The 230,686-nt window shown below is 43.1% G+C and carries 192 protein-coding genes, 5 tRNA genes and 1 pseudogene (1 of these 198 only partly in view); 96 read left to right on the top strand and 102 right to left on the bottom strand.

Annotated elements, in window-relative coordinates; all coding sequences use genetic code 11:
- The 9 genes from AC3E9V_RS07960 to AC3E9V_RS07920 all read right to left on the bottom strand — a co-directional run.
- Positions 1-990, bottom strand: the 5' portion of a protein-coding gene (locus tag AC3E9V_RS07960; RefSeq protein ID WP_488752660.1) for a hybrid sensor histidine kinase/response regulator. The gene continues 3,420 nt to the left of window position 1, outside the view; only the first 990 of its 4,410 coding nucleotides appear in the window; its start codon is at positions 988-990; its stop codon lies beyond the left edge, outside the window.
- A 174-nt stretch (positions 991-1,164) separates the two neighbouring features.
- Positions 1,165-2,382 carry a bifunctional glutamate N-acetyltransferase/amino-acid acetyltransferase ArgJ gene (gene argJ / locus AC3E9V_RS07955; RefSeq protein WP_488753656.1) on the bottom strand — a complete coding sequence of 406 codons (1,218 nt, stop codon included), beginning with the start codon at positions 2,380-2,382 and terminating at the stop codon, positions 1,165-1,167.
- A gap of 18 nt (positions 2,383-2,400) precedes the next feature.
- The gene (gene argC / locus AC3E9V_RS07950; protein ID WP_488752659.1) at positions 2,401-3,438 is read right to left on the bottom strand and encodes an N-acetyl-gamma-glutamyl-phosphate reductase; all 1,038 of its coding nucleotides are present in this window, start codon (positions 3,436-3,438) and stop codon (positions 2,401-2,403) included.
- Positions 3,439-4,632, bottom strand: a complete 1,194-nt coding sequence (locus AC3E9V_RS07945; protein WP_488752658.1) for an aspartate aminotransferase family protein — start codon at positions 4,630-4,632, stop codon at positions 3,439-3,441.
- A gap of 4 nt (positions 4,633-4,636) precedes the next feature.
- Complete coding sequence (gene argB, locus AC3E9V_RS07940; protein WP_488753655.1) at positions 4,637-5,425, bottom strand: acetylglutamate kinase; 789 nt, start codon at positions 5,423-5,425, stop codon at positions 4,637-4,639.
- Between the two features lie 79 nt (positions 5,426-5,504).
- Positions 5,505-6,335 (bottom strand): hypothetical protein, encoded by an 831-nt coding sequence (locus tag AC3E9V_RS07935; protein WP_488752657.1) that lies wholly within the window; start codon positions 6,333-6,335, stop codon positions 5,505-5,507.
- Complete coding sequence (gene alr, locus AC3E9V_RS07930) at positions 6,335-7,492, bottom strand: alanine racemase (RefSeq protein ID WP_488752656.1); 1,158 nt, start codon at positions 7,490-7,492, stop codon at positions 6,335-6,337. The genes AC3E9V_RS07935 and alr overlap by 1 nt, the downstream gene beginning before the upstream one ends.
- Positions 7,486-9,474 (bottom strand): hypothetical protein, encoded by a 1,989-nt coding sequence (locus tag AC3E9V_RS07925; protein ID WP_488752655.1) that lies wholly within the window; start codon positions 9,472-9,474, stop codon positions 7,486-7,488. Before AC3E9V_RS07925 ends, alr begins: the two co-directional genes overlap by 7 nt.
- A 24-nt stretch (positions 9,475-9,498) precedes the next feature.
- Positions 9,499-10,722 (bottom strand): ATP-grasp domain-containing protein, encoded by a 1,224-nt coding sequence (locus tag AC3E9V_RS07920; protein ID WP_488752654.1) that lies wholly within the window; start codon positions 10,720-10,722, stop codon positions 9,499-9,501.
- Between the two features lie 671 nt (positions 10,723-11,393).
- Here AC3E9V_RS07920 and AC3E9V_RS07915 point away from each other — a divergent pair.
- Positions 11,394-12,392 carry a c-type cytochrome gene (locus tag AC3E9V_RS07915; protein ID WP_488752653.1) on the top strand — a complete coding sequence of 333 codons (999 nt, stop codon included), beginning with the start codon at positions 11,394-11,396 and terminating at the stop codon, positions 12,390-12,392.
- 89 nt (positions 12,393-12,481) lie between these two features.
- On the opposite strand, the gene AC3E9V_RS07910 is transcribed toward AC3E9V_RS07915, so the two are convergent.
- The 8 genes from AC3E9V_RS07910 to AC3E9V_RS07875 form a co-directional block, all read right to left on the bottom strand.
- Positions 12,482-14,314 (bottom strand): hypothetical protein, encoded by a 1,833-nt coding sequence (locus AC3E9V_RS07910; protein WP_488752652.1) that lies wholly within the window; start codon positions 14,312-14,314, stop codon positions 12,482-12,484.
- Positions 14,315-14,764: 450 nt separating this feature from the next.
- The gene (locus AC3E9V_RS07905) at positions 14,765-15,301 is read right to left on the bottom strand and encodes a hypothetical protein (protein WP_488752651.1); all 537 of its coding nucleotides are present in this window, start codon (positions 15,299-15,301) and stop codon (positions 14,765-14,767) included.
- 201 nt (positions 15,302-15,502) lie between these two features.
- Entirely contained in the window at positions 15,503-15,934 is a 432-nt protein-coding gene (locus AC3E9V_RS07900; protein WP_488752650.1) for a nuclear transport factor 2 family protein, read from the bottom strand.
- 114 nt (positions 15,935-16,048) lie between these two features.
- Complete coding sequence (locus tag AC3E9V_RS07895; RefSeq protein WP_488752649.1) at positions 16,049-16,780, bottom strand: CPBP family intramembrane glutamic endopeptidase; 732 nt, start codon at positions 16,778-16,780, stop codon at positions 16,049-16,051.
- A 148-nt stretch (positions 16,781-16,928) separates the two neighbouring features.
- Positions 16,929-17,144: a hypothetical protein gene (locus AC3E9V_RS07890; protein ID WP_488752648.1), complete on the bottom strand. Its 216-nt coding sequence runs from the start codon at positions 17,142-17,144 to the stop codon at positions 16,929-16,931.
- A gap of 79 nt (positions 17,145-17,223) precedes the next feature.
- Positions 17,224-17,535 (bottom strand): hypothetical protein, encoded by a 312-nt coding sequence (locus tag AC3E9V_RS07885; RefSeq protein ID WP_488752647.1) that lies wholly within the window; start codon positions 17,533-17,535, stop codon positions 17,224-17,226.
- 51 nt (positions 17,536-17,586) lie between these two features.
- Positions 17,587-17,730, bottom strand: coding sequence for a tyrosine-type recombinase/integrase (locus AC3E9V_RS07880; RefSeq protein ID WP_488752646.1), 144 nt, complete (start codon positions 17,728-17,730; stop codon positions 17,587-17,589).
- A 246-nt stretch (positions 17,731-17,976) separates the two neighbouring features.
- Complete coding sequence (locus AC3E9V_RS07875) at positions 17,977-19,878, bottom strand: ABC-F family ATP-binding cassette domain-containing protein (RefSeq protein WP_488752645.1); 1,902 nt, start codon at positions 19,876-19,878, stop codon at positions 17,977-17,979.
- Between the two features lie 177 nt (positions 19,879-20,055).
- Between AC3E9V_RS07875 and AC3E9V_RS07870 the strand changes: the two genes are divergently transcribed.
- The 3 genes from AC3E9V_RS07870 to AC3E9V_RS07860 all read left to right on the top strand — a co-directional run bounded on the left by AC3E9V_RS07870 (position 20,056) and on the right by AC3E9V_RS07860 (position 26,576).
- Positions 20,056-24,300 carry a CHAT domain-containing protein gene (locus AC3E9V_RS07870; protein WP_488752644.1) on the top strand — a complete coding sequence of 1,415 codons (4,245 nt, stop codon included), beginning with the start codon at positions 20,056-20,058 and terminating at the stop codon, positions 24,298-24,300.
- A gap of 227 nt (positions 24,301-24,527) precedes the next feature.
- Entirely contained in the window at positions 24,528-25,346 is an 819-nt protein-coding gene (locus AC3E9V_RS07865) for an ion transporter (RefSeq protein WP_488752643.1), read from the top strand.
- A 54-nt stretch (positions 25,347-25,400) separates the two neighbouring features.
- The gene (locus AC3E9V_RS07860) at positions 25,401-26,576 is read left to right on the top strand and encodes a PQQ-dependent sugar dehydrogenase (protein ID WP_488752642.1); all 1,176 of its coding nucleotides are present in this window, start codon (positions 25,401-25,403) and stop codon (positions 26,574-26,576) included.
- Positions 26,577-26,657: 81 nt separating this feature from the next.
- On the opposite strand, the gene AC3E9V_RS07855 is transcribed toward AC3E9V_RS07860, so the two are convergent.
- From AC3E9V_RS07855 to AC3E9V_RS07825, 7 genes are read right to left on the bottom strand one after another with little or no spacing between them, the layout of a single operon-like run.
- Entirely contained in the window at positions 26,658-27,074 is a 417-nt protein-coding gene (locus AC3E9V_RS07855) for a rhodanese-like domain-containing protein (protein ID WP_488752641.1), read from the bottom strand.
- 14 nt (positions 27,075-27,088) lie between these two features.
- Positions 27,089-27,697, bottom strand: coding sequence for a rhodanese-like domain-containing protein (locus AC3E9V_RS07850; protein WP_488752640.1), 609 nt, complete (start codon positions 27,695-27,697; stop codon positions 27,089-27,091).
- Positions 27,698-27,710: 13 nt separating this feature from the next.
- Positions 27,711-28,313, bottom strand: coding sequence for a YeeE/YedE thiosulfate transporter family protein (locus AC3E9V_RS07845; RefSeq protein WP_488752639.1), 603 nt, complete (start codon positions 28,311-28,313; stop codon positions 27,711-27,713).
- A 1-nt stretch (position 28,314) separates the two neighbouring features.
- Positions 28,315-28,848 carry a YeeE/YedE thiosulfate transporter family protein gene (locus AC3E9V_RS07840; protein WP_488752638.1) on the bottom strand — a complete coding sequence of 178 codons (534 nt, stop codon included), beginning with the start codon at positions 28,846-28,848 and terminating at the stop codon, positions 28,315-28,317.
- 2 nt (positions 28,849-28,850) lie between these two features.
- Entirely contained in the window at positions 28,851-29,792 is a 942-nt protein-coding gene (gene nrfD / locus AC3E9V_RS07835) for an NrfD/PsrC family molybdoenzyme membrane anchor subunit (protein WP_488752637.1), read from the bottom strand.
- Between the two features lie 6 nt (positions 29,793-29,798).
- Positions 29,799-30,332: a 4Fe-4S dicluster domain-containing protein gene (locus AC3E9V_RS07830; protein WP_488752636.1), complete on the bottom strand. Its 534-nt coding sequence runs from the start codon at positions 30,330-30,332 to the stop codon at positions 29,799-29,801.
- Positions 30,329-32,566 (bottom strand): molybdopterin-containing oxidoreductase family protein, encoded by a 2,238-nt coding sequence (locus tag AC3E9V_RS07825; RefSeq protein ID WP_488752635.1) that lies wholly within the window; start codon positions 32,564-32,566, stop codon positions 30,329-30,331. The genes AC3E9V_RS07830 and AC3E9V_RS07825 overlap by 4 nt, the downstream gene beginning before the upstream one ends.
- A 156-nt stretch (positions 32,567-32,722) precedes the next feature.
- On the opposite strand from AC3E9V_RS07825, the gene AC3E9V_RS07820 reads away from it, so the two are divergent.
- From AC3E9V_RS07820 to AC3E9V_RS07790, 7 genes are all read left to right on the top strand, one after another.
- Positions 32,723-33,241, top strand: a complete 519-nt coding sequence (locus AC3E9V_RS07820; RefSeq protein ID WP_488752634.1) for a 3'-5' exonuclease — start codon at positions 32,723-32,725, stop codon at positions 33,239-33,241.
- A 264-nt stretch (positions 33,242-33,505) separates the two neighbouring features.
- The gene (locus tag AC3E9V_RS07815; RefSeq protein WP_488752633.1) at positions 33,506-35,182 is read left to right on the top strand and encodes a TldD/PmbA family protein; all 1,677 of its coding nucleotides are present in this window, start codon (positions 33,506-33,508) and stop codon (positions 35,180-35,182) included.
- On the top strand, positions 35,179-36,882 hold the full coding sequence (locus AC3E9V_RS07810) for a hypothetical protein (protein WP_488752632.1): 1,704 nt from the start codon (positions 35,179-35,181) through the stop codon (positions 36,880-36,882). Before AC3E9V_RS07815 ends, AC3E9V_RS07810 begins: the two co-directional genes overlap by 4 nt.
- A gap of 104 nt (positions 36,883-36,986) precedes the next feature.
- On the top strand, positions 36,987-37,979 hold the full coding sequence (locus tag AC3E9V_RS07805) for an ABC transporter ATP-binding protein (RefSeq protein ID WP_488752631.1): 993 nt from the start codon (positions 36,987-36,989) through the stop codon (positions 37,977-37,979).
- Positions 37,980-38,352: 373 nt separating this feature from the next.
- On the top strand, positions 38,353-39,708 hold the full coding sequence (locus AC3E9V_RS07800; protein ID WP_488752630.1) for a 3-keto-disaccharide hydrolase: 1,356 nt from the start codon (positions 38,353-38,355) through the stop codon (positions 39,706-39,708).
- A complete protein-coding gene (locus AC3E9V_RS07795) occupies positions 39,705-41,033 on the top strand; it encodes a Gfo/Idh/MocA family protein (protein WP_488752629.1) in 1,329 nt (442 codons plus the stop codon). Before AC3E9V_RS07800 ends, AC3E9V_RS07795 begins: the two co-directional genes overlap by 4 nt.
- Positions 41,034-41,042: 9 nt before the next feature.
- Complete coding sequence (locus AC3E9V_RS07790; RefSeq protein WP_488752628.1) at positions 41,043-42,236, top strand: Gfo/Idh/MocA family protein; 1,194 nt, start codon at positions 41,043-41,045, stop codon at positions 42,234-42,236.
- Positions 42,237-42,241: 5 nt separating this feature from the next.
- Here the strand turns inward: AC3E9V_RS07790 and AC3E9V_RS07785 are convergent, their stop codons facing one another.
- The 3 genes from AC3E9V_RS07785 to AC3E9V_RS07775 form a co-directional block, all read right to left on the bottom strand.
- On the bottom strand, positions 42,242-43,240 hold the full coding sequence (locus tag AC3E9V_RS07785; RefSeq protein WP_488752627.1) for a T9SS type A sorting domain-containing protein: 999 nt from the start codon (positions 43,238-43,240) through the stop codon (positions 42,242-42,244).
- Positions 43,241-43,610: 370 nt separating this feature from the next.
- Positions 43,611-45,824, bottom strand: coding sequence for a methyl-accepting chemotaxis protein (locus tag AC3E9V_RS07780; RefSeq protein ID WP_488752626.1), 2,214 nt, complete (start codon positions 45,822-45,824; stop codon positions 43,611-43,613).
- Between the two features lie 210 nt (positions 45,825-46,034).
- On the bottom strand, positions 46,035-46,808 hold the full coding sequence (locus AC3E9V_RS07775) for a hypothetical protein (protein WP_488752625.1): 774 nt from the start codon (positions 46,806-46,808) through the stop codon (positions 46,035-46,037).
- Positions 46,809-47,041: 233 nt separating this feature from the next.
- Here AC3E9V_RS07775 and AC3E9V_RS07770 point away from each other — a divergent pair, with 233 nt between their 5' ends.
- Together AC3E9V_RS07770 and AC3E9V_RS07765 are read left to right on the top strand one after the other, a co-directional pair.
- A complete protein-coding gene (locus AC3E9V_RS07770; protein ID WP_488752624.1) occupies positions 47,042-47,932 on the top strand; it encodes a TraB/GumN family protein in 891 nt (296 codons plus the stop codon).
- A gap of 143 nt (positions 47,933-48,075) precedes the next feature.
- Positions 48,076-48,558, top strand: coding sequence for a deoxycytidylate deaminase (locus AC3E9V_RS07765; RefSeq protein WP_488752623.1), 483 nt, complete (start codon positions 48,076-48,078; stop codon positions 48,556-48,558).
- Positions 48,559-48,560: 2 nt separating this feature from the next.
- On the opposite strand, the gene AC3E9V_RS07760 is transcribed toward AC3E9V_RS07765, so the two are convergent.
- The 3 genes from AC3E9V_RS07760 to uxuA form a co-directional block, all read right to left on the bottom strand.
- Positions 48,561-51,176, bottom strand: a complete 2,616-nt coding sequence (locus AC3E9V_RS07760; RefSeq protein ID WP_488752622.1) for an ABC transporter permease — start codon at positions 51,174-51,176, stop codon at positions 48,561-48,563.
- A 1-nt stretch (position 51,177) separates the two neighbouring features.
- Positions 51,178-51,513: a PadR family transcriptional regulator gene (locus AC3E9V_RS07755; protein WP_488752621.1), complete on the bottom strand. Its 336-nt coding sequence runs from the start codon at positions 51,511-51,513 to the stop codon at positions 51,178-51,180.
- A gap of 65 nt (positions 51,514-51,578) precedes the next feature.
- Positions 51,579-52,754: a mannonate dehydratase gene (gene uxuA / locus AC3E9V_RS07750; RefSeq protein ID WP_488752620.1), complete on the bottom strand. Its 1,176-nt coding sequence runs from the start codon at positions 52,752-52,754 to the stop codon at positions 51,579-51,581.
- A gap of 178 nt (positions 52,755-52,932) precedes the next feature.
- Here uxuA and AC3E9V_RS07745 point away from each other — a divergent pair, with 178 nt between their 5' ends.
- Positions 52,933-54,147, top strand: coding sequence for an endo-1,4-beta-xylanase (locus AC3E9V_RS07745; RefSeq protein ID WP_488752619.1), 1,215 nt, complete (start codon positions 52,933-52,935; stop codon positions 54,145-54,147).
- Between the two features lie 214 nt (positions 54,148-54,361).
- On the opposite strand, the gene AC3E9V_RS07740 is transcribed toward AC3E9V_RS07745, so the two are convergent.
- From AC3E9V_RS07740 to AC3E9V_RS07730, 3 genes are all read right to left on the bottom strand, one after another.
- Entirely contained in the window at positions 54,362-55,465 is a 1,104-nt protein-coding gene (locus tag AC3E9V_RS07740) for a glycoside hydrolase family 43 protein (protein WP_488752618.1), read from the bottom strand.
- Positions 55,466-55,647: 182 nt separating this feature from the next.
- Positions 55,648-57,345: a glycoside hydrolase family 43 protein gene (locus AC3E9V_RS07735; RefSeq protein ID WP_488752617.1), complete on the bottom strand. Its 1,698-nt coding sequence runs from the start codon at positions 57,343-57,345 to the stop codon at positions 55,648-55,650.
- Positions 57,346-57,394: 49 nt separating this feature from the next.
- Positions 57,395-58,420 (bottom strand): LacI family DNA-binding transcriptional regulator, encoded by a 1,026-nt coding sequence (locus AC3E9V_RS07730; protein ID WP_488752616.1) that lies wholly within the window; start codon positions 58,418-58,420, stop codon positions 57,395-57,397.
- Between the two features lie 206 nt (positions 58,421-58,626).
- On the opposite strand from AC3E9V_RS07730, the gene AC3E9V_RS07725 reads away from it, so the two are divergent.
- The 3 genes from AC3E9V_RS07725 to AC3E9V_RS07715 all read left to right on the top strand — a co-directional run bounded on the left by AC3E9V_RS07725 (position 58,627) and on the right by AC3E9V_RS07715 (position 63,295).
- Positions 58,627-59,445: an SDR family oxidoreductase gene (locus tag AC3E9V_RS07725; protein WP_488752615.1), complete on the top strand. Its 819-nt coding sequence runs from the start codon at positions 58,627-58,629 to the stop codon at positions 59,443-59,445.
- 92 nt (positions 59,446-59,537) lie between these two features.
- On the top strand, positions 59,538-60,659 hold the full coding sequence (locus AC3E9V_RS07720) for an endo-1,4-beta-xylanase (RefSeq protein WP_488752614.1): 1,122 nt from the start codon (positions 59,538-59,540) through the stop codon (positions 60,657-60,659).
- 29 nt (positions 60,660-60,688) lie between these two features.
- Entirely contained in the window at positions 60,689-63,295 is a 2,607-nt protein-coding gene (locus AC3E9V_RS07715; protein WP_488752613.1) for a glycosyl hydrolase 115 family protein, read from the top strand.
- Positions 63,296-63,373: 78 nt separating this feature from the next.
- Here AC3E9V_RS07715 and AC3E9V_RS07710 read toward each other — a convergent pair whose 3' ends face one another.
- The 3 genes from AC3E9V_RS07710 to AC3E9V_RS07700 all read right to left on the bottom strand — a co-directional run bounded on the left by AC3E9V_RS07710 (position 63,374) and on the right by AC3E9V_RS07700 (position 68,118).
- Positions 63,374-65,809: a TonB-dependent receptor gene (locus AC3E9V_RS07710; protein WP_488752612.1), complete on the bottom strand. Its 2,436-nt coding sequence runs from the start codon at positions 65,807-65,809 to the stop codon at positions 63,374-63,376.
- A gap of 247 nt (positions 65,810-66,056) precedes the next feature.
- Positions 66,057-67,328, bottom strand: a complete 1,272-nt coding sequence (locus AC3E9V_RS07705) for a sensor histidine kinase (protein WP_488752611.1) — start codon at positions 67,326-67,328, stop codon at positions 66,057-66,059.
- Positions 67,329-67,440: 112 nt separating this feature from the next.
- Positions 67,441-68,118, bottom strand: coding sequence for a response regulator transcription factor (locus AC3E9V_RS07700; RefSeq protein ID WP_488752610.1), 678 nt, complete (start codon positions 68,116-68,118; stop codon positions 67,441-67,443).
- Positions 68,119-68,381: 263 nt separating this feature from the next.
- Here AC3E9V_RS07700 and AC3E9V_RS07695 point away from each other — a divergent pair, with 263 nt between their 5' ends.
- The 3 genes from AC3E9V_RS07695 to AC3E9V_RS07685 all read left to right on the top strand — a co-directional run bounded on the left by AC3E9V_RS07695 (position 68,382) and on the right by AC3E9V_RS07685 (position 76,062).
- Positions 68,382-70,247 carry a tetratricopeptide repeat-containing sensor histidine kinase gene (locus AC3E9V_RS07695; RefSeq protein ID WP_488752609.1) on the top strand — a complete coding sequence of 622 codons (1,866 nt, stop codon included), beginning with the start codon at positions 68,382-68,384 and terminating at the stop codon, positions 70,245-70,247.
- Entirely contained in the window at positions 70,219-70,986 is a 768-nt protein-coding gene (locus tag AC3E9V_RS07690) for a LytR/AlgR family response regulator transcription factor (protein ID WP_488752608.1), read from the top strand. Before AC3E9V_RS07695 ends, AC3E9V_RS07690 begins: the two co-directional genes overlap by 29 nt.
- Positions 70,987-71,364: 378 nt before the next feature.
- On the top strand, positions 71,365-76,062 hold the full coding sequence (locus tag AC3E9V_RS07685) for a T9SS type A sorting domain-containing protein (RefSeq protein WP_488752607.1): 4,698 nt from the start codon (positions 71,365-71,367) through the stop codon (positions 76,060-76,062).
- Between the two features lie 117 nt (positions 76,063-76,179).
- Here the strand turns inward: AC3E9V_RS07685 and AC3E9V_RS07680 are convergent, their stop codons facing one another.
- The 3 genes from AC3E9V_RS07680 to AC3E9V_RS07670 all read right to left on the bottom strand — a co-directional run bounded on the left by AC3E9V_RS07680 (position 76,180) and on the right by AC3E9V_RS07670 (position 80,477).
- Entirely contained in the window at positions 76,180-77,442 is a 1,263-nt protein-coding gene (locus AC3E9V_RS07680; RefSeq protein ID WP_488752606.1) for a cation:proton antiporter, read from the bottom strand.
- 268 nt (positions 77,443-77,710) lie between these two features.
- A complete protein-coding gene (gene murB, locus AC3E9V_RS07675) occupies positions 77,711-78,727 on the bottom strand; it encodes a UDP-N-acetylmuramate dehydrogenase (RefSeq protein ID WP_488752605.1) in 1,017 nt (338 codons plus the stop codon).
- Positions 78,728-78,788: 61 nt separating this feature from the next.
- Positions 78,789-80,477 carry an amidohydrolase gene (locus AC3E9V_RS07670; RefSeq protein ID WP_488752604.1) on the bottom strand — a complete coding sequence of 563 codons (1,689 nt, stop codon included), beginning with the start codon at positions 80,475-80,477 and terminating at the stop codon, positions 78,789-78,791.
- A gap of 517 nt (positions 80,478-80,994) precedes the next feature.
- Here AC3E9V_RS07670 and rpsA point away from each other — a divergent pair.
- Both rpsA and AC3E9V_RS07660 read left to right on the top strand, forming a co-directional pair.
- The gene (gene rpsA, locus AC3E9V_RS07665; RefSeq protein ID WP_488752603.1) at positions 80,995-83,271 is read left to right on the top strand and encodes a 30S ribosomal protein S1; all 2,277 of its coding nucleotides are present in this window, start codon (positions 80,995-80,997) and stop codon (positions 83,269-83,271) included.
- Between the two features lie 101 nt (positions 83,272-83,372).
- Positions 83,373-83,443 (top strand) — tRNA-Cys (locus AC3E9V_RS07660).
- A gap of 151 nt (positions 83,444-83,594) precedes the next feature.
- On the opposite strand, the gene AC3E9V_RS07655 is transcribed toward AC3E9V_RS07660, so the two are convergent.
- From AC3E9V_RS07655 to AC3E9V_RS07645, 3 genes are all read right to left on the bottom strand, one after another.
- On the bottom strand, positions 83,595-84,032 hold the full coding sequence (locus AC3E9V_RS07655) for a nucleotidyl transferase AbiEii/AbiGii toxin family protein (RefSeq protein WP_488752602.1): 438 nt from the start codon (positions 84,030-84,032) through the stop codon (positions 83,595-83,597).
- A 25-nt stretch (positions 84,033-84,057) separates the two neighbouring features.
- A complete protein-coding gene (locus tag AC3E9V_RS07650; protein ID WP_488752601.1) occupies positions 84,058-84,216 on the bottom strand; it encodes a nucleotidyl transferase AbiEii/AbiGii toxin family protein in 159 nt (52 codons plus the stop codon).
- A gap of 111 nt (positions 84,217-84,327) precedes the next feature.
- Complete coding sequence (locus AC3E9V_RS07645) at positions 84,328-85,056, bottom strand: DUF6088 family protein (RefSeq protein WP_488752600.1); 729 nt, start codon at positions 85,054-85,056, stop codon at positions 84,328-84,330.
- A 275-nt stretch (positions 85,057-85,331) separates the two neighbouring features.
- On the opposite strand from AC3E9V_RS07645, the gene AC3E9V_RS07640 reads away from it, so the two are divergent.
- Positions 85,332-86,165 (top strand): hypothetical protein, encoded by an 834-nt coding sequence (locus AC3E9V_RS07640; protein WP_488752599.1) that lies wholly within the window; start codon positions 85,332-85,334, stop codon positions 86,163-86,165.
- A gap of 285 nt (positions 86,166-86,450) precedes the next feature.
- Here AC3E9V_RS07640 and AC3E9V_RS07635 read toward each other — a convergent pair whose 3' ends face one another.
- Positions 86,451-87,038 carry a sugar transferase gene (locus tag AC3E9V_RS07635; RefSeq protein ID WP_488752598.1) on the bottom strand — a complete coding sequence of 196 codons (588 nt, stop codon included), beginning with the start codon at positions 87,036-87,038 and terminating at the stop codon, positions 86,451-86,453.
- A gap of 128 nt (positions 87,039-87,166) precedes the next feature.
- Between AC3E9V_RS07635 and AC3E9V_RS07630 the strand changes: the two genes are divergently transcribed.
- Both AC3E9V_RS07630 and AC3E9V_RS07625 read left to right on the top strand, forming a co-directional pair.
- Positions 87,167-89,584, top strand: a complete 2,418-nt coding sequence (locus tag AC3E9V_RS07630) for a penicillin acylase family protein (RefSeq protein WP_488752597.1) — start codon at positions 87,167-87,169, stop codon at positions 89,582-89,584.
- Complete coding sequence (locus AC3E9V_RS07625; protein ID WP_488752596.1) at positions 89,581-89,952, top strand: hypothetical protein; 372 nt, start codon at positions 89,581-89,583, stop codon at positions 89,950-89,952. Before AC3E9V_RS07630 ends, AC3E9V_RS07625 begins: the two co-directional genes overlap by 4 nt.
- Positions 89,953-90,797: 845 nt before the next feature.
- Here the strand turns inward: AC3E9V_RS07625 and AC3E9V_RS07620 are convergent.
- A complete protein-coding gene (locus AC3E9V_RS07620; RefSeq protein ID WP_488752595.1) occupies positions 90,798-91,265 on the bottom strand; it encodes a DUF4920 domain-containing protein in 468 nt (155 codons plus the stop codon).
- 155 nt (positions 91,266-91,420) lie between these two features.
- On the opposite strand from AC3E9V_RS07620, the gene AC3E9V_RS07615 reads away from it, so the two are divergent.
- The 5 genes from AC3E9V_RS07615 to AC3E9V_RS07595 all read left to right on the top strand — a co-directional run bounded on the left by AC3E9V_RS07615 (position 91,421) and on the right by AC3E9V_RS07595 (position 93,655).
- Entirely contained in the window at positions 91,421-91,585 is a 165-nt protein-coding gene (locus AC3E9V_RS07615) for a hypothetical protein (RefSeq protein WP_488752594.1), read from the top strand.
- A gap of 72 nt (positions 91,586-91,657) precedes the next feature.
- On the top strand, positions 91,658-91,828 hold the full coding sequence (locus AC3E9V_RS07610) for a hypothetical protein (protein ID WP_488752593.1): 171 nt from the start codon (positions 91,658-91,660) through the stop codon (positions 91,826-91,828).
- A 52-nt stretch (positions 91,829-91,880) separates the two neighbouring features.
- A complete protein-coding gene (locus tag AC3E9V_RS07605) occupies positions 91,881-92,051 on the top strand; it encodes a hypothetical protein (protein WP_488752592.1) in 171 nt (56 codons plus the stop codon).
- A 52-nt stretch (positions 92,052-92,103) separates the two neighbouring features.
- Complete coding sequence (locus AC3E9V_RS07600) at positions 92,104-92,274, top strand: hypothetical protein (RefSeq protein ID WP_488752591.1); 171 nt, start codon at positions 92,104-92,106, stop codon at positions 92,272-92,274.
- A gap of 124 nt (positions 92,275-92,398) precedes the next feature.
- A complete protein-coding gene (locus tag AC3E9V_RS07595; protein WP_488752590.1) occupies positions 92,399-93,655 on the top strand; it encodes a tetratricopeptide repeat protein in 1,257 nt (418 codons plus the stop codon).
- Between the two features lie 26 nt (positions 93,656-93,681).
- Here the strand turns inward: AC3E9V_RS07595 and AC3E9V_RS07590 are convergent, their stop codons facing one another.
- The 4 genes from AC3E9V_RS07590 to AC3E9V_RS07575 all read right to left on the bottom strand — a co-directional run bounded on the left by AC3E9V_RS07590 (position 93,682) and on the right by AC3E9V_RS07575 (position 96,391).
- Positions 93,682-94,110 (bottom strand): hypothetical protein, encoded by a 429-nt coding sequence (locus tag AC3E9V_RS07590; RefSeq protein WP_488752589.1) that lies wholly within the window; start codon positions 94,108-94,110, stop codon positions 93,682-93,684.
- A gap of 407 nt (positions 94,111-94,517) precedes the next feature.
- The gene (locus tag AC3E9V_RS07585; RefSeq protein WP_488752588.1) at positions 94,518-94,796 is read right to left on the bottom strand and encodes a GNAT family N-acetyltransferase; all 279 of its coding nucleotides are present in this window, start codon (positions 94,794-94,796) and stop codon (positions 94,518-94,520) included.
- Between the two features lie 2 nt (positions 94,797-94,798).
- Complete coding sequence (locus AC3E9V_RS07580) at positions 94,799-95,434, bottom strand: pyridoxamine 5'-phosphate oxidase family protein (protein WP_488752587.1); 636 nt, start codon at positions 95,432-95,434, stop codon at positions 94,799-94,801.
- A 36-nt stretch (positions 95,435-95,470) separates the two neighbouring features.
- Positions 95,471-96,391 (bottom strand): phosphatase domain-containing protein, encoded by a 921-nt coding sequence (locus tag AC3E9V_RS07575; protein ID WP_488752586.1) that lies wholly within the window; start codon positions 96,389-96,391, stop codon positions 95,471-95,473.
- A 10-nt stretch (positions 96,392-96,401) separates the two neighbouring features.
- Between AC3E9V_RS07575 and AC3E9V_RS07570 the strand changes: the two genes are divergently transcribed.
- Positions 96,402-97,274, top strand: a complete 873-nt coding sequence (locus AC3E9V_RS07570; protein ID WP_488752585.1) for a diacylglycerol/lipid kinase family protein — start codon at positions 96,402-96,404, stop codon at positions 97,272-97,274.
- Here the strand turns inward: AC3E9V_RS07570 and AC3E9V_RS07565 are convergent.
- Positions 97,258-97,848: a hypothetical protein gene (locus tag AC3E9V_RS07565; protein ID WP_488752584.1), complete on the bottom strand. Its 591-nt coding sequence runs from the start codon at positions 97,846-97,848 to the stop codon at positions 97,258-97,260. The two genes, AC3E9V_RS07570 and AC3E9V_RS07565, sit on opposite strands and share 17 nt — an antisense overlap.
- 143 nt (positions 97,849-97,991) lie before the next feature.
- On the opposite strand from AC3E9V_RS07565, the gene AC3E9V_RS07560 reads away from it, so the two are divergent.
- From AC3E9V_RS07560 to AC3E9V_RS07540, 5 genes are all read left to right on the top strand, one after another.
- Positions 97,992-98,066 (top strand) — tRNA-Pro (locus AC3E9V_RS07560).
- A 751-nt stretch (positions 98,067-98,817) separates the two neighbouring features.
- Complete coding sequence (locus AC3E9V_RS07555) at positions 98,818-99,495, top strand: type IV toxin-antitoxin system AbiEi family antitoxin domain-containing protein (protein WP_488752583.1); 678 nt, start codon at positions 98,818-98,820, stop codon at positions 99,493-99,495.
- A gap of 25 nt (positions 99,496-99,520) precedes the next feature.
- Entirely contained in the window at positions 99,521-100,330 is an 810-nt protein-coding gene (locus tag AC3E9V_RS07550; protein ID WP_488752582.1) for a nucleotidyl transferase AbiEii/AbiGii toxin family protein, read from the top strand.
- Between the two features lie 125 nt (positions 100,331-100,455).
- On the top strand, positions 100,456-100,602 hold the full coding sequence (locus AC3E9V_RS07545) for a hypothetical protein (protein ID WP_488752581.1): 147 nt from the start codon (positions 100,456-100,458) through the stop codon (positions 100,600-100,602).
- Positions 100,603-100,645: 43 nt separating this feature from the next.
- Entirely contained in the window at positions 100,646-100,786 is a 141-nt protein-coding gene (locus AC3E9V_RS07540) for a TraR/DksA C4-type zinc finger protein (RefSeq protein WP_488752580.1), read from the top strand.
- 52 nt (positions 100,787-100,838) lie between these two features.
- On the opposite strand, the gene AC3E9V_RS07535 is transcribed toward AC3E9V_RS07540, so the two are convergent.
- Positions 100,839-102,368, bottom strand: a complete 1,530-nt coding sequence (locus AC3E9V_RS07535; RefSeq protein WP_488752579.1) for a SulP family inorganic anion transporter — start codon at positions 102,366-102,368, stop codon at positions 100,839-100,841.
- Positions 102,369-103,054: 686 nt separating this feature from the next.
- Here AC3E9V_RS07535 and AC3E9V_RS07530 point away from each other — a divergent pair.
- Positions 103,055-104,953 (top strand): glycoside hydrolase family 44 protein, encoded by a 1,899-nt coding sequence (locus tag AC3E9V_RS07530; protein WP_488752578.1) that lies wholly within the window; start codon positions 103,055-103,057, stop codon positions 104,951-104,953.
- 4 nt (positions 104,954-104,957) lie between these two features.
- Here AC3E9V_RS07530 and AC3E9V_RS07525 read toward each other — a convergent pair whose 3' ends face one another.
- The 3 genes from AC3E9V_RS07525 to AC3E9V_RS07515 all read right to left on the bottom strand — a co-directional run bounded on the left by AC3E9V_RS07525 (position 104,958) and on the right by AC3E9V_RS07515 (position 107,458).
- Positions 104,958-105,704, bottom strand: coding sequence for a YebC/PmpR family DNA-binding transcriptional regulator (locus tag AC3E9V_RS07525; protein WP_488752577.1), 747 nt, complete (start codon positions 105,702-105,704; stop codon positions 104,958-104,960).
- Positions 105,705-105,968: 264 nt separating this feature from the next.
- Entirely contained in the window at positions 105,969-106,775 is an 807-nt protein-coding gene (locus AC3E9V_RS07520; protein WP_488753654.1) for a DMT family transporter, read from the bottom strand.
- Positions 106,776-106,801: 26 nt separating this feature from the next.
- Complete coding sequence (locus tag AC3E9V_RS07515; protein ID WP_488752576.1) at positions 106,802-107,458, bottom strand: ABC transporter ATP-binding protein; 657 nt, start codon at positions 107,456-107,458, stop codon at positions 106,802-106,804.
- Between the two features lie 217 nt (positions 107,459-107,675).
- Between AC3E9V_RS07515 and sucC the strand changes: the two genes are divergently transcribed.
- The 3 genes from sucC (at position 107,676) to AC3E9V_RS07500 (ending at position 115,945) form a co-directional block, all read left to right on the top strand.
- Complete coding sequence (gene sucC, locus AC3E9V_RS07510) at positions 107,676-108,887, top strand: ADP-forming succinate--CoA ligase subunit beta (protein WP_488752575.1); 1,212 nt, start codon at positions 107,676-107,678, stop codon at positions 108,885-108,887.
- A gap of 219 nt (positions 108,888-109,106) precedes the next feature.
- A complete protein-coding gene (locus AC3E9V_RS07505; protein WP_488752574.1) occupies positions 109,107-110,150 on the top strand; it encodes a PorP/SprF family type IX secretion system membrane protein in 1,044 nt (347 codons plus the stop codon).
- Positions 110,147-115,945: a T9SS type B sorting domain-containing protein gene (locus AC3E9V_RS07500; RefSeq protein ID WP_488752573.1), complete on the top strand. Its 5,799-nt coding sequence runs from the start codon at positions 110,147-110,149 to the stop codon at positions 115,943-115,945. Before AC3E9V_RS07505 ends, AC3E9V_RS07500 begins: the two co-directional genes overlap by 4 nt.
- A 129-nt stretch (positions 115,946-116,074) precedes the next feature.
- Here AC3E9V_RS07500 and AC3E9V_RS07495 read toward each other — a convergent pair whose 3' ends face one another.
- Positions 116,075-116,635 (bottom strand): DUF3575 domain-containing protein, encoded by a 561-nt coding sequence (locus AC3E9V_RS07495; RefSeq protein ID WP_488752572.1) that lies wholly within the window; start codon positions 116,633-116,635, stop codon positions 116,075-116,077.
- A 445-nt stretch (positions 116,636-117,080) separates the two neighbouring features.
- Between AC3E9V_RS07495 and AC3E9V_RS07490 the strand changes: the two genes are divergently transcribed.
- The 9 genes from AC3E9V_RS07490 to thrC all read left to right on the top strand — a co-directional run bounded on the left by AC3E9V_RS07490 (position 117,081) and on the right by thrC (position 129,549).
- On the top strand, positions 117,081-117,971 hold the full coding sequence (locus AC3E9V_RS07490; RefSeq protein WP_488752571.1) for a branched-chain amino acid transaminase: 891 nt from the start codon (positions 117,081-117,083) through the stop codon (positions 117,969-117,971).
- The gene (ilvD, locus tag AC3E9V_RS07485; protein WP_488752570.1) at positions 117,971-119,644 is read left to right on the top strand and encodes a dihydroxy-acid dehydratase; all 1,674 of its coding nucleotides are present in this window, start codon (positions 117,971-117,973) and stop codon (positions 119,642-119,644) included. Before AC3E9V_RS07490 ends, ilvD begins: the two co-directional genes overlap by 1 nt.
- Before the next feature lies 1 nt (position 119,645).
- Positions 119,646-121,391, top strand: a complete 1,746-nt coding sequence (ilvB, locus tag AC3E9V_RS07480; protein ID WP_488752569.1) for a biosynthetic-type acetolactate synthase large subunit — start codon at positions 119,646-119,648, stop codon at positions 121,389-121,391.
- Positions 121,392-121,414: 23 nt separating this feature from the next.
- Positions 121,415-122,008 carry an acetolactate synthase small subunit gene (gene ilvN / locus AC3E9V_RS07475; RefSeq protein ID WP_488752568.1) on the top strand — a complete coding sequence of 198 codons (594 nt, stop codon included), beginning with the start codon at positions 121,415-121,417 and terminating at the stop codon, positions 122,006-122,008.
- 29 nt (positions 122,009-122,037) lie between these two features.
- The gene (gene ilvC / locus AC3E9V_RS07470; protein ID WP_488752567.1) at positions 122,038-123,084 is read left to right on the top strand and encodes a ketol-acid reductoisomerase; all 1,047 of its coding nucleotides are present in this window, start codon (positions 122,038-122,040) and stop codon (positions 123,082-123,084) included.
- A gap of 238 nt (positions 123,085-123,322) precedes the next feature.
- Positions 123,323-124,585 carry a threonine ammonia-lyase IlvA gene (gene ilvA / locus AC3E9V_RS07465; RefSeq protein WP_488752566.1) on the top strand — a complete coding sequence of 421 codons (1,263 nt, stop codon included), beginning with the start codon at positions 123,323-123,325 and terminating at the stop codon, positions 124,583-124,585.
- Positions 124,586-124,694: 109 nt separating this feature from the next.
- Positions 124,695-127,127, top strand: coding sequence for a bifunctional aspartate kinase/homoserine dehydrogenase I (thrA, locus tag AC3E9V_RS07460; protein WP_488752565.1), 2,433 nt, complete (start codon positions 124,695-124,697; stop codon positions 127,125-127,127).
- Positions 127,128-128,051, top strand: coding sequence for a homoserine kinase (locus AC3E9V_RS07455; RefSeq protein WP_488752564.1), 924 nt, complete (start codon positions 127,128-127,130; stop codon positions 128,049-128,051).
- A 154-nt stretch (positions 128,052-128,205) separates the two neighbouring features.
- Positions 128,206-129,549, top strand: coding sequence for a threonine synthase (gene thrC / locus AC3E9V_RS07450; protein WP_488752563.1), 1,344 nt, complete (start codon positions 128,206-128,208; stop codon positions 129,547-129,549).
- 127 nt (positions 129,550-129,676) lie between these two features.
- On the opposite strand, the gene AC3E9V_RS07445 is transcribed toward thrC, so the two are convergent.
- Positions 129,677-130,840 carry a leucine-rich repeat domain-containing protein gene (locus AC3E9V_RS07445; protein WP_488752562.1) on the bottom strand — a complete coding sequence of 388 codons (1,164 nt, stop codon included), beginning with the start codon at positions 130,838-130,840 and terminating at the stop codon, positions 129,677-129,679.
- Positions 130,841-131,055: 215 nt separating this feature from the next.
- On the opposite strand from AC3E9V_RS07445, the gene AC3E9V_RS07440 reads away from it, so the two are divergent.
- The 11 genes from AC3E9V_RS07440 (at position 131,056) to AC3E9V_RS07390 (ending at position 148,850) form a co-directional block, all read left to right on the top strand.
- The gene (locus AC3E9V_RS07440; RefSeq protein WP_488752561.1) at positions 131,056-131,547 is read left to right on the top strand and encodes a hypothetical protein; all 492 of its coding nucleotides are present in this window, start codon (positions 131,056-131,058) and stop codon (positions 131,545-131,547) included.
- Between the two features lie 94 nt (positions 131,548-131,641).
- Positions 131,642-134,671, top strand: a complete 3,030-nt coding sequence (locus AC3E9V_RS07435; protein WP_488752560.1) for a YHYH protein — start codon at positions 131,642-131,644, stop codon at positions 134,669-134,671.
- Positions 134,672-134,796: 125 nt separating this feature from the next.
- Complete coding sequence (locus AC3E9V_RS07430; protein WP_488752559.1) at positions 134,797-135,324, top strand: RNA polymerase sigma factor; 528 nt, start codon at positions 134,797-134,799, stop codon at positions 135,322-135,324.
- A gap of 175 nt (positions 135,325-135,499) precedes the next feature.
- Positions 135,500-136,402, top strand: coding sequence for a FecR family protein (locus AC3E9V_RS07425; RefSeq protein ID WP_488752558.1), 903 nt, complete (start codon positions 135,500-135,502; stop codon positions 136,400-136,402).
- Positions 136,403-136,425: 23 nt separating this feature from the next.
- Entirely contained in the window at positions 136,426-139,008 is a 2,583-nt protein-coding gene (locus AC3E9V_RS07420; protein WP_488752557.1) for a TonB-dependent receptor plug domain-containing protein, read from the top strand.
- 464 nt (positions 139,009-139,472) lie between these two features.
- Positions 139,473-141,515, top strand: coding sequence for a beta strand repeat-containing protein (locus AC3E9V_RS07415; RefSeq protein WP_488752556.1), 2,043 nt, complete (start codon positions 139,473-139,475; stop codon positions 141,513-141,515).
- Positions 141,505-143,541, top strand: coding sequence for a vWA domain-containing protein (locus AC3E9V_RS07410; RefSeq protein WP_488752555.1), 2,037 nt, complete (start codon positions 141,505-141,507; stop codon positions 143,539-143,541). Before AC3E9V_RS07415 ends, AC3E9V_RS07410 begins: the two co-directional genes overlap by 11 nt.
- Positions 143,538-145,724: a T9SS type A sorting domain-containing protein gene (locus AC3E9V_RS07405; RefSeq protein ID WP_488752554.1), complete on the top strand. Its 2,187-nt coding sequence runs from the start codon at positions 143,538-143,540 to the stop codon at positions 145,722-145,724. Before AC3E9V_RS07410 ends, AC3E9V_RS07405 begins: the two co-directional genes overlap by 4 nt.
- A gap of 5 nt (positions 145,725-145,729) precedes the next feature.
- On the top strand, positions 145,730-146,461 hold the full coding sequence (locus AC3E9V_RS07400) for a hypothetical protein (RefSeq protein WP_488752553.1): 732 nt from the start codon (positions 145,730-145,732) through the stop codon (positions 146,459-146,461).
- A gap of 19 nt (positions 146,462-146,480) precedes the next feature.
- Positions 146,481-147,641, top strand: a complete 1,161-nt coding sequence (locus AC3E9V_RS07395; RefSeq protein ID WP_488752552.1) for a caspase family protein — start codon at positions 146,481-146,483, stop codon at positions 147,639-147,641.
- An 87-nt stretch (positions 147,642-147,728) separates the two neighbouring features.
- Positions 147,729-148,850 carry a hypothetical protein gene (locus AC3E9V_RS07390; protein WP_488752551.1) on the top strand — a complete coding sequence of 374 codons (1,122 nt, stop codon included), beginning with the start codon at positions 147,729-147,731 and terminating at the stop codon, positions 148,848-148,850.
- Between the two features lie 50 nt (positions 148,851-148,900).
- Here AC3E9V_RS07390 and AC3E9V_RS07385 read toward each other — a convergent pair whose 3' ends face one another.
- From AC3E9V_RS07385 to AC3E9V_RS07370, 4 genes are all read right to left on the bottom strand, one after another.
- Positions 148,901-149,215: a hypothetical protein gene (locus AC3E9V_RS07385; RefSeq protein WP_488752550.1), complete on the bottom strand. Its 315-nt coding sequence runs from the start codon at positions 149,213-149,215 to the stop codon at positions 148,901-148,903.
- A 241-nt stretch (positions 149,216-149,456) separates the two neighbouring features.
- Positions 149,457-150,029, bottom strand: coding sequence for a nitroreductase family protein (locus tag AC3E9V_RS07380; RefSeq protein WP_488752549.1), 573 nt, complete (start codon positions 150,027-150,029; stop codon positions 149,457-149,459).
- A gap of 198 nt (positions 150,030-150,227) precedes the next feature.
- The gene (locus tag AC3E9V_RS07375; RefSeq protein ID WP_488752548.1) at positions 150,228-151,229 is read right to left on the bottom strand and encodes a LacI family DNA-binding transcriptional regulator; all 1,002 of its coding nucleotides are present in this window, start codon (positions 151,227-151,229) and stop codon (positions 150,228-150,230) included.
- A gap of 285 nt (positions 151,230-151,514) precedes the next feature.
- Positions 151,515-151,588: transfer RNA gene (locus AC3E9V_RS07370), tRNA-Arg, on the bottom strand.
- A 120-nt stretch (positions 151,589-151,708) separates the two neighbouring features.
- On the opposite strand from AC3E9V_RS07370, the gene AC3E9V_RS07365 reads away from it, so the two are divergent.
- Genes AC3E9V_RS07365 through AC3E9V_RS07345 form a run of 5 tightly spaced genes read left to right on the top strand, consistent with a single transcriptional unit; the run spans position 151,709 to position 154,665 of the window.
- Positions 151,709-152,227, top strand: coding sequence for a hypothetical protein (locus tag AC3E9V_RS07365; protein WP_488752547.1), 519 nt, complete (start codon positions 151,709-151,711; stop codon positions 152,225-152,227).
- A gap of 36 nt (positions 152,228-152,263) precedes the next feature.
- On the top strand, positions 152,264-152,491 hold the full coding sequence (locus tag AC3E9V_RS07360) for a hypothetical protein (RefSeq protein WP_488752546.1): 228 nt from the start codon (positions 152,264-152,266) through the stop codon (positions 152,489-152,491).
- Between the two features lie 11 nt (positions 152,492-152,502).
- Positions 152,503-153,255, top strand: a complete 753-nt coding sequence (locus AC3E9V_RS07355; protein ID WP_488752545.1) for a sulfite exporter TauE/SafE family protein — start codon at positions 152,503-152,505, stop codon at positions 153,253-153,255.
- Positions 153,256-153,297: 42 nt separating this feature from the next.
- The gene (locus AC3E9V_RS07350; protein WP_488752544.1) at positions 153,298-154,140 is read left to right on the top strand and encodes an ATPase; all 843 of its coding nucleotides are present in this window, start codon (positions 153,298-153,300) and stop codon (positions 154,138-154,140) included.
- On the top strand, positions 154,141-154,665 hold the full coding sequence (locus tag AC3E9V_RS07345; RefSeq protein WP_488752543.1) for a dihydrofolate reductase family protein: 525 nt from the start codon (positions 154,141-154,143) through the stop codon (positions 154,663-154,665). It begins immediately after the preceding gene.
- A 176-nt stretch (positions 154,666-154,841) separates the two neighbouring features.
- On the opposite strand, the gene AC3E9V_RS07340 is transcribed toward AC3E9V_RS07345, so the two are convergent.
- Positions 154,842-155,099 (bottom strand): hypothetical protein, encoded by a 258-nt coding sequence (locus AC3E9V_RS07340; RefSeq protein ID WP_488752542.1) that lies wholly within the window; start codon positions 155,097-155,099, stop codon positions 154,842-154,844.
- 105 nt (positions 155,100-155,204) lie between these two features.
- Between AC3E9V_RS07340 and AC3E9V_RS07335 the strand changes: the two genes are divergently transcribed.
- Positions 155,205-155,603, top strand: a complete 399-nt coding sequence (locus AC3E9V_RS07335; protein WP_488752541.1) for a helix-turn-helix domain-containing protein — start codon at positions 155,205-155,207, stop codon at positions 155,601-155,603.
- On the opposite strand, the gene AC3E9V_RS07330 is transcribed toward AC3E9V_RS07335, so the two are convergent.
- Positions 155,587-156,240 carry a TPM domain-containing protein gene (locus AC3E9V_RS07330; protein ID WP_488752540.1) on the bottom strand — a complete coding sequence of 218 codons (654 nt, stop codon included), beginning with the start codon at positions 156,238-156,240 and terminating at the stop codon, positions 155,587-155,589. The two genes, AC3E9V_RS07335 and AC3E9V_RS07330, sit on opposite strands and share 17 nt — an antisense overlap.
- A gap of 19 nt (positions 156,241-156,259) precedes the next feature.
- Positions 156,260-157,150: a TPM domain-containing protein gene (locus tag AC3E9V_RS07325; protein ID WP_488752539.1), complete on the bottom strand. Its 891-nt coding sequence runs from the start codon at positions 157,148-157,150 to the stop codon at positions 156,260-156,262.
- A 255-nt stretch (positions 157,151-157,405) separates the two neighbouring features.
- On the opposite strand from AC3E9V_RS07325, the gene AC3E9V_RS07320 reads away from it, so the two are divergent.
- Positions 157,406-157,996: a LemA family protein gene (locus AC3E9V_RS07320; protein ID WP_488752538.1), complete on the top strand. Its 591-nt coding sequence runs from the start codon at positions 157,406-157,408 to the stop codon at positions 157,994-157,996.
- A gap of 709 nt (positions 157,997-158,705) precedes the next feature.
- On the opposite strand, the gene AC3E9V_RS07315 is transcribed toward AC3E9V_RS07320, so the two are convergent.
- From AC3E9V_RS07315 to AC3E9V_RS07265, 11 genes are all read right to left on the bottom strand, one after another.
- The gene (locus tag AC3E9V_RS07315) at positions 158,706-159,620 is read right to left on the bottom strand and encodes an IS3 family transposase (protein ID WP_488748822.1); all 915 of its coding nucleotides are present in this window, start codon (positions 159,618-159,620) and stop codon (positions 158,706-158,708) included.
- Positions 159,620-160,012 (bottom strand): hypothetical protein, encoded by a 393-nt coding sequence (locus AC3E9V_RS07310; protein ID WP_488748821.1) that lies wholly within the window; start codon positions 160,010-160,012, stop codon positions 159,620-159,622. The genes AC3E9V_RS07315 and AC3E9V_RS07310 overlap by 1 nt, the downstream gene beginning before the upstream one ends.
- Before the next feature lie 63 nt (positions 160,013-160,075).
- Complete coding sequence (locus AC3E9V_RS07305) at positions 160,076-161,590, bottom strand: IS1634 family transposase (protein WP_488752537.1); 1,515 nt, start codon at positions 161,588-161,590, stop codon at positions 160,076-160,078.
- Between the two features lie 719 nt (positions 161,591-162,309).
- Positions 162,310-163,224 carry an IS3 family transposase gene (locus tag AC3E9V_RS07300; RefSeq protein ID WP_488748822.1) on the bottom strand — a complete coding sequence of 305 codons (915 nt, stop codon included), beginning with the start codon at positions 163,222-163,224 and terminating at the stop codon, positions 162,310-162,312.
- Positions 163,224-163,616 carry a hypothetical protein gene (locus AC3E9V_RS07295; protein WP_488748821.1) on the bottom strand — a complete coding sequence of 131 codons (393 nt, stop codon included), beginning with the start codon at positions 163,614-163,616 and terminating at the stop codon, positions 163,224-163,226. Before AC3E9V_RS07295 ends, AC3E9V_RS07300 begins: the two co-directional genes overlap by 1 nt.
- A gap of 50 nt (positions 163,617-163,666) precedes the next feature.
- Positions 163,667-164,986 (bottom strand): DUF58 domain-containing protein, encoded by a 1,320-nt coding sequence (locus AC3E9V_RS07290; RefSeq protein ID WP_488752536.1) that lies wholly within the window; start codon positions 164,984-164,986, stop codon positions 163,667-163,669.
- Positions 164,987-165,083: 97 nt separating this feature from the next.
- Positions 165,084-166,055, bottom strand: a complete 972-nt coding sequence (locus AC3E9V_RS07285) for an AAA family ATPase (RefSeq protein WP_488752535.1) — start codon at positions 166,053-166,055, stop codon at positions 165,084-165,086.
- A gap of 2 nt (positions 166,056-166,057) precedes the next feature.
- Positions 166,058-167,206 (bottom strand): DUF4350 domain-containing protein, encoded by a 1,149-nt coding sequence (locus tag AC3E9V_RS07280; RefSeq protein ID WP_488752534.1) that lies wholly within the window; start codon positions 167,204-167,206, stop codon positions 166,058-166,060.
- Positions 167,203-167,865, bottom strand: a complete 663-nt coding sequence (locus tag AC3E9V_RS07275; protein WP_488752533.1) for a hypothetical protein — start codon at positions 167,863-167,865, stop codon at positions 167,203-167,205. The genes AC3E9V_RS07280 and AC3E9V_RS07275 overlap by 4 nt, the downstream gene beginning before the upstream one ends.
- A complete protein-coding gene (locus AC3E9V_RS07270) occupies positions 167,849-168,736 on the bottom strand; it encodes a DUF7847 domain-containing protein (RefSeq protein WP_488752532.1) in 888 nt (295 codons plus the stop codon). Before AC3E9V_RS07270 ends, AC3E9V_RS07275 begins: the two co-directional genes overlap by 17 nt.
- Positions 168,699-169,679: a stage II sporulation protein M gene (locus tag AC3E9V_RS07265; protein WP_488752531.1), complete on the bottom strand. Its 981-nt coding sequence runs from the start codon at positions 169,677-169,679 to the stop codon at positions 168,699-168,701. Before AC3E9V_RS07265 ends, AC3E9V_RS07270 begins: the two co-directional genes overlap by 38 nt.
- Before the next feature lie 43 nt (positions 169,680-169,722).
- On the opposite strand from AC3E9V_RS07265, the gene AC3E9V_RS07260 reads away from it, so the two are divergent.
- Positions 169,723-170,412, top strand: coding sequence for an RDD family protein (locus tag AC3E9V_RS07260; RefSeq protein ID WP_488752530.1), 690 nt, complete (start codon positions 169,723-169,725; stop codon positions 170,410-170,412).
- 97 nt (positions 170,413-170,509) lie between these two features.
- Here the strand turns inward: AC3E9V_RS07260 and AC3E9V_RS07255 are convergent, their stop codons facing one another.
- Both AC3E9V_RS07255 and AC3E9V_RS07250 read right to left on the bottom strand, forming a co-directional pair.
- Complete coding sequence (locus tag AC3E9V_RS07255) at positions 170,510-170,992, bottom strand: PIN domain-containing protein (RefSeq protein WP_488752529.1); 483 nt, start codon at positions 170,990-170,992, stop codon at positions 170,510-170,512.
- Complete coding sequence (locus tag AC3E9V_RS07250; RefSeq protein ID WP_488752528.1) at positions 170,985-171,239, bottom strand: UPF0175 family protein; 255 nt, start codon at positions 171,237-171,239, stop codon at positions 170,985-170,987. The genes AC3E9V_RS07255 and AC3E9V_RS07250 overlap by 8 nt, the downstream gene beginning before the upstream one ends.
- Before the next feature lie 110 nt (positions 171,240-171,349).
- Here AC3E9V_RS07250 and AC3E9V_RS07245 point away from each other — a divergent pair, with 110 nt between their 5' ends.
- Positions 171,350-171,574: a nucleotidyltransferase domain-containing protein gene (locus tag AC3E9V_RS07245; RefSeq protein ID WP_488752527.1), complete on the top strand. Its 225-nt coding sequence runs from the start codon at positions 171,350-171,352 to the stop codon at positions 171,572-171,574.
- 280 nt (positions 171,575-171,854) lie between these two features.
- Here AC3E9V_RS07245 and hslV read toward each other — a convergent pair whose 3' ends face one another.
- Both hslV and AC3E9V_RS07235 read right to left on the bottom strand, forming a co-directional pair.
- Entirely contained in the window at positions 171,855-172,397 is a 543-nt protein-coding gene (gene hslV, locus AC3E9V_RS07240) for an ATP-dependent protease subunit HslV (protein ID WP_488752526.1), read from the bottom strand.
- A gap of 171 nt (positions 172,398-172,568) precedes the next feature.
- Complete coding sequence (locus AC3E9V_RS07235) at positions 172,569-174,218, bottom strand: pyruvate dehydrogenase complex dihydrolipoamide acetyltransferase (protein WP_488752525.1); 1,650 nt, start codon at positions 174,216-174,218, stop codon at positions 172,569-172,571.
- 133 nt (positions 174,219-174,351) lie between these two features.
- Here AC3E9V_RS07235 and AC3E9V_RS07230 point away from each other — a divergent pair, with 133 nt between their 5' ends.
- From AC3E9V_RS07230 to AC3E9V_RS07205, 6 genes are all read left to right on the top strand, one after another.
- Positions 174,352-175,308, top strand: coding sequence for a YheT family hydrolase (locus AC3E9V_RS07230; protein WP_488752524.1), 957 nt, complete (start codon positions 174,352-174,354; stop codon positions 175,306-175,308).
- A 47-nt stretch (positions 175,309-175,355) separates the two neighbouring features.
- The gene (locus tag AC3E9V_RS07225) at positions 175,356-176,054 is read left to right on the top strand and encodes an SOS response-associated peptidase (protein ID WP_488752523.1); all 699 of its coding nucleotides are present in this window, start codon (positions 175,356-175,358) and stop codon (positions 176,052-176,054) included.
- Between the two features lie 78 nt (positions 176,055-176,132).
- On the top strand, positions 176,133-177,656 hold the full coding sequence (locus AC3E9V_RS07220; protein ID WP_488752522.1) for a hypothetical protein: 1,524 nt from the start codon (positions 176,133-176,135) through the stop codon (positions 177,654-177,656).
- A 92-nt stretch (positions 177,657-177,748) separates the two neighbouring features.
- Positions 177,749-178,756, top strand: coding sequence for a 3-oxoacyl-ACP synthase III family protein (locus AC3E9V_RS07215; protein WP_488752521.1), 1,008 nt, complete (start codon positions 177,749-177,751; stop codon positions 178,754-178,756).
- Complete coding sequence (locus AC3E9V_RS07210) at positions 178,756-179,343, top strand: hypothetical protein (protein ID WP_488752520.1); 588 nt, start codon at positions 178,756-178,758, stop codon at positions 179,341-179,343. The genes AC3E9V_RS07215 and AC3E9V_RS07210 overlap by 1 nt, the downstream gene beginning before the upstream one ends.
- 1 nt (position 179,344) lies before the next feature.
- Entirely contained in the window at positions 179,345-180,661 is a 1,317-nt protein-coding gene (locus AC3E9V_RS07205; protein ID WP_488752519.1) for a toxin-antitoxin system YwqK family antitoxin, read from the top strand.
- A 142-nt stretch (positions 180,662-180,803) separates the two neighbouring features.
- Here AC3E9V_RS07205 and AC3E9V_RS07200 read toward each other — a convergent pair whose 3' ends face one another.
- Positions 180,804-181,892 carry a glycoside hydrolase family 130 protein gene (locus tag AC3E9V_RS07200; RefSeq protein ID WP_488752518.1) on the bottom strand — a complete coding sequence of 363 codons (1,089 nt, stop codon included), beginning with the start codon at positions 181,890-181,892 and terminating at the stop codon, positions 180,804-180,806.
- Positions 181,893-182,054: 162 nt separating this feature from the next.
- The gene (locus tag AC3E9V_RS07195; protein ID WP_488752517.1) at positions 182,055-184,217 is read right to left on the bottom strand and encodes a glutamine synthetase III family protein; all 2,163 of its coding nucleotides are present in this window, start codon (positions 184,215-184,217) and stop codon (positions 182,055-182,057) included.
- 77 nt (positions 184,218-184,294) lie between these two features.
- Between AC3E9V_RS07195 and AC3E9V_RS07190 the strand changes: the two genes are divergently transcribed.
- Positions 184,295-184,993 (top strand): RsmE family RNA methyltransferase, encoded by a 699-nt coding sequence (locus AC3E9V_RS07190; protein ID WP_488752516.1) that lies wholly within the window; start codon positions 184,295-184,297, stop codon positions 184,991-184,993.
- On the opposite strand, the gene AC3E9V_RS07185 is transcribed toward AC3E9V_RS07190, so the two are convergent.
- On the bottom strand, positions 184,987-185,448 hold the full coding sequence (locus AC3E9V_RS07185) for a hypothetical protein (protein WP_488752515.1): 462 nt from the start codon (positions 185,446-185,448) through the stop codon (positions 184,987-184,989). The genes AC3E9V_RS07190 and AC3E9V_RS07185 overlap by 7 nt on opposite strands.
- Positions 185,448-187,679: a Tex family protein gene (locus tag AC3E9V_RS07180; protein ID WP_488752514.1), complete on the bottom strand. Its 2,232-nt coding sequence runs from the start codon at positions 187,677-187,679 to the stop codon at positions 185,448-185,450. Before AC3E9V_RS07180 ends, AC3E9V_RS07185 begins: the two co-directional genes overlap by 1 nt.
- Before the next feature lie 216 nt (positions 187,680-187,895).
- Between AC3E9V_RS07180 and AC3E9V_RS07175 the strand changes: the two genes are divergently transcribed.
- The gene (locus tag AC3E9V_RS07175; RefSeq protein ID WP_488752513.1) at positions 187,896-188,474 is read left to right on the top strand and encodes a TlpA family protein disulfide reductase; all 579 of its coding nucleotides are present in this window, start codon (positions 187,896-187,898) and stop codon (positions 188,472-188,474) included.
- A gap of 267 nt (positions 188,475-188,741) precedes the next feature.
- Here AC3E9V_RS07175 and AC3E9V_RS07170 read toward each other — a convergent pair whose 3' ends face one another.
- The 3 genes from AC3E9V_RS07170 to AC3E9V_RS07160 all read right to left on the bottom strand — a co-directional run bounded on the left by AC3E9V_RS07170 (position 188,742) and on the right by AC3E9V_RS07160 (position 191,018).
- On the bottom strand, positions 188,742-189,296 hold the full coding sequence (locus tag AC3E9V_RS07170; RefSeq protein WP_488752512.1) for an REP-associated tyrosine transposase: 555 nt from the start codon (positions 189,294-189,296) through the stop codon (positions 188,742-188,744).
- 120 nt (positions 189,297-189,416) lie between these two features.
- Complete coding sequence (locus AC3E9V_RS07165) at positions 189,417-190,544, bottom strand: glycerate kinase (protein ID WP_488752511.1); 1,128 nt, start codon at positions 190,542-190,544, stop codon at positions 189,417-189,419.
- A 9-nt stretch (positions 190,545-190,553) separates the two neighbouring features.
- On the bottom strand, positions 190,554-191,018 hold the full coding sequence (locus tag AC3E9V_RS07160) for a SixA phosphatase family protein (protein ID WP_488752510.1): 465 nt from the start codon (positions 191,016-191,018) through the stop codon (positions 190,554-190,556).
- Positions 191,019-191,141: 123 nt separating this feature from the next.
- On the opposite strand from AC3E9V_RS07160, the gene topA reads away from it, so the two are divergent.
- The 4 genes from topA (at position 191,142) to AC3E9V_RS07140 (ending at position 194,761) form a co-directional block, all read left to right on the top strand.
- Entirely contained in the window at positions 191,142-193,478 is a 2,337-nt protein-coding gene (gene topA / locus AC3E9V_RS07155; protein WP_488752509.1) for a type I DNA topoisomerase, read from the top strand.
- A gap of 47 nt (positions 193,479-193,525) precedes the next feature.
- Positions 193,526-193,996, top strand: a complete 471-nt coding sequence (locus AC3E9V_RS07150) for an RNA polymerase sigma factor (RefSeq protein ID WP_488752508.1) — start codon at positions 193,526-193,528, stop codon at positions 193,994-193,996.
- Positions 193,989-194,582 (top strand): DUF8845 family protein, encoded by a 594-nt coding sequence (locus AC3E9V_RS07145; protein ID WP_488752507.1) that lies wholly within the window; start codon positions 193,989-193,991, stop codon positions 194,580-194,582. The genes AC3E9V_RS07150 and AC3E9V_RS07145 overlap by 8 nt, the downstream gene beginning before the upstream one ends.
- 97 nt (positions 194,583-194,679) lie before the next feature.
- Positions 194,680-194,761: transfer RNA gene (locus tag AC3E9V_RS07140), tRNA-Leu, on the top strand.
- A gap of 751 nt (positions 194,762-195,512) precedes the next feature.
- Here AC3E9V_RS07140 and AC3E9V_RS07135 read toward each other — a convergent pair.
- Entirely contained in the window at positions 195,513-196,094 is a 582-nt protein-coding gene (locus AC3E9V_RS07135) for a T9SS type A sorting domain-containing protein (protein ID WP_488752506.1), read from the bottom strand.
- Between the two features lie 302 nt (positions 196,095-196,396).
- On the bottom strand, positions 196,397-197,404 hold the full coding sequence (locus AC3E9V_RS07130) for an SRPBCC family protein (RefSeq protein WP_488752505.1): 1,008 nt from the start codon (positions 197,402-197,404) through the stop codon (positions 196,397-196,399).
- Between the two features lie 161 nt (positions 197,405-197,565).
- Here AC3E9V_RS07130 and AC3E9V_RS07125 point away from each other — a divergent pair, with 161 nt between their 5' ends.
- Both AC3E9V_RS07125 and AC3E9V_RS07120 read left to right on the top strand, forming a co-directional pair.
- A complete protein-coding gene (locus AC3E9V_RS07125) occupies positions 197,566-197,973 on the top strand; it encodes an RDD family protein (RefSeq protein ID WP_488752504.1) in 408 nt (135 codons plus the stop codon).
- A gap of 76 nt (positions 197,974-198,049) precedes the next feature.
- Positions 198,050-198,628 (top strand): TIGR00645 family protein, encoded by a 579-nt coding sequence (locus tag AC3E9V_RS07120; RefSeq protein ID WP_488752503.1) that lies wholly within the window; start codon positions 198,050-198,052, stop codon positions 198,626-198,628.
- 52 nt (positions 198,629-198,680) lie between these two features.
- On the opposite strand, the gene AC3E9V_RS07115 is transcribed toward AC3E9V_RS07120, so the two are convergent.
- From AC3E9V_RS07115 to AC3E9V_RS07085, 7 genes are all read right to left on the bottom strand, one after another.
- Positions 198,681-199,274 carry a peptidase associated/transthyretin-like domain-containing protein gene (locus tag AC3E9V_RS07115; protein WP_488752502.1) on the bottom strand — a complete coding sequence of 198 codons (594 nt, stop codon included), beginning with the start codon at positions 199,272-199,274 and terminating at the stop codon, positions 198,681-198,683.
- Positions 199,275-199,288: 14 nt separating this feature from the next.
- Positions 199,289-200,341, bottom strand: coding sequence for a M42 family metallopeptidase (locus AC3E9V_RS07110; RefSeq protein ID WP_488752501.1), 1,053 nt, complete (start codon positions 200,339-200,341; stop codon positions 199,289-199,291).
- Positions 200,342-200,395: 54 nt separating this feature from the next.
- A tRNA-Leu gene (locus tag AC3E9V_RS07105) sits at positions 200,396-200,481 on the bottom strand.
- 56 nt (positions 200,482-200,537) lie between these two features.
- The gene (egtD, locus tag AC3E9V_RS07100) at positions 200,538-201,479 is read right to left on the bottom strand and encodes an L-histidine N(alpha)-methyltransferase (RefSeq protein ID WP_488752500.1); all 942 of its coding nucleotides are present in this window, start codon (positions 201,477-201,479) and stop codon (positions 200,538-200,540) included.
- Positions 201,480-201,521: 42 nt separating this feature from the next.
- Positions 201,522-202,790 (bottom strand): ergothioneine biosynthesis protein EgtB, encoded by a 1,269-nt coding sequence (gene egtB / locus AC3E9V_RS07095; RefSeq protein ID WP_488752499.1) that lies wholly within the window; start codon positions 202,788-202,790, stop codon positions 201,522-201,524.
- A gap of 70 nt (positions 202,791-202,860) precedes the next feature.
- Positions 202,861-203,628 carry a LytR/AlgR family response regulator transcription factor gene (locus AC3E9V_RS07090; protein ID WP_488752498.1) on the bottom strand — a complete coding sequence of 256 codons (768 nt, stop codon included), beginning with the start codon at positions 203,626-203,628 and terminating at the stop codon, positions 202,861-202,863.
- Between the two features lie 14 nt (positions 203,629-203,642).
- The gene (locus AC3E9V_RS07085) at positions 203,643-204,632 is read right to left on the bottom strand and encodes a histidine kinase (protein ID WP_488752497.1); all 990 of its coding nucleotides are present in this window, start codon (positions 204,630-204,632) and stop codon (positions 203,643-203,645) included.
- 170 nt (positions 204,633-204,802) lie between these two features.
- Here AC3E9V_RS07085 and AC3E9V_RS07080 point away from each other — a divergent pair, with 170 nt between their 5' ends.
- The 3 genes from AC3E9V_RS07080 (at position 204,803) to AC3E9V_RS07070 (ending at position 207,633) form a co-directional block, all read left to right on the top strand.
- A complete protein-coding gene (locus AC3E9V_RS07080) occupies positions 204,803-205,477 on the top strand; it encodes a hypothetical protein (protein WP_488752496.1) in 675 nt (224 codons plus the stop codon).
- Positions 205,478-205,735: 258 nt separating this feature from the next.
- The gene (locus AC3E9V_RS07075; RefSeq protein WP_488752495.1) at positions 205,736-206,593 is read left to right on the top strand and encodes a DUF5777 family beta-barrel protein; all 858 of its coding nucleotides are present in this window, start codon (positions 205,736-205,738) and stop codon (positions 206,591-206,593) included.
- A gap of 2 nt (positions 206,594-206,595) precedes the next feature.
- Positions 206,596-207,633, top strand: coding sequence for a c-type cytochrome (locus AC3E9V_RS07070; protein WP_488752494.1), 1,038 nt, complete (start codon positions 206,596-206,598; stop codon positions 207,631-207,633).
- Here AC3E9V_RS07070 and AC3E9V_RS07065 read toward each other — a convergent pair.
- The 6 genes and pseudogenes from AC3E9V_RS07065 to gldA all read right to left on the bottom strand — a co-directional run bounded on the left by AC3E9V_RS07065 (position 207,614) and on the right by gldA (position 213,698).
- Positions 207,614-208,105: pseudogene (locus AC3E9V_RS07065) on the bottom strand (DUF2141 domain-containing protein). The gene AC3E9V_RS07070 and the pseudogene AC3E9V_RS07065 sit on opposite strands and share 20 nt — an antisense overlap.
- A gap of 42 nt (positions 208,106-208,147) precedes the next feature.
- Positions 208,148-209,272 (bottom strand): DNA polymerase III subunit beta, encoded by a 1,125-nt coding sequence (gene dnaN / locus AC3E9V_RS07060; protein WP_488752493.1) that lies wholly within the window; start codon positions 209,270-209,272, stop codon positions 208,148-208,150.
- 200 nt (positions 209,273-209,472) lie between these two features.
- A complete protein-coding gene (locus AC3E9V_RS07055) occupies positions 209,473-210,384 on the bottom strand; it encodes a hypothetical protein (protein ID WP_488752492.1) in 912 nt (303 codons plus the stop codon).
- Between the two features lies 1 nt (position 210,385).
- A complete protein-coding gene (gldG, locus tag AC3E9V_RS07050; protein ID WP_488752491.1) occupies positions 210,386-212,068 on the bottom strand; it encodes a gliding motility-associated ABC transporter substrate-binding protein GldG in 1,683 nt (560 codons plus the stop codon).
- The gene (gene gldF, locus AC3E9V_RS07045; RefSeq protein WP_488752490.1) at positions 212,065-212,790 is read right to left on the bottom strand and encodes a gliding motility-associated ABC transporter permease subunit GldF; all 726 of its coding nucleotides are present in this window, start codon (positions 212,788-212,790) and stop codon (positions 212,065-212,067) included. Before gldF ends, gldG begins: the two co-directional genes overlap by 4 nt.
- Positions 212,787-213,698 carry a gliding motility-associated ABC transporter ATP-binding subunit GldA gene (gene gldA, locus AC3E9V_RS07040; protein WP_488752489.1) on the bottom strand — a complete coding sequence of 304 codons (912 nt, stop codon included), beginning with the start codon at positions 213,696-213,698 and terminating at the stop codon, positions 212,787-212,789. Before gldA ends, gldF begins: the two co-directional genes overlap by 4 nt.
- 262 nt (positions 213,699-213,960) lie before the next feature.
- Here gldA and AC3E9V_RS07035 point away from each other — a divergent pair, with 262 nt between their 5' ends.
- From AC3E9V_RS07035 to AC3E9V_RS06990, 10 genes are all read left to right on the top strand, one after another.
- Positions 213,961-214,488: an NADPH-dependent FMN reductase gene (locus AC3E9V_RS07035; RefSeq protein WP_488752488.1), complete on the top strand. Its 528-nt coding sequence runs from the start codon at positions 213,961-213,963 to the stop codon at positions 214,486-214,488.
- Between the two features lie 398 nt (positions 214,489-214,886).
- Positions 214,887-215,606, top strand: a complete 720-nt coding sequence (locus tag AC3E9V_RS07030) for a porin family protein (RefSeq protein ID WP_488752487.1) — start codon at positions 214,887-214,889, stop codon at positions 215,604-215,606.
- Between the two features lie 34 nt (positions 215,607-215,640).
- A complete protein-coding gene (locus AC3E9V_RS07025; protein WP_488752486.1) occupies positions 215,641-217,431 on the top strand; it encodes a hypothetical protein in 1,791 nt (596 codons plus the stop codon).
- Positions 217,432-217,520: 89 nt separating this feature from the next.
- Positions 217,521-220,160, top strand: coding sequence for a CARDB domain-containing protein (locus AC3E9V_RS07020; protein ID WP_488752485.1), 2,640 nt, complete (start codon positions 217,521-217,523; stop codon positions 220,158-220,160).
- A gap of 133 nt (positions 220,161-220,293) precedes the next feature.
- Complete coding sequence (locus AC3E9V_RS07015; RefSeq protein ID WP_488752484.1) at positions 220,294-220,851, top strand: RNA polymerase sigma-70 factor; 558 nt, start codon at positions 220,294-220,296, stop codon at positions 220,849-220,851.
- Between the two features lie 29 nt (positions 220,852-220,880).
- Positions 220,881-221,849 carry a FecR family protein gene (locus AC3E9V_RS07010; RefSeq protein ID WP_488752483.1) on the top strand — a complete coding sequence of 323 codons (969 nt, stop codon included), beginning with the start codon at positions 220,881-220,883 and terminating at the stop codon, positions 221,847-221,849.
- Between the two features lie 9 nt (positions 221,850-221,858).
- Positions 221,859-224,444, top strand: coding sequence for a TonB-dependent receptor domain-containing protein (locus tag AC3E9V_RS07005; protein WP_488752482.1), 2,586 nt, complete (start codon positions 221,859-221,861; stop codon positions 224,442-224,444).
- Between the two features lie 91 nt (positions 224,445-224,535).
- Positions 224,536-225,327: a DUF4249 family protein gene (locus tag AC3E9V_RS07000; protein WP_488752481.1), complete on the top strand. Its 792-nt coding sequence runs from the start codon at positions 224,536-224,538 to the stop codon at positions 225,325-225,327.
- 112 nt (positions 225,328-225,439) lie between these two features.
- On the top strand, positions 225,440-226,558 hold the full coding sequence (locus tag AC3E9V_RS06995) for a hypothetical protein (RefSeq protein WP_488752480.1): 1,119 nt from the start codon (positions 225,440-225,442) through the stop codon (positions 226,556-226,558).
- 71 nt (positions 226,559-226,629) lie between these two features.
- Positions 226,630-227,730: a glycosyl hydrolase 53 family protein gene (locus tag AC3E9V_RS06990; RefSeq protein WP_488752479.1), complete on the top strand. Its 1,101-nt coding sequence runs from the start codon at positions 226,630-226,632 to the stop codon at positions 227,728-227,730.
- On the opposite strand, the gene AC3E9V_RS06985 is transcribed toward AC3E9V_RS06990, so the two are convergent.
- From AC3E9V_RS06985 to AC3E9V_RS06975, 3 genes are all read right to left on the bottom strand, one after another.
- On the bottom strand, positions 227,727-228,833 hold the full coding sequence (locus AC3E9V_RS06985) for a lactonase family protein (RefSeq protein WP_488752478.1): 1,107 nt from the start codon (positions 228,831-228,833) through the stop codon (positions 227,727-227,729). The two genes, AC3E9V_RS06990 and AC3E9V_RS06985, sit on opposite strands and share 4 nt — an antisense overlap.
- Before the next feature lie 324 nt (positions 228,834-229,157).
- Positions 229,158-230,180, bottom strand: a complete 1,023-nt coding sequence (locus tag AC3E9V_RS06980) for a phosphotransferase (RefSeq protein WP_488752477.1) — start codon at positions 230,178-230,180, stop codon at positions 229,158-229,160.
- A complete protein-coding gene (locus tag AC3E9V_RS06975) occupies positions 230,177-230,659 on the bottom strand; it encodes a P-loop nucleotide/nucleoside kinase family protein (RefSeq protein WP_488752476.1) in 483 nt (160 codons plus the stop codon). Before AC3E9V_RS06975 ends, AC3E9V_RS06980 begins: the two co-directional genes overlap by 4 nt.
- Between the last annotated feature and the right edge of the window lie 27 nt (positions 230,660-230,686).

The following is a 230,686-nucleotide window of genomic DNA, read 5'->3' as shown; positions in this document are numbered from 1 at the left end:
GTCCTGATGTTCTTCCGTATTGTAATGGTAAAAAGGGGTTCTCTTCAACATATCCAGTCCTCCCCCGTAAGTTCCCACCCAGAGGTGTCCTTCCTTATCGATCAGGGTTGACTCTATGTAATCACTGCTTAGAGAATTGTCGTTTGATGTGATGTGCTGAAATGTTGCAAACTTCCCATCTTTATAAAAATTAAGCCCTCCCCCAAAGGTGCCGATCCAAAGCCTTTCACCTCCATCCGTAAGCGTCAGGACCTTATCATCAGATAAGTGGCCTGCTTCCCTGGTAAACTGTGTGAAATGACCATTCTTGTAGCTGAAAAGGCCCATTCCCCAGCTCCCGATCCAAATGGTTCCATCCTGAGTTTTTGTTATAGTGCGGGCAATAGAAGCATTGAATCCACCTTTTTGTTGGGGGAATTGATAGATGCGATTATCTTCAATTTTACACAGACCACCATCCCATGTTCCCACCCAAAGTATCCCGGTTTCAGGATCATAATAGAGGTCTATTACGTTGTTACTACTTAACCCATCTTGCGTGGTAATCTGGCGCCAGGCATCATCCTGATAAACCAAAATGCCCTCACCCCATGTTGCTATGTAAAGTGAGCCATCCGGCATCTCAATGATATGTTCAATGGAAACTCCATCAGACAGTCCAAAATGTTTTTGCAGATTGAACCTTTTAAACTTTCCGTTTTTATAAGCGGCGAGCCCCCGGTTCTGAGTCCCCACCCAAATGGTGCCATCTGACTGTTCAAATATCACACGGACATAACCGTAAGGAAGGGAAGTAGAATCGCCCTGCATGTATTTGTAAGTCTCCAGGTCTCTCCCATCCCAGCGATGCAAGCCACCCCCCGTACCAATCCATAAGTATCCGTCGTTATCCTGATGCAGGGAGTAAACATTGGTATGTGATAACCCGTCCCTTACGGTAAAATGATAAAAATTATAATTATCATAACTTCCGGGCTCCGGAAATGCCATAAACGGCATTAAGACTAAAAATAAAGAAGCGAATAATCTTGTTCGTAGTAAGCCAGTCATATTGACTTATAAAGATCATGCTTCAGGCTGATATCCGGAACGGTATAAAACCGAATTTAGCAAATAGGTGAATCGCCTACACAATATGGAAAATACCTATAAAAGCGTCAGATCTTACGTAGTATACATGGAATTAAACATCACATAATCTGTGGTAAGATCCGTACCCCACCCCAGTGCGGAGGCCTTTCCTTCCCTCATTTTCATCTGGATAATAATTTCCGACTGTTTTAAAATCCGCTTCACCAGGCTCATATCAAACTCTACCGGGCGACCATAATCCAGCATCTGTACCTCTTCATTTTCATTTCCCAGAAACAGGTCTACCCTAGATGGATCGAATTTCACCCCTGACCGCCCCATAGCGGCAAGTATCCTCCCCCAGTTGGGGTCTCTGCCAAACATGGCTGTTTTCACCAAAGAAGAATCAGAGACTACCCGAACTATTCTGCGAGCATCCGCTTTTGTTTTTGCTCCGGTCAGCCGGTATTCAATAAACTTAGAAGCACCTTCACCATCAGATATAATCAGCTTGGCCAGGTGGATCATCAGTTCGTTAAGCTTCTCTTTAAACAGCTTGTAATACGGATCGCTCGCTGAGGTGATCATTTCATTGTCCGCAAGGCCATTAGCCATAATGGAAGCCATATCATTGGTAGAAGTATCCCCGTCTACGGTGATCATGTTAAAAGAATCATCCACAGCCTCCCTGAAAGCTCTATCCAAAAGCTTTTGATCGATGTTGATATCAGTAAAAGCGAAGGCCAGCATGGTGGCCATATTGGGATGGATCATTCCGGACCCTTTGGCTATCCCCGCAATATTGATAGTGTTGCCATCAATGTCAAACTCCACATAGCCCTCCTTGGCAAAGGTATCTGTTGTCAGGATTGCATTAGCAGCAAAGGAGCCTGCCCGGGAATTTTCTGAGATATTTTTTACGTTTTCTGTAATTCCCTCCACCACTTCTTCAGTAGGAAAAGGTTTTCCAATAATACCGGTTGACGCAATAAGCACCTGGTTCACATCTATGTTGAATTCTTTTGCGGCAGCCTCTGCCATGGCCAGCGCCCCGGCCTCTCCCTGCTTGCCTGTCATAGCGTTGGCATTGCCAGAATTGACAATAATAGCCTGAGCAATATTTCCGCTTTCTTTCAGGTGTTTCTGAGAAAGCTTTATGGGTTCTGCAACTACCAAATTCTGAGTGAAAGTAGCCGAAACTTTAGCCGGAACTTCCGAAAATAAAATAGCAAGGTCTCTGCGCATGGATTTCACTCCGGTATGCGCTCCCCAGCATTTTATACCTCTCACATTGGTAATATTTCTTATCATGTTCAAAGCAAAAGTATTTTAAGGTTGAATAGGTGAAATATTGAGTCCGGAAGCCTCATCAAAACCAAGCATAATGTTCATGTTTTGAACAGCCTGACCTGCGGCTCCTTTTACAAGATTATCAATAACTCCGATGGATATAATTGTATTGGTGCGGTCGTCAAAGGTAGCAAAGATATCGGCGAAATTAGTACCACGAACTTGTTTTAAATTAGGCAATGAGCTCCTCAGCCTCACAAAAGGTTCGTCTTTGTAATATTCCATAAATATGTTTTGCACCTCCTGCTCCGTAATATCTCTGTTCGGTTTGGTATAGCACGTAGACAAAATGCCGCGATCTACCGGCAGCAAATGCGGTGTAAACAATACGGATGAGCCCGAATTGGCATACAGGTTAATGATCTCCTGGATCTCAATCGTGTGTCTGTGCGTCTTGATCCCGTAAGCAGTAAAGTTATCATTCACCATGGGAAAGTGGGTATTGGGTCTGGATTTGATCCCTGCACCTGTAACACCCGTCTTGGAATCAACAATAATATGCTCTTTATCGATGATTCCCTCCTTCAGTAAAGGAGCCAAAGCCAAAATCGAGGAGGTTGGGAAACATCCTGGGTTGGCCACCAGATCAGCCGCCGCTATTCGCTTTCTGAAAAGTTCGGGAAGGCCAAAGACAGCTTTCTCAAAACCAGGCTCGAAGCTATGATCTTTTTTATACCAGGTCTCATAAATGTTCTTCGATGAAAGTCTGAAGTCTCCTGACAGATCTACGATCTTAAACGGCTTGTCATGATGTTTTTTGACAAAATCCATAGAGACCCCATGAGGCAGGGCCAGAAAGACCAGATCGGGAGCGTAATCCATGATATCATCAATTCCCACCAGCTGTGGTTCGAAAATATCCTGAAACTGTGGATGAACATCCGAAAATTTCTCCCCCTTCCGGCTTTCGGAAGTAATGGCCACAATTTCTACCTCCTGGTGGTTCAGAAGTATTCTGACAAGTTCAGAACCCGTGTATCCTGTTGCTCCAACTATCGCTATTTTCTTCTTTCCCATTTATCTGTGAGCTTTTATCGATTTCAACAATACGTCAATTACAATTTGCAAGTCTTCTCTGCTGATATTGAGTGGCGGAACCAGTCGTACCACGTTTCCGGCTGTAGGGCTTGCAAGCACTTTATGATCCATCATGGTTACAACCACGGGCTTAGACTCCATGGTGAGTTCCACTCCTATCATCAGGCCTTTACCTCTTACCTCGGTTATTTCAGGGTAATCAGCTTTGGCTTTGTTTAGCTGGTCCATGACCCATGCGCCATTCTCAGCGGCTTGCTCCATCATTTTCTCCTCTTCGATCGCCTCGATTGCGGCTAATGACGCTGCACAAACAAGCGGATTACCTCCGTATGTGGTACCATGATCTCCCCAGTCTATAGCCGAACCTACTTTCTCAGAAGCCAGAACAGCTCCGATAGGTACACCACCTCCGAGTGCTTTGGCCAACATCATAACATCCGGCTTCACTCCATAGTGCTCATGGGCAAACATTTTCCCGGTTCGGCCCAGACCGCATTGGATTTCATCAAAAATGAGTACCAGGTTTTGCTCATCGCAGTACTTCCTAAGTGCTTTTAAGAAATCAGGATCAGCCACATTGACCCCACCTTCTCCCTGGATCGGCTCCAGCATAATGCCGGCTACATCATCGTTTACCTTTTCTTTGATAAGGTCCAGGTCATTAAACTCCACATGACAAAATCCGGCAGGTATCGGGTCAAAACCATTCATCATGGCCTTTTTACCTGTAGCAGCCACGGTGGCCAGGGTTCTGCCATGAAAAGCTTTGTTCATCGCGATGATCGTCCCTCCTCTTCCGTTTTTGCTGGCGTATTTTCGGGCAATCTTGATCGCACCTTCAGCGGCTTCTGCCCCACTGTTGCCAAAAAACACCCTCTGCAGGCCGGAGAGTTCAGATAGTTTCTTTGCCAACACCATCTGAGGTTCACTGAGGTAAAGGTTAGAGATATGGATCAGCTCATGCGCCTGCTTAGCTATGGCGTCAGCTACCTTGGGATGAGCATGCCCTACGCTATTTACAGCAATTCCTGCCAGCGCATCAATATATTCATTGCCCTCCATGTCCCATAACCTGGAACCTTTACCTTTCCTAAAGGCCAATGGAAAGCGTTTAAAAGTCGGTAAGTAGTATTTCTTATCTAGTTGATGTAATTCTTCAGTAGAATAACTCATTGGTTTATTTAATAATAATTGTTCCTGTTGGTTGATTGTCTATTAAAGCATGAACTAAAGTATCTTCTCTGGTTCCATTGATGATCCTCGCAGATTTTGCTCCCTTGTCTAACGCTATCTGACAGGACTCTATTTTGGGGATCATCCCACCTACTATGGCTTTATTGATAAGGTTTTTCACCTCATCATATTTTAACTCAGGGATGAGTGAGGAAGCATCGTCTTTGTCCATTCTTAGTCCATCCACGTCAGTCAAAACACAATACTGGTCAGCCTGGACTGCGCCAGCTATGGCTCCAGCCATCATATCAGCATTGATGTTATAGGTTTTGCCCTCTTTATCAGGGGCCACACAGGCCACTATGGGAACGTATCCTTTATCCAGTAGATCGAAAAGCAACGTCGGGTCTACTTTTTCTACATTTCCTACCTGGCCAATGTCTACCTCTTTATCCCCGTCTAAATGATAACGACGCTTTGCAATAGCGAGCCCGCCATCCTTGCCGGATAGTCCAATGGCCTTTTTACCCAGCTTATTGATCAAAGTAACCAGACCTGTATTTACCTCTCCTACCAGTGTCATCTCGATGTACTTCATGGCTTCAGGTGTGGTTTTGCGATGACCTCCGATAAACTCTGAGGTAATTTCAACTTTTTCCAATATCCTGTTGATAAAGGGGCCGCCTCCATGCACCACAATGACCCTGTGACCTGCTTCATGAAGGGCACAAATATTTTTCATGACGGAAAGCTTGATAGTCTCATTGACCATAGCATTCCCTCCGTATTTGATGACGATTGTTTTCCTTGTCTCGATAATTTTAAGGGATATGTTAAAAAAAATTGGATTCCTTCGCCGCCCTAAATAAAAATCAATTTAGAGGGATTTTGTTTAATAAACTGTCCGTTTTCATCAGTATCTGATGGTTTTTAGTGCTGAGTTCGTATTGCCGCAAGTTACGATTTCTTAGTTGATTAATCCGAACGTTCTGGTGTTTAACTACATTTTCTATCTCCCTGATATTTTCCGTATTCCTTGAGATCTGTGTAGTCAGGATCAGTAACTGTCTGCTTTGCTGATGGAGGGAGTCAATGATTATTTGATTTAGCTCCTGGTTTTTCAGGACTTCTGCGTTTTCATTTTGAAGTTTGGTAAGGTTTACCTTAATGCCTCTTTCTATCATACTGTAATTGGAGTAAATATCTCCCAACCCAATGAGTGCTAAGATCAAAAAACCTACGATCAATGTTCTGATGAGTTGACTTTGCCATTTTGCAGTAGCTGACTTAAAATTTCTCTTCGCAAGAACTTCCAGACCATAACTCAGCGTAAATTTTTTGTTGCCCAGCCGGAGTAGATTAGACGCTACGGAAAGATCTGAAAGAAAGTATGGTTCATGACCATCTTCTTTTTCACCGCAAACCTCAGTGTTGTCTTCCATGGGAAAGGAATCCCAACTGCTTAAATACCCCCTGTATTCAAGGTGTTTGATGATGGCCAGCACATCCACCAGGTGACTCATTACGTCATCCAGGCGAGCTTTATCTTTTAGAAAAACCCTGACTGATTGCTGGAAAGTGCTGATTTCAAAAGCTCCTGCTGGCCATTGCTCCTTTATAAAATCTATCAGGGTAAATGTTTCCTTTTCTGCTTCAAGAAGAGATCTGATAATACTCCGTTCTTTCTTACTGTAAGGTCTCATCACTTAACGATTTTTCTGGGAATAGCAGCCGGTAGCCGGCTTAACATCTCATTGTTCAGCAATTGAGTGACCTGGGTAAATGAACTGATGTTGATGGTATTGTTCTGCTGCCGTCCAACCAGGACCACTTCATCACCCACTTCCACATCGGGAATATGGGAAATATCAACCATAAACAAATTCATATTTATCAATCCGAGTATCGGGGCCTTCTTTCCTTTGATCAATACATGCCCACGGTTTGATTGAGCCCTCGGGTAACCATTGGAATAACCAAGGGGCATAACGGCAACTTTCATATCTTGTGTCGCCTGGTACGCCGTACCATAACCAATAAACTCACCGGCATCTACGTCCCGAATGTCCATTACATCAGTCTTCCATGTAAATATCCGCTTCAGAGCTCCGTCAGATTGCTTGCCGATATCCTGGAGATGGAGATAGTAGATATCGGGACTGGGCCAAAAACCATACTGTGCCACCCCGATCCTTACCATGTCATAGACGGTATCTTTCATCGCCAGTGCTGCCGCCGAAGAGGCAATGTGCCTGTAGTGAGGCATGATGTCTTTTTTCCTGCATTCCTTCAGAAAGTCTTTGTATCGCTTGTGCTGGGAGTCGATTTTAAATCGATTTGAAAGGCTCTCTGCGCCGCCAAAGTGCGTGCATAGCCCCTCAAACTCGACGTGGTCTCTGTTTTTCTTCAGAAAGCTAAGGGTCTTAGGGAACTCCCTGGCATTCATTCCTGTACGGTTGGCGCCGGTCTCTACCTCTATATGTACCCGGGCCTTCTTTCCGACTTTCCGGGCTTTTTCCAGAACGATCGGCAGCCGGTCATAATTAAACACATAAAATTCTATGTCATTTTTGATAGCCCAGTCAATGTCCACATCATAAAGGATGCCCATGATCATGATACCGCTTCCGTTGCCTTTGGCCTCCAAAACCTCCTCCGCCTCGAATGCGGAAGCCGCAGCAAAATGATCTACTCCGGCTTTTTCTGCCATTTTCACAAACTGGTGTATTCCATGACCGTATGCATTTGCTTTAACTACAGAAGAAATACGAATTCCATCACCAACCTTTTTGCGAATGAAATTGATGTTTTTCGTTAAAGATGACTGACTTAGTTCTATTCTGGAGGAGTGCCTTACCATAGTTTCGTTTGTTGGTTCCAGATATAAGATTTTCCCCAGCTGTTTTTAGCCAGCTCTACCACCTTTTTCAGCTCACGATCAGGAACCTGGATCAGATGGCCTTTCACATCCAGAGAGCTGTAATGGAACGCATAGATCCTCGCAGCAAACTGGTAGAACGGAAGGGACGACTCCCCTTGCTTCTCTCCATGACCATATACAGAAGGCTTGATCTCCTGCCCCCAGTCCTGGCGACCTTCATTGTTGGGGTTGAGGAAATAAGCACGCATCTCACCTCCCGGGTCACGATCTACTCGCAAGAGGGAGATGGCATGAAAACCCACCATGTCTCCCCTGTTGCTGGTAATAAAAATACCAACGGGATTTGGATAAACCATTTCCCGGTTGCCATTATAGTCCGGATGAAAGGCCGCATAAAAGATGCGGATAAACCCTTCGTAATCGAGAATGGAATTGGTCAGGTAATCATAACATGAAGCAAAGCCCACTTGTATCCAATGGCCATACATGGCCGGATTGACCCATTTGTGCGGATCTTCTATTCTTCCGGAGGACCGCACCATCATTTCATTATAGATCTTATCCAGGTGCGGTACCAGTACCACTGAGACCACATCCAGGTTATAGTCAAACTTCTCTACCAATCCCTTTCCGAGCTGATTGGAAACCAGGTCCTGATTCTCAAATCGTACGATCAGGTTATTTTGTGTAGCTACCGTAATGATCATGTCGATCAGCTTGGCAGGTGCATGATGGCTCCACATGCTGATCCCGCGAGCAGACTGACAGGTGGGGTTATTTCCCTGCCCTACGCCAAGTGGCTGACCTAATACTTTAATGGTTCCCCCGATCAAATATTGCAGGGCAGTCACATCAGCATCCGGATTGATCAGTGATTTAATGATCCTTTTTTCTACCTGTGAATTGATCTTGATCTTACGCAGGTTTTCCAGCCCCACCCGCACGGGCCTCCTGGAAAACAGGTTCTTACCCAGCATCCTGGTCAATCCGTATATGCACTGACAGTTATCCGGGCTTACGGTCTCAATAATCAGGTTTGATACCAGTTCATGAAATTTTTCCCACTCGGCAATGCCGCGATCATTGAGATCAAGGCACAATGGAACAAGCTCTTCATGCTCAAGGACCAGTTTTTTAAGAAGGATAGGATGGTAGCTGCTTACCAAACCTGTAGCATTCATATACTCGCCCATTTGGGAGGCTTCCGCTGCTAATACCGTCTGGTTGGCATCATCTACAAACTGCTGATATTGCTCTCTGGAGGGATGGTTTTTAGTGCCGGAAGATGGCGCATAGAGTGCATTGATGTACAACCGTGCCGTCCGGTCTATCTCCGTATCACCAGATACATCAAAACGCTTGTCAACGAGGTTTATTAATTCCCTGACCTTGCGCGTCACAATGGGACGCTGCTCGCAGATCAGCCTGATCTCTTCAACCAGTTTTGTGTATACTCCTCGCAGATCGATCTCTGAAATTAAGAATCCAAAGAGGTTAAACGCTTTTTTCAGCTCCCGCTCAGACATGACTGAACGCGTCTCTTCAGTAGGCTCTTTAAGTGCAAACTCCAGGTTATACACCATAACCTCCTCCAAAAAACGCTGCGCATCCTCACGTGAGATACGTTCACTTTTCTGGTCACCATTGGCATATGCCAGCAAACGAAGTTCAGAAAGTATCTCAAAGCTGGAATTGGGATGGCCGGATTTTATGGTTCCTTTCACCAGAAACGGGACAAGCTTATCGGGCTCATTCCAGGCAGTACCTCCAAAAAAACCCGCCTGATCCAGTTCGCCACACTTCTGATAAAGGTAAGAAAGGCCATTTCTCGTAAGGCTTAGCAAATCCACCTGACTGGCCAGGCGCGTTGCTTTTTCCTGTTTAGTAATCTCAGCAGATTCCCTAAACTCCTTTAAGCTGGTCTCAAAATTGTCAAATATCCTATCTGAGGTTATTTCCATGAAAATTTCCCTAAAAAATCATTTCTATACATAAAAATCTACTTTTTGATAATGCTTAAGCAGCTCGGTCATCCTGTCCGGATCTTCTCCTTTAAAGTTTATCGTTCCAAAGTGGTTCCCGAATCCTCCCCGATCTTCATTCAGCTTCTGTCCTTCCATAGGGGGCACCAGGCTATGCTCCACAAAGTAGGGTTCATTATTTAGCTCTTCAGGGATCTCCAGCTTAGAAAACTGACGCTTGTGAGGATAGATCATCACATTGCCATTGTAATACTTTGGTTTGAAATCTTTCGGTGGGAATATGGTGTCAAGCTCCTCTTCCGTCGCGTTAGGATCATGACAGAGCACAAAAGCGGCAAGTGCATCAAACTCCCATGATTTGCTCGCAAGCTCAAGAATATGTCCTCCTGGTATCCTGCAGGCGGTTTCGCCAAAATTGAGTTCATCATTTTCAGTCAGGAACCACTCAGGGTGCACCATACCGTATTCTATACCAAAAATATCTACCAGTTTTTGAACATGCTTATGGATCAGCTCCCTTTTGCTTTCGAGATATTTTCCTTCCGGGATGAAGTTGGAATACCCCAGTTTAACATATTCCGTGATGTTTAAAAAGCGTATTTTCCCTTTGTGAATAAAGGCTTCACAGGAAAACTCTCTGCCAGGCAGGTGACTTTCTGCAAGACAGGGAAAGTCCCCATCTTCACATTGCTCGTCTATATCTTGCATAGACTTGAGCAATCTGTGCCCGACCGTACCCGCTGAAGCAAACGGTTTGATATGCACCCAGCTATCTTCTTCACCCTCTAGCTGCAGGTTAGCTTCATTCAGCCGCTTCATAAAAGCTTTTACACCTTCTTTATTGTAAACCTCCTCAAAAAGCCCAACGCGCAACCCCCCTATCAGTGCTTTGCGCTTCATCATCGCTTTGTTTCTGAAAAGAAAGGCCCGGTTAAGTACACGTGGATCATCTCGATAGATAGAATTTAGCGCTCCGGCCCACTCTACCGTTTCCTCATACAGTGGAACAGCCACATCTACGCTGTATGGTTTTAGCTTTTCCATCAGGTCAAGTGAATTGGAAGTATCACTCCATTCATCCAGTTGGTATGGCACGAACGGGATATTATTTTCCGCAGCATACTGCTGAAAATCCGGAAAGGAAACCACCACATAAGGCTTTCCCAATTTTTGCATACTTTCTATAACGGGCAGACTCCACCCCATCAATGCGAAACATTTAGCCATGATCATTATTTGGTTTAAGTGTTTGAAATGGATTAGAAAGGACAGACGTATCCTGTTGGGTCAAAAAGATTGGGCATATATGTCCTTTGTAAGATGAATACATCTAATTAAGTAAGCTCACAGGAAAGGGAATGTTCCTAAAAGTTTTACATTCTTGGGATAATACAGAGGTTTCTGAATAAAATGCAATGAGCATGCTGCCGGGACACGTAGTCCGGGACGCGTAGTCCGGGGCGCGCAGTCCGGGACGCGCAGTCTCAACCTACACGGTACCGTAGAAAATTTAGTATGCTAAAACCGCAGGCTGCAGCATGAAATCCGACCAGTCGGAAACCTTCCCGCAGACATCAGGACGAAATCTAGTGCACTAAAAACCTTCCCGACAGCTTCAGGGCCAGATTTAAACTTTTAAAAACGTTCCCGACTTCTGCAAGGTAAGGGAAAAAGGTATGCTGATAGTGGCGGGTGCCCCAATGCTATTAAGCTAAGCTCATCAACCTGTTGGAGAACTCCAACAGGGGGATATGCTATATAATTACCATTTTGAAATGTCAGATTTTTTTCGCTATTTCAATTCATAATTAATCAAACCTGATACTAAAAACTGCCTGACTCCCTCACTCAAGATACCTGCCTGGATATAAAATCTTGAACCCGTAAACCTATCACCTATGAAAATTTTTAAGATTCTGGGAGCAATTCTTGCTCTGGTTATTATTGTGGCTTTAGCCGGAATTTTATACATCAAAACTGCATTACCTGATGTCGGCCCGCCTCCACAAGTAGAAGTAAAGTCAACTCCTGAACTCATTAAACGGGGAGCTTACCTGGCCAATAGTGTATTGGTTTGTATGGATTGTCACTCTGCCAGAGATTGGACCCGATTTTCGGGACCAATTAAAGAAGGAACGTTTGGACAGGGCGGGGAGATCTTTAATCATGATTTTGGCTTTCCCGGTGTATTTACATCAAAGAACATCACCCCGATCGGCGTGGGCGGGTGGTCTGATGGGGAGCTCTACAGACTGATAACTACCGGGGTGAGAAAAGATGGAGCTCCGATTTTCCCGGTAATGCCTTACCCAAGCTATGGCAAGCTGGCTGATGAAGACGTCAGAGCTCTGATTGCCTACATCCGGTCATTGGATCCTATTGAGAATGAAGTAACTCCATCTGAGGCTGATTTTCCAATGAACATTATTCTTCATACCATCCCACAAAAAGCAACGCCCCAGGAGATCCCTGCTAAAACAGACGTTTTGCAATATGGTAAATACCTGACCACCGTTGCTGCATGTGGGGATTGTCATACTCCGAAAGACAAGGGAGCTCCTGTCATGGAACTGTTTATGGCCGGAGGTTTTGAGTTTAAAATGCCTGGATTTGGGGTGGTGCGCTCAGCAAACATTACTCCCGCCAAAAGCGGACTGGGAAACTGGACTGAAGAACAATTTGTGAATCGATTCAAACTCTATGCGGATTCCAGCTATGTTCCACATGAGGTCGGTCCCAATGAATTTCAAACGGTAATGCCCTGGACCATGTATGCTACCATGAAGGAAGCAGATCTAAAAGCTATTTTAACTTATTTGAAATCTTTAGAGCCGATCGAAAATACGGTTCAGAAGTTTACCTCTGAATCATCACTTGTGCAGGCTACGCAACCTTAGAGGGTAGAGTACACTTTTTAGTCTGACCTTGTAGCCAGAATAAAGCACCTTCAGGTAATTCAAATCTCCTTAACCGGGGATTTGAATTTTTATTTTTCAGTCGCTGCTGACAAGTTCAATGTCATCCGGGAAATCTGGTCCAAAACCTGTTTAACCTCTAGTTCTGCACCATTGAATGCCCGGTCTAATTCTTCTGATGAAACTCCCATTTCATTTGAGCTTACCAGCTCTCTGTAATAATTGATGCCTTCTAAGAGGTTGTTACAGAAGGTGGTATGATACTTTAATGACCTGGCGGTAGGGCTCCATTCCTCATTCATTTGTTCTTTAATGTAATCCACATACAATTGCAATTCTTTGACAAACATATGGGGCCGCTCACTGTCGGTTAAATCATGGGATCTCCCGTAAATAAAATCTGTGATTTCCTTCAGGGATATGATCTTTGAGAAATAAGCAATATTGGGGCCCGGACAAATATTGACGGACCTGAGACCTTTTACAAAAGGTTGTTTGTACTGTATGGCTGCTGAATTACTCAGGCCAATACAAAGACACTCCTTACTCAAAACCTCGTTAACCTGTTTGTTATACTCTCTTTCAGATAAGTCCGCAGCCTTTAACTGCTCCAGTTTTAGTTTCTGGTATTTCATAGAGGCTGTACAGATAGGGTCTTCGGTAAACTCTGTATTGGCCACCAGGTATTTTTCAGTGCAGGGGCTTCCGGGCACTCCTTTATTGATGCGGTCGGTTTTTTCCTTTTCCGCGCTGGTACCTTTCAGGTAGTTGAAACGAACCCCTAATGGGGAATTTTTACTCAAAAAAACATCTTTTGTTTTTGCTTTGCTCAATAAAACCAGGGTTTCATCATCCACTGTAGTAGCCTCCGGGCATAATAAAAATGGTGTTCCCCAACCGGTGCTGTCTACCGAATAGTAAGTATGGAGAAAATCATTTTCCTCCGGAGTACCTATACCTCCTTGCACCGTTATCCTCACCGGGTGAGGTTTGTCAAAGCAACTCTTGCCTTTAGCCTGAAGGGCCGCATTGTAGATAGCACTCAAGCTGGACACCAGCTCATCTCTTTTGGTTTTAAATTCTTCCAGAATAGGGCCCAGGAGAAGACCATCAGTAGCAAACGCATGACCGCCACAGTTCAACCCGGACTCAATCCTGAATTCGCTCACCCAGATACCCTTCTTAGCCAGATATTTACCCTGGATCAGCGCAGAACGAAAGTCACTTACTTTGATCACTACCTGCTTGTCAAATTCTCCCCAGCCTCTGGCATCAAATACATTGAGTGTTTCCAAATAGTTAAATAACCTTGGATTCATTCCTGCAGAAAAAATAATCGATGAGTTTTTCAGGTTGCTGTTTGCATAACCCCTCAGAGCTGCCACTGCATCTGAAGAGTCTTCGATAAGGGCGCCATTTTGGTCTGTATTATTCTTATCAAGCTTTGTCATAATATTCACCTCGATTGTCCCTGGTGTTATCTGCTTACGAAGCGTAGCCTGGGCCTCCTGCCGCTCTTCGGGGGAAGTCATGCGAACCATCCTTTGGTAAAGCTCCTGCAATGAATGATCCGTCGGCAACATCTCAAAATACTTAACCAACTCGGACCCAGACTCAAATAGACTATTCTTGAGTTTCTCTACTTTTTGGTGGACGATCTGATTAACCAGATTCAGATAATCGGTAATTCGTCTGGCCCTGTAATCCGGCTCAAACCTGGTAATGGGGATGTATGACTGATCTACCTGCTTATAATAGTACTTCCGCATCATCTCAATGAGGTTATCCTCAATAATCGATATTGCGGAATTAATGCCGTAGCAGGCCACTTTTATTGGTGAATCTACAGTATAAGCCAGTCCCATAACTGGTATATGGAATCTGTGAGGGGAATCGGTTTGCATGCTGTGTCTAGTTAAGCTGCAAAATTTACATGGAAAAATGTCTTAAAAAATGATATGAATCATGTGCTTATAAAACCAAGCGCCTAAGTACAACCATAAAAAAGTTTAACGGGTCCCCAAGGGTTAGCCGTCTGACCGGATCTCCTGCAAGGTCAGGCTTTAGCCGGACCGACAGTTCGGAGATCAACTGGTCAGACGCTGATCTGGCAGGGTAAGCTACCTCTTAGTATCCCAGTAGTATCAAAAAAATACCCAAAATGTGGTATTTCATAGTAACGCTATAAGGGATATATTTGAGCCGTTAAACCTTTATAAGCAACAATGTACCAGGCAACAACCTGTATGACCAAATTCACAGAGAATCCCGACAAAATCCTACTCCAGCTTCAGAAGGCACAAACGCTAAATGTATGAATCTGTAGCTTTGGTTTGTGCGTTTGTCTTGTGTGGCTATGATTTCATACATAATGTTGTAGCGTAATTTTTGTTTTTAAGTTCTGTTAATATTTGCTCGGCATCTTCCTGATCAATCTGTTTTCCAATCATTTTATTTTTACGACCATACTTAAATTGAACGTTAATGTTTGAAAATCCAAACATCGCAGTTCCAGCAGATCCAAATGAGTTAGAGGTATCTACAATTTTGAATTCCCCAATTTTAGTTTTTTTATACTTTTTTGAATGCTTTAAAAACCAAACACATTTCGTATGTCTTATAAAGTCATTATTTATTTCAACAATCTCATTTCCAAGAATTGCCCAGTAGAAATTGAAAAAGTTGTAATAAGCTCCCCAGAAAAAGAGTCCGAAAACTATAATAAAAAATAAATTGAAATTACCTTTTATTATTTGGTCAATTGACTGAATAAATCCAACAATGAAGCCGGCAAGAATCAAAGTGACGAATACTGCTATTCCTATAGGTTTATAGCTTGGAGTAATTGTCAAAATAGATGATTCCCCTTGCATTCTCTTTTCTATGTTCATTTTTATTTTTTGCTACCCAACCAGCTATCGGGCCCGGCTGATCAAGTTCAGATAAAAGTAGCAAATCCTCACTACAGTTTCCAGAAAGCAGTGGACGCGGACGGCTAGTCATATGCCCGATGAGCGTTGGCATTTCGTTTTTGTTTATTAATATATTCAGAGACCTGAATTTGCATTTAAAGTCTTTAAAGGAAAAGATTTTTACTTTTTACCAGCCGATATTTTCTTTTTTATGAAACGAATTATGCTTCCCAAAATTGGGATATTCTCATAGAACAACTCACCAGCATCAAAGAAGTCTCTTTGCTCGATTATTTTGTCTTCTCTGATTGTCAGAACAGAAATTCCTGATGCATTAACATTCTTTTTGGGTCTTTTTAACTTAAGATTCACTTTCCAGCATAGGTAGGCTTTATTATCAACTACAGATTCATCGGTGAACAGAAATGCCCCTTCAATTAAATTCTCATTCAATTTATCAAAGTATTGACGGAGATTTTCAATTCCCCGTATTTCGTGAATGGGGTCAGTGAAAACTATATTTTCTGAATAGATTTCACGCAATACTGAATCATTGTCAAAATCTATTTGAGAAAAATAATTCTTAAAGTTTTCAATGACTTGTTTATCCATAATCTATCCGAATGAATGCTAACGGTAAAACATAAGCGTAGTGCGGGTTTCGAAGTGATTCACTATCCACTCAATGTAAAGTTTATTAGGGCAAAAATGCTCAATTTCACCAGTTCAGCCTGTATTACGCTTATACATGTTGGCGGTAGTTTTTACTTCTTTACCTGTTAATTCAGTGTTCTCTTTTGGAACCCAATATTTAATTATTAATAACAGAATTACAGGGACACCCCAAAGCCCAATTAATGAAAACCAATCACTTATTATATTCCCACCTTCTGAAACTAGTAATCCGTTCCGTAATGGGCCTTTTGAAAAAATGGTGTTAAATGTAAAATTCCAACCGAGGTGAAGGCCCATGGGCAGAAAAATAGATTTTGTTTTTGAGAATGCTAATGCCCAGGCATAACCCATCAATCCAGTACCAATAAATACAAAAAACATTGGAATAATATTTCCAAATATTCCAAATGAAAACCAATGATAAATTCCAAACGCTACTGCAGAAATTATAATTCCTTTTCTTGCCCCAATTCTTTCTATCAGGATAAATAGCAGTGCACCTCTAAAAAGTAATTCTTCTGTCAACACAGATTTAAAGTCCCACCAGAACATATTTAAAATTAAGGACGCGCTAGAGTTTTCATTCAAATGCAAACTTGATGATCTCAAAAGCATTTCTAAAGATTCTACACCAATACAAAGTATCGCTGTAATTAAAAATCCGATTGCCAATTGCTTTAGTCTTTTTGTAATCGGTAAAAATCCCAGAGATAGGATATTTTTCCTCTCAATCAGATAAAGTAGTATCCACGAAATTATCAGTTCTACTAAAATTCCTATCATCAATTTTTTTGTTTTTCAAATTACCGCCAACGATCCAACTAAAATGAGTATGCGCCCTGTTGCTAGACTTGATAAAGTTGATTTTTGCAAATCCCGTTCAAAGTGCTCTATTCGCATATTCATTTTTAGCGTGTTTGTTGTAGAGCGTCTATTTTATCTTCTTGATTAAGTTGTCAAATTCACTGGAAAGCCTGAGGTATTCGTCCGACCAATCGTTAGCCATCGCGCACTCTTGAATAGGTGCAGTTGGTGCAAAAAGAGCTTTAAGATATTCCTTATCTATCCGTTCACCGTTCTGAAGTTGTTCAACGGCTATACCCAAGTCCATTCCAATTTCAGCAGGACTGAGTCCGTCAAAACTCATGTTATCATGTTCGAATAGTAACCCTTTTACTCTGTTAAGCAGTTCAATTAGGGATTCTTCTGAGTTAGATCGTTTAAAGCTAATCTTCACCTTCTATTGTTATAGGTAAATATTCAAGTCCTACGTTTAGAGCCATGTAAAAATCAATTGCTTCGTCATCACAGTCCACGATAATTAGCATATGAGGTTCTTTTTCAGAAGCCATCTCAACTTCCTCGATTCCCTTTATCCTCACTGTCATAGATAGGCTCGGATTGAATGGAATATTCACGAACCAGTTCTCTTCCACTCGTCCATTTTTTAGTCTCCCAATTAGATAAAATTGTTTCCTCTTTCTAATGGCGAAACTGTCTATTACCTCAAACATTCCTTCTGGATTTGGCTGTTCCATTATGCTCTACAACAACTGTACAAGCACTATGGTGCTTATACACTATCAAATCTACCCCGATGAATCCAATTTATCCAAAGGACCCACCACTTTATGTAAGTCACTTTGTGCCACATGGGTATAGATCTCGGTCGTTTTTGGGCTGCCATGCCCCATCAGCTCCTGTATGTATCTCAGGTTAGTACCGTTCTCCAATAGATGCGTACCGCTGCGCCTTCGCGAAGCTTCAGAGGAGCAAGGAAACTATGACGTAATGTATGTACAACCATATGTTTTTGAATTTTAGCTTTTTTTACTGCCCTTTCCAGCACTTTTGTAAATTGTACCCACTCAAAACCAGATGCCATGCAATTTCCCAGATATCCCGGGTCATGGCTAAGCAATACAAAGAGGAAGCCGGCCCCTGGAATGCTTATCTGAAGATTCTTAACCTGTAGAGAATTAGGAAATTTCCTCCACGAGCTCTTCCCAGCGTCCATTTAGCTTTTCCAGCTCTGCTTTCTTGCTGTTATACTTGTTGGTCAGTTTCTCAGCTTGTTGAGGGTCATCATAGACTTCCGGCTTTGCCAGCTCTGCTTCAAACTTTTGAACCTCCTGCTCCAGTACCTCAATTTTTTCCTCCAGCTGTTTTATCTCCTTTTCCAGATCCTTTGCCGCCTGGTCGTGGCGTGGCTTTTCACCGGTAGTTTTTGGTTTTTCCTTCTGAGCGTTGTTATTGGAGCCTGGCTCCTGTTGTTTTTTCTTCTCCTGCTCCTTATTCCACCACCATTCAAATTCCTGGTAATTACCCGGATATTCTTTGATCTCCTTATTTTCAATGTACCAGATCTTGTTAGCTACTTTGGAGATAAAATCCCGGTCGTGCGACACCAGTAGAAAGGTACCTTCAAACTGCCGCAGCGCTTGTACCAGGATGCTTACGGAGAGCATGTCCAGGTGGTTAGTAGGCTCATCCAGCATCAGAAAATTAGATTCGGAGATTAGGGTTTTTGCCAGGGCCACCCTGGACTTTTCTCCTCCGGAGAGCACTTTGATCTTTTTAAAGACCTCTTCATCAGTAAACAGGAAACATCCCAGCACATTTCTGAGCTCCTGCTCAGTCTTACCGGAACCGGCCTGTTTCAGCTCTTCCAGTATTTCATTCTGCACATTCAGAGCTTCCAGCTGATGCTGCGCATAAAAAGCGGTAGTTACATTATGTCCCGTTTCCACTTTGCCCTTGTGAGGCTCAGTACCTGCAACAATCCTCAGAGCTGTAGATTTACCTTTACCATTTGCACCGATAAAAGCGATCTTATCTCCCCGCTCAATGTGGGCGTCCGTATGCTTCAGGATTTCCAGTTCTCCGTAGGATTTTGAGATGTTATGAAGCCTGGCAACATGCCTTCCTGACTTGGTTTTGAAGTTAAACCTGAAATTGACCTGTGCCGTATCATCCACCACAGCATTTATCCGGTCCATTTTTTCAAGCATCTTTACCCGCGACTGTGCCTGCTTTGCTTTTGTGGCTTTTGCCTTAAACCGTTCGATAAATCGCTCCGCCTGCTTGATCTTCTGCTGCTGATTTTCATAGGCATTTTGCTGGATCTCATTACGCAGTTCTTTCTCTTCTACATAAAAATCGTAGTTGCCATTGTAAAGATTGAGCTGGTAGCCGGATACTTCCACTACCTTATTGATAGAGGCATTAAGAAACCTCCTGTCGTGTGAAACAATGATACAGGCGCCATCATAGGTCTGCAAATAGTTTTCCAACCACTGGATAGAAGGTAGATCCAGGTGGTTAGTAGGCTCATCCAGCATGAGTAATGAGGGCTTTTCCAAAAGCAGCTTAGCCAGCATCACACGCATGCGCCACCCCCCGGAAAACTCCCGGAGCGGCCGCTGAAGGTCTTCTGTAGAGAAGCCAATACCTTCCAGTATTTCTTCAGCTTTTGACTGGATAGTGTATCCTTCATTGGTTTCAAAACGCTCCTGAAGTTTAGCCAGTTTATCCACCAGTTCATCACGGTAGTTGGTATCCATTTCTTTCAAAACCGCGTCAATCTGCTCCTGTATTTTCATGGTTTCGGCGAAAGCCTGCATAGCCACGTGAAGAATGGAATCGTCTGACTGGTAGGATAGCAGATCCTGATTCAGGAAACCAATGGTCGTATCATTACTCATATTGATCTCTCCGGCTGTAGGCTCCACATCTCCGGTGATCATCTTCAGCAAGGTAGACTTTCCGGTTCCGTTCAGGCCTATCAGACCAATACGGTCCTTTGGGCCAATAAAAAGAGAAGCATCATCATAAAGAGGACGATCTCCAATGTAATAAGAGAGATTGTTGATACTGATCATGGCCGCAAAGGTAAATGGAGCCCAGGTATGTAAAAGGCATCGGACTGTTATTTTTTGATACTAAGAGAAATGGTCTTTCCTTCATCCAGTTATCACTCATCTAACTTTCAATAGTATTCTTTCAAGTTATTGGTTAATTTTATCTATTAATTGTTAAACAATTAACCAATTGCCGCTATGCTTAGTCCAAAACGCTTCTACCCCTTTTTTTTGATCTTCCTTGTCAGCCTGATCAGTATCAACGTCTCCACTGCCCAGACCTGGGAGCAGGTTTTCAAGAAACCTGAAAAAATGTACGCTAAAGGCAAGTACCATAAAGTGGAGAAAAAACTCAAAAAACTTCGCAAAAAGCACATCAAGAAGAAGTTTGACAATGATTCATCATTTTATGCCCTGGCATATATCATGGAAGCTAAAGCCAACCAGGCAATGGCCGAGTATGATAAAATGGAAAAAAATATTGAGACCGGGCTCAGTGAGCTGGCTAATTACAAGGAACATCCATACAGCTATATCATGGGGTTGCTTCGGACCGTAGACATTTACAATGAATATGGCAACCACAAAAAAGCCGACAGCATCCTGACTATTGTAGGTGAAGTTGACCTGGCAACTGTAAAAAGTGATCTCCTGGTACGGGAAATACAGATGAGGAAAGCCTTTACACAGATCAAACGCGGGTTTTTCAATGAAAATATGGCTGTAATAGACACACTGATCCAAGCCTGGACACCACAGATTGAAGCAAGCTATTTTGGCGAAGAAGTCACCCGGCAGGATGAAGAGTATAAAGAACAGATGCTGGCGAGCCTTTACACAGCGGAAGTTGAAATACTTCGATCCAAAGGAGAATATGCCAAAGCTGCCGAGGTGATTAATAAGCGAAATAAGCAGATCAATCGCATGATGGATGCAGATACGCCTGGGTATGTGGATTTTAAAATCATGGAGGTCAATAATGCACTGGAATGGGGCGACCTGAAGACTGCTGGCAAGATGAGCGGACGGTTATTACGCTTAAACCCTCCGGGCAGGCTTTACGAAAAAGCCGCAGATGCCGCTATAAGGATCCTGGCAGGAGAAGGGGACTATGAGGGAGCGCTGGCAATCGCCTATGATGCTGATAAAGCCCTGTCAAAATCCAAGGTGTCCAAAGCTTACAGGAAGTACAAGGAAGAATATTCCGAAATACTGGTGCTTTCCATTGCCAACCAGATCGATAAAAATGTTCTACCCAAGTTTGTAGCACTCGACAATAAACCTTTCACTATCATTCCTAAAGATCACCCTTTGAGGTCCCAAAACCAGAGTGATGCAATAAAGTACATCACCAACGGTGGCCGGTCCGAAAGTTTTATTGCATTAGAAGATCTGTATAAAAAGCTTGGAACCGGCCTGGAATTACGTGTTGGTAAAAATACGCTCCCCTACAAAACTTATAAAGTCAATTTTGCCGGTTATTACCTTAAGTATTCTGAGACCCCGGCAAAGGCCTTTAGCTTGCTAAGTGATAAGCCTTACAAAATGGTCCTGGAAGAAATGGCATCAATACATCCTGACTATCAGCGCATAGTCGATGACCTGATGGAGTATTTCACCCTTACAGGAGATTTTGAATACCCGATTCAGCTTACCAGGGAAGTCATCGAGTCTCTGAAACGTAACCCAAACACCACCCAGGATGAGTTAGGTGAAAAAATGGTAGATCTGGCGCGGTTGCAAATTCAGGCGGGATACTACAAAGAAGCAGAGCTAAACGTAGATGAGGCCATGAAACTCATCAGGCGCGGAGGTGAACGCAAATCTGAAAAATATGTGGAAGCACTGAATAGTGCAGCTTACCTCTACGGAACCATAGGACTTTACAGCAAAGCCGAAAGGTTACTAAAAAGATCAGAGTCCATTTTTGGAAAGATAGCATCTACAAATAAAGAATTAAGGCTAAAGAGCATTGTTGATCTGGCTTTTTTATATACCAGGATCGGGGAGTACTCTGAGACGGAAGAGCTGCTGCAAGATGTGATCAAGATAAGAAGTAAGATCTACGGACCTGAAGGTCGCCTGCTGACTAAGCCTTACAGTGCGCTGGGTGAGCTTTACCTGATAAGCGGCAACTACCCAAAAGCTGAAGAAAACATCCGTAAAGCTTTAAACATCACTGACCGGATCTACGGAGATACCACCCTTGTCTTCGCAGAGCATCTCAGTCAGCTGGTAAAGCTTTACCTGGAGCTGGGTAACTATGAAGCTGCCCTGGTAAATGCAGCAGATGTATTAAAGATCCGCGAAAAAACATTACGGGATAATCACATTCTCTTTGCAGATACCTACACAGATCTGGGGCATATCCACTACAACATAGGTAGTGATCTGAATATTGTAGAAAAATATTACACCCTCGCCCGTGATATTACCAAAGAAAACTTTAATGACAGGCACCCACTCTATGCCGAAGCTCTAAAGAATCTGGCTTTCGTCAATATCCAAAAAGAAAACTTTGACGAAGCGCTGGAAAACCTCAATAAAGCAGATGACATCTGGCGAGATGCCCTGGCTAACAAAAACCGAAGTTCAGGTGAAGTGGCCAGACTAAAGGGAGACATTCACAGCTACCGCGAAAACTTCAGGGAAGCGCGAAAAGAATATGAGAAGGCCTCACGGTATTTCAAAAGAATTTTCAGTGATGAGCACCCCGATTACCTTAATACTCAGAGTCGCCTTGCCCGGTCTTACTTTATCAGTAAAGAATTAAATAAGGTAGAATCAGTACTTAGCGAAACTACCGCATCTTACCTGACTTACACCAAGGATTACTTCCCTACACTGAGTGAAGATGAAAAAGCCAAGTTCTGGAACAAGATCAAACCGGATTTTGAGTTTTACAATACCGTAGCTATAGCCTACAAAGATGACAAGCCTAAGTACCTCGAAAACATGTTTGATTTTGCTCTGGCTACCAAGGGCCTTTTGCTCAACTCTTCTATCAAAACCAGAAACTCAATATTGAATAGTGGGGATACGGTCCTTATTGAGCTATTCAAAAAATGGATTTCTAAAAAGGAATACCTCACCAGTACACTGGCCCAGAGTGAGGAAGAGCTTGCCGAAAATGGTATCGACATTCAAGAGCTTCGAGAGGAGATTGCTCTTTTAGAAAAAGAACTGAGTGAAAAATCAGAGGACTTTTCAGATTCATTTGAATATAAGTTTTACAGCTGGAGTGACGTGCGAAAATCCCTTGAGGATAATGAAGCTGCAGTAGAAATGATCCGCTATAGAGAATTTGATGAGCAGTTTAACCAGAACAAAATCAGGTATGCGGCCCTCATAGTCACATCTGAAACCAGGAAAAACCCGATCGTAGTGTACTTCGACGAAGGTAAAGAAATGGAGAATGCACACTTCAGCTATCATAGAAATGCCACCAAGTACAAAATCACAGATACAGACTCCTACCGGGTTTACTGGAAGCAGATATACGATGTAATTGGCGATAAGGAGATCGTTTACCTGTCTCCGGATGGTATATACAACCAGATCAATGTAGAGGCACTCCTTATGCCAGATGGTGAGTATGTCATTGACAAGCAAAATGTAAGGATCGTGGGGAACACAAAAACCATAGCTGCCCAGCGGTCTAAAGAAGCAAGAAAAGCACGTAAGGAAGAGGAAAAAGAAGGCCGGTCCTTCTCTGCGTTACTTTTCGGAAACCCTACTTACTACGCCAACCAGGAAACAAAAGAAGAAGCGCAAGAGAGCTTGAACAGAGCGGGTAATTCCAAATATGTGCCACAGCTTCCCGGTACCGAGGAAGAGGTGAAAACCATTAGCTCTCTTTTGAAGGATAAAGGATGGAAAATAGAATACTACCTTGGCACCAATGCTACGGAAAATGAGATCAAGAATGCCAAAGATTATACGTTGATCCATATTGCTACACATGGATTTTTTGATGATGAGCCATTACCAAAGTCCTCTTCATTTCTGTTTGAAAAAGACGATAATCCACTTGACAGATCGGGACTTCTGGCTAAAAATGGAGGCGACGTACTGCTCAAAGCCACTTCTAATTACAACATAGAAGACGGGGTCCTTACAGCACATGAGGCCATGAACCTCAATTTTGAAAATACTGAGCTCATCGTGCTGAGCGCCTGTGAAACAGGCCGTGGTGAGATCCAGCAAGGTGAGGGAGTGTTCGGTTTACAGCGGTCATTCCTGGTAGCGGGAGCTGATGCTATCATCATGAGCTTATTCCAGGTTTCTGATGAGGTAACCCAACAGTTGATGGTAGAATTTTATAACAACTGGGTAAGCGGACAGGATAAGCGTACCGCTTTTAACAATGCACAGAAGACCATTAAGAAAACCTATAAAGACCCGATCTACTGGGGTGCATTTACCATGATCGCAAAGTCTTAACTTTAGATTACCAATCTAGCCCTTCTTTTGAGCCAACCCTTCCTGCCTTATGCGAGGGTTGGTTTTTTCGTGTCTGGTAATCCTTCGAGCGATTTTTGATGTGACAAGGATTCTGTGGAATTCCGTAATAATACGGTTCCCGGAAACCATTTATTTTCACCTCTTTTGCAATACCATAAAACCAATGGCACCCCCGGTCGTTTTCAATTTTAGTAATTTCAAAGACCATGTTTAGAAAAAAACTCGCACAGATCCTCGATAGTGACCGATTCCAGCAGTTTATCGTTACCCTCATTATTATAAACTCGGTTCTCATTGGCCTGGAGACCTCCCCTGCTTACATGAGAAACTTTGGCTATATAACGGACCAGGTTGATCTGGTTATCCTGGGAATTTTTGTGGTGGAGATCGTGCTCAAGCTTTACGCTTTTGGTTTCCGCTTTTTCAAAAGCGCCTGGAATGTATTTGACGCTTTTGTAATTATAATTTCCATCATTCCGGCTGCAGGTTCATTTACTGTATTCAGAGCTCTCAGGATCATAAGAACACTCAGACTTCTCAAAAACATACCCAAACTTAAGATCATTATCGAGTCACTTTTACATGCCGTGCCCAGCATCGGCTGGATTCTCGTTCTGCTGGTGATCATCTTTTACATTTTTGCGGTGATCGGAACGAATATTTTCGGACCAGACTATCCTATGTATTTCGGGTCCCTCGGTGCTACTATGTATACTCTTTTCCAGGTAATGACTTTAGAGAGCTGGTCCTCAGGAATAGCCAGACCTATGCTGGAACAAACCCCTTTTGCCGCAGCCTATTTTGTGATCTTTATCCTCATAGCCACCTATACTACACTAAACATTTTTATAGCAATAGTGGTGAATACAATGAATGAGCTGCATCACCGGGGGCTTGCCGAAGAAGAGAAGCATATCAAAGAATTTGTACACGTTGAAAATGAAACATTGATCAAGCGTATGGATGACCTTCACAAAGAAATTGCAGAGATCAAAGGTCTTCTGAGAGAAAATCAAAACAAATGATCCGAAAAAATCCTTATAACTTGTGAATGTGATTACACCCAAACTAAACCTGTCATGAAGTCTACTTTTCAATTTTTAATTATATCTCTATCCGTGATTGCCTGCACCTCTAATGTCCGTGAAAAAGAGAATCCCGATGTAACAGAGCTTAATGCAGAAGAAATTGACAGTATCAGCTATGAAGGTCTGGAGCTTGATCGTCTCCAACTTCCGGATGGCTTTTCCATTGATGTTTTTGCTCGTGTCAACAATGCAAGATCCTTGGCCATAAGCCCGGAAGGAACGCTCTTTATTGGCAATCGAGGTGGGGATAAAGTGTATGCTGTAAAAGATACTGATGGTGATTTTCAAGCGGACCTGATCTATACACTTGCCAGTGGCCTCAGGATGCCAAACGGAGTAGCTTTTAAGGATGGTGACTTATTTGTAGCGGAAATAAATAAGCTGTGGCGATTTGAAGATATCGAAAACAATCTGTCCACTCCTAAAAAGACCTTAGTCTATGACGACTACCCTGAAGACGGCCATCACGGTTGGAAATACATCGCATTTGGTCCGGATGGTAAACTCTACGTTCCGGTCGGGGCGCCATGTAACATCTGTGAGAGCAAAAACGAAATCTATGCCTCCATTACCAGAATGAATGCTGATGGCTCTGATAGAGAGATCTATGTACACGGTGTAAGAAACACAGTGGGATTTACCTGGCATCCTGAATCCGGTGATATGTACTTTACAGACAATGGCAGAGACATGATGGGTGACACCATCCCTCCATGCGAGTTTAACCATGTAACTGAGCAAGGCCAGCATTTTGGCTACCCTTACTGCCATGGTGGTTATATCAAAGACCCGGAATTTGGAGATAAGTACCCCTGTAGCGATTTCGTAGCACCGACCCAAAACCTTGGTCCCCATGTGGCTCCCCTTGGAGTGAAATTTTATACCGGCAATATGTTCCCGGATCAATATAAAAATCTCGCTTTCATAGCTGAGCACGGATCATGGAACCGGTCACCGGAAGCAGGTCACACAGGACACCGCATCACTACAGTGACACTGGAAAACGGAGAAGGTGTATCTTATGATCCCTTTATTACAGGTTTTCTCAATGAGGAGACCAATACAGCCTGGGGCCGCCCGGTAGATGTACTTTTCATGGAAGATGGTTCACTGCTGATCTCTGATGACCTTAGTGGTACGATTTACAGGGTGACCTATAACAGATAAGTTTATAGCCTCATTTGTGTAAGTAATTCCTGCTTCTTCGAAGAGAAGTATTCAGCCGGGAACTCAATCACGGGATGATGACTAATTACCTACGAGTGATTTTGAGTCGATTATATACAAATCCGTATAACCAAGCTGCGTTAAAAGCACCCAGGTTTCATGCGCATCTATAGATTCATAGGCAAGGAGAACTTTAGGTGACCCGGAGCTCAAAATTGATTTGTATTCCCCACTCAAAATATTGGATAAAGGTATATTAATAGCCAGGCCCACTGAATTCATCTCGTAAGTATCACGATCTCGAATATCAATAAGAATTGGCTCTTTAAGTGCCCGGAGTTGACTGGTATCAATCTCATAATCTACTTGTTGTATGAGTTTATGCATTTCCTTCCCGGTATACACAAATTGGCTCCTGTCAGCATAAAAAGTTGCTATCAGCAGGAATCCTAACAGTGAGATTACCACGATTCCGAGAGGTATTATGCTTGACTTCATGTGTTTAATTTTTTTTAACTGCAACCACCTTCCACTTTTTTCTCTTTCCTTCCCTGTACCGGGATGATCGGTGTAAACTCAACAGCCGGCAAAGCCTTTGCTCCAGTGAAATATAGCCTGGAAGCCATTCGTTTTTGGTACAGGTCTATTTCCGCTTGTGAGGCAGTTTGAGGGGGGTATTTTGGATCCAGGATGGTCTCCTCCCAGCCTTTCAAACCACCTTTAAGGAGGTAATTATTTTTATATCCTTGCTGTTTCATAATCATCCAAACCTGTGTAGCCACTTTATCGTCCTTTCCGTAAATGATGTTTTTGAAGACAGATTGGTCAAAGACATAAGCATTATCTTCATTGAAAAGACTGTCGAACGGGATGCTGATAGCTCGAGGCAGAGCATCTTTAAACTCATCAGCCGGACGAACATCTATCAACTGAATGGAAGGATCCCCTGAAATGAGTAGCTCAGCCAACTCATCAGCAGACACGTAATTTTTTGAAAGCAGCATCTCTTTCAATAGCTCTTTTTCATTGAGGGCTATGGAATCGTTCTTTTTTGTTGGAAGCATTGCACCAGTAAGTCCCAAAGTCACTACTACAACTGAAAATATAATTCTACCTTTCATTTTCTTTAATGATTTACAATTCTTTTGAAATGTCCGGTCGCTTAAACTTTCTTTCAGCCCACTCTCCCAACCAAAACATTGCCACAGCAGCGACAATTACTAATAGGGCGAACAAGCCATCTGAAAGTCCAATGATATCTGAGAGCTTTACCCCTCCGAGATAATTTTTCATATAAATATCCTTCCACAATGGATAGGTTTCTCCGAAAAGAAATATGCCAATTAAAGATCCTCCCAGATAGGCCATGGCATCTATCTTGCCTATAGCCGCAGCACAAACACTGGTACCCGGGCAAAAACCACCAACGATAAAGCCAATACCCATGATCACACCACCGATAATTGCTGAGTTGGCGTAATATTCGTTGACATAGACAATACTCATATCTATCAGTTCAAAATAATTGAGATATACCAGACCGGTCATTGCCACGATAGCTGCTGTGAAGAATACTTTTAACACGGTGGTGTCATAGCCATAAAACATACCAGCCAGCTTCCTGCTGGAAGAAAAACCCGCTTGCTCCAGGGCAAATCCAAAACCAATACCTATGATAAAAGCTACAAGGAAATTAAGCTCTTGAGATATTTCAAATAGTGGTATTACAGGTCCCATGCTATATCCAGTTTTTTCTGAAGAAATATGCAAATAAATAAGCCGTCCCGAAAATGGCTATCATCGTCACAAAACCCGCCAGTGACAAAGTAGCCATACCACTAAGTGCAGCTCCACTGGTACATCCACGACCAAACTGTGACCCGAAGCCAAACAAAGCACCACCGATGACTGCCAGAATGATTCGTTTACGCTTTGTAATAGAAGGAGAATGCTCCGTCTTCAAAGACAAACGACCTGAGAACGCCCCGGAAAGAAACCCTCCAACCAGCACCCCCAAGACCTGGAACACCAGCCAGCTGTTCATCGGACTGGTTCCATCTTCGATATATTTGCCATAAAAATCCGATTCCACAGCTTTTTCATGACTTACAGTTTCAACAGTAGTCACTACCACACTTTTCATAGCTCCACTTGCTCCCAGTCCTCGACCGGTAAGATAAAATGATAGCAGTAGTACTAACCCTAAAATGATTCCGGCCAGATAGGGATTCATGTACTTACTTTTTCCGGTGATATAATTATGATGTGACATGATCAATATAAATATCTGCTAGCCTGCCCGGCGTAGACAATGATGAACCTCAACATAATATTTCCAATCAGAATAAAAGTAACCGGAAGGATCACAGGTATTTTTTGCCCGCGTAGTTCCAGAAATTCCAGCAATGCCGGTACGATCATCCCAATGAAAACCACGAAAATCCAGAAAGGAAGCGTATAGGGTCCTCCCAGGAACAATTTCGCAGCTTCTATCTGTACCTCTGTACTTGCCATTAAGCCCATAAAAAGGTGGATGATAAAGAAAAGCTCCACACCAATGATGATGAGATCCAGCCTACTAAAAAGTTTACGTTCCGGCTTATTCTTACTAAGCCCCATGATCACCGCCGCTCCTGCCGATAACCCGGAAGCCAGAAACAATGGTCCCAAAATAGATGTGTTCCACAATGGCCTGGCATTGAATGCAGAAAGCAAAATACCAGTATAGATACCAAGGATCACGGAGTAAAAGATCATGACCCAGGCCAGCAACCTGCGGTATTTAATGAAAAAGGCCACCAGTCTATACAACCACTGAAACCTCCAGCTCCATTTTGGGAAAACTTCCCGCATATAAGTAGCGCTCCATATGATGGAAAGTGGAGTGATCACCAGCAATGTCCAGGCTCCCCATGACATTGGTGATTCAAGCCGGATCGTTGTATAAAGCCTCCAAAAGTACAGTTTGTGGTGAAGGTCCAGGAACAGCGCCCCCAGCCCAAGGATCAGGATAAACGGAGCGATCATTGGTGCCCATTTTACTGTAGCCGGATAGTCTTTTTCCTTCCCTCTCAGGTAGTAATATGAAGCAAAAAATAATAACCCGGCCGCCAATCCCCCTACAAACAGGTAAAAAGCAATTTCCCAACCCCATATATGGAGTGCTGGATCCACTTTATAATTCATTCGGCCACTTACGATAATCTCTTCTTCCATTTTTCATCATATTAAGAAATACAACTGCGGATCAGTACCTGCCTCGGTCTTGAGTCGTTTGTACTTTCTGGTTTTGATCTCTTTCGAAACTTCACTATTAGGGTCATCCAGATCTCCGAAGTAAAGACAATGGGTCGGGCAAACTTCCACACAAACTGGTTGCTCGCCCTTTCTTACCTTGTGAATACAAAACGTACACTTATCTACATATCCGTCAGGATGTGGGTAACGGGCATCATACGGACAGGAAGCTATACAAGCCCCACAGCCAATGCACATATCCGGGTCGACCAGTACTACTCCGCCTTCTTCGATATGACTGGCTCCCGTAGGACAACACCTCACGCAAGGTGCATTGGCGCAGTGATGACACCTTTCAGAACGAAACTCTAGTTGCAGATCAGGGTATGTACCACTTGTGGTTTCTACGATCCAATCCCGACAATATCCTACAGGCACGTTGTTTTCCAACTGGCAGGCTACTACACAGTCACTACAGCCTACACATTTTTTGGTATCGATGGCCATTGCGTATCTCATGACTGGTCTATGTTTTCAGGTTTTTCAGTCAGGAGGGTTACAAAATTTCCCCGCATTCCCGTACCGCCCATGATAGGGTCCAACATCACATTGCTCATTAGCTCAGTATCACTTGCGCCTTTTCCAAAAGCCCGGCTCAGCCTTTTTGCCGTATGACCAAAACCATGAACCATAAACACTGAGTCCCATCTGATCCTTTCCGTAATCCGTACTTTTATGGAGAAGGTAGAGACTATTCCGTCCTGATTTTTAAGCCACACGTACTGGCCATTATTCAGAGCCCAGAGCTTAGCCACTTTGGGATTAACCCAGAGTTCATTCTCTGGCATGATGTCCACCAAATTGGGGTTATTCGACGTTCTGCTAAAAGTATGAGCCGGTGCCCGACCATAATTCAGTCGATAATAACCAGGCTGTGGTTGCGGATGCTCTGTATAAACCGGAAGCGGATCAAATCCTTCATTGGCCATATCAGTCGAGTAAAGCTCGATTTTACCTGTATTGGTATTGAAAGTATAATCTTGTCCATCAATCAGGTAGAGATTGTCATACTCCCGTTTGAATTTTTTAACCCCTATACGCTTCATTTCTTCCAGCGAGCTACCTACCTGCTTCAGCTGCCAGTCCAGCACCTCCTCGACATCCTTAAACCTAAAATACGCATCCAAACCAAGTTCATAGCCTAATTGTTGCGCAATCCACCAGTCAGGTTTCGAGTTGTACTTAGGCTTAGCGGCTGGCATTCGTAGAGAGATGACAGGCTCCCGATGTAAGGAATCCCGAATGGCATCATAACGCTCGAGGTAGGTACATTCTGGCAGCACCACATCTGCATATCCGGTGATCTCCATAGGCATAGTATCAATAACTACCAGCATTTCCAGTGACTCGATGGCTTTGAGTGTATTGGCCTGATCGGGTAACGTATGAATGAGATTGGTGCCATTGACGATCCAGCCCCTGATGTTGCAATCCCGGGCGGCCGAAGGTATGGTAGCATCGCATAGCCCATTGGAGAGTATTTCTGTAGCAAGATTGTACTGACCGGGGAAAGCATCTTTCCAGGTACGCTTTGGCTTGGGATAAGGTGGATGGGGAAAGTCAGGAATAGTTACCTTCTCTGGGTTATAAAATCCTCCTCTTCTACCCCAGGAACCCAGCAAAGCATTGAGGATAGCTACTGCTCTGAGGCGCTGGGTATCATCTCCATACCATGTCACATGCCTTCCCGGGTGAACGATCACAGCCGGTGAAGCATTGGCCATTTCGCGGGCAGTCTCACGGATTATTTTAGGCTCAATAGTTGTGATCCCATAAGCCCACTCTGGAGTGAATGGCTGAACATGGGCTTTTAAGTGATCAAATCCGAAGGTATACTTCTCAACATATTCTTTATCGTACCACTCCTCGTTGATGATCACATGCATCCATGCCAGAAGCAACGCTATATCAGTTGCGGGTTTTATCGGTAACCAAAATTTGGATTTGCTTGCAGCAGTTGAAAACCTTGGATCCACTGTAATGATGCTGGCTCCTTTGTCGATGGCCTCCGACATTTCCTGGACCTGGCCATTGTGCATATTTTCACCAATATGACTGCCGATCAGCACCAGACATCTGGTATCGCGAATATCTGTACGCTCAGGTGAATAGACCCCCTCGCCAAAAGTCGTATAAAAAGCTACCTCGCGAGGACCTCTGCACTGAGCAAAGCTTGGTGCCGCAATATGCGGTGAACCAAAAGCTTTTAACAAGTGCCCCAGAAATTTACCCCCTGAACCGTGTGTGAATAAGGCAACACACTCTGGTCCATGCTTTTTTGCAATGGCTTTCATCTTGTCACCAATCACTTTGAAAGCCTCTGCCCAGGTGGCTTGCTTAAATACCTGTTTACCATTTTGTTCTACCCGGATAAGGGGATGTTTTAAGCGATCTTCATCATAATACATTCCCACCCCTCCGGTACCACGGGGGCATAAACGGTCATTGCAATGTGGATCATCATCGTGCCCTTCTACTTTCCATATCTCACCATCTTTATTTTTAGTGACCCACCCCGCACACTTCCAAAAGCACACTTCACAATAAGTAGGAGTCCGGTCAAATGCCCTGGGTTCTGGAATGGCATTGTTCAGCAGCTTGCCATTAGCCCAACTAAAAACAGAGCTACCTAATGTTGCTGTACCAATTCCAGCTCCTGATATTTTGATAAAATCTCTTCTACTGGTTTTCATTTAGGGAACTCCGAGGCATTTTGTTGGACTTGAAGTTATCTCCCTGTTCTAAACTTAAAAATGACCACTGGCATGTTACGGACTGATTTTGATTAGCCTTCACCTTTTTCAGACACTGGAGATCCGGATAAAAGTGAAAAATGAATAGATTTACCCATGATCGAGGACTTTACGGCCATAGACTTTGAAACAGCCCAGTGGGATCCTGTCAGCATTTGTCAGGTTGGGTTGATCCGGGTTGAAAATGGTGAGATTGTAAAGGAAATCGATCGCCTGGTTCGTCCTCCTCAAAACCGCTATTACCATAAAAACGTGGAAGTCCATGGCATCCGCCCTGAGGATACGAAAGATGCCCCGGATTTTGATAAAGTATGGTGGGAAATGAAACCCTACATTGAAGACCAGGTGGTGGTAGCCCACAATTCCGGGTTTGATGTAAACTGCCTGCGTAGCACCCTTGCATACTACGACCAGATACAACCAGTCTTCGAAGAGCGATGCACTCGTAAAATATACAAACGCGGTCTGGCTTACCTCAGCAAAAAATACCGAATCCCCCTGGATCACCACGATGCCCTCAGTGATGCACATGCCTGTGCTCAGCTCTACCTGAAGCATTTGAAAAGGCAGGCCCTGCCCAAGACCGGAACGTTGTTTCCTGAAATGACTTCTTGAGTAGACTTTTAACCAGCGTGACAGATAAAGCATGCTTCATCCTTTAATGAAGGTGCCAACCCAGCCTCCAAAAGGCTGGGTTTTTTTATACAATCAGGTATCTTTTTACAAATCCCGATGCGATAGTTGATCAGGAGACCGTCAAAATTTTTTCTCTATTCAACGAAACCCCGGACGCTTCATCCAGTAGCCTTTTAATCTCCCGCTATCAGAGGGTTCCCAAAAAAATGAATTTGTTATATTCGAGCCACAAATTGCAATTTGATGTTCAGTAAAAATTTATTCTCCCTCTTATTATTCTGTTGTATTCAAACGATCTGCTTAGGACAGGAAGATGAGCTCATCAAAATTCTAAAAGAGGAGCAGGAACGTGAATTCGAAATACTCACTAAGGAACCTACTCCTGTATATTTCATTAGCTATCGTGTCACGGACCTGACAGCGTATTACCTGGAAGCTTCTTTTGGAAGTTTGATGCGTACAAGTAAAGAACGCGTAAGATTACTAAACCCTTCTGTAAGAGTTGGTAGTTATGATTATGACAATACCCACAATTCAAAAAATAATTTTAATTACGGGGGAAACAACGCGATACCATTGCCGCTGAATAACGACCCTGGATCTATCAGACAATCTGCATGGCTGGCTACGGATCTGAATTATAAAATGGCATCTGCTGCTTATTCATTAGCCCAACAATCTGAAGATGAAAAAGAAAAAACCAGTGCCGATTTCACAAGAGAACCGGTGGTCAACTACATAGAAACCTTACCGGACTCAGGGAAAGTTACGCCAGAAGTAAATGTCTGGATTGAAAAACTGAAAAGCTGGTCAGCACTCTTCTTAGAAGGAGATGATTTTATTGATGGAGATATCATGATGCGGTTTACCTATGGACCAAAGTATTTCATAAGTAGCGAGGGAAGCGTCATTAGGCAAAATGAGCAACGCGCTGAGATACAGATAAATGCTTCAACCAGATCAAAAGATGGCAATGTAATTCCACTTCACCGAAGCTTCTTTGCACTTACTCCTGAAGAACTGCCCGGCGGTGATCTGGTAAAAGAAGAGATCAGGGAAATGATCAATACGCTGGAAAAAATGAAATCCGCTAAAAATGCAGAGCCCTACTCGGGACCAGCCATCTTTTCAGGTAGCGCTGCAGGAGTTTTCTTCCATGAAATTTTTGGTCATCGTGTAGAAGCCGATCGACTTAAAAAGGAAGAAGATTCACAAACATTCAAAGAAAAACTTGGAAAAAAAGTGCTCCCAAAATTTCTAAACGTCACTTTCGATCCTGCAGCAACTGAGTTTAACGGTATGCTCCTCACAGGAAGTTATAAATATGATGATGAGGGTGTGGCAGCACGGCGTGTAGAGTTAGTAGAAAATGGAGTACTCCGGGATTTCTTAAGATCCAGACGACCGCTTTCGGAAGGACAGCAATCCAACGGCCATTCAAGGGCACAAGGAGCGATGGATCCTGTAACCAGACAATCCAACATGATCGTGACTTCTGAAAAAACTTACTCTGATGAGAAACTAAGAAAATTACTGATCAAAGAATGTAAGAAACAAGGAAAGCCTTTTGGGTATTTCATCAAGCGTGTAGCAGGTGGGTACACCATGACTGACCGATATCAGCCCAACGCATTTAGCATCACGCCTACAGAAGTTTACAAGGTATTTGTAGATGGACGTCCGAATGAGCTGGTCCGTGGTATCGACCTGATAGGCACACCCCTTACTATGTTTTCAGAGATCAAAGCAACCGGCGAAACGCATGAGATCTTTTATGGGTATTGCGGTGCGGAATCAGGATATGTACCAGTAACAGCCATTGCACCTCCTCTGTTTGTGCGAAAAATAGAAACTCAGAAAAAGCCCGAATCAAGCCTGAAAAAACCAATCTTACCACAACCTAGCGCCTCAAAAGAATGAAACGATACTACCTGACAGGTTCTCTATTTTTTATATTCATACTACAGCTGTCGGCTCAGGATGCCGTGCTGAAAGCAATGAATGACGAGCTAAAAAGAAACATGAAAGAACTTTCTCTTGAAGGCTATGACGATCCCTTTTTTATTGGCTATGGGGTATCACAGGTAAAGACCCTTGCTATCAGCGCTTTGATGGGAGGCGTTCTCAGGTCTTCTCTGGATAGCTCACGTAGCTGGGACACCCGTGTAATGGTAGGAAGCTATGCGGTAAATGATGAAAATTATAATGACCCCAAGACTTCATTCGAACAGGAATCAGGCTACGAGGGAATGCCATTGGACGATAACTACCAGGGCATCAGACGGTCCTTCTGGATCTCTACCAACAACATCTATAAAGCAGCTTCTAAGCTTCATAAAAGTAAGTCAGAGCTATACGCAAAGCTGGGTATTGATAGTTTACCCTTAAAGGACTTTTCAAAAGCTGAAGTGGTAAAGCGAAATATGAGACAAGAAATCACACTGCCCGATCAGCATAAAACGGAGCTGGCAGTGGCTGATCTGAGTGAAAAACTTATGGATAAAAGGTTTATGCGATCCCATATTTGGTATCAGCAAACGGGTGCCAATTACTATTTTGTAAATTCTGAAGGAACGGAGGTAGTCATCCCACAAAAAATGGGTTACCTCGTGGCATCTATTCAGCTTCTAGACAACGAACAGTCCCTCTTCAATCAGAACATCACTTACCTGTTTCAGGATACATTAGATTATGAGATGATATTGAAAGACCTAAAAAAGGTAAAAGGATTCATCCGACAAACTATAGAACAGGAAAAATTTGAAGAGATCTACTACGGACCTGTACTAATAGAAGGAGGTCTGGTCGGGGAGTTCTTACTGAGCAATCTGTACTCCGGGAGCCAAACGATCATAGCCAAACGATCCGATTTATCAAACAACGATAAGGAACTCGTGAATGTGTACATTAACAACCTGGAAAAAGAAATCAGTCGCCCACCTCAAAAGATCGCCAGCAATGAACTTACCATAACTGCCACACCACACATCAAAAAGTATCATAAAAAACCACTATATGGAAGCTTCTCAATTGACGCAGAAGGTGTCATACCTCCTGACAGCCTGGTATTGATCCGGGATGGTCGGATGGTTGCACAGCTGAACGGCAGGACTCCTGCACCACTGGCCAAAAGATCTAACGGGCATAACCGAATTAACCTGAACTTCGGAGGCACATACAAATCCGTGTCTCCGGGAGTCCTGACAATTTCAGCCAAAAACCCTGTACCATCTAAAGAACTGAAACAGAAACTGATAGAAAAAGCCAGGCAAAAGGGGCTGGAATATGCATTGATTATACGTCCCCTGGAAATTGAAGCTGACCTTTCAACACTTTTTCGAGCTTTTAAAGTGGACGTAAATACAGGTAAAGAAACCCCAGTGAGAATGGATTATCTGAATTTAGCCAGCAACAACTCGTTGTTCAGGCTGGTGGCAATGTCAGATGAAAATATGGCCTGTACTAAAATGTGGGGTAGCGGAACCCAGGGCGGCATTCCTGTCTCCTTAATAATGCCTCAATCCATTTTGGTGGAAGCTTTTGAATACAACAACACAAGCCGTCAGTACAATAACTCAGCAAGATATGCTCCTACTGTACCTTCACCACTAGAAGAGTAAATTATTTGGTGAAAAACATTACACTATAAGCCGGGCCATTCCAACCATTGGCTGTTTTCCTTTCTTTACCACTACTTTTGTTCGCAGAAGAAAATCTAGCTCATTTGGCATTACTCACCACGCACTCGATCAGTAAATCATACGATCAGGATCATCCTGCTGTAAATAACATCTCTCTGGAACTAAATGAAGGTGAGGTACTGGCCGTAATCGGGCAGTCCGGTTCCGGTAAAACCACCCTGATCAAAATGATCGCCGGCCTGATCCAGCCCGACGAAGGAGAAATACGATTCCACGGCAGAAAGCTCGAAGGACCTGAAGATAAACTCGTACCGGGACATGAGGAAATTCGATTGGTTCACCAGGATTTCAAACTTCACCACCGGATGACTGTGGGCGAAAACCTTAACAATGCATTGCTGGAATATGTCCCGGGCTATCGAAAAGAACGAATCGACGAGCTGCTCGAGCTGTGCAGAATTACAAGCCTGAGAAATCAGTACGTTCATGAGATTTCAGGTGGAGAAAAACAACGTGTAGCCATCGCTATGGCACTTGCTACAGACCCCGAAGTATTGCTTTTCGATGAACCATTCAGCAACCTGGACCTGGTATCAAAATCCACACTTTTACAAGAGATTGAAAGCCTGGCCAGGGAAACCAATACTGCAGTGATCATGATCACCCATGATAGCAGGGATGCCCTCGAGATTGCTGACAGGCTGGTGGTTTTGAGAAACGGACAGGTAGCCCGTGAGGGAACCCCACAAGCCATTTACCAGCAGCCAGCCTATGCTCATGTAGCTGACCTTATTGGCTTTTACAGTATGATCAGTCGGGAAAAACTATTGGAACTGGCTCCAGGTTTTGCCCCGTCAAACAATGCCTCTTTTGGAATATGGGCTGAGGATATCAGCATAGGGCAAGGAGATCTTGAAGGAACAATTGACCGGGTAATATTTAGTGGCCCATTCCACAAAGTACGGCTAAAAGCAGGCAAGACCTGTCTGTGGGCTTATGACTATTCTAAAAAGTTAAGTTCTGCAGAAGAAATATCATTTGCCATTCATCATGAGCGGGTATTTCCCATCGAGTAGTATAGCAGAAAAACCTGAAGGATAAATTTGAACTTTATGAAGAGCACGGGTGAAGGAATACTGGGTGGTGTACCCGGGTGAAAGCGTTATGGAGGTTTTTGAACTGAATGATTCCGGAACATATGTCCCCAAAGGCAAATTTGTACGGGAAGACACCGTCAGGTCAAACCTCTTAAAAGGATTGGAAATAAGACTTCAGGATGTTTTTTATGAATAGCGGCTTTGTTAAGTTATATTGAATGATCATAGTTGCAAACTTGACAAGAGTACCGAATGAATCTATTTTATTTGATGGCGCGACGACTTTGGTGTTTATTCTATGTAATTGTGACACAATTTCCATTAACTTAAACCTCCAATAAAAATTAAACCAATGAGATCATTTTTAACCTTACTATTCACGAGTACCACATTAGCTCTGTCAGCACAAAGCTGGGAACCACTCTTCAATGGGAAAGACCTTGAAAACTGGGAAAAACAAGGAGGAAAAGCTACCTATGAGATTGAAGGTGAAGTAATTACAGGCACAGCAGTTCTCAACTCTCCAAATACTTTTCTGTGTACAAAGGAAAAATATTCTGATTTCATCCTGGAGCTGGAGATTATGCTGCCAAACCATTTAAACTCCGGCATTCAGTTTCGCAGCAACCTGAAAGAAGGCGGTGTAGTCAACGGTTATCAATGTGAGATTGACCCTTCTTCCAGAAAATTTTCCGGAGGGATCTACGATGAGCAGCGCAGAGGCTGGCTTTATCCGCTTAGTAGAAATACAAAAGCACAAGACGCCTTTAAGCTAGCAACCTGGAATACGATACGGATCGAATGCTTTGGTTCAGTGATCAGAACCTACATCAATGGTCAAATGTGCAGCTACCTGGTAGACGACCTCACCTCAGAAGGCTTTATTGGTCTGCAAGTACATAGCATTGGCAGCAAAGAGGAAGAAGGTTATGAGGTGAAATGGAAAAACATTCGGATACTTACGGAAGATATTGTACCATATCTGTGGGGTCCTGACCCACAAGTTTCCCAAATCAGCTACCTGAAAAATGAACTTACCCTCTGGGAGATCAATCATGGATGGCGCTTGCTCTGGGATGGGAAAACCTCCAATGGATGGCGTGGAGCCAAGCTGGATAAATTTCCCGAAAAAGGCTGGACCATAGCGGATGGAGTCCTGACTGTAGAAGCTACTGACGGTGGCGAGTCCACTGGTCCCGGTGATATCGTCACCACTAAAAACTACAGTGACTTTGAACTGGAACTGGAATTTAAAATTACAGAAGGAGCCAACAGTGGTATCAAGTATTTTGTAGACCCGACGCTAAACAAAGGTGCAGGCTCAGCAATTGGATGTGAATTTCAAATACTCGATGACAAAAACCATCCGGACGCGAAAATGGGTGTGATGGGTAACCGAACCATCGGGTCATTGTATGATCTCATTACCGCCAAAAACCTGAACACCCCGGGTAGAGGAAAACAATTTAAAGGAGTAGGTCAGTGGAACAAAGCCCGAATCGTATCAAAAGATGGGAAAGTGGAGCATTGGCTCAACAACGAAAAGACTGTAGAATACGATCGTTTTTCACAAATGTTTGAAGCGTTGGTGCATTACAGCAAGTACCAAAAGTGGGAAAATTTTGGCCGATGGTCTGAAGGAAGTATCCTCCTGCAGGACCATGGCAATGAAGTTAGTTTTAGAAGCATCAAAATCCGGGAACTATGATGGTAAAAAGCAGAAGAGATTTTATTAAGAAAAGCGCATTAGGGACTGTCGGGCTATCTATGGCTATGTCTGCATCAAGCTACAGCAGAATCATTGGCGCCAATGAACGCGTAAATATAGGAGTGGCAGGCATCCATGGCCGGGGCAAAGCTTTGGGTTCAGCTATAGCAAAAACTGAAAACGCTGCACTCCGATACATCTGTGATGTGGATAACCGTCAATTTGCATTATATAAACAGATGCTGACCGAGAGGGGTATTGAAGGGAAAACCAAAGAGATAGAGGATTTCAGAAAGCTTGTCGAAAAAAGAGATCTGGATGCGGTGGCCATAGCCACTCCTGAGCATTGGCATGCACCTATGGCTATCATGGCTATGGAAAACGGTAAAGACGTGTATGTGGAAAAACCATGTGCTCATAATCCTCGTGAGTGTGAACTCATTGTAGCTGCACAGAAAAAGTACAAACGAACCGTACAGATGGGCAACCAGCAACGCAGCGCTGCTACCTCCATGCAAACCATCAAAGACATTCATGAAGGCATTATCGGAAATGCCTATTATGGCAAAGCCTGGTACAGCAATGCGCGTGGACCAATTGGCCGTGCACAAAAAGTACCTGTACCAGAATGGCTCAACTGGGAGCTCTGGCAGGGGCCTGCACCCCGGCAGGATTTTGAGGATATCTGGGTCCATTATAACTGGCACTGGCACCGCAAATGGGGTACCGGCGAGATTCATAACAACGGTACTCATGAGATCGACATTTGCCGGTGGGCGCTCCAGGTAGATTACCCGACTAGGGTTAGTTCATCCGGTGGCCGATATCACTATGACGATGACTGGCAGTTTTATGATACTCAGATTGCTAACTACGAGTATAGTGATGACAAATTAATCTCCTGGGAAGGCAAAAGCTGTAATCCGGCGGAAATTTACGGACATGGACGCGGAGCTGCCATCTATGGTACTGAGGGTTATGCTATTTTAACCAGAAACGGAGCGATCGTTTACAACAAAGCAGGCGAAGTGATCAAGGAGCTAAAGGAAGGAGCCGCAAGCAATACACTGGACACTGTGGGTATGGGTGCGCTTGACATCAATCATATGGACAATTTTGTAAAAGGCATACGTGAAAATACACCGCTCAACTCCCCCATAGAAGAGGCTGCTATAAGCACATTACTCTGTCACCTGGGTAATATCTCCCAGGATATGGGAGAGGCGTTAAAAATTGATTCCAAAACGGGAAAAATACTGGACAATGATGCAGCCATGGCAAAATGGAGTCGCACATACGAGCCTGGCTGGGAACCAAAAGTATAATTTTTAGTGATGAAGAGAAGAACTTTTCTAATCAGTTCCGGCCTTGCCGCGGGAGGATTAACATTAGGACTTCATAAGACTGCCGGATTTAGCAAGAAAGACCCGATCAGGATTGGTGTAATTGGTACTGGCAGCCGGGGGCAAGGCCTGATGAGGTTGATACAGGAGGTAGAAGGAATAGAGGTGGCCGGTTGCTGTGATGTAATCCCCTTTCGCTTAAATGAAGGGCTTGCCCTGGCAACCGAAGCGGCGAAGGGCTATAAAGATTACAAAGAGCTGCTGAACAATCGGGAAATAGATGCTGTAATTATTTCCACACCTTTCGCCCTGCACGGATCAATGGCCATGGACGCTCTGGATGCCGGCAAACATGTATACTGCGAAAAAACCATGGTTGACGGAATAAGTGAAATCCAAAAAACCATTAACAAGGCCAAAGCCAACTCAGACCTAATCTTCCAGACAGGTCATCAGTATCATAGCTCGGAGCTTTACAGAAAAGTCAGGAAAATCATCCGTTCAGGGTACATCGGTGAAGTCACTGCTTTTCACTGTCAGTGGAATCGTAATGGAAACTGGCGTAGATCGGTTCCTGACCCTAAATGGGAAAGGCTGATCAACTGGCGGATGTATAAAGAGTACTCCGGAGGATTGATCGCGGAGCTGATGTCTCATCAAATTGACTTTATCAACTGGACAACAGAAGCTTTACCATCTAAAATCTCCGGATTTGGAGGCATAGATCACTGGAAAGACGGACGAGAGACTTACGACAATGTACACCTGTTGATGGAGTATGATAACGGCATAGATGCCTCATTTTCATGCACAACAACAAATGGTTATCAGGATTACCAGATTAAGGTATTGGGAAGCAAAGCCACCATAATCCTGGATTATGTACATGCTAAAATCTACCTGGAGGGAAAAGAACCGGGCGAACTGGGTCTGGTAGATGGTGTGTCAGGAGCCACAATACAGGCATGGGAACAAGGTGAGGGTGCTCCCATAGACGCAAATGGTGAAAACCCCTCAAAAGAAGCATTGATAGAATTCAGAAACTGTATTTTTGAAAAACGACAACCTGAATCAAATGTGTATACGGGGGGACTGGCATCAAAATGTGTTGCTATCGGTCTGGATGCTGTTTGGGATGAAAAAGTGAAGTACTGGAAAGACTACCCTGAACTACCCACTTTGTAAAGGAATTAACGAACAATCAACTTTTTGGTAATTGCCTTTTCCTTTGAATCAAACTTGATAATATAGACACCAGGTGTAAGGGCTGGTATTGCTACACGTGTATCCAGGGGTCTGAAAGTACCTACCAACTGGCCACCCTGATTATACAGGCTGATTTGGTCAGGGACAAAACCGCTAATAAAAATACTTTCTCCAATTGACACAGGATTTGGATAAAACGAAAAGGGTGATTCATCCTTTTTTGGTGAAATCGCTTTTAGTGCAATGACCTTAGTGGTGCCATCAAAATCCGTCTGACTCAACCGGTAATAAGTCAGACCTCTCAATGAACTTTCGTCTCGCCAATCATACCTGCTTGCAAATGGTGTCGTCCCATTACCCGAAACCTGATCTGCCTTCAGGTAAGAGCGTCCGTCGTAGGACTTTTCTATTGTGAAATAATCATTGTCCTGCTCGCTTGCAGTTTCCCAGGTGAGTATAGCAGCTTGCTCCTGAGTAACCTGAACACTAAACCCCAGAAGGCTAACAGGCAGTGAAACATCTCCACATCCTGACGTACAATCCGGACTAGATGAGCCATCTCCAAATATTGTTCCTCCAGATTGATTCGTCGTGGTACCACTGACGTACATGACCCCATTACCCTCTATAGTACCAGCGTTCGTCATGTCCCCATTGACATTTAAGATTCCGTCAACCTCAATATTAGCTCCTCCATAGTTCTGGTAATTTTCTATATTCATTTCACCACCATTATCAATTTTGATCTTGCCCCCTGAATTACTCAGAGAACCGCCAGAATTACCAGCATCAAATGTTCCAGTGGAAGTAACATATATAACTCCATTGTTCTCAAGGTAGATATTGCCCTGCATGTTTACATCTCCCCGAACGACCACAGAGTCACGAATATTAGCATTACCTGTTGACGGCCAATCTAAAAAGGCACCATCTTCAATGATAATCTTACCACCAATCTCAACAGTTAAATAAGATACATTCACTGTAACTCCTGATTGGATGGTAATGACACCTCCACTTTGGATGATAATGTTAGTGTGAGTTTCATTTGAAGATATTATGAGAGTAGAACTAGTTGTAATATCAGCAAAAGTGGGATGTAAATAAAGTGAAATTAGAAATAGGCAGAAGTAGCGGATCATCTTAAGTGGTAATTTTTAGTTTGCGCTTTCAGATAAATTCAGAAAAGTGCAACTTTAAGGATTCAACCAAAATCATTCATTTTCCAATGAATAATCAGGTGTTTAATTTGCAATATCCTTCCAAATGAGCCTAAACAAAAAAAACAGGGCCACTTTTCGATAAAATGGCCCATTTATTATATTAATCAAATCTATGCTGGAAAGATCTATGTTAGCGCGACAATTGTTTTTTAAGCTTTTCATTCTCATCCTCGCAGTGCTTAAGCTTGTCAGCTTTTTCTCTTAGTTCTTCCTCTGCAATTTTGAAGTCAGTGATATCTCTGGAAATACCAAAGGTACCAATCACATTTTCCTCCTGATCTACAAGTGGGAGTTTAGTAGTGGATACAAAGCTGACCGAGCCGTCTTTTTTGTCTTCTTTTTCTATTTTATTTAAAAGGGGTTGCTTGGTCTTTATTATCTCTTGCTCATCTTCATATGCATTTTTAGCATGATCCCCAAAGAAATCAAAGTCAGATTTGCCTACAATATCTTCCATTCTTTTCAACCCATGCAGGTCTAGCATTGACTTACTAACTCTGATAAACTTGCTTTTCAGATCTTTGAAATATATGGAATCAGGCATATTATTAAGAAGCGAATCCAGCAAAGATTTCTCCTTCTCATAGGCTTCTTTCATGCCAAAAATCACCTTATTATCACTGCCCGCACCTGAAAGCTTCAACATACTTATACCCTCTTTGAAGGATTCGGCTACACTGGCCAGGTCCAATGTTTTTTGATTGTATATACTCATACCTGATGAAAGTTCCGTTGCTGAGCTGGCAATTTGTTCAGTACCCGCAGCTGTCTCTTCCGCAATAACAACAATGCTCTCCGAAATAGAAACGACGTTATTGATATCCGTTATCTGTTGTTTTGTTGCATTGAGAATTTCTTCAGAAAAACTGAGTGTTTCTCTTGATGATTCAAGAATTTCCTTGAATGACCCAGAAGCCACCTTTGAAGTCTCCTCCCCACTACTCACACTACTCACCATTTCTTCCATTACACTGGCAGCCTGAGTAGTATCAGTCTGTACATCCTTTACAAGCGTTTCAATTTCCTTTGCTGATTTCTTTGAATCCTCAGCAAGCTTTCTTATTTCTTCGGCAACTACCGCAAACCCGCGACCGGCATCTCCTGCCTGAGCCGCCTCAATGGCAGCGTTTAAAGCCAACAAGTTTGTTTGAGAAGCAATGTCCGTAATCACTCCCAGGACACGGGTGATCTCATTGGAGCGCTCTGTTAATACCTTGATAGACTCGTTAGTCTTTCGTGCGAAAGCCGAAATATTCCCCATATCACTAACTAACTCCGTAACAAGTGAGAGACCTTTTTCACTGGTTTCCACACCTTGTTTTGCAGCATGATGAATGGTTTCAGCTTTGGATCCCATCTCATTAGACGAGTTTAATATCCCTTCTATCAGAGTTGAAGCTTCATCAACCTTAGATACCTGCATTTGAGCGCCGTTGCTCATTTCAGTAATAGATGAGGCTATTTCGTTAGTATTAGTACTCATTTCCTCACTGGATACTTTCATCTCACTGGTTGATTCCTCGATGACATTAGCATTGATAGACACCTGGTTTAGAAGTCCGTCTATATTATCGAGCGCTGAATTGAGATTATCGGCCATTTTTTGGATATCACCTTTAGCCTCTGCCGTATATCGGTGCGTTAGATCGCCCTCTGCCATACTGACAATGATCTTGTTGAGATTCATCAAAGGCTCTGAGAATGATACTAAAAGGCTATTTAGAGCGTCCCCCAGTTCTTTCCACGCTCCCTCTTTTTCATCCGTGCTTATCCTTACCTCCAGCTTTCCTTCTTCTGAGGCTTCTTTTACTACATTTTTTGCATCCTCGATCACTGATCGCATATTATCTCTCATTTTAATCAGTGAATTCCCCAATGCATCTGAATCATTGGCTACAAATTCGGTATTTAAATTGCCGTTACCGATCTCCGTAGCAAATATGGTAGACTTCTTAACCTTCTCTACATACCTGGAAAAACCTCTGAAAATACGGCCAATTTCATCACTCCTATCCCCAATCCTGGGATCAAAATCAACTTCCAGATGTCCGGAAGACAGACTGTCAAGGGTATGGAGTATTGAAGCAAAAGGTTTTCTGATTTTCTTGATGATATAGCCAAAAACTGCAGCAATTACTACTACGCCCAATGGAAGCACCCAAAAAAGATGTGTCAAACCAAAAGTCGCAATAAAATAGGTCAATAAGGCAATCCAAACAGATACGCCTATGATCATTACTCCGATTACCGAAAGCAATGATCGCTTTAAAATGAGGTAATTAGCCAGGGTAAGTACAGCACCTGCTCCAAGAACTGATACTGCGAAAATTATGAAATCTTCCATATTTGGAATTTAAGGGTTGATGTCGGGTGAAACCTAAGTAGACTCAAAGATAAATAATCGTAAGATCTACACTTATTTTAGGTTCTTAATTTAAAATAAATAAAAAGAATATCAACTTTCAAAAAGACAAAGACTAGTTCAATGATATCATAGATTAAATCCCAAAAAGGAAAGATATTCGGGACTTTCAATAAAACAAAAAAGTGCACTTCAGGCATTTCCCTGCCTTACCTTAAACCTCCTCCCTTCGATCTTCAAAATCCCGTCTTTTGTTTCAAAAGGATAAACAGTATTGATGACAGCGCTGGTATGGATCTTCTTAAACTGTGGATAATGCCGGAGCAGCTTGAGAACCTGGTCGAAATTTCTGTAGGTTGTCGTTTCATGTTCAAAAAGCCTGGCTTGCACGCCCTTAGGTTGTCTGAGCTTTATTCCAAAGATTTTAGTATGATCTCCGGCAGCTTTAGTTCGTATATAGACCAGTTCATTCGGATGGATCGCCATCTCTCCTTCTCTCCCCATGTTTAGCCTGAGATCCTCTGGCTTCTTAAACAGGATCTTCCGCTGCGTCCAGTGGTTTAGTAAGACAAGCTGTTCCCTCAGATAAAAATACATGCGAATGCTCCTGGAAAACAACGCCAACAGGAACAGGATAAGGATGACTACTTCCAGGTTAAATATCCTGGAAACGGAGCGGGAACTAAAAGCAAAAATCAGTTCGCGAAACACAAAGAAGTTAAACACGAAAATCACCCCATAAAGAAGCCTGCGCCAAAAGGTGGGTTTGATGGGTATGGAAATAAACGCAGCCAGATAAAACTGCCCAATAATTACAAGAGACAATACCACCCGCTGAAAATCAAATGGCATGAATACAAAGACGGTATAATTAAGCAAGAGGGTAATTAATGCTGTAACTGCAAGAAAAATAGCCCCGTCCCTCAAACGGGTTTTGTTAAGAAAGGTCCACCAGTTGATTTGCATAGGTCAGGGATTAGGTGATTAAAAAATAGCAGTTGAGCCGGTCACATTGCCACGGTATTCACTACTTACCGGTTAAACTAAACAAAATCAATACCAGAAAATAATGAAATGGGCTCAGGATGACATTTTTTAAACCCTTTGTAATAATCGTCTAAAATGAGATACTAATCTCATGAATTCAATTAAAACGGCCGTAAAAATAGTTTTATGAATTATAACCTCTTAAATGAAAAATGAAAACGCTAACAAAAAATACCATAAAATTACTCACCATACTTCTGCTTCTTTCAGCAGGACTGGTCCCTGTTTTTTCTATAGCTCAGGACAAAGAGCAGGAAGGATTGCTTTGGAAAATAGAAGGTAAAGACCTGGAGTCACCGTCCTATTTGTATGGTACAATCCACATGATCTGCCCGGATGACTTTTTTATTACTGATGCTACAAAAAAAGCTTTCAGTGAAACAGATCAACTGGTAATGGAGCTCGATATGGACGATCCCGATCTTATGGGCAAGATGCAGCAACTGTCTGTAAACGAAGGAATGAAAAACTTCAGCAGTGAGCTTTCTGAAGAAGAACTGGAAGTAGTGAATGCTTACTTCACAAAGCATTACGGGGCAGACCTGTCCAGTCTTGGGGTGATAAAACCTTTCGCCCTGGTGTCCATGATGGCAATAAAAAGCATAGATTGTCCACAACCTGCTTCATACGAGCGATCATTTATGGATCTGGCCAGGGAGAAAGAAAAAGAAATATTTGGACTGGAAACAGTTGAATTCCAAATTGGCATCTTTGACAAAGTAGATCTGAAAGAACAAATCAGCTGGGTACTGGAGTATGCAGGAGATGAAGCTGCAATGAAGGAAGAATTTGCCCGGATTCTGGCTGCTTACAAAGCTCAGGACATGAACAAACTGTACGAAATTATGGCCAGCTCCACGCAGTTTGAAGGACTGGAAGACGAACTGCTCTTCAACAGAAACAAAGCATGGATCGAAAAGATCGGAAAATATGCCTCGGAAAAACCAACCTTTTTTGCTGTGGGAGCAGGACACCTGGCCTCTGAAAAAGGGGTGATTAATCTACTCAGGGAGGCTGGCTATACAGTCACGGAAGTAAAATGATACAATGGTCCACCCGATGAAAATCCCGGGTGGGCTTATCCCACATTCTCAAGTTGTCAACCAATTCCCTCCCTGATACTGAAATTTCAGTTTATCTCTGAAACGGTAAGTACTGAAATATTTTTTAAAGTACATTCGCAAGTATGGTTCGACCTGCATTTGACGATATTTTTATGGAGCTGGCGGTTAATCTGGCCAAAAGAAGCCACTGCATCAAGAGGCATGTGGGAGCTGTGTTAACCAAAGACACACGGATCATTTCCATTGGTTACAACGGACCACCTGCCGGCACTCACAACTGTGACGAAGAGTTTCCTGAGGCTGGCTGCCCGCGCGACTCAAAAGGAGGCTGCTCGCTGGCCATTCATGCGGAACAAAACGCCATTTTGTACGCCGTGAAAAATAAAGCGACAGTAGAGGGCTCCACCCTTTACGTCACTTTATCTCCATGCCTGGCCTGCGCCCGGATCATTTACACAGCCGGTATCGAAAAAGTTATCTACCTAAACTCCTACGCCGAACATAAAGGCATTGATAATGACGAAGGAGTAGACTTCCTTAGAAAGTTTGGCGTACAGGTAGAAAAATATAACGGCCAGATAGAACACGTTACCGAGCTCATCTAAGACTACTCCTCTTTTAAGGCATTTACCGGATTGCTGGCCGCCGAGCGATAGGTCTGATAACCTATAGTAACCAAAGCTATAATGATCACCAGCAGAAGCGGTAATACCAGGTGAACCACACTTATGTCCATTCGATAAACATAGTTTTCCAGCCAGCTATTTCCTAAATAATATACGGTTGGTAAAGCAATAACCGCACCTGTAAATATTAGAGCCAGGAAGCTACGAGCCACCATGGTCATCACATTAGACATTTGAGCCCCCATCACCTTACGGATAGCTATTTCCTTGCGTTTGCGGTCCAGGGTAAACGACGCAAGCGCAAATAAACCCACGCAGGCGATAATAATGGCTATGGAAGAAAACCCCGTAAATAGCTTTCCAAACCTCCGCTCTTCATTGTATAGTCGATTAAACGAATCATCCAGAAAAAGTCCTTCAAACGGATACTTTGGTACAAAACCGGACCAAACTTTTTCCATATGCTGTATGGCCGGCTGATAATCGCCGGTCACCTTTACCATAAAATAACCACTACCGGATACTCGGGTCAGGTCTTTCACCTGAGCCGTTCTAAAAAGCAAAGGGTAATTTCCCCTTTTCGCTGACCCAGTCACAAAGTCTTCTACTACCCCTATGACCCGAAAATCCCGGCCATTCCCTCTGGAAAGCACCTGACCAATCGGTTCTTCCCAGCCCAGTGTTTTCACCAGGCTTTTATTTACTACCACCGTAGCAGAATCACTTACTCTGGTGTCATCAAAAAACCGACCTTTTATAACATTAAGCCCCCATACACTGGCTATGTCACCCGAGACAAACAGATTGTAAGGTGATATCTGCTCATGCTCCTCTGTCAGATAATTCCAATCTGCCAGAAAGGAAGAAGGATATTGATTTGAAATCCCAAGAGTTGAAATATTCGGGTGAGCCAGCAGTTCATTTTTAAATGCCTCGTACTGGTCCATTGCATTGTTAGCTCCCTGTATAATAAATGTCTGCTCAGCATTCAGACCAAGCGCCCTGTTAGACATAAAATTTACCTGCCGGTACACGATCAGTGTAGCGGCAATCAAAAAGATGGAAATAGCAAACTGAAATACCACCAACCCCTGGCGGACCCTCCGGTTTCCTCCCTTCACAGCCTCTCCTCTCAGGGCCATAATTGGTTTGAATGAAGACAGGTAAAGGGCAGGATAACTTCCGGAAACCAACCCCGCAAAAATCAGTATCAGCAAAAACCAGATGGCATTTTGTCCATTGATGAGGTCATCCAAAGCATAACTGGAATCACTCACCTGGTTAAAAAATGGCAAAGCCAAAATCCCAACTACAATACCCAGTACTACAGCAATAAAAGTGACCAGAAATGATTCGATCAGAAACTGCTGAGCAATGAGCCTCTTCACAGAACCGAGTACTTTCCGCATGCCAATCTCTTTAGCCCTCAGTGATGACCTAGCCGTAGACATATTGATATAATTGATACAGGCAATCACAAGAATGAAAAAAGCCACAAGAGAAAAAACGACCAGATTAGTATAGCTGCCGGGCTTTCCTAATGTAAGCCGCGGGTGATGCAGGTGAATGTCTTTCATCGGTACCAGGCTGAAAGCATGCCTGTTACCGTCTGCCAGATACGCTTCAAAAGAATCGTACTGTGTATTAAACTCCAGCAACTCTGGTCCGACATACCTTTCTACAAAATCCGGAAATTTCGCTTCGAGAAGCTCCGGATCTGCATTTTCTTTAAGCTTGAGGTAAGAAAAGAAATTGTTACCGGTCCACCAACCTTTAGTAGCCCAGCTTTCCCAGGGAATTGCGATCACTACTTTATAAGGAATGGTGCTTGTGGCCGGTTCATCCTCTACCACAGCTGTAATCTCATAATTCTTTCCATTGGCTTTCAGGACTTCTCCTACCGGATTCATCTCTCCAAAAACTTTGGTGGAAACACTCCGGGTAAGCACCACGGTATTTGGCCGGCTTAAACAGGTTTTTGCATCACCGTAAATGAATCTATTTGGAAAGACCTCAAAAAATGTGGAATCAGCGATAATGCATCCTGGCTGTCGAACAAAACCATCACCTGATTCTATAACACCCTCAAACGTCCCGTTGGCCCTCGTCCCTGTTTCTATTTCAGGAAAGTCAGCACGCATCTGCTTCACCAACCTTGCGGGAGTATAAGGACCTCCACTGTTTATCACCACTCTGTAAATACGATCCAGTCCCTCAATGTGCTTATCATATTTAAGCTGGTTCGTAAGGTGCATGAGAATAAGCATACAACTCGCTATGCCAATGGCTAATCCAAAAATATTGAGGATAGACTGGGAAGTATTTTTACGCATACTTCGTAACGAAACCCGAAAGTAATTCTTTAACATACTTGCTCTGCTTTTAGGGTGAAAATCTTCTAAATCCTTGATATAGCGCCAGCGAATAAACTTCAATACATTCCAGGCAAAACTCCTCCTGGCTTTTGCAGGACTGTGCTGGTACTGCCGGTGATATACCTCAAATAAATCTCCGGCGATAGCGTCCACATACCACGGCTTACAAAACCACTCCAAAAAACGAAGGATCCATTTCGGTGGCTGAGGATATCGGTCCATATCAGGTATTAAATAATGCCTTTGGTATCTGACTGAAAAGTTCGTTTCGCACCCGGTTATTAATCTCCAGCACCTTCACTCCCAGGTTAGTCACCTTAAAAAACCGTTTACTTCTTCCTCCGCGCTCAGCCGTGGCTCCCCCGGTATAAGAAGAGAGGTACCCCTTCTTTTCCATACGATCCAGCGCCGTATGCACAGCACTGATGTTCACGCCCCTACCGGTCTGCTCTCTGATCTCATCCATGACCTTCACTCCATAAGCATTACCATGCAAAATAGCCGTGATCATCAAAACCAGCTCCTCAAATTCTCCTAATTGGACACGTTCTTCACTCATATATTTCACTATTGTAAATCAAATACGGATTACAAATTAAAAGGTTTCTTTCACAATTGTAAATGTTACTGTGGATTTATTGCAGAAAGGCCTCTCTCCACTCCTCTTAACTCCGCCAGACCTCTGAGCCGTCCAATAGCTGTGTACCCCGGATAGGTTGACTTATGAAGGTCATCCAACATCTGATGTCCGTGGTCCGGACGCATAGGTATGGAACGCTTTCCGGTACTCATAATGGAAAGGACTTCTTTCACGATAGAAACCATATCCGTATCCCCGTCCAGATGATCTGCTTCATAAAAGTTACCATCAGCATCCCGTTTTGTATTTCTCAGATGAAGGAAATGAACCTTTGCACTGAACATTTTTAACATCTTTAAAAGGTCATTGTCCGGGCGAACTCCAAGAGACCCTGTACAAAAACACAGTCCATTGGCTCTCGAAGGAGCACAGTCCAGTATTTCCTGCAGGTCCTGCTCGGTGCTGACGATTCTGGGTAATCCCAAAATGCTGTAAGGTGGATCATCCGGGTGGATAGCCAGCTGAAGACCCGCCTCCTCCGCCACAGGCACTACTTCCTTTAAAAAATGGAAGAGATGCTCTTTCAGCTTTTGTGTAGTGATATTCTCATACGTTTTAAGTGCTTTTAGTATACCCTCCGGAGTAAACCGCTCATCACTACCCGGCAGCCCCAACAATACATTGAAAAACAGTGCGTCCCGTTCTTCATCGGTCATCTCATCAAACCGCTGTTTGGCTTTGGCTATTTCTGATGGTGAGTAATCATTTTCCGCACCTGGCCGCTTAAGCAGAAACAGATCAAAAGCCACAAAGGCATCCTTTTCGAAATACAAAGCCCGGCTTTTGTCCGGCAACTCATAGTAAGGATCAGTTCTCATCCAGTCCAGAATAGGCATGAAATTATAAGTGATAACTTTTAAGCCACACTTAGCCAGGTTTCTAAGGCTTATTTTGTATTGATCGATGTACTTCTGAAAGTCTCCTGTTTGCTTCTTAATGTCTTCATGTACCGGCAAACTCTCCACCACAGTCCAGGTCATTCCGGCCTCCTCTATCATTTTCTTCCGGGCAAGTATCGCTTCAACAGTCCATACTTCTCCTATGGGAATTTGATGTAGTGCTGTAACTACCCCCGTACAGCCTGCCTGGCGAATATCCCATAGGCTAACGGGATCTTTAGGGCCATACCATCGCATGGTTTGCTCCATTAAATATTGCATTGCCTTCTGTTTAAAAGTCTAAAAACATCATTTTAACGGGATCAAATGTTCAGAGAACACAAAATCCACAACACAACCGGTTGCATCGCCGAAAGTAATAATTAGTTTTAAATCGGGGAATGTTTTTTAGCAAATACGGAAAACTTCTGAAAATTTTAAGCAATAAGTTGAAAAAAATATGAAAAAGCTACTCGCAGCTCTACTACTATTTATAACCTTCTTAAGCTACGGACAAATAGCCAAAGACAAATGCAAATTTTTAGGAAACATATATCAACGAAACAGAAACCAGGATGACTTTACAACCTACTGGAATCAGGTAACACCGGAAAATGCCGGAAAATGGGGATCAACTGAAAGCACAAGAGATGTTATGAACTGGACAAACTTACGTGAAGCGTACGAGCTTGCCGAAACGAACGGCTTCCTGTTTAAGCAACATACTTTAGTGTGGGGTAGCCAGCGTCCCGAGTGGCTGGAAGAAATACCGCAGCAAGAGCAGTATGAGGAAGTGGAAGAGTGGATCAAATTATATGGGGAGGAGTTTCCGGACACCTACATGATCGATGTAGTGAATGAACCTCTTCATGCAACTGAAGTAGTAAGTACCGCACTTGGAGGTTCGGGGCAGACAGGTTGGGACTGGGTAATCACTGCTTTCGAGATGGCGAGAGAATACATACCCAATGCAAAGCTTATTATCAATGACTACAATATCATTAATAACTCAAATAGCGTCAGTCAGTATAAAAAAATCATTGAATTGCTCCAGGATAGGGACCTGATTGATGGAATCGGTTTGCAATCTCACTATTTTAGTTTGGAAAATACGCAGGTCAGTACTTTGAAGAATAATCTCGATCTACTTGCAGAGACAAGCTTACCTATCTATATAACTGAACTTGAAATAGAGAGTACTGATGACGATGAGCAGTTGGAAGAAATGAAACGCATATTCCCGGTATTATGGGAACATCCTGCCGTATATGGAGTCACACTATGGGGCTATCGGGAAGGTACTATGTGGAGACCTGATGGCTACCTGATCCGAACCGATGGCTCAGAGCGACCTGCCATGACGTGGCTAAAGAATTATGTCAGCAACAACTCTGGCGGTTATTTCTGTTATGATGTGCTGGACGCACCTGAAAAGGTAAACCCTCAACTTAAACTCTTTCCAAACCCCATCAGTAACGGAAAGGTCCGAATTGAGTATGTAAACGGTATTCAAAAAATAGAACTTTTTAATCTGAGCGGCCAGTTAGTAAAGGATTTCAACTTAAATGGTGATCAGTCCACCAGTTTAAACCTGCGTTTGAAGTCGGGTATTTATCAACTGAAAGTTCAAACAGCAGACGGCAACTTTATTACAGAAAAAATTATTATTCAGTAAATAACCCTACTTGTCATATTCAAAACCATTGCCCCAGGACCGTGTCTTCACGGCCTGTTTTATCAACACAGAATTTCGTTTGGGATACAAATTGGGCTCAAAAACAAAACCTTTCCCGGACACCAATAACGTGAACTCGACGTAAGGACTTTAATAAAAAAGGGAGCAGGCATATCCATCCATGCCTGCTCCCTTTTTGTAAGGGTCAAATTATTTATTGATAAGGATCGATGGTCTTTATCGTTCCATCCTCATTGTATTCCAGTTCAGCCATTTTAATACTCCTTAAATGTGTCTGACCACCGGACAGTGAGCTGTCGTGATAAAACAGATACCACTTGCCATTGAACTCAACAATGGAGTGGTGGTTTGTCCAGCCAAGTACAGGTTTCAGAATGATGCCATGATAAGTAAATGGTCCGTATGGATTATCTCCAATGGCATAAGCAATGTAATGGGTATCCCCTGTAGAGTATGAGAAGTAATATTTACCATTATACTTATGCACCCAGGCAGCTTCAAAGAACCTCCGCTCATTGTCACCCGTCAATAGTTGGTTACCGGCTGAATCAAGCAGCAGGACATCTTTAGGTTCTTCGGCAAACTCCAGCATATCACCACTAAGTTTAGCTACCTGAGGTGAAAGTGCTGGTTCATCATCAGCGGGATATACATCTTCAGGATTGTATTCTTCGCCAGCCCATCGCTGAAGCTGGCCACCCCATATCCCTCCAAAATACATGTAGTAGCTGCCATCGTCATCTCTAAACACCGCCGGATCAATGCTGTAGCTTCCAGTCATCGGGCGTTCTTCAGGTATAAATGGCCCTGTCGGCGAATTACTTGTTGCCACACCAATCCGGAATATATCGTCTTTGTCCTTTACTGGGAAATACAGATAATACATGTCTCCCTTTTTAGCGGCATCAGGAGCCCACATTTGTCTGCCAGCCCATGGTACATCTTTAATATCAAGAGCTACCCCATGATCTGTAACCTTTCCACCTACCTTGTCCATGGAGAAAACGTGGTAATCTTTCATATCAAAGTGACTTCCCAGATCGTCTTCCGGTATGCCTGATTCCACATCATGAGATGGGTAGATATAGAGCTTACCATCAAATACATGAGCTGATGGATCTGCTGTATACATATGAGTGATTAAGGGATCAGAAACTGGTTGAGGTTCCTCTGCCACAGCAGTGCTGTCCTGTTGTTTCTCGTTCGCCTGTTTTTTAGACTGACAGGCCACCAGTATTCCGAAGGCCAATATGGGCAAGAAAGTATTCTTTAATAACATTTTATTTATCCTATTCATATGTTCAAAAGTTACTGAAACAAGCCGTGCCGCGTAGGCGGTTTGCCACTAGGCGTGCCCACCCAAACTTGATCATACCCTGTTGGTATAGCTCAATGTTTAAGTTGAGACTACGCGTCCCGGACTACGCGTCCCGGCATCATGCTCATTTCATGGTTTATAATTATAAAATTCAAATTACATCATTGATATATTTCATCAGCTCCAAAGTATTCAAACCAATCAAAAGAGGCAGTATTGTTTGATGGTTGACCACTGGAAGTAGCATACATAGCATAAACACATCCCACAAAACCGCCAGCTGTTTCAGTACTCAGAAACCTGGCATCCACATTCTCCAAAATCGTGTTCCAATCCCCTCCTGAAGCATAGTAAAAATGATATTTTGCTCCATCCGCCTCAATTTTGAGTCTGATATCCGCAGTTGAATCCAAAGAAACGGACTTTAATATAGTGGAACCCTCATCATTCGATTTGTGAAGCTCCACCACAGGCTTTCCATCCTGAATCGACCGGGCCAGAAAATAGTAGTGACGCTCGTTTTGAAATACAATCAGGCCCGCTTTCTCATTTGAGCCGGAAGCGCTAAAACTAAGAGAAGTAGTCACGCTACCTTTTAAGTGCTGTTGCCTGTGAGCCACAAAACTTGGGTTTGACAACCCATTGGCCGTTTCCGGTCTCAGCTCCAGTTTCAGAGAACTGTCATCAAACCGATACCATTTTTCTTTGGGCGTTCTCAGGAAAATAAAATTAGGGTTTAGAGAATCGGATTCAAACTCATCCCTGAAAGAGAATTTTCCATTGTAATCGAAAGTACTCGTTCCAGCTTCCGTATCCGGAACTGGGTAAGTATACTGTACTTCCTCAAAATCAGGATTGATCACCGGCCACCCACCTTTCCAGGATACGGGTGCAAGGAAAGTCTCTCTGCCGGTATTAAAATGATTGCCTTCATAAGGCCGACATGCTAAAAACACGGCCCACCACTCTCCATTTTGGGTTTCAACCATATCTGCATGCCCTGCCGTGGTTACCGGATTTTTCCGTGACGGGTCAAGGTGTCGCTGGGTAAGAATTGGGTTTTGGTCCCAGGGATCATAAGGTCCATCTACGGTTTTGCTCCTGAAAATCACCTCAGAATGATTATAACCGGTCCCTCCTTCCGCACACATCAAATAATAGTATTCGCCAATTTTATATATATGCGGAGCCTCAATCCAAACGGGTTCTTTGGAGATATCCACCCCTCCATTGACGAGTATGGTTTCTTCATCCGATACAGTTAGCGCATTCTTGTCAAACGACCTCATGCGAATGGTCCTGTGGCCATTGTAAAGAGATTCATTTTTCGGCGGTATACTGTTATACACAAGGTATGCTTCACCCTGGTCATCAAAAAAGAGGGATGGATCTATACCATTTACCTGCGGGAGACTTACTGGGTCTGACCAGGGCCCGGAAGGGTCGGTCGCGGTGACCACAAAATTCCCCATACGATCTACCTGGGTACATACCAAATAAAAAACACCTTCATTGTACGAAATAGCCGGAGCAAATAAGCCTCGGGAAACTCCCTGCCCCTCGGTATCAAGCTGAGAGGACCGATCCATCACATGGCCCAATTGGTTCCAGTTTACCAGGTCGATACTCTCAAAAATGGGAATTCCGGGGAAATAAGAAAAGGAGGAAGTCACCAGGTAATACTTGTCCCCTGCTTTACAGATGCTTGGATCCGGATAAAACCCAGCCAATATCGGGTTTTCAAATACTTCCTTTTTACCTTTTTCATTATCAGATTTTTTCTCAGGCTGGTTGCAACCAACCAACGTTACAGCTATCAGGATAACCAGATAGTTTCTAAAAAGCTTCTTTTTTTTCATTAATCAATCAGTTGTTTTTTTATAGCTAAAAAAAGCCGGGATACCAGCTTTATTTCTTTCTTAAAGAGGATTCTCTGACCAAAATGTCTGTCCTTAAAACGATGGTTTCAGGGCGCACAGCCTCCTTATCATCTTTATGCTTCAATACCTGTCTGGCCGCTATTTCCCCCATTTCTTCTGCAGGATGAGCAACGGTACTCAATCGAGGTTCAATAATCTGTGAAATCGGATCATTGTTAAAACCAATAACGGCAAGTTCATCCGGGACTTTCACACCTATACTCTTTGCATACTGGATTACACTCACGGCGGTAGTATCATTAGCACAAAATACGCCATCCGGCGGGTTATCCATACTCAGCAAAAGCTTGGCCGCTTCTATACCGTCTTCGGCACTGAGTGAATTTTGAATTACAAGGTTCTCATCCACAGGAATGTCATGCTGGCGAAGGGCTTCAAGATAGCCACGCTGACGTTCAGCATAAACATTTCGATGCTTTGCACCCCCTATGTGGGCTATCCTTTTGCAGCCCTGCTCCACTAAATGCTCTGTAGCTGAAAGTCCTGCCGAGAAATTGTCAATGATAACCGTGTCGGTATTTAGGTCTGTGGTTACCCGGTCCACAAACACAACCGGTATATCCCCCTTAACAAAGTCTTTAAAATGCTTATAATCCGTGGTTTCCATTGCCAGGGACACTACCAGTCCACAGATCCTACTGTCATACAAAGCCTTAGCGTTGGCCACCTCATTTTCAAACTTATCATGTGACTGAGATATGATGACATTGTACCCTGCTTTATTCGCAGCTATTTCAACACCACTTATTAAAGAGGATATAAAAGGTCTGTTGGTCCATGAGATGATGACCCCTATGTTATTTGTTCTGTTTGATCGTAAGCTGGCTGCAATGCTATTAGGGCGGTAACCGCGCTCTTTCGCCAACTTTTTCACAGCTTTGATCGTTTTCTTTCCTATACTGTAATGATCCTTTAATGCTCGGGATACAGTAGAAGGCGAAACCTGAAGCTCCTTAGCTATGTCATAAATGGTTACCTCTTTGCTATTTTTCATTCGTAAATTGCGGCGATTAATGTATATAAAAAAACCGAAGGGATTTCACCCTTAAACTTAAATGATCCCTGTTTACCCTCCAAAACTTTTCAAATCTATGAAAAATCAAAGTTAGTTACACAAACGGTTGTGCTTAGTTGAAAAATTACCTTACTTCAAGCATTGAAAACATCATTTGATGAGATATTGTAGAAATCAAGAAACTAATGTCCGGATCAGATTTTAATATTGAGGGGAAAGTAGCGGTCATAACCGGAGGTTCAGGTGTGTTGGGGGGGAGTATTGCCAAAGCTTGCGCCTGTGCAGGGGCCAGGTTGGTCATTATAGGCCGGACCCGTGAGAAAGTAGAAAAACGAGTAAAAGAACTGAGTACGTCAGGGGCAGATGTAATAGGCAAAACGTGCGATGTACTGGATGTACCTGCTCTGGAGCGCGTTTCAGAAGAAATCATGGGCCATTTCGGCAGTATAGATCTGCTGGTTAATGCTGCCGGAGGAAATACCAATGGAGGAACCATGAAAAATGGTGAAAGCATATTTGATCTGAAACTTTCAGGTATAGATGAAACCATAGATATTAACCTGCATGGCACCATCTACCCCACCATTGTTTTTGCTAAGGCAATGGCCAAAAAGGGCAGCGGTTGTATAATCAATATATCCTCTATGGCTACTTTTTCAGCCATTACGAGAGTCCCGGGCTACTCAGTAGCCAAGTCCGGAGTAGAGATGTTTACCAAGTGGATGGCCTGCGAGATGGCGGAACATTATGGAGATAAAATCCGTGTGAATGCCATAGCGCCCGGATTCTTTATAGGAGACCAAAACCGGGATTTACTACTGAATAAAGATGGATCACTCACCGAAAGAAGTCAAAAGGTCATTACTAAAACGCCAATGAAGCGGTTTGGAGATATTACTGAACTGAATGGTGCTGTTCAGTTTCTCTGCTCAGATGCCGCCAGTTTTATCACCGGAGTAGTGCTGCCGATAGACGGTGGTTTTAGTGCTTTCAGTGGTGTGTAAAAATATATTCGAGTATCTTTTTACTAACGCAATCGATTGCTTAAATTTTGTATAGAATGCTAATTTATACTTCGACTCTAAACCTAAAAAAAATGAAAACCAAAACTGCTTCATTCCTGACGGGACTATTGCTGACAACCTGCCTCTTACAGCAGTGTAGCACACCTTCCGACAACAAAGACAAGACGAGCACGAACGTGACCCCGGGACTAAAAGATCATTACAAAGAATACTTCCCTGTGGGAGTAGCAGTATCTCCCGGGGCTCTGAAACAATCTGGTGAATCATCTTTGATTTTACAACATTTCAATAGCATGACCGCTGAAAATGTCATGAAAATGGGTCCGATACATCCTGAGGAAAACCAATACAATTGGGAGCCCGCAGACCAGATCGTGAATTTTGCAGACACCAACCAGATGCTCCTAAGGGGCCATACGCTTTGCTGGCATAATCAAACCCCGGAGTGGCTCTTTGTAGATGAAAATGGTGATGATGTGAGCAAAGAAGTGCTCCTGGATCGTTTGAAATCACATATAGAAGCTGTAGTCACAAGGTATAAGGGGAAAATCTATGCATGGGATGTCGTAAATGAAGCAGTTTCTGACCAATCCGGTGAATTTTTAAGAAATTCCAGGTGGATGGAGATCATTGGTGAGGACTACATTCAAAAAGCCTTCGAATTTGCTCATGCGGCGGATCCGGAAGCGAAACTTTTCTATAATGACTACAACGTAATCAATCCGGACAAGCGGTCCAAAATCTACACGCTTATAAAAGGTTTATTGGAAAAAGGGGTGCCTGTCCATGGTGTAGGAATACAGGGACACTGGTCTATATATGAACCTACCCGTGAAAACCTCAGGGAAACCATTGAAACATTCGAAAACCTGGGAATTCTCGTGCAGGTGACTGAACTGGATGTGTCTGTCTACCCAAAAGAACACAGCGCCCGTGAAGGAAATGCAGCAGACGAAAATGATGCATTCACTGCAGAACAAGAACAAAAGCAGATCGAACAGTACAAAATGATTTTTGACCTTTTTAGGGAGAAAAAAGATGTGTTAACTTCAGTAACATTTTGGAATATCTCAGATAAGCACAGCTGGCTGGATAATTTTCCCGTACGTGGCAGAAAAGATTATCCTTTATTATTTGATCAGGAATTAAAGCCAAAGAAAGCTTATCATGAAGTCATTGATTTTTCAAAGTAAATTCCAAACAATAACCCGGCCCCCAACCTATGATTATTAAAAACCTAAGCCTGCTGATAGCACTTTTTATAGCTACACTCTCCTGTAACAATGCCCAGGAGAAGTCCGAGACACAAAGGATTAGTTCAAATGCCGACTTCATCATCGAAGCGAACTCTGAGTTTCCCTCAGGCGCATTTGTATCCACAAAGCCTGAAGGTAACTACACCATTTCCGTGCCCGGCAGAATCACCCATATTACCATCTCATCTGATGATTATTCGGGGGTTCATAAGGTAGCCACTCATCTCCAAACGGACATCCATAATGTGACCGGTAAAAAACCTGTAATGATCACCGATTCCCTGGCAACAGGCCCGGTCATTTTGATAGGTACTCTGGGCAAGAGCCCGCTGATTGACCAGTTAGTTGCCAATGGTAAACTGGACAAAAATGCACTGGAAGGAAAATGGGAAAAACACCTGATCAAAACTGTAGAGTCCCCATTTGAAGGGGTAGACTCAGCAATTGTCATTGCAGGTAGCGACAAGCGAGGTACTATCTATGGAATGTACCGTCTGTCAGAAGCTATAGGTGTTTCTCCGTGGTACTGGTGGGCCGATGTGCCTATTCAAAAACGTCAGTCAATTTACATGAAACCGGGAGCTTACACCTACGGGGAACCAAAGGTTAAATACCGTGGGATTTTTATCAATGATGAGGCTCCGGCTCTCGCAGGATGGGCACATGAAAAGTACGGAGGCTTTAACCATAAATTTTATGAACGGGTATTTGAGCTGACCTTGAGGTTAAAGGGGAATTTTTTATGGCCTGCTATGTGGGGACGATCCATCTACGATGATGACCCCAAAAGCCCGGAGCTGGCAGATGAATATGGTGTAGTTCTGGGCACCTCTCACCACGAACCGCTTTCAAGAGCACACGTGGAGTGGTCGCGGCACGGCGAAGGTGACTGGAACTTTCAAACCAATAAAGAAAGACTACGGGCCTTCTGGCGAAAAGGTATGGAACGAGTGGGTGATAATGAAAGCCTGGTAACGATAGGTATGCGAGGCGACGGTGATGAAGCCATGAGTGCAGAAGCCGATATAGCGCTCCTGGAGGAAATTGTAGCAGATCAGCGGCAGATCATTGAAGAGGTGACTGGCAAATCTGCAGCAGAAACCCCACAGGTGTGGGCCTTGTACAAAGAGGTACAGGAATATTATGATAAGGGCATGCGGGTGCCGGATGATGTCACATTACTCCTCTGCGATGACAACTGGGGCAATATCCGGAAACTACCCGGAAAAGGCGATACGCTGCGCTCAGGAGGATACGGAATTTACTACCACTACGACTATGTAGGCGGCCCCAGAAACTACAAGTGGATAAATACTAACCAGGTTTCCAGAACCTGGGAGCAAATGCACCTGGCCTATGAATATGGAGCAAAGCAACTGTGGATTGTCAATGTAGGAGATATTAAACCCATGGAGTTTCCTACTGACTTCTTCTTAGACTATGCCTGGAACCCCGAGCTGATCCCGGCCGCCAAAATCCCTCAATTTGGTGAGGAATGGGCTGCTCAGCAATTTGGTAATGAGTTTGCAAAAGAAATAGCTGATATCCTGGAAAAGTACACACGCTTTAACAGCCGCAGAAAGCCTGAGCTTCTCGCTCCGGACACCTATAGCCTCACCAATTTTAAGGAGTGGGAAAGAATCGTTACAGACTATAATGAGATAGCTGAAAGAGCCCGACAAATCGGAACCCAGCTACCTGATGGTTACCAAAGTGCTTATTTCCAGCTCGTGCTCCATCCGGTTCTTGCCAGCGCTAATTTGAATGAGTTGTATTTCACCGTTGCAAAAAACAGGTATTTTGCTGAAAACAACTGGAAAGGAACCAATGACCTCGCTGACCAGGCAAAAAAACTTTTCGAGAAGGACGAGGAACTCTCTGATCAATATCATACGATCAATAGTGGAAAATGGAATCATTTTATGGACCAGACCCATATAGGATACACGTACTGGCAACAACCTGATGAGAACAACATGCCGGAGGTAGTCTATATTGATGAAGGTAAAGCCATTACTGCAGGTAAGATCCCGAACAATACCTTTGAAGATAACTACATCTCACTGGAAGCGGCAGATTATACCCGGGCAATAGAAAGCGGAAAGGTCAATTGGGTAGAGATCCCACAGATTGGCAGGACAAAATCCGGAATGACACCCTTCCCGGTCACAGTAGCTCCGGTTAAACCGGGAGGAAACAGCCACAGAATTGAGTATGAGGTTATGCTACCTGTACCTGATGAAGTAACCGTAAAATGGTACTTGTCCCCTACCCTCAACTTTCACAATGACGAAGGACTGGAATTTGCTGCTTCTTTTGATGATGAAGCACCCCAGGTAGTTAACATGCATGAAAAGTCAGATCCTGGTACCTGGGCACAGTGGGTTTCTAATAACATCAACATCCGGACTACTACTCATCAAATACGATCCTCTGGCAAACACACATTGAAGTTTTGGATGATTGACCCGGGGATTGTGCTCCAGAAAATAGTAATACAAACAGGCGAAATCGGGGAAACTTATCTTGGTCCTCCTTCTGGGAGAAACGAAAAAATAAAAGGTGATGATTAGGAAAACCCATCCGTCTAACGACGAGATGGGTTCAATCAACTATCTAACCAATTATCAATCTAACTATTACTAATGCAACTAAAAGTCTGAATCATCCATACCGTTTCCATCATAACCTTGTCCTCCCTCACGCTCTTTCTTTTGATTGAGTCGATAGTTAAGGGTAAGGATAAAGCTCGGCCCTCTCCTCCACTGCCAGGTGGATCGCTCGTAAAATGTAGGTAGCTCGGTAACCGATCTCCATTTTCTTGAGTTAAACACATCACGAACACTTAAGGAGAGAGTCCCTTTTTTATTCCAGATATCTTTAGACAATCCTATATCCATGACCGTGACGGCCAGGTCTCTGCCCTGGGTTTCTTTTTCAGGCGCCCGATAGTTTACGTTTACCTGTCCGTTAAAATCATTTCCAAATTTGAAATTATTACTAATCCGGGTAGTGAAAGTAATTGCTGTTGCCGCAAGACTAATGGAATCTCCTACTGACCCGCTGGTCTCACTTCGGTAAAAATTAAAGTTTCCGCTTACCCGGTACCAATCCGTAAATTCATGAGAAGCGTTTACTTCAATGCCTAAAGCATCGTTTATCCCGATGTTATATGGCACTCTGTATCGTTCATTGTTTTCATTAGGCGCCAGACTAACTCGACGTATCAGTCCATCCGTATGCCGATAGTAGACCCCGTAGTAAAATGACGAATTCTCAAGATTTTGAAGAAACCCAACTTCATATGAATCAGTAAACTCTGGCTGTAACTCAGGATTACCTACACGAAAATTTCTATTATCCGTAAATGAACTGAATGGATTGAGTTCTCTGAACCGAGGACGATTTATACGTCGACTGTAGCTAAGCTGCAGCTGATTTTCTTCCGTAAGTTTGTAAGTGAAAAATGCGCTTGGGAAAAAATTGGTATAGTTCCATCCCTGATCATCAGCTCCCTCTCTTTCCGTACCGATATCTGTAGTCTCCGATCTCAGTCCTACCTGCCAGGAGAGGTTATCCATTTCATTACTTACGATTCCATATACTGCATGTACATTTTCATTATACGCAAAATTGGTACTAAATTCTTCCAGCCGGATGAAATCATCCTCCATTGCATCTTTGGAATCTACTGTATAGATATTCCTGACATTACGTATGGTGCTTCGAAAACCCGCTTCAATCTTACCATTTTCAAAAACAGGCTGTATGTAGTCTGCCTGTAACATGATCCGTTCTTCGCCTTCATCATTTCTCACCTTTTGGAAAAGTTCCGGAGTACTACCTTCTTCACTTATACCTTCATACTGGACAATATCCGATTTTTCGATTTCATTATTATTCTGATATTGCACATCAGCTGTAAGCTTATGCTCATCACTACTAAAGGTTCTTGTTAGATTAAGTGAGTATTCCAGGTTTTCATCACCCTCTGTTTCCTCATCCTCTCTTCGGGTATATCCAATCAACTCATCACTGATATTATAATCTTTATAGGTAAGCTCTGTATCATTAAGCTCATCTGAATACCTGTAAAGAAACGATGTGGTGAGCGTTGTTTTCTCCGAGAGGTAAAAATCCGCCCCAAATCGCACATTATTTCCCAGTCCTCCTCTTAAATGATTTCGATCCAAGTCAGTAAACTTAGTCATCAGGTCATTGTAAGTAGTATCTTCTCTGTACTCCTGAGAAGCTCCTCCTCTACCCGGCGACTGCCGGTAATCAATACCATAGTTTACAAAAAGATTTACCCAGTCTTTGCGAAAATTCATATTGATAGAAGCTCCGTGATTATGCGGGTACCCGCTACTAACCTGAAAACTACCGTTTAAGCCATGCGACTTTTCCTTTTTAAGAATGATATTTATGATTCCTGCCTGCCCCTCAGCATCGTATCGTGCCGATGGGTTGGTAATAATCTCCACACTTTCTATCAGGTTACCTTGTAACTGGCGCAAAGCATCAGTGCTGCTCAAGCCAACCAGCCCGGAAGGTTTTCCGTCTATCAACACCTTCACATTTGAGCTTCCTCTCAGCTGAACATTTCCTTCCACATCCACCGTCACAGAGGGCAGGTTATCTAAAAGGTCCGAGGCGCTTCCCCCCAGATTACTGAGATCCTTGCCAACATTATAGACTTTCTTATCCAGATTGAGCTGCATCTGAGTCCGATCAGCCTGCACTACCACCTCATCAAGTTCCTTATTGGATGGGGCCAGAGATACGATTCCGAGAGAGACGTTTGGATTCCCAGGACCCACCTGAACATTGGGGATATCCCTAACCTCATAGGTTACAAACTGTACCCTAACCGTATAACTACCAGCCTGAACAGGAATGGAGAAAGCCCCTTGGGCATCTGTGATGGCACCCGTTATCAAACTATTATCCAGAGATTTCAATAAACTCACGGTAGCAAATTCCAATGGCTGATCGGTTTCACTATCCAGTACTTTACCTTCTACCTGAAAGGACTGAGCAGACAACACAAAAGGGAGAAGGGTTAATAAGATTAATATTAGTCGCATTTGGTTTTTGAATTTGACTCAAAGGTATAGAGGTAGTCTGAGCGAAACTTGATTGAATTCTGAAGCAATTCTGAAGTTTCATGCGTTCAAAATTTTTGTTTTTTTTGAAATGAAAACAAAAATTCTCGCACGCATGGAACCGCTCCCTGACGTGGCTCCAATCAGGACGTCACGTTCGCTTTCGCAAAAATTTTAATCATCCGAGGTATAATTTCGGACGCTGAAAATTTATGCTCATTTCATGTAACTACATATATTTTACATTTTCCCAACTGATCGACAACTCATGTTGTTTGGATCTTATGCTGTAATCCACTTCAAAGCCATGCTCATCACATATTTTTTTAACAATGGAAAGACCTAATCCCGACGAATCGGGGTTTTCAGAACCCTTCTTAAACCTCATAAAAAAAGTTGATGTTTCGCCCTTCAGCTCTTCCCCGGAATTAACAATACTGAGTTTTTTTGTGTCAAGGTGTACCGTGATATGGCCGCCACTATGATTGTGTCTGACTGCATTATTGAGCAGGTTGGTAACAAGAATCTCCAACAAAACCTGATTTCCTTTGACTTTTACATCTGAACTGACCTCAGACTGCAAGGTGATCGACTTTAGTTCGATCAGCTCTTTAAAATCAAAAAGGAGCGCCCTCACGAGCTCACTCAGGTCTACAGTAGTAAAATCCGAGAACTCTTTATTCTCGATCTTGGTCAGTAAAGAAAGAGAATTACCCATTTTACTCAATCGACGTAGAGCCTGCTGGGCAGAGGTGATCAGTTCCATCTGCTCCTCTGTAATATTATTGGACTCCATCAGCAGTTCCAGCTTTCCCTGCGCTATGGATATAGGAGTCTGAATTTCATGAGATGCATTTTCACTAAACTCCTTTAAAGACTGGTAATCCCGCATTGCTTTACTTGTCATATCTTCGATGAAGCGATTGAGCTTCTTAAACTCAGAAGTAGATGAATTCGGTAATTTCAGCTCTCCTTTTTGCCGGATAGAGAAATCACGAATAGCAGCAAGCGTGCCCTGAAACGGCTTGAACACATAGTAGGACGTTATAAAACTGAGTATTAAAAGAACTCCCAGCAGGAGTAGGTAGGTTTTGATCATTGACTCTCTCACCGCATCTTCTATGTCATCTTCCTCAATGATTAGGTCATAGAGTATGATCTTATAGGCACGTCCGTTTACCCGCTTAATTACATCGAGCTTGAGGTGAGGTTCTATTCGCTGTAAGGTAACATGCGTAACCAGAGTATCGGAGAATACAGGTCGTGTCTCAGCAGTTAAGCTATCCAATGGCTCGATGATCATTTTTTCACGAACCATTTTACGATCAGGTTTTCTATGCTCCAGATACCCCATAACAGACTGAAGCCTCTCTTCAAGAAACCATTTTTCCTCCTTTTCGATTTCACGACTCATGGCATTGTAAGTGAACGTGGCCCCGATCAGAAACACAACAGATGAGATCAGCAGAAAAAGCAGCGTTATTTTAAAGATCAACTTCATTTTCTTATTACTTATTACCTAACAACAGGGGACACTTCTAACCCTCTAACTTCCAACTTCTAACTTCCAACTTCTAACCTCTAACCTCTAACTTCTAACTTCTATCCTCTAACTACACCTTCTTAAACTTATATCCTACTCCATACACCGTCTGCAAATAATCATTTCCACCAGCTTCGGCTATTTTTTTCCTCAGGTTTTTGATGTGCTGATAGACAAAATCAAATGAATCAGCGGTATCCATATAATCTCCCCAGAGGTGTTCAGCAATGGATTGTTTAGTAAGTACCCGGTTTTGATTGAGCATGAGATATTGGATCAGTTCAAACTCTTTTCGGGTTAGGTCCAGCAACCTGCCGTTCACAAACACTTCAAATGTATCGGTAATCATTTCGATCTCCTCAAAAGTAATTTTATCATCGCCTTGCTGGTTTTTCCGACGAAAGATGGCCTTCAATCGCGCATTGAGCTCCGCCAGGTGAAAGGGCTTGGCCAGGTAATCATCCGCCCCCAGGTTGAGGCCCTGAAGCTTATCATCGAGTGCATTTTTCGCCGAGATAATCAATACACATAATGAAGGCCAGTTTTCCTTGATAGAACGTAGCAGGTCCATTCCACTCCCATCAGGCAGCATCAGATCCAGGGCCACCAGGTCATACTTGTAAGCATACAGCTTTTCCACGGCCTGCTGGTAATTAGCAGCTACTTCGCACACATATCCTTCTTTACTGAGGTAGGACTTGATATTGCTGCTTAGCTGATCATGATCCTCTACAACTAGTAGTTTCATTATTTTACAAAAGTACAGGGGATTTCTGAAGGAATTTTGAAATGCCAGTTAATCCCTTTGCTGTTTTCGAAATATAATAGGTCTTTTTTACTCTGCCCTGTCCTGCAAATAGTAATAGCAGTTAACCAACCTTTATAAATTTAAAAGGCCATTTTGTGAAATAATATACCCGGTACATCAAACGAAGACCTCTAATTTCCTCACCTGTTAAGTTTATTGCCTGAGAATGATTATTTTAGAAAGTGCTTCATAATCTACTAATCGTGCTTAGTTTATTGGTGTGCCAACCAGACAATGGAGAAAGGGACAGTCTGAAAGGGCTCTACCTCAGGCAAAATGGAAAACAACGTCTTCAATCGATCATTGCATTAGCTGACTCGTATACAAGCTCGTCTCCGGATTCCGTTCAGAAATATGCCCGTATCGCATTATCTAAAGCAAAGAACCAAGGTTTGTCTAAAGAGCAAACTGAAGCATTGCTCCTCATCGGGCAGGCATTTCGTATGACTCAAACCTATGATTCAGCTGAAATTATTTATCAGCAAGCTATGGAAGCGGCTCCTGATGAACTGCTGGTTGCCAATTCCTATATGGGACTTGGAGGCATTTTTTATGCATCCTTTAAATTTGATAAAGCTCTTGAGTCTTTCATATCGGCCACTACCATCTTTGAAAAACTCAATAATGAGGACCGGCTCGCAGCTGGGTATTCTAATATAGGACTGGTACTCAATGCCTCTAATAATGATGAGGAAGCTTTGGAATACTTTCGTAGATCCATTTCTATTTCACGAAAGAATGAGAAGGTAAAAACATTACTGCCTGCGTTGGTCAATATCTCAACGCTGTTTCTAAAAAATGATCAATATGATTCTGCAATTCAATATTCACAGGAGTCTTATGATATTTCTATTCGATCTAACCATAAATACGGGCAAGCCAAATCACTTAGTATTTTATGCCAATCACATATTGCTGTTAACCAACCGCAAAAAGGACTCGAAGAAGCAACAAAAGCACGCAAACTCTTTGAGGAGTTGGGTATCATCAGGTCGTCATTGACTGTCCAACAATATGAAGCGCGTGCATTAGAAATGCTGGGTCACCATGCCAGGGCATTTGACATAGCACAGAACCTTGAAAGTCAAAAAGAAAATCTTGGTGGCAATGACCTGGAACATCTATACCTGCTTCTGTCAGAGCTCTATGAATCTGAAAATGATCATGAGCTTGCACTACACTACTATAAACTCTATCAAACAGAGCACGAAAATTTTATTAGTCGGGAAAAAGACCAATTCATTAATGAATTAGAAACAAAATACGAAACAGCTGAAAAAGAGCAGGAAATTACTACACTGAAACAACAGAATCGTATTCAGGAACTGATAAACTCCCGCAAAAATCTTGTCATCGCATTCACTGTAAGTGTATTTATTTTGCTAACCATTTCCATTATCTTTTTTTATCAAAAGAGATTATTGGTTCAAAACGAACAAATAGCCATACACAAACAGCAGCTCCTTCGCTCCCAGATGAACCCTCACTTCATCTTCAATGCCCTTACATCCATACGAGGCTATCTCTTTGACAAAAATGACCTGAAAGAAGCAGTAAATTACCTGGGTAAATTTGCTAAACTGATGCGAATGGTCCTTGATCACAGCTCCCGCGAATGGGTAAGTCTGGAGGAGGAACTGGAGGCATTAAAGATCTACCTGGAAATTCAAAAAATGCGTTTCAATCAGGGCTTTAGTTATGAAGTGACCATAGACCCCGACATCCCGGTGAAAAGCATCAAAGTACCTCCGCTGCTGGCCCAACCTTTTGTAGAAAATGCGATTGAACACGGGTTTAAAAACATCAACTATGAAGGCAAGGTGGAGTTTACCTGTAAGTCAGACGGGGAACTCATCAGGTTTGTGATCCGGGACAATGGCATTGGGATAGACCATGTAGCTGAAAGGGCAGAGCATGAGTCCAGGGCGCTTCGGATATTTAAACAGCGATTGGATATACTCAGTAAACGTCTCAAAGTAAACCTTTCTTACCTGATCAAAGACCTGGCCTCCCAGGGAAAAACAGGAACACTGGTTGAGTTTGCATTACCTACACAAAGCAATGTATAAGGCGGTGATCATAGATGATGAAAAGCAGGTCATCAAAGACCTTTCGGGGCTTATAAAAATGTATTGCCCTAAACTGGAAATCGCAGGTTCAGCTTCCAGCACTACAGAGGCACACCACCTTATTGCTTCAGCGAGTCCCGATCTGGTTTTTCTGGATATTCAACTGGATGATAATACAGGTATAGAACTGCTGAAAAGTCTGGGTAAAACGGACTTCCAGGTCATCTTTGTTACTGCCCATCAGCAGTATGCCGTAGAGGCATTCAAACTAAGCGCTATCGACTATTTGCTAAAACCTGTGGATTCCGAAGAACTCATACTGGCCGTAGATAAAGCCATTGAAGCTTTGAACCAACAGGTGTTAAAAACTCAGCTGAATGCCCTTATTCATAACCTCGGGCAGGAATTCAAACCAAAAAAGATTGTCCTCACGGATATGGAAGGCGTCCATATTATAGACGTATCGGATATTTTATGGTGTCATGCCAATGGCAGTTACACGGAGTTTCAACTTGAAAACGGACAAAAAATGGTCGCATCCAGGCACCTGAAGACTTATGAGCAGGTCCTGGGAAAATATGACTTTTACAGGATACACAGATCCTACCTGCTGAATGCAAACAGTATCGTGCAGGTGAACCGTTCCCAGGGTGTAGTCGTGATGAAAAACAATCATGAACTGCCCGTAAGCATTCCGCCGGAATCCTTAAGACAAATACTTGATCATTTGCAGGGTTGAGGCTGGATTTGTTACTCTTACCAGGCTTTGACTAAAAAATGGCGCCCCAATGGGGCTAAGCTTTCGGTTTTATTTCTCGTTACCAAAATCCCGGCCCAATGGGCCTGACCATAAGGTGCTGTTTTGCCCCATCGGAGTGACATTCCTGCAGCAGGCTCAAAGCTTTACCCACATCCAAAAGCAGGCTTGCAACTGTTACCAGAATACCCGTCCTCCGGCCTGTCCGCATCGACTTTCGGTAACACTTTAGGCAAAGACAGCCTTTTAAAGGCTCGTCAAACCACACCCTCTTTTCGTCAAACGAAATCCCATACCCATAAAAACATAGAATTTTTCCATGATTTAATAGCCATATTCAAAGAAAAATTTGAATTTATCATGGAGAAAAGAATCACTGCTTTAATACATTTTCAGCCCCTGAAAAAGTACGTATTTATTATCATCTTCCTGGTTTCGGGATTGCCATCCATTAAAGCCCAGACGGTGATATATGTAGATCAACAAGCCACCGGAACCAATGATGGATCGAGCTGGACCAATGCCTATACTGACCTGCAAATAGCAATTGATAATGCCTCTTCCGCTGGTGGTGGTCAGGTATGGTTGAAAGCCGGGACGTATTACCCGACAACAGGAACAGACCGTTCCATTGCTTTTGAGCTGAAAGACAATGTGCAACTATATGGCGGCTTTTCAGGAAGCGAAATTTCCCTTTCGCAACGTGACTGGAAAACCAACACAACCACCCTCTCCGGGGAGATCAATACGGCAGGTGAAACCGACAACTCGTATAATGTGATCAAAGCGGATGCGGCAAACATTTCAAATACAGTTACTATTGACGGGTTTGTAATAACAGGTGCCAATGATACCGGAGCACCTGCTCAACTTAATGGCGGAGCGCTTTTCATTTCAGGATCATTCGGTGGCAACCGTACAATCCATATCGTCAACTGTACCTTTCATAATAATTTTGCATATGCCCGGGGAGCAGCAATACAATCGAGCGTCCAGAATACTTCAGGAGGAAACATGTACGTTACAAACAGTATCTTTCATGACAATGCGCAACTTATTAGTTGTACAGGATGTGGTGGTGTAGCAATATCCACTCGTCTGCCAACGACTGTCCAAAACTGCCTTTTTTATGATAATGCTACCAATACCTCGGGGAATGATGATATAGAAGGCGGAGCGATCTACCAAATTTATGGCATTCTCAATATTGTGCAGTCCACTTTTTATAATAATTATGCAAAAACCAGCGGTGGAGCCGTTACTGTGTGGGGCTCAGGTGCCCATGCGAATATTTACAACTCCATCTTCTGGCAAAACAATGCCTCCACCGACTCAGAGATCAGTGCGGTAAATGGCGCTACTGTTACGCTTTCTAACAATGTTGTAGAAGGTGGCTACACCGGCACAAATATTTATGACACTAATCCCCTTTTTGCAAGTACTACATCTCCGTATGATTTAAGCCTTCAGGCCTGCTCACCGGCTATCAATGCAGGAGATAATTCATTCGTACCGACTGAACTTACTATTGATTTTGCCGGAAACCCCCGGATTTTTGAAAGCATTGTGGACCTGGGCGCTTATGAAAAGCAAAGCTCACGTGTGACCATTGCGTCTACTGACGTAACTGATGTGACCTGCAATGGTGAAATTGACGGAAGTCTGACAGTAAATGCGACAGGGGGCGTATCTCCCTACGAATACAGTATCGACGGAGTTAATTTTTCTTCGAATAGCACATTTACAGGACTATCCCCTGGTACTTACTCATTAGCAGTCAGGGATGCCGGAGGTTGCGTGGCTGCTACAAGCGTCACCATCTCAGAACCAACTGTCCTGTCAGTGGATAATATCACCTCAACTGATGCATCTTGCCACGGAGCAACCGACGGAGAAATGATCCTTACCGTGAGTGGTGGTACTCCGCCCTATTCCTATAGCCTGGATGATATTACTTATCAATCCTCAGCTACATTTACCGGTCTGGCTGCCGATAACTATGCAGTATATATTAAGGACAGCAACGAATGCCTGCTTTCAGGAAGCCTGACTATTAGCGAACCTGATCCTCTGGAGCTCCAGCTCAAAACCTCAGCCGATGCAACATGTAACGGAGGAACGGACGGGTCTATCGACCTGAAAGGAAATGGAGGAACTGCACCATATACCTACAGCATCGATAGTGTAACCTTTCAGACTTCCGGATTATTTGGAAGCCTGGAAGCCGGAACGCACTCATTTACCATAAAAGACGATAACGAATGTACGATAACCAATTCATTCAGCATTTCAGCTCCAACCGAGATCACAGCCACACCATCCTCAACGACCACTTCTACCTGTGGTGCCAGCGATGGCTCCATTGAGGTGACTACATCCGGAGGGACGGCCCCTTATTCTTACAGCCTCAATGGTGGTACCGGCCAGAGTAGCAATCTTTTTACAGGACTGGCTTCCGGGAGTTATGCCATTGTGATAACCGATGATAATGGTTGCCAGCTCAGCATCACCACTTCTGTAGATGATCCTGTAGCTACCTCAATCAGTCTCGCCGTAACCGGTGCTTCCTGTTATGGATCAGGAGACGGAAGCATCACTGTAACTGCTTCCGGAGGAGCTTCGCCCTATGAGTATAGCATCGATGGGATCGTATATCAGAGTTCCCCTACCTTTTCCAGCATACCTGCCGATACTTATACTATCTATGTAGAAGATGCCAATAACTGCATTGCGAGTGAATCCGCAACAGTAAGCCAACCTGATCTTCTTTCTCTGACTTCCTCCGTCATCGATTTGAGCTGTAATGGAGAAAATACAGGAGAAATCTCCCTGACAGCATCAGGAGGTACATCTCCGTACCAGTATAGCATAGATGGCATCAACTATCAGTCGGCTTCCACTTTTAGCTCCCTGTCAGCGGGATCCTATAACATCTATGCGAAAGACGCAAATAATTGTGTCGTCACAAATAGCGTGACCGTCGATGAGCCGGACATGCTGGGGCTGACTTCAAGCAAAACAGATATTTCCTGTAATGAAGCGGATAATGGGACCATCACCACCCAGGCATCAGGCGGTACCGGGACATACGAGTACAGCATTGACGGCACCAGTTTCCAAAGCTCCGGTTTGTTCACCGGCCTTGAATCAGGAAACTACACACTTACCGTGAAAGATGCCAACGGATGCACTACATCCTCAAACATAACAATCAACGAACCAACCGAGCTGATAACATCTGCTACTACCTCAGGAACATCTACCTGTGGAGGCGACGATGGAGCCATCGGGGTATCGGTAAGCGGGGGAACAAGCCCTTATCAGTATAGCCTGAATGGAGGGAGCACTCAGACCAGTAACACCTTTTCAGGACTCTCTGCAGGAGCATATAGTATTTTAGTGACCGATGACAATGGCTGTGAATCCACACTTTCGGCTTCTATCAGTGATCCTGTCACCTCCCAGCTATCCACTACTTCAACGGACATTTCCTGTAACGGAGCATCTACAGGTACAATTACAGTCTCAGTAACCGGAGGCATTTCTCCTTTTGAGTTTAGTATTGACGGTTCATCATTCCAAAGCAGCAATGTTTTCGAAAACCTCCCGGCAGGAACCTATTCTGTTTCTGTAAAAGAAGGGAGTAGCTGCATTCAGCAAACGCCTGCAATAACCCTCAATGAACCCGATCCGGCAACTACCTCCATAACTGTAAATAACATAAGCTGCAATGGAGTCGATGATGGCGAACTGATTCCTTCCGCAAGTGGCGGCACACCACCATGGTCCTGGAGTCTGGATGGCACGAATTTTCAGCAAAGTGGATTTTCCAATCTCTCTGCAGCCACCTATGATATTACATTTCGGGATGCTAACGGTTGCGAAACAGTAGTGCAAAAAATAATTTCTGAACCTGCTGATCTGACTTTTACAGCTGTATCTAACACAGACGTAAGCTGCAATGCTGGAAGCGATGGCTCATTCAGCTATGAAGGGTCCGGAGGCACTCCTCCGTATGAATACAGTCTTGATGGGAATACCTTTCAGTCATCTCCTCTATTTGAGGGACTGGTCTCCGGAGACTATACGCTCACCATCCGTGATGCAAACAGTTGCACCGCCACCATAGATCATACGGTAAGCGAACCTGCTCCATTAAACGGAACCATAAGCAGCACTGATGCCTCATCCTGCAATACCAGCGACGGAGCAATAGAGATCAGCCTGACAGGTGGTACATCACCCTATACGTATAGTTTAAATGGTGGTGCTCCCCAAAGCAGTAACACCTTTGAAATGCTCACCCAGGGAACATATAATATCACTATCCAGGATGCAAACGGCTGTGAACTGACTTTCACAGATATGCAAATCGGATCCACGTCCATGACCACAAGCATAAATATAACTGATGTCAGCTGTGCCGGAGGTGCCTCCGGAATTCTGGAGATCTCCACAAACGGCGGTACAGTTCCTTACGAGTACAGTCTGGATGGTACATCCTTCCAGGATGGGTCAACCTTTTCTTCTCTGGCTGCGGGATCGTATGAAATCACCATCAGAGATTCGAATGGCTGTCTGGGAACCGCAAGTGCTGAAATAGTTGAACCATCCGCCCTGACTATTTCAGTTAGTCAAAACCTGGATGACTTTACAGTAACAGCCTCAGGTGGTACAATGCCTTATGAATATTCCGTAGATGGAATCAATTTTCAATCGGCATCAACCTTTAATGACCTGGCTTCCGGAAATTACACCTTCACAGTAAAAGATGCGAATGGATGTCTGGCGAATTCAGAGGAATACAGTTTTGTACTTACTGCCTCCATTAGAGATGAATCACCCGATATTTTTCCCAACCCAGTTAAGGTGGAACTGAAAATAGAGGGGATTGAGTTTGATCATCTGATTTTATTTGACCTCAACGGAAAAAAGATCCTCAACTCCGATAATAACAGAGTTGAAATGAAACAACTAAGGGAAGGCACCTATATTCTCTATCTCTATGATAAGAAAGGTCAAACCCTGCATACTCAAAAAATCATAAAAAGTCTCTAAGGATTAACGAGCTAAGGCAGCAAATCAAAACCATGGGTTTTGATTGTACCCGGCCTCAAGGAGGTCGGGTTGCTTATTTCTTAATGAGATTTTATCACCTTTTATCCAATGGGGTGACTACAAAGCCTTCTTCATAAACCGCTCCCGCATCAAAATAGGCAGACTAAATCCCTGAAAGAGAATAGACGCTACTACTACCACATAAGTCATGGTAATCAATAGCTCCTTGCCCGGGAAGCTCTGCATGGCAAGAACTAACGCGATGGGTAACCCCCCTCTGAATGCGCTCCAGGTGAGTACGGGAACGGCGTTTTTATCAAATGTTCCCTGTCCACCCATCAGTTTTATGGGGAAAAAGATACTCAACCATCGCCCAAACATCACCACATTTACAGCAAGAAAACCTGCAGCGAAATAATCCAATCGCCAGCTAATGACGAGCATTTCCAGCCCCATCAGCACAAAAAGCATGACAGCCATAGTTCGCTCCATCAGGTTCCAAAACTTATAGACATAAGGACCTACAGAGCCTTTTTCCTCAGGGCTTCCTGATTCTTCCCGCCCCATATTCCCGATCAACAGCCCCATAATAAGTGCTACCAGCTTCGAATAAATGTTAAAATACTCCGAAATAAAAGACCCTGCCAATACCAGAGCCAGGGTGACTAATACTTCCACCTGGACATCCTCATTATCAATAAACTTAAGTAACAGGTAGCCGATATACCCCATGGCCAATCCAATTGCGACCCCTCCGAATATTTCACCTACAACAATACCTGATACCTGTAAAAAAGTGAGGTCCTGATCTCCCGCTTCTATGGCTATATGATATAAAACAAAAGCCAGGACTACTGAAAACGCTCCATTGAAAAGGGACTCCCCTTCAACTTTGATTTCAAGCATTTTGGGTAGAGCAAAGTGTTTGGTTGTGTTAGTGGCAGAAATAGGGTCTGTGGCAGATATCAGTGCTCCAAACACAAGACTGTACATGTAGGTGATCTCAATCTGTAGCCAGTTAAGTAAAAAATAGAGCAATGAACCTATGACGAAAGTAGAGATGATGCCGCCGGCTATAGAAAGGAAAATCACCTGCCATTTTTGATCTCCCAACTTTCGGATGTCCATATTGAGTGCTCCTGCAAACAGGATAACACTGATCACCACCCGGTTAAGCACTTCCCGGAAATTGAAAGCATTTACATGCTCTGCCAGATTCAGTGAAGGTATGACCTTACCCATGAGGAGGACGCCCACAGACAACAAAAGTGTGAGGATCATCAAACCTACTGATGACGGAAGCTTCAAATAAAAAGTGTTCAGGAAAATGAAAAGTCCGGAAAGGCAGATCAACAGGGCAATAAGATCAAAAACATGCATGATTATATATAGTTATGGCGCAATGATAGGATATAGAGGCCTTACATGTATTCTATGGATTATGGTAAAAAAAACTCGGTATTTTTACTTATTTACGATGACAAATTAGCTGGTTAGTAGCATTTTAGCAACAAGTTTAATGAAATTATTTATTCCATATCAGCCTGATTTAAGCTCCCTTATTCCTGCTGCCCGAACAGCGTTTAATTAACCCTCTTTTTAAAGTTATTGATAAGCCTTAGGAGGCTACACATTAGGTTTATACAATTTATACAATGTTTACTTCAGGGTCAAGTTGTATACCAAACTTCTTAAAAACGGAATCCTGAATTTCCTTCGAAAGGTTCAGCAGGTCTTTCCCCTTACCTCCGCCATGGTTTACCAAAACCAATGCTTGCTTATCATGTACGCCTATCGCTCCTCTTCGCATCCCTTTCCAGCCACACTGATCTATCAGCCATGCAGCAGGCATTTTAGTATAATTGTCATCTACCGGATACCCGGGTGCAGCTTCAAAAGCCGCTTTTATGGCTTCATAATATTCCGTTTCCACCACCGGATTTTTAAAGAAGCTCCCTGCATTCCCGATTTCAGAAGGATCCGGTAATTTCGACTGACGAATATTGATCACCGCCTGGCTTACACTTTTAAGTGAAAGCTCTTCCACCCCCATAGCTTCCAGCGTTTGTTTCAGATTACCATATGAAATGTTATATACAGGTTTTTTAGATAACCGCAGGTAAACCCTGGTAACGATATATTTATCCCGCCGGGGTCCTTTAAAAACAGAATAGCGGTAACCAAATTTGCAGTCCTCATTATAAAAACGGACGATCTTACCCGTTTTGACCTCATAGGCTTCCAGAGAATGAAACACTTCTTTTATCTCCACTCCATAAGCCCCGATGTTTTGCATTGGTGCAGCACCCATGGTACCGGGTATTAGCGACAGATTCTCTATACCTCCAAACCCCTGCTCCACACACCAGAGTACACATTGGTGCCAGTTTTCACCCGCACCAAAACTGACCAAAACTGAGTCATTCGCCTCCTCTTCTACACGAATGCCTTTAATTTCAATTTTCAAAACAAGTCCCAGAAAATTCCGGGTAAAAAGAATGTTGGATCCACCGCCCAGAACCATCTTTTTTCGCGCTTTAAAACGTTCCATAGCAAAGAGTTCTTCCAGATCTTCAGGTTTAGCAATACTGGCTTTATGCTGGGCAGCTATGTCCAGATGAAATGTATGATGGTCCTTAAGGGAAAAGTTTTCTTCGATCAGCACTGTCGATTCAAAAATTTGAAAGCAAAGTAATCAAACAATCCTGAAAGAACCCTCCTGAAAATCATTTAGCATATACAACCTCTCCCCCTATTATAGTCATTTCAACATTGGTGTTCAGAATATCTTCTTCCGGAATGGTCATAATGTCCTTATCGAGGATTGTGAAGTCCGCAAACCTCTCCTCCTCTATTGAGCCTTGCCGGTCATCCAAAAAAGCTCCGTATGCCGCCCAGAGGGTATAAGATTTCAATGCCTCATCCCTGGTCATCTTTTGTGAAGGTTCATAGCCTCCTTCAGGCTTACCCTCTAAAGTTTTTCTTGAAACAGAAGCATAAAAACTAGCCAGGGGGTTTACCGGCTCCACAGGAGCATCCGTTCCGTTTACAATTTTTGATCCATCGTCAATCAGGGCTCTCCACATATAAGCGCCATTTTCTATCCGCTCTTTTCCGAGGCGTTCTATAGCCCATGGGCGATCTGAAGACATGTGGATAGCCTGCATGGCTGGAATCACCCCGAGTTCTGCAAAACGAGGAATGTCATCAGGATGAATATGTTGTGCGTGTTCTATTCGAAAGCGATGGTCTTCAGAAATTTCAAATTTTGCCTCAAAAGCCTTCTCATAGATATCAAGAACCTCCCGGTTTGCCCGATCACCAATCGCGTGCGTACATACCTGAAATCCATTTTCCAATGCCTGGTTCACTACGGATTCAATTTCATCCATTGGAGTAGTGTTATGACCGTGTACGCCCTCTGCATCCTCATAGTCTTCCAGCAACCAGGCCCCTCTTGAGCCCAGGGCTCCGTCAGCATACAGTTTTATAGAGCGGATGGTGAGGTGTTCGTCATACAGATCCAGCTGAGGACCTTTTTTATAGTAATTAGCCAAAAGTGCCGAATCTCGCCCATGCAGCATCACGTAAAGCCGTAGCTTCAGTCGATCATCCTGCGCAAAAGCCTCAAATAAGTCTATGTCCTTTTGGCCTGAACCTGCCTGATGAAAAGCAGTAATGCCATTTTCCACACATTCCCGGATCGCCAGCTCCAGCAGCTGCTCCCTCAGCTTATCACTTCCCTCAGGGGTTTTGCCCGATATTAGCCCTTGAGCCGTTTCATTAAAGATCCCGGTAGGATTTCCTGATACATCGCGAAAGACCTCCCCCCCTGAGGGATCCCCGGTTGATTTACCTATACCCGCTAATTCCATTGCTTTAGCATTAGCCAAACCAGCGTGACCACTGGCATGCTTCAGCCAGACAGGGTGGTCAGGCACTGCATCACTTAATCGGTGATGGGTAGGAAAGCCTCCAAACATCTCCTCGGGAGTTTGCTCCCACTTATCCTGGTGCCACCCTCTGCCAAGTATCCATGTTCCTTCCGGAGATTTGTCAGCACGACTTTTGACCATTTCTATGACCTCAGCATAACTTTTAGCCTGTCGCAAGTCTACATTCAGCTGGTTAGCACCGATCCCCATAATGTGGGCATGTCCCTCAGTAAATCCCGGATAAACAAATTTTCCTTCCAGATCCAAAACCTTCGTGCTATCTCCTTTAAGCCCAAGGATCTCTTCCTTGCTGCCTGCTTTTACGATCAATCCTCCTTTAACAGCAACTGCCTCTACATTAGGTCGTTGATCATTTGCTGTATAAACTGTCCCATTAACCAGGATCAGGTCAGCATGATCAGTTGATTGTTTGCAAGAAAAAAACAAGATCGTTGTAAGGAGAAATAATATCTTCTTCATGGGGCGTTTTGATTTAGTCAAGTTATCTCTGTCGAAAATAGTTCTTTTCATTTGTTTAAAAGTTTGGTGAAATAAGCCGGGCCGCGTAGGCCGGGCCGCGTAGGCGGTTTGCTACCCAATTTTGACGGTTCGCCGCTGCGATCATGTGCAGTTGGCCTGCGCGGCCCGGTGTTCTCAATATTTGGGTCGGACCGCGTAGGTTGAGACTACGCGTGCGGACGGCTAGTCCCCGGCATCATGCTCATTTCATAGAAAACCGAAATTCCTTCAAAACGTTTGGCTTTATTCTCAGTTTCCGACATTATAATTAAGGAGCCGCAAACCAAATAAAACGACCTGTACTGGTTTTCCTTCAAAATGAATGACCGTCGAATTACAATTTTGAATTTAATCATTTAACTTTGCGCTCCCTTCGGGTGAAGGGTTTCGTTTAGCTGATAAACGAAAATGGTAAAATAAAACCTTTCATTCTCATGACTCAGGGAGTGAAGGTGTATCACAGAGTCATTTTTATATTATGGCAGAAGATAAAAAAGAAGAGCTCCAGGAAGAAGTAGAAAACCAGGAAGCTCCAAAAGCTGAGCCCAAAAAAGAAGAAACTAAAGAAGAGGCAAAAGCTGAAGAATCGGCTCCTGCAGAGTCAGAAGCTGAAGAAGCCAAAGAAGAAGCTCCTGAAAAGAAAGAAGAAGAAGCGGAAGAGGAGAAAGAGGAAGCTGAAGTAAAGGCAGAAAAAAAAGAACCATTTCCTGAACCGGCACAGACTCCGGAAGTTGCTGCTCCAATAGCAGAAGGCAGCGACGATATCTGGGACACTTCAGATGAAGATGGTTTTGGCGAAGAATACTCAGAAGCCGACCGTAAAAAAATGGAAGAGCTTTATGAGTCTACCATGAACCAGATCTCTGAAAAAGAAGTGATGACCGGTTCCGTGGTAGGTATCACTGACAGAGATGTGATCGTAAACATCGGTTTCAAATCTGACGGACTGGTATCTCTTTCTGAATTCAGGGACCTTCCTGAGCTCAAGACCGGCGATGAGGTAGAAGTATATGTGGAGGAGCAGGAAAACGCCAACGGTCAGCTCGTACTTTCAAGAAGAAAAGCTAAAATCGTTAAAGCCTGGGAAAACATCCAGAAAGCACTGGATGAAGACCTGGTTATTGACGGAGTAGTTAAGCGACGAACCAAAGGAGGTTTGATCGTGGATATATATGGAGTAGAAGCTTTCCTTCCGGGTTCACAGATCGATGTGAAGCCTATCAGAGACTTTGATGTGTTTGTAGGCAAGAAAATGGAAGTGAAGGTTGTGAAGATCAACTACGCTAATGATAACGTAGTAGTCTCTCACAAAGTACTTATCGAGAAAGATATTGAGAAGCAGAAAGCTGTTATCCTTGAGAACCTTGAGAAAGGTCAGGTACTTGAGGGTGTGATCAAAAACATGACCAACTTCGGTGTATTCATCGACCTTGGTGGTGTAGACGGCTTGCTTCACATCACAGATATCTCATGGGGACGTATCAATCACCCTGAAGAAGTGCTTAATCTTGACGAGAAAGTCAATGTTGTGGTACTTGACTTTGATGATGATAAGAAGCGAATCTCTCTTGGCATGAAGCAGCTTACTGCTCATCCTTGGGATTCACTGGATAAAGGCATTGAGATAGGGTCTAAAGTAAAAGGTAAGATCGTAAACGTAGCAGATTACGGCGCATTCCTTGAGATCATCCCTGGTGTAGAAGGTCTTATCCACGTTTCTGAAATGTCCTGGTCTCAGCACCTGAGAAATCCACAGGATTTCATCAATGTAGGTGACGAACTGGAAGCAGTAGTTCTGACTATCGATCGGGACGAAAGAAAAATGTCTCTTGGTATCAAGCAGCTTACTGAAGATCCATGGACCAAGCAGGATGTACTTACCAAGTACGCTGTGGGGACCAAGCATACAGGTATCGTGAGAAATCTGACCAACTTTGGCTTGTTTATTGAGCTTGAAGAAGGAATTGATGGTTTAGTGCACGTATCTGACCTGAGCTGGACCAAGAAAATCAAGCATCCATCTGAGTTTGTGAAAGTTGGAGAAGAGCTGGAAGTAGTGGTTATGGAGCTTGACGTTGATAACAGAAGACTTGCTCTCAGCCATAAGCACCTGGAAGAAAACCCATGGGATACATTCGAAACTGTATTCACCAAAGGTTCTGTTCACAAGTGTACCGTAATCTCCACAAACGATCGAGGTGCTATCCTTGAGCTCCCTTACGGACTGGAAGGTCAGGTTTCTTCTAAAAATCTCCAGAAAGAAGATGGCACCAACGCCAGCGAAGGAGAAACACTTGACTTTAAAGTGCTTGAGTTCTCTAAAGATGAACGAAGAATTGTACTTTCCCACACTTCTACCTGGAAAGAAGGTGCTGAGCAGCCTGCTCCTGACACCCCTAAGTCTTCCGGTAAAAAAGGCGGCGGAAAGGGCAAAGGAAATACGCTGAACAAGATCAACCAGGAGACTGAAAAGTCTACATTAGGAGATCTTGATGCGCTTTCTGCTCTGAAAGAGAAGATGGAAGCTTCATCTAAGCCAGCAGCTAAGAAGGCTACCAAAGCTGAACCAAAAGCAGAAAAGGCTGAGGCTAAGGAGGAAAAAGCAGAGGCTAAAGCTGATGAAGCTAAAGAAGAAAAGGCTGAGGAGAAAAAATCAACAGCCAAAGCTAAGAAGTCTGACGCTAAAGAATCTGAAGCCAAAGAAGAAGATTCAAAAGCAGAGGATAAAAAAGAAGAATCAAAAGATTCTGAATAAATCTTTAAACCGGGAGGGTTTTCCCTTCCGGTTTAATTTCATAATTGTTTAATTTGCACTCGCAAACAGAAAAGTCAGCAAAAGTGTTGATTAAATAAGATGGTCGAGTGGCCGAGTGGCTAGGCAGAGCTCTGCAAAAGCTCGTACAGCGGTTCGAATCCGCTCTCGACCTCAAACTAAAAAGACCCGCTTCGGATGAAGCGGGTTTTGTTTTTTATAGGCATTACAAGTTTTACTTGTTAAATGACTGTAAAAACAAAACTACGTAAGTAGGTCTTTTAGTTTGAAACTCCCCCAACCAGGATCAGCACAAGCTAATCCGCTTATGATGATGGAAAGTGATAGTCGCCTATAAATAATTTTATCTTCTTCATAGCAATTACGATGGATTCCGAAGACGGCAAATCATTTGACCAAATTAAACCTGAAAGTTCGTTGTAGTAGGTAGCATCCAAAGACGCCCACATTTGGTCAATGTCCTTCATTAGTGGGGATTCTGCAATTGGAACAGATAACCAATCCCCGGCAAAGGTCCTGTTTTGAAAGTCATCCTGAAGCACCAATGTGATAAGTTCATGATTTTCTTTTGTGAGAAGCTTGCCTTTCAAATCCCCCTCCTGAAGCAGTTTGAAGAGGTCATAGAAGTGCCGGATCTTCTCTTTCAAATCTTGCGGACCCTGGTAGGATAAACGAACCAGTGACATCAGCTTTTCGAAAAATGTCCTTTCTCTTTTGAGAACATTTATCCTGAACGGTTCCAACTCATACTCTTTGATCAGTCCTTGCTCACCGGTTGATATCTTTCTTTATTAGTTTTTTCAACTGGTTATCCGAAATCCCATCTTCCTTTAGAATAGCCAGATCAATGTCTTCAGAAAAACGATCAATACAATTGAATGCTTTGGATAATGAGGTGCCTCCTTTGAAGATCAGACCGGGATACATTTTTCAGGACATTTGTTACCCAGTAGTCTTTTTCAATAAAAATATCCCTCAGCTTAAAATGTGCCGATGCTGCTCTTATTGCCTCTTCAAAATCCGGTGACTGGTGAAATGTCATTCGATATTCCACCTTCTTTTATCAGGAAGGACTTGTTCAGTGATCCCAACATTGTATTTAGATAGCCTGTTGAGTGAAGAGAATAAACCACTTACCGGAATACCTGATTTCATTTGCTCAAACATAGCCCCCATCAGTGCCCTTGTAGCTGCATTGTAATTCAGAGCCAGCTTTGTAAGTCTTCTCTGCTCCTGAGCAGTGAGTTGTTTTACTTTCTCCATGATAACGAGCAACACCTGATCAGGAGACGTATCCGGAATGTTTCTGATACCCCTGATGGCATCCAATAGCTGAAGCAACGGAATATCCTGATCCTTTATCGGAGCATTTCTCTTTAGATATTTGATCCGATAGCCCTGTATCTCTTTTGGTGGAAGTGGTTTATTAGTGGCAATTTCCAACGTATTGGAAACCTGAGAAGTGAGTCCAAGCTTGTTGTAAACCGGAAGGCCGGTAAGATAGCCTGTTTTCTTACCGTTTCTGGTAGTCAATGCCTCCACAATCACTGATTCCTTTGGCCTTAGTGCTCCGAACCTGGATATTTCCGGTTTGTAATATTTTCCTTTAGACAGACGCATGATCGTACCTTCCTTGCTTAACCTACTCAAGGTCATAGCCAGGGCAGATTCTCCTATTTTATCTTTCAGAAACCTGACGTATCCGAAAACTGCACCAGGCTCCATGCGATCAATCCGCTTTCTTACTATGGATGCTGCTGTAGACATAGTTGTATTTTAACTCAAAGGTATAACGTAGGTTATAAATAATAAGTTTTTAGTAGAATAAACTTAACACAAATATGTGCTACATAATCAATTAACCGCTTCAGAACTCATTCAGAGGAACAGCCATAAGAGGATTTAAAGTGTTAAATCAAAAATCCATCCTAAAACCCGCGGATAGATTTGGCTTCTCCAAGGTTTACTTCTGTTCTTTACACTAATAAATCCCATCAAACAATATTTGAAAGCTTACAGGGTTTAGTTATTTTGAGGGCTCGATGAAACGATATCTTTCGGTTTGTGTGTTAAGTGTTGCTTTTCTCAGTGTTAAAGCGCAAAATTTCCTCTCATGGAAGCTAAATGACCGTTATTTTTCCGCACAGGCGGGTGTAGGGTTCAGCTCCTATCGCGGTGAGCTCAAGCACAACAACAGCTTTCAAAACGAGATCTCCAATCTCAATCTTGCCCTGGAAGCCCGACTTTTAAGTAAAATAGCTGCCAGAGTGGAGCTAAGCAGGTATACCATCAGGGGCCATGACAAACACGCACCTGACAGCTCCTACGCAAAGCAAAGAAACCTTTCTTTCCGGTCCACGAATTGGGAGCTCTCGGTTATGGGGATTTTTTACATGCGAAAATATCGTGGAGACTATCATAAACGCTGGGCAGTAGACCCCTATTTGTTAGCCGGATTTGGTACCACTTTCATCAGTCCCACAGCAGAGTTAGCGGGACAAACATTTGATCTTTACCAACTTGAGACTGAAGGAACAGATTATAGCCGGTTTACAATGGTTTTTCCTGTAGGTGCAGGGTTAAAATGGAAAATCAATCCCTTCCTGAATCTGATAACGGAATTCACCTACAGATTTACCTTATCTGATCACCTCGATGATGTATCCGGAAATTACCCGGAAAATTATAATGAGCAGGACATTACCACCCAGCTGCTGAGCAACAGAAAGGATGAATTGGGTGAGGTGGTTAACCAGGAAGCTTATGATAACCTGCTGGTGCCCGGAGGACCACGAGGAGAGCCTGATAACAAGGATGCCTACCTCTTCTTAAACCTGAAGCTGGAGATATTCCTTCCCCCCGCGATTTTTCGTTGATGTGGGGGTTGCGGGTTGCGAGGTTAGTCAACACAAAGTTGCAAGTTGTGAGGTTGCCGACCGGTTAACTTAAAATACCATTATTTTACAACAATGTGATCAGATCCCTTGGCGGCTCTGCGTGAAAAAACAAGTCAAACCTGCAACCAATCCCCCCTACAATCCCCCCAGGGGGATAGATGTAGGTGCGTAACTTCGCAACCGTAACAACTCGCAACAGTTCAAACCCACAACCTCGCAACAGTTCAACCCGCAACCCCGCAACCTCGATTAACCCGCAACAGCTCAGTAGATTTTGTGATAATCTGATTCCTTGTGACGAAATACCTGAATAAAAGTCTTCAAAAGGATTTTTACGTCAGTAAAAAAAGAAATGCGATCGACATATAACAGATCATAATTGATCTTTTGCTCCAGAGTCAAAAGATTTCGGCCATTGACCTGCGCTAACCCGGTTATTCCAGGTTTGACTGTATACCTGGAGTGATTAACAGGCGCCAAATCATCCAAATACTCCTTCAATAGTGGCCTGGGCCCCACAAAACTCATCTCTCCCTTCAAAACATTAATTAACTGTGGCAACTCATCAAGTGAGGTCTTCCTTAAAAAATTACCAAAAGCAAAGGGAGTCTTCTCGTTTTTCATAGTAGTAAACTTCATCATACCGAAAAGCCTGGCATTCATCCCGGGTCTTTGATGGACAAACAGAACCGGAAGCCCTTGCATTTTGAGTCCGGCAGCTATGACCAAAAGAAGAGGACTCAATAGCACCAATAACAATCCGGCAAAGAAATAATCAAAAAAAGGCTTGATAATGGAGCGATATGATCTGCGATAAAACATACTATTCAACCAAAAGTATGCAATCTCCACTTTTCTTAATATTTTTCAGGAATGAAATCAATGCGCTTCTGTTTGACCCTTACGATGATACCGCCCAAAGTCTTACGGTCCTGTGAGAAGCATTATCATAAACCGGAATTTCTTACCCTGAAATTAAAATGAAGACCTTTCGCTTCGTGTTTTTCCTATCTGTAACGCTGGCTCTGACCATAGCTTTAAATAAGAAAATAAACAACATACCCCCTCTTGGAAAATTTCTAAGTCCATTTCATGGCTTTTGGCAGAATGCTGAAACGGAAGAAATTAATTATAAAGAAAAATTAAGGCTGAATGGGCTGAATGGCCCGGTTACGGTTTACTATGATGAGATGCGAATCCCCCACATCTATGCTGACAACCTGGAAGATCTTCATTTTGTACAGGGGTATCTGACAGCAAGAGACCGGTTGTGGCAAATGGACTTTTTCTCCCGGGTGGTGATGGGACGGCTTTCAGAAGTATTGGGCAAGCGAGCCCTTGACTATGACAGGCTAAATCGCAGAATTGGCCTGAAGAGCATGACTGAGGCATTTTACAAGAAAAATCAGGAAAACCAGGAGCTAAACACCATGCTGGAAGCATACAGCAAAGGGGTCAATAGCTACATTGATCAAATGTCCTATGGCGATTACCCATTGGAATTCAAGCTGCTGAACTATACGCCTGAAAAATGGACTCCTTTGAAATCCTGCCTGGGATATGCCATGCTTAGCAATACACTCTCCAGAAGCGATGCAGATCTTGAAAACACCAACGCTTATCACTTGTTTGGGAAAGAGCTTTTCAACCTCCTCTACCCGGAGCAGCTGGGCAACCTGGACCCGGTGATCCCCACCCCAAAACGGTGGGATTTTGAGCCTGTCAAAGTGGAAAAGCCCAATGTCTCCTACCCCAATATCCGGATCAAAAAAACCATAGAAAAGCCTAACCCGCTAAACGGCAGCAATAATTTTGCAGTCGCGGGGAGCAAGACCAAAAACGGGAACGTTCTGCTGGCTAACGAGCCGGACCTGAACCTGACCCTCCCCTCCATCTGGTATGCTTATCACCTCAACGGCCCGGAGAAAAACGTAATGGGTGTCACGGTGCCTGGCACTCCCGTGATTTTAATCGGTTTCAATGACAGTATTTCGTGGGGTGTCACCAATTCGCCAAGGGACCAGGTAGACTGGTACTCCGTAAGATTTAAAGACAGCACCCAAAACGAGTATTGGTATAATAACCAATGGTTTAAAACCGAGAAAGTCATTGAAAAATTTAAGATCTACGGAGGCAAAACATTTACGGATACCATTGTACACGTACACCATGGCCCTGTAGTATATGATCAGAATTTCAGAGGTGATTCTGAAAGGGCCAATTTTGCCATGAAATGGGTTGCTCACTATCCCAGCACCACTTTTGCAGCCATGAACCAGATCAACAAAGCAGGCAGCTATGAGGATTTTGTTGAAGCTATGAGGTCATTCTCCGGGCCGCCTCAGAATTTCATCTTTGGTTCCTCAAAAGGAAATATTGCGTTATGGCTCCCTGGCAAATTTCCCGTAAAGTGGGAAGAGCAGGGTAAATTTCTCATGGATGGCTCCAACCCTGCTTTCGAGTACAAGGATTTTATCCCTTTTGAGCACCTGATGCATATTGAAAATCCCGAAAAAGGCTATCTGTCTTCTGCCAATCAGCACCAGGTGGATTCCCTATACCCCTATTATGTCTATGATCATCGTTACGAATATTACAGAAACCGCCGGATCAATGATCGTCTCAAGGTGATAGATAACATAGTTCCCAAAGACATGATGAGGTTACAAAACGATAATTTCAACTACATGGCCTCAGAAAGCCTTCCTTTCATGCTAAACTCACTGGATACGGTCCGCTTTTCAGAAAAGGAACGGGATTTTTATCAAATGCTATCCCAGTGGGATTATTTCAATGAGCCGGATCTCAAAGCGCCTACAGCCTATCAGTTTTGGTGGAACATTCTGTATACCAGGCTTTGGGATGAGTACGATACCATATCAGTGGAGATGGACCTCCCCAACAAATACGTCACCATCCATTTGCTGAAAACAGATTCTACGCTGGCTTTTTCTGACCTGCTGGATACGGATTCAAAAGAAACCACCAGCGACTTACTGAACATTACCTATAAAAACGCAATGGATTCTTTAGAAAGCTGGGCTGCTGCCAATGGGGACTCATATCAGTGGTATGAGTACAAAAACACCCACATCAACCACATCCTCCGTTTGGCGCCTTTCTCAAAAGAGAAGATCAAAGTAGGTGGATACAGCAGCATAGTCAATGCTGCCAGTGGTGGACACGGGCCTTCCTGGCGTATGGTAGTGGAGATGGACCCGGCCGGCACCAAAGCCTGGGGAGTGTATCCCGGCAGCCAAACAGGCAATCCGGGGAGCCCGTTATACGGTCACATGATTGACCGGTGGGCTTCCGGAGATTACTACGAACTGCTGTTTGATTCGGACATCTCTGATTCTGAAAAGGTTATCTTCACGCAAAAAATGGAACCCAAATGAAATTAATAGCCCGACTTATATTAATCACTGCACTCACCTATGTACTCCTCTTTTATCTGCCCTGGTGGAGTCTGGTGCTGATCACATTTGTTATCGGTTTTTTGATCAATGGGTCGGGATTTAGTGTTTTTATTTCCGGGTTTTTGGGGGCCGGGCTCACCTGGATGGTCTACGCCTGGTACCTCGATGTAACCACAAATGCCGTGCTGTCCGAGAAGATCATTAACCTGTTCCCTTTTGACGATAAGCTGCTTTTAATCATTGCCACCGGCCTCATAGGGGCACTGACCGGCGGCCTTGGTGCACTCACCGGAAAATCATTCCGGGACCTTTTTATCAAAAAGAAATCCAAAAGTTATTACAACTGATTCACCCTTCAGTCCTGAGAACAGCTCCCCTTTGCAGGGAAAAAACCCTCCGCCTTACAGTCTTGGGGACCCCTCACCCGCGGGAACTCCTTAGTCAGGGAAAAAAACTCCGCCTTCCAACATACGAAAAACCCCTCCGCCTTTTTTATGCGCCGTAGCCTCAGGCGCAGGTGTATCAGGCACCTCCCCTTCGAAGGGGAGGAGTATGTAATTATAGATCATCTAAAAATTTGACAGTAAACTACCAATCATGACGCAAACGGCTCCCCTCCTGTTTTAGGAGGGGCTGGGGGTGGTAAAATTCCAGTTTATGTGCATCTCCTTCGCTGCACGCGTGTCGCCGAAGCTATAGCGTAGGCACAAGCTTCGGCGCAAGCGAAAGGCCGGGGTGGTTATACCAATGTATTTCATAGTTCTCTACCAAAACTCGACTCTAACCCGCAACACGCAACTTAAAACAAGGATTTCATCAACTTAGTGATGGCATGAATTAGTATCCTTATTTAAGAGTCACGACACTAGTCTATACATACAAGTTTTATACAATATGTGCCATGAGTTTGTGAACCTCGAAATAATACGCAGCTAAGAAACCAACCCCTCACCCTGCGGGAGCTCCCCTTCGAAGGGGAGCAGCATGCACTGCAAAAATTATAGATCTTCTGAAAATGGAGAGAAGCCACCTACCAACTCCTTTTCTAAGGAATAATGGTATTTTCTTTCTTTTGTTAGTGGTGACATGGTTCAGAACCCTTAGCGACTTTGCGGCTCTGCGTGATTGACTGACTAACCCGACACCCAAACCCGCAACCTTCGTAACTTCACAACTCGCAACACGCACCCCCCTAATCTCTCCTGATCAGCACGCCGGAGGCTACGATTGACAGCTCCGTAAGGTCAGCATCAGCACCAAGTTCTTTACCTGCATCTTCAGCGTAGTGCTCAGCGGTTTCCCGGTCCAGCTCACTCAGTGTGGCCACCCCTTCGAGGATAACCTCCTTACCTCCGGCATCTTTCGGCACGAAAAACCCATAATCCTTAAATGTTACCCGAACTGAGCTGCTGTCTGAAGTTTTCAGAGTCATCCAGCAGCCCTTCATCTGGCAGACCTGATCGATGTTAGCAGTCAGTTTTACGGTGACAGAGTCCCCTGCCGGCAGCTGCTGCTTGAAGTGCTGAAGCGCAACAGCCCCGTCTTCAGAAATTACATTACCAAAAGAGTCATAGGCAACTTTAGTGGGATTACCACATGAGAAAAGTACAATTAGCGCTGCAAAAATTACTGATGAATTAATGGATCGAATTGGCTTCATATAAGGGATTTAGAGGGTAAAAGTTGTTTTACAAGTAACTGACTATCAATAAGTAATGTGTTTAATTTATCTAATGTTGTCTTTATTAAATACAACTGAGGATTGGTTATATTTAATGATCAAATAAATGTTTAACAAATCAAAATTTTAAAGCTATGAGCAAATTAACGAAAATTTCAGCATTCCTATTATTCGTTTTATCAATCGGTTTCGGAGCATGTTCTCAGGACGAAACCATGGACGAGATCATTGATAATACGGAGATTAATAGTCCTTCGGATCCAGGTGATGGCAATAAAGATAAGCCAGGTGAAAATTAATCAATTATGTGTCAATTATAATTCCAAATTATTTCATCATTGAAATCACTCTTGTACAGAAAAACTAAAAACATGAAAAACTTAAAAAATATATCCGCTCTCTTTCTATTCATTCTTGTTTTCACCTTTGGAGCTTGTTCCCAAGATGAAACAATGGATGAAATCATTGACAACACTGAAATCAATAACTCATCAGAAGATCCCGGTGATGGGAATAAAGATAAGCCAGGTGGAAATTTTTGATGAGGGCCACTAGTTCTAGCGAAATCATTTTTAAACTATTTAAGAAAAAAACATGAAAAACTTAAAAAATATATCCGTTCTCTTTTTATCTATTCTTGCTTTCACCTTTGGAGCTTGTTCCCAAGATGAAACAATGGATGAAATCATTGACAACACTGAAATCAATAACTCATCAGAAGATCCCGGTGATGGGAATAAAGATAAGCCAGGTGGAAATTTTTGATGAGGGCCACTAGTTCTAGCGAAATCATTTTTAAACTATTTAAGAAAAAAACATGAAAAACTTAAAAAATATATCCGTTCTCTTTTTATCTATTCTTGCTTTCACCTTTGGAGCTTGTTCCCAAGATGAAACAATGGATGAAATCATTGACAACACTGAAATCAATAGCCCAGCAGAAAATACAGGTGATGGGAATAAAGATAAACCTGGAGATGGCAGCTGATTTATAACTGTTCGTTATCGATTATTTTATTGTATTAACCTTAGATATTGTTAATATTAATCTAAAAGTCATGGGGGTTCTCATGGCTTTTTCTTATTTTTAACTATTCATTTAACCAGTAAGAGTGAAAAATTTGAAGGAACTCCTGTTTTGTCTAATACTTTTCGGGGCACTTCTTGGAAGAGGCGAGGATTTAAAAGAATCTTATGACAAAGTAATTCTTGCTTTGGATAATAAGCCTTTGGATTCAACTAAAATTGATGCTTTATCTTTTTTAGCACAGGCTAAAGCTGCTAATGATAAATTCTATTTAGTAAAAGCATACTTTGTTCTTGGCTATGTTTCGGTGGAAATTGAGGATTTTGGAAACGCAATTATTTATTATCTCGAAGGTGCAAGATTTGCCGAATCCGTTAGTCGAGTTGAAACCAAAAGAGAATTGATCTCTATTTATAAAAATCTGGGTTTAATTTTAGGTGACTATAAGCACTTTGATTTGTCTCATAAATTCATTGATAAGGGCTTGGAATTAGCCCAATCAATGAACATAACTTACCAAGAAATCCAGCTTCGGGAGAACAAAGTTAGAGAATTTGTTAATGCAGAGAGCTTTGAAAACGCCTTAAATGAAATTGATTTTCTGTTAAATAATTTCGATTTGAAAGATCAAAATATTATCACTTTAAAAAATAGAGCAGGAATTTGTTATAGAGGACTTGGGAATTTCCAAAAAGCCAAAGAGAGCTATGAAGCTATTCTTAAAACTGCAAGTCCAAGTAACAGATATTTCGGGTATGCTTTGCATAATATAGGTGATTTGTACCTTACAAAAGGTGATTATAACAATGCGGAAAAATACTTCCTCGAAGCAATAGAAGCAAAATCATCGATAGCATATGATAAAGATTTAATCTCCAGCTACGTAAACTTGGCTAAAGTTCATGTAACTGGAGAAGAGTATTCAAAAGCTATTAGTTTACTTAAAAAAGCGGAACAAATTGATCTTGACAAATACTCTAATCCAGACACTTACAATATTTATAAACTTACAAGTGAAGTATATGAGAAAATGGGTGCCCCAAAAAAGGCGCTGGAGTATAAAAATATTTACACAACAAAGCTAGAAAAGTTTATTACACAACAAGAGAAGATTGAAGAACTAAACAAAAAATACAACATTCAGCTACTTACGGAACGCTACTTTGATCTCCTGGCTGCCAATGAAGAAAAGAGACAAGCAGAACGTCTTGCTCAGTTTGGCGTGGGGGGTACTACGGCATTTTTCCTGATCGTGCTAGCCTTTATTTACTTCAGGCAGCATCATGTGCGGTCCAGTATACAAAGGGAGATCAAAGAGATCGAATCTATATCAAAGGTTTAGGGCAGGGTCTGACTTTATCTAATCTATCAAAGATCCAGGCTAAGCTTTTCTCTAAGCACTTCCAGGATTTTCTCCTGCTTCTCATAGAGACTTTCTATCTTCTCCTTTTGCTTCATATTCTCAGTCAGCAGTGTGTGGATCAGCTCAGAAAGCTCTTCCACAGTTGGATTTTCTCCAAGCTCCTCATTGAGCGACTCAATCAAAGAGATGATACGCTTCTCAATGCTTTCATAGGCCTTATCCAGCTCAGGTAAGGTGTCTGTTTCTTTCCAGACATCTCCTTCTCCTTTTAATAGCCAGTTGGCATTGACTGCTTCGTATGCTATGAGAATTTTTTGCAGGACATCAAAGCTGGGTTTGCTTCTGCGTCCTTTGATGATGTTGTAGATGACGGTTCCTTTTACTCCGATGTGATCAGCAAATGAGTTGGGGTTCATTTGCAGCTTTGTGATCAAATCCGATATTCTGTCGTTAATAACCATCAATAAATAAAAAATATCCTTAAAGATAACCACATCTGGGAAAAAAGAAGGGTTACTTGTTGTAACCCTCCCTCATTAAGAACCAGCTATGGAAAATAGATACTCACTATCTACTTTGCTAAAGTACTATCAATTGATAGTAAATTCAAAATTATATACAACTTTTTTTATGCTTTTGATATCAATTGATAAAAAAAAGGCCACACATAAATGTGAGGCCTCTATTTTCCACCGCCGATCTTAATGATCTGTGTACAATTTACATTTTATATTGTATTTAACAAAGCTTTTTTTGAAAAAAAATTGAAATTTTCTTAAAACGGTTAACCAATGAGATTTTTTCCCATCTGGCAGCACTAAATAATTACTTTCTTCAACACTTACAAAACACTTCTTAAATCCGGATCTTTATCAAATACCGATCGGGCAAAGGGGCATAATGGAATGATGCTAATTCCTTTTTCAATTGCAAACTCTACTGCCCGCTGAACCAGCTTTTGACCTACACCCTGCCCTCTCAGCTTATCTGATACCTCCGTGTGATCAATTATAATCCGATCCTTTCCAGCCCAGGTATAAGTCATCTCTGCAAGTTTGGCATTTGCCTCCTCCACATAAAAACTACCCTTACTTTGATTATCCGATTGCTTGATTTCCATATTTAAATGTTACTCTTTACAACCATCCGTGTCAGGTAATCCGGAACAGGGATTTCTTCTTCCATCAGCTCATTGGCCAGAGGGACACCGTAACTTACTGAAGCCGGAACCTCCCCGGTCCAAACATTGCTACTGGTTTTTCCGCTCCCTCCTTTTCTCATCTTCAGAGAAGCATTATCTGTATTTAGCACCAGCACTTCCGTAGCTTTAAGTTCATCCTCGGTAATACCCGGGAGTTCTTTTATTCTCCCCGGCACATACTTTTCCGTAAAAGCCTCCATCCAGGCTTTTTTCTCTTCCCAGTCAGCTATTTGTATTGCCTCTGAAAACATCACTACTGACCGGTAATTCACCGAATGATCAAAAGCCGTATCTGCTAAAACCAACCCATCAAAAAGCATAGAGCTAAAACACAGCTCTTTTGCATTTCTAAGATCACCTAAAAAGTGACTTTTTACCGACCCATGGATCATCACCTGGGAACCCTTACGTACAAACCCGATAGGGATCTGGTAAGGACGTCCGTCTTTAACATAAGCTACCGTGCAAAAAAGGGATTCATCAAGCACCTGATTGATCTGATCCATGTCAATGGTTGCCCGGCTTGAATATCTGGAAGGTTTAAGATGTTTACTCATAGTATTTGATTCAAAAATAAAAGTACTAAGAAGACCTCAGGAGTTTGAAAACAACTCCATCTTTATATTTTGAGAAGCCACCTCATCAACAATCTTCCGAACCTTCGTGCGCTTTGAGGAGCGAACATCCCTGATATAGATCGCTTTTATTTTTTTCGGATATTGACTGGCGATTTCCCGGTATAAGTATGGGTCTTTCTGTCCGCTATCCCCTACCAACGTAAAGGATGCCTTAGGAAAGGCGTGAATAAGCTTTTCTATTTTATCCTTTTTATGAGCATGAGAACCTCTCCCGCTTTTAAAAAGGTCTAAAAGTCCGGATTTTATATCCTGAAGAAGTAAAGTGCCAGCCGGAAGGTCATTGAACTTTATGAAATCCACTAAAAAATCGTAGAGGTTCCATTCACTGCTGCTGACATAAAAAAAAGAGGTGTTGTAGTCTTTGCTCAGCTTATCATAAAAAGACCTGATCCCCTGGAAAGCTTTTCGGGACTCGTGGTTTTTGGTGAGCAGTAAATAAAGTTTCTTCCATAACTTAGTGGAATGTGAGATCAGGATAGTATCATCAATATCTGAAACGATCACCTGTTCCGGATTCAGAACCGTCAGATTTGACTCACAGGAGATCTTTGAATTCTCCTTGAGAAATACCTCGTAAGAAAACGCTGATAATTGTTTACGATTTATCTCAAATAAAAAATAACCTTTCTTATCAGAGGTGGTTTCCGCTATAATCTCGCCACCTGCTTTCAGACAAACCTTAGCCCTTTTCATTGGCGAGACATTATACCTGCGGTACATTTCCAGCGCATTTTTAAACGGACTTGACGTCAGTTTTTCGCGTTGCCTGGAAACGCTACGCAACACATGGCCGTGAATAATGGTTATTTTTTCACTGGCGAATCCCTGGTATAGTTTTAAAATGGGTGTTTCCTCACTCATAAAAATGAATTTCATAAATAGAAAGATGAATAAGTACCTTTTTGTTATAAACCCTGTCTCCGGAGGCCTGGATAAAGAAGATCTTATGGGTGAGATCAGAGATTTCTGCTCTGCGCAATCCTGTGGTTTTGAGATTTTCTTTACCACGGGTGAAAATGATCAGGAAAAAATCAGGACCAGGATCAGGGATCAAAACCCGGATGTCATGGTAGTAGGTGGTGGAGACGGCACCATCAATATGACCATTCCGCTTATCCTGGAATTTAATCTCGAGCTAGGTCTCATTCCTGCGGGCTCGGCAAATGGACTGGCCACTGAAATGGGGATCACTTCTGAGAATGCATTCCAAACCCTAAGCAGAAACGTTACCAGACCTATGGATATCGTGCTGCTGGACGAAGAAAAATACATGACCCACCTCGCGGATTTTGGTCTGAACGCCATGATGGTAAGACGCTATGAAGAGGAAAAGCGAAGAGGGTTGCTGGGGTATGCGATCAGTGCCCTCAAGGAAATCGGAATGCTGGAAGAACCTTTTAAAGTGACCGTGGAGACCAATGGGATGAAAAAGGAATTTCTAACCAAGTTTCTCGTTATAGCAAACGCTACAAAATACGGTACAGGTTTTACAGTAAATCCGGCAGGTGATATAGGTGACCAAAAAGTTGAACTCTGTATTTTAAAAGAGATTTCTCCATCGCTCATCTTTGATCACCTGATAGATGATGAAGCCACTGATGGTTCCAATAATTTTTTTGATATCCTGTCCGGTAATTCATTTTCCATAAAGCTGAATAAGACTGTAGATTTTCAATCAGATGGTGAATTCATTGCTAAAAAGGACCAGCTAAAGGTTCGTGTCCTGGACCAGCAGGTCAGGGTCATTGCGCCACGGTGATGTCCCAGGTTATATCCAGGTCGGCAGCTCCATCTTCAGCAGTAGATACTTCCGACTTTATGCCGTCCTCCTGATGCTGGAGCAAAACCCTGAAGGTGCCGGAACCCGCAGAAGCAGTAGCCCAGGAAGTTATAAGACCGATAGGTTGGCCGTTAGTATCTGAGTCCCCATAGACTACAGCATCAGCTGTTCTCTCATCAATATTGCCATCACCCATGGGGGTAATGAACAAGCCCTCGGTAAAGCCGAAGAAAAACATATGGTCGGTGCCTTCCGTGTCAATTTCATCTCCTATATTCTGGCTTTCATTCTCCAGCTGAATAAAGAGGTCATAAGTGGTGTTTGGTTCCAGCACAATCTCCCCTTCAGGGACAAGTTCACCGGAACTTTCTCCTTCGGAAGCTGCTGCAACGAATAATAGCGGAGGTCCACCATCAAATGGTGAAAAAAGGAGTGTTACTTCTGTTATTTGCTCCGTATCAGCTTTTATATCTTCATCCTCATCCTTTGAGCACGATGTAAGTATCAAAAAGAGTAACAATCCAGGAAACAGCAAATAAAAACGAGTATTCATAGTACTTATTGAAACGAAATATAGACTATAGATTGTTTAACAATTTGAAGAACAAATAATTTTAATTTTTTTCGGGATAGGTCTTTAATTTGTCCTGAAAAATTCTAGATTTGCAGCCGCATTTGAGCTGATCAAATGTCCGGCGGGGTGTAGCACAGTCCGGTTAGTGTACCTGGTTTGGGACCAGGGGGCCGCAGGTTCGAATCCTGCCACCCCGACAAGAAAGCAAAAACCCGAAGGTCGAAACCTTCGGGTTTTTCATTTTTAAGATGGAGCCAAGCTTGCTTGAGTGAACATTTAAAAATGAAAAACAGGGCTTTGAAAAAGCCGTGGTTTTTGCTTTCGGAATTTTCCGGGAACCAGGATCACCGAAGGTAATCCTGCCAACTACTCTGCCTCCACCATTCGCCATCACCAAAAGAGAACACCCAAAATCGAATTTCTTTAATCGAACCTGCGGGGGCCGCAGGACTGGCCGTCCGCGTTCGAATCCTGCCACCCCGACAAGAAAGCAAAAACCCGAAGGTCGAAACCTTCGGGTTTTTCATTTTTAAGATGGAGCCAAGCTTGCTTGAGTGAGCATTTAAAAATGAAAAACAGGGCTTTGAAAAAGCCGTGGTTTTTGCTTTCGGAATTTTCCGGGAACCAGGATCACCGAAGGTAATCCTGCCACCCCGCCTACCTGGTCGCGACAAGAGAGCAAAGCCCTGACGAGAATTCGTCAGAGCTTTTTTATTTTCCGAACTTTGATAGCTACTGGTAGCTGTGTTGGTTCCTTCTGCACGAAAACGATTAGTATTTTTATGCGTTTGATATCATTTTTCACTATATTTCGCATAAAATTACTAAAAAATGCAGAGTGTCGCTGATTTTGTGGGTAAATGTTTGTCGTATGAACAATACGCATTTTCCTGGGATGAACTAAAAGGTGAAGTATCTAAAACAGATGTGGCCTTACGGCACGAGATCGTGCGACTTTCCAGAAAGAAAGAGATTATTACGCTTCGGCAAGGGTTTTATTTAATTCTACCTCCACGTTACAAGCAGTACGGAAGACTTCCATTAGAACTTTATGTAGAGAGACTCTTTAGTTATATAGGAAAACCCTACTACATCGCATTTTTCTCAGCAGCGGCTTTTCATGGGGCAAGTCACCAACAGGTTCAGCAAAGTTATCTCATGACAAAAATCCCAAACATAAGAGATATAAAAAAGGGAAATAACTACCTGAGTATTTCAGCAACGAGCAATTGGCCAGAAAAGAATATTTTAAAAAGAAAGTCGGATGCAGGCTTGTTCAATATTTCATCTCCGGCTTTAACGGCCATTGATTTGATCCACTACCAATCCAAAATGGGTGGTCTGAATAGGATTCTCGCAATTCTTGAGGAGTTAGCTGAATCTATCGCTCCTGAGGATATAAACGATTTGCTTCAATGGTACCCACACATAAGCTCCATTCAAAGGCTAGGATTTCTCTTTCAAGAACTACAAACGGATCAAACCCTTTTGGGTCCATTGCAAGAGTATTTCAGTGACAAGAAGTTTTTCCCGGTATTGTTAAGTCCCAATAAAGATGAAAAGCCAGGCAAAGCGAATAACCCCTGGAAAGTAGATATGAATATTGAATTAGATAGTGATTTATGAAACTACGCAAAGCTTCGATCCATAAATGATTTCCAAACCGTACATAGCAAAATGGAAAGACCATGCTCCCTGGACTACCAACGAACAGGTAGAGCAAGACCTGATCATCTGTAGAACATTGGTAGCTCTTTTCTCTGATGAATTCCTTAGCGAAAACCTGGCTTTTCGTGGAGGTACTGCACTGCACAAACTCTATCTGAGTCCTGCACCCAGGTATTCAGAAGATATTGACCTGGTCCAGATCAAAGAAGGGCCAATCAAGCCTGTTTTGCAACGGATAGGTGAAGTCATCACTTTTTTTGAAGAAGATAGAGTGGTCAAACCAAAGGCAAACAACAATACACTCTTGTATCGTTTCAACTCAGAATATTCACCTGACATCCGATTGAGATTAAAGATTGAAATCAATTGTCGGGAACATTTCAATTTGCTCGGATGGAATTCATTTCCATTCTCTATGGAGAGCGAATGGTTTACCGGAAAATGCGACATTACCACCTATCACCTGGACGAGCTCCTGGGAACCAAGCTCCGGGCATTGTACCAACGCAAGAAAGGCAGAGATCTATTCGATCTCTACTATGCTGATCAACACGCAAAGCTTGATTATGACAGGATCATTCACTGCTACGATGAGTATATGAAGTTCGTGGTGAGCAGGCCCCCAACTCAAAAAGAATTTCTACTAAACATGGAGCTAAAGAAAAAGTCAGCACAGTTTTCAGGAGACATGAAAGGACTTCTTAACCCGAATATGAAATACAACCAGGCGGAGGCTTTTGAATGGTTAATTGAAAATTTTATTACAAGATTTAACTTAGTCTATGGAAACTAAAACTTGAATGCAAGCTGGAACTTAGACATACAATTGAAAAAACATGTGAGTATTCGTGAAAATTTGCTGAAGGTTCAGGTCAAAGTGCCGGAGACTTTTACACCCTTAAGGAAGTAGTCATTTTGATGGCCCATGCTGAAAAACTGCAGATCAAAGAGGCTATGGAGCAAAAAAGGGCTGATCTGACCAAACTTATAGCAGACCTGAAGGAAGCTACCAAACCTATGGGGCTGGATAACTCTATTGGCAGAATAAGCCGCATACATCAATAATAAGTCGATAAATGAGGCCGGACTAAGAAAAGCTGAAGAGGACTTGAAAGCTTTAACCCGCTGGATTGGTATCTATAATACTGAAAGATTTGGTAAATGCACCCGATGCGGAAATGAGATCAACGTAAACAGGCTGCTGTTGATGCCTGCCAGCACTCGTTGTATAAATTGTGCTGGGAAGTGAGTCTTTGTTCTCCATTATTCCGCTATTCCGCACCGGGTTGAAAAACTACATACTATATCTTGTCTGCCATTACTTTGTAGGTAGGATCTTCCAGTACATTTACATCAATAATCTCTTCCGCATTCTTGAGTAATTTTCTGCAATCCGGGCTCAGGTGTTTCAGATGAACCCTTTTCCCTACCTTCATATATCGCTCGGTAATCTTATTCAAGGCTTCAATAGCCGACATATCTACTACTCTGCTCTCATAGAAATCGATCACTACTTCATCCGGGTCGTTTATCACATCAAACTTTTCATTAAAAGCAGCTACCGAACCAAAGAATAAGGGGCCATATATCTCGTAGTGTTTAACTCCGTTTTCATCAACAGATTTCCGGGCCCGAATTCTTTTGGCATTGTCCCAGGCAAAAACCAGCGCCGATATAATTACTCCCACAATGACCGCTAAAGCCAGATTATGAAGAATGACTGTTACCAGGGTGACCAGCACCATCACCAGAATATCCGATTTAGGCATTTTATTGATAGTCCTGAGGCTGGCCCACTCAAAGGTACCGATTGCCACCATGATCATAAGCCCTGTAAGTGCGGCCATGGGCACTTTCTCGATCAGACCTGAACCAAACATGACGAATACTAAAAGCATAACGGACGCTACAATACCGGAAAGCCTGGCTCTTGCCCCGTTCGAAATATTGATGAGACTCTGACCAAGCATGGCACAACCTCCCATCCCGGAGAAGAACCCGGAAAATATGTTGGCGATACCCTGAGCCGCGGCTTCCTTATTGCCTCTTCCCCGGGTTTCAGTGATCTCATCGATGATGTTAAGGGTCAACAAACTTTCGATCAGACCTACACCGGCCACAATAACAGCGTATGGAAGGATGATCATAAACGTTTCCCAGCTTAGCGGAATGTTAGGAATGTGAAAGGGTGGGAAACTGCCTTTAATGGAGGCTATATCCCCTACCGTTCTGGTATCAATACCAAAACCTACCACAATACCAAAAACAGCAAGGATGGCTACTAATGAAGCGGGTATGGCTTTGCTGATTTTCGGAAGTCCCCATATTATAAACATCGTAAGCAGTACCAATCCCAGCAAAATGTACATCGGAGTTCCTGTCAGCCAGCTACCTTCGGCATCTTTAAACTGAGCGAGCTGTGAAGTGAAAATAATGATAGCCAGGCCGTTTACAAAACCAAAAATAGCCGGATGGGGTACAAGCCGCATAAGTTTACCCAACCTCAACAGCCCTGCTGCAAATTGAATAATACCAGCCAATATCACTGCTGCAAAAACATATTCTACACCATAGTCTTTGGCAAGTGATACAACAACCACAGCTACTGCTCCAGTTGCTCCGGAGATCATTCCAGGTCGGCCGCCAAGAATAGAGGTGACCAGCCCCATGACAAATGCTGCATACAAACCAGTTAGTGGCGAAAGCCCTGCAATCAACGCAAAGGCTACCGCTTCCGGCACCAATGCCAGAGCTACTGTCAACCCGGACAGCACTTCATTTTTATAATTAACTTTTTGACTGAAATCGAATAGTTCAAAATATTGCTTCATAGTAATTCAATTGCGCAAGCCCTTCACAATGGGAACACCTGCTTCTTATTAGTTTTTGATAGTAAGGAAAAGAAAAAGTCGATCACCTTCTATAGGTGAGGGAAGCTACTCAGGGTGGAGTAGAACCAGTAGTGATCGATATGTTTAAGCTATGCTCCATAAAAAAGAAGTCGCGAATTTGAGGTTTTTTATTCTTCTTTTCAAATAAGCCGCTTCAAAAATTTATTACATAACCTTAACCCATAAGGATTTCCATCCTTTCAGATTGTAAAACTTTACCCAAAGGACGTCATAAAAATATCAGGCATGGACAGTTAAGCAGCACGTGCTATGGTATATTGAACTAGTGTTGCGTCAAGCATAAATTGTCGGTATAGGTTCCCGCAGATTCCGAACCTTCGGAACCCAGATAAACGCAGAAATGCATTGAAAATCAGCGAAGATCAGCGTAATCTGCGGGAAATAAGAGAGTGTACACTACTAGATAGAATCAAAATCCCTGTTGAGTGATCCCATCTCCAAATGATCAGCTTTCAGCTTTTCACCTTCCATTTCCCAAAGTAACGTTTGATCGATCATAACTAACTGAAGACATTCTGCCACCTTATTCTAAACAAATCGGGAGTATTAATTTCAACTGTAAAGATGAAATTGCACTAATCATAACCATATTTCCATTAAGAAAAATGAAAGCTTCATTATCTATTCTACTTGTTACTTTCTCAATTTTACCGGCATGGTGCCAAAGTGTTAAGGTTTCCATTAATGCCTCATTGGACCAAAAGCCGGTATCGCCTTACCTCTATGGTAGAAATAATAACTTCTCCAATGTCTTTGGTACACCTACCCCTACTTCAGATATTCAATTATATAAAGAAGCGGGTTTGAAATTTGCCCGCGAAAACAACGGGAACAACGCTACAAAATACAATTGGAAAAGAAAGATCTCCAGCCACCCGGACTGGTACAATAATGTATATGATCATGACTGGGATTATGCATGCGAATCCATTGAAGCAAACATGCCCGGAGTGCAGGTAATGTGGGCATTCCAGCTAATTGGTAAAGTAGCAGCCAACAAAGACCACAACTTCAATGATTGGGGATACAACCAGTCGCAATGGTGGGATGGCGTAGGGCAAAACCTTGCAGGTGGTGGCCAGGTAAACCCGGAAGGGGGACACGATGCTTTAGTAGAAGGCGACCCGGACCAGTATCTGATGGACTGGCCGGCAGACTCCACCACTGCCATACTGGACCATTGGTTTGGACCGGAAGGATTAGGATTTGATCGGGATGGGTTTCTGTATTGGAGTATGGATAATGAGCCGGAAATATGGAATGGCACCCACGATGACGTGATGCCTCAACAGCTGTCTGCAGATGAATTTATGAATAAATACTTTGAGGTAGCAAAACTGGCTCGTGAAAAATTTCCGGAGATCAGGCTGGCAGGCCCCGTACCAGCCAATGAGTGGCAGTGGTACAAATGGGCAGATGAAACCCTGCAGATAAATGGAGAGTACTATTGCTGGCTGGAGTATTTTATCAAACGGGTAGCGGATGAGCAGAAAGCATCCGGCGTTCGTCTGCTCGATGTTTTGGATATCCACTGGTATCCCTCAGAGTCAGCTGATGCAGAGATTGTCCAGTCTCATCGCATCTTTTATGATGAGGATTATGAATACCCAGGTGCTAATGGCATCAGAACCATAAACGGAGGCTGGGACACCTCGCAGAAAAAAGAATATATTTTCAAACGGATCGAAGACTGGCTGGATGAGCATCTTGGAACGGACCATGGGGTTACTTTAAGTCTTAGTGAATTCGGTTCCAATACTTCTGACCCCAACGTCAATTCGGTCCTTTATGCATCCATGCTGGGTACCTTTGCTAACCACGAAGTAGAAATATTTACACCCTGGACATGGAAGCCAGGCATGTGGGAAACGCTTCACCTGTTTAGCCGGTATGCGAAAGATACAAGCGTTCGATCTACCAGCAGCCTTGAAAATAGTGTTTCAGCTTATAGCACTATAAGCAATAGCACGGATTCCATGACAGTTATTCTGGTCAACCGTGATCTGAATTCTGCACACGATGTTTCAGTTAACCTTACCGGATATGCGGTTTCTTCGGGTAGCTATGATGCACTCGAGCTTTCATCTTTGCCCGACTCGGAAACATTCAACTCACACAACGATAATGCTCTGAAAAATCGCACCGTAAGCGTTTCAGGCAATTCCTTTGAGATATCTGTTCCACCCCTGTCAGTGACAGCAGTGCTCTTAAAAGGTCAGGCCTCTGATGTGCCGCTAAAAGCGAGTACCCTTAAAGATTCGCCACTGGTCAACCTATATCCCAACCCTGCAAAAAGCAGCTTTACACTGGATTTTGAGTCCACTGCTCTGTCGCCTTCTGAAGTAATCATCTATAATGAGTCCGGGAAAAAATGTGCTAACTATCTGTGGCAGGCGAGGTCTCCCATCACCCTGGATATTGACGGACTTAAGCCGGGAGTTTACTTTGTAGAAGTAAAAAATGATCAGTTTGCAGCTAAGAAGAAGTTCATAATCGAAAGATAGTGAATTACACCAGCTCCAATTGTTCATCCTTAATCTCCAGGTTGTGAAAGACTTTTTGGACGTCATCCTCATCCTCAAATGTCTCAATGACTTTCATTACAGAAATGAAATCCGGGTCGGATAATGCTACTGTAGTGGTTGGGATTCTGTGTAGTTCTGTACGCTCTGCTTCAAGCTCCAGCTCATTGACTTTTGTCTGCATGTTACCAAAGTCTTCCATAGCACAAGTCACATGGATGTATCCATCAGCAAACTCCACCTCCTCTGCTCCCCCGTCGATCAGCTCCAGCATCAAAGCATCTTCAGGCTCCATGCTTTCTGGTTGCCGGATCTCAAACACACCTTTTCGCTCAAACAGGTAGTCTACCGAACCATTCACCCCAAGGCTTCCTCCATTTTTGGTGAAGATGTTCCTGACAGATGAAACAGTCCTGTTTTGATTGTCTGTGAGGCATTCCAGAAAGATGGCCACACCATGAGGGGCATACCCTTCGTAAGTGATCTCCTGGTAATCATCTGCATCTGCCCCGCTCCCCTTTTTTATAGCCCGCTCAATATTGTCCTTGGGCATATTATGCCCTTTGGCATTTTGAATCGCCAGTCGCAACCGGGGATTTCCTTCAGGATCAGCACCACCTTCCCTGGCAGCTACCGAAATCTCACGTATCAGTTTAGTGAAAATTTTGCCGCGCTTAGCATCCTGAGCTCCTTTTCTCCTTTTGATATTTGCCCATTTACTATGTCCAGCCATGAATAAAGTTTTTAGTTCACTCTCACTATTCCTGCCTAATCAAGTTCTGTTGCATAATCACCACCAACTCACCAACCAACTAATCACTAATTAACCAATCACCAATCCACTAATCACCAATTCACGAATCCACAATCACTAATCACCAACTCACTAATCCACAATCACCAATTCACCAATTCACCAATCCACTAATCACCAATTCACCAATAACTAATCACTAATCACTAATCACTAATAAACCAACTCACCAAACCCCTACACTCATTTTTTAAAAATCACATTTGCTATGACCCCTAACAAAACCAGCCCCATCCCCAGATAAGTCATAAAGTTAAAAGTCTCATCAAAAAGAAGCCATCCAAATCCCAACGCATAAACGATCCCAATATAATTAAGAATGGAAACCTTGGACAGCTCCTCCGCCTGATATGATTTAGTCATGAAAAACTGTGCTATTTGAGTACATAATCCTACGGCTAAAAGCACCAGCCAATCCCATCCCTGTGGCTGCACCCACACCAGGGCCGACCACACTCCGGCAATAGGCATCATCACCAGCGGAAAGTAAAATATGATCACCAGCGGATGCTCAGAGGTCTTCAGCATGCGAATGAAATTATAAGCCAACCCCATAAAAACCGAAGCTCCGACACCCATAACCAGGTGCCAGACCGAAATTCGAGGATCAAATCCCTGTACCACAATCACCCCGGCAAAGCTTACCGCAAAAAACAGCCACTGAATGGACTTTACTGGTTCCTTTACCAAAAATATCCCCAGAATCGCCGTAAAAATGGGAGCTAGATATTGCAAAGTAGAGGCTGTAGCTAAAGGGATCTGCTGTAGCAGGCTAAAATAGGTAATGAGCGCAATGGCCCCTACGGTCCCCCTCAGGACCAAAATGGTCTTGTTGTTACCCCAGACACTCACTTTCTGCCTGGTGAGATAAAATACACTGATGACCAAAGAAATAACGGAGCGGAAAAGAATGATTTCAATTGCGGGGATATGAGGAATCAGCTTAACACATACTTTCATCAGTGTGAAAGTGAATGTGGCCAAAAGCATAAATTTTACGCCATCCGAGATCCGCATCAGGAATCTACAATTACTCCATCTACAATCTCCAGCTTACGGTCAGCCATATCAGCCAGTTCTATGTTATGAGTAACGACTACAAATGTTTGGTTGAGCTCTTTCCTCAGCTCAAAAAAGAGCTGGTGAAGCTCATCTGCGTTTTTTGAATCCAGATTGCCACTCGGCTCATCTGCAAAAACAATGGAAGGATCATTGATCAATGCACGGGCCACCGAAACCCGCTGCTGTTCTCCTCCTGATAATTCCGCGGGCTTATGGTCACTTCGCTCCAGCAGTCCCAGCATTTTTAAAAGCTGTTTTGCCCTTTCTTTGACACCCCCGGACGGACGCCCGCCAATCAGCCCCGGAATCATAACATTTTCCAGTGCGGTAAACTCCGGCAAAAGATTATGAAATTGGAAAATAAAGCCGATCTCTTTATTTCTGAAAGCAGCAAGTTTCTGCTGACCAAGCCTGAATACCTCAATATTATTCAACAGTACTTGCCCGGAGTCCGGAGTATCCAGGCTCCCAAGAATATGCAAAAGTGTACTTTTACCAGCACCCGAAGCTCCAACTATGGACACAATCTCCGCCTCTCTTATATGCAGCTCTATGCCTTTGAGAACAGGGAGCTTTCCATACGCTTTAAACAGACCTTCGGCTTTTAACATGCCGCAAATATAAAAGGGTTATTAAGATCTTGGTTCTCATATCCTGTTTTTAACAATATCATATTCCTCATCATACCAACTCCCAAAAGGGTTGATCCGGAACCTCTTAAATAAATTTTTAAATCCAGTTACAGAATCTAAAAACCAAGAACTAATTATCTGTTTCGGTTGAATAAACGTCCGGTTTGACGTAGATTCGCACCAAAAAATTAATGGCATGAACATCCACGAATATCAAGCTAAGCAAATTTTAAAAAGCTACGGAGTAACCATTCAGGAAGGAATAGTAGCGGATACACCCGAAAAAGCTGTGGAAGCAGCAAAAGAGCTAAACCGGGAAACAGGCACCTCATGGTATGTGATCAAAGCACAGATCCATGCCGGAGGTCGTGGAAAGGGAAAGGTCAATGAAACAGGCTCTAATGGTGTAGTCTTAGCTAAGAGTCTGGATGAAGTCAAGCCAAAAGCAGAGGCCATTCTGGGAGGTACTTTGGTAACTCACCAAACCGGGCCCGAAGGGAAAAAAGTCAATAAAGTTCTGATTGCTCAGGATGTATATTATCCCGGTAATTCTGAACCAAAGGAATACTACTTATCAATTCTTTTAGACAGAGCTCGTGGATGCAATGTCATCATGGCGTCTACAGAAGGTGGAATGGACATTGAAACCGTAGCAGAAGAAACTCCTGAGAAAATCGTTAAAGAATGGATTGATCCTGCTGTAGGCCTTCAGGGATTCCAGGCCAGAAAAGTAGCTTTCGCCCTCGGACTGGAGGGTCAGGCCTTTAAAGAAATGGTGAAATTTATTTTTGCTCTTTACAAAGCCTATGAAGCTACCGACTCCTCTCAGTTTGAGATCAACCCTGTGTTAAAAACCTCTGACGATAAAATTCTTGCAGTAGACGCCAAAGTAAATCTTGACGACAATGCGCTTTTCCGTCACAAAGACATTGCAGAAATGCGCGACCTGTCAGAGGAAGATCCGTTGGAAGTAGAAGCCGGAAGAAACGGTCTTAATTATGTGAAACTGGACGGGAATGTAGGCTGTATGGTGAATGGAGCCGGTCTGGCAATGGCTACTATGGATATCATCAAACTCTCAGGAGGTGAGCCGGCAAACTTCCTGGATGTAGGCGGTGGAGCAAACGCCCAAACGGTGGAAGCTGGTTTCAGGATCATCCTGAAAGACCCGAATGTAAAAGCGATCCTCATCAATATTTTCGGAGGTATCGTTCGTTGTGACCGTGTGGCAAATGGTGTGGTAGAAGCTTACAAAAACATTGGGGAGATCAATGTACCGATCATAGTACGACTACAGGGAACCAATGCCGAAGAAGGAGCTAAGATCATTGAAGAGTCCGGGCTCAAAGTAACCTCAGCCATCGTATTGAAAGATGCCGCTGAGAAAGTAAAGGCAGTTCTTGGCTGACAAAATAATTCAGGCACGAGATAAAAGCCCTTGCTGCATTGACAGTGAGGGCTTTTTCTTGTAAAAGCACACAGAAATACTCCATTCTGTGCACAAATACAGGCCTGATTTAGGTAAAAAGACTAACCTGAATAGGTAATACCCGCATTTCCGTAAATACGATTTATACTGATTTATTGGAGGTGGTAACATGGTATTTTTGAGTAAAGACCTTTTACTATGCCTCCTGTCAACAAAACCCGGAAACCGACTACAGTGCTTTTGAGGCTGGTAAGTATTGCTACCTTCCTGGTGAGTATCACCACCACCTTTGCACAAGCCCCGCAATTCTCCCAGTTTTATAATGCCCCTTTATACCTCAATCCGGGATTTGCAGGCCTCACCCCTGCCGGAAGAGCCGGTATCAACTACCGGATACAAGGTAAAGACCTGGCCTCAAAGTACGTCACTTCTTCCCTCTATTTCGATTACAACCTTACAGATTTCAACATAAGTACAGGCATGCTGCTAGTCTCAGACCGGGAAGAGTACAGTGGCTATAGAGCCCAGTCAGCAGCGGTACCCATCAGCTACCTGTTTCAGATTACCCCATCTCTGGCTATCAAACCAGCCATTGAAGCCTCCTATACCAGCAGAAGAGCAGACTTCTCAGAACTACTGTTTGGTGACCAACTGGACCCCTCCGGAAATTATACCGGAGGAAGCCTGGAAACACTGACCAATGACCTGAAAGTACAGTTTTTCAATGTAGCAATTGGAGTAGTCTCCTACACCGACAAAGTCTGGGCGGGGTTTGCGGTTCACCAGCTCATAGATCAAAACACCTCCTTTATTGACGGAGGCAACAGCCATACTACCAAAAGATACACCATACATGGAGGCATAAAACTTGGCAGCAACTACCGGCACAGAGCAGATAAATCAGGGGTATTTATGCCTACATTCAACTTTATCCATCAGGGAAAATTCAACCAACTGGATGTGGGAGTCTACGGTCTGATAGATCCCGTCACATTTGGTCTTACCTATAGAGGAGTCCCTGTGACAGGTAAAGACCAGCAAGCCCTCAGCGCATTGATCGGCATGAACATGTACAATCTCAGCTTCGGGTACAGCTTTGACTTTGTTCTCAACCGGGAGCTGCAAACCGGTGGCATCCACGAACTTTCGCTCAGCATAACCTTTGACTGGAGAAATCCCAAAAATCCTCCCAGGTCTGCTAAAAGACTCAAGTGTCCGGCATTTCTAACCTCTAAGCCATGAAAAAGATAGGGATCTACATGCTCTTTGTAGCATTAAGTAGTGGTGTCCGTGCCCAGGGGTTTAATGTACTACTGGAAAGCACACCCGTCACCTGTAAAGGAGCCAATGATGGCTCCATTGAACTGACCGTAGTAGGCTCAGGAACCAATTTTACCTATGAATGGACCGGCCCCAATGGATTCACTTCTACAGACAAAGACCCAAATGACCTGGAAGCAGGCAACTATGAGGTAGAAGTGACACGGGTAGACGATGGAAATACAGACCTCGCAGAAATTGATATCACGGAAGCAGACAACCCCCTAGTTCTTTCCCTAAATACTGACGAAACAAAAGATGCTACCTGCCATGGTGAAGCTACAGGGATCATAAAAGCATCCACCTCCGGAGGAAGCGATCCTATAAGCTTCAGCATTCGCGAAAGCGATGGAGGCATACCAGGAAAAGATGATTTCCCAACTTTTGAATCCAATGACGGCCTGTTTGATCAGCTTCTGCCGGGATGGTATGACATAGCAGCCCTCGACGACCATGGATGCTTTCAGTATATCGACTCTGTGGAGATCGGGCAACCTCTCGCATTAGTAGTGTCAGATGTAGAATCCACCAATATCACTTGCAAATATGCGGATGACGGAACCATAGAGATCACAGGAACGGGTGGCACCCCAGGCTACCAATACTCCATTAACGGCAACTCACCAGAACAATTCCAAACCAATTCTTTGTTTGAAAACCTGGCCGCCGGATCGTATGACATCTGGGTACAAGATACTGTCGGCTGCACAGCAGATGGTGGCACCATCGAGATCACCCAGCCCGAAACCATCTTTGGGATCAGTAAAGTGGACGTGACTGATGTGACCTGCTATAATGAAAACAATGGCTCCGCCACCCTGATCTACACAAGCGGCACAGACCCTGAGCACCCCATAAACTCCATCAAGTGGTACGATAGCCTGAATAACGTAATCAATGAAGATACCGAAACCAGCGCCGGGCTCTCTGCCGGAAGGTATCATATAAAGGTATCAGACATTTATGGCTGTAGCAAGAGTGATTCATTTGAAGTATTGGAGCCCTCCTCCACCCTCGGCCTTTCCCTGGACCCCGATGAAACGTCCAACATATCCTGCTCAGGTAATGATTCAGGTAAGATCAAAGTCACCTCCAGTGGAGGCGAAACCCCATACCTCTACGCCATCAGATTCAATGACAGCACTACCCCCGATGAAGCTGATTTTACAGACTTTACTTCTAACGACGGCTTATTTACAGGACTGTTTGCCAATAGATATGACATTGCAGTGAGGGATAGCTATGGTTGTGTCCGCTTCGTAGAGGACGTGACACTGACAGAGCCCAGCCCGCTCATCGTCAATTACACCCGGACTTTTACTACCTGCGACAGCATAGCTGATGCCTATATCAATGTGTCCTCCATCACTGGTGGCACGGGTCCCTACCAGACAGAATGGACCAATGAAGATGGCATGACCATCTCCGCTGCACAGAGTATTTACAACCTGTCGGCAGGAACCTATGTACTCAGAGTAATTGACAGCCAATCCTGTGAAAGCAGCTTTCCCTTTACCATAGAAGCCGGCTTCACTGTGGAGCTCACCACCATAGATGTGACGTGTAAAGACCTGGAAGACGGACGAGCCGAGCTCTCCATCGGATTAGACGGAGAAAGGTCACAGGAGCCTCTGCAGATCAAGTGGAAAAATGATCAGTCACAGAGCATCAATGAATACGAAGACAGCCTGTACATCGAAAACCTGGGGCCTGGTAGCTATTCGGTTGAAATCACCGATGCATTTGGATGCAGCAAGACCAACTCCTTTAACATCGAAGAACCGCTGGAATTTCTAACAATAGATTCCGTCACCACCACAGATGTTATATGCAAAAACGAGAGTACCGGGGAAATTTCATTTTATGTCTCCGGGGGCACATCCAACTATTCATATTCCATAAACGGTGGAGCTTCCTTCTCCCCTTATGCCACTTTCTCCAACCTGACTGCCGGCATATACGATGCATGGGTCATGGACAGAAATGGCTGTACTACAGACGCTGGTACCGCCACAATCAGCGAACCTCCCACACTGTTTGACATAGATCACATCGAAGTGACGGATGTGACCTGCTCCCAGGCCACAGACGGACAAGCCACGGTGATTTACACAGCCGATACAGATCCGGCACACCCCATCAATTCCATTAAATGGTATAATGACAAAGACAGCCTGATCAGCACAGGAAACAACACCCTGGAAAAGCTGGAAGGTGGAGCATATTATGTAGAAATAGGTGACGAATACGGATGTATACGATCCACTACTTTTGGGATTTACGAACCCCTGGAAATCAACCTCCTCTCACAGCTAAAAGAAATCCCCTGCTGGGATTCAGGAACAGGACTCATCACCATAACACCGCAGGGAGGAAATGGTGGATACAGTTTCAGCTGGTTTAAAGGAACCACCCCGCAAACCTCTGACGCTGACACCCTGGCAATTATGGAAATGGGCCAGTATACCGTAAAAGTGACCGACTCAGTCGGTTGTTTTAAGACCAAAACGTTCGATATACAAGTACCGGACCCTATCGAAATCACATTTGAGCAAACAAACGTAGCATGTAAAGACGGAGCATCGGGAGCTATTGACGCGCAAGTAACAGGTGGCACTCCACCTTACCGGTATTCATGGGAAAAAGATGGAGCCTCCTGGAAGAGTGTCCTGGACCTGGACGACCTGGAAGCTGCATCGTATAAACTGACCGTACTGGATGACAATGATTGCCAGCGGACTGTGACGGTTGACATTACCGAACCAGCTACAGCATTTGAGATCAACAGTTCCGTTCAGCATGTCACTTGTAGTGGGTATGGCGATGGAACTATCACCATCACTATCGTACCTGAACCGGGGCATCCGGATACCGGATACCAGTACTCCTGGCAGAAAGATGGCGCACCTTTTCTGGACAATACAAAAAACCTGTCTGACCTGAATGAAGGCCAGTACACCATCGATGTAACAGATACTTACGGATGTACCAGGTCCAGCACCATCACCGTAGAAGAAAAAGTGGCCATCAATCTAAATGCGAAACAAACAAACAACACCTGCCCGAATGAAAATACCGGCAGGATTACCATAGACCCATCCGGGGGAACCGGATACTACACGGTACAATGGTACAAGAACATTGACCCGATACCTGGCGAGACCGGAGATACCCTTTCAAAACTGGAAGCCGGACTGTACAAAGTATCCCTGTCAGATGACTTTGGATGCAATGTGACCAAAGAATTTGAGATCAGCACACCAGCACCCATCACGGTCACCCACTCCATCCAAAATATCGCTTGCCAGGGCTCAGCAGATGGAAAAATCTTCCTGGACATCTCAGGAGGCACTGCCCCCTACTCCATCCTCTGGACCAAAAACGACACCTTCTACACATCAGGAAGCTCCACGATTTCCTCACTAGACACCGGAAGTTATACAGTAACCATCCAGGATACCAACAGCTGTACACCGTACACCAACACATACACCATCACCATGCCCGAGACAACCTTTGAACTGGGTGGAATCGTGGAAAATATCAGCTGTCATAGCCTGTATGATGGAAAGATCTCCCTGTTAATCAACGATTCACCCGGGCATTCAGCCACATATGACATCCAATGGACAAAGAATGGAGCCCATTTTATGTCCGGAACATCCGAGTTGGAAAAATTAGGTCCCGGTACTTACACTGCAACAGTAACCGATCAGTATACCTGCACCAAAAGTATCGAATTTGAGTTGAGCGATCCTGACCCGATCCATTTCCTTCCCGAAATCACCCCCATCACCTGCGTGGACGCATCTAATGGAGTCATCCTGCTGGAACCCACAGGAGGTTATGGAGAATTTTCTGCCATCTGGTTTAAAAACGGACAGCAGATCACCTCCGGCATGCAGGCTACAGGACTGGATGAGGGCACTTATACGGTGACACTCACAGATGCAGGAGGCTGTACGCAAGATTCCGCAATCTACCTGACAGACCCTATACCGATCCAGCTCACAGAAACTGTCAGTCCCGTATCCTGCCAGGGAGGAAACGACGGCACCATCCAGCTGGCAGTAACAAACGGCACTGCCCCCTACACGTTCAGATGGACCCAAAGTGGTACGTTAGTCAGTGAAAACCAAAACATTGCCGACCTGTCATCGGGCACCTATGACATCCTGGTGCTAGACGCAAACCAGTGTGAAAGCACCCACTCATTTACAGTACCCCAACCAGCCACTACCTTCAGTCTCTCAGGAGAGGTCACACCTGTAACCTGCAGTGGAGAAACCACCGGAAGCATTGACCTTGTGATAGAAGCACCCGGGCATCCGGATGATTATTCTATTGTCTGGTCTAAAGACAGCAGCTTTTTTGCACAAAACACAGAAGACCTGATCGGACTGGAGGCTGGCGCTTATACCACCACCATACGAGATATCAACGGTTGCATAAAATCAAGTGATTTTACTCTTGTAGATCCGGATCCTATAGATGTCACCGAAACAGTCAATCACCTATCCTGCTATAATTCAGGAGATGGCAGCATCAGCCTCTCTGTAGTAGGAGGTTATGGAGGTTATAGTTTTTCCTGGGAGAAAAACGGAGATCCAGCCAGACGGCAAAGCTCTTACCTTAGCAACCTGGACGGTGGCATTTACACTGTACAGATCCTTGATGAAGAAGGCTGCCTTTCCAGCCAGAGCTATGAAGTCAGGCAACCCTCCGAAATAGCAGTCAGCTATGACTACCAAAGCAACAGCTGCTATGAAGACCGGGACTCTGAGATCACCGTCAGTGTCACAGGAGGCACAGCCCCTTACCACTACGAATGGAAAAAAGACAACATCCTGTACAGCACCGAACAAGATCTGCATGGACTGGAAGAAGCCAACTACTCGCTCACGGTATCGGATACAAACCTGTGCTCCTCAGAAACCATTGAAGTGGCCATCGAAACGCCTGAGCCTCTGATGATCAGCATCACAAACCTGGTACAACCCAAATGCCCCGATACGGAAAACGGTGAACTCTCTTTTGAAGCCACAGGAGGATCAGGAGATTACGAGTACACTTTCGGAGAACAAGACAATTATTCAAACTACCAGACCAGACTGGTGCCCGGAGCCTACCCTCTCAGTGTAAAAGACAAAAATGGGTGCCAATACGATACCCTGGTGACCCTGGATCCCGTTTATAATATCATTGCAGATTTCAATATCAGCGCCGAGTACCTTTACCAGGACTTCCCGATCACCTTTGTAGATCATACTACAGGAGAAGGTCTGGCTTCCTGGCTTTGGGATTTTGGAGATCAGCGCTCCTCCTCTGAGCAAACCCCGGCTATCACTTATGAGAGCGAGGGAGTTTACACCGTGGAACTACTGGTAGAAAACGAACAAGGATGTAAATCTTCAAAAAGTAAAGAGATCCTGATCGAGCAAGGGTACAACTTTGTAGTTCCCCATGCCTTCACTCCCAATGGTGACGGACTCAATGACCACTTTAGCCCCGCTTTCGAAAATATAGACGCCCTGAAAATGATGATCATGGACCGGAATCACCGGTTGGTGTACCAGAGCAATGAACTTTCCGCCTCATGGGATGGAAAATACCAGGGCTACCCACTCCCGGATGGCCCCTATTATTATGAGATGCTATTTACCGCCGAATCAGGAGTCTCCAGAACTGCAAAAGGAAAAATACTGATCATCCGGTAACAGGTCGGCAATACAAAGGTTCCTGTAAAAATATCAAAACACTGAGCTCAGCAGAAATCTGAATATAAAAAAAGCGATCCAGACGTGAAGCCTGGATCGCTTTTTTATTAGCCCTTAAAAGTTGTTTCTTTAAAAAGCAAACCCGATAGCAAAGGTTATGTCCGGTCGGAATCCGGTAAGGAAGCTACTATCCTCAAAGTCATCATTGGATCCATTCTCCACTTTGTATCCAAAATCTACATAACGCCCTCCGAACGCCAAATCTATCACAAAGCTTTCTCGCTTACCCAACAACCATTGGAAACCCGCCTTAGCTCCACCTCCGTATCGATAACCAGTAGCTTTGGTATCATCACCCTTTACTGTAAGTGCATCATAACTCAAAAAAGGAGCAACATAAAAGCCATCTATGGCATCACCTGTTACAAATATCCTATACTCAGGAGTAATACCAATTCCCGAAAAACCAAAACTATCGAAGTTGTAATCGAAATATGCAAGTCCAAGTTGAATAGATCCGTGATCATTGAGTTTTCGCTCGTAGGCAATCTTCCCTAATCCAATAATTAACCCAATTGGTCGGGCTTTGAAGGAATTCATTTTACCTTTTTCGGTCTCAGTGTCTTGCGCAAAAAGTGTGCTGGAACCTAATATAGAAAGTACAAAAAAAATGGTTAGACTCTTTTTCATGATAGTTTAAGTTTTGTTTTGAGCTAGGTTTACCAAACGGCATGCCATTTTAAGGAAAAACTACAGTTTTACAGTAAGAATAATTTTAGAAATCGTAATTAAATAAATCAATAAATCACCAAAAAACTCGAAATAGTTTTATTTTTACAATTATATAATTTTCTAAAATCGTAATTTTATTTATTTCTGTCGAAAAATAACAGAAGGTAGCTATGGTTTTGCAAGCTTATCTGCTAGTTTTGAAAAACAAAATGAGAACAATCGCTCTAAATATTGTCATTACTCGAATTATTATTCTTGTCATTACACTGGCAGGCAAAGGGAATGGCTGTATTTAGCTGAAAATAAAAAAGAAATACAAAGCGCCATTCCCCCCGGAATGGCGCTTTTTTTTGTCAAGTCAACCCAAACAAATGAGAGCGACTGATTAGAAAGGAGATTGAGTATGTATTATACAGATAAGACAGAGGTATTCCTGGATGGAAAGTGGATCAAAGCTAAAGATGCAAAAGCCAGTCTTTTTGATCAGACCCTACATTACGGTACAGGAGTATTTGAAGGGCTCCGGTCCTATAATAATGGAAACGGCTTCAACATCTTCAAGCCAGCAGAACATTTCAAAAGACTACACAGCTCCGCGGAAAAGGTTTTTCTCAAGGTCCCGTATTCTGTAGAAGAGCTGATCCAGGTGGCCTATGAGCTTATCGATAGAAATAACCTAACTAATGCCTACATAAGACCCCTGGTATTTGCAGGACCAAATATGATCTTAGCGCCGGCAAAAGAGGTTCACGTATTCATGACGGCCTGGAAGTGGGCAAAGTATCCAGGTTATGAGCCACTAAACACCATGATTTCCTCCTACGTGAAACCCAGTCCTAAATCCACTCCCATCGATGCAAAAATTGTAGGAAATTATTCTTCAAACACCCTGGCTTCAGCGGAAGCCAAAAAGCTGGGCTATGATGAAGCCATACTTCTGGACCATGAAGGAAACGTAACCGAAGGACCAGGCAGTAATATTTTTTATGAAAAAGACGGTGAACTTTTTACCCCTAAAGAAGGCAACATATTACCCGGTATAACCCGTGCCACCATTCTGGAACTGTGTAAAGAACTGGGTGTAAAAGTAACCGAAAAAGACATTTCACCTGAGGAGCTATACAAAGCTGACTATGCGTTCTTCTGTGGTACAGCTACTGAAGTGACAGCTATCAGCTCTGTAAATGGAGAAAAATTCGATAAAGATTGGGATGAGTCAATCGGACATACACTCCATATCCTCTACCAGCAAAAAGTAATGTTTGACGAATACCAGGGATTGACAATCGTATAATGACCGAACTTAATAACTATAGTAAAACAATTACGCAGGATCCTTCTCAACCTGCATCTCAGGCACAACTGTATGCTACCGGACTGACCGAAGAAGACATGGACAAAGCTCAGGTGGGCATCGTTTCCACAGGGTTTGAAGGGAATCCATGCAACATGCATCTCAATATCCTGGCTCACCAGGTAAAAAAGGGTGTGAAGGAATCAGGCCTGGTAGGGCTTATTTTTCACACCATAGGAGTAAGTGACGGGATCTCCAACGGAACCGTAGGAATGAAATATTCTCTTATTTCAAGGGATATCATTGCTGATTCCATAGAAACGGTAGTCAATGCACAGTTTTATGACGCGGTAGTACCAGTAGTAGGCTGTGATAAAAATATGCCTGGCGCCATTATAGCCCTCGGCCGACTCAACCGTCCGGGACTTATGGTCTACGGTGGATCTGTAAAACCCGGGAAGTGGAAAGGTGAGGATTTGAATATCGTCTCTGCCTTCGAAGCATATGGGAAAAAGCTCTCAGGGACCATCTCAGATGAAGACTATAAAGGCGTAATCAAAAACTCCATCCCCGGCCCTGGAGCATGTGGCGGCATGTACACTGCAAACACAATGGCTTCTGCTATAGAAGCCATGGGGATGAGTCTGCCATATAGTTCTTCCAACCCCGCTGAAAGTGATAATAAAAAGACTGAAACCGAACGAGTCGGCCTGGCTGTAAGAGTTCTCCTTGAAAAAAACATCCTGCCACGCGATATCATGACCAGGGAGGCTTTTGAAAATGCCATCACCACGATAATGGTCCTGGGAGGCAGCACCAATGCTGTACTACACCTGATTGCCATGGCGCGGTCTGTAGATGTGGATATTACCCTGGATGATTTTCAGCGGATCAGTGACAAAACTCCCTTCCTGGCAGACTTGAAACCCAGCGGTAAATACCTAATGGAAGACCTTCATAAAATAGGTGGTGTGCCAGGCGTTTTGAAAATACTGCTTCGGGAAGGCTACCTGCATGGAGACTGCATGACCGTAACCGGCAAAACTTTAGCAGAAAACCTGGAAGAGCTAGCGGACCTCAACGAAGGTCAGGACCTGTTCTTTTCTTTTGATAAACCCATAAAACCAAAAGGTCACTTACAGATCCTCCGGGGCAATCTGGCTCCTGAAGGCGCCGTGGCCAAGATCACAGGTAAGGAAGGTGAGATCTTTGAAGGACCAGCCAGGATCTATGACGATGAGTTTGAAGCGATAAAAGGCATTGGTAAGGAAGTTCAGAAGGGTGAAGTGATCGTCATCCGCTACAGCGGACCGAAAGGCGCTCCCGGTATGCCGGAAATGCTGAAACCAACCAGTGCAGTCATGGGAGCCGGTCTTGGGAAGGATGTAGCACTGATTACAGACGGACGTTTTTCAGGCGGATCCCACGGGTTTGTGGTAGGTCATATCACTCCTGAAGCTCAGGAAGGCGGACCGCTTGGACTCATTAAGAATGGAGACATCATCCGTATTGATGCAACCAAAAACCTATTGGAAGTAAAACTAACTGACGAAGAACTGGAAAATAGAAAAAAAGCCTGGGTACAACCGGCCTACAAAGCCACAAAAGGCGTTTTAAAAAAATACATCAACTCTGTAAAATCAGCTTCTGAAGGCTGTGTAACTGATGAATAAGATGAACAAGAATATGAATACACCCACACTTGAGGCAGCAAAAAAGCCTACCAAATCCTCGATCAAGGTATCAGGGGCTGAGGCCGTTCTATTATGCTTAATCGAAGAAGGTGTAGACGTCATATTCGGCTATCCGGGTGGTGCGATCATGCCCATCTACGATGCGCTTTATGGCTACACCGACAAGTTAGAGCATATTCTCACCAGACACGAACAAGGAGCTGCACATGCAGCACAGGGCTATGCACGAGTCACAGGCCGTACAGGCGTCTGCTTTGCTACTTCCGGACCAGGAGCTACTAACCTGATCACCGGTCTGGCAGATGCCCAGATAGATTCAACTCCGATGGTGGCCATCACAGGTCAGGTGGTCTCACATCTTTTGGGTACCGATGCCTTTCAGGAAACTGATGTAGTGGGTATTTCCATGCCAGTGACCAAATGGAATTATCAGGTCACCAGAGCGGAAGAGATTCCGGAAGCGATGGCAAGAGCATTCTATATCGCTGAATCCGGAAGACCAGGGCCCGTTTTAATAGACATTACGAAAGACGCTCAACTTCAGGAGTTCGAGTTCTCTTATCAGAAATGTGACAAAATAAGGAGTTACCATCCCTACCCTTCCCTGGATGAATCCAGGGTCTCGGAAGCGGCTAAGCTCATCAATGAAGCTAAAAAACCATTCCTTTTAGTAGGTCATGGTGTCCTGATCTCTGAGGCTCAGAAAGAACTGATTGCTTTTGCTGAAAAAGCAGGCATACCCATGGCCTCTACACTGATGGGACTATCTGCAGTACCGGTTAGTCACCCGCTTTATGTGGGGTATTTAGGCATGCATGGCAACTATGGACCCAATATAAAAACCAACGAGTGCGACCTGTTGATTGCAGTGGGAATGCGCTTTGATGACAGGGTAACAGGTGACTTATCAAAATATGCTAAACAAGCCAAAGTCATCCATATTGAAATTGATCCTGCCGAGATCGATAAGAATGTAAAAACGGATGTTGCAATCAACGCCGATGCTAAGCAGGCATTGCAATCTCTTTTCAAAAAAGTAGATAAAAACGATCATAGCGAATGGTTGACCGAATTTCACGAATGTGATAAAATAGAAGACGAGAAGGTCACACAAAAGGAGATGTTCCCGAAAGATGGACCAGTATTGATGGCTGAAGTGATCAAAAAGATCTCTGATAAGACCGAAGGAAAGGCAGTCATTGTGACTGATGTGGGACAGCACCAGATGATCGCCTCACGATACTATGAGTTTGCTGATACAGACTCCAACGTAACTTCAGGCGGATTAGGTACTATGGGATTTGCTTTACCGGCCTCCATGGGAGCCAAAAAGGGCCAGCCTGATAAGGAGGTGATTGCAATTATTGGTGATGGAGGATTTCAGATGACCATTCAGGAGCTTGGGACCATCTTCCAAAGTAACATTGGAGTGAAGATCCTTATTCTGAATAACAATTTTCTTGGCATGGTTCGTCAGTGGCAGCAACTTTTCCATGAAAAAAGGTATTCTTTCACTGAACTGACTAACCCCAATTTCCAGAAAATAGCAGAGGGCTACAATATCAAAACCAACAAGGTTGTTGAGCGGAAAGACCTGGAGAAAGCTTTGGATGAATGGCTGGCGTTTGATGGGCCATGCATGCTGGAAGTAGTAGTAGAAAAAGAAGAGAATGTATTCCCGATGGTGCCTTCAGGTGCTTCAGTGTCAGACATTCGATTGGAGTAATAACCCTTTAGAATCAAGAAGTTATGTCAAATTCATTATATAGCGAAGATCATTCTGATAAAGTGAAAAAAGAATTTACACTGTCGGTCCTTACTGAAGACAAAGCAGGTCTTCTTAATCATATTACGATCATTTTCACCAGGAGGAAAATGAATATAAGCAGCCTGAACGTCTCCACTACAGAAGTAGCGGGCGTATCACGATTTACCATTGTGCTCACCAGTACCAGGGAGACCATAGAGAAGGTAGTGAAACAGATCAGAAAGCTTATTGATGTTTTGGGTGCCTTTGTTTACGAAGAAGATCAGATCTACTACCAGGAGATCGCTTTGTATAAGGTACCGACCAAGGTTTTTCTCAATGGGAGCAAAATCGAGGACCTGGTGCGAAATAATGGAGCCCGGATCCTGGTAATTGAAGAGGATCACATCATCATCGAGAAAACGGGGCATAAAAAAGACACCCATGATCTATATAAAAAACTGGAGCCGCACGGACTCCTGGAGTTTGTTCGCTCAGGTAGAGTGGCCATCTCCAAATCCAAAAGAAAAACAGAAGCTTATATCAAGCAACTGGAAGAAAGTGAATCACACAGATTAAGCATAAAAGATTTTTAAACATACTTTATTACAAACAAAACAGAACAATGGCAAAAATTAACTTTGGAGGAGTAGAAGAGGAAGTAGTAACCCGAGAGGAATTTCCTTTATCGAAAGCACAAGAAGTTTTAAAAGATGAAACTGTAGCTGTAATCGGTTATGGTGTTCAGGGACCGGGACAGGCGCTGAACCTGAAAGACAATGGCATCAATGTAATTGTCGGTCAGCGTAAAAATTCCAAAACCTGGGACAAAGCTGTAGCAGACGGATGGGTTCCTGGCGAAACGCTGTTCGAAATAGAAGAAGCCTGTGAGAAAGGAACGATCCTACAGTTTCTGCTATCTGATGCCGGACAGATCAAAGTGTGGCCTACAGTCAAAAAACACCTGACAGCCGGAAAAGCGCTTTACTTTTCTCACGGCTTTGGTATCACGTACAAAGAGAAAACAGGGATCATTCCTCCCGAGGACGTAGATGTGATTCTTGTGGCTCCAAAAGGCTCCGGAACCTCACTGAGAAGACTATTTGTAGAAGGAAAAGGACTGAACTCAAGCTTCGCCATCCACCAGGATGCAACTGGTAAAGCACGCGAGCGAGTGGTTGCACTTGGGATCGGTGTTGGATCCGGATACCTGTTTGAAACAGACTTTTACAAAGAAGTATCTTCTGACCTGACTGGCGAGAGAGGTACACTGATGGGCGCTATCCAGGGGCTGTTCAGAGCACAGTACGAAGTATTGCGAGCCAACGGACACTCTCCTTCTGAGGCCTTCAATGAAACCGTAGAAGAAGCCACTCAATCACTGTATCCGCTGATTGCTGAAAATGGCATGGACTGGATGTATGCCAACTGCTCTACCACTGCTCAGCGAGGAGCTCTCGACTGGATGGGTCCTTTCTATGAAGCTACCAAACCCGTTTTTGAAAAGCTTTACAAGTCTGTGACCGATGGTATCGAAGCACAAAAATCTATCGACAGCAACTCACAGCCCGACTACCGTGAAAAATTGGAAGAGGAGCTGAAAGAGCTGGAAGAATCAGAAATGTGGCGAGCAGGGAAAGCGGTACGAAAGCTACGTCCTGAAAACAATTAACAATTTAATGTCATTAAGATAAGGGTTGAAATTTCACAGAATCAGTCATTCCAGCAATGGAATCTATTTACTATAAAAACGAAAATGCTCAACTTGATCAAAAACTCCGTGACTGGAGTGACCTTATCTTAATGGCATTACTTAACAATTAATGGTAAATTGATAATGGAGAATTAGGGTCATTAAAAACCGAATCATTCATTCTCCATTTTCAATTTTCCATTCTCAATTACACAATATGCCAGTCAAAACCACCTTCCGACCGGAAATAGAGGATATCAAAAAGGCACATAACAACCTGAGCAAGGTTGTATATGAAACGCCATTGCAATATAGCTTCAACCTTAGCGAACGGTATGATGCGGATATCTACCTCAAGCGGGAAGACACACAAATTGTGCGCTCATACAAAATCCGGGGAGCCTATAACAAAATCACCTCCTTAAGCAAAAAGGAGCTGTCAAATGGTGTGGTCTGTGCAAGTGCCGGAAATCACGCTCAGGGCGTTGCATTTTCCTGTTTTAAGCTGGGAGTAAAAGGGGTGATCTTCATGCCTACGCCTACTCCGAAACAAAAGGTGCAGCAGGTACTGATGTTTGGTAAAGACAAAGTGGAGGTAGTGCTGAAGGGAGACACCTTTGACGATGCTTACCAGCTTGCCATGGAGTACTGCAATGAGCATAACAGCACGTTTGTGCATCCATTTGATGACCCGAAGGTGATTGAAGGTCAAGCAACAATCGGTCTTGAGCTTTTTAAAGAAGCCAACTTTGGAATAGACTTTTTATTCCTGCCGGTGGGTGGCGGTGGATTGTCTGCAGGTGTATCCAGTGTCATGAAGGTGCTCAGCCCAAAGACAAGCATCATTGGTGTGGAACCTGCGGGAGCTCCTGCCATGTATGAGTCTTTCCAAAAGGGCGAGCTGGTCACACTTAGCCATATCGACAAATTCGTAGATGGAGCTGCGGTAAAACGAGTGGGAGAACACACCTTCCCTCTCTGCAAAGAAAATATTGACGAAATCGCTTTGGTAAAGGAAGGAAAGCTCTGCTCGTCACTCATAAGCATGTACAACGAAAGTGGTATCGTGCTGGAGCCGGCCGGCGCGCTTTCTGTCGCCGTTTTGGATCAATACAGAGAACAGATCAAAGGTAAAAATGTAATTTGCCTGCTTTCAGGAAGCAACAACGACATTACACGAACGGAAGAGATCAGGGAGCGATCTTTACTACACGAAGGACTGATGCACTACTTCATTGTGCGGTTTCCGCAAAGAGCCGGCGCACTGAAAGAATTTGTAGCAGAAGTTTTGGGTCCGGATGATGATATTATTCATTTTGAATACACTAAAAAGACTTCACGCGAAAAAGGTCCTGCGGTGGTCGGCATAGAGCTGAAAACCAAAGAAGATTTTGAGCCCCTGCTTTCACGTATGAAGCAAAGAAATTTTTTCGGGGAGTATCTCAATGAGAAACCCGACTTGTTTAGTTATATGATTTAAAAATTGACGTTGACCATTGACTACTGGCATTGGCCCATTTATCGTCAAATATTCAGTCAACGGTCAGTAGTAGATTAAAGGTCAACAGTCAACAGCCAACAGTCAAAATATGAAAGTACTAAAATTTGGAGGCACTTCAGTAGGAAGCGAAGAATCTATACGACAGGTTGCCAGGATCGTTCATTCATCCGTTGATCAGCTGGTATTGGTCACTTCAGCAGTGGGAGGAGTTACAGACCAGCTGGTGAAGATATCCGAAAAAGCTGCAGCTGGTAACCGTGAATATGCCTCACTTCTCGAAGCAGTGAAGGTACAGCATGAACAACTCTACTACAACCTGGTGGAAAACAAGCCGGATGAGAAGTTTTACAAGATCATTGATGAGCTGGAAGACGTAGCCAGAGGAGTATGGTTATTAAAAGAACTGACTCCCCGTAGCTGCGATTATATCCTCAGCTCAGGAGAGCGCCTGTCCTCGCTGATCCTTTTTGAATTTTTCAGAAATGAGGGAATAGATATCAGCCTGTTTGACAGTCGTAAATACATCATTGCAGATGATCACTTCGGGCATGGGAATGTAAACTTCAAGCTTACGACTAAAAACCTGGAAGAAGTAAGTAAGACTTTCAGCAAAGTCAATCTTTTCCCCGGATACATAGCTTCAACTGAAGAAAATGAAACCATTACCCTGGGGCGTGGAGGGTCTGACTACACCGCAGCTATCATTTCCGGTGTTCTCAATGCCGAGCACTTTGAAGTATGGACTGACGTGGACGGGCTTATGACCGCAGACCCCCGTATGGTAAAGCGAGCCCATCACATTGAGCATGTATCATATGAAGAGGCGTTGGAGCTGTCGCATTTTGGGGCAAAGGTGATCTACCCTCCCAGTATCCAGCCGGCATTGGATAAAGGAATCCCTATCACCATCAAAAACACATTTAATCCGGAGCATTCCGGTACACTCATCACCAAAGAGTGGGATGAAGACAAGCAACTGATCCGCGGCATCTCCAGTATAAAAGATATATCACTGGTTACCCTGAGTGGGAGCAGCATGGTGGGAATACCCAAATTTTCCTACCGTCTGTTCAGAGCATTGTCTGAAGCCAGGATCAACGTAATCCTGATCACTCAGGCCAGCTCCGAGCACACCATCAGTGTAGGTATCGATGCTAAGGATTCCAAAAGAGCTGTAAAAGCTCTAAACTCTGAGTTTACTGATGAGATAACCATGCATCGTATTGACCCGGTAATCGTAGAGAAAGACCTCTCAATCATTGCACTGGTAGGTTCTAACATGAAAAATCAGGTAGGTGTCAGTGGTCAGATGTTTAATGTGCTGGGGAAAAACGGTGTAAGTATCAAGGCAATCGCTCAGGGTTCCTCAGAGCGAAACATCTCAGCAGTAATAGCCAGGGATGACTTAAATAAATCACTTAATGTTCTTCACGAAAGCTTCTTCCTTTCTGTAATGAAGCGCATCAACCTGTTTATCATCGGAACAGGAAATGTTGGAAAGGCTTTTATTGAGCAGCTGGTACAACAGTTTTCTTACCTGAAGAAACATCACCAGCTCAATATCAAGATCATAGGGCTTGCAAACTCACGGCAGATGCTTTTTGAAAAGGATGGCACTCCCCTTTCCAAGTGGGAAGAATCGCTGGAGAAAGGAGAGAAATTTTCCAAAGAGCTTTTCCTGCAGCAGATGTATGAAATGAACTTACGCAACAGTATTTTCATTGACATTACTGCATCGGCCGAGATTGCCGATTTGTACCCGGAGATCTTGAAGAAAAGCATTTCTGTAGTTACTCCAAACAAAATTGCAGCGACAGGTCCGCAGGCACAGTACCTGAACCTGAAGGGGGTGACCAAGCGATATGGCAGCCAATTTTTATTTGAAACCAATGTGTGTGCAGGCTTACCCATTCTTTCTACACTAAGCGATCTGGTACGTAGCGGAGATCAGGTTCACGAGATCCAGGCGGTCTTATCCGGTACGCTCAACTTCCTTTTTAACGAATACGATGGTAAAAAGAAGTTTGTGGAAGTAATCAAAAAAGCGAAAGAGCTTGGATACACCGAACCCGACCCAAGATTGGATCTGTTTGGTGAAGATGTGAAACGCAAGATCCTAATCCTCATCCGCGAGAGTGGTTACACCTTTGAGTATGAAGATATCGAGCTGAATTCTTTCCTTCCAAAAAGCTGTGTGGACAGCTCCTCCATTGAGGACTTCTATGAAAAAGTGACCAAAGAAGAAGAGCACTTTAAAAACCTCTATAAAAAGGCAAATGACAAGGGCAATCGACTGAAAGTAGTTGCCAAATACGCCAATGGACATGGCTCAGTAGGGCTGGAAGAAATTGACCCTGCGCATCCTTTCTTCAACCTGGAGGGTAAAGACAACATCGTGTTGTTTTACACAAACCGCTACAAAGAGCAGCCTTTGGTCATAAAAGGTGCAGGTGCAGGCGCTGATGTTACAGCCTCAGGTATTTTTGCGGATGTATTACGGATCGCTCAATCTGACCTGTAAATGGAGAAAATAAAAGTATTTGCTCCTGCCTCAGTTGCGAATGTTGGGCCAGGCTATGACACATTTGGGTTTGCTATTGAACAGCTGGGGGACATCATTCAGCTCGCAAAGCGAGCTGATAACAAGCTAAATGTACTACCTACTGAAGGGGCTGATCTCCCCACAGATCCCAGGAAAAACGTGGCAAGTGTAGCCATTCAGTCACTCCTGGATTACCTGGAGAGTGACCAGGGTTTTGACATACAGATCAAAAAGATCTTCAAGCCCGGCAGTGGACTTGGCTCCAGTGCCTCCAGTGCTGCAGGTGCTGTTTTTGCCGCCAATGAGCTCCTTGGACGTCCCCTCAGGCTGGAAAAGCTGCTTCCGTATGCACTGGAAGGTGAAGCGCTGGCTTCAGGGTCGATCCACGCGGACAACGTGGCTCCTTCCCTGCTCGGAGGATTTCAGGCGGTCAGAAGCTATGATCCTTTGGAGCTCTTCTCAGTCACCCCTTCGGAAAAACTAAGGGTACTCATCATTTTTCCGGATGTAGAGGTCAAAACGTCTGAAGCTAAAGGTCTGGTACCAAAAGAGCTCTCAGTAAAAGACGCACGGGATCAGTGGGGCAATGTTGGAGCTTTAATCCATGCGCTTCATACGGATAATTTCCCTCTGCTATCAAGGTCCATTACTGACAAGATTGCAGAACCTGTAAGAAAAATGCTTATTCCTGAATACAATACCGTCAAACGAACAGCTAAGGAATTTGGGTCGGTGGGATTTAATATTTCCGGGTCAGGACCAAGCATGTTCGCCCTGTTTACCAGCTCGGAGGCGGCCAGAGTGTGCATGACCAAAATCGAGAAGATCTATCAGAAAGTAAATCTTCCGGTGATGTTGCACCTTTCGAAAATAAATCCTGTAGGTTGTCAAATCATACAATAATGCCATTAAGATAAGGTTGAAATTTCAAATAATCAGTCATTCCCGAAATGGAATCTATGTATTATGAAACGAAAAAGCTTAATTTGATCAAAGACTCCATGACCGGAGTGACCATATCTTAATGGCATTAAATCATATAAATTAAATCATCCCAATGACCCGAAACTTCGGGACGGGAGTCAGAGTCAACAAGTCAAAGTCAACAGTTACTATGAAATTTTACAGCACCAACCGCCAGTCAGCGCCGGTATCTTTTAAAGAAGCAGTCATCAAAAGCCTGCCCGAGGATCAGGGTCTGTACTTCCCTGAAGAAGTTCCGGAACTGGATTTTCTCTTTTTGGAAACCATGGATCACTACTCACTTCCTGAGATAGGAGCTGAAGTCATGCGCCAGTTTACCAAAGTAGACATTCCGGAGGCCAAGCTCCAGGAAATCCTTAACGACTGCCTCAGCTTTGACATCCCCGTGGTAGAGGTTGAAAAAAACATTCATTCACTGGAGCTTTTCCATGGACCTACCTATGCCTTTAAAGATGTAGGTGCACGCTTTCTGGCAAGATGCCTGGGGTATTTCAATGAAACTGAAAACAAAGAAGTCACAATCCTGGTAGCCACCTCAGGTGATACCGGTGGCGCCGTAGCTTCCGGGTTTTATGAGGTGCCTGGTGTGAATGTAGTGATCCTCTATCCTACCGGGAAAGTGAGCCCGCTCCAGGAAAAACAGCTGACGACTTTGGGTAAAAACATCAAAGCCCTGGAGATAGAGGGAAACTTTGACGACTGTCAGACAATGGTAAAAAAGGCTTTCCTGGACAAGGAGCTTAACGAGAAGCTCAACCTGAGCTCGGCAAACTCTATCAATGTTGCCCGGTGGCTACCTCAGTCCATTTACTACTTCCATGCCTACAGCCAGTTGAAAAATAAAAAGAAGGTAGTATTTGCGGTACCTTCCGGCAACTATGGCAACATTACTGCGGGAATGATCGCCAAAAAGATGGGACTGGAGATCGAGCGATTTATAGCCGCATCAAACGCCAATGATGTCATCCCACGCTACCTGAAAGATGGGAATTACGAACCACGACCTACCATCCAGACCCTGTCAAACGCAATGGACATAGGGGATCCAAGTAACCACCCCAGGATACTGGAGCTCCATGAGCGGGAGTTTAAAAACATCATTAAGCATGTCTCAGGCTTTTCATTAAGCGATGAGCAAACCCTGGCTGTGATGAAAGCCTGTAAGGAATCGACAAACTATACCCTCGATCCACATGGAGCCATCGCTTACGAGGCTTTGAAACAAAACCTGGGTAAAAAGGAGACCGGAGTATTTCTGGAAACAGCACATTACAGCAAGTTTTTGAGTACCGTAGAAAAAGCTCTGGGGCAGGAGGTTGAGCTCCCGGGATTTGTAGATGAGCTGATGAAAAAGGAAAAAGAGAGTATTGTGCTGGATAATCGCTATGATGCTTTCAAGGAGTTTTTGATGGGGTAGCTCACTATATAACATCGTAAGCCCAGATTCAACTATTTAAAACTCCTCTTACTTACAAAATTCCTGTTGTTTTAAGAGGATTATGGAGAAGTAATTGCTGTGTGCACAAAGTTCAATATCAGGCAATTCAATCAAAAACTATTTCTGTATCAGCAAGCGAGGCTTTAAGTTGGCTTTTTATTTCGGGAGCTAATTGGTTTCCTTCCAGAAATAATTTTTCCAAATGCTTCATCTCAAATAATTCCATGGGAAGTTGGGTTATTTGATTGTTAGCTAATGCAAGTATCTTAAGGTTTTTTAGTTTAATAATACCTGGCGAAATGGATTCGATACTGTTATTGCTTAAATCAAGACCCTTTAATCTTTTCAATTCATAAATTTCATATGGTATATATCGGAACTTATTGTTTGTTAATGACAATACATTCAAAAATTTAAGCTTTTGAAATTCACTTGGTAAAGAATCCAACTCATTATTGTCAAGGTGTATTTCAAGTATTGGAGAAAACCTTTTGAAGTTATTAGGTAAGTTACTTAGATCGTTATTTCTAAGATCAATAACCCGGTAGTCCTCTAAGAATATGTCATCCGCTAATTCAGTCAGAGATTGATCTGACAAATCAAGTTCAGGTGGCGAATGGATCATCCAGGGTTTTGCTCCAGCTGTGATCTTCTTAATTTCACCATATCCAATTATCACTATCTCTGAAAAAGCATTGAATAAACCAATTTCGTCTTTCAAATCAAATCTCCGTGGTTTACCACCTATTTGGAAGATAAAAGGGACCGCAAAACGAGAAACAACAGCTTGACCCTGATACTTGGCGGGAATCCAGTATTTTGGCACAAATTGCTTTACATTTTGTAAAGCTTCCTCACCGCATCCATGGCCAATGTCTTTTTGGATGACAAAATCATAAGGGTGTCCGAGACTATCTACAGAAAAGGTAATTACAACCAGTCCCTCCGCTTTGTTTCTTCTAGCTTCAGTAGGGTAATCCATATTGTCACATACTTGTCTGTAAAGTGTTCCGAGGCTACCCACCATACGTGGATAGATAGTTGGTTTAACTTTTTGCCATTCGTTGTTGTATTTTATTACATAGTAAGAAGAATCTGGTTTAAGATATAAGATGGTTCCGTTGTTGTAATTGATTTTTAGGTCTAGGGTTTCGCCATCATCATAATATTCCCAAAAACTGACTTTTTTACCATCCTTAACATACCCTTTTTCGAAACCATTATTAAAATGACTTACCTGGCAATATGCCTGACTTGAATAGAGTAGCAATAAGTATATGATATATTTAACTGACAACCTCATAACTAAATTTAAGTGCTCCAAAGAGGAGAACGCAACTAACTTTATTCTACACCCCAAGAATTCTGAATTTTAGATTTAAAAATAAAACAAATGATTTCAGAATAATAACTCAAGTTTTTTAATACCAAAGTAGGGTTCCCACAAGCCTCCCCGTTTTACCCGTGTTACCAACACTAAATGACATGAAAAGAACGGTCATCTCAGGGATCATTTTTTTATTGGTTCTTTACTCTCAGCACGCATCGGCCCACTCCGAAATGGCCGGAAGGCTCATAATCAAAGATTTTCAAAATGAAGTCTACATCAAGGCAATCCTGGAAAAGCGCTTTCTCACCATTGCCCTGATGAATGAAGGGGACTGCCCGCCCAAAGAAATGTTGGAAAACTGCGGGGACCACTACTTCAGAGAACATGTAAAGCTTAGCCTGAACGAAGAAGCTGTTAAGCTGGAAAAGTTATCCTTTTACGTGACTCAAAATGAAGTAGTCTTTTCCTACAAGCTGTCCAAAACGACTGAAGACATAACATCAATAGGAATCAAGAGTGATTACCTGCTGAAGTATAACAGTCACGCCATCCTTCGCGCACAATTTGATGTAAATAATATTTCAAAATCCTTTGACCTGGATGCTCAGAGAAAATCCATTCAGGCCGATCTAACCAGCAACATATGAAATGAGCATAATGCTCAACTTAGATATTGAGCAATACCAACCAGGTATGATCAAAGAGTTGTAGCAAACCGCTTATTTCGCAACCTTTAAACACATGAAACAATTAATACTCCTCTTATCCCTTTTACCTTATTTTGGGTATACTCAAACCTGTGACCCGGATGCGGTCTATGCAGTAGAAGATGCCAATGCAGTCTGCTATGAAGTAGTAGACAATGTCCGCTACGTCTACACCAACAACTATCCGGATCATGATGATACTTCTATAAGTAAATCAAGTTTTGATCTGGCAGCCAGCGATAAAGAGTATGCTATGTGTGCCTACCCGGAGAAATCGGCATCAACAACTCCTCTTTATGAAGAAACTGAAACCACGGTCGGGTGTACCTACAATTACACATTTGGTGTCAGTATCAATGGTGTGAAGTATGACCCCAACTCTGCAGAATACTTTGAGAATACGGAAACCGGAGAAAATAATATTGAGTGGCATGTGGAGGCCCGTTACATATTCAGCTCAGGATTTGGAAATAATGGCGGACACTTAAATCCCTTCGGAGAGTATCATTACCACGACATCCCTGCTGATTACTTTACAAATGACTTAAACATTGATGGATCAGAACATTCACCAATCGTCGGGTACTCAGCGGATGGTTTCCCAATCTATTACAAGTATATCTATACGGATGCCACAGATAGTACAAGTGCAATTCTTACCGCATCGTCCAGCTACTCACTAAAATCCGGATCCAGACCTGGTGATGGAGTTTCAGCACCCGATGGAGCATACTCAGGCCTCTATTATGAAGATTATGAGTATTCTGCTGCCAGCGCTGTGCTAGATGAATGCAATGGCCGATATGGTGTCACTCCGGACTACCCGTATGGAACCTACTACTACGTGCTTACTGACAACTACCCGTATATACCCAGGTGCTTTAAAGGTACGGCAGTAGATAATACTTTTCGCGTGGGCCCAGGTCCTTCCTGCCCTGCATCCACCGCTTCAACGGATTGCGCGGTAGCAGTTTATGGTTGCATGGACCCTTTCTCTACCAACTACAACCCCGATGCGAATGTAGATGACGGCAGCTGTACTTATAGCTCATGTGAAACATCCATTACCATGGATTCATCATCAGAACCTTCATGCTTTAATACATCAGATGGTAGTATCACGGTCTCAATATCCGGATTCACTAACCCTACCTACTCCTGGTCAAGTGGCGGCACTTCAGAGACCGAGTCAGGATTAAGTGCCGGAACTTATACAGTAACTGTAACGGGAGATGAATGTACAGATGAGCTGGAAATCACCCTTTCTGCACCTGATACACTGACCTATACCGTCAGCAGTACGGAAGCAAGCTGTGGTGGCTCTGACGGATCGTTAACATTTACAGCCTCAGGCGGAGACGGCGGGCCTTATACCTACAGCATTGATGGTGGCACCACCTTTCAGTCATCCGGCGCATTCTCTGGTCTGGCATCAGGGACCCATTCCATAATCATTAAAGATGCTTCAGGTTGTCAAATCAATGCCTCCGGAACCGTATCAGAAACGGGGGCTCCTGTTGCTCCATCCGTATCCGGTGATGCTACCTACTGTAGTGGAGAAGCCATAGTCGATCTCACAGTAACCGGAAACGGAGGAACCTACACCTGGTATAGTGATGAAGGGCTTACCAACATGCTGGCAACAGGCACCAGTACTTATACACCGTCCGAAACGTCAGGAGCAGTAACGTACTATGTTACTGAAAGTTCCGGGGATTGTGAAAGCCCTGCTGCCACCGCAACAGTCACCATTAATACGCTTCCATCAGTTGAAGCTACATCAACCTCAACCATGATCTGCCAGGGTGATTCTGTCACACTTTCAGGGTCAGGAGCAGACTCCTATTCCTGGGACAATGGTGTGACAGATGGGGTAGCATTTGTGCCCACAGCTACTACTACCTACACGGTAACTGGCACAGGTGCAAATAACTGTACTGCTACAGCTCAGGTCACTGTCACCGTAAATGAGACCCCAACAGTTGGCGCCTCAGCTACGGAAACGGCCATCTGTCAGGGTAATTCAGTAACACTAACAGGATCCGGAGCTACAGATTATTCCTGGGACAATGGTGTGACCGACGGGGTAGCTTTTACTCCGGAAGAAACAACTGCTTATATAGTCACAGGTACGAGCACCAATGGATGTTCAGGAACAGATACGATCACAGTTGAAGTAAACCCCACACCTACAGTCATTGCAGATGCTTCAGCTACTACTATATGTGAAGGGGAATCTATCGTGCTAACTGGTACAGGGGCGGCATCCTACAGCTGGGATAATGAGGTAGTAGACGGAGCCTCATTCGTTCCACCTACATCGTCAGTTTATTCGGTAACTGGCACTGATGAGAATGGATGCTCAGCCTCTGACCAGGTTTCTATTACCGTAAATGAAGTTCCCGAAGTAACCGCTTCTGCTTCCTCTACTACACTATGCCCTGGCGAGTCTGTGACCCTGACCGGAGGTGGAGCCTCCACTTACAGCTGGGACCGGGGGGTTACTGATGGCGAAGCCTTCACACCTGCCGAAACTGCTACTTATACTGTAACCGGAACAAACCTTTCCGGCTGTTCTTCCACAGCTGAGGTGACCGTTTCTGTCACAAACCTTACTGCAGAGGTTTCACACAGTGGAGGGAGCCTGGTAGCCACTGCATCAGACGCATCTTACCAATGGATAGATTGTTCTACAGACGAACCAATTGCCGGGGCAACAAGCCAGACCTTTTCTCCGGGGTCAGCGGGCAGCTATGCGGTGGAGGTAACAGGGAATGGGTGTACAGTTACGTCCACCTGCCTGAATTTCACTTTGCTTTCCGCTTCTGTGCAAAAGCAGGTAACCTTCTATCCCAATCCTGCAAGAGATATTATCACCATTCGCTCAGGCAGTACGCGGGCCACAATCCGCATCATTGACCTGGCAGGCAACACCCTGCTCAGTCAGGATGCTGAAGCCACAGGAGAGACAAAAATAGACCTGAGAGCGATAAGACCGGGCACTTACCTATTGCAGATAATCAGCGAAGAGATCCAGTCATTTAAACTTTCTAAGAAACTATAGCGGTGATTTGCAAAGATGCCAAAACCGGAACCTGAGAGTTCCGGTTGCATCTTTCTACACACTTAATAACTGCTGACCATAGAGAATATTTATATTTGATCCACAAACGCAACTGGTGGACAAGAATGAATAACACTTCGATCTGTGAAGAACAAGTCTTTGCAGAAGTGCATAAACAGCACGCAGCTCCTTTAAGGAATTTTCTTTTTTACAAAATGGGTAGCCTTGAAAAAGCTAAGGATTTTGCCCAGGAGGCCTTTATAAGGCTATGGAATAACTGTAGCAAGGTGGTATTTGAAAAAGCAAAAAGTTATCTTTTCACAACTGCTAATCGGCTGTTTTTAGATGAGATGGATCATCAAAAAGTGGTTCTGAAATTTCAATACCGGCAAAACACTCAGGAGAGTCAGATAGAAACCAACCCGGAATTTCTCTACCGGCAGGAAGAGTTTAAGGATTACCTGGAAGAGGCAGTTTCTGCTCTCCCTGAAAAGCAACGGGTGGTTTTCCTTATGAGTCGTATTGACAAAATATCCAATAAGGAGATTGCCGAAACTTTGGATCTCTCCATCAAAACTGTGGAAAAGCACATTACCAGCTCACTGAAATCACTTAGGCAAAAACTGGACGGTATAACCAATCTGAAGATCTAAGGAGAGTTTGGGGAGACTTAAATAAGGATACTAATTCATGCCATCACTAAGTTGATGAAATCCTTGTTTTATAAGTTAAGAAGCTGAGTGATGGCATGAATAACTTTATTAGTAATCAGGACACTAAGGAGGGTTTGGGGAGTCTTTCCCGTTTTACAATAAAAGCAGCATTACCATGGCAGCAGAAGATAAAGATCAGGAACTAAATCGTTGGTTAAAGGGGGAACTGACAGATGATCAGCTAAAAGAGCTATCCGCTGAAGACCTGCGAAAATATAAGCAGATCCTTCACGAGATAGATCAGTGGTACCCGGCAAAAGAGGGTCAGCCATTTTCATCAGGTGATATCCTTCGGAAAAAGAAAAGCATTCAACGGACCCTCGGAATGCCGCACTATTTGTCAATTGCTGCATCCATCATTTTGGTCATTGCTGCTATTTGGATCTTTGTGCCTGAAAGTAAGACATCCTACCGGGCAGACAACGCCATCCGAGAGGTGATGCTGCCAGATGGAAAATCTGTCTTAACTCTGGCCAAAGGCGCAGAAGCAAGCTGGACAGAGGCAGATTGGAAAAAAGGGGGAAGAATTCTGAGCCTCTCAGGAAAAGGATTTTTAGAAGTGGAAAAAGGAGGGCCTTTCAAAGTTCTGACGGAGCAGGGACAGGTAGAAGTTCTCGGAACATCTTTTGAGGTAGCAACCTTTCCCGAAGGAATGAAAGTATCCTGTTTTGAAGGGTTGGTGAAAGCTACTGTTGCATCGGATTCCGTCCTGATAGCCATGGGTGAGTCATACAGATACTATGCAGGACAATGGGAAGATAAATTGACCATGGACAAAGGTTATACTCCCTCCTGGATGCAGGATAAAACCAGCTTTACCAATGCGCCATTGAAAGAAGTGATTGCAACCCTTGAAAATGAATTTGAAATAGAAATTATAGAAGGCTCAGTAAATCTGGAAAGAAGATTTACCGGTACCTTTCCCAATGATCAACTTGATGTTGCCTTACAAATTGTATTTGATCCATTTGACATCCGCTATGAGCTAAAAGGAGAAAAATTATATTTGTCTGAATAACCGGCCAGCCAATACCGATATAGATGAGATTATTTTTAGTAACAACCGTCTGCTTATTTTACGTGGTAAGCTACGCTCAGAAACCGCTAGAAAAAAAGAACGTTTCGGAGTTTATTCAATACTTTGAAGAGCAGGAAAACATAACGTTTGCATATGATGCAGAGCTACTGGAGCAGTTATCCTCCCCCATTGAAGTAAGCCAGTTAACCCTTAAAGCGTTTATATCCAAAGCAGAATCTGAGCTGCCAATAGCCTTTACTCAAGTCAATGAATCATATTACACCGTAAAACTGATCGAGGCTTCCTACTCCCTGACCATTAACAGCTCTGAAAAAACACAACCCATCCCCTATGAACTTGGTGTCATGATTTTAGTAAACAGTCATCCCATTAAGGTTTATCAGGACAGTTCTAATATTTCTTTCAACTATAAACCTCACCCTCATGATACAGTTGAAATTTATGTGCCTGGATTTGAGAGAAGGAGGCTGGATTTTCTGACTGTCCTGCATAGTCGAAATTTTGATATTCTGCTCAGTCCGGACATTATGGAGCTTTCCGGTGTGACTATCGAAGATTACCTCACCTCCGGAATAGACATGAACCCGTCTAATCAGAGTATTTCCATTGACGTAACGGACCTGCCTCTGCTGCCCGGAGAAACGGACGGAGACCTTTTTGCATCAATTGCGGCTTTACCGGGGATCACAACCCCTGACAACCGACCCGGCAACCTGTTTATCCGTGGAAGTACCACAGACCAATCACTGGTCCTGTTTGAGGATATTCCCATTTATCACCGGGGCCATTATTACGGAACCATATCACCATATAATCCCAAGATGGTAGATGATGTAAAAGTTTACCGAAATGGTTTTCATCCCCGGCTTGGGGGCCGGGTGGGAGGAGCTATTGAGATCAACTCTTCAGACCAACCAAAAGATGCACCGCAATCAGGCCTGGGGTCAAACACCCTCTATGGCATGGCTTATACAAAACTCCCCTTGATCAGCAACAAGCTAAGTTTATCCGTTGGCGCCAGAAGGTCTTATCCATTCAGCTTTAAATCACCAAAACTCCAATCCATTACAGATATGGTCTTTGCAGGTTCTGCTGTGGAAGATTCATCAGGAACGATCAGAGAAAATGTGGAAGTACTTTTTGAAGACTACCATGGCAAGCTTTCCTGGAAACCGGCAGCTAAACACCTGCTTTCCGTTACTTCGATCTACACTCAATCAAAAGCCGATTATTATGCTGGTCGGATGCAGAGCATACCAGAGCAAAGTCGTATTTCCAACCTGGGATTAAATGCACAATGGCGCTTTAAACCAAATAACAAGATCACCTCAAACCTATCGGTGACATCATCTGATTATTTATTGGAGTTCAAATCCAATGAGGCACTTGAAAAGATGAGCCCGGAAGTAGATGGCGGCTATTCCATCAATGAAATTAAGGATTTGGGTGCTGTAGAAGAAGTAACTTTCAGCCTTCCGGGAAAGAACCAGTTGCAAGTTGGATTAGACTACAAGTTTCAGTACACCGATTATAATTATAAGGCCAATAACCAACGTGGACCACAACAAGTTTTGGTCATAGCAAGTGACACTTTTAGTGCTCACTCCATCTCCCCATTTCTCAATTTTGAGTGGAACAATCTAAAAAAGTTTTACTTGCAACTCGGGATTAGGGGGACCTATTATGAACCACTCAGTGATTTTCGTGTGGCCCCTCGCCTCTTCCTAAACTATTTTGCTAATAATCAGGTCACCTTAAAAGGATCTTATGGAAAATACTACCAGTACCTCAGTCAGGTCAAAAACCTGGAGTTTAGTAGTGGAGGGTTTGACAATGAGCTCTGGCTACTGGCAGATGCTTCTCAAAAGATTATCAGGGGAGATCAGTCCATGGTAGGAGCCATTTTTAACCTGGATTCCTGGATCTTAGACATTGAGGGTTATTACAAGACGGCCAATAACGTAACATACAGTCAAAGAAGATTCTCAAACACCAGTACCTTTACTCCTGCAGACCATGAGTATTACGGGTTAGATCTGTTCATTAAGAAAAAGGTCAATGAATCACTCACCTTCTGGACTGGTTATTCATGGAGCGAATCCAGGATAACCTTTGATAGTGCTACACATGTAACTTACGATTCTAAATACAGCCAACCTCATGTATTTTACCTGGGAGGATCTTTCTCAAAGGATCGATGGAAGGTTTCCGGAGGCTGGAAATATGCATCGGGGCTAGTGGCTAATTCCCTGTACGTGATTGAAACACAGCTATCTTACGAGCGAAACAGCAGCCGGAGACCTCCTCCACCGGCGGGTGCTCCACCTCCACCCGACCCATTTAGCGATATACCGTTCAGATATCCTAACGTGCACATGCTGGACCTATCTGCCTCCTACGAAATTCCTGAAACAGCAACCAGGAGATGGTCCGCTACTTTTGGCATATCGCTGATCAATGTATACGACCAGGACAACCTTACGGACCAGGTGATCCGTATCGGCAGACCTGAACCAATCCCCACCTTTTACGACCGGGAGGCCATTCAGTTTGCCCCTAACCTGATGGTGATCTTTGAGTGGTAGAGGTCAGTAAGAATTAATAAGGTAGACCGTTAACTTAAGAACGTTAGTCACTCCCGAAGGGAGTCTATCGATAAGGCTACCAATCTTCTTAAAATCCACCATAAATACCTGCCGAAGCCCCGTTACGAGCATGACGAGGAAATAGAAATGCCTGAATCCGACGGATAGTCACTCCCGAAGGGAGTCTATGATAAGCTACAAAATCTTCTGAAATAGATAAAAGGTCATTCATTCTAATGCAAAGACTTACACGATTTCCTGAAAAAACAGATCGTCTCACAAAAAAATACCCCATTTCAGGGATCTAAAACATAGCAAATCCCCAAAACTGGGTATTTACAATTATTTAAAAATTTCATTAATTTACATTTATAATCTGGTGAATAACAGAGACTTAACTCTTCAAATCAAGTTGAAAACCCTGATTTTGATTCAGTTAAGGCTCTTTTAAACCACATCGACCTATGAAAAAACTCACTATCACCGCATGCCTTTTCATGCTGTTTTTAAATGCTTTCGGCCAGTTGCCAAAAACCTTAAGCTTTCAGGGATACTTAACGAACGACGCAGGAGAACCGATTACCAATGCGGCATTGGATGTCTCATTTGCTTTATTTACCACCTCGTCCGGAGGAACAGCTGCGTGGGGCCCTGAACCACAAACCATAGCTGTTGATAAGGGGATCTTTAGCACCACTTTAGGCGGTACCGAGCCACTTACAGTACTCTCCTATGACGTTCCATATTTCCTGGAGATTAACGTGGATGGTGAAACATTGCCTCGTATACCGGTCACAGCTGGAATGTACAGTCTGAGCACTTTGAATGCTTCCAATATCAGCTCCGGAACCGTAGCTCTATCCAGAGGTGGTACGGGCGCCAATGATGCATCCACAGCAAGAACAAATCTTGGATTAGGTTCCTTATCTACACAAAATGCCGGTAGTGTGAGCATTACGGGTGGTTCTGTTTCCGGTATTACTGATCTGGCCATTGCTGATGGAGGAACCGGAGCAGGAACAGCCTCTGATGCCCGTACAAATCTTGGGTTAGTTATAGGGACCAACGTGCAGGCTTATGATGCAGACCTGACCACTTACGCTGGTATTACACCAAGCACGGATGTTCAGAGTCTGCTAGGAGCTGCCAATAATGCAGCAATAAGAACAAGCCTTGGCCTTGGCTCTGCTTCCACACAGGATGCAAGTAGTATTTCAATTACCGGAGGAACCATTTCAGGGATTACAGATTTAGCCATAGCCGATGGAGGCACCGGAGCAGGTACCGCTGCTGATGCTCGTACTAACCTGGGGTTAGTGATTGGAACCGATGTGCAGGCTTATGATGTGGATCTTACCACATTTGCTGGAATATCACCTACCACCGATGTGCAAACCATGCTTGGATCTGCTAACAATGCAGGGATCCGCACCAACATTGGACTGGGTTCCATAGCCACACAGGATGCTAGCAGTGTTTCCATTTCAGGAGGTAGTATTACCGGCATCACTGACCTGGCGATTGCCGATGGTGGTACGGGAGCAGGAACAGCCGCAGATGCTCGTACTAACCTGGGGTTAGTGATTGGGACCCACGTGCAGGCTTATGATGTGGATCTTACCACATTTGCTGGAATATCACCTACCACCGATGTGCAAACCATGCTCGAATCTGCTAACAATGCCGGAATTCGTTCCAATATTGGACTAGGTTCTATAGCAACACAAGATGCCAGCAGTATAGCTGTTACAGGCGGGAGTATCTCGGGCATTACCGATCTGGCGATAGCTGATGGTGGTACCGGGGCGGGTACTGCAGGAGATGCGCGTACCAACCTGGGGTTAGCAATAGGGACTAATGTGCAGGCGTATGATGCTGCATTGGATGATATTTCAGGACTTGCAGTAACTGATGGAAACATTATAGTGGGTAATGGCTCCAACTGGGTGGCAGAGTCCGGGGCTACTGCCAGAACAAGCCTGGGGGCTCAGGCCGCCGATTCTGATCTGGATGACCTGGCAGATGGTACATTGAGTGGTTCGAAAGTGGGCACAGGCATCAGCGCCACCAATATCACTACTGGCACCCTTCCTGATGCTCAATTAGAAAGCACAGTTAATATCGATAGCCTCAGCACTACAAATGGTGCAACTATTGGAGATAGCTTACACGTGGCAGGAGGTATGTCTGTGGATGGCTATACCACCCTTGGGGATGATACAAATGCACCGGCAATCAAGATGAAAAAACTTACTGGTACCACCGCCAGTACTGAAGGAGGTGAGGCTGCTATTTCTCATGGTTTAACAGCCTCTAAAATACTTTCCATATCGGTAATAGTGGAAGCAACCTCCTCATTCCAAATTCATCCAGGTTATACAAATAATGCAGATTATCAATATAACTGGTATTTAACTGGAACACAGGTCAGAATCTGGAATACTTCTGGAAATTCTGCTAATATCTTATCAAAACCCATTAGAATACTTATAACCTATGAAGAATAACCGACTAACCTTACTTTTATTTGCTTTTCTTTCAAGTCATCTGATTGTTAAAGCGCAAGCCAATTTGGAAGTAATTACACCTACTGGCTGCGAAACAGGAAGCTGCTCAGTGGATTTTCCAAATAATCCTATAGAAGCAGGTCTTGACGATTTAACCACCGTAACAATAATGAATAATAATACAGGAGGTGGTGCGGATTTGTCAGGTTCATTTTCAATAGTTTCCTTTACTGGAAGTACTTCATGTCCTGAATGTGCCTATTTCTCTTTTCCTGGTGGAGTTACAACATTCAGTCTTGCAGCAGGAGCAACTCAAGATATTGACATTTTATTCTCCCCACCGTTTAATATTGAAACAGTAGGAGGAATTTCTGTTAAACTTAGAATAACTGCTAATAATGATGCACCCGCTTGCGTTCCACCAACCTGTGATCCGGCTGAGGGTTTGCCTGATTATCCAGATGCTGACCTGGGAACAAGTGAACTGGATGTAGACATAAACATCAATGCAGTAATTCAAAAGACTGTCATCAACTACAGCCTTGTCTTAGATCGTAGTGGCAGTATGAATATCGTTGAAGGTACTGATCTCATGGGGGACCCAATAAGGCGAATAGATCTCTTATCAAACGCTGTAGATTACTTCCTAAGCCTGGAGCAGCTCAGAAAACAAGATTTACCACAATTTGAAGGTGATAGCATTGGTATTGTAAAGTTTAATAATACCGTAGATGCAGCCTATTTACCTATTGCTCCAATTATTGACGATGGCGTCACCAACTTCATAGATGATGAAGCCAGGCCATTAATCAATGAGGCAGCAACCAATGATCCTAATCTTATCCAACCCATGTTTGGGACCGCAACCGGAAATGCTGTCATTGCTTCAATCAATGATCATTTCACCGATCCCGCACCTTCACCAAGAAAAAAGGTCATTATTCTAATGTCAGATGGATTTGAAAACACCGGACCGTTGGTCGGGGATCCTGCAGTGACAAATTTATTAGCCGCGAGACAGGATGTCAATATTTATTCCATTGGAATGGGGTCAGCAAACATGGTTTCATTAGAGCAATATTCTAATCTTTCCGGTCTTGCTACTCCCCAGGCTTATTATGTAGATCCATCCACTGACCTGCTTATGATGGATAATTTCTTTTTGAACATTTACAAGGATGCAGTAGGCCTGACAAGCATAAGCGACCCAACATACAATGTAACTTTTAATGATTCTACCGAGGTTCAGATTGCCGAAGTATGGATTACTTCTGCTGAAGGAAAAGTACTATTTACTATAACCCACCCCAGCAACCTTAGACAATTTGTTGACTTCCTGTTAATTAATCCTGCGGGAAATGTACTTTCAGAAGGATTAGTAAATGGGCTTAATACGGTAAAAATTGAAGGAGGAAATCATGTAGTCTATGAAACAACTATTACCGAAGATGCCCCTGAAACTGAATATGTTGGTAAATGGACATTGAAGGGGTCAAATTTATATGTTCAGGGGGATGAAGAATCTGAACGAACAGAAGGAACCCCTAATTTAAGTAATGTGCCAGTTAGTTTTAATGTAGCCGGTTTATCTAATCTCACTTTTGACTTTGTTGTCGAAGATAGTGAACCAGGTGAAGATTTAGTAGTCACCGCCGAGTTTGATGACAGTAGTTCAGGAGATGAGGAACCAGAAGTTGAAGAATTCGAGGTAGAAATTACCAAGCCTGACGGTGAAATAATCAGGACAAAACCAATAAGAGACAAGTTCGGCACATATGTCGCTACCTACCCTCACACACAAAAGGAAGGTATTTATTCTATCTACGCAAGAGCAGTAGTTAAAACAGCTAAAGGAGAAAGAGCAACACGAGATGCATTTCGTCAAGTGGTAATAAGTTCAAAGCAATCCTTTGTTTCCGAGGACCAACCCTGTCTTCCTTGCAAGTGGATAAAAATAGTTATTGTAATTGCATTAGTCCTATTGCTATTTATCTTAATACTTACACTTAGAAGAAGGTCTAGATGAGATTCTTGAAGTACATACTGGTACTATTCTATGTAGTAGGTGGATTCTCTTGGACAGGTCTTTTTGCCCAATCCTACACCCTCAAAACCTCCACCATCTCCAACGGATCTCAAAAGGTATCCGGAAGTTCATATACCCTTACCCCTTCAATAGGACAACCTTTAAGTGGAAAAGTATCTTCAGCAAATTACAAACTCACCGCCGGCTTCCTCCCCACCGCCATTCCGCGTCAGGCTGAGCTGACCTTACAGTCCTCGATGAGTATCACTCCATCAGAAGTGGCACCCGGAGGAACTACCAACTTAACATTTGAACTGACGAACAGTGGAGCAGTCGGTGTATTTACTTCCATTTCTGCTGAGGTATATCTTTCGGTCAATAATGTCTTTGAGCCGGAAGACATTCGACTGGACACTTTTGGGGTCGTGACTGACCTGGCTGCAGGAGCAACACTAAGCTACCCCCAGGGCTCCAATACCAAAAACATCACCATCCCGGATACTACTTCCGTAGGAAGCTACAATTTGTTTGTTGTATTGTATACTTCAGATCCTATTGATGAGATCAACAGCAACAATGCATTTTCAAAACCACTTACTGTAAGCAATGTAGTCTCAGGCGATACCCAAGCCCCGGTTGTCAGCAACCTGCCACAAACCAATGATGTGTTCAGTGCACAGGCCCTGGCTGTCACGGTTAATGATGCATCAGCTGTAACCGTCCAGTTGTTCTACCGCCCAATCGCTGGTGCTGATTTCACCGCAGCAACGATGGAAAATACCAGCGGCCAGAACTATTCGGTCACCCTGGAGGATGCCTGGGCGGATGAGCTGGGCATGGAAGGTTATATCAGTGCGGTAGATGAATTTGGGAATGATACGGAAACCAATCTATTTTTCCTCTACCGGGAAAACCCTACAGAAACATCCATCCCATTTGCAGGAAGTAACTTCAATGGGAAGGCAGCAACTTATCGTATGTTTTCAATCCCTTACGACCTAAATGATAATCTTTTTGCTAACATTTTTAACGAGTTGGGAGAATACAACCAGGACGTATGGCGGATCTTCCACTATACCAATGGAAACTATCAGGAGCTTAACAGTGGCCTGGCAAACTCCATTGTTTTAGGAAATGGCTACTGGTTCAACACCACCAACAAAGATTTTACCATTGAGGTCGGAGCGGGCACGGTGGATAACGTAACCCAGGATGATCCATTCACTAAAAACTTCCAGCAAGGCTGGAACCAGATCGGGAACCCCTACCCTTTCCCGATCAGCTGGGCTGATATCCAGGCTGCAAATCCGGACCAGGGATTGGGCTCGCTATTTATGTATGAAAATGGCAGCTATCAGAACTCAGGAACACTGGCTCCCTGGGAAGGTGCTTTCGTCTTTTGTGAAACGGCTGGTTCGGTAAGCTTTCCGCTGAGCTCAAAGTCCTCCTCAAGAAAAGCAGAAACAGTAAAAGCCGGATTTGAGTGGAAACTAGACCTGCATTTAACCCTGGGAAACCAAAAACATACCAGTTCCATTGGTATGCATCAACTGGCTGATCAGAGTAAAGATCGTTTAGATGAGATCGCCGTTCCAAGGTTCATTTCCTTCCTGGAAATGACTTCTCATCATCCGGAATACTTTGCTCCGAAATTCATCCATGATTACGTTCCTCTCATGGATCACCATGAATGGACCTTTGACCTGGCCTCTGATCAGAAATCAGGCAACGCTCTCTTAACATGGGACAGAAGAGCACTATCCGCTATGGAAGGAAAATGCTTCCTTCTCAATATGGAAACCCTGGAGGTGATTGACATGAATTTGGAGAGTAGCTATGATTTCGTCTGGAAAAACGACCTACAATTCCGGATCGTATATGCTAAAGATGGAATATTTACATCTGCTCTGAATAGGGTTGGAGACCCCTACCCCAATCCGTTCAGAAAGACCATTTCATTACCTGTGATAATACAGGATAAGCATCAGGTCCTTGATGTTTCCATTTTTAATGTCTCCGGCGCAAAGATCCTCCAACAAAGCATTTCCTATCCTGAGGGAGGACTGCAAAAATTTATCTGGGACGGAAAGGACCCTAATGGTACTGAGGTACGAGAAGGTGTCTATTTCATAAAGCTAGAGCTCGCTGGCACAGAGAAGATGATCAGAGTGATTAAAAACTAATGGTTATGCGAAAGAATATTTTATACATATTATTCCTGCTTACCAGCACCTGGACCTATGGTCAGCAGTTTGAGATTACCACCATAGAGCAAACTTCAGAAAACCTCATTGTGCATTATGACCTGGTAGATACAACGGCGGATCGCTTCTATTCGGTTTACCTGTATTTGCTGACAGACAGTACAATAGCTCCCGTGAAGGAAGTAAAGGGCGATGTAGGGCTCGAGGTACGGCCCGGAGTAAACAACAAAATCACCTGGGCCGCTAAAAAGGAACTGGGGCCTGACTTTCGCGGAAGCATTCAGCTGGAGGTTCGTGGTAAAGTATACGTGCCCTTTATAGAATTTGAAGGCTTTCCTGAAGAAAAAGATTTGAAAAGGGGAAAAACTTATGAGTTTGCCTGGGATGGAAAATCCAGTTCAAACATTCTCGAATTCAAGTTGTACCGGGGAGAAGAAATGAAAGCTATCCTTCCCGAAGTTGCTAATACGGGAGACGCAAAAATTCATATTCCAGGTTCTATAAAACCAGGCAAGTACCGGTTTTTCATCACTGATTCCAGAAACAGGGATCAGGAGGTACACTCTCCTTATTTCTATGTGAAACCACGGATACCCTGGCCGCTAAAAGTGGTCCCGCTCATCCTCCTGGGAGGCGGAGCCACTTACCTGATACTTGAAGGAACTACCGAGGATCCTCCGGGCGTTGATACGCCACCGGATATTCCTCAAAACTGACACTAAAAGCAACACCACTATGAAAAATTTATTGCTCATTTTAATCGCGCTTGTGCCTTTTTTGGCGGATGCCCAGAGCTTTGTCGATAAGACAAATGCTATTGAGATTGATTATAGTAAAGAAGTTTCTCACACCACCTTGCCCCAGATCACCTGGACCACCCCGCGGATCGAATCTTCTTTCAGCACAGACAAATCGATCCTACTAAAGGCCAGGGTAAAATCAAGTGTAGAGCTGGAAGAGATCAGGCTCAGGATCACTGTAGGGGGAAGCTCCATTGAAAAGGAAATCGAGATCGGGCCCCTTCAAAACAGTTTCAACTTTGAACAAAAGCTCAACCTACTGGAGGGTTCTAATACCGTGGAGCTGATCGCCACTAATAAAAAAGGGGGGAAAGTAAGCTCTAAACGAAGTATTCTACACGGGACTGACGACATTACCGCTACAGTAGACGCCAATCGAAAAGATTACGCCCTGATCATTGCTACGGACGAATATGACCACTGGGGAGATCTGAATAACCCGACCAATGATGCAAATACCATAGCTGCTTTATTAGAAGATAAATACGGTTTTGAAATTGACATGCTGGTAAATCCGACTGTGGAGGAGCTCAATGACAAAGTTTATGACTATAACTCCCGTCGATTTAACCCTCAGGATCAGCTACTAATCTTTGTAGCAGGACATGGATATTTTGACGAAACACTCGAGGAAGGATATGTAGTAGCCAGCAATTCGCTTAAAAATGACAAAGGAAAGACTACTTACCTTTCACACAATCTCTTGCGCGTGCGAATAGAGAACATCAAATGTGAGCATATCTTCCTGGTGATGGACGTTTGCTTTGGGGGCACCATCGATCCGAAACTGGCCAGAAGAAGAGGTGAAGCTCTGGAAAAAGAAGATGCTCAATACCTGGTAAAAAAACTGACCAAGCGCACCCGTAAGTTTCTGACTAGTGGAAGTAAAGAATACGTGCCTGACGGAAGACCGGGAAGCCACTCCCCTTTTGCCGAGAAATTCATTTTAGCATTGAAAGAAGTAGGTGGCGGAGAAGGAAGAATTCTGACTACCGCCGAGCTTATCCCCTACTTTATGCGTTTACCTACGGAACCCAGATTCGGTAGCTTCGGCACTGATGAACCTAACAGCGACTTTGTATTTGTGGCAAAATAGAATTTAAGTAGTAAGACTCAAGACCAAAGATTTACAAACTTCAGGTTTCGGACAGGGTGAGGGGTATAACTTACATGTCACTCAATTATGATATATGAAAATAATTTCTATTCAAAACAGCTGAAAATAATCACAATTGTGATCGGGCTTTTGAGTTGCTGCTACCCACTGTTTTCTCAAAACCCCAGTGACATCTGGTCATCAGATAACCTGCTGAAAAGATTGGAAAAGGAAAACCTGACCGGCATATTCCTGTTTAACCCTCAAACCAACCTGAATGATTTCTTTTCTTTTTGTAAAAAATCAAACGTCAACATCATTTTCTCCAATGAGTCCCTCTACACAAATCAGTCCTTCTTGAAAAGAGCAAAATCAGAAGGTGTGGCGATAAGCCTGAATTTTCCTGTATACTTCAACGAAGAGTACCTTAAACAGCACCCCGATCACTATGCTATCACAAGCAATGGAGAAAAAGCTATAGAAGGATGGCTCCACTTTGCCTGCCCATCTGCTCCCGGGTTCACGGCCTATCAGGATGAACAATTAATGAAGCTGATCGAATTAACAAACCCTGCAATGGTCAGCCTCGATTTTATCCGCTTTTTTGTCTTCTGGGAAACGGTGTATCCGGAAACGAACCATTCCCAAATCATAGATGGATGCTACTGTAGTCGATGCATTGACAGCTTTCAGGATTTCAGTGGAATAAATGTGCAATCAAAAACAGCCACCTGGATAAAAGCAAATGCCTTGTCTGAATGGACCAAATGGAAATGCCACATTATCGAGGAACGGGTCAGAGTCCTTTCCGATATTATTAAATCATACAATATACCAGTGGCTTTGAAGCTGGTTCCATGGAGGGAGACAGATTTTAATGGCGCTATTCGGTCTGTCGCCGGGCAGGATGTTAACCGGTTAAAGAATTATGTGGACATATTTATTCCCATGACGTATTCACACATGATAAAGCGGAAACCTGAATGGATCATTGAAATGGCTTCCCATGTACACGAAACTACTAATAAACCAATCCTTAATTGCATAGAAGTAAGGGAGACTTATGTAGAAGAACCCATCCCTGATCAGGAGTTTTCAGCTATGCTGGATTATGGAGTGATGCAACCCTCAGACGGTATTATCCTATTTCACTACGACTACTTTAATCCTCCCCGAAAGGACCTACTTTTTGAGTGGTTAAGCAAATAGAGTCGTCTACGTATCCACAGCACTCCGGCTTCAATTCAGGCTACCCTAAATTATTCACTTCCGATCAACGTATGAAGGGTATTTTGATCCTGATCAACATGCTTTGCGTATAATATTTGATCCGTATACCCTATCCACATTTCCGTGGAATCATCCAAGATATATACGTAAATGTGGATTCCACTCCCTATATCTTTCATCGGATCACCAAAGGTTTTAACAATGGTCTGATAATCCATATCTGCAGTTAGTGAGCTCTCAAAGTCATTGTATGTGAGCTGTGGATCTTCCTCATTTTCTTTTGCACACGACATTAAAATGCCGGCAAACAAAAGCACTAGAAATACTGATTTAGAGATCTTCATCTTCAGGTGTGTTTAATACATTTCATATACCAGTTTCAAAACGATGGCGACTATTAAAAATTGTAAATGCAGAAATCTGCTGAAAACACTTCTTCTCTTCATGCTCAATGACACCTTCATTGTTGAACTCTATAAATCCTCAGAATTTAGAAAATGCTTCCTAACCTACAAAAAACCCAAATACGACGCAATAAAAAAATCCAAAAGACCCAAATACCTAAGAACCTAAAAACCCCATTCCCTACTCGATCCACTTTACCTTCTCCTCTATAGGCTTCCTTGGTGGATATTTTTCAGGGACATTGGCATACCCCATATAAAAAAGCCCGATACATTTCTCCCCCTCTGCCAGGGGCTCAAATTCTGAAAAATACTGTAACAGGTCCGGTGTGCTCCAGTAGGCACCGATCCCATAGGCACTGCAGGTCAGCCACATGTTTTGTACAGCCATAGCCACAGAAGCCACCTCCTCCCACTCTGGTATACGCTCTTTCGGGTCTCGCTGCATACAGATAGCGATTACCGCTCCCGATCGCTGAGGGTTCATTTTCAGCTTTTCATATTTCGCCACAGAAAATGAGTCCAGGTTATGGAGTGAACGGTACTTCTCCGCCATAAAAGTCCCAAACTTCTTAAGCCCAGGTCCCTTCATAACCTTAAAACGCCAGGGCTCAGTCAGCTTATGTGTGGGCGCCCAGTTGGCATTTTCCAATATATTCCTGATTAGCTGATCCGGTATCTCTTTATTCAGATATTGGGGGGGATATACAGCCCTGCGGGTCCGGATCAGCTTATGAACTTCTTCAATTGTCATGCGTGCAAAACTAAAAGCGAATGAAGTTTGAATGAGGATTTTCCGAAATGATTTTGAAAAATTGTTATAAAGAATTAGTAGGGGAAAACCTGTATAGCCGGTTGAGTATTTATTGTTAAAGTAATTCATCACCACTTCGTAGCTTTTGCCGATTTTGTCCGAAAGGTTGATCCGAGGTTGATTGAGGAAAACGAATGATCATCTCCGAACGGTAGACTCTCTGATAACAAGTGAGGTCTCAATCTCCTGGTCATCGGCCACTTCCTCCTCGTCATTGAGTAGGCTAAAAAGCGTCTCTGCTGCTACTTTCCCCATTTTATTCGTACTGTGATCTACGCTGGTCAGCGTGGGAGAGACAAAATCACAGATATGGCGGTTATCAAAACCACATACGGCTATCTCATCGGGTATTTTTATCCCTTTCCTGTTTAGAGAAGCAATCACCTCCACAGCGATCAGGTCATAATAACAAACGATCGCGTCAAACCTGTTCAGGTCTTTTATGGTATTCAGAGCTTCAGCAGTTTTGCTAACATTTTCTGGATAGATCGTCTCACACAAAGGTAAGTTATGGCTTTGCAACGCATCATTATATCCATTAAGGCGTTCCTTATCATTTTCAAGGTTTTGGGAAAGCCCTACATATAAAAACGACTTTTTACCCAGGCTCAGTAAATGCTTACCTGCTTCATGAGCTGCTTTCCGATCATCAAATGGTATGGAAGGGTAATCTCCCTGTTTTAGTACCCGATCAAACAGTACCACTTTTTTATCTCCTTCTTTCAGGTAATTCAGGAAACTAAGCTCCGTGGTCTCGCGAGACAGAGATATGAGTATACCTTCTACATTACAGGCAACTAAAGATTTGATCAGCTTCTTTTCTTTTTCATGAGACTCATTTGACTGGCAGATAAGCAGGTTATATCCCCGCTGCTCAGTTACTGATTCGATACCGGCCAGTATGGATGAGAAAAACTCATCGCTTATATAAGGAACAATCATTCCGATAAGCCGGGTCTTATTTGTCCGTAGTCCAAGGGCCGCAGTATTTACCTGATAGTTAAGCTTTTTGGCAGCTTCCTTTACCCGTTCCACCAGCTCTTTATTTTGCTGATTTTTCCCATTGAGTATCCTGGATACCGTAGAAGTGGATACTCCCAGTTCCTTTGCAATATCTCGTAAGGTGGCGGCCCTTTCCATGATCACGTTCGTTTAAAAATCCAAGCCCAAAAACATCCTATCCATAAAGTAAGTACCGGTTGTTTCATTTGTAAGATAAAAGCTATTAGCAAAATTGCAAATTTTGTGGAAATAGATACCAGCAAATAAGAAAATGGGAGCAAAAATCTCTGACATTCAAAATGTTGGGATTTAAACCGGCATAAAAAAGCCTCCCCCGAGAAACGAAGAAGGCTTTTTTGTACACCCAGAAGGAGTCGATCGCAGCGGCGAACCGCCCCTCAACCTCTGGAGCTTCAGCATACGTGCGCTCGGAAGGATTCGAACCCTCAACCCCCAGAGCCGAAATCTGGTATTCTATCCAGTTGAACTACGAGCGCATTTCCAAAATGGATTGCAAATATAGAACCCTGCTCTCATAAGGAAAAATAAAAATTTAAAACTGGCACAAAAAATGTAGCCTTAAAGCAGACTTTTACGTATGACTTTTCATGCCAAAAATGATTACACTACTTTTTTGTCTCTGGGGGTTGAAATGCCCGGCGTCTGCTCCTGACCTGAATCAGATCCGAACGGAGTTTCACCAGGCAGCGCTGGAAGAAAAAAACGTACCTGTTTTCTATCAAAAAATTTCAGGTTGTGAGGAAACTTCCCCGGTAATTTTGGCCTATAAAGCCGCATCCGAGGCTTTACTTGCACAGCAAGTCTGGAACCCCATTGATAAATACCACCAGCTCAAAAGGTTTGAGTTAAAAATGAACCAGGCTGTAACTAAGGACCCTTCCAATCTTGAAATTCGGTTTATCCGGTTTAGCGTTCAGTATTATATTCCTAGGTTTCTCGGTTTTAGTGATCAGCTGAAAGAAGATCAGGAATTTATCTCAAAAAACATTGACAGAATTCATGAACTAAAGCTGGACCCTTCTTTTAGTCACTACATCATTTATTTTTTAAGAGAAACGGGCTTATATGATCCGGAAAAAGTAACCATGATAGAATCAAAATTGCCCAAGCGGTAAACATGGGTTATCTTCGCCTGAGAATTTAGCTTGATCATGAAAAAAATTACATCTTTCGCTTTTTCATTGTTAGCAACAATTACACTCTTTGCTCAGGAGGTTCAGGATACTACAAAAACCTCCGAAAGTCAAACGATTGAAATAAAGATAAATGGAGAGGCTGCTGATGGGGGTTTAATTACCAAGGCCATTCTTCTGTTCCTTTTTGCCCTGATCATTATTACTTTCGTTTTACGGACATTCAGAGGAAAGTCTGAAGCTTAACCGACCCATCGGTGGACGCTTTTCCCACCATATGGATCCTCTTGTTCATTTGCGGTGCAGCAGCCTTTACGCTGTCTACTCTCACTGCTGGTGGGGGTGCCTTGCTTTTAGTGCCGCTGTTAAACTTTCTCGTTGGCCCAGCTACTGCTGCTCCCGTCCTCAATACAGGCAACCTCATAGGCCGGCCTGTCAGGGTTTATCTCTACTGGAAACACATCAACTGGAAGGCGGCTGCCATTTACGTTCCATTTGCCATTTTGGGTAGCCTGTTAGCCGGCTACCTCTTTTCACAGATCAGAATACCCATTCTCCAGGTTATTGTTGGGTTGTTTTTGATCAGTACCTTTTTCCAATATCGATGGGGCAAAAAAGAGCATTCTTTTCCAATGAGCTACCCGCTACTGGCTCCCCTGGGCATTATCATAGCTTTTATCGGCACGTTAACCGGAGCATCAGGGCCAGTTCTCAATCCCTTTTATTTAAACCTGGGTATTACCAAAGAATCACTGATCGGCACAAAAGCATTCAACAGTCTGATCATGGGAATCTCCCAGGTAGGTTCATACACTTTTTTCGGACTGATGAGTACCACAGAGTGGACCCATGCCCTTGCTCTGGGGCTGGGAATTACCGTGGGAAGTGTGTATGGTAAAAGGCTTCTCCGGAAGATGACTGATAAGTCCTTTCGCCAGTGGGCGATTGCTTTCATGGTATTAAGCGGGATAATATTGATCGTTCAGGCTTCAGTTCATTTTTTTAACTAAAAATTTAACCTATATTCATTTTAAAACAACCTTTTCACCAGAGTGACAAAAAACCAGATATCTGTCCTGAAAAATACCGGAGAAGCCGATGTTTTTGATCAGGAAAAGCTGAGAACAAGTCTGCAGAGATCAGGCGCTAAACCTGAAATCATTGATGAGGTAATTGATGCTATTTACCCAATACTTTACCATGGCATCAGTACCAAAGAGATCTACATCAAGGCCCATAACATCCTCAAAAGACGTGAAGCCAGTAAAGCTTCCAGGTATAAGCTGAAGCAAGCTATTCTGGAACTCAGGCCTACTGGTTATCCATTCGAGATGTTTGTTGGAGAATTACTGAAAGCAGAGGGCTATTCAGTAAGGGTCGGCGAAGTACATCAGGGAAAATGCGTTTCCCATGAGGTAGATGTCCTGGCAGAAAATGAGTCAGAATTGCTGATGTTAGAATGCAAGTTTCACAACCGTCTTGGCTATAAAACCGATGTAAAAGTTCCCCTGTATATCGATTCCCGGTTTCGGGACCTGGAGTCTGTCTGGAAGAAAAGTCATCTCAGAAAAGATAAAAAGCATGTGGGTGGAGTCATTACCAACGCCAGACTGACTCAGGACGCCATCTCTTATGGGGAATGCTCCGGACTTAAAATGATCAGCTGGGATTATCCTCATTCCAAAGGACTAAAAGATCTGATCGACAAGCATAAGCTGTACCCGATCACAAGCCTCCATCATCTCACAAAACATGAGAAACAAACATTATTAGAAGAAGGCATTGTGGTTATCAGGTCTTTATGCCAAAATCTTAATTTATTGGATAAATTACAACTTAAGCCTCAGAAATTAAGTAAGGTTATTGGGGAAGCAAACTTAATTTGCGATCTGTAAATGCGAAAGATCATTTTATTCATTGCCTCCAGTATCGACGGCTATATAGCCAGAGAATCGGGAGAAATTGACTGGTTATATACTGATCAGGATTACGGCTTCACTGAGTTTATTAAGTCAGTGGATACGGTTCTGATGGGTGGAAAGACCTACAGGCAAATCCGTGGTTTTGGTATGGACTGGCCATATGCTGGCAAAAAATGCTTTGTTTACACACGAGATGTTTCGAAGAAAAAAGATGAATATGTCCACTTTGTACATCATGATATTCCTGACCACGTAAAAAAGCTCAAAGCTCAAAAAGGGAAGCACATCTGGTTGGCGGGCGGTGGCGAGATCAACTCGATCTTACTCAAAGAAAACCTTATTGATGAGCTACAGCTTTTCGTTCATCCCGTTTTTTTAGGATCGGGAATACCTGTTTTCAATGAGTCAATTGCTGAGACCTGGTTTAAAGTTCATGATATTGAGGAGTTTGAAACCGGACTGGTAAAAATGATATACCAACTAATGCCATTAAGATAAGGTCACTCCAGTCATGCCTGGCTGGCCGCGCCTGGCTGGCCGCGCCTACCCGGCCGGGAAGTCTTTGATCAAGTTTGGCATTTTCGTTTTATAGCTCATAGATTCCATTGCTGGAATGACTGATTCTTTGAAACTTCAACCTTATCTTAATGGCATTAACATACACATGATAAACTCTAAAACTGGGCAGATATACTTTTTACAGCTACCTCCAGTTTTTCATTTCTACGAATGGAAAAAGTCTCTTCCGGACTCACATCTACGTCCACATCAAACCTTTCGAGTATACGCATAAGAACCTCTACACTTATACTACGGTTAAGGTTAGTGAGCAATTCTAAAGCTATTGACTCAGCTATAAATCTTTTAACCCACTCATCAAGCTGAGAAAAGGTTGTATTAATCCCGGTTTGGGATCGATTGGAATACCCCATTATGAGTACATTTGACAGTATTTGAATCAATGGAAGGCAATTTATCCATATAAAATAACAATTGCAATAAATAGTAACATTAATTGTCATTTTTAACACCATTTAATGTCTGACTTTAAAAAAGAGGTGGGCAGAAGAATCTCTGAAATCCGAAAAAAAAATGGAGATTCTCAGGAAGGATGTGCTGAAAAACTTGGTATTAAGCGTGGGACGCTTGCCGCTTATGAGTCCGGCTCCAATGCTATGCCAGATAAGGTCAAAAGACAATTTATCAAGCTATACGGTGTAACTTATGAATACCTGATAGCCGGAAGTACTATAGCGGAAGAACCGAAAGCCGAATACAAAAAGAAAGACCTGGGCGAACTTTTGGACCGATTGGAAAGCATACCCCTTCACTTGGAAATAAAGCGCAGAGTCCATCATCTGATAGAAGAAAACTCAAGACAAAAAGATAAAATCATTGAGCTCCTGGAAAAGATACAGTCTAATCCTCAATCCTGAGGTTGTCATCCAGCTCGTTGGTATCCGTTGATTTTCTCACAAAACCGTTTTTCAAAAGCAATTCCTTGCATTGGTCAATAGCCTTTACCAGGCCATCTCCTATTTCTCTTCTTTTTATTCCGTCCACTATCGTATCCACTACATGCTGCCAGTCCGCCTGCTCCACTTTTTTATTGATCCCCTCATCACCCATGACAAGTACCATATGCTCCAGACGGCTTACAAAGATCAGAATACCCACCCTCTCCGCTGTGTTAAAAACACTTTCTTCCAAAAAAGCTTCCCGGGCTCGTTGTTGTGCGCGTAGTACCTGACGCTCTTTAGAAATGATCCAGCGTTTGGTTTGCGGAAACAGAACAGGGATTAAAAACCCAACCAGCATCGCTCCAAAAATGATTATTGATATTTCAAGGGGAGTAAATCGAAAAGGCAGCATCCACGTATAGGAAAGTAACCCGATCAGGATCGCCACGAAAGCTGTAAACAAGGTGCTGGTATACCATGAAGCTTCTGCATAGTCGTCACTGCTCCTTACAAAAAAAGGTACAATCTCGCCGCAGGATACAGTCTCCAAATCCTTCACCGCCTGCTCTACCTGCTGCTTCTCCGCTTCTGTAAATATATATTTCTTAGCCATTTTATTCTTTATTTTTAAATTACCAGCCACCGGATGCGCCGCCTCCACCAAAACCGCCTCCGCCACCGGAAAAGCCGCCAAAACCACCTCCGCCTGAGAAGCCTCCGCCTCCCCCACCAAAGCCACCATAACCACCATAATATCCTCCACCTCTACCGCCACGACCTCCTCCAAAGAAGAAAACTGTACTAATGATAGCCATAAAGATCCCGGCACCTATGTTTATAAATACCCAACCAATCAAAAAGACAATAAATGCCGTAATCAAGGTGCCTTTGGATTTTCCAACCTTCTTTTTTAAAAATACATTCAAAAAAACAAGACCAAAAAGGCCTAACACACCTATCCCTACAATCATAAAGAGTATTCCATGATCAGGTGTAAAAGTATTTTTGGCTGATGAAGGCTTGCTGATAGCCGGAGGTAGCTCCTCTCCTTTTATTGCACTCAATATCACATCCAATCCGTCAGAAATACCTTTATAAAAATGTCCCGATCGAAATTCAGGAGTTACTACAGTGCTGATGATCCGTTTGGATAAAGCATCCGTGATGGCTCCCTCCAATCCATAACCCACCTCGATCCGCATTTTCCGGTCGCCCATAGCCACCAAAAACAGGATACCATCATCTACATCTTTTCGGCCCAGCTGCCACTCATCTACTACCCTGATGCTGTATTGCTCTATGGTTTCATCGCCGGTAGTTGGGATGATCAAAACAGCAACCTGGCTGCCACCCTCCTTTTCAAACTGGGCCAACCTGGACTCAAGTGTGCTGACCTCATGCGAGGAAAGGGTGTTTGTAAGATCTGTAACGCGCTTTTCTAGCTCCGGAATGGCAACTTCCTGCCCTGACAAAAAGAGCGTTACTAAAAGAAAAGAAATGGAAAGTAGTATCTGTTTTTTCACTATGTCGTTAGTTACTTTTATCGTTGTAACTTTAGGGCACCTCTAAAAACTCAGAATGCGCCGGAAAGTGAACTATTTTTGAATTAGATAAGGCGTATTTCATGAGCCTAATGAAATTATTAAGTGATTGAAATACAACGACATATAATTCAAAAAGAGTCATTAGTAAAAATCTTTGATTTTTATGCTTACGGCCATAAATGGGTTTTTAGAGGTGCCCTTTAGTTTCAGAACCAAAAATTAAACCTAATACCGATGAATAAAAAATGGATCACCATAGGAATTGTAATTGTTGTACTTTTTTTAATCTACAACTTCTTTTCCGGGAAATATAATACCATGGTCACCATGGAAGAAAACGTAAATACTCAGTGGTCAAATGTGGAAACACAATACCAAAGACGACATGATCTCATTCCTAACCTGGTAAATACAGTGAAGGGTTTTGCCGAGCAGGAAAGAGAAGTACTGGTAGGAGTTACAGAGGCCAGAGCTAAAGCTTCCAGTATGAACATTGACCCCGCTAACCTCACGCAGGAAAATCTGCAGCAATTTAACCAGGCACAAGGTCAGTTAAACTCGGCGTTATCGAGGCTCTTAGTCACAGTAGAGCGATACCCTGATTTGAAATCCAATCAGAACTTCCTGGAACTGCAGGCTCAGCTGGAAGGAACGGAAAACCGGATCACGGTAGCCAGGCAACGTTTCAACAGCGCGGCTCAGGAGTACAATACGTATATCCGCAAATTCCCAAACAACTTTGTGTCAGGCTGGTATGGCTTTGAGCGGAAACCACTCTTTGAGTCGGATGAAGCAGCTGAAACAGCTCCCGAGGTTCAGTTTTAGATAGTATCCCGACACTCGTTGGTCCCGAAGGGGATCCTTCGGAGCAACGCGTGCTTGTGAATGACAACTGATCACCAACCACTTTTAACCGGGTCGGAAATGATCTTTATCTGGTTCAAAGTGATTTTTGGGTACTGGTCATGTTTTTAAAATCCTGATTTTGGGGCTGCATCTTTGATTTTAGTGATGACAGGTCAACCGGAAACATCACTAGCTTACACGATGGAGTCAGCTGCTTGCCGATCAACCCCGGCAGATCATTTTGCTGAAGCATATGACAGGTTGCAGCTTGTATCAGATTACTTTCCACCCTCATCAGATTACTCTACGATCCCATAAGATTAGTACAAACTCTTATCAGATTACTTTTTATTCGCATCAGATCACTCTTCACCCACATCAGATTACTTTTTCCTGTTTTGTGCTGAGGCGTCCTAAAATAACTTGACAGGTTTTACATTAATTCTGATTGTAGTTTACAATAATAATTGATAATCCTAATTGTACTTTACCAGTATTGCTTTAATCCTGGGAGAAGTAGACAGGCTAGGATCTAGTCCTGCTTTGGGTTGTCATGTAATTTGTTATTCCTTCATTTGCTTTACAGTTTAAATGGTCATACTAATTCAGCTTTACTTGCTACCTAGTAATCCTGTTAATACTTTACGGGTTGTCAGATAATCCTAACAGGAGTTGACCCTTAAGGAGCTTAATCCTGACTGCTCTTTTCACCTTTTCTTACAGTCCTGTTTAAGCTTACCGATTCCTCAATAGCCTTAGCTGTATGTACCTGCTGTGGTGTCATTCCGTTCAGGCTATCATGAGGACGCAAACAGTTATAAGATGCTACTGCTTTTTGTACCGCCTCTTCTGCTTGATGAGGTGTATCAAAGGACTTCCCTAAGTTATAATCTCCTTTTAAGATACCGTTTACCCGTTCAGCAATCGCATTCTCATGAGGGCTCCCTCGGTGGGTCATGCTTATGCTTGCCCTATGGGTTTTCAGCATGTTTACATACCCCTGGCTGCAGTACTGCACGCCCTGATCACTGTGGTGGATCAGACTCTTCTCCACGTATAGCCTGTTCGAAAAAGCCATTAATAATGCTCTCATGGGGCCATCTGCAGAAAGGTTGTCCAGCAAGCAGTACCCCATGATTTTCCGTGAATAAGCATCTGTAATCAGGCTTAGATACATGAAACGCCCACCTACTGTCAGGTAGGTAATATCCACCACCCAAACTTGCTCTGCTCGCTTTATTTCCAGTCCTTTTACCAGGTTTGGATAGCGTCTAAAGCCATGTGTACTGTCAGTGGTCTGAGGCCTCCTGCGCTTTCTCTGCCGCACTTTCAAGCCATTACGCTCCATCACATCGAAGAGATAGTCCCGACCAATACGCAACTCGTTTTTCGCCAGCTGTTCATTAATAAGCGGCAGTAGTTTACGTGCTCCAAGCTTCTGGATACCGATATGATTACGGATGTCCTTTACCAGCTTAACCACAATGGTCTCTAGTAATGCATGGGATGTTTTGGACTGATGCCAGTGGTACCACCCTTGGCGGGTTTTGCCAAACAGTCGACAAAGGGACGCAAGCCCATTGTCTGGATATATTAATCGCATTATTTGGACTGCTTGGCCCCAGGCTTTTTTCGGATCTGGATGTTAAACTGGTCCTCAGCTACATCCACTAACGTCTCCAGAGCTGATACTTTCAGCATAGCCAGCTCTAAAGCCTTCTTCAGCTCTGCATTCTCCTTCTCCAAGGCCGAGGCGTCTTTATTTTGGTTAGAGCTTTTCATGTTGTTTAAAATACGAAAATATCCCAGATGCTCCAAGGCTTCCTGCTTAAAGGTGTGGACAGTATGGTTTTCCAGCCCATGTTTCCTGGCGATAAAGCTTGTGGACTCCCTGTCCATAACCAATTCTTCCAAAACCACTTGCTTGAACCCAGCACGATACAAGCGCTTACTCTTGTACTTTTTCTTGATTTCTAATGCTTCTGTTGTTTTCATAACTTGACTTGTTTGGTGTCAAGCTATTTCAGGACGGGACCGCAATGGGACACCCAGGATTTTTTAGCTAAAAATTTGATAGAGTGCCTGCTGCTGTTCGGTCATTTTTAGCGGAATGGTTTGTTGTATTTTAGAATCCGGCAGGACTCCGGAAATTTGGTACATATTTCTTGTGAGTTCCACTGCTCTATAGGGTGAGATTTTGATTTTGTTGATTTCCAATTTTCTTTCAAGCTCTTTGAAAACAGCATAAGCTAAGAAGCAAATACAGATGTGAGCGTGGATCCTATCAGGTAACCTATGGTAAATCGGCCTTACTTTCAGGTCTGTCTTAGATATTCTAAAGGCTTTTTCAATATGCCAGAGATTGTTGTACGCCGCAATGGCATCTTTGGTTGATAACTTACTATTGGTTAAATACCCCTTCAAACCATCCCACTTTTCATCTTTTTGAAACTTACCATAGTCGATGCTTACTTTCACTTCTGATTCCAGCTTCAGGTACTTGTTATAACCTCTGTTGTTAATGCTATTCTTATCTAGTTTCCCGCTTTTGACCTTTTCTTCAAGTTTCTTAAGGCCTCGTTCTCTATTGAATTTATCTTTTTTTGCCCGCTTGGAAGAAAAGTCCACAATGAGTCGATGCCCTTCTTTGTCAATTTCTTTAGGCATTCCCTCATTTATATCAAGCGTTACAATTTTACTTTTTATATCCTGTGATTCATTTTTTATCCGTCCACCTAAAACAAATTCATAACCCGAAGTGATCAATGCTTTAATGTTCCTGTTGGTTAGTAGGCCAGCATCAGCTATTACCATAGGTTTTCCTATATTGAATTTAGCCTCAACCTGCTTCAGTATTGGGATAAGTGTATGACCCTCGTATTGGCTACCATCAAATATGTCGTAGCTTATCGGAAAGCCATTGGTTCCAACTAATACGCCAAGCTTGATCTGAGGGTGCTGATGCTTACCGTCCTTTGAATAGCCTATTCTTCTAATATCGTCCTCATCTGGTGTTTCAAAATATAGAGTGGTCATATCGTAGAATACAATACCTACTTGTCCTCCAAGAATTTTTTTGAAATAGGAAAATGTGATCTCCTCTACTACATCCTGGTACTCAGATTTGAGCTTGTCCATATAGCGGTAGATTGAATAAACGCTAACATCCATACCTTTATGCCTGGCCAAGAAATCAACCGTCTTTAATTTACTCCCAGGAAAGACCAGCCGGGAAATAACCAGTTCTCTCAATAGTCCATCATCAGGAATTTTGGAATATCCAATTTGGTCATAGATAGCACCCAGCACTTTATCAGGACCTATAAGTTGCACAGAATCATTGGGAGTATTAGAAAGGACGGAAACAAGATCCTTATCTCGGTGACTACTAAATAGGCTAGCTTGTTTCTGAAGCTTTTCGATCTCTAAATGGGCATGTCTCTCTAACAACTTTAACTCCTCAGGATCTTTTGAGCTACCGATAGTCTTGACCACTTTATTGATCCTATCTACCTTCCGAATAATCTGCACACTAAATGAACCGCTTTTGTTCCTTTTCTTTCGAACAAACATGGTTCAAAATTACCACGGGACACCCAAAAACAGAAAATATTAAAAATTAATCTCTGAAAATCAACTAGTTATGAAATCTAAAAATTAAAGTGCACAAAACAGGGGAAACATCACTAGCTTACACGATGGAGTCAGCTGCTTGCCGATCAACCCCGGCAGATCATTTTGCTGAAGCATATGACAGGTTGCAGCTTGTATCAGATTACTTTCCACCCTCATCAGATTACTCTACGATCCCATAAGATTAGTACAAACTCTTATCAGATTACTTTTTATTCGCATCAGATCACTCTTCACCCACATCAGATTACTTTTTACCCTCATAAGATTACTCTTCACCCGCATCAGATTACTCTGCGACCCTATCAGATTAGTCCAAACCCTTATCAGATTACTTTTTACTCGTATCAGGGGGATAGATGTAGGTGACCCAACTGAGGCGTCCTAAAATAACTTGACAGGTTTTACATTAATTCTGATTGTAGTTTACAATAATAATTGATAATCCTAATTGTACTTTACCAGTATTGCTTTAATCCTGGGAGAAGTAGACAGGCTAGGATCTAGTCCTGCTTTGGGTTGTCATGTAATTTGTTATTCCTTCATTTGCTTTACAGTTTAAATGGTCATACTAATTCAGCTTTACTTGCTACCTAGTAATCCTGTTAATACTTTACGGGTTGTCAGATAATCCTAACAGGAGTTGACCCTTAAGGAGCTTAATCCTGACTGCTCTTTTCACCTTTTCTTACAGTCCTGTTTAAGCTTACCGATTCCTCAATAGCCTTAGCTGTATGTACCTGCTGTGGTGTCATTCCGTTCAGGCTATCATGAGGACGCAAACAGTTATAAGATGCTACTGCTTTTTGTACCGCCTCTTCTGCTTGATGAGGTGTATCAAAGGACTTCCCTAAGTTATAATCTCCTTTTAAGATACCGTTTACCCGTTCAGCAATCGCATTCTCATGAGGGCTCCCTCGGTGGGTCATGCTTATGCTTGCCCTATGGGTTTTCAGCATGTTTACATACCCCTGGCTGCAGTACTGCACGCCCTGATCACTGTGGTGGATCAGACTCTTCTCCACGTATAGCCTGTTCGAAAAAGCCATTAATAATGCTCTCATGGGGCCATCTGCAGAAAGGTTGTCCAGCAAGCAGTACCCCATGATTTTCCGTGAATAAGCATCTGTAATCAGGCTTAGATACATGAAACGCCCACCTACTGTCAGGTAGGTAATATCCACCACCCAAACTTGCTCTGCTCGCTTTATTTCCAGTCCTTTTACCAGGTTTGGATAGCGTCTAAAGCCATGTGTACTGTCAGTGGTCTGAGGCCTCCTGCGCTTTCTCTGCCGCACTTTCAAGCCATTACGCTCCATCACATCGAAGAGATAGTCCCGACCAATACGCAACTCGTTTTTCGCCAGCTGTTCATTAATAAGCGGCAGTAGTTTACGTGCTCCAAGCTTCTGGATACCGATATGATTACGGATGTCCTTTACCAGCTTAACCACAATGGTCTCTAGTAATGCATGGGATGTTTTGGACTGATGCCAGTGGTACCACCCTTGGCGGGTTTTGCCAAACAGTCGACAAAGGGACGCAAGCCCATTGTCTGGATATATTAATCGCATTATTTGGACTGCTTGGCCCCAGGCTTTTTTCGGATCTGGATGTTAAACTGGTCCTCAGCTACATCCACTAACGTCTCCAGAGCTGATACTTTCAGCATAGCCAGCTCTAAAGCCTTCTTCAGCTCTGCATTCTCCTTCTCCAAGGCCGAGGCGTCTTTATTTTGGTTAGAGCTTTTCATGTTGTTTAAAATACGAAAATATCCCAGATGCTCCAAGGCTTCCTGCTTAAAGGTGTGGACAGTATGGTTTTCCAGCCCATGTTTCCTGGCGATAAAGCTTGTGGACTCCCTGTCCATAACCAATTCTTCCAAAACCACTTGCTTGAACCCAGCACGATACAAGCGCTTACTCTTGTACTTTTTCTTGATTTCTAATGCTTCTGTTGTTTTCATAACTTGACTTGTTTGGTGTCAAGCTATTTCAGGACGGGACCAACTTCTTCTTACAACATCCGCTTTGCCTTCACCTCAATATACTTATTGATCACATCTACATTCAGGTTTTGCGGGGTCGTATACAGGGAAAGAATTCCAGCTTTGTTTAGCTCATCCCGGATCAGGAGTTTTTCTTCCAGCATTTGGTGACCTATCGCCTGGTTGTAGATCTTTCGGGTGCTCGTCGCTTTTTCTTTGAGCAGCTTGTCCACTTCGGTATTTCTGAAGTATACCACCAGCACCAGGTGTTTCCTGTTCAGCAATTTGAGATAAGTCAGCTGCCTTCGGAGGCTATGAATGGATTCAAAATTGGTGAAAAGCAAAAGGAGGCTTCGCTGATGAATGCTTTTTGTAGAAAAGTTAAAAACAGCTGAAAAATCCGGCTCCCTAAATGAAGTCTCCTGGTGGTAAAGGGCTTCCATGATCTGATAGAGCTGGGTATTTTTATTATTAGCCTGCACAGAAGTATCCACCTTATTTTCAAAAGTGATCAGGCCGGCGCGGTCTCCTTTTTTTAGGGAAACATCAGAAATCACCAGTGAGGCATTGATGGCATAGTCCAGCAAAGTCATTCCTTCAAAAGGCATCTTCATTGCCCTGCTTTTATCAATGACGCAAAAGACGTTCTGAGACCGCTCATCTATGTAGTGGTTGGTCATCAGGTGACCTCTCCGCGCCGTAGCTGCCCAGTTGATATTTCGCGGATCATCGCCGGGCACATAATCTTTGATTGTATCAAACTCTTTACTATTCCCCACCCTTCTGATCTGCTTTTGTCCATGCATGGTCAGGTTTTGGGATATGGCCATAAGCTCGTACTGATGAATCCGAATAAAAGAAGGATACACCTTTATCTCCTTTGGCTCTCCCAGTTTAAATCTGCGCTGAAAAAGCCCGACAGAGGTTGTTACCAGAACAACCACTTTCCCGAAGGAGTACACACCCCTTGTTGCCGGTTGAAGGGAGTACTTCACATTCCTTGACTTATTCGAGCCCAGAGAAAAGTCAAACTTAAAATCCCTCAGCTGAAACTGAGCAGGTAACTCATCGATCAACCGGATATCTACACGAAACCGATAGGTGTTTTTAACACGGATCTTTACCTCGTTCAGGTCTCCGTTGGAAAATCGATCACTGCATTCGCGCTCAGCCAACATCCTCCCTCCTGTTATAAAAAGCAGAAAAACCTCGAAAAGCAACAGCCCAAACAGGACACCAAAACTGACTTTTGCAATGAGACACACTACCGGAAAATAGTACCCCACTACGAATGCCACAATAAGTATCGTCAGTGACCAGTAAAACCGATTTGTAAAAAAGAAACGCACCAGGTTAGTAATTAGTTATTGGTAATTTGGTGTTAATCATCAGATTATCAGTTAGTTATAACTTAAAATTAGTTTTGCTTTTTTATAAAACATTACACTAGTTTGGAACTTCTACCTGCTGAATGATCTGCTGACTTACCTCCTCAATAGTGATGCCCTGAAGCTCAGACTCAGGTGTAAGCTGAATGCGATGCTCTATCACCGGCCGCAATAAATACTGGATATCATCCGGAGTAATGAAGTCTCTACCCTTCATCGCAGCAAAAGCTTTGGAAGCATTCAGTAAATCAATTGACGCCCTGGGAGAAGCACCCAGATAAAGCGACGGGTGATTTCTCGTCTCTCCGATCAGCTGAGCAATGTATTTCAGCAAAGAATCTTTAGCCAGGATCTTTTGCAGATTTTGCCGCAGAGTGACGGCTTCTTTCTTACTGATCACCTCATCGATAAATTCCAGTTTTTTAAATCCGGAAGTCTCATTTTGGAGGCTCAGGATCTTTTGCTCCTCCTCCAGTTTTGGGTAACCGACGTTAATCTTAAAGAGAAAACGATCCAGTTGAGCTTCGGGAAGTCGATAGGTTCCTTCCTGCTCTATGGGATTCTGAGTAGCCATTACCATAAACAATTCATCCATAGGATAAACCGTACCGTCATTGGTCACCTGCCGCTCTTCCATCACTTCAAAGAGAGCAGATTGTGTTTTGGATGGCGCCCGGTTGATCTCGTCGATCAGGACAAGGTTAGAAAATATAGGACCTGACTTAAACTCAAAAGACGCATTCTTAGGGTTGAAAATGGATGTACCCAGAATATCCGAAGGCATCAGGTCAGGAGTGAACTGTATCCGCTTAAAATCAGCCTTTGTCATGGCCGCCAGCAGTCGGGCTGTCAGTGTTTTAGCCACCCCGGGCACACCTTCTATCAGTACATGACCTCCGGCAAAAAAGGAAGTCAGTAAGAGGTCCAGCATCTGATCCTGCCCCACCAAAGCCTTTCTGGCTTCCTGCTTCAGCCTGGTGATCTTCTCTGAAAAATCATTTAGATCTATACGATTTGCAAACTCTGCCATTTTTACATTACGTTAAATAAGGAAATTTTTTGATGTAAATCTTTTAGTGCCTCTTCCGAGATACGTTTACTATTTCTGATTTTTTGGATCAATTCAAAAGTCTCAATCACCTCCTCCACCTTAAGGCCCGTTTTAGCCGCCAGGATCCGGTAAGTCGACTCATTGTGAAAGGAAGACACATAATACCTTTCCGAAAGGGATTTTAGAAAATACTGGATCAGCTTCATTGCCGCTCCCTGATGTTTCCCTTCCCGGTGATAAAGCCCACCTATGGTCTTGATGTACTGAATGGTCGTATTTGTCTTTGGGTCAAGTAGTGGAATAACCCGTTGCTTTCGCTGGCTTTCAAAAATCAGCAAGATAAAAACAGCCAGCAAAGTAAGGTATAAGGCCCATTTCAGCGAATTTTGTGACAACAGATAGCGAAAAGGGGTTTTAGGTTCGGCACGACCTGATTCATAATAGCGGTTATAGGTAGCTTTGCCATCTGATAACAGGTTGAAAGTTTGTTCTGAAAACCGGAAATTATCCGCTTTCAAAATGCCATAGTTTGTATACGCTAAGGGAGTGGACGAAAGAATCAACCGTCCTGTTCCTATGGTTTTGCTAATTAATACAGGATCGGAAGTGCTTGCGTGAATCAACCAATCAGTGGTATCCGGTAGCTTAAAATGACTTCTGACCATAGAGACGGGATAATAGTACGAATGACCGGCAAAGCTGATCTTTGCAGAATCCTGCTGTAAAATATTGTACAGGCTTGGCACCCTTACATTGAGTTCTTTTTCCAGAGCCAGGGTATCCAGAAACCTTGCGGAAAAAAAGCCTGCCCCGATGAACACATCTCTTCCGCTTTCCACAATCTCGAAAATGGACCCTATATCTTCTCCGGAAGGTTCAAACTGATTGGCAAGTACAATGATCTGGTCAGTGGAATCCTCCAACTCATAAAAGGTCTGAAACGCAAGCTTCTTACCTCCATGAAAAAGATCCTCTAACCGGTCATAGAATATATAGCCACCAAAGGGATTCTTATCCAGGTGAGAAAAAGTAGGCGTCCAGTTCAAGGGCTTAGGTTTATACTGCTCCACCACCACATACCCCACAAAGAGGACTCCCAGAATGATGTAAAGTATACGCTCTTTCTTCATCCCACCAATTTTTTGGATACCTCCACACCTTGTAGATAAATCGTTTCATCCGCATCATATTCCCCGTACCAGGTCACTTCAAAAAGATCAGTTAACTCCTGAAAATCTTCTTTCTTTTCAGTGGGTATTTCAAGTAAGTAGTCATAAGGAGCCTTCCACTGTTTAATGGAAATAATGCCTTTCTCATTTAGCATGTTGAGGGATTTCAGAAAGAGGTACCTTATGGCTAGCTTATATTCCGAGTTATTTACGCTCTCCTTGATCATTTGATCATAATCTACAGAATGGTCTTCCGCAGATACGATTCCACCGGGAGCATAAGTCCCTGGCCCGCTGACGAATATAGGCCCATACCTGTTTCTGACGATGTAAATAACCAAACCAATAATGACCAGAATAATAAGTGCCCTAAAAACCCAGGGGAGCAACCATTCGATCCCACTACCCTGAAATAAGGAAAAAAACTTTTCTAAAACATACGCAATCAACAGGGTAAGTAGAGACCCTCCCTTCGCATACTCTTCTGAGTAGTCAAAATCAGGGTCATTTCTATATTCAGAAAGCTCTTCCTGATCAAAGGTTCGTTCCTCATACTGAGCTCCAAAACCCGGGAGAAATACCAATAATCCAAAAAGAAAAAAACTAACTAAGTTTCTCAAAGCCCTCTATTTGATTTCTGATCCCCGTTCCTTCTACACGTTCAGAGAGATTAAAATATTGAAATGATAAAGCGATCATAGGGATAAGATAGGTGGTATAAGATCCGATCAGCATTATAGCCATCCCTGCAGTCATATACCAGCTGGAAAAGATCTGCATCACAGCCTCCGGGTCAGCATTGGCCTCTGTAGCAGTGGAAAACAACTGAGTAAACATGGCAGCATACATAGGAATGGCAAATACATAGCTGACCATACTGGCGATCATTCCTGCCACAAATAATAGCCCGAATGTACTCCACCATTTCCCACGGATCAATTTAAATGATTTACTAAAAGCTCCCCCAACCCCTGCTTTATCTTCATACAGGTAAATGGGTACGGCAACGCTCAAAGCAATAGCAAGATAGAGCCCCGGAATAATGAGAAAAAATGTTCCGGCTATACACACCAGACTGATCAGAAGCATAAGGCCTAATAAACCCGGGACTTTAGGAAGAGCCACCCTCAGTACCTCCATTACTTCGGGAGGATTTTCCATGCCATCGCGCATTTTTATATAGCTATAAATACTGGAGAGCATAAAGGCATAGGTAACAAGACCAAGGATCATCATGATCAGGTAGTTTCCGCCCAGAGTGCTCATTGTACTTATCGCCTCCGCTTCGTTCATGTCAGGATTAGCACCCAGGGTAAAGAATATCCCGAAAATATTTGAGAATAATATGGAAACCAGGAGTCCGATCGGAGCTACGATCAAAAGGACTATTTTGATCAATGGCAGAAAATTATACCGGATGTATTCTATCGTAGCGTTGATCTTAGCTCCAAAATCACGCGTTTTGTAAAGTTCGATTTTCTTTTGACTCATTTTTACTTAGGTTAGGTAAGAGGATCAAATAAAAGATCACAATAAATAAAGAGACTAAAATAATAAAAAGCTTTACAGGGAGTGGCCATTCTGTGTGTCTGGTTATGAATGATTCCAGAAAACCGGCCACTATGAAAAACGGCACCAGACTTATCACAATCTTCAGGCCCCGTTTTGCAGCTTTCCTAAATGAATATGCCCTTGGGTAAGTCCCTGGAAAAAGGAGTCCGTTACCCATTATAAGCCCAGCTGCACCTGCTATTATAATAGCGGTAATCTCCAGGGTACCGTGTATCCAGATGGTTAAAATGGTCTCATCAAATAAACCATTCTGGAAAAAAAGGTAGTGAAAAGCTCCAAGCATAACTCCATTTCTAAAAAGGATAAAGCCAGTCCCCACAGAAAACACAATTCCGGCAGCAAAAGCCAGCAATGAAACACGTATATTGTTTATTGTGATTGCAAAGAACATAGATCCCTCTGACATGCTTTTGTACACTGCCATCGGATCATCATTTTTCATATTCTCCAGGGTCATATCCACATAAGCATCTCCCAGGATCAACCGGACAAATGTTTCATCATTTGCCGCAGATAATACACCGATCAACACGCCCACACAAAAAATAAGAAATGAATAGCCTAAATATTTGTACGATTTTCTAAGCTCCTCCGGCACCTCATAGCGCCAAAACCGGTAAAACCGGCTGCTTTTCTCCGGCTTGTTGCGGTAAATAATGTTGTGGACTTTTATGGTAAGCTCATTCAGGTAGCTGGTCAGGCCTGTATTCGGATAATTGGCTTGTGCGTAAGCCAGATCTTCGGTAAGGTGAACATAGATTGAAGCAACCTCATCTGCAGATAAATTGCTCAAATCAGCAAGTTTACCTTCAAATTCCTTCCATTTTGATTCGTTTATTTTGACAAAAAGCCCCTGCCGCATAATTTTTAATTAAGATTGCGTCAAAATAGTAAGGGTTGGAGTTATGACCAAATTTATTACAAATCAGAATATAGAAATTAATCTGGAGCTGGCAAGTTTGGGAGACCGGATACTGGCTTTCATTATAGACATACTCATCATCGGAAGCTACGCTTTTTTCATCAGCCTGGTGTTAGGGGCCATAGGAATTAATTCATCTGTTCTCATCATGCTCTTTTATTTGCCTCTCTTTTTTTACTCCCTGGCATTCGAAACCTTTAATCATGGTCAGTCGCCTGGTAAATCAGCTCGTGACATTAAAGTGGTAAAACTTGATGGGGGAGCACCAACAATTGGTAATTATCTCCTTCGGTGGATCTTCCGACCTCTCGATATCATTTTGTATGGAGCGGTAGCTATGCTGTGTATTATCATTACCAAAAATGGCCAGCGCCTTGGCGATTTAGCTGCCGGCACCACAGTGATCAAGCTCCGCAAATCCGCTCAACTGAAAGACATTGAGACCATCAAAAGAGAAGATGACTATACCATTCAATTTCCTCAAGTCAAAAGGCTTTCAGACAAGCAAATAGAGGTGATCAGAAAAACCCTTAAGGTAGGTCATGATGGATTTAATGACGCGGCTATTGCCGAACTGACAGAAAAGGTAAAGGAGGTCCTGCATGTAACTTCTGACCTCCCCAATATCAAATTCTTATATACGATAATCGCTGATTACGAGCATTTGGATTGAGGATTTAATGCTTGTGGTCATTCGCAGAGAATCTTGTAGAATAGTTCACCACTGGACCTATAAAAAACCTGGTAGACAAGGTTTATTTACAAGAGTATTATTTTTCTCCAACCATTATCAGAATTTCTCTGATCAGCTTTTCACTAATCCAAACTTCCTTATTGATAAGCTCATAAAGTAATGGCCGTAATTCTGTTACAAACCCTAATTTTTTTGCTTTTATCAATATTCCTATTGTACCTGTAACTTTTAAGCCAGCATGTTTCGCATGGAATCTACCAAGTTTCTCATCCAGAATTATTAAATCCGCATTTAATTCGGTAGCCAGCACTATTGCTTCAGCTTCCCCGGAATCCAAATCAAGAAAATACCTGACAGCTTGCTTGTCGTGGATTTCAATAATATTAAACCACTCGACTTTTGATAAGTCTTGATAATACTCTTTATTTTTTCCTGCCTCAATTTCCTGAAAAACCGCTTTCGGTATAGAAACTTCCGAATAAAGCTCCTTAAGAACATCAAGTTTTGACAATTTAAGTAAAGAAATGATCGGAGTAGTATTTGAAACTACTTTAAGCATTAGCTATATCTTCTCTTAAATCATCAAAGTCATATTCGCCTAGCACTGACACTTTATACTTTGCGAGTAATTCCAAAAACTCCACTCTGGATAAACCCAAAACCTTTGCTGCGGTACCAGATGAGACCTTTCCTAACTCAAAAAGTTTGACCAGTGAACTTGCTTTCATTTCGTATTCAAATTCTTTACCTCGCAACCGTAAAGAATTAGCCAAAGATTCCGGGTACTCCACTTTTATCATATTCATATCATTCTTTACTTACTAAATAAAGATAGTGAAATCTCTAATTGTTTAAATAAAAAGCTCTTTACTTAATGATAATATCCTCTGAAATGATAAACGGTTATCTTTACAGTATGAGGTTATCACGTCAAAAAGCAGACAAAGTAAAGCGTATAGCCAAAACTATTTTTGGGAAAAGGACAGAAACATATCTATTTGGGTCAAGGATAACAGATGATTCCAAAGGTGGTGACATAGATCTTCTTATTCGATCAGAATACAGAGAGAATCTGTTACAGAAAAAACTTTCTTTCATTGCACGAGTGAAAAAGGAAATGGGGATCAAAAAATTGATGTGATCATCAGATCATTTTCGGTACCTGAATCAAATGATATCATATATCAGGATGCACTGAACGGAATAAGACTTTAGGATGAATCGATCTCTAAACAGATACCAACAAGCCAAAAAAGAATGTGAATTACATCTCTTTCATTTAAAACATGCGTTAGATCGATCAGCGACACTATTCCCCATAAAGACTGAACAAATTCAAAATGTCAGTATCTCAAAAAAGTATTTGAAGCTATCACAGAATTTATAGACAACAAGGTGAGCTGAATTTCGAAAAGGTCAAATCAAAGCGTCTCCACCACCAGATTGTGATTGGTGTAGATGCAGATGTCTGCTGCAATATTTAAGCTTTCTCGCACCATCTCCTCAGCAGTGAGATCAGTAGCATGGCGCTTCATGCCCATAGCAGCGGCACGAGCATACATACTTCCCGAACCAATAGAAGCAATATCATCGTCCGGCTCCAGTACATCTCCTGTTCCCGAAATGACCAGAATCTCATTCTTATCTGCGATGATCATCATCGCCTCCAGTCTCCTCAGATACCGGTCAGTCCTCCAGTCTTTAGCCAGCTCTACGGCCGCCCGTTTCATATTTCCCGTGTAGGTAGCCAGCTTTTCATCAAGTCTTTCCAGCAATGTAAAAGCATCCGCAGTAGATCCCGCAAAGCCGGTAACGATCTTACCCTCCTGCAACTTCCTGATTTTTTTCACATTACTCTTGGCAACCGTATTACCCATCGTAGCCTGGCCATCAGCTCCTATAGCTATCTTTCCATTGTGCTTTACTGCTAATACGGTAGTCGATCTTATTTTCTCTTGGGCCATATTATTTAATTTAAAAAAGCAAAAGCCGTCAAAAGTCTCGCCAAAGTAGCCAGATTGAGCAAAATTGAAACAAATTCAACTAAAATGCCGACATTTCGACAGGCTCTAACTGACAAATCTTGCAAGTTCCACTTTTAACGGCTTTTGTATATTAAATCTATACTTTGAACCTTAAATCAGGATTCGTATCGGATCTTCAAGCAACTTCTTCAAAGTAACCAGGAAGGCAGCGCCTACAGCACCATCTACGGCTCTGTGGTCACAAGACAAAGTAACCTTCATTACATTGCCCGGGCGCATCTCACCGTTTTCAACGACCACAGTTTCCTTAATACCCCCCACGGCCAGGATACAGGCATCCGGAGGATTGATAATTCCGGTAAACTCTTCTACTCCAAACATTCCCAGATTTGATACTGTAAAGGTGTTTCCGGAATAATCATCCGGAGTAAGCTTCTTCTCTTTGGCTTTTTTACCGTACTCTTTTATTTCAGCAGAGATGTGAGAGAGTGACTTGTTATCAGCAAACCTCACTACCGGCACGATCAGACCTTCAGGAAGTGCCATAGCAATTCCAATATGAATATGTGAATGCTTCTTCATCACATCTCCCTGCCAGCTCACATTCACATCAGGGTGCTGTCTCAGAGCTGCAGCCACTGCTTTCACTACGATATCGTTGAAAGAGATCTTAACAGGTGACATTTCATTAAGGCCTTTCCGCGCCTCAATGGCTTTGTCCATGTTGATCTCCATGGTCACGTAGAAATGTGGAGCTGTATACTTGGACTCTGAAAGCCGCTTGGCAATGGTTTTACGCATTTGAGTAACCTTGATGTCCTCAGAATGCTCTTCGCCAACTACCCGTGGGATACTGATAGCCTGACCACCTTCGGCAGCAGGAGCTTCCTGTTTGGCAGCCTGAGAAGGAGTGAAATTCTCCACATCACGCTTCACGATCCTTCCTCCATCACCTGAGCCAGGAATCTGGGCTATGTCAAAACCTTTTTCTTCAGCTAGTTTCTTTGCCAGCGGAGATGCTTTTACCCTTCCATTGCTTGTTGAAGTATCAGATGTCACTTTTGGTGCTGAAGATGCGGCGGAAGTTTCCTGCTTTGCCTCCTCTTTCTTTGGTTCTTCCTTTTTCTCTTCTTTCTTTTCTTCGGACTTTCCTGATGACTGATGTGCCTTCAGCAAGGTTTTCCAATCAGCCCCTTCTTCACCGAGGATCGCAATAACACCATCGATGGGCACGGAACCACCCGCCTCCACCGCGATGTGAAGCAAAGTACCATCTTCGTAAGCCTCCAGCTCCATGGTGGCTTTATCTGTTTCCACCTCAGCCAAAATGTCACCGGATTCTACTTTATCTCCTTCTTTTTTCTGCCAGGAAGCAATCACTCCCTCCTCCATGGTATCACTCATCTTCGGCATAGTGATCACCGAAGCATTAATATTAGATGTATCAATATCTTCTGCAGAGCCGTTATCACTTCCTGATGATGGTTCTTCTTTTTCATCAGCTTCTCCTCCTCCTGCTCCTTCATTCTCTATTTCTTTTAGAAGATCAGAAATATCCTCGCCTTTTTCTCCAATGATAGCAATAACGCCATCTACCGGTACGGAATCCTGCTCCTTCACTCCTATATGCAACAAGACACCATCCTGATAGGATTCAAGCTCCATCGTAGCCTTATCTGTTTCTACTTCTGCCAGGACGTCACCTGAACTTACTTCATCACCTTCTTTTTTGATCCAAGATGCGATCACACCTTCTTCCATGGTGTCACTCATCTTTGGCATTCTGATTACTTCCGCCATTTTATATGCATTAATGAAATTTTCAACAAACGAATTCAAAGTTAAACCATGTCGGATTTTCTCCAACATATAATGAGGCATTAATTTGGTAATTATATTAATTCGCAATTAAAGAAATTGTTCTCACACTAAAATGCCTGCTATTCACAACACAATCTATCGAAGGCCCCTGGGGTTTTTGTCGGGTCACTGGGAAACGATATATCCGGCCCTTTTTCGGACCATCATTGACCTGGACTCTCCCAAAAGACAGCGAATAGACACTCCTGATGGAGACTTCCTGGATCTGGACTGGTGGAAACAAGGCAGTGACAAACTCCTGGTTCTGCAGCACGGACTGGAGGGTAGCTCTGACAGGCCCTATATGCTGGGTATGGTCCGCCAGTTTTTTAAAAACGGTTACGATGTGCTGGCCTGGAACTACCGGGGCTGTAGTGGTGAAATGAATCGTACGGCCAGGTTTTATCATAGTGGTGCTACAGAGGATCTGGACCTGATAATAAATGAGGCTGCCTCAGGTTATCCACAGATCTACCTGATAGGTTTTAGTCTGGGGGGAAACCTGACACTCAAATACCTGGGCGAAGCAGATCGTTCGGCAAAGATCAAAAAAGCAGTGGTCATTTCTGTACCACTGGACCTGGATGCCGGATCGGGTAACCTCATGAAACTGAAAAACTTTGTGTATGAAAGGCGTTTTCTGACCAACCTGAAGACAAAGATCCGAATGAAGGCTCAAAAGATGCCGGATAAGATCAATACCCAATATTTAAATCTGGTAAAGTCAATCCGCGATTTTGACGAATATTATACCGCTCCGCTTCATGGGTTTAAAGATGCCAATGACTACTATTCCAAATGCAGCAGCAAGTTTTTTCTCAGTGAGATTAAAGTCCCGACATTGATACTCAATGCCTTAAATGATCCACTACTCACAAAAGAGAGTCATGATCACAGATTGACAGAAGACCTAAAGCTGGTTCGAATGGAAACGACCGCCCATGGAGGTCATGTAGGTTTCATTGAAAGAAATAACTCTGGTATTTACTGGTCCGAAAAGCGTGCCCTGGATTTTTGCGAGAGTGACTAATTTAAATGCTGTGATTCTCCATTCGCTTTGGTAACTTTCCGTTTATCGTGTACGATCGTTATACCATATCCGCTGACAAAAAGACGCTGGAGCAGGCGTTTAAAGTAAGCATACCTAAAGGTTTTGAGCCATGCTATAATGCAGCTCCTACCAAAGCACTCCCGGTCATTACCTCAAACCATCCGGAAGAGGCTCAGCTGTTTCAGTGGGGATTTATAAGTAATCTCTCTAACAATAAATCCGTTAGCCAGAAACTGTTTAATCTACCAGTTGCTAACGCTTTTGAACGGCCAACATACAGAAGATCGCTGGAGAATAACCGATGTGTTATTCTCGCTGATGGTTTTTTTGCCTGGAAGCAGGTGAGCAAAAAGCAGCGGGTACCCAACTATTTTTACTTCAAAAACCGGGCACCATTCGGTATTGCAGGCATATGGGAAGAGTCTGAGGATATCGAAGGTAATATCTCCCAGTCGTTTAATATGCTCACAGTCAGAGCAGGCTCTACCCTCGAGAGCTATCAGGAAGACATGCCTATGATCTTAGATGAGAGCTCAATGAAAATTTGGCTTGATGAGAAACAAGAAATTGACAAACTAAAATCATTACCTGATAAGGTCAGCTCCAGTAGTCTCCTGACCCACCCGGTAAGTCCGCTAATCAGCGATCCTGAAAAGGACAGTGAAGACCTGATAAAGCCCAGCACACCTTCGGACCAGTTTGGCAACTATACTCTTTTCAACTAACTGTTTAATTTAAAAAACAGCTATTAATACTTAGCAAGAATTAATTTTTAAATAAATTGAGGAGAAATTTGTTTGAAGATGAATAGCCACATTTTTCGACTTCTCTTGTCCTCAACTCTATTACTAATTTCTGTTGCGTTGTGTGCCCAGAAGGAGGCCAGACTATACGACAAAGCAGAAGAGCAGTTTTCGGCTCATCGCTATGATAATGCGCTAAAACTGTACAAAGAGGCTTCCGCCGAAAACCCCCGTTTTGAAGATGTAGAATACAAACTTGAGATCTGCTTACTGCTTACATCCGCCGGTGACGACAGGTCTATCGATCGGTTTTTAAGCTTCGAAAACACCTATGGCCGCAGTGACGACCACTATTTTTATTGGCTCGGTAAAATCTTCACCCGAAGGTATATGATTGAAGAGGCTACAAAAGCTTTTGAACGATTCCAGCAAAATGCTACCTACTCAGGTAGCTCCAATGAAGAGTCAACCCAGGACCTGATTGCTCACAGCCTGAGACTGAAGGAATACTTTGAAAACCCGGATAACTATGAAATTCATCAGCTCCCAACTCCAATCAACTCTGATTCTGCGGAGCTGAGTCCTGTCTTTTTCGAAGGAAATGACGAATTGTTATTTGCTTCTAACAGGTCTGGTTCCGGAGAAAAACCATTCAAAGTTTATTATACAACCAAAAATGGAAATAACTGGGGCGCATTGAAAGAAGTAGCTTCTCTAGGTACTTTCACCAGGACCAATGCCAATATGGAAGTGGTCAATGAAGATGGTAAACTGTTTATATTCAGGGAAGAAAATGGGGGTGACCTTTTCTATAGCGAACCAAACGGGTCAGGAGGATGGACAGAACCTGTAGAGTTTGACGCGAAAGTATCTAATAATCATATTGCTTCGCATTTTTTCATTAACGAGCATGAAGACCGGATCATTTTCGCCTCGGATGAAAATGAAAACGGGCTGGACATCTACGAATCTTTCAAAGATCCTGATAATGGCAAATGGAGTAAGCCTGCTCCCTTCTATTCTTCTGTAAATTCCGCTTATAATGAAGACAGTCCTTATTTATCTTCTGATGAAAATAAGCTTTACTTCTGCTCTGACCGACCTGGCGGTGTAGGTGGTTACGATGTATATGTTTCTGAGTTTGATCCTGACAGCTTTACCTGGTCAGACCCCATGAACTTAGGCTGGCCCATCAACTCCCCGGACGATGAGTTCCATTTCAAAATGAATGAAGATCAAAAATCCGGTTACTTCGTTTCTAAAAGATTACACACCACTGGTAATTTTGATATCTATTCTTTCTGGGAAGTAGAAAAAGTCAAAGTAGAAGGACGGATTTTTGATCAAAGTGCACAGGGGCCTTTAGCAAATGCTGAAATCCGATTTCACCCTTCCCAGTACCTGGATGAATACTTCAAATCAACAATTGACCAAACAGGACGCTATACTGCCCAGATTATAGCAAACGAAACTTTCAAAGTAGAAATTCTTCAAAATGGAGTTGTGATATACGAAGAAGAATTCGAAATCCACGATACGGATGGTACTCAAACTACCCACATCAAGGATTTCACGGTTAACTAGGCCATACGGGGTCTAATTAAAAAAAGGTTCTTGGTATATTGCTATTTCCCCCTATTTTTGGTTAAGTATCATTTACCCCAAAAATAAACAGCATGTATACGTCAAAAATAACAGGCATTGGTCATTACGTCCCGGATAACATAGTTACAAACAAAGATCTGGAGAAGTACATGGACACCAGTGACGAGTGGATCCAGGAACGGACCGGGATCAGAGAAAGGAGATGGATTGATCCCAAAACAGATGATATGCCTTCTACTATGGGCACCAAGGCGGCCCGGATAGCTATCAAAAATGCAGGTCTGACCCCTGAGGATATCGATTTTATTGTTTTCGCCACGTTGAGTCCTGACTACTATTTTCCGGGTCCCGGAGTACAGGTCCAGGACCTGCTCGGGATACCAGAAATTGGCGCACTGGATGTTCGCAACCAATGCAGTGGATTTGTATACGGACTTTCAGTGGCGGATCAGTTTGTCAAAACGGGGATGTACAAAAACATACTTGTCATCGGCAGTGAATACCATTCCGGAGGACTGGAAAAAACCAACAGGGGCCGGGGAGTAACAGTTATTTTTGGGGATGGAGCCGGTGCAGTGGTAGTCAGTCAGTCTGAGGAAAAAAATAAGGGAATCCTCTCCACCCACCTTCACTCTGAAGGTAAATACGCCAGGGAATTAGCGCTGATCAGCCCTGCAACTAACCGGTGGGTAGATAAAATCATGAGTGAAAATGACCCGGATGATACAAGCTATTACCCCTATATGAATGGAAACTTCGTTTTTAAACATGCCGTAACTCGCTTCCAGGAAGTCATTCATGAAGCTCTCCAGGCAAATGGGTGCAAACCTGAAGACATCAATATGCTGATACCCCACCAGGCCAACCTGAGGATCAGCCAGTTTATACAATCCCGGATGGGCCTGAGTGATGACAGGGTTTATAACAACATCATGCGATATGGGAATACTACCGCAGCTTCCATACCCATCGCACTAAGCGAAGCTCACATGGAAGGAAAAATAAAAGAAGGAGACCTTGTTTGCCTGGCAGCATTTGGAAGTGGATTTACCTGGGCTTCTGCATTAATCAGATGGTGATGTCATTAAGTGATGAGGAGCTTTCCGTTTTAAAAGACAGGCAGTTTTTACGACAAAAACACCTGCTCACACAAAAAGTAATAGCGTATTTTTCAGCTATAGAACGAGCCCTTCATGCAGAGGTAGACGCTATGGACTTTACCTTTCCGAAAGGCACTTTCTTAAAGGCAGGAAAAATATCCAAGGGAGAGCAGTATAAGCTTCTCCCATATTTTATTTTAGATTACCCAAGGCTTTTTACCCAGAAGGAAATATTTGCCTATCGCACCATGCTATGGTGGGGACACGAATTATCCTGTACTTTGCAGCTTTCAGGGCCTGTGCTGAAAGCTAACCAGACTAAGCTTATACAAAACATTTTTAAGGATAAAGACGTCTATTTTTGTGTAAACTCACAACCATGGGATTACTATTTTGAAGAAGATAATTATCAACAGGTAGGTAATCTGACTGAAGAAAAAATGAGCGAACATATCCGGAAAAACGAGTTTATCAAAATCTCAGATTGTATTCCCATAAGTGAATGGGACCAGTATAAATCCTTTTCACTGAAAACTTTTGCCCGGTTTTTGCAGTACTTCTATTGATATGCAAAAGTATTTCCTAACCACAGTCCTTTTATCCATATTAACCTCCCAAATAATAGCTCAGGATATCACCCCGGATCAGGTGATATTTGATACGGATACCTTACCTGACGGACGCTACAAATCCACTTATGACAATGGCCAAAAGGCCTTTGAGGGGGCGATGATTGACGGGAACAAACAAGGCCTGTGGAAGTACTACCATGAAAACGGTAACCTGAAAGAAATCATCACATATGAAAATGGTGAGCTGAATGGAGTTCGTGGAAAATTTGATGAATCAGGTATGCTCATCAATGAAAGTTTTTACGAGGATGGTATACTAAACGGTACATATAAGGAATACTATGAAAATGGCGCACTTGCACTCTATGGTCATTATAAGGGTGGATTAAAGGATAGCACATGGGTTGAGTACTTTCCGGACGGTAATGTACATTTTGTCAAAAGGTACGAAAAAGATCTGGCCAATGGTGAGTGGACTTACTACTTTTCCTTTGGCAGAAAAGAAGCTGTAGAATATTATAAAAATGGTGTAGAAACAGGTACATGGTACATCTACTACCCCAACAAAGAAATCAAGAAGAAATTCAGCTTTAAAAATGGACTGCTTGACGGGCCATACCTGGAGTATTTTGAGGATGGGACTAAAAGTGTAGAAGGCTCCTACAAGCAAGGTTTGAAATCCGGAAAATGGCTCAGCTTTTTTGAAAACGGGCGTTTGTATGCTATAGGAGACTATAAAAATGACATGAAAACCGGCCTTTGGAAGTATTTTAAAGAGACCGGACCACTTGATTTTGAGGGTCAGTACAGAAATGATCTCCGGGAAGACCAGTGGATCTTTTATTATGAATCAGGTGAACCTGAAATGATAGGCAGCTATCTCCATGATGAGAAAGACGGTTTGTGGGGGCTTTTTTATGAAAATGAACAACTTAAACAAGAACAAAACTGGATAAATGGAAAACTGATGGAAGTCAGCCCCTTCTATTCGATCCAGGGTGAAGAGCTTGAAACCGGGTCTTTCAAGAACGGAAATGGCAACTTATTCTCGTACTATAGAGATGGCACCATTGAGTCAGAGGTAAATTACCTAAACGGTGTCCCTCACGGATCGGCAAAGTTTTATTATGAAGACGGCACACTTAAAGAAAGTGGAAAGTATCAGAATGGTCTGAAAAATGGGGAATGGATCATTAATCATGATAATGGCCGAATAGCCGAGCTGCAGATTTACAGCCTGGGTGAACCAACCGGGATATGGAGGTTTTATAACCGACGCGGAAAACTCACAAGAACACTCAATCAAAATTAGTCTTCGTAAACACTAAACACAATGTGAGCTTGGCATAAAAATTTTGGATTGAATGATATGTCTTGATGATTTCCATGGGTCTCATCCTGGGGATAAAATGGTTAGCTACCTTCTACAGGTTCCTTCAAATGGAAAGACTGGATCAGTGGGTATCAGCTTCCGAAACTGCAACGGCTATTTTAGAATCTGCTGTTCCATAATACAGGAACCATTTCCCTTTATATGAACTCAAACCTTCAATAAAGCAGACATTGTTTACCTGTCCGGTAACCTCGTAAGATTCCGTAGGGTAAATAAAATAAGCAGCCGACCTGTCTACCAACTTTGATGGATCCGTTAAATCAAAAAGTGCCTGACCAGCTGCATAGGTTCCGTTGGGGAGGCTCTTATCTCCTGTGGCTTCTTTGTTTCTGCTATTATATAACAATACGATCCCTGCATTCGTCAGCATGGCAGGAGGACCCGGCTCCACCAGGTCGCTATCGAAAAATCCCTTCCTGGGCGACAAAACCTTTTTCCAGTTACCGTCATCATCCTTCAGAGGCTCCCATGCGATCAGGTCTTTTGACGTGGCTAAAAACAGGTCAGTATCTCCAAAATACATCCAGTAAACGCCGTTGATCTTTTCTGCAACAAGCCTATCTCCATCCTTCCTGGCCACAATAGAACCGGACTTTGACCAGCTGTCAACATCATTCTTTTCTTTAAAAACAGAACCGTACTTTGTCCAGTTTCTCAGGTCTTCGGAGGAAGCAATAAGGAGCCGGGCGATGTTTCCGTCATATGCTGTGTAGGTCATAAAATACCTTCCATCTTCCCGCTCTACTATTCTGGGATCTTCTGCTCCACCTTCCCACTCAAATAGTTTAAAAGAATCCTCTTCCGGGTAAAAAACAGGAGTATCCAGCCGCTGAAATGACAAACCATCCAGCGAGTAGGCCAAACCTATTCTGGAAGTTCCATTATATTTTCCTATGAAGTCCTCTGCACGATACAGCAAAAAGAGCGTATCATCTTTAACAACTGAGGCCGGGTTGAACACATCTTTACCCTCCCACCTGACTACATTCCCGGAAATGGGATCGGTAAAACGGGAGCTGGTGTCGGCCACCAAAACCGGGTTGACCTCATTTTGTTTTTGGAACCCAAGCAGTTGCCATTCTTTGGGTTGCGGTTTTGTGCAACTAACGAAAAAAGGTAAAAATGCTACCCATAAAATACTTCTCTTCATTTTCAGGTTTCTGTTTTACCCTGACAAAACCTTCTTTTCAAAGAAAGTTTTCGTCATCTGGAGTTAAAAGGGATAATTTATGCATAAAATTGAATTCCAACCGAATACTCCGAAGTAATAAGTCAGTTGCACTACAGATTCACCAACAAAACCGCAAGCCAATTACTTAAGGAAGAGTAATTCCCGGTATTTTACGAGTGGCCAATCCTCATCATCCACAAACAGCTCCAGCTTATCCGCAGCATACCTAATCGCTTCGAAATACTTCTCTTTCACATCGTCGCAATAAGCAATCGCTTTTTCGCGGCTGTCTGTTATTTTATTGACTCGTTTTCGCTCTTCGATCATGTCATGCACCAGCTTCCTCAGGTTGCTGATATGTTTGGATATCTCTTCGATCGTTTTTACAATCTCCGATGGGTCAATACCCAGCTCCTTAAGCCCGTTTGCGTTTTTGAGCAGCTTATTTTGATAAGCTATGGAAGTAGGGATAATGTGATTATGTGCCAGGTCTCCCATCACTCTGGACTCGATCTGGACCTTCATGATGTAATTTTCAAGCATGATCTCCTGACGAGCTTCTACCTCCACCCTGGTGAGTACCTTATGTTTTTCGAAAACTTTCAGCGACTTTTCCGTAAGCAAAAAGTCAAGCGCTCGTGGAGTATCCCGTACATTGGATAATTTTCGTTTTTGAGCCTCCTTTGCCCACTCTTCAGAATATCCATCTCCTTCGAATCGAATCTTTTTTGAAGATTTAATGTACTCTCTGAGGATATCAATAGTAGCCAGTCTGCGATCCTCTCCCTTATCGATGAGCTTATTCACCTTTTTGTAAAAATCAGTCAGCTGATCCGCCACTATGAGGTTTAGCACCGTCATCGGGTTGGACACATTAGCATCACTACCCACAGCACGAAACTCAAACTTATTGCCCGTAAAGGCAAAGGGAGAAGTCCGGTTTCTATCCGTATTATCCAAAATGATCTCCGGTATCTGATCGATACCAAGTTTCATGTACAGGTTATCTCCTTTATGAATTTTGACGTTTCCATTCTGCTCCAGCTCATCCAGTACTTTTGAAAGTGTAGAACCCAGGAAAACCGAGATTATTGCGGGGGGCGCTTCGTTAGCTCCCAGCCTAAAATCATTGCCAGCCGAGGCTATACTCGCCCTCAGCAGATCCGCATGTTCGTACACAGCCTTAATCGTAGTGACCAGAAAGATCAAGAAAATCAGATTGTCGCGAGCGCTGTTGGTGGGCTGAAAGAGGTTAACCCCAGTATCCGTAATGAGTGACCAGTTATTGTGCTTGCCACTTCCATTTAGATCTGCGAACGGTTTTTCATGAAAAAGTACCTTCAGCTTATGCCGTTCAGCTACCCTGGTCATCAGGTCTTTAAGCAGCTGGTTCTGATCCGTAGCTACATTTACGGGGCCAAACATAGGAGCTACTTCATATTGACCGGGCGCCACCTCATTATGACGAGTTCTGAGCGGAATACCCAGCTGATGCGCTTCAATCTCAAAATCCCGCATATAATCATAGACTCTCCCGGGTATGGACCCAAAATAATGGTCATCCAGTTGCTGACCCCTGGCCGGATTGTGACCAAATACCGTACGTCCGCCTAGTACCAGGTCTGGTCGGGCATCAAACAACGCCTTATCTACTACAAAATACTCCTGCTCCCATCCCAGTGAGGCATTTACCTTGCTGATATTTCTATCAAATAGCCTGCACACTTTGGTGGCCGCTTTATCCACGGCATCCAATGCCTTCAGCAGAGGGGCTTTATAGTCCAGCGCTTCACCTGTAAATGCCACAAAAATGGTTGGGATACAAAGGGTGCTCCCGTAAATAAAAATTGGTGAAGAGGGGTCCCATGCGGTATACCCCCGAGCCTCAAAAGTGCTTCGTATTCCGCCACTTGGGAAAGAAGATGCATCGGGTTCCTGCTGTACCAGTTCCCCCCCTTTGAGCTGCTCGATCTCCATGATCGGATCAAAAAACGCATCATGTTTCTCGGCTGTGGCGCCAGTAAGGGGCTGAAACCAATGGGTATAGTGTGTCACACCCTTTTCCATAGCCCACACGCGTACTGCAGCAGCCACAGCGTCAGCCGTTTCAGGATCAATTCGCTTTCTGTTGGCAATGGCATGCTCCACTTTTTTAAAAACTTCCGGGGAAAGTGAAGACCTCATTTGCCTAAAGCCGAAAGCCAACTCTCCGAAATAATCTGAGATTTTCTTCCCGGGAGTTTTTACTTCTACTTTTTGTCTGGTTTCTACTAAATTGAGGGCGCTGAATCGTAAATGTGCCATGAGAGCATTTTATGGTTTTGGGTCAGGTTTTTTTACTATATCCCTGAATAGAAAATCAGGCAAGATCAAATTAGAAAATGCTTTTCTTTTATCAGCCCGAAGTTACAAAGAATCATCATCACCTGGAAGGTGAAGAGCATCAGCATTGTGTGAAAGTGCTCAGAAAAAAGGTCGGTGATATTATCGGTATCCTTGATGGTCAGGGGACAAGTTATGAAGCGAGGATAACGGAAATCACCGGACGCCAATGCTTCTTCGAGGTGGTTGAGGAAAGGAATTTTCCCCGGAAGAGATTTTACAACCATATTGCTATTGCACCAACAAAAAGTACCGACCGAATCGAGTGGTTTGTGGAAAAAGCCTGTGAGCTGGGCGTGGATGAGATCAGTTTTGTTCATACTAAAAACACTGAAAGAAACAAGCTTAGGACAGACCGGCTGTATAAAAAAGCCATAAGTGCACTTAAGCAATCAAAAAGCGGATTCCTGACCAGGATCAATGAACTGGAAAAATTTGACAGGTTTTTAGAAGAACCCTTCAAGGGCATCAAACTCATAGGGGTTGTAGAACCCAACCTTCCTTATCTGAGTAACCAACTCAGGTCAAATGAAAGATCACTGATCCTGATAGGACCCGAAGGGGATTTTGATCCGTCAGAAGTAGAAAAGGCAATGAAGTCTGGTTTCAGGAAAGTAAGCCTGGGAAGTAACACACTGAGAACTGAAACAGCCGGTATTGTAGCTGCCCAAATGGTAAATGTTGCTAACGTTTACTGAGCTACAAGCCGATATACGCTATTTACAGAGTCTCTCTTCCTCCACCGAACTTCCAGCGGATTGATGCCTTCAAGTATCAGGTAATCGATCTCTCCACCTTCAAACAGCAAAGTATCCGTGAAGAGGTTATTATTTTGGTCATCTCCTAAAGCAGTGGATGCGGTAAGTACTCCGTAGTAAATGGTATCATAAGTTGAGCAGCCTGGCTGATACCTCAAGTCATAAGCTTCGATCCCCGTTCGCAGGTTCTCAAAGATTACCTTTATGGAGTCTTCGCAATCAGCGATTTCTACATTTTCACCATTAACCTGCCACTGGGCAACCAGCCAGATTTTGCTGGTATCTGTAGCAAGGAGATGTTCCACCTGGCTGCCATAGAGGCCTGAAGGATAAAAATCATCATCACATGCAAAAAGCACACAAAGACCAAATATGATGATTAAGGTTAATCGCATCAGCTTCCAAATTTACCTTTAAGCATAGCCAGTTTGGCTTGTAAGTCTCCTTCTGCAGGTTTCTCCTCTTGTTTTCGCTGTTTTTGTTTAGGCTGACCAAAAGGATCCGATTTCATAGAAAGGGAGATTCGCTTTCTCGGTACGTCCACCTCCAGCACCGTTACCATGACTTTATCCTGAAGCTTTACCGCTTTTGCAGGATCGGATACAAAACTATCGGAAAGGTGACTTATGTGTACCAACCCATCCTGGTGGACACCCACATCTACAAACGCCCCAAACTTGGTAATATTGGTAACGATTCCAGGAAGTTTCATTCCAACAGAAAGGTCGCTGATGGCATGCACATTATCTGCAAACGAAAAAGTCTCAAATTTTTCCCGTGGATCGCGTCCCGGCTTTGCCAGTTCATCAATAATATCCTTCAGCGTAGGCAAACCCAGGTCTCCTGAAACATATTTCTTCAGATCGATCCGCTTTCTCAGGTTTTGATCTTTTACCAGGTCTTCCACATTGCATCCAAGGTCTTTAGCCATAGAGCTGACTGTTTCATATCGTTCCGGATGCACTGCACTTTCATCCAGCAGGTTTTTGGCGCCTTTTATCCTAAGGAACCCGGCCGCCTGCTCAAAGGCCTTATCGCCTAACCGGGGAACAGACTTTAAGTCCGCCCTGCTTTTAAAAGCTCCATGTTCATTCCGGAAATTGACAATGTTTTCTGCCAGCTGAGGACCGAGACCTGAAACATACGTGAGCAGCTGCTTACTCGCTGTATTCAACTCCACCCCTACTCCATTCACACAGCTCATCACCACGTCATCCAGGGAATGCTTTAGCTCATTCTGATCTACATCATGCTGATACTGTCCTACTCCAATAGATTTTGGGTCGATCTTCACCAGCTCAGCCAGTGGATCCATCATACGACGACCAATCGAAACAGCTCCGCGAACGGTCACATCGTAATCTTTAAATTCTTCACGGGCTACTTCTGAAGCAGAATAAATTGAAGCTCCACTTTCGTTCACCATGGCAATGATGATATTGCCTGGCAAACCGATCTTCTTCACAAACTGCTCGGTTTCCCGGCTCGCCGTACCATTACCAATGGCTATGGCCTCAATGTTGTGCTTTTGAGCCAGTGCTGCCACCACAGCCGACGCGGTGGAAACATCTCGCTGAGGTTCATTAGGATAGATCGCCGTATTTTCAAGGAGCTTGCCCTGTCTATCCAGGCAGACTACTTTACAGCCGGTTCTAAACCCCGGATCGATCGCCATCACTGCTTTCTGTCCCAGCGGTGGCGACATCAGCAGTTGCTTTAAGTTTTCAGCAAACACAACAATGGCTTCCTTATCGGCAGCTTTTTTAGATTCAAGCCGCATCTCAGTTTCAATACTTGGTTTGATCAACCTTTTATAGGAATCTTTAAGGGCAATCTCAACCTGCTCGCTGGCAGCATTATGACTTTTCAGAAATTGACGCGAAAGCCGATCAATAGCCACCTCCTCCGGAGGAAAAATATCCATCATCAGAATACCTTCCCGTTCACCCCTTCGGATAGCAAGAAGTCGGTGTGAGGGTATTTTCTTAAACGGCTCCTCCCACTCAAAATAATCCTTGTATTTGCTGCCCTCTGCCTCTTTGCCTTTCATTACCCGGGACTTGATGATGGCTTCTGACCTGAAAATCGTACGTATACGCTCCCTTGCATCTGCATCTTCGCTGATCCACTCAGCCATAATATCCCTGGCGCCCTGCAAGGCAGCCTCCACATCAGCTACTTCTTTCTCTTCATTGATAAATTTCTCAGCTTCCTGCTCCGGGTTCAGACTTCCCTGCTCCCAAAGCACCTTGGCTAGTGGCTCCAACCCTTTCTCCCTGGCCACCGAAGCTTTGGTCTTGCGCTTGGGCTTGTATGGCAGATACAGATCCTCCAGGGCAGTCATGGTTTCCGCCGCTTCTATTTTTTTCTTGAGCTCAGGGGTGAGCTTTTCCTGATCATCTATGGACTTGAGGATAGCCTCTCTTCGCTTATCCAACTCACGCAACTGAACCAACCGGTCCCTTACATTAGCAACCTCTACCTCATCCATCGAGCCTGTCATCTCCTTCCGATACCGCGAGATGAACGGAACAGTGGCTCCATCGTCCAGTAACTTTATAGTCGCTTCTACAAAATTGGTCCTGAGAGAAAATTCGTTGGCTATCTTCGTTGCGTAATTTATCATAGTGATTTTCTTCAAAATTTTTTTGAGCGTCGAAAATGTAGCTCAAAAAACTTAACATTTAGAGAACTCACATGAACTTCTTTTCTAACATTTATGACGAATTTGTTGAAAAACAAGTTCATGCTCATTTCACCAGGGCGGCAAAAATAAAGTTTCTATGGATTTTATTAACCATAATTTCGTTGAGATATTGAGTAACAGAAAATAAAAAATTTGATGGCCAAAAAATCATACAAAAGAGAATTAATCGAATGGACCGTGTTGGTTGTGGTAGGGATTGGCTTATACGTAACCGGCCTTCATACGGAGGTCATTGGTCAGCTACAGCGGGTAGTCCTGGCAACAGGCCTCATGACACCAGATACAGATGAAACAGCGCTTACTGAAGCCGATTATAATTTCCAGCTCACCAATGCGGGCGGAAGAGCCGTTCACTTTTCCGAATTTGAGGGGCAAACGGTTTTTTTGAACTTCTGGGCTACCTGGTGCCCGCCGTGTATTGCAGAGATGCCCGATATTCAGGATCTGTATGAAAAGAAAGGAAAAGAAGTGGCTTTTGTGATGATATCATTGGATGAAGATCCGAAAAAAGCTTTGCGGTTTGTTGAACGAAAAGAATTTGACCTGCCTATATATTTCCTGGCTTCTACTCTCCCAAAAACGTACAACCCCAGATCCATCCCCACTACTTATGTGCTGAGTCCGGATGGAAAAATCGCCATGAGTCAGCATGGCATGTCAAAATATGATACCGAGGAGTTTCGGGCATTTCTGGATGGCTTAAACAAACCTTGATCCTACTCACTCTTCGGTTTCGATCCTACTAAAATACCTTAGATCAGGCTTTAGTCGGACTGGAACGGAGTTTCATTTTACCAGCCTATTCACTACGCAGACAAAGAAAATAATTTTCTTGCTCCACTCAGTGCTGCGCGGCCTGTTCCTACGTTTGTCTTGCTTCTCGCAGCGCTGCGAGAGCCTCCGCTAACGTTTGTCTTCCTACCTCTATCCGTAGAGTTCCGAAGGGCTCTACGGATTGTGAATGAATAAGAGTCTTATGACTCAGATATGCTCAATCTTGACAAGTCCCTTCCCATCGCAGTAGTAGTCAATACCACTAGAGTGAACATAATCTCCCTCAAACCTTACTAACCCTGCCCGAACAGGATTTTCATGTAGATATTTCATTTTTGAATCAAGAATTGCAGAAGTTGAACATTCGACGGGATGATTTTCCTGCTGCCAGAACTGATAGCTTTCGTTCCTTTTATTTTGCTCTCCAGCTTTTTTGAATATCCACAGCATCCAGTTTTTTCTGCTTTCCCGAGGATTCTGTTCAATGGCTTTTGTGATTTGATAAGAAGTGAACTTTTTAAAATCTCGCAACAGGTCGGATAATCGGTAGCCCTCAGCGGCTGACAGTATCAGGTGTAAATGATTACTCATTATACACCGGGCGTGAACGTTTAATCCCTTATTTACAACACAAAAATTCAGGCTGTCTACGATTATATCACAATATTCTCTTCTTGTAAAGACATCTATCCACTGAACTACGGAGAATGTAATGAAGTGAATTGCATTTTGATCCCTGATTTTATATCCTTCGTCTGACATGGAGGTAAAAATATCAGTATATTTTTCTGAGTCAAAGACTCAGCTTTATTTTTACAATCCGTAGAGCCCTTCGGAACTCTACGGATAGTGACAGGAAGTTCCTCAGTGAGCTTAACTCCATTAAGTCAGTGCCAACAAATTCCCAACCTGAAAAGCCGTACGTTCCAGGTTGACCTCAGTATGTGCCATCGTACTGGCCAATGAGCCCGGTCCATTCGCTATGGGAAATACTGCGTCAAAATTGGGGATCTCCAAATCCTCCACATCTACAAACCCACTGAATCCGATCACAGGTTTGCCTGCCTCTTTTGCTTTACTGGCAACAAGCCCCGGCCCTTTCCCATAATTTGTCTGTTGATCTATATGCCCCTCTCCTGTAATGACCAGATCCGCCCATTCCAGCTTCTCATCAAAGCCCGCCCACTCCAAAATTCTCTCTCCTCCGGGACTCAGTTTGGCATTTAATACGCCATAAAGCATAGCCGCAACACCACCTGCTGCTCCTCCGTGTGTCACCTTCCCGATATCCACTCCAAATAGATTTTGGACAATCCTGGTTAAATGCGTAAAACCCTTTTCCAGCTCAACCACATCACCTTCACTGGCTCCTTTCTGAGGTGCGAAGACCTGGGCGGCTCCTTCCTCCCCCAGCAGTGGATTGGTTACATCACAAAGTATTTCAAGGTGTACATCCTCCAGAGATGCCTTGAGCTTGTCTACCGAAATGGTATTTATCTTTCGAAAATCGGAAGCAAGTGGCTGGGAGATCACGCCACTATTATGATAAAATTTAGCTCCCAAAGCATCTAAAATACCGATAGCGGCATCTACCGTTGCGCTGCCTCCCACTGTGAGGTAGATGGTTTTAGCCCCGGCATCCAAAGCGGCCCCTATTAGCTGACCGGTACCATAGGTAGTCGCCTTCCAGGGGTCCAGTTGATCCTCGTTTACCAGATGAATACCGGAAGCCTCCGCCAATTCCACAATGGCAGTCTTTGTTTTTTGATTCCACCCATACCTGGCCGTAGTACTCCACCCAAGCGGTCCCCTGACATTAACCTCATGTAAATCCGCCTCCAAATATCCGGAAACCACCTTCAGGCTGCCATCCCCTCCATCTGCAATTGGCAGCACACTGCATTCACAATCAAGATTGCTTTTTCTAAAGCCATCCTGAATGGCCAGTGCGGCCTTTTCAGCATCCAGAGAGCCCTTGAATGCATTTGGAGCTATTAAGATCTTTTTCACGATATAAAATCAACTTTTCAGAATTCCGGTCCCTTTGGAAACCTCTGACCACTCCAGGCCCGTAAATGTAATTTCTACTAATTGTCCTGGATTTAAATTGCTAAAAGACCGATCAGCCAGGTAGTCTAAAAGGTAAGATATCCCCGGATTGTGGCCTATCAGCAGGAGGTTATCCGGACTGTCCGCACTATTGACAACTTCAAGAAGTGCAGCAAGGGAGGCTTCATAAATGGCATCTACATATTTCAATTTTCCATGGCTATGTAGCTCTTTTAAGAACAAATCCGCAGTTTGCCTGGTCCTGCTTGACGGACTGCATAAAACAAGTTGCGGGAAAAAATCACGGCCTGCCATTTCTTTTCCCAGCAGGCTTATGGCAGATCTCCCCCGCTCGGTGAGACTCCTCTCAAAGTCCCTTTTACCAGTCTGATGCTCAGCCTGTCCGTGCCGCAAAAGCCATAATTTTTTAACCATAAGTATTAAAATCAGTTATGCTTATACGTAAGGCTAAAGTTACGGTTTTGGAGGATCGAAAAGCCAATTCTTTAGTTTATTAATAATTTTTGAAGATATTTACCGCCTCAAAAAATTGGTGTAATGAGTAAAAACCTGGTCATAGTAGAGTCGCCGGCAAAGGCAAAAACAATAGAAGGATATTTAGGAAAGGATTACCAGGTGAAGTCATCTTATGGTCACGTTCGTGATCTGCCCAAGGATGATTTCGCTATTGATATTGAGAACAATTTCACGCCAACTTATAAGGTCTCCAAAGACAAGAAAGACATTGTCAAAGAGCTTAAAAAGCTGGCTAAGGAATCCGAAACCATCTATCTCGCATCGGATGATGACCGAGAAGGAGAGGCTATTTCGTGGCATCTGGCACACGCCCTGGATCTGGATGATAAGAAAACCAGAAGGATCGTTTTCCGGGAAATCACCAAAAACGCCATTCAAAACGCCATAGAAAACCCCAGAGGTATAGATCAAAACCTCGTCAATGCGCAACAGGCGAGAAGGATACTGGATCGATTAGTAGGCTATGAGCTTTCACCTATCCTTTGGAAAAAAATTAAAACGGGCCTTTCTGCAGGCCGGGTTCAGTCAGTGGCTGTACGGCTGGTCGTAGAGCGTGAACGGGAAATTGAAAAATTCGAGCCTACTTCCAGCTATAAGGTAACGGCTCTTTTTAACCTGGAAAAAGGCAAAGTCTTAAAGGCCGAGCTTCCGAAAAAATTTAAAACGGAAGAAGAGGCTCAAGCTTTTCTGGAAAAGTGCAAAACAGCTGAGTTCAGCATAGAAAACCTGGAAACCAAACCAGCTAAAAAGTCTCCTGCTCCACCATTTACTACTTCTACCTTGCAGCAGGAAGCCAGCAGGAAGCTCAGCTTCCCGGTTTCACTCACCATGTCTGTGGCTCAAAAACTCTATGAATCAGGTAAGATCTCCTACATGAGGACAGACTCGGTAAACCTCTCTCAGGAGGCCATTTCAGGCGCTAAGGCAGAAATCACCAAAGCCTTTGGCCCGAATTTCTTTAATGAAAGACATTATAAAACCAAAAGCCAGGGTGCACAGGAAGCTCACGAAGCAATCCGGCCAACAAACTTTGCCAATCAGTCAGCTGGATCTGACAGTGCGGGAAACAGACTTTATGAATTGATCTGGAAAAGGGCCATTGCCTCCCAGATGGCAGATGCTCAGCTGGAAAAAACTACGGCTACCATAGGCATTTCCACAGCTGACGAAAAACTGGTAGCTCAGGGCGAAGTAGTGAAGTTTGATGGTTTCCTCAAAGTATACATTGAGTCCACGGACGATGAGGGTGAGGAGGAAGAGCATCAGGGTATGTTGCCCCCACTCGCCATTGGTCAGGTCCTTGACCCGAGAAATATGCTGGCGAAACAGGGCTTTACCCGTCACCCACCCAGATATACTGAAGCAAGCCTGGTGAAAAAGCTCGAGGAAATGGGGATTGGCCGTCCATCTACTTACGCTCCTACCATTTCCACCATTATAAAGCGAAACTACGTGGCCAAAGAAAATCGTGATGGCTATGAACGAAACTACACTGAGCTGTGGCTGAAAGGTGGCCAGGTGGAAAAGTCTGAACAAACAGAAGTCACCGGAACGGAGAAGAATAAACTGTTCCCAACGAATACGGCAATGGTCGTTAATGACTTTCTGGTCGAGCATTTTCCAAATGTGATTGACTTTTCCTTTACCGCCAAGGTGGAGTTGGAATTTGACGAAATCTCCCATGGAAAGGTGGACTGGACCCAAATGATCAGATCATTTTACGGTGATTTCCATTCCAAAGTAGAGGACACCTCACAGCTAAAAAGATCGGAGGTCAATTCCTCCAGAGAGCTGGGTACTGATCCTAAAACCGGCAAGCCCGTAATCGCCAAGCTAGGTAAATATGGCGCATACGTACAGCTTGGAGAGATGGAGGATGAAGAAAACGGTGGTGAGAAACCAAAATTTGCCAGCCTTAGACATGGACAGCTTTTAGAAAACATCACACTCGAAGATGCCATAGAATTATTCAAACTTCCAAGAGAGGTTGGTGAGTATGAGGGTGAGGTGATGACTGCCGCAGTAGGGAGGTACGGTCCCTACATTCGTCACAATGGTAAATTTGCGTCCCTGAAACCAGATCAGGATCCGCTTAGCATCACTGCAGAGGAAGCTATTGAGTTGATTCTGGAAAAACGGGAGCAGGATGCTAATAAGTACATCAAGACCTTTGATGAAGACGAAAATGTCTTTGTTTTAAACGGCAAATATGGCCCTTACATCAAATTTGGCAAGAAGAATGTGAAAATTCCAAAAGACAAAAAGCCCGAAGAGCTTACCTATGAGGAATGCAAAGAGCTTGCTGAAAAAGCCCCGGAAAAGAAACGTGGCGGATTTAAACGACGGGCAAAAAAATAACCATTTGATGTAAGAAAATCTTATGTTTCCGCATCTAACCTAACATCGTGTCAGAGCACTTTTTCAAAGCATTTGTGACCGAAAATATGGGTATCATCACCCACATATGCCGGGCATACTCATGTGATGAGGAAGAGCTGAAAGATCTGATACAGGAGGTGACAATCCAGCTATGGAAGTCTCATCAGAAATTTGCCGGAAACTCCAGGATTTCTACCTGGGTATACCGGGTAGCATTAAACGTGTGTCTGGCTACCAGGAGAAAGAAAAAGCTGGAAACCGAGCCCATTACCAACCTGGAGGTAAGAGAAGATACTGATACTACAGAGAAGGAGCAGGTAGATCTGCTGTACAAAGCCATTCGTAAGCTTAAAGACTCAGATCGGGCAATCATACTCCTCTATTTGGAAAAGAAAAGCTACCAGGAGATCAGTGAGATCCTTGGTATGACGGTTTCAAACGTCGGCGTGAAAGTGAAGCGGCTAAAAGAAAAACTGAAGAAAATGATCAATGGCTAAGGAGCTGGACATCATATCGATCTGGGAAAAGGGGAAACAGCTTTCCCAAAAAGTGGATATAGACGTGGATCAGACCATTCGGTCAAGGTCTAAAGGGACCCTCTATTGGATAAAAGTGATCTTATCCATTGAATTCTGGCTCAACGTTGCCTTTATTCCTCTGCTTGTCTATTGGTTCTTTATTGACACTACAGATTACATTTGGGGCGCCAGCTTTCTTGTAATTACTGTTGCTTATATCTTCTATTACAGGTTCTTAATTTCTGAGGTTAGAGAGTTTAGCTACAGCGAAGACGTAAGGACAGGCTTAAAGAAACTATATCGCTACCTAAACTTTTTCCTGCTGCACTACAAAGTGGTCATATGGGTTTCATTGATTGTAGGACTGATTAAAGGGCTGATGGATGGCGTGAATAACGGAAGCATCACTGAAGAAATGAAGGGAAACCTAAATTTCTGGCTCATTTCAATAGGTGTTTCAATAGTGATGCTTTCCATTATTGGTCTGATCCTGACTTATTTGATCCACCTGATCTATGGTCGTAAGATCAAGCGGCTGAAAAAGCTGGTGAAAGAGCTCGCTTAATCTCTATAACCATAAGTAAATTTAGTTGTATAAATTAATGTGATTGGATACTTTTGCCCTCCTTTCCAAAAGAGAAAGGCAGTCTACTAAACAAAATGCCTGAGTGGCGGAACTGGTAGACGCGCACGACTCAAACTCGTGTTCCGCAAGGAGTGCCGGTTCGATTCCGGCCTCAGGTACGAAAACCCTTCTCAAAATCTGAGGAGGGTTTATTTTTTTATAATGGACTAACTCCGCAAGGAGTGCCGGTTCGACCGATACGTCGGACCGTCCGCCCTCAGGTACGAAAACCCTTCTCACAAACATGAGGAGGGTTTATTTTTTTATAATCGACTAAACTCCGCAAGGAGTGCCGGTTCGACCGATACGTCGGACCGTCCAGCCTCAGGTACGAAAACCCTTCTCAAAATCTGAGGAGGGTTTATTTTTTTATAATCGACTAAACTCCGCAAGGAGTGCCGGTTCGACCGATACGTCGGACCGTCCAGCCTCAGGTACGAAAACCCTTCTCAAAATCTGAGGAGGGTTTATTTTTTTATAATCGACTAAACTCCGCAAGGAGTGCCGGTTCGACCGATACGTCGGACCGTCAGCCCTCAGGTACGAAAACCCTTCTCACAAACATGAGGAGGGTTTATTTTTTTATAATGGACTAACTCCGCAAGGAGTGCCGGTTCGACTGATACGTCGGACCGTCCGCCCTCAGGTACGAAAACCCTTCTCAGCTACAGGGGAGTATTTTTCTTTCAGCGTGTTGGGGCATGGGCAATACCCCCTGATAGTTATCAAGGTGATTCCGGGTCAATCCATATTTTCCCGGAGTTGCAAAATCCAATAAAAAAAGGATGCTGGAAACCGGCACCCTTTCTATCGTATGAAGAATGAAGAAGTATTTGTTATTTAATTACGTACTTCCCGGATTATCCGGTATTAGAAATCGAATTTCTGCTCTTTGATCAGCTGATCATTGTGATAAAACACAAATGAAACACCTTCTGAATGCAGTTTTTCGAAATTGTATTTCTTATGAATCTGCTTTGTGTCTTCAAAGCTTTCTCTGTATACCACCTCATTGGCATCATCAAGAATGAAGAGGGTCATATCTTTTCCATCTTCATGTGATCCTACAAAGGATATCTCTCTCTTGCTCTGAGGAGTAAGGAATACATTGAAACCTGAAACATCTCCTAACTTAATATCCTCTTTGAAATCGATATTCTCCGCTTTTACCTGCATTTGGTAGCTACCAACAGGCAGGTTTGTCAAATCAAAACGTTTAACAAATGCTGAAGAAGTAAGACCTTCTGAATAAACTAACTGGTTCTTATCATCAAAAAGCTGAATAGTCACATTTTGTCGCTTCGCAGCCTGGTAGATCACTTTGTAGTGATCGTCATTTTCCGCTACGATTTTACATACAGTTGCCATTTCAATTGAGTCTGCTGATCTGGCTGAAGCGATGGCACTAAAAACTATTAATAACGCCATCAGGTGTTTGATTGAATTTCTCATAGTCCTTTTACTTTGAGTGTTTGAATTCATTACAAAGTTGGAACTTATGAGATCATATTTGCAAGGATTTGACCTTTTTATTAGATGAAATAACCGTTAAATGATTAATTTTTTCATTTCATACAATTTTAGGGGTACTTTAATGATAATCCATACAAATCCGTTAGTTAATGGGGATTTTTATTGCATTTTTTATAGTCAGTTTGGTATTATTTCAATAATTGAAATAATACGATAAAAAATGATAAAGATTTCAGTAAGGACCGTTAATGGTTTGGTAAGATTGCCATTTCACCAAACAATCAACGAACCGGATAGTAAACACAGGTCACCCAATCCTGCGGATCTGGTTCTAAAGATGGGTCTGTAACATACTCCTCCCAGGGATTGCCTATGATTTCATAGTGATAGAAGGCAGCAAATTCTTTGATTTCTTCATGGGCTATTTCCAGTCCACTGTAATCCCCCTGATATAGAGAACGGATAGTCAGGCCTTCATACGTTTCATATGTAGAGAACCCTTCCACACTGTCAACTTCCACCGGTAGCGGAATGCCACAAATAAAGGACAATGCATAGGCGTCTTGTGTAGTATAGATCGTAATTGGGTATCCTGCAGGCTCTATTTCTCTCTCAGCAAAAAAGGACATGAGGTCACCAAACTGCTGGGCCATTTTCACAGATATCATAGCGGGATCATTGAGTGAGGTATCCTGCACGCCGATTATCCATGTGGCCGAAACCTCTTCAAGACTAACTTCCGTAGTAAAGTCCGGGGCTGACTCTACCCGCTCCTTTAATCTCTCAAGGGCCAGCTCCCAGTCTCTACCGAGAAACCCATCGATTCCCAGCATAAATATTTTAGCAAATCCATGTACATCGTACTCATCATAAGACCAGGTAACTTTCGTTTTACCTCCTGAAAGGGGCTCCAGCGAAAACGTTCCATAAGGGGTGCTTTCGTACTCATCAAACCTGAGCACACTTGTGACCTGTTTGTTTGGTATTGCCTCTACAATTTCCATTGAACCATTCCCCAAATCAGGATCTTCGCTTTTCCAAAGGACCCTGGCCCCTACTCCAAATTCCGGACCTTCATATATATAAGTAGCTGCGGGATCTTTTTCTGCCCAGGGAGACCATGTATTAAAATTCCGAAATGAAATCAGCTCTCTGTAAACCGGATCAGCATCTGTATCTACAATTATACTCCGCTTCATGTGAGCGGTAGTGGGTAACAGGTATATGGCTAGCACGATGACAAGAAGTATCGCTACTACAATGGTCCCTATTACCTTTAAAACTTTCATGTCCACAGCATTTTGGCGGATTCAATTTAAAGTTTTTAGTGGAATAACCATAGTTTAAAGCGCTTCTTTACAGGGTGCCAACTTAAAGTAAAAAGGCCAGATGTTCTCATTCATTGCTAAATGGGATAGCTTCGCTTGTAATTTCTAAATAAAACCTCGCTATGGATCAGGGACAACTATCAGGAGAAATACACGCGGGATTCTGGGTGCGCCTCATGGCCCACAATATTGACCTGGTAATTTTATTGCCTTTGTTCTACCTTCTGAGTTTTTTGATAAGTGTAGACACCCTTTTATATATCTCATGCTTCATTCTTACTTTGATATACGAGGCAGGTTTTGTCGCCAGCAAATGGCATGGTACTCCCGGTAAAAAGACTTTGAATCTCCAGGTAGTCTCTGCCGGGAACAGATCTCTGGGATGGCCTAGGATTATCATACGAACTCTTGGTAAAATAGTCACCATAGCAACACTCTTCATCGGGTATGGAGTGATTATTTTTCACCCTGAAAAAAGAGGTCTTCATGATTTAATTGCCGGATCAAAAGTGATTTTGATATCCGAATAGCGATTTTTCAATTAATCGTTCGATTTTCACATTCAGAATATCGTATCTTTCCGCTCAAATTAACATTACAAGCATAATGGCAGATTCTGGTATCAAAAGATTTGAGAATTTCTTTGAAGGATTTATGTTTTGGAGCCGTTGGGTACAAGCTCCACTTTACACCGGTCTGATTATCGGTTCCTTTCTTTATCTGGTTAAATTTTTTCAGGAATTATATCACACATTTCAGCAAACTACTTCATTACATGAGACTGAAATGATGTTACGTATCCTCGGGCTTGTGGATATTTCCATGGTGATGAACCTGGTGGTTATGGTAACTATAGGTGGGTATTCCATCTTTACAAGTCGTATAGATGTGGATATGCATGAAGACAAACCACTATGGCTTGAAGACCTGGATGCAGGTCAATTAAAAATTAAATTGGCTACTTCGCTGGCATCAATTTCCGGGGTGCAGCTCCTCAAAACATTTATTGACTACCGTGAAGCTGAGCAAAAAGCAGGAGCAGAAGGAATTATCATAGAAATTGTGATCCACATGGTTTTCATCATTTCGGCACTTCTCCTTGCTCAAACCGAGAAAATCACGCACAGTTATAAGCACGGTCATGCTTCAGCAGTAAAATTTGCTGATGACGATGACAAAAAGTAGAAATTGATCAGCAACAAAAGATTCAAGCCTCTGATTTCGCCAGGGGCTTTTTTTATTCCTTGATCTTTTCTCTGAAATCTCTGATGAAATTGGTCCATCTGATCGGATCTAAAAAATGATTGGGGGGTATTTGTCCTGAAAGTTCATAAAGACGCCTGTCAGCCCAATTGTCATAATAATACCGCTCATTTTCATAGGCATTACGCACGGTTTCCATTAGCTCCCGCTTTTTCTCCAAAGCCCTCATTTCTATACCGGGTTTAGGATCTACTTCCAGAAAGGCGGTCCGAAAGTCGTCTTCAGATGGAAAAGAAAAGACTTTCACCTCATCGAGTTCCCGGGCGTTTTGGATTAAAACCTGTATCATCCCATAGTCGCTCTTCTCCAGTATCTCCGGAATGACAAAGGTAGATCTCTCGTAGCGGACGTCACTAAAAAGCAACGTGTCTCCCGGTTTCGCCCGAATGGTAAAGAAACCAATGCTGTCACTAACCGAACCTCCTCCCCTGGTGGTGTTCAATATAGTAGTCCCAATGACCGGCTCCAGTTCTTCATTATCCAGTATAACCCCGGAAAACCGAATCAGGTCCTGAGACCATACATTTAGTCCCACAAGCATTAAACAAAAGGACAACAAATATTTCATACGACACAAAGAATCTAATACTCCCAGCTGGCAGTATCTATATCTTCTAACGCATGAATCAGCAAATTGATTGAGGAAATGATGTCGTTTTTATCGGACATTTCTATCACCTGGTGCAGATGTCTTGTAGGAATGGAGATTGCTCCGGCTATGGACCCGTTCTTACCCATGCGCTGTACACCTGCGGTATCCGTTCCTCCTGCAGCGAGTATCTCAGGTTGCCAGGTGATTTCATGCTTTTTAGCAGTCTCCTTAAGAAATCTTACCATTCTGGAGTCACAGATGGTCATAGCATCCATGATTTTGATAGCGGTTCCTTTACCCAGGGCTGTTACCTGCTCGTGAGACTGAGCGCCAGGCAGGTCATAGGCTATAGTAGTGTCCAATGCAATCCCAAAGTCCGGATTGATGGTATGAGACGCTACATTCGCACCTCTAATCCCTACTTCTTCCTGAACAGTGAAAACTCCATAAAAATCAAAAGCGGGATTTTTTATATTCTTTAAAGCTTCTATAAGGATATAAACGGATACCCGGTTATCAATTGATTTACAATTTACGCAGTTACCCATTTCAATAAGCTCACGCTCCCTGGTAATTGGGTTACCGATTTCAATAAGCTCTTCCACCTCTTTTTTTGACATCCCACAGTCAATGAAATACTCATCAATCTTGGGCGGTTTGTTTCTCTCCTCAGGTTTCATAACATGGATGGGTTTACTACCCATTACGCCGATAACATCCTTTTTACCATGTATAATAACACGTTGAGCTGTCAGTGTCTTGGGATCAAATCCCCCAAGGGTTTGGAAACGAATAAACCCATTATCATCAATATGAGATACCAGGAAACCAATCTCATCCATGTGAGCAGCTACCATTACTTTCTTTCCTTCAGGATTTTTTGATCCTTTCTTAATGGCTATCACATTCCCCATATTATCGATGGAATACTCATCTACATGATCTTTGATCTCCTGAATAACCAGATTTCTGATAGGATCCTCATAACCCGGGGCTCCGGCTATTTCACAGATGGATTTAAGAAGAGGTACGTTTACTTGCATAGGGGTTGATCTTTAATGTAAAAAAGTCCGGTATTTCCGGACTTTTTCTGAATGTGCGCACGAGAAGACTCGAACTTCCACGGCCTAGAACGGCCACCAGGCCCTCAACCTGGCGCGTCTACCAATTCCGCCACGTGCGCGAATGGAGGGCAAATTTACCCGAATATTTTGAAGGGGAAATCAACTCAGCCAAAAATTATCTTACTTCCCATACAGTATCCGTAAATAACCCTTCATTGTCATACACATTGTCTACTACATGAAAGCCGGTTTCTACAGCTAGCTGCTCAATCTCCTGGGGGCTGTATTTTTTAGAAACTTCCACAAAGATCGGCTCCCAGGCATCAAACTCAAACGACCGCTGCAGAGAGGTAATGGCTACCTCCTGTTTCTTTTTACTGATCAGATAACTTCTGCATTCGCCGCTAAGAGGGTCATAGACCGGATGGTGCATAAAGGAGTTCAGGTCGAAATTCCCCCCCAACTCCGTATTGATGCGCATCAGGAGATTCAGGTTGAATTGCCTGGTAACCCCCGAAGCGTCATTGTATGCCGCCAGTATTCGTTGGGGCTCTTTCTTCAGGTCAATCCCGATCATCAGTATGTCTCCCTTGCGCAGGTTGTCATGAATACTTTTCAAAAAACTTTTGGCTGTATTGTCCAGGAAATTACCAATATTAGAACCCAGGAAAAAGACCACCTTTCTGGAATCGTCTTTGAACTTAAGCTCTGATAACACCTGAAAATAATCGCCAACCAATGGCTTAATGTCCAGATCGTTGACTTCCTCCTTTAGTGTAGCCTCCAGCTGATCGAGGACATTTGGAGAAATGTCTACCGGCATATAGCTGAAATTAACATTTTGCTCCACAAAATATTTTAAAAGCACCTTCGTCTTCAGCCCATCCCCTGCCCCAAGCTCAATAAGCTTGAAGGCACCATTTGGCTTTATGAGACTAAGGATCTTCTCTTTTTGTGTCTGAAAAATTTCCAGCTCGGCTCTTGTAAGGTAATACTCCTTCAGGTGCATGATCTGCTGAAACAACTCATCACCTCTTTCATCATAGAAGTATTTTGAGGAGAGTTTTTTGGGAGTTGAGGAAAGACCAGTCAAAACATCCTGACTGAATTGATTCATCTGCACGAGTTTGATGTTGATTTTACAGAGGTTAAAATTAATTTAATTATGGCGGGCCAGCCTAATCCCGCTAAACAACCACTGTAAATGTGGATGAAAAAAGTTTCGATATGTCAGCCTCAAGTGATTTCGTGGGCTGGCAAAGGACCCTCCTCTCAAAACTTTTTGATTTACCATAAACTTACCATTGTATTCTCCCAAAGCTCCATCAGGCGCTTCATAAAACGGATATGGCTGGTAAGCGCTGGAGGTCCATTCCCAGGTATTTCCATAAAAGCCATAGTTGCTTGATGGGATAGGTTGGAAAAAACCCCGCTCAATGAAATTGGCATCTTCAGGGATCTCCGGCTCATATTTACCGGCAGCTACTTCCCATTCAAACTCGGTAGGCAAACGTACCCCCTTCCATTTAGCAAACGCATCTGCTTCATAAAAAGAAACATGAGTTACCGGTGCCTCCGGATCTACCTGCTCCAGGCCTCTCAATGTGTACTGATACCACTGATCATTTTCTTTGATCCAATACATAGGTGCCTTCACGGGCTGATTTGCCAGCCAGTCCCATCCGTCTGAAAGCCAGAGCCTATGGTTTTCATACCCACGATCCTGCATAAACTCAAGGTATTCCCCGTTAGTAGCCGGACAAGAAGCTATCTCAAAAGAATGAAGAAACACCTTATGCCTGCCTTTCTCATTATCAAAACAAAAGTCATCTCCCTCAAACCCAACTTCATATACACCCGCATCCACACTTAGCCATTTCTTTTGCTGCAATTCTCCTTCCGGCTTTAACAGGTCCTCCCTGTAAGCCGGAAATAGTGGATTATGCCCCAGGATGTATTTGATATCGTAAACCAGAAGTTCCTGGTGCTGTTGTTCATGCTGAAGCCCGATTTCCATCGTATAAGTAAGCTTTGCATTGAGCTCATGAGTTTCTAAAAGCCTCATCACATGTTTTTCTACATGTAGCCTGTATTGTAAAATTTCATCCACGGTGGGTCGTGTAAGATGTCCTCTTTCTGCTCGTGTCCACCGGTCGCCTGCAGATACGTAGTAGCTATTAAACAGGTATGGATAATCAGGATGATAAAGCTTGTAACCCTTGAGATAAGGCACCAATACAAACACCTCAAAAAACCATGTGGTGTGTGCTAAGTGCCATTTTGGAGGACTTACGTCTACGACTGGCTGGACCACAAAATCCTCCTTTTCGAGGGGGTTGCAAAGATAAATGGATTGGGTGCGGACCTGATTGAAACGCTTCAGGATGTCCTCGTTAAGTTTTTTGTTTGAGGTAATGACTTCTGACATGATCTTATTTTAACCTGATCCCGGAACTAAATGTTCGCAAGAAAATGTCATTTACTGAACACTTTAATCGTTAATCATTCAGCCACTTTTTGAATGGACCGGACCTTTCCACACTTACGATCACATCCATTGCGTTAGGGGGTGGCGGGACTAAATTGATCTTTACGCGGCTCTTGGAGAAAGCCACCATTCCATTTATAGCTTTATAGGAAATAATAAACTTTCTGTTGATCCGGTAGAAATTCTTGGGATTGAGACTACCTTCAAGATCTCCCAGATTGTTATTGATGATATGTTGATTGCCCTGCCTTGTCACTAAAAACGTATAACGATCTTCACTAAAAAAATATGCTACCTCACTTTCCGGAATGGAATGGATCTTTTCGCCAAGTGTCACCAAAAATCGTTCCTGGTATTGTTGATCAGGAAAAGGTCGAAGAGCATCCAGCAGGTTTCCGATATCAAAATCTTTACCGTCTGTCTTCCAGTTTTTATACTTTTTGATTGCCCTGTCCAGTTCTGTTTTGTCTATGGGTTTTAGCAGATAATCAATGCTGTTTTCTTTGAAGGCCCGAATAGCATACTGATCATATGCTGTAGTAATTATGATAGGTGTTTCTTTTTTTCTTACCTGATTGAAAATATCAAAACTCAAACCATCCCCCAACTCAATATCGGAAAGGATAAGGTCCACATCATTTTTACTGAGCCATGAAATAGCAGACTCAACACTTTCTAATTTCACTTTTACCTTCGCTTCTTTATCAACTTGTTGAAGTGTCTTCTCCAGATCGTCTGCTGCTAAAGGCTCATCTTCTATAATAGCAACATCTAACATAAGCAATCAATAATTTAACTCTTATCTTCCAATAATGGAATTTTCGACACATAAAATTTATCGTCCAGATAAAACTCAGGATCTTTTAACGAAAGGTAAGAAAACCTCTTTTTCAGGTTTTCCTGACCAATACCTGTCGATTCCACCCTGTATTTAGGTTGAAAATTATTTCGGACAACCAGCCAGCTCTCATCGGTAAACACCTCGATCGTTAAGGGATCTTCTTTTGTGACCTTATTGTGCTTCAGGGTATTTTCAACCAACAGTTGCAAAGAAGCACTTGGGAGTAGCATTTGATTATGGAGGGTTTTCTCTACCCTGTTTTCAAAACTCAATGCCTCCTTAAAACGGACGCGTTGCAGGTGAATATAATTTTCTACAAAGTTAACCTCATCACCCAAAGAAACAAGGTTTTTATTGTGTTCAAGCAAATAACGGTAAGTACTTGCCAGTTTTTTTACAAACTCCCGGGCTTCGCCATTTTCGTAAACCAGCGCATGAAGCGTATTAAGACAATTAAATAAAAAATGTGGATTGACCTGGTTCCTGAGGTTTTCCAGCTGGGAGATCACTCGTTCCTTCTCCATTCGCTCAGACTTCAGGAGGAGCTCTTTGTTAGATATTCTGAGCTTGTAGGTTTCGATAGCCCTTTTAATGATAATCTGCATCTCATCATACGTCCAGGGTTTAGAGATGTAGTAATATATATGACCCAGGTTAATAGCATTAATGACCGTCTCCATATCTGCATATCCGGTCACCAAAATACGGATACTATCATTGGCTATATCAATAGAATTACGCAAAAACTCCACGCCAGTCATCCTGGGCATTCTCTGGTCTGTAAGTATAACAGGTATATCACTTTGGTCCTCAAGTATTTTTAAGCCTTCCTCTCCGGAATTGGCCGTGACGATATCATATTCCCTCCTGAAAACAGAACGAAAATAATCTATATTTCCACGCTCATCATCTACATACAATATTCTAATCTGGTCAGACATACGACTTTCCGGGCTTATCAGAAACTATTTTGGAACGAAACAAATTACACCTACGTAAGTGAAATTAAATTCGCAGATTACTCTGCAGAATTTAGACATATTAATGGGATTTTGCCAATTTCGAAAGCTTCCTGTAGAAAAACACAATTGAAAGTACTCAAATGATCCAAATGCCAATTGACGGAGGGCCCGTCTATGCTGAAACAAACCTATCGAGCTTAGTAGTAGAACCGTGGAATTCCATTTCATCACTGGCGATTATTCTCCCTGCTATCTATTGGGCATTTCAGTTAGAGTTTAGAATTAAGAGATATCTATTTATTTACATATGCATTGCTTTCCTGATTATAGGAGGTTCCGGAAGTGTTCTTTATCATGCCTTCAGATCAAGCAACCTGCTACTGATCATGGATGTATTGCCCGCGGCACTCCTGACCATTTTAATTGGTGTATACTTTTGGTTTAAGGTAGTGCCAAAATGGTATCAGGCTATTTTTATTGTCTCCCCTTTTGTTATACTCAGATTTCTGCTTTTTGAGTTTTTACCAAACGAACTGGCAGTCAACATTGGGTATTTTATTTCTGGCACCATGTTTTTCCTGCCTATATTGATTTACCTGAAACAACACCAGTTTCGGCATACTCGTGATATTTTTTTAAGTATCACTTTCCTGCTTATTTCCTTACTGTTCAGAGAGTTGGATCAGTTCCCTATCTCCTTTTTACCCATGGGTTCTCATTTCCTATGGCATGTCTTCAGCGGAATAGGCGCCTTCTTTTTAGGCAACTTCCTGTTCAAATTCAGAAAGGAGGAACTGGAGGGAGTCTCAGCTACTCATACTTGAGAGTTACTTCAGGATTTTCCCGGAGCATACTACTCCGGTAGTCGGCTTATAATTAATCAAGTAATTATTTTTTTACGGAAGCAACTAAAACCCAATGGACGGGCGTATTCTAGTGTATACAAAACAAGCCAATTGATTATGGGAACCTCATGTAAGCCGTACTTTTTCTATGTTCCCTCTTTTATGTAAAATACTAATCACCATTTAAATCAGTGGATTCGATTACCTTAGATACTAACCCTTAACACTTATCGATCTATGCGTTATTTTTTACTTACTTGTTTAATTTCTATTCCATTGCTCTCCATTTGTCAAATCAACTATGCTTATCAGACTTTTGACGATACGCGAATTGTCAATGGCCACTCTGTTGAAACCAATACAGAAGGCATCCTGACATTTATCATTTCTCACAGGTTTGGCACCATCAATAGCGGCATCAGCGACATGTTTGGGCTGGACAATGCAAGCATGCGAATGGGCCTGGATTATGGCATCACTAATAACCTAAGCATAGGCATAGGACGAACCAGCGATCTGGACAAACCGGTAGATGGATATATCAAATACAAACTTTTGGCTCAGTCATCGGGAGATAGGGTGATGCCTGTCTCGCTTACATTATTGGGCTCTGCGGCAATGAGAACCTTGAAAAGACCCGATATAGAACTCACTTTAGAACAAAAGCTTGCCTATACGGGCCAGCTTTTGATTGCCAGAAAGTTTGGACCGAAGTTAAGCCTACAGCTAATGCCAACAATTCTTCACAGAAATCTTGTAGCCGATGACGAGAAAAATGACATACTATCACTGGGAGTAGCCGGCCAATATCAATTCCTTAAAAACTGGAGCTTTTCCGTAGAGTATTATGCTACTCCCCCCTCTTATCTGCCAGATGGAGAACCAGGCCCCAGCCCTCAATACTACCAATCACTTGCTGTCGGATTTCAAATTGATACGAAGGGGCATGTCTTCCAGCTCCACTTTGGCAACAGCCGGGGTATGATCGAAAAGTTTTTTATTGCTGAGACATTTGATTCCTGGCTGGATGGTGGCATCCACTTTGGATTTAACATAACTCGAGACTTTACTATAAAAGGTAGAAAAATCAGGTGATCATGAAGAGGCATCCAATCACAGTCATCATTTTAGCAGGGCTGTCAGTAGCCCTGGCGCCGGTATTAAAAATATCTCCAGGACCCTTTGAAAAAACTGACCCTGTAGCGGAAGTACTATTCAGCCTGGGCGAAAAAAAGCCTGGACATTATATAGAAGAAATCACTCCTGAAATGATAAAAAGTGGTGAAGAGCTTGTGAAGTTGGGCAAAACCACTGCCCCCGACGGATCAAAAACCAGCTTCATCAGTAAGTACTATACCTGTACAAGCTGCCACAACCTGGAACGCGAGGACCAGGATTTGAGTGTAGTGGATCAAAAAGCCAGGCTCGAATATGCTATAGAAAACAAAATACCCTATTTGCAGGGATCCACATTCTGGGGGATGGTCAATCGTGAAACATGGTACAACGATGATTATGTACTGAAATATGGAGATCTGGTAAAAAAAGCCGAAAAAAGTCTTGCTGAATCCATCAAGCTGTGTGCTACAGTTTGCTCTCAGGGACGGTCGCTAAAGGACTGGGAGCTCGATAATATACTGGCCTACTTTTGGTCCCTGCAGATGAACATGGAGGATCTGGACATTTCACCACCTGAATGGACCTCCCTAAATGGTGACCAACTCAGCAACGCAGACAAAATCAAATTGATTAAGTCTAAATACCTCCAAAAATCTCCCGCTACATTTGTAGATCCTCCAAAAAACAAGCAGGAAGGTTATCCCTACAAGGGTGACCCGAAACTGGGAAAAGCAATTTACGAACTGGGTTGTCAACACTGCCACCGTCCACAGGGAGAGAGCGATGTGATCCTGGACAACACAAAGCTGAGCCTCAACTGGCTTGAAAGACATATCACGGACAATTCGCAGAAATCCATCTACGAGATCATTCGAAAGGGAACATATTCAGAGTATGGCCATAAGGAATACATGCCTCACTACACACTGGAGAAGATGTCTCATGAGCAAGTAGAGCATCTGCGGGCTTACATCGAAGTAGATGACCCTGATTCGTTTAGTTCAGTCGGATACTGATCACTGTATCTTGTTTCACCTGAAAGGCTGCTTCCTCAAAATTCGGAGGACCAAAGACACTTTTGGGGTTACTAGAAAAGCCATAAGGCTCTTTGGGGATACCTACAAAATTGGCATCTAGTGATAGATTGCAAAAATGCAGTATATTAAAATACTACGTAAATAGTTGATTAACAGATTGTTGTATTTGATGAATATCTGTGCCATTAGGCACTAGTTTTTTGTTTGAATTGAGGTCATGAAATAAGGAGACGGCATAGGTTCCCGCTGGCAATTCGATCGATACCGATGGAGAGCCATTACCAAGCCCCACAACTTCAGCACGGTGCATTCTGTCTTCATCCATGAAGTTGTCAGGACCATCATATACCGCCACCATTACCTGACCTTGTAAGGTTTCAATTCCCTCAACCTGAATGATCAACGCAGAACGCTCCTGAGCAAGAAGTAAAATGTAATACAGAAAGGACATCATGCAGCTTTGTAGTTATACTACCAGGCTGGACGACTAATTTTAAACATAATTATTTAACATCACAGGCATAACCAGCATAAGAATATCTTCATTCTCATCCTGCTCCACCGGCAAAATGATACCAGCGCGATTTGGTGCATTTAGCTTGAGGGTGATCTCTTCCGCATCCAGGTTGTTCAGCATTTCAATAAGAAACTTAGCGTTGAACCCGATCTCAATATCTTCTCCATCATGCTCACAAGACAATCGCTCGTTAGCTTCATTTGAAAAATCCAGATCTTCTGCCGACACCATCAGCTCGCTTCCGGTGATTTTGAGTCTCACCTGGTGAGTAGTTTTGTTTGCGTAGATCGCGATTCGCTTCAATGAGTTGAGTAGTTCACCCTTATTGATATTCATTTTGTTTTCATTATCAGAAGGGATTACATTCTCATAATCCGGAAACCGCTCATCGATCAGTCGGCAGATCATCTTCACATTACTGAAGTTGAAAAATGCATTAGAAGCATTAAACTCAAGATTTACATTGGTATTTTCAGAAGGCAGGGTCGCCTTGAGCAGTGTCAATGCTTTCCGTGGAATGATCATGCTATGCGCCATATCAGCTGCTATGTCCACCCTTCTGTAACGAATCAGTCTGTGGCTATCCGTAGCGACGAAGGTGGTGTTGGTTTCATCCAGCTTAATGTACACACCAGTCATTGCCGGACGAAGCTCATCGTTACTTGTGGCAAAAATGGTATTATTGATCGCCTGCGCCAGTACACCAGAAGACATGTTCACAGCATATCCGTCTGAAACCGTAGGTATCTTAGGAAAGTCCGTTGCATTTTCTCCGGATAATTTATAGCGACCATTATCTGAGTTGATTTCAATACTGTAAGTATCTGCATCTATGGAGAAAGTAACCGGCTGCTCCGGAAGGTTTCTTAATGTTTCCAATAAAATTTTTGCAGGTATTGCAATGCTACCATCCTCCTTTGCTTCCACTTCCAGTTCAGTGATCATACTGGTTTGCAGGTCTGAAGCCGTAATAGTCAACGTTCCATCACTGATCTCAAACAAAAAATTCTCCAAAATAGGAACTACCGGATTAGTAGTAATAACCCCGTTTATCGCTGAAAGCTGCTTCAATAGGTAGGAAGATGATACAATAAATTTCATTTGTGTAAAATTTTATTTTTAGCAGTCATCGGTCTGAGACCCTGTTCAGTGCCTAAAACCAGATTGCATTTTTGAATCTTGTAAAAATTGCCGGCGAAAAGCAGGCTCCCTTTCCAAACCCTTCAAGCAAAGAAGGTGGTGGATTTTCTCGGGCGTCAAATTTAAGAACAAAAAATGAGAAATAGCACGTAGAATTTTGCTTAGTCCTCCACACTGAAATCATTACGTTTTCGTAAGATACTAAGCATTCTGGATCGATCAATTACCATAAGATTATTATTATGGTCAGATACCAAATGTATGGGCTCATTTTTGATACGAGGAAAGATATCAAAAATAACTGGTTCGTCCAGATTGATAGTAAAAATAGTCAAGGTAGCTAAAGGAGGTTTGCGAGATAAACTATCATAACGGTCAAACCGCCCCTCACTTATCCATTCGTTCACTTCAAAGTATTGAAACTGGTTGAGATAGTCTACAACAGCCGAAGAATCAATTTGACTTACACCCGCTACTCTGAAGAAATTATCATCAAAACGGATCGTAAAGTCATCTGAATCAGATTGCTGATAATCCAGTGTAAGCTCCTGGATAGTCCTCCAGCTACCATTAAAAACAAGTCGGTCCCGCCATTGGTCACTGTTGAGTTCAAAAATCTGCCCCAGATATTCGTTATAGCCGGGTATGCCTACCTCATATACTTTATCCCTGTCCTCCAGACTAAAGTAAGTTTTGGTTTTGGTTGGGTTGCCCCACGCATAAAAAGAAAGCGGATCCTCTCCAGCAATGCTGATCAGTGAAGCATCCTGAGGCACATCTATTGCCACCGGCTTCTTCACCCTGACTCGCTGTATAATCGAAAAAAGCAACTCACGTAACCCTCCATCAGTAGGATATTCATCATTAAGCATCCATCCTTTGCCGGACCTTTTCAGCTCAATTGCTGTTTCGGGATACCTGATAGTAACAGACTGAACACCCGCAGTATCGCTCAAAGTAAAGAGGTCTTCCTCAAATGATACAGAGGACGATTTCTCCTCAACCAATAAAAAAGAAAGGTTAATCAGCAATAAAGCCAGGAAAATAACAGCAAGTCGTTTGTTTCTTTTCATATTAATACTGATTGCGTTTTTTTCTCCAGGCCCATTTTCCTACACCGAAAAGGATAAGGGCAATAACCGGCAACACCAGGTTGATAACCTGCCATTTAATCCGCTCCTGTCTGACCTTCACTTTATTGAGCGGCCGGATCTTTAGCTCTTTTGACCGGGTCTGAATGAGGCCGTCTTCATCCAGAAGGTAATCAATCAGATTCATGATAAATGCTTCACTGGCATAGTTCATCTGGCTGTAGGGGTCCACTCCAAGCTCCAGAGGCCTGCCATCTTCCAGACTTAGTTCATTTCGTACTATATCCCCATCCGCTATCACCACCAGCTTGTTTAGCTGTCCATCCCCGATGATGGTATTACGATCAAATCCATTAGGAGGAAATCTGTTTTTAAAAAGAGAAGAAAACCTACCTTCCAGTAAGTAGCCCAGCGTCTGTGGACCACTTTGAAATTTTTCCGGTAAAAGTTTTGCCTGCAGATCATTAAACGCCACAGTAACAGGAGCTCCCAGTACTTTAGAGTTAGCAGAGGTTTTTAATAAAGGCATTTTACGGACTCCCTCAGCCTTTACCGTATCCACTGTGGAAGCAAACCTGGCCAGGATAGCATCCAGGTTTTTCACAGCCGGGTGGTCTCCGAAATTGGTGATGACCGGGAAATACGGCCAGGGAAGCATACGGATCTGAGGTCGATTACCCACGTTTCCTGCCACCACTGGAAAATCACCGCAATTAAGGTCTACTGCAAAATCCTGATTGATTCTTACTCCATATTTAAATAGGAGATCAGTGAGGTTGGTTTCATAGGGTATAGCCACTGTGCCCTCACCTGAGGCACTATCCATATTTACACGTAGGGCATCTAAGAAAAACGCCACCCGTCCACCTTTCATAATATACTGATCAAGCAAAAACTTCTCCCTCTCAGAAAAAGCAAATGTCGGTTTAGTAACTAACAAAAGGTCGTAACCCGTAATGTGAGATGTCCGATCAGGCAGATCAACCTTAAAAAGATCATATTTAGAAAGCACAAGATTGATCAACCCTGCCAGCTGAGTGCTGTCAGGCTCTCCATGCCCTGTGACCAGGCCTACACGCTTCCGTCCACTCCCCGCTAATTGCTGTAAAGCACTAGCCAGCTCATATTCCAATCCTTCTATCGACTGATTAATGATAGCGTCTACTCCTGCCGTCCTATCTCCATTCAATAGGTTTACTGCCAGTTCTTGTCCACCATACGATATGATCGCGCCTGGAAAAATGTATTTCTGACTGGTATTGCCATCCCTGGTGTAGTTAATGCTACTTGGCTGCAAGCCCAGGTTGATCAACCCCTGAAAAAACTGATCCCGAGCCCTTTGGCTCTCGGCCTGAGCAGGGTCAATAAACTTATAATCAAATGTAACTGAAGTGTAGACTGAAAACTCATCCAGCAGCTCGCGAATAGCTGTTTGAAAGCGAATAAAATTGGATGGCATTTCCCCTGCAAGGTATACTTCAATGAGCACATCCTGATCCAGTCGCTCAAGCAACGATTTAGTGGGTTCGGAAATACTATACCGGTTTTCTTCCGTCATATCCAGGCGAAACCTAAAACGATCTGCCACCTGAAAGAGCAACCAAACAACCATCAACCCTACTGCAAGGCTAAGTACCAGACTCAATTTGTAACTTCCCCAATTCATTTCTTTAACCCAATGATTAGTTGTGTGAGTAAAAGCATTATAGCAATCAGACTAATGAAGTAAACCAGATCTCTGAAATCAATCAGCCCTCTGCTTATGGATGTATAATGAGCGGTTATTCCCAGCTGTGAGACCGTATAAGACCAACCGGACCAGATATCAATTGCTGCCAAAGAGTCAAAACCAGCATAAAGAAAAAAACAAAGGAAAGCGGCCAGAATAAATGATACGATCTGATTGCCGGTGAGAGCCGAAGAAAAGATTCCAATAGATGTGAATACTCCTCCCAGGAGAAGAAGCCCGATGTAAGAGCCAATGATCCCCGGCGTATCCAGATTACCCGGGGGATTTCCCAGACGGTTCAATGAGAAATAGTAAATGAGGGTAGGCAAAACAGAGAAAATAACCAGGAAAAATCCAGCCAGGAATTTACCCAAAATGATCTCCGAATCCCTGAAAGGCAGGGTTTGCAACAACTCAATGGTACCATTTCGTTTCTCCTCAGCAAAAGATCTCATCGTAATGGCGGGGATCAAAAACATAAACACATATGGACCTAGTGTAAATAATGTCTCCATACTTGCATATCCGTAGTCCAGCACATTTGTCTCCGGAAAGACCCACATCAACAACCCAATGCCAACGAGAAAAACACCTATAACAACATAGGCAATCAGTGAATTCAAAAACTCGTTTACCTCTTTGATAAAAATGCTGATCATACTCCGGGCTGCTTTTGGGTTAACCGATGAAAAATCTCCTCCAAAGACTTCTGGGCTTTGGTCAGACTGGTAAGTGGCAAATCATTTTCAGACGTTATCCTCAGCAGGTCTGCCCGTAGATCATCTTTTTCTGATTCGATGAGGAATGCCTTATCACCATATGGTTTCGGATCATACCCCTCATTGATGAAAAGCTGAAGATCCACACCACTTTCAAATTCAAGGACAATACCCTGGGTTTCATTGAGACCTTGTTTTAGGACCGAAAGCTTATCGTTTGCCACCAGCTGTCCTTTATCAATAATCACCACCTGCTCGCAAATGGCCTCTACCTCCTGCATAATATGAGTGGAAAGAATGACGGTCTTATCCTTGCTGATATCTTTTATCAGTTGACGGATTTCCAGTATCTGGTTAGGGTCCAGACCTGATGTAGGCTCATCAAGAATCAGTACCTTCGGGTCATGAATTAAGGCTTTGGCTAACCCTACCCGCTGACGGTAACCTTTAGATAGAGCACTGATTTTCTTGCCTCTCTCCCGCTCCAACCCCACAAGACTGATCATCTCCTCTACCCGCTTTCGTGAAGACTTCAACCCATACGCCAATGCAATAAACCGGAGAAATTCACGCACATACATTTCCAGGTAGAGAGGGTTGTGCTCCGGAAGGTACCCTGTGACAGACTTAGCTTTGATCGGGTTTTGCTCTACATCCATCCCATCCAATACAATGGTACCGCTCGTAGGTCTCAAGTATCCTGTTGCCATTTTCATGGTAGTAGATTTGCCTGCTCCATTCGGACCAAGAAAACCCGTTATGGTTCCCTGAGGGACTTCAAAAGAGATATCATTAACTGCTCTTTGCTCTCCGAAAGTCTTGGTCAGGTTCTGAATACTAATGGCCATATCTTATCTTACGCATCTTGGATCACTGAATAACATCATCAGAAATTTGCCAGGACTGAGATTCAAAATCAAATGATTTTGCGAACTCCCCCAACAAATCGCATTTTTGCTACTTATCGCTTAAAGCCTGACGTTCCTAAGAACACAATATTGATTCATTTATTTTTAACCCAAAAATTTCCGTAGAGGAATCTGATCCAAAATCACCTGGTTATTAAGCTTAGTTAAGAATAAATAAGGGATCACTCAAGAAAGAAATTACATGATCACAATAGTAAGTAGCACAAACAGAACCGAAGCCCTTACCTACAAGATAAGTCAGCTGTATGCACAAATATTAAAAGATCTGGGGGAAAACAGCCAGATTATTGATTTAAATGATCTTCCCCCTGACTTTACTGTAAGTGCATTATATGAGAACTCCGGTAAAAATGAAGCTTTCAATAAATACCGAAAAATGATGCGTGAGGCACAAAAATTTGTATTTATCGTACCAGAGTATAATGGATCATTTCCTGGTGTACTGAAGGCATTTATTGACGGACTGGAATATCCCGGCACCTTCACAAACAAAAAGTGTGCACTTGTAGGTCTGTCCTCCGGGGTACAGGGTGGCGGTCTGGCTCTGAGTCATCTGACGGATATTTTTAACTACTGTGGCATGCATGTACTTGCACTGAAGCCCAAGCTTGCGCGTATAGAGGCTAACATGAACGAAGATATGGAAATCACTAACAGGCTTTACATGCAGTTGCTCACCGATCAGGCCAGACAACTTGTGGAATTTTAGAAATATTCATTCCCAGCTTAAAGGAAATTCTTAATAATATTTTAACGTAAGTGAGTCAATACCAGATCATTGCACATTATATTCTGGCTATGGAAACATTTTTTAAAATTTCCATCCACTGGTTTATTTGGATTTTTAAAAAAAGCTTATAAGTTTGCGACAATTAATTCTTTGTTTAGTGCAAAATAAATTTTTCGATTTTTGGTACTAAATATTGAGTCATTTTTAGAAGTCACCGCTAATGATTGATACTAATCTGACTTCTCTACCAGGCAACACACTGCCTGCCAAATGGCTATTTTATTTATACCTGAATAACGAAGTTTTCGGGGTTCATTCCCCGAAGCTCAAAATTTTTATTGAGTCAATTGATAAACCATAAATTCTATTTAATTACTATGAAAAAACAAAAGCTCTTGATTGGAGCACTTATGGTTTTTAGCCTATCCCATGTACAAGCCCAAATAGCGAATCCTTTTGGGGTAGGTGTAAAAGCTGGGTACAACTTCAATCAATTTAACCAACCCGGTACTTCCTCCGGTGGACAAGCTGGTGCCTTTGTCAGGTATATGCCAGAATCCTTCTTGTCCTTTCAGGCAGAAGTTCTCTACGACCTTCAGGGAGGTGGAAGGCATGATTACATTAGGGATGCAGAATCATTTATTCCGGGACAATCCTTCAATGGACTCCCAGTCGAAAGCATTACCTACAATAATCGGTCAGCTCAACTGCATACCGTATCGGTACCGCTTTCTGTACGGCTTTCTCCTGCAAATTCATCAGGGGTTATAATGAGTTTTGTTCTCGGGGGTAGTTTCGATTACCTATTTATGGGAGAAGAGACTTCCGATGTTGTCTATCATTTTGAAAACGGCAACTCAGTGCTTATTTCCGATAGAAAACAAAGCATCTATAGTAACCTCAGCAGTATACAAGCAAGCGTACACGTAGGAGCGGCATTTGATTTTGTCCTGGAAGACGGACGTGCCATCACTTATGAAATGAGGTACAGAAGAAGCATGATGGATATCAATGAGACCGTAACGGCAACCGCTGACCTTACTGAGTCCTTGTATTCTACATCTTTCTCTTTATCAGTCTATTATACAATATTTTAAAACCTATTTACTCAAGTAATTAATTGTTATGAAAATGAATACCATTAAAACCATTTCTAACCTTTTTATGGCTGTACTTGTAGCAAGTTTTGCATTTACAGCGTGTAACGATGATGGCTTCTCTGAAGAAGACTTGTTGAATCTTCAAATAGAATCTCAGGAAAAGGCTGACTCACTAGATAAAGCTGAGCGGTCAGTAACCTATACGGTCACAGTTTTTAGTGCATCTGTTACTCAGTCAGCAAACAGAACTTCAGAATCTCAAGTTGCTAGCGGAGCAACAGTAGTACTAACTCAGAATGACAGTTCTACTACATTTACTACAGATTCTAACGGACGAGTTGTTATTCCTGAAGTCAGAACTGGAAGTATTTCTCTTGCGGTTTCTGCTACTGACCATACTACCTGCTATGTAACTGCTGAACTATTCTCTAATGGTGAAAGTACAAATGCAAGCACAAACGTTTACCTATTCCCTACCACAGTAGAAGCCGGAGCAGCTACGGTTTCAGGAGTAGCGTATGCTGAGACCGATTTCACTAATGACTCTCCGGAGTTTGCCGAAGGTGCTACATTGAGTGCTTATATAGATGTAAACGACACAGAGTTTGTGAATGCCTATTGGAGCGACGCTCATGACAATGGAAGAATCGAAGAGGTATCCTATGTAAGCTCTGTCTCATCTGCTACTGTAGGTGCTGATGGTACATTCTCTATCGTAGTTCCAACCGGATATGCTACTGAAGATGGATTACCTGTTATTATCGAATTTGATGAATATGCAGCAGACCAGACTATCGTGTATGATGGTGCCTCTACTTCATTTAATGGAGTATTCGGCACAGGTATCGTTACTCCCGTCCCTACTGACGCTGGTGCTACAGTTACTCCTTCAGCTTTTTCTACTCCCGGATCAGGATTAGATTTTACGTTCAATCCCCTTGGAGATGGTTTTGATGCTACTACTGACGTAGCAGTGATCAACGGAGGTACTGGTTACCCTCAGGACTCAGATGGTGTAAGCGACACTACATTTATAGTGACGGCAAATACCACACCTGACACCACAGATACCGGTTTCATTCAAGCTAGCATTTTTGTAACGGTGGATCAAAGCGGGGCCATCATTGATGCAGGAGTTAACGGCTTTGGAAACGGATACTTGGTTCCACCATCTTTCAATCCTCCAAATGGTACTGGAGCTACTTTTGCAATTGCCTTTGATCAACCTTATGAAGCAGTACTCGCAAGTGGTGGAGCTGATTACAAGTTTTTACCTAACGTTAAGTTTTCTACTACTCAGTATGCAAATGCCTTTAACACTGAAACAGAGATCGTGGAAATTGATCTGGATGGTAGCACCGATCTGGAGATCCTTAACGGGGCTATTACTTTGACTGACCCTGATGTAAACGGCACATTCACTATCACCTCCATCACTCCGCCAACCTTTGTGGCAGAAATTCCAGCAGAGCGAGAACAAGCCACATTTTCAGCAATAGTTAATAGTGACGGAGTGATTACCAACGTGATCCTTACCGATGCTGGTTTAGGATATGATCCTAATAACTTACCTACATTGACTGTTGATGCATTAGTTGGCGGCGGTTCCGGAGCAAACATAATCGTTGAAGCAGTAGATCCGAACGATGGATCCATAGTTGCTTTTCAGCGTATATCCGGAGGTACGGGCTACCAGCAGTTTGCTAATACACCAACCACTTCATCCAATGCCGGAGGATCATTTACAGTAATTGCGGCACCTGGGAAAACATACAACCGTAATTATGATTATGGAACCGGTAGAAGGATAGACCAGGAATAAGAGTATTTTGACTTACGTTACTTAATTATCAAAAGAAGGTTCCTGAGTTCTTAGGAACCTTTTTTTGTCTTCATCAAAATATTAAGACTATGAAACATCTGAACAAATTATTGGTCACACTCTTTCTTTTTGGAGTAGTACCGTATGTTTCCTCCCAGTCCCAGCCAAACCTTCAAATTCAGGAACTGGAGATCAGCGTGGCGGAGATTGAGATCGGAGAATCACTAAACTTTTCTTACAAATTGGTAAATAGTGGAGGAAATGCTCCTTATAACTTCTGGACTGGCATTTTCATATCGACCACACCAAATGGTGAAAATTATGCGGATAACATTATTGAGACAAGTTTGGGGGAAGGTCAGGTCCGACCTTCATCTGATGAAGTCACTATCCCGAACCAGCTGACCCCAGGAATCTACTATCTAAAGCTAAAAGTTGATCTATACAACAACCATCCGGAAACCAATGAAAACGATAATTTTTCTCAAGCCATTCCCTTTTTAATAAAAGAAGAGTCTATTCCGGCAGATGTATCATTAACGGAACCTTCAATTTCCACTACAGCAGTAACATCAGGCGATGAAATAGACTTCAGCACCTCAGTTTTAAATACTGGCGAGGATGACGTAGACGATATTTCGTTCCGGGTATATATCTCTGCGGACGAGGAGGTATCCGGAGACGATATCGAGCTGTTTGCTTCAAATACTTCTTACCTTACCTCAGGAGCTAGTGAAGAATATAGCAACAGCCTATTTATACCTGAGTGGTCATCAGAATCTGCTTACCTAATTTTCGTAGCAGATGAAGGTGATGAACTCGAAGAAACAAATGAGCTAAATAACAGATTTACGATCCCTTTGCAGTTTGAAATTACGGAGTATGATTTTACCATCTCTGATGCTTCTTTAAGTAGCGCTTCCGTTAAACAGGGAGAGTCTGTTTCCATAGAATACACCATTCAAAATATTGGTAGTAGGTCACTAAACCCACCAAGTAGGTCACTAGTAACTTTCCACATTTCACAGGATGACACGTATGATAATGGTTTCGAAACATTCTTTTCTGGGCCAGACCCTGTTATTTCCGGATTTTACATGGAAAGCAATAATGTATCAGGCTTACAACATTTTAATATAAATCAAGCGCCTGGGGTTTACACACTTTTTATAGTGGCAAACACCTATAATGATTTTACCAATACCCGAGAAAACAATTACAATAATAATTTAATGAGTTTTCAGATTACGGTACTTGAAGACCCTGATAAACCCGACAAACCTGAGTTGTCAGCTGAGTCATTGGTACTTGAGCAAAGTAGTATTACCGCAGGGAATTCGTTAAATATGACCGCTTCTGTTTTAAATACAGGTACTGGAAGTGCCTCTAATTTTGATATTGATATCGTTTTGGATACGGATAAAGATCCCGATAATGGTTTTTATGATCTCTTAAAGTCTTACAACAACATATCATTGAACAGTGGGCAGATTTATAATATAAATACCTCCGTCTTTATCCCAGAGTCTGTTCCGGCTCAAAATTATTATGTACAAATACGGGTAGACTCGGATGATGACGAAATGGAGGCCGTAGAAACAAACAATACCTTATCGGAAATCATATCCGTTCAACCGATCCAGCGGGACCTGATCCTGCAAGAATTGATCTTTGACAAAAAAACTATCAAAAGAGGAGATGAAGTAAGTCTGAAAGCTCTGGTACTTAATAATAGTCCTGTATTTTTAAGTGATGTTTTAGTTCAGGTCGCTATTTCTCAAGATGACATACTTGATGAGTCAGATATATTTCTAGCCGACAGACAAATAGATATGGCTTCTGAAGCTACTTCTTTGGAAAGTTTCACGGTTACAATCTCTGATAATGGCCTGGAGGGTGACCATTATTTATTTACTTCCGTAAACTATCCGTCTGGAGATTATTCTGAACCCCATCTGGCAAACAATTACTTATCTAAGAGAATTACCTTAGTAGGCGAATCATTGGTATCTAACCTGGAATACTGCGAATCCAGTGGAAATACAGTAGATGGCGAGTACATCACAAGAGTAAGACTAAATACCCTGGACAACCAAACTCCAGAGCCAAGCCTTGATGCATACGAAGATTTTACTTCCTTGCATACCACTCTCAACAGAAATGGTTTTTACACATTGACAATAAACAGCGAAAATTCAGGTTTTAGTGAGGGGTACTCTGCCTGGATAGATTTTAATCAAGATGGGGACTTTGAAGATGCTAATGAACAGCTATTTACCAAAAGTCCTTCCGGAGACGAACTGATAGAACGTATCATACATGTACCTGCCACAGCAGTGACGGGAGTTACCAGATTAAGAGTATCTATGGAGTACAGTGACATTCCTGGCCCGTGTGGTAATCTGAGCTATGGAGAGGTGGAAGATTACAGCATCATAATATCCAATTCCTTCTCAAGAGTTGAAAGTAAATTAAAAGAAACACAGATTTCTTTGGAAAATTTTGAACTCAAGCTTTATCCTAACCCAACCAATGATTTCATCAAAATCAAAAATCAGGAGGAGTTAAAAGGTCAGACTTTTTATATGTTTGATCAAACTGGAAAAGAAGTATTAAAGGGTGAACTTGATGAGCAGTCCATTGATGTAAGGTCCTTACCTGTCGGTATGTATCTTATCCACCTTAATGTTGACGGTGAAAACGTTAGGCTTAGGTTAATCAAGAACTAAAGACAATATTTAAACCTTGCAAAAACCACTCAGCAGATTGTTGAGTGGTTTTTTTATTTTTATGCGATGATTTCTGATAGAGCTTTGAAAGAAACTGGATTAACTTCCTGCTAAAACCTAAACTGCTCGCAATTTGGCTAACAGGCATCCATTCACAGAACAGGAGTTTGAAAACCTTTTTAAGGAGTATTTCCCCTTTTTATGCTCTTTTGCTAAAAAGTACGTGGATGATGAGGCTGCCTGCAAGGATATTATACACAATGTCTTTCTGAATCTTTGGGAGAAAAGAGAGGAATTGCATCATGATACATCTTTGAAATCCTACCTGTTCAAGTCCGTTCATAACAGGTGCCTGAATCACATCCGAGACCACAAAAAGATCATAAGACATGATCTCCTGCAGAACAGCCAGCAAGTACCGGATTATATAGACTCAACAGATTATCTGGAGCAGTCAGAGTTAGAAATGCGTATTAAAAAGGCCATAGACAGTCTACCGGAAAAATGCAAAAGAATCTTTTTACTCAGCAGGTTTCAGGAGAAAAAATATGTGGAGATTGCCCAAATAGAGGGAGTAACTGTAAAAGCGATCGAAGCACAGATGTCTAAGGCATTGAGGCTTTTGCGTGAACAATTAATAGATTATCTGATATTGTTAGTCTTTTTATCATGGATTTTTCTAGGGTTTTGAGACTTTTATGTGTGTAATATATCAAGGAAGTGAAAACAGAGGAAAACGATAACGAGCTACTGGATCTGACGATCAAAAAACTGGCTGGAGAAGCTGGGGAGGCGGAAACCTTAAGGCTGGACAAACTTCTATCTGAAAAGAAGGAGAACCAAAAGCTTTATGATGAGATCGTACAAACCTGGATTGCTTCTGAAAAAGCTAAAGGAATCACTGAGGATGATACCCAGGAGGAATGGGTTCGCTTAAAAATGGCCATATCTCAAAGCCAAAAGAGTTCCGCTAAATCATTTCCGCTTCTGCGTATAGCCGCTTCTATTGCTTTGCTATTGGCTGTCGGGTGGTCAGCCTATCTTTTTCTGAAGGAGGATCACACCCAAATCATTGCCCAGCAAGTACAAACCGAAAAGCTTGAAGATGGCTCCACGGTCACTTTAAATGCAGGATCAGAGCTTTCTTATAAGCTCACTGAAAAGACCAGGGAAGTTAAACTTTCAGGAGAAGCTTATTTTGAGGTGAAAAAAGACCCTGTTAAGCCCTTCATCATCCATACTTCTTCCATAGATGTAGAAGTCTTGGGCACTGCTTTCAATGTAAGATCAAAAGAGACTGCATTAACTACAGAAGTGACGGTTACCTCAGGCCTTGTAGCTGTAAGCTACCAGAATAAGGTAATCAAGCTGGAATCAGGCGAAAAAGGAGTGCTTAATAGGCAATCCGGGCAGTTATTTAAACTTGTCAACAGCGATCCTAATTATCTATCCTGGAAAACAAAAAAATTCACTTTTGATGATCAGCCCCTTTCAAAAGTCATCGATGTATTAAACAACGCCTTTCAATCCAACATCTACCTTGACTCAAAGGATCTGGCAGACTGTCCGATAACTGTATCCTTCGAAGATCAAACGTTAGAGGAAATACTTAAAATTCTGAAGGCAACACTCGGTTTATCCATTCAGAATACGACTAAAGGCATTCAGCTAAATGGTCCCGGTTGCTAAACATATCCTATGAATTTTCTCCGTGCAATTGTTTCTGTTGGTCTCCTGTTTTTTGGCCCTCTATCATTTGGGCAATCGGAAATACCCAAGACTAAAATAACTCTTAGTTGCGAAAACTTACCTCTAAGGGAAATCCTGGAGCTCATTGAGCAACAAACAGAGGTCTCCTTTTCCTACAGCAGCAAAGGCATACCAATTGATCGAAAAATTTCCATACAGGTAAATAAAATAGACCTGGAAGAAGCTTTAAATGAGATCTTTCTTGGTTTATCAATTAAGTATACCCCGGTAGAAGGCAAAATAATTCTCACAAAATCTAAAGCTGAGCCCCCAGAAAACCACACAATAAGCGGCTATTTAAAGGATACGAAAAATGGTGAAACATTAATTGGCGCTACGATACTGGTAAAGGAGCTTGAAAAAGGAACCACTACCAATGCTTACGGATTTTATTCAATTACACTACCTGCGGGGAGATATAACTTGGCATTTTCGTACATAGGCTACAAAATCACCGAAAAGCCTCTGTTACTCAACCAAAACATTTCATTAAACATCGACCTGAACCCTGACTACTCCGTGCTGGATGAGATTGTAGTAGCACCAAGTGACTCAGTTAAAGCAATAGAAAATATTCACTCAAATATTACAGTCATAGATCAAAATACAATTCTCGAAAAACCCTCCCCTCTTGGCGAACCGGACATGATCAAATCCATGGATATTATCCCAGGTGTGCAGCTTTTTCGTGATGGCTCCACCTTTTTTAATGTTCGCGGGGGAGATCGGGACCAAAATCAAATGCTTGTAGATGAGGCTCCCATTTACAACCCGGCACACCTCCTGGGATTATTCAGCTCCTTTATGCCGGAGGCCATCAAAGATGTGAAGCTGTATAAAGGCAACGCTCCGGCAGATTTTGGTGGCAGGATCTCCTCAGTCATGGATATCAGAACAAAGGATGGGAACATGAAAGAATTTGGCTTGAGTGGGAGGTTGGGTTTTATTTCGGGAAGAATATCATTAGAAGGACCTCTGAAAAAAGATAGAAGCTCATTTTTTCTCTCGGCACGCAGGTCCCATATCGGGAGTATTTTAAGAGGCCTTAATGTCGATTTCCAGGAATTATATTTTTCAGATTTTACAGCAAAAGCCAACCTGCGGATCAATCAAAACAACCGGTTATTTATTTCCTCTTTCCTCAGCAAAGACGAATACCTGAACAACGGAGGGCTGAGATGGGAAAACAGGGCCGGAACAATCCGGTGGAATCACGTTTTTAACGACAGGTTATTTTCCAACAGTACTTTTTACACCAGTAGATATGAATACAATTTAATTGCAAGTGAGAACATCATCTGGAAAAACCATATCGCTAATGCCAGTCTGAAAACTGACTTTACCCTATTCAAGAACCCTGAGAGTACTATGAAATTTGGGTTTAAACTCAGTGGTCACAATTTTAACCCCGGAAATGTAGAGGATATACAGGGTAATGGTTTTGACTTTGTACCAAAGCGCAATACTTCATCTCTGTCACTCTATTACAGTCATGATAAGCAACTTGGGGATAGCTGGTTAATGAATTATGGTTTCCGGTTAAGTTCCTGGACCAATTTTGGGCGGACAATTGAATACGAAATTAACGATAATTACCAGGTAGTTGATTCGACAGTATATAACACTCGTGACTCCTACAATGACTATGCGAATCTGGAACCCCGATTCAGCCTGACCTGGCTAATGAGCCCTACTGATTTCCTGAGATTTAATTATTCGCGCTCTGCACAATACCTGAACCTGATAAGTAACTCCATAAGTCCGTTTAATAACCTGGAAGTCTGGCTGCCTGCCAGTGTAAATATCAAACCCCAGCTGGCAGACCAGGTATCTCTTGGCTGGATACATGACCAAACAAACTGGCGACTTCAGCTGGAAACGTATTTCAAGAGCATGAAGAACCAGCTGGATTATTCCAATCAGGCTAAGCTTCTCCTCAATCCCCATCTTGAAGCTGAACTGCGAACAGGAACAGGCAAGTCCTATGGAGTTGAAGCAACCCTGAGTAAAAAAGTGGGTAAGCTCTCCGGGTGGTTGTCCTACACTTATTCCCGCTCGATCCGAAAAATAAATGGGGTAAATGCTAATAATCCATTCCCTGCCCTTTGGGATAAGCCCCACCAGCTTTCCTCCACCATTACTTATGAAAAGTCTAAGAGATCAACATTCACAGGCACTTTCATTATCAGCTCCGGGGCGCCTGTTACCACCCCAACTTCCTTTTATCAATATTCGGGACGGACCGTACCGATTTACAGTAAAAAAAATAATAGCAGACTACCCACTTACCATCGATTTGATGTAGGCTGGCAGTACCGTCTCAACAAAGCTGAGAAAAACTTTAATCACTTTCTGGCCATTTCCATCTTTAACTTCTACGGGCAAAAAAACACCATCCTGGAGAACTTTAACAAAGTGGAAATGGATGACGGAACCTATCGGGTTCCTACAGAAGCAAACAATAACGCGCTTATTCCAACATACCGATTTGTTTACGGTGTAGTTCCTTCTATCACCTATTCATTTTACTTATGAGATGAGCATATTGCTCAACCTAGATATTGAGCAACACCAACGTACATGATTGAAGTACGTACCAAATGTCAAATTTTGAGACTTTAAACACATGAGAAGATTTATCACCATAGTGTCATTAGTAGCGTGCTTCGGATGTGAAGAAGCTTTTGAGTGGGATGCACCACAAAAGGATGAAACGCTCGTGGTAGTGGAGGCGCTATTTACCAACGAGGCAAAAAGACAGGAAGTAAAACTCAGCCAAACCTTTAACGATCTCAACGACCCTCCACCACCGATCACAAACGCGCTGGTAGCTGTAAATGATGGAGACACTACCATCATCCTTACTCACAATCCCGAAGACCCAGGAACTTATGCAACAGACACCATGCAAGCCTTATTTGGAAAAACCTATACCCTATACATCCTGCATGAAGGTCAAGAGTACTATGCACAGGCCAATTCTACGTTTGGCTCTCCTTTAGACGACTATGGACTTATTCCGGTTGACTCAGGAATTTATGAGTTTGTTTATCATGAATCAGATCAACCATCCATGCTTGAAGTCTTTGCCACCTGGGAATCCATGGATTCATTAAACCAACCTACTCAGGAGTATCAAAAAGCATTTTTTTACACCCTAAAAGTTATCGATGTAAATACCATTTTTGCTCCAGATAAGGAACCCTTCAGGTTTCCGGTCGGCACGCAGCTCATCCGCAAAAAATATTCTCTGACAGCAGAGCATCAGGCTTTCCTGAGGTCTTTTTTGTCAGAAGTCGACTGGAGGGGCGGTGCTTTTGATACAGCAGCCGGCAATGTACGCACAAACCTCTCTGAAGGAGCCGTGGGATATTTTTCGGTATCCATGGTACAGTCTGACACAACAATTATTCAATAAATATTGATTGATTATCAAGTACTTATAACTTTTTTAGAAAAAAAATCCATTATTTGCCTAGGGTAGAAAGAAGCATCTGTGTGATAAAGGCACAAAACAAAAAATCAGAGAAATGAAAACGGTAAAACTATTATCCCTACTTGCAACAGTTATTCTTTTGTTAGTCTTTGTTTCATGCGATGATGCTATTGAAACGCCCAAAGAAGGTGAAAACATCTTACCCGAGCGGTTTGCTATTGACATCCCCCAATCCATCTCAAACCCGAATGCTTCCAATGGAAGATCAGATGGACGTGTAGCTGAGGGTGAGCTTGATGGTAATGAAATATACGAATTGTTGTCTTTATACATAGCCATAGGTGAAGGATCCGGCGACCTGCTGGAAGCCATTATTGCAGGAATCACCACTCACGGTATTGACCGGCCTTTATTTATCAGCTATGAAAGCGATGATGATGGCAGAACTAAAAACCTTGAGGTGGTTGAAAATGTATCCTACGAAGGCAAAACGTATGAATTCATGCTGACGATTACCGATGCAGAATCCGAAAATAATGCTGATGGCGGCAAAGCCATGCAGATATTCTGGAATAGAGATCCTATCAGTGGTGTGGCAATTCTCAAGCCTTACAACATTGACAGGGTCAAAGATGCTGAAGCTGGTGATGCTATCTATAAGATCGAATATACCGAGGACAGTGAGTTTGATTACGATGCTCATATGATCGTTACTATTGACAATCTGCCCTTAGCAAACCCATTGGACGACCCCTACTCCATCTCTACATTGAAAATGTTTGTGGGAAAGACAGGAGACCTGGTAGATGTTTACGGTAACTCCGATCACCCAAATGCCTCATTTTTCACCGATGATGCAGGCTTCAACTGGGCATTTGTTGCCTCAGGCTCAGAAAGTGCGGAAATCGGAGTAGCTGAAGTAGGTCTGCCACCAAATAACCTTGATGCCGATGACCGAGAAACGCTTTTAGTGGATTACGCCATCAAGCAGGTATTCACCGATCAGATCCTGACCGTTTGGCCAACTATTGAACAAAGCCTGATCGATCAGTATCTGCACAATACCGAAGCTCCGGGCTTTTTCAGCAATGATGGGTTCATTCAGGGCGGAACGTCTCCAGGTGAAGTTTATGATCCGCTGGTGACCCGCATCCAAAACCTGACTCCATACAACCCGGTAAGTATATCAGGGTTGGAAATCACTTTTAAATAAATTATCTCATTAGCATAAAGTAGACGCTGTATCCATTCACAGTGTCTACTTTTATTTTCAATTAAAAAGCAATGCAACGATTATTCTTTAAGGCTCTTATCCTGTCCATACTTTTACCTGGCTGCAATAAGGAAGAAATCAACAAGGAAACCTGTTCACCCTCAGAGGTTTCTCTACAGAAAAATTTCCAAATGGGTTTCAGCACCTGGAGCTATGGACCAGAAAAAGCACACAGTGAAAATACTTATCGTTTCATTGATGAGCATGCTGACATCTACCTGGAGCAGATTGACGAACTGATCCCCTGGAGCTCATGGAGCGAGAATAAGTCTCCCTCCGAAAGTTTCTCACAGAACATTTCTTATCGGCTTGGCCACCGACTTGATCAAGACCTTCTCCTTGCTATAAGTCCGCTTAATATTGATCGAAGTGAATTGATCCCTGATCACGATGGCACAATCCCAGAATATGACCAGCTGGACGATCCACACGTCATAGAAGCTTATACTAACCATGTCAGCTACCTTATTGAAGAGTTAAAACCGGATTATCTGGTCATTGCTATAGAAGTCAATGAATTTCGGTTAAATGCACCTGAGAAATGGGAGGGGTATAAAGCGATGATCTCCTCAGTAAAAGAGACCATTAAAGGCACCTACCCCAATTTACCTGTCTCAGAATCAATCACTCTTCACAACTGGCTTACACCGGAAGATGCTGAGGATGCTGAAACTTACATTGCTGAAATAACTGACTATGTGAATCAAATGGATTTTGCAGCCATTAGTTTCTACCCCTATTTTGAAGGGTTAAGTACTCAAGAACAGTTTCAGTCAGCTTTTGACTTTCTTCATGAAAAAGTGAATGTCCCGATTGCTTTTGTGGAAACCACCCACCTGGCTGAAGACCTGAGTGTAGATGCGTTTGAACTGTTTATACCCTCAGACCCCTGTCAGCAGAACGAGTATTTACAAACTCTTCTTAAAAATGCCGATCAGCAGAACTATGAGTTTTTGATCTGGTGGGCTTATAGAGATTTTGACCTCCTTTGGGAAACATTTCCTGCTGAAGTAAAAGACCTGGGAAAACTCTGGAGAGATACAGGCTTACTCGATGAAGATGGAAATCCCAGGCCGGCACTCTCAACCTGGGAAGAAGTTTTTGCAAATTAAAATTTAAGACAAACCGGTTCAAAAACCGCAATCTCGTTTCCGGTAAACTCAAGGAGCCCGGTTTCCATATTTCTCTTGAAAACGGTAATATTATTGGTATTCCGGTTGGCCACTAACAAGAATTTCTCATCAGGAGAAAGCGTAAAATTTCTTGGCCAACTGCCCTGAACCGACTCTATGCCAATACGCTCCAAACTGCCGTCACCAGCAATAGAGAAGATCGCAATGCTATCGTGTCCACGATTCGATGCATAAAGAAATTTACCATCCGAAGAGACATGGATATCAGCACATTTATTGTCTCCACTAAAATCTGCTGGAAGTGTTTCCGCCCGGCTGATCTCTTCCATCTTACCTGTTTGAGGATCTACTTTCAAAGCTGCTACTGAACTGGACAGCTCGTTAATAACAAAAGCAAGATTTGCATCCGGATTAAACACCAAATGTCTTGGACCATCTCCAGGTTGCATAGTAATAGCAGCAAATCCCTCCCCTACTGAATCCTTCAAAACTGGATAAGCCTTGATTTGATCAATTCCAAGATCCACGACGTACACAAATCGTTCATCTGGCGAGAAGATAGCACAATGAGCGTGAGGAGCTTCCTGTCTAGCCTTATTAGGACCTGAACCTTCATGCTGATAAACAAAAGGGTTTTCAGCTAAGGAGCCATCACCTGATGTCCTGAAAACAGAAACATTTCCGGAAGAATAATTAGCAGCAGCTACCATACCCGTACGGGTACCAAAGTCTATATAGCAAGGATTGAGTCCCTCTGAGGAAACCTTATTAATCAGACTAAGACCATTCGCCTCCCAGCTGTAAGCACAAACAGATCCGGGATCTCGCTCACACACGCTATAAACATATTTTCGGTCTTTACTGATGGAAAGATAAGAGGGATTGGCTGCCTCAGCTGCCAGTTTTGGCTCAGACATCTTACCGGTTTCAGTATCAAATTCGACCAGATAAATCCCTTCACTTCCCTTTCCGGTATAAGTGCCTACCAGCAAGGGAATTTTCCCGGATTCAGATGATGGAGAAGAGGTACAGCCTGCGATAATGCCTCCCATAAGAAGAAAAATAAAGATAAGTTTACCCATAACAGTCGTTTAAAGGCATGAAGATACGCAATCTAACTTTTTATTGAGTCAGAAAACCATTTTCTCACTAACATAGCGGCTTTTGTCAAGTTGCAATTAAGTGTGGGATTTGATAAATTTTTCTATAACCCCTATCACGGGTGGAGGACAGTTTTGCATTCCTGAATGTTCCAAACAATTTTCACACAAAAACATACTTGCTTATAAACATTCCCCTACACCCCTTTTTCTAAAGGGGAATATTGGTGTTTTTGTGTAGAAATCTCTTATAATGCCACGGTAATTTTTTGCGGAATATTTGTATCAAACCATACTCCACTGTGATCATTCAACATAACTTGACAAAGGACTAAAATCCATTGTATTTTTCAGGCATTCTCCCATCAGCTCCAGGTACTTTTTCATCTTTCTGACAGCTCTCTCCCGCTCATTACCAGAAGCACCCATAGCCCTTAAGGCGTAAACTTTTGCACGGATGTTTGCACGATAGCTTTTATAGAAATTGAAAAGCTGCCACTCTTCATGAGAGCGGATTACATTCATTTTTTTATTATAAGTTTCAATAAAAAGCCTGGAAAAGTCCTCCCGTCCGTAAGCATCCAGGTCCATACATAAAAAAGCTACTTCGTTGAGCACGTCGGTATATCTGAACTGATCATTAAATTCAATACAGTCAAAGACCACCGGCTCAGGGGTCAGAAACACATTCTGGCAATGAAAATCACCATGACAATCCCGGTAAAAAAACCGGCGATCTTTAAAAAGTCCGGAATGCTGCTCAATAAAGGAATCAGCAATTGCTATAGCCTCCTCAATCTCAGATTCTCCTAATTGTTTCTCTGCAAAATCACTTACCTCAGCCAATGCATTAAAGGCTTCCCTGATATCCAATACTTCTTCTTCAGGCACTACCTTCATTGTCTTATGAAAAGCAGCCATCAATCCGGCCAATTGCGTGATGTCTTTTTCTGAAACATGATGCCTTTCCATCAAAAGATCCATCCTTCTAGCAGGGTCTAACTTGCGCAAGCGAACTGCATAATCTATTATCGTGCCACTGCCAGCCCCGACCAGAATACCATTGGCTCCTGACCTTACCGGCTGAACATCCAGGTATACATCCTTTACAAGTCGCCGATTGAGGGTGACTTCTCTTTCACAAAAATGCTTGCGCCGTTCAAGGGTCGAAAAGTCCAGAAAGGAAAATTTGACCGGTTTTTTGATTTTGTATACATACTGGTCACACAAAAGCACCCATGAAATATGCGTTTCAATCAGCTGTGGTTGATTACACTGACCTGGTAATGCATCCGACACCAATATGCTATCTATTTCTTCTTTAGTCATGTTTCCAGGTATTTTATTGCCTCGGAGGTCATTTCATCTATGTTGCTGTCGGTAGACTGGAGTACCAAATGATCAAACTCAGGTTTGACCCATTGCCTTTTTACTTTTTCATAAACAGAAAAGTCCGCATCACTATCAGCTCTGGCATGTTTCAAACGATTACGGATGGTATTCTCACTCGCAGTTATTTCTATGAAATAAACAGGGCGATTCCCTTCAAACTGATTTCGGAATCTTTTCCTGATAGACTCTTTGTAGAACGTGCCGTCCACCACCATATCAGAACCATTCATGGCCTTCACTTTTTCCATCATTTTGTCGTATACCTTCTCCTTTTCTAAATCACTATACTGCGGAGAGGGAAATAGCTCCTTTCTGAGTCTGTCACTACTGATATAGCCAGCGCCCAGCTTTTCAGCAAGATGTGACGCGAAAAAACTTTTGCCAGAACCCGGTAATCCAAATACAACGACTAACATTTATATAATGATTTATCTATCGACTAT

Source organism: Marinoscillum sp. HNIBRBA16962, assembly GCF_057801515.1.
This window is presented reverse-complemented; position numbering and strand designations above follow the sequence as displayed.

Excerpts from the sequence above, each read along its gene's own strand:
- AC3E9V_RS07380 (WP_488752549.1), bottom strand. The coding sequence starts at position 150,029 with ATGACAATTGAAGAAGTTCATAAGCTGATCCGGACCCGCAGGGCTGTA.
- egtD (WP_488752500.1), bottom strand. The coding sequence starts at position 201,479 with ATGAATCAATTCAGTCAGGATGTTTTGACTGGTCTTTCCTCAACTCCC.
- AC3E9V_RS07760 (WP_488752622.1), bottom strand. The coding sequence starts at position 51,176 with ATGGACCGATATCCTCAGCCACCGAAATGGATCCTTCGTTTTTTGGAG.
- AC3E9V_RS07550 (WP_488752582.1), top strand. The coding sequence starts at position 99,521 with ATGATTTCCAAACCGTACATAGCAAAATGGAAAGACCATGCTCCCTGG.
- ilvB (WP_488752569.1), top strand. The coding sequence starts at position 119,646 with ATGAACAAGAATATGAATACACCCACACTTGAGGCAGCAAAAAAGCCT.
- AC3E9V_RS07385 (WP_488752550.1), bottom strand. The coding sequence starts at position 149,215 with ATGAAGATCTCTAAATCAGTATTTCTAGTGCTTTTGTTTGCCGGCATT.
- AC3E9V_RS06980 (WP_488752477.1), bottom strand. The coding sequence starts at position 230,180 with ATGACTAAAGAAGAAATAGATAGCATATTGGTGTCGGATGCATTACCA.
- AC3E9V_RS07260 (WP_488752530.1), top strand. The coding sequence starts at position 169,723 with ATGACCAAATTTATTACAAATCAGAATATAGAAATTAATCTGGAGCTG.
- AC3E9V_RS07170 (WP_488752512.1), bottom strand. The coding sequence starts at position 189,296 with ATGTCAGACGAAGGATATAAAATCAGGGATCAAAATGCAATTCACTTC.
- AC3E9V_RS07615 (WP_488752594.1), top strand. The coding sequence starts at position 91,421 with ATGAGCAAATTAACGAAAATTTCAGCATTCCTATTATTCGTTTTATCA.
- sucC (WP_488752575.1), top strand. The coding sequence starts at position 107,676 with ATGAACATCCACGAATATCAAGCTAAGCAAATTTTAAAAAGCTACGGA.
- AC3E9V_RS07185 (WP_488752515.1), bottom strand. The coding sequence starts at position 185,448 with ATGCGATTAACCTTAATCATCATATTTGGTCTTTGTGTGCTTTTTGCA.
- AC3E9V_RS06985 (WP_488752478.1), bottom strand. The coding sequence starts at position 228,833 with ATGGGTAAACTTATCTTTATTTTTCTTCTTATGGGAGGCATTATCGCA.
- AC3E9V_RS07520 (WP_488753654.1), bottom strand. The coding sequence starts at position 106,775 with ATGCTTTTGGCCACATTCACTTTCACACTGATGAAAGTATGTGTTAAG.
- AC3E9V_RS07790 (WP_488752628.1), top strand. The coding sequence starts at position 41,043 with ATGAAGAGAAGAACTTTTCTAATCAGTTCCGGCCTTGCCGCGGGAGGA.
- AC3E9V_RS07735 (WP_488752617.1), bottom strand. The coding sequence starts at position 57,345 with ATGAAAAAAAAGAAGCTTTTTAGAAACTATCTGGTTATCCTGATAGCT.
- AC3E9V_RS07030 (WP_488752487.1), top strand. The coding sequence starts at position 214,887 with ATGAAAAAACAAAAGCTCTTGATTGGAGCACTTATGGTTTTTAGCCTA.
- AC3E9V_RS07300 (WP_488748822.1), bottom strand. The coding sequence starts at position 163,224 with ATGCGATTAATATATCCAGACAATGGGCTTGCGTCCCTTTGTCGACTG.
- AC3E9V_RS07080 (WP_488752496.1), top strand. The coding sequence starts at position 204,803 with ATGCCAATTGACGGAGGGCCCGTCTATGCTGAAACAAACCTATCGAGC.
- AC3E9V_RS07075 (WP_488752495.1), top strand. The coding sequence starts at position 205,736 with ATGCGTTATTTTTTACTTACTTGTTTAATTTCTATTCCATTGCTCTCC.
- AC3E9V_RS07860 (WP_488752642.1), top strand. The coding sequence starts at position 25,401 with ATGAAGTCTACTTTTCAATTTTTAATTATATCTCTATCCGTGATTGCC.
- AC3E9V_RS07700 (WP_488752610.1), bottom strand. The coding sequence starts at position 68,118 with ATGAAACTACTAGTTGTAGAGGATCATGATCAGCTAAGCAGCAATATC.
- AC3E9V_RS07605 (WP_488752592.1), top strand. The coding sequence starts at position 91,881 with ATGAAAAACTTAAAAAATATATCCGTTCTCTTTTTATCTATTCTTGCT.
- AC3E9V_RS07530 (WP_488752578.1), top strand. The coding sequence starts at position 103,055 with ATGAAAGCTTCATTATCTATTCTACTTGTTACTTTCTCAATTTTACCG.
- AC3E9V_RS07730 (WP_488752616.1), bottom strand. The coding sequence starts at position 58,420 with ATGAAAAATAGCAAAGAGGTAACCATTTATGACATAGCTAAGGAGCTT.
- argJ (WP_488753656.1), bottom strand. The coding sequence starts at position 2,382 with ATGATAAGAAATATTACCAATGTGAGAGGTATAAAATGCTGGGGAGCG.
- AC3E9V_RS07770 (WP_488752624.1), top strand. The coding sequence starts at position 47,042 with ATGAAAACGCTAACAAAAAATACCATAAAATTACTCACCATACTTCTG.
- AC3E9V_RS07035 (WP_488752488.1), top strand. The coding sequence starts at position 213,961 with ATGATCACAATAGTAAGTAGCACAAACAGAACCGAAGCCCTTACCTAC.
- AC3E9V_RS07085 (WP_488752497.1), bottom strand. The coding sequence starts at position 204,632 with ATGTCTGACCAGATTAGAATATTGTATGTAGATGATGAGCGTGGAAAT.
- AC3E9V_RS07670 (WP_488752604.1), bottom strand. The coding sequence starts at position 80,477 with ATGAAGAAGATATTATTTCTCCTTACAACGATCTTGTTTTTTTCTTGC.
- AC3E9V_RS07585 (WP_488752588.1), bottom strand. The coding sequence starts at position 94,796 with ATGGAAATCAAGCAATCGGATAATCAAAGTAAGGGTAGTTTTTATGTG.
- AC3E9V_RS07110 (WP_488752501.1), bottom strand. The coding sequence starts at position 200,341 with ATGCAAGTAAACGTACCTCTTCTTAAATCCATCTGTGAAATAGCCGGA.
- AC3E9V_RS07055 (WP_488752492.1), bottom strand. The coding sequence starts at position 210,384 with ATGAAAAGAAACAAACGACTTGCTGTTATTTTCCTGGCTTTATTGCTG.
- AC3E9V_RS07175 (WP_488752513.1), top strand. The coding sequence starts at position 187,896 with ATGGCCAAAAAATCATACAAAAGAGAATTAATCGAATGGACCGTGTTG.
- AC3E9V_RS07600 (WP_488752591.1), top strand. The coding sequence starts at position 92,104 with ATGAAAAACTTAAAAAATATATCCGTTCTCTTTTTATCTATTCTTGCT.
- AC3E9V_RS07255 (WP_488752529.1), bottom strand. The coding sequence starts at position 170,992 with ATGCTTAAAGTAGTTTCAAATACTACTCCGATCATTTCTTTACTTAAA.
- AC3E9V_RS06995 (WP_488752480.1), top strand. The coding sequence starts at position 225,440 with ATGAAAACGGTAAAACTATTATCCCTACTTGCAACAGTTATTCTTTTG.
- AC3E9V_RS07250 (WP_488752528.1), bottom strand. The coding sequence starts at position 171,239 with ATGAATATGATAAAAGTGGAGTACCCGGAATCTTTGGCTAATTCTTTA.
- AC3E9V_RS07435 (WP_488752560.1), top strand. The coding sequence starts at position 131,642 with ATGAAACAATTAATACTCCTCTTATCCCTTTTACCTTATTTTGGGTAT.
- nrfD (WP_488752637.1), bottom strand. The coding sequence starts at position 29,792 with ATGGAAGAAGAGATTATCGTAAGTGGCCGAATGAATTATAAAGTGGAT.
- AC3E9V_RS07885 (WP_488752647.1), bottom strand. The coding sequence starts at position 17,535 with ATGGAACAGCCAAATCCAGAAGGAATGTTTGAGGTAATAGACAGTTTC.
- AC3E9V_RS07230 (WP_488752524.1), top strand. The coding sequence starts at position 174,352 with ATGCCTGCTATTCACAACACAATCTATCGAAGGCCCCTGGGGTTTTTG.
- egtB (WP_488752499.1), bottom strand. The coding sequence starts at position 202,790 with ATGTCAGAAGTCATTACCTCAAACAAAAAACTTAACGAGGACATCCTG.
- AC3E9V_RS07335 (WP_488752541.1), top strand. The coding sequence starts at position 155,205 with ATGTCTGACTTTAAAAAAGAGGTGGGCAGAAGAATCTCTGAAATCCGA.
- AC3E9V_RS07210 (WP_488752520.1), top strand. The coding sequence starts at position 178,756 with ATGTCATTAAGTGATGAGGAGCTTTCCGTTTTAAAAGACAGGCAGTTT.
- AC3E9V_RS07845 (WP_488752639.1), bottom strand. The coding sequence starts at position 28,313 with ATGGGACCTGTAATACCACTATTTGAAATATCTCAAGAGCTTAATTTC.
- AC3E9V_RS07345 (WP_488752543.1), top strand. The coding sequence starts at position 154,141 with ATGCGAAAGATCATTTTATTCATTGCCTCCAGTATCGACGGCTATATA.
- AC3E9V_RS07755 (WP_488752621.1), bottom strand. The coding sequence starts at position 51,513 with ATGAGTGAAGAACGTGTCCAATTAGGAGAATTTGAGGAGCTGGTTTTG.
- AC3E9V_RS07120 (WP_488752503.1), top strand. The coding sequence starts at position 198,050 with ATGGCAGATTCTGGTATCAAAAGATTTGAGAATTTCTTTGAAGGATTT.
- AC3E9V_RS07720 (WP_488752614.1), top strand. The coding sequence starts at position 59,538 with ATGAAAACCAAAACTGCTTCATTCCTGACGGGACTATTGCTGACAACC.
- AC3E9V_RS07115 (WP_488752502.1), bottom strand. The coding sequence starts at position 199,274 with ATGAAATATTTGTTGTCCTTTTGTTTAATGCTTGTGGGACTAAATGTA.
- AC3E9V_RS07545 (WP_488752581.1), top strand. The coding sequence starts at position 100,456 with ATGGCCCATGCTGAAAAACTGCAGATCAAAGAGGCTATGGAGCAAAAA.
- uxuA (WP_488752620.1), bottom strand. The coding sequence starts at position 52,754 with ATGCAATATTTAATGGAGCAAACCATGCGATGGTATGGCCCTAAAGAT.
- AC3E9V_RS07025 (WP_488752486.1), top strand. The coding sequence starts at position 215,641 with ATGAATACCATTAAAACCATTTCTAACCTTTTTATGGCTGTACTTGTA.
- AC3E9V_RS07565 (WP_488752584.1), bottom strand. The coding sequence starts at position 97,848 with ATGAATACTCGTTTTTATTTGCTGTTTCCTGGATTGTTACTCTTTTTG.
- AC3E9V_RS07305 (WP_488752537.1), bottom strand. The coding sequence starts at position 161,590 with ATGTTTGTTCGAAAGAAAAGGAACAAAAGCGGTTCATTTAGTGTGCAG.
- AC3E9V_RS07440 (WP_488752561.1), top strand. The coding sequence starts at position 131,056 with ATGAAAAGAACGGTCATCTCAGGGATCATTTTTTTATTGGTTCTTTAC.
- AC3E9V_RS07415 (WP_488752556.1), top strand. The coding sequence starts at position 139,473 with ATGAAAAAACTCACTATCACCGCATGCCTTTTCATGCTGTTTTTAAAT.
- AC3E9V_RS07910 (WP_488752652.1), bottom strand. The coding sequence starts at position 14,314 with ATGCAAACCGATTCCCCTCACAGATTCCATATACCAGTTATGGGACTG.
- AC3E9V_RS07285 (WP_488752535.1), bottom strand. The coding sequence starts at position 166,055 with ATGGCAGAGTTTGCAAATCGTATAGATCTAAATGATTTTTCAGAGAAG.
- AC3E9V_RS07875 (WP_488752645.1), bottom strand. The coding sequence starts at position 19,878 with ATGATCAGTATCAACAATCTCTCTTATTACATTGGAGATCGTCCTCTT.
- AC3E9V_RS07145 (WP_488752507.1), top strand. The coding sequence starts at position 193,989 with ATGGCTAAGGAGCTGGACATCATATCGATCTGGGAAAAGGGGAAACAG.
- ilvD (WP_488752570.1), top strand. The coding sequence starts at position 117,971 with ATGACCGAACTTAATAACTATAGTAAAACAATTACGCAGGATCCTTCT.
- dnaN (WP_488752493.1), bottom strand. The coding sequence starts at position 209,272 with ATGAAATTTATTGTATCATCTTCCTACCTATTGAAGCAGCTTTCAGCG.
- AC3E9V_RS07745 (WP_488752619.1), top strand. The coding sequence starts at position 52,933 with ATGAAAAAGCTACTCGCAGCTCTACTACTATTTATAACCTTCTTAAGC.
- AC3E9V_RS07740 (WP_488752618.1), bottom strand. The coding sequence starts at position 55,465 with ATGAATAGGATAAATAAAATGTTATTAAAGAATACTTTCTTGCCCATA.
- AC3E9V_RS06975 (WP_488752476.1), bottom strand. The coding sequence starts at position 230,659 with ATGTTAGTCGTTGTATTTGGATTACCGGGTTCTGGCAAAAGTTTTTTC.
- AC3E9V_RS07420 (WP_488752557.1), top strand. The coding sequence starts at position 136,426 with ATGAGATTATTTTTAGTAACAACCGTCTGCTTATTTTACGTGGTAAGC.
- AC3E9V_RS07295 (WP_488748821.1), bottom strand. The coding sequence starts at position 163,616 with ATGAAAACAACAGAAGCATTAGAAATCAAGAAAAAGTACAAGAGTAAG.
- AC3E9V_RS07775 (WP_488752625.1), bottom strand. The coding sequence starts at position 46,808 with ATGCAAATCAACTGGTGGACCTTTCTTAACAAAACCCGTTTGAGGGAC.
- AC3E9V_RS07645 (WP_488752600.1), bottom strand. The coding sequence starts at position 85,056 with ATGTCTACAGCAGCATCCATAGTAAGAAAGCGGATTGATCGCATGGAG.
- AC3E9V_RS07840 (WP_488752638.1), bottom strand. The coding sequence starts at position 28,848 with ATGTCACATCATAATTATATCACCGGAAAAAGTAAGTACATGAATCCC.
- AC3E9V_RS07895 (WP_488752649.1), bottom strand. The coding sequence starts at position 16,780 with ATGATAGGAATTTTAGTAGAACTGATAATTTCGTGGATACTACTTTAT.
- AC3E9V_RS07235 (WP_488752525.1), bottom strand. The coding sequence starts at position 174,218 with ATGGCGGAAGTAATCAGAATGCCAAAGATGAGTGACACCATGGAAGAA.
- AC3E9V_RS07815 (WP_488752633.1), top strand. The coding sequence starts at position 33,506 with ATGTTCAGTAAAAATTTATTCTCCCTCTTATTATTCTGTTGTATTCAA.
- AC3E9V_RS07180 (WP_488752514.1), bottom strand. The coding sequence starts at position 187,679 with ATGATAAATTACGCAACGAAGATAGCCAACGAATTTTCTCTCAGGACC.
- AC3E9V_RS07825 (WP_488752635.1), bottom strand. The coding sequence starts at position 32,566 with ATGAAAACCAGTAGAAGAGATTTTATCAAAATATCAGGAGCTGGAATT.
- AC3E9V_RS07725 (WP_488752615.1), top strand. The coding sequence starts at position 58,627 with ATGTCCGGATCAGATTTTAATATTGAGGGGAAAGTAGCGGTCATAACC.
- AC3E9V_RS07425 (WP_488752558.1), top strand. The coding sequence starts at position 135,500 with ATGGCAGCAGAAGATAAAGATCAGGAACTAAATCGTTGGTTAAAGGGG.
- AC3E9V_RS07610 (WP_488752593.1), top strand. The coding sequence starts at position 91,658 with ATGAAAAACTTAAAAAATATATCCGCTCTCTTTCTATTCATTCTTGTT.
- AC3E9V_RS07580 (WP_488752587.1), bottom strand. The coding sequence starts at position 95,434 with ATGAGTAAACATCTTAAACCTTCCAGATATTCAAGCCGGGCAACCATT.
- ilvC (WP_488752567.1), top strand. The coding sequence starts at position 122,038 with ATGGCAAAAATTAACTTTGGAGGAGTAGAAGAGGAAGTAGTAACCCGA.
- AC3E9V_RS07160 (WP_488752510.1), bottom strand. The coding sequence starts at position 191,018 with ATGGTTAAAAAATTATGGCTTTTGCGGCACGGACAGGCTGAGCATCAG.
- AC3E9V_RS07400 (WP_488752553.1), top strand. The coding sequence starts at position 145,730 with ATGCGAAAGAATATTTTATACATATTATTCCTGCTTACCAGCACCTGG.
- AC3E9V_RS07515 (WP_488752576.1), bottom strand. The coding sequence starts at position 107,458 with ATGTTAAAAGCCGAAGGTCTGTTTAAAGCGTATGGAAAGCTCCCTGTT.
- AC3E9V_RS07935 (WP_488752657.1), bottom strand. The coding sequence starts at position 6,335 with ATGAGACCTTACAGTAAGAAAGAACGGAGTATTATCAGATCTCTTCTT.
- AC3E9V_RS07795 (WP_488752629.1), top strand. The coding sequence starts at position 39,705 with ATGATGGTAAAAAGCAGAAGAGATTTTATTAAGAAAAGCGCATTAGGG.
- thrA (WP_488752565.1), top strand. The coding sequence starts at position 124,695 with ATGAAAGTACTAAAATTTGGAGGCACTTCAGTAGGAAGCGAAGAATCT.
- AC3E9V_RS07390 (WP_488752551.1), top strand. The coding sequence starts at position 147,729 with ATGATATATGAAAATAATTTCTATTCAAAACAGCTGAAAATAATCACA.
- AC3E9V_RS07360 (WP_488752546.1), top strand. The coding sequence starts at position 152,264 with ATGAAAAAAATTACATCTTTCGCTTTTTCATTGTTAGCAACAATTACA.
- AC3E9V_RS07000 (WP_488752481.1), top strand. The coding sequence starts at position 224,536 with ATGAGAAGATTTATCACCATAGTGTCATTAGTAGCGTGCTTCGGATGT.
- AC3E9V_RS07570 (WP_488752585.1), top strand. The coding sequence starts at position 96,402 with ATGAATAAGTACCTTTTTGTTATAAACCCTGTCTCCGGAGGCCTGGAT.
- AC3E9V_RS07780 (WP_488752626.1), bottom strand. The coding sequence starts at position 45,824 with ATGGAAGATTTCATAATTTTCGCAGTATCAGTTCTTGGAGCAGGTGCT.
- AC3E9V_RS07650 (WP_488752601.1), bottom strand. The coding sequence starts at position 84,216 with ATGTATCCCGGTCTGATCTTCAAAGGAGGCACCTCATTATCCAAAGCA.
- ilvA (WP_488752566.1), top strand. The coding sequence starts at position 123,323 with ATGCCAGTCAAAACCACCTTCCGACCGGAAATAGAGGATATCAAAAAG.
- AC3E9V_RS07900 (WP_488752650.1), bottom strand. The coding sequence starts at position 15,934 with ATGGATAAACAAGTCATTGAAAACTTTAAGAATTATTTTTCTCAAATA.
- AC3E9V_RS07640 (WP_488752599.1), top strand. The coding sequence starts at position 85,332 with ATGAAACGATATCTTTCGGTTTGTGTGTTAAGTGTTGCTTTTCTCAGT.
- AC3E9V_RS07705 (WP_488752611.1), bottom strand. The coding sequence starts at position 67,328 with ATGAAGTTGATCTTTAAAATAACGCTGCTTTTTCTGCTGATCTCATCT.
- AC3E9V_RS07890 (WP_488752648.1), bottom strand. The coding sequence starts at position 17,144 with ATGAGTTTTGACGGACTCAGTCCTGCTGAAATTGGAATGGACTTGGGT.
- AC3E9V_RS07680 (WP_488752606.1), bottom strand. The coding sequence starts at position 77,442 with ATGCATGTTTTTGATCTTATTGCCCTGTTGATCTGCCTTTCCGGACTT.
- AC3E9V_RS07430 (WP_488752559.1), top strand. The coding sequence starts at position 134,797 with ATGAATAACACTTCGATCTGTGAAGAACAAGTCTTTGCAGAAGTGCAT.
- AC3E9V_RS07870 (WP_488752644.1), top strand. The coding sequence starts at position 20,056 with ATGCTTAGTCCAAAACGCTTCTACCCCTTTTTTTTGATCTTCCTTGTC.
- AC3E9V_RS07270 (WP_488752532.1), bottom strand. The coding sequence starts at position 168,736 with ATGAGTCAAAAGAAAATCGAACTTTACAAAACGCGTGATTTTGGAGCT.
- AC3E9V_RS07945 (WP_488752658.1), bottom strand. The coding sequence starts at position 4,632 with ATGAGTTATTCTACTGAAGAATTACATCAACTAGATAAGAAATACTAC.
- AC3E9V_RS07340 (WP_488752542.1), bottom strand. The coding sequence starts at position 155,099 with ATGGGGTATTCCAATCGATCCCAAACCGGGATTAATACAACCTTTTCT.
- AC3E9V_RS07005 (WP_488752482.1), top strand. The coding sequence starts at position 221,859 with ATGAATTTTCTCCGTGCAATTGTTTCTGTTGGTCTCCTGTTTTTTGGC.
- AC3E9V_RS07200 (WP_488752518.1), bottom strand. The coding sequence starts at position 181,892 with ATGAAGAGAAGTATTTTATGGGTAGCATTTTTACCTTTTTTCGTTAGT.
- AC3E9V_RS07280 (WP_488752534.1), bottom strand. The coding sequence starts at position 167,206 with ATGAAGAAAGAGCGTATACTTTACATCATTCTGGGAGTCCTCTTTGTG.
- thrC (WP_488752563.1), top strand. The coding sequence starts at position 128,206 with ATGACCCGAAACTTCGGGACGGGAGTCAGAGTCAACAAGTCAAAGTCA.
- AC3E9V_RS07310 (WP_488748821.1), bottom strand. The coding sequence starts at position 160,012 with ATGAAAACAACAGAAGCATTAGAAATCAAGAAAAAGTACAAGAGTAAG.
- gldG (WP_488752491.1), bottom strand. The coding sequence starts at position 212,068 with ATGAATTGGGGAAGTTACAAATTGAGTCTGGTACTTAGCCTTGCAGTA.
- AC3E9V_RS07905 (WP_488752651.1), bottom strand. The coding sequence starts at position 15,301 with ATGAACATAGAAAAGAGAATGCAAGGGGAATCATCTATTTTGACAATT.
- AC3E9V_RS07535 (WP_488752579.1), bottom strand. The coding sequence starts at position 102,368 with ATGAAGCAATATTTTGAACTATTCGATTTCAGTCAAAAAGTTAATTAT.
- AC3E9V_RS07920 (WP_488752654.1), bottom strand. The coding sequence starts at position 10,722 with ATGGCTAAATGTTTCGCATTGATGGGGTGGAGTCTGCCCGTTATAGAA.
- AC3E9V_RS07020 (WP_488752485.1), top strand. The coding sequence starts at position 217,521 with ATGAAACATCTGAACAAATTATTGGTCACACTCTTTCTTTTTGGAGTA.
- AC3E9V_RS07800 (WP_488752630.1), top strand. The coding sequence starts at position 38,353 with ATGAGATCATTTTTAACCTTACTATTCACGAGTACCACATTAGCTCTG.
- AC3E9V_RS07500 (WP_488752573.1), top strand. The coding sequence starts at position 110,147 with ATGAAAAAGATAGGGATCTACATGCTCTTTGTAGCATTAAGTAGTGGT.
- AC3E9V_RS07070 (WP_488752494.1), top strand. The coding sequence starts at position 206,596 with ATGAAGAGGCATCCAATCACAGTCATCATTTTAGCAGGGCTGTCAGTA.
- AC3E9V_RS07490 (WP_488752571.1), top strand. The coding sequence starts at position 117,081 with ATGTATTATACAGATAAGACAGAGGTATTCCTGGATGGAAAGTGGATC.
- alr (WP_488752656.1), bottom strand. The coding sequence starts at position 7,492 with ATGGTAAGGCACTCCTCCAGAATAGAACTAAGTCAGTCATCTTTAACG.
- AC3E9V_RS07830 (WP_488752636.1), bottom strand. The coding sequence starts at position 30,332 with ATGAGATACGCAATGGCCATCGATACCAAAAAATGTGTAGGCTGTAGT.
- AC3E9V_RS07925 (WP_488752655.1), bottom strand. The coding sequence starts at position 9,474 with ATGGAAATAACCTCAGATAGGATATTTGACAATTTTGAGACCAGCTTA.
- AC3E9V_RS07810 (WP_488752632.1), top strand. The coding sequence starts at position 35,179 with ATGAAACGATACTACCTGACAGGTTCTCTATTTTTTATATTCATACTA.
- AC3E9V_RS07455 (WP_488752564.1), top strand. The coding sequence starts at position 127,128 with ATGGAGAAAATAAAAGTATTTGCTCCTGCCTCAGTTGCGAATGTTGGG.
- rpsA (WP_488752603.1), top strand. The coding sequence starts at position 80,995 with ATGGCAGAAGATAAAAAAGAAGAGCTCCAGGAAGAAGTAGAAAACCAG.
- AC3E9V_RS07685 (WP_488752607.1), top strand. The coding sequence starts at position 71,365 with ATGGAGAAAAGAATCACTGCTTTAATACATTTTCAGCCCCTGAAAAAG.
- AC3E9V_RS07915 (WP_488752653.1), top strand. The coding sequence starts at position 11,394 with ATGAAAATTTTTAAGATTCTGGGAGCAATTCTTGCTCTGGTTATTATT.
- AC3E9V_RS07410 (WP_488752555.1), top strand. The coding sequence starts at position 141,505 with ATGAAGAATAACCGACTAACCTTACTTTTATTTGCTTTTCTTTCAAGT.
- AC3E9V_RS07215 (WP_488752521.1), top strand. The coding sequence starts at position 177,749 with ATGTATACGTCAAAAATAACAGGCATTGGTCATTACGTCCCGGATAAC.
- AC3E9V_RS07630 (WP_488752597.1), top strand. The coding sequence starts at position 87,167 with ATGAAGACCTTTCGCTTCGTGTTTTTCCTATCTGTAACGCTGGCTCTG.
- AC3E9V_RS07505 (WP_488752574.1), top strand. The coding sequence starts at position 109,107 with ATGCCTCCTGTCAACAAAACCCGGAAACCGACTACAGTGCTTTTGAGG.
- AC3E9V_RS07855 (WP_488752641.1), bottom strand. The coding sequence starts at position 27,074 with ATGAAGTCAAGCATAATACCTCTCGGAATCGTGGTAATCTCACTGTTA.
- AC3E9V_RS07135 (WP_488752506.1), bottom strand. The coding sequence starts at position 196,094 with ATGAGAAATTCAATCAAACACCTGATGGCGTTATTAATAGTTTTTAGT.
- AC3E9V_RS07765 (WP_488752623.1), top strand. The coding sequence starts at position 48,076 with ATGGTTCGACCTGCATTTGACGATATTTTTATGGAGCTGGCGGTTAAT.
- AC3E9V_RS07220 (WP_488752522.1), top strand. The coding sequence starts at position 176,133 with ATGAATAGCCACATTTTTCGACTTCTCTTGTCCTCAACTCTATTACTA.
- AC3E9V_RS07205 (WP_488752519.1), top strand. The coding sequence starts at position 179,345 with ATGCAAAAGTATTTCCTAACCACAGTCCTTTTATCCATATTAACCTCC.
- AC3E9V_RS07245 (WP_488752527.1), top strand. The coding sequence starts at position 171,350 with ATGAGGTTATCACGTCAAAAAGCAGACAAAGTAAAGCGTATAGCCAAA.
- AC3E9V_RS07320 (WP_488752538.1), top strand. The coding sequence starts at position 157,406 with ATGAATAAAAAATGGATCACCATAGGAATTGTAATTGTTGTACTTTTT.
- AC3E9V_RS07620 (WP_488752595.1), bottom strand. The coding sequence starts at position 91,265 with ATGAAGCCAATTCGATCCATTAATTCATCAGTAATTTTTGCAGCGCTA.
- AC3E9V_RS07315 (WP_488748822.1), bottom strand. The coding sequence starts at position 159,620 with ATGCGATTAATATATCCAGACAATGGGCTTGCGTCCCTTTGTCGACTG.
- AC3E9V_RS07405 (WP_488752554.1), top strand. The coding sequence starts at position 143,538 with ATGAGATTCTTGAAGTACATACTGGTACTATTCTATGTAGTAGGTGGA.
- AC3E9V_RS07525 (WP_488752577.1), bottom strand. The coding sequence starts at position 105,704 with ATGGCTGGACATAGTAAATGGGCAAATATCAAAAGGAGAAAAGGAGCT.
- AC3E9V_RS07195 (WP_488752517.1), bottom strand. The coding sequence starts at position 184,217 with ATGGCACATTTACGATTCAGCGCCCTCAATTTAGTAGAAACCAGACAA.
- gldA (WP_488752489.1), bottom strand. The coding sequence starts at position 213,698 with ATGGCCATTAGTATTCAGAACCTGACCAAGACTTTCGGAGAGCAAAGA.
- AC3E9V_RS07090 (WP_488752498.1), bottom strand. The coding sequence starts at position 203,628 with ATGTTAGATGTTGCTATTATAGAAGATGAGCCTTTAGCAGCAGACGAT.
- topA (WP_488752509.1), top strand. The coding sequence starts at position 191,142 with ATGAGTAAAAACCTGGTCATAGTAGAGTCGCCGGCAAAGGCAAAAACA.
- AC3E9V_RS07365 (WP_488752547.1), top strand. The coding sequence starts at position 151,709 with ATGATTACACTACTTTTTTGTCTCTGGGGGTTGAAATGCCCGGCGTCT.
- AC3E9V_RS07125 (WP_488752504.1), top strand. The coding sequence starts at position 197,566 with ATGGATCAGGGACAACTATCAGGAGAAATACACGCGGGATTCTGGGTG.
- AC3E9V_RS07715 (WP_488752613.1), top strand. The coding sequence starts at position 60,689 with ATGATTATTAAAAACCTAAGCCTGCTGATAGCACTTTTTATAGCTACA.
- AC3E9V_RS07495 (WP_488752572.1), bottom strand. The coding sequence starts at position 116,635 with ATGAAAAAGAGTCTAACCATTTTTTTTGTACTTTCTATATTAGGTTCC.
- AC3E9V_RS07330 (WP_488752540.1), bottom strand. The coding sequence starts at position 156,240 with ATGGCTAAGAAATATATATTTACAGAAGCGGAGAAGCAGCAGGTAGAG.
- AC3E9V_RS07820 (WP_488752634.1), top strand. The coding sequence starts at position 32,723 with ATGATCGAGGACTTTACGGCCATAGACTTTGAAACAGCCCAGTGGGAT.
- AC3E9V_RS06990 (WP_488752479.1), top strand. The coding sequence starts at position 226,630 with ATGCAACGATTATTCTTTAAGGCTCTTATCCTGTCCATACTTTTACCT.
- AC3E9V_RS07190 (WP_488752516.1), top strand. The coding sequence starts at position 184,295 with ATGCTTTTCTTTTATCAGCCCGAAGTTACAAAGAATCATCATCACCTG.
- AC3E9V_RS07395 (WP_488752552.1), top strand. The coding sequence starts at position 146,481 with ATGAAAAATTTATTGCTCATTTTAATCGCGCTTGTGCCTTTTTTGGCG.
- hslV (WP_488752526.1), bottom strand. The coding sequence starts at position 172,397 with ATGGCCCAAGAGAAAATAAGATCGACTACCGTATTAGCAGTAAAGCAC.
- AC3E9V_RS07130 (WP_488752505.1), bottom strand. The coding sequence starts at position 197,404 with ATGAAAGTTTTAAAGGTAATAGGGACCATTGTAGTAGCGATACTTCTT.
- AC3E9V_RS07710 (WP_488752612.1), bottom strand. The coding sequence starts at position 65,809 with ATGCGACTAATATTAATCTTATTAACCCTTCTCCCTTTTGTGTTGTCT.
- gldF (WP_488752490.1), bottom strand. The coding sequence starts at position 212,790 with ATGATCAGCATTTTTATCAAAGAGGTAAACGAGTTTTTGAATTCACTG.
- AC3E9V_RS07375 (WP_488752548.1), bottom strand. The coding sequence starts at position 151,229 with ATGGAAAGGGCCGCCACCTTACGAGATATTGCAAAGGAACTGGGAGTA.
- AC3E9V_RS07850 (WP_488752640.1), bottom strand. The coding sequence starts at position 27,697 with ATGAAAGGTAGAATTATATTTTCAGTTGTAGTAGTGACTTTGGGACTT.
- ilvN (WP_488752568.1), top strand. The coding sequence starts at position 121,415 with ATGTCAAATTCATTATATAGCGAAGATCATTCTGATAAAGTGAAAAAA.
- AC3E9V_RS07575 (WP_488752586.1), bottom strand. The coding sequence starts at position 96,391 with ATGAAATTCATTTTTATGAGTGAGGAAACACCCATTTTAAAACTATAC.
- argC (WP_488752659.1), bottom strand. The coding sequence starts at position 3,438 with ATGGGAAAGAAGAAAATAGCGATAGTTGGAGCAACAGGATACACGGGT.
- AC3E9V_RS07625 (WP_488752596.1), top strand. The coding sequence starts at position 89,581 with ATGAAATTAATAGCCCGACTTATATTAATCACTGCACTCACCTATGTA.
- AC3E9V_RS07265 (WP_488752531.1), bottom strand. The coding sequence starts at position 169,679 with ATGCGGCAGGGGCTTTTTGTCAAAATAAACGAATCAAAATGGAAGGAA.
- AC3E9V_RS07865 (WP_488752643.1), top strand. The coding sequence starts at position 24,528 with ATGTTTAGAAAAAAACTCGCACAGATCCTCGATAGTGACCGATTCCAG.